Source organism: Bradyrhizobium sp. TM102 (genome assembly GCF_009176685.1).
Taxonomy (GTDB): Bacteria; Pseudomonadota; Alphaproteobacteria; order Rhizobiales; family Xanthobacteraceae; genus Bradyrhizobium; species Bradyrhizobium ottawaense.
Genome location: NZ_AP021855.1, coordinates 2,840,653 through 3,071,338 on the forward strand (window position 1 = coordinate 2,840,653; position 230,686 = coordinate 3,071,338).

193 protein-coding genes and 2 pseudogenes (2 of these 195 running past the window's edge) are annotated in these 230,686 nt (G+C 64.1%); 110 read left to right on the forward strand and 85 right to left on the reverse strand.

Annotated features, from left to right (window positions below; all coding sequences use genetic code 11):
• A protein-coding gene (locus GDN70_RS13385) for a M10 family metallopeptidase C-terminal domain-containing protein (protein ID WP_152102646.1) crosses the window boundary here: on the forward strand, positions 1–2,519 show its 3' portion. 40 nt of this gene lie to the left of the window's left edge; only the last 2,519 of its 2,559 coding nucleotides appear in the window; its start codon lies beyond the left edge, outside the window; it ends in the stop codon at positions 2,517–2,519.
• A gap of 121 nt (positions 2,520–2,640) precedes the next feature.
• Here the strand turns inward: GDN70_RS13385 and GDN70_RS13390 are convergent, their stop codons facing one another.
• Positions 2,641–3,681, reverse strand: a complete 1,041-nt coding sequence (locus GDN70_RS13390; protein ID WP_038947235.1) for an acyltransferase — start codon at positions 3,679–3,681, stop codon at positions 2,641–2,643.
• A 113-nt stretch (positions 3,682–3,794) separates the two neighbouring features.
• Here GDN70_RS13390 and GDN70_RS13395 point away from each other — a divergent pair, with 113 nt between their 5' ends.
• Entirely contained in the window at positions 3,795–5,504 is a 1,710-nt protein-coding gene (locus GDN70_RS13395) for a hypothetical protein (RefSeq protein ID WP_152102647.1), read from the forward strand.
• A 15-nt stretch (positions 5,505–5,519) separates the two neighbouring features.
• Here the strand turns inward: GDN70_RS13395 and GDN70_RS13400 are convergent.
• The 3 genes and pseudogenes from GDN70_RS13400 to GDN70_RS13410 all read right to left on the reverse strand — a co-directional run bounded on the left by GDN70_RS13400 (position 5,520) and on the right by GDN70_RS13410 (position 9,147).
• Positions 5,520–6,093, reverse strand: a pseudogene (locus GDN70_RS13400) (SGNH hydrolase domain-containing protein).
• A gap of 295 nt (positions 6,094–6,388) precedes the next feature.
• Entirely contained in the window at positions 6,389–7,429 is a 1,041-nt protein-coding gene (locus GDN70_RS13405; protein ID WP_152102649.1) for an acyltransferase, read from the reverse strand.
• 152 nt (positions 7,430–7,581) lie between these two features.
• Positions 7,582–9,147, reverse strand: coding sequence for a hypothetical protein (locus GDN70_RS13410; RefSeq protein WP_038947240.1), 1,566 nt, complete (start codon positions 9,145–9,147; stop codon positions 7,582–7,584).
• A 188-nt stretch (positions 9,148–9,335) separates the two neighbouring features.
• On the opposite strand from GDN70_RS13410, the gene rfbF reads away from it, so the two are divergent.
• Both rfbF and rfbG read left to right on the forward strand, forming a co-directional pair.
• A complete protein-coding gene (gene rfbF / locus GDN70_RS13415) occupies positions 9,336–10,106 on the forward strand; it encodes a glucose-1-phosphate cytidylyltransferase (protein ID WP_038947241.1) in 771 nt (256 codons plus the stop codon).
• The gene (gene rfbG, locus GDN70_RS13420) at positions 10,103–11,170 is read left to right on the forward strand and encodes a CDP-glucose 4,6-dehydratase (RefSeq protein WP_152102650.1); all 1,068 of its coding nucleotides are present in this window, start codon (positions 10,103–10,105) and stop codon (positions 11,168–11,170) included. Before rfbF ends, rfbG begins: the two co-directional genes overlap by 4 nt.
• Here the strand turns inward: rfbG and GDN70_RS13425 are convergent, their stop codons facing one another.
• Both GDN70_RS13425 and GDN70_RS13430 read right to left on the reverse strand, forming a co-directional pair.
• Entirely contained in the window at positions 11,171–12,058 is an 888-nt protein-coding gene (locus GDN70_RS13425) for a phosphotransferase family protein (RefSeq protein ID WP_038947243.1), read from the reverse strand.
• On the reverse strand, positions 12,048–13,001 hold the full coding sequence (locus tag GDN70_RS13430) for a sulfotransferase (RefSeq protein WP_038947244.1): 954 nt from the start codon (positions 12,999–13,001) through the stop codon (positions 12,048–12,050). Before GDN70_RS13430 ends, GDN70_RS13425 begins: the two co-directional genes overlap by 11 nt.
• Positions 13,002–13,176: 175 nt before the next feature.
• Here GDN70_RS13430 and GDN70_RS13435 point away from each other — a divergent pair, with 175 nt between their 5' ends.
• From GDN70_RS13435 to GDN70_RS13445, 3 genes are read left to right on the forward strand one after another with little or no spacing between them, the layout of a single operon-like run.
• Positions 13,177–14,106 (forward strand): NAD(P)-dependent oxidoreductase, encoded by a 930-nt coding sequence (locus tag GDN70_RS13435; protein WP_038947245.1) that lies wholly within the window; start codon positions 13,177–13,179, stop codon positions 14,104–14,106.
• Positions 14,072–14,902, forward strand: a complete 831-nt coding sequence (locus tag GDN70_RS13440; RefSeq protein WP_038947247.1) for a transketolase — start codon at positions 14,072–14,074, stop codon at positions 14,900–14,902. Before GDN70_RS13435 ends, GDN70_RS13440 begins: the two co-directional genes overlap by 35 nt.
• Complete coding sequence (locus GDN70_RS13445; RefSeq protein ID WP_038947248.1) at positions 14,899–15,822, forward strand: transketolase family protein; 924 nt, start codon at positions 14,899–14,901, stop codon at positions 15,820–15,822. The genes GDN70_RS13440 and GDN70_RS13445 overlap by 4 nt, the downstream gene beginning before the upstream one ends.
• A 9-nt stretch (positions 15,823–15,831) precedes the next feature.
• Here GDN70_RS13445 and GDN70_RS13450 read toward each other — a convergent pair whose 3' ends face one another.
• Positions 15,832–16,797: a glycosyltransferase family 2 protein gene (locus GDN70_RS13450; protein ID WP_038947250.1), complete on the reverse strand. Its 966-nt coding sequence runs from the start codon at positions 16,795–16,797 to the stop codon at positions 15,832–15,834.
• Positions 16,798–17,007: 210 nt separating this feature from the next.
• Between GDN70_RS13450 and GDN70_RS13455 the strand changes: the two genes are divergently transcribed.
• The 5 genes from GDN70_RS13455 (at position 17,008) to GDN70_RS13475 (ending at position 21,557) form a co-directional block, all read left to right on the forward strand.
• Complete coding sequence (locus GDN70_RS13455; protein ID WP_083859271.1) at positions 17,008–17,898, forward strand: AAC(3) family N-acetyltransferase; 891 nt, start codon at positions 17,008–17,010, stop codon at positions 17,896–17,898.
• Between the two features lie 94 nt (positions 17,899–17,992).
• Positions 17,993–18,229 carry an acyl carrier protein gene (locus GDN70_RS13460; RefSeq protein WP_038947252.1) on the forward strand — a complete coding sequence of 79 codons (237 nt, stop codon included), beginning with the start codon at positions 17,993–17,995 and terminating at the stop codon, positions 18,227–18,229.
• 48 nt (positions 18,230–18,277) lie between these two features.
• Positions 18,278–20,155, forward strand: a complete 1,878-nt coding sequence (locus GDN70_RS13465) for an HAD family hydrolase (RefSeq protein ID WP_152102651.1) — start codon at positions 18,278–18,280, stop codon at positions 20,153–20,155.
• An 11-nt stretch (positions 20,156–20,166) separates the two neighbouring features.
• The gene (locus tag GDN70_RS13470; protein ID WP_152102652.1) at positions 20,167–21,108 is read left to right on the forward strand and encodes a bifunctional 2-polyprenyl-6-hydroxyphenol methylase/3-demethylubiquinol 3-O-methyltransferase UbiG; all 942 of its coding nucleotides are present in this window, start codon (positions 20,167–20,169) and stop codon (positions 21,106–21,108) included.
• Between the two features lie 23 nt (positions 21,109–21,131).
• Positions 21,132–21,557 (forward strand): VOC family protein, encoded by a 426-nt coding sequence (locus tag GDN70_RS13475; RefSeq protein ID WP_038947255.1) that lies wholly within the window; start codon positions 21,132–21,134, stop codon positions 21,555–21,557.
• Between the two features lie 44 nt (positions 21,558–21,601).
• Here GDN70_RS13475 and GDN70_RS35405 read toward each other — a convergent pair whose 3' ends face one another.
• Positions 21,602–22,450, reverse strand: coding sequence for a hypothetical protein (locus GDN70_RS35405; RefSeq protein ID WP_157158037.1), 849 nt, complete (start codon positions 22,448–22,450; stop codon positions 21,602–21,604).
• Between GDN70_RS35405 and GDN70_RS35410 the strand changes: the two genes are divergently transcribed.
• Positions 22,445–22,753, forward strand: coding sequence for a hypothetical protein (locus tag GDN70_RS35410; protein WP_157158038.1), 309 nt, complete (start codon positions 22,445–22,447; stop codon positions 22,751–22,753). The genes GDN70_RS35405 and GDN70_RS35410 overlap by 6 nt on opposite strands.
• 445 nt (positions 22,754–23,198) lie before the next feature.
• The gene (locus GDN70_RS13485; RefSeq protein WP_038947257.1) at positions 23,199–24,662 is read left to right on the forward strand and encodes a hypothetical protein; all 1,464 of its coding nucleotides are present in this window, start codon (positions 23,199–23,201) and stop codon (positions 24,660–24,662) included.
• Positions 24,663–24,668: 6 nt separating this feature from the next.
• On the opposite strand, the gene GDN70_RS13490 is transcribed toward GDN70_RS13485, so the two are convergent.
• From GDN70_RS13490 to GDN70_RS13520, 7 genes are all read right to left on the reverse strand, one after another.
• Positions 24,669–25,880, reverse strand: coding sequence for a glycosyltransferase family 1 protein (locus GDN70_RS13490; RefSeq protein WP_038947259.1), 1,212 nt, complete (start codon positions 25,878–25,880; stop codon positions 24,669–24,671).
• A complete protein-coding gene (locus tag GDN70_RS13495) occupies positions 25,877–26,644 on the reverse strand; it encodes a class I SAM-dependent methyltransferase (protein ID WP_038947260.1) in 768 nt (255 codons plus the stop codon). The genes GDN70_RS13490 and GDN70_RS13495 overlap by 4 nt, the downstream gene beginning before the upstream one ends.
• Positions 26,641–27,759, reverse strand: coding sequence for a DegT/DnrJ/EryC1/StrS aminotransferase family protein (locus GDN70_RS13500; RefSeq protein WP_038947261.1), 1,119 nt, complete (start codon positions 27,757–27,759; stop codon positions 26,641–26,643). Before GDN70_RS13500 ends, GDN70_RS13495 begins: the two co-directional genes overlap by 4 nt.
• A complete protein-coding gene (locus tag GDN70_RS13505; RefSeq protein WP_038947262.1) occupies positions 27,756–28,202 on the reverse strand; it encodes a hypothetical protein in 447 nt (148 codons plus the stop codon). Before GDN70_RS13505 ends, GDN70_RS13500 begins: the two co-directional genes overlap by 4 nt.
• A gap of 116 nt (positions 28,203–28,318) precedes the next feature.
• A complete protein-coding gene (locus GDN70_RS13510) occupies positions 28,319–29,494 on the reverse strand; it encodes a glycosyltransferase (protein ID WP_152102653.1) in 1,176 nt (391 codons plus the stop codon).
• 13 nt (positions 29,495–29,507) lie between these two features.
• Entirely contained in the window at positions 29,508–30,821 is a 1,314-nt protein-coding gene (locus GDN70_RS13515; protein ID WP_038947264.1) for a hypothetical protein, read from the reverse strand.
• Complete coding sequence (locus GDN70_RS13520) at positions 30,808–32,163, reverse strand: hypothetical protein (protein ID WP_063712056.1); 1,356 nt, start codon at positions 32,161–32,163, stop codon at positions 30,808–30,810. The genes GDN70_RS13515 and GDN70_RS13520 overlap by 14 nt, the downstream gene beginning before the upstream one ends.
• A gap of 327 nt (positions 32,164–32,490) precedes the next feature.
• On the opposite strand from GDN70_RS13520, the gene GDN70_RS13525 reads away from it, so the two are divergent.
• From GDN70_RS13525 to GDN70_RS13535, 3 genes are read left to right on the forward strand one after another with little or no spacing between them, the layout of a single operon-like run.
• Positions 32,491–33,552 (forward strand): Gfo/Idh/MocA family protein, encoded by a 1,062-nt coding sequence (locus GDN70_RS13525; RefSeq protein WP_038947266.1) that lies wholly within the window; start codon positions 32,491–32,493, stop codon positions 33,550–33,552.
• A complete protein-coding gene (locus tag GDN70_RS13530; RefSeq protein ID WP_038947267.1) occupies positions 33,549–34,019 on the forward strand; it encodes an acyltransferase in 471 nt (156 codons plus the stop codon). The genes GDN70_RS13525 and GDN70_RS13530 overlap by 4 nt, the downstream gene beginning before the upstream one ends.
• 12 nt (positions 34,020–34,031) lie before the next feature.
• Positions 34,032–35,129, forward strand: a complete 1,098-nt coding sequence (locus GDN70_RS13535; RefSeq protein WP_152102654.1) for a DegT/DnrJ/EryC1/StrS aminotransferase family protein — start codon at positions 34,032–34,034, stop codon at positions 35,127–35,129.
• Here GDN70_RS13535 and GDN70_RS13540 read toward each other — a convergent pair.
• Together GDN70_RS13540 and GDN70_RS34920 are read right to left on the reverse strand one after the other, a co-directional pair.
• Entirely contained in the window at positions 35,126–36,409 is a 1,284-nt protein-coding gene (locus tag GDN70_RS13540; RefSeq protein WP_083859272.1) for a glycosyltransferase family 4 protein, read from the reverse strand. The genes GDN70_RS13535 and GDN70_RS13540 overlap by 4 nt on opposite strands.
• The gene (locus GDN70_RS34920; protein ID WP_049806485.1) at positions 36,339–36,647 is read right to left on the reverse strand and encodes a hypothetical protein; all 309 of its coding nucleotides are present in this window, start codon (positions 36,645–36,647) and stop codon (positions 36,339–36,341) included. The genes GDN70_RS13540 and GDN70_RS34920 overlap by 71 nt, the downstream gene beginning before the upstream one ends.
• Positions 36,648–37,094: 447 nt before the next feature.
• Between GDN70_RS34920 and gmd the strand changes: the two genes are divergently transcribed.
• Positions 37,095–38,165: a GDP-mannose 4,6-dehydratase gene (gene gmd, locus GDN70_RS13550; RefSeq protein ID WP_038947271.1), complete on the forward strand. Its 1,071-nt coding sequence runs from the start codon at positions 37,095–37,097 to the stop codon at positions 38,163–38,165.
• Complete coding sequence (locus tag GDN70_RS13555; protein ID WP_038947272.1) at positions 38,146–39,099, forward strand: GDP-L-fucose synthase; 954 nt, start codon at positions 38,146–38,148, stop codon at positions 39,097–39,099. The genes gmd and GDN70_RS13555 overlap by 20 nt, the downstream gene beginning before the upstream one ends.
• 609 nt (positions 39,100–39,708) lie before the next feature.
• Here the strand turns inward: GDN70_RS13555 and GDN70_RS13560 are convergent.
• Positions 39,709–40,650: an NAD-dependent epimerase/dehydratase family protein gene (locus GDN70_RS13560; protein ID WP_370093412.1), complete on the reverse strand. Its 942-nt coding sequence runs from the start codon at positions 40,648–40,650 to the stop codon at positions 39,709–39,711.
• A gap of 1,688 nt (positions 40,651–42,338) precedes the next feature.
• Here GDN70_RS13560 and GDN70_RS13570 point away from each other — a divergent pair.
• On the forward strand, positions 42,339–42,902 hold the full coding sequence (locus tag GDN70_RS13570) for an HAD-IIIA family hydrolase (protein ID WP_038947275.1): 564 nt from the start codon (positions 42,339–42,341) through the stop codon (positions 42,900–42,902).
• A gap of 418 nt (positions 42,903–43,320) precedes the next feature.
• Here the strand turns inward: GDN70_RS13570 and GDN70_RS34925 are convergent, their stop codons facing one another.
• The 6 genes from GDN70_RS34925 to GDN70_RS13605 form a co-directional block, all read right to left on the reverse strand.
• On the reverse strand, positions 43,321–43,488 hold the full coding sequence (locus GDN70_RS34925) for a hypothetical protein (protein WP_157158039.1): 168 nt from the start codon (positions 43,486–43,488) through the stop codon (positions 43,321–43,323).
• A gap of 589 nt (positions 43,489–44,077) precedes the next feature.
• Positions 44,078–44,284: a hypothetical protein gene (locus tag GDN70_RS13580; protein WP_038947276.1), complete on the reverse strand. Its 207-nt coding sequence runs from the start codon at positions 44,282–44,284 to the stop codon at positions 44,078–44,080.
• Between the two features lie 713 nt (positions 44,285–44,997).
• Positions 44,998–46,674: a recombinase family protein gene (locus tag GDN70_RS13590; protein WP_152102655.1), complete on the reverse strand. Its 1,677-nt coding sequence runs from the start codon at positions 46,672–46,674 to the stop codon at positions 44,998–45,000.
• A gap of 263 nt (positions 46,675–46,937) precedes the next feature.
• Entirely contained in the window at positions 46,938–47,516 is a 579-nt protein-coding gene (locus GDN70_RS13595) for a hypothetical protein (protein ID WP_152102656.1), read from the reverse strand.
• A complete protein-coding gene (locus GDN70_RS13600) occupies positions 47,513–48,655 on the reverse strand; it encodes an ERF family protein (protein WP_152102657.1) in 1,143 nt (380 codons plus the stop codon). Before GDN70_RS13600 ends, GDN70_RS13595 begins: the two co-directional genes overlap by 4 nt.
• A complete protein-coding gene (locus tag GDN70_RS13605; protein WP_370093410.1) occupies positions 48,639–49,490 on the reverse strand; it encodes a YqaJ viral recombinase family protein in 852 nt (283 codons plus the stop codon). Before GDN70_RS13605 ends, GDN70_RS13600 begins: the two co-directional genes overlap by 17 nt.
• A 194-nt stretch (positions 49,491–49,684) precedes the next feature.
• Between GDN70_RS13605 and GDN70_RS13610 the strand changes: the two genes are divergently transcribed.
• Positions 49,685–50,128 carry a hypothetical protein gene (locus GDN70_RS13610; RefSeq protein ID WP_244625880.1) on the forward strand — a complete coding sequence of 148 codons (444 nt, stop codon included), beginning with the start codon at positions 49,685–49,687 and terminating at the stop codon, positions 50,126–50,128.
• 338 nt (positions 50,129–50,466) lie between these two features.
• Here the strand turns inward: GDN70_RS13610 and terL are convergent, their stop codons facing one another.
• From terL to GDN70_RS13635, 5 genes are all read right to left on the reverse strand, one after another.
• Positions 50,467–51,870 carry a phage terminase large subunit gene (gene terL / locus GDN70_RS13615; protein ID WP_152102659.1) on the reverse strand — a complete coding sequence of 468 codons (1,404 nt, stop codon included), beginning with the start codon at positions 51,868–51,870 and terminating at the stop codon, positions 50,467–50,469.
• Positions 51,867–52,292 carry a DUF5681 domain-containing protein gene (locus GDN70_RS13620; RefSeq protein WP_152102660.1) on the reverse strand — a complete coding sequence of 142 codons (426 nt, stop codon included), beginning with the start codon at positions 52,290–52,292 and terminating at the stop codon, positions 51,867–51,869. The genes terL and GDN70_RS13620 overlap by 4 nt, the downstream gene beginning before the upstream one ends.
• On the reverse strand, positions 52,289–53,722 hold the full coding sequence (locus GDN70_RS13625) for a DNA methyltransferase (RefSeq protein WP_244625881.1): 1,434 nt from the start codon (positions 53,720–53,722) through the stop codon (positions 52,289–52,291). Before GDN70_RS13625 ends, GDN70_RS13620 begins: the two co-directional genes overlap by 4 nt.
• Positions 53,723–53,820: 98 nt before the next feature.
• The gene (locus GDN70_RS13630; protein WP_152102661.1) at positions 53,821–54,501 is read right to left on the reverse strand and encodes a hypothetical protein; all 681 of its coding nucleotides are present in this window, start codon (positions 54,499–54,501) and stop codon (positions 53,821–53,823) included.
• A 514-nt stretch (positions 54,502–55,015) separates the two neighbouring features.
• Positions 55,016–56,239 carry a phenylacetate--CoA ligase family protein gene (locus GDN70_RS13635; RefSeq protein ID WP_152102662.1) on the reverse strand — a complete coding sequence of 408 codons (1,224 nt, stop codon included), beginning with the start codon at positions 56,237–56,239 and terminating at the stop codon, positions 55,016–55,018.
• Positions 56,240–56,325: 86 nt separating this feature from the next.
• Between GDN70_RS13635 and GDN70_RS13640 the strand changes: the two genes are divergently transcribed.
• A complete protein-coding gene (locus tag GDN70_RS13640) occupies positions 56,326–57,480 on the forward strand; it encodes an AGE family epimerase/isomerase (RefSeq protein WP_173015802.1) in 1,155 nt (384 codons plus the stop codon).
• Positions 57,481–57,484: 4 nt separating this feature from the next.
• Here the strand turns inward: GDN70_RS13640 and GDN70_RS13645 are convergent, their stop codons facing one another.
• The 4 genes from GDN70_RS13645 to GDN70_RS13660 form a co-directional block, all read right to left on the reverse strand.
• Positions 57,485–58,324 (reverse strand): ABC transporter ATP-binding protein, encoded by an 840-nt coding sequence (locus tag GDN70_RS13645; protein ID WP_028143367.1) that lies wholly within the window; start codon positions 58,322–58,324, stop codon positions 57,485–57,487.
• A gap of 152 nt (positions 58,325–58,476) precedes the next feature.
• A complete protein-coding gene (locus tag GDN70_RS13650) occupies positions 58,477–59,760 on the reverse strand; it encodes an ABC transporter substrate-binding protein (protein ID WP_028143366.1) in 1,284 nt (427 codons plus the stop codon).
• 44 nt (positions 59,761–59,804) lie between these two features.
• On the reverse strand, positions 59,805–60,878 hold the full coding sequence (locus tag GDN70_RS13655) for a branched-chain amino acid ABC transporter permease (RefSeq protein WP_018317429.1): 1,074 nt from the start codon (positions 60,876–60,878) through the stop codon (positions 59,805–59,807).
• Positions 60,879–60,881: 3 nt separating this feature from the next.
• A complete protein-coding gene (locus tag GDN70_RS13660; RefSeq protein WP_018317428.1) occupies positions 60,882–61,775 on the reverse strand; it encodes a branched-chain amino acid ABC transporter permease in 894 nt (297 codons plus the stop codon).
• Positions 61,776–61,855: 80 nt separating this feature from the next.
• Between GDN70_RS13660 and GDN70_RS13665 the strand changes: the two genes are divergently transcribed.
• Positions 61,856–62,221 carry an endonuclease domain-containing protein gene (locus GDN70_RS13665; protein ID WP_038971774.1) on the forward strand — a complete coding sequence of 122 codons (366 nt, stop codon included), beginning with the start codon at positions 61,856–61,858 and terminating at the stop codon, positions 62,219–62,221.
• 68 nt (positions 62,222–62,289) lie between these two features.
• On the opposite strand, the gene GDN70_RS13670 is transcribed toward GDN70_RS13665, so the two are convergent.
• On the reverse strand, positions 62,290–64,221 hold the full coding sequence (locus tag GDN70_RS13670; protein WP_028143363.1) for a long-chain fatty acid--CoA ligase: 1,932 nt from the start codon (positions 64,219–64,221) through the stop codon (positions 62,290–62,292).
• On the reverse strand, positions 64,218–65,039 hold the full coding sequence (locus GDN70_RS13675) for an ABC transporter ATP-binding protein (protein ID WP_028143362.1): 822 nt from the start codon (positions 65,037–65,039) through the stop codon (positions 64,218–64,220). Before GDN70_RS13675 ends, GDN70_RS13670 begins: the two co-directional genes overlap by 4 nt.
• Before the next feature lie 337 nt (positions 65,040–65,376).
• On the opposite strand from GDN70_RS13675, the gene GDN70_RS13680 reads away from it, so the two are divergent.
• Positions 65,377–66,051 carry a Crp/Fnr family transcriptional regulator gene (locus GDN70_RS13680; protein ID WP_038949013.1) on the forward strand — a complete coding sequence of 225 codons (675 nt, stop codon included), beginning with the start codon at positions 65,377–65,379 and terminating at the stop codon, positions 66,049–66,051.
• A gap of 6 nt (positions 66,052–66,057) precedes the next feature.
• Here the strand turns inward: GDN70_RS13680 and GDN70_RS13685 are convergent, their stop codons facing one another.
• Entirely contained in the window at positions 66,058–67,320 is a 1,263-nt protein-coding gene (locus tag GDN70_RS13685) for an MFS transporter (RefSeq protein ID WP_152102664.1), read from the reverse strand.
• Positions 67,321–67,694: 374 nt separating this feature from the next.
• On the opposite strand from GDN70_RS13685, the gene GDN70_RS13690 reads away from it, so the two are divergent.
• The 4 genes from GDN70_RS13690 to GDN70_RS13705 all read left to right on the forward strand — a co-directional run bounded on the left by GDN70_RS13690 (position 67,695) and on the right by GDN70_RS13705 (position 76,615).
• Positions 67,695–70,829 (forward strand): CHAT domain-containing tetratricopeptide repeat protein, encoded by a 3,135-nt coding sequence (locus tag GDN70_RS13690; protein WP_173015803.1) that lies wholly within the window; start codon positions 67,695–67,697, stop codon positions 70,827–70,829.
• A gap of 183 nt (positions 70,830–71,012) precedes the next feature.
• Positions 71,013–74,330: an adenylate/guanylate cyclase domain-containing protein gene (locus GDN70_RS13695; protein ID WP_028143359.1), complete on the forward strand. Its 3,318-nt coding sequence runs from the start codon at positions 71,013–71,015 to the stop codon at positions 74,328–74,330.
• A gap of 21 nt (positions 74,331–74,351) precedes the next feature.
• The gene (locus GDN70_RS13700) at positions 74,352–75,032 is read left to right on the forward strand and encodes a redoxin domain-containing protein (RefSeq protein WP_028143358.1); all 681 of its coding nucleotides are present in this window, start codon (positions 74,352–74,354) and stop codon (positions 75,030–75,032) included.
• 137 nt (positions 75,033–75,169) lie between these two features.
• Positions 75,170–76,615 (forward strand): adenylate/guanylate cyclase domain-containing protein, encoded by a 1,446-nt coding sequence (locus GDN70_RS13705; RefSeq protein ID WP_028143357.1) that lies wholly within the window; start codon positions 75,170–75,172, stop codon positions 76,613–76,615.
• A gap of 5 nt (positions 76,616–76,620) precedes the next feature.
• Here GDN70_RS13705 and GDN70_RS13710 read toward each other — a convergent pair whose 3' ends face one another.
• The gene (locus GDN70_RS13710) at positions 76,621–77,460 is read right to left on the reverse strand and encodes a uroporphyrinogen-III synthase (RefSeq protein ID WP_028143356.1); all 840 of its coding nucleotides are present in this window, start codon (positions 77,458–77,460) and stop codon (positions 76,621–76,623) included.
• Between the two features lie 175 nt (positions 77,461–77,635).
• Between GDN70_RS13710 and purU the strand changes: the two genes are divergently transcribed.
• Positions 77,636–78,499, forward strand: a complete 864-nt coding sequence (purU, locus tag GDN70_RS13715; RefSeq protein ID WP_028143355.1) for a formyltetrahydrofolate deformylase — start codon at positions 77,636–77,638, stop codon at positions 78,497–78,499.
• Positions 78,500–78,571: 72 nt separating this feature from the next.
• Here the strand turns inward: purU and GDN70_RS13720 are convergent, their stop codons facing one another.
• Positions 78,572–78,865, reverse strand: a complete 294-nt coding sequence (locus GDN70_RS13720) for a hypothetical protein (protein WP_028143354.1) — start codon at positions 78,863–78,865, stop codon at positions 78,572–78,574.
• A 575-nt stretch (positions 78,866–79,440) separates the two neighbouring features.
• On the opposite strand from GDN70_RS13720, the gene GDN70_RS13725 reads away from it, so the two are divergent.
• The 6 genes from GDN70_RS13725 (at position 79,441) to GDN70_RS13750 (ending at position 85,311) form a co-directional block, all read left to right on the forward strand.
• Positions 79,441–80,619 (forward strand): ABC transporter substrate-binding protein, encoded by a 1,179-nt coding sequence (locus GDN70_RS13725; RefSeq protein WP_028143353.1) that lies wholly within the window; start codon positions 79,441–79,443, stop codon positions 80,617–80,619.
• Between the two features lie 181 nt (positions 80,620–80,800).
• Positions 80,801–81,670 carry a branched-chain amino acid ABC transporter permease gene (locus GDN70_RS13730; protein WP_028143352.1) on the forward strand — a complete coding sequence of 290 codons (870 nt, stop codon included), beginning with the start codon at positions 80,801–80,803 and terminating at the stop codon, positions 81,668–81,670.
• An 8-nt stretch (positions 81,671–81,678) separates the two neighbouring features.
• Positions 81,679–82,707: a branched-chain amino acid ABC transporter permease gene (locus GDN70_RS13735; protein ID WP_028143351.1), complete on the forward strand. Its 1,029-nt coding sequence runs from the start codon at positions 81,679–81,681 to the stop codon at positions 82,705–82,707.
• Entirely contained in the window at positions 82,704–83,459 is a 756-nt protein-coding gene (locus GDN70_RS13740) for an ABC transporter ATP-binding protein (protein WP_028143350.1), read from the forward strand. Before GDN70_RS13735 ends, GDN70_RS13740 begins: the two co-directional genes overlap by 4 nt.
• On the forward strand, positions 83,452–84,168 hold the full coding sequence (locus GDN70_RS13745) for an ABC transporter ATP-binding protein (protein WP_028143349.1): 717 nt from the start codon (positions 83,452–83,454) through the stop codon (positions 84,166–84,168). The genes GDN70_RS13740 and GDN70_RS13745 overlap by 8 nt, the downstream gene beginning before the upstream one ends.
• A gap of 24 nt (positions 84,169–84,192) precedes the next feature.
• Positions 84,193–85,311, forward strand: a complete 1,119-nt coding sequence (locus tag GDN70_RS13750) for a cobalamin-independent methionine synthase II family protein (RefSeq protein ID WP_028143348.1) — start codon at positions 84,193–84,195, stop codon at positions 85,309–85,311.
• Positions 85,312–85,505: 194 nt separating this feature from the next.
• Here the strand turns inward: GDN70_RS13750 and GDN70_RS13755 are convergent, their stop codons facing one another.
• On the reverse strand, positions 85,506–87,230 hold the full coding sequence (locus tag GDN70_RS13755; protein WP_028143347.1) for a caspase family protein: 1,725 nt from the start codon (positions 87,228–87,230) through the stop codon (positions 85,506–85,508).
• Positions 87,231–87,398: 168 nt separating this feature from the next.
• On the opposite strand from GDN70_RS13755, the gene GDN70_RS13760 reads away from it, so the two are divergent.
• The 3 genes from GDN70_RS13760 to ahcY all read left to right on the forward strand — a co-directional run bounded on the left by GDN70_RS13760 (position 87,399) and on the right by ahcY (position 91,559).
• On the forward strand, positions 87,399–88,754 hold the full coding sequence (locus tag GDN70_RS13760) for a hypothetical protein (RefSeq protein WP_028143346.1): 1,356 nt from the start codon (positions 87,399–87,401) through the stop codon (positions 88,752–88,754).
• A 62-nt stretch (positions 88,755–88,816) separates the two neighbouring features.
• Positions 88,817–90,013, forward strand: coding sequence for a methionine adenosyltransferase (gene metK / locus GDN70_RS13765; protein WP_028143345.1), 1,197 nt, complete (start codon positions 88,817–88,819; stop codon positions 90,011–90,013).
• 124 nt (positions 90,014–90,137) lie between these two features.
• Positions 90,138–91,559 (forward strand): adenosylhomocysteinase, encoded by a 1,422-nt coding sequence (ahcY, locus tag GDN70_RS13770; protein ID WP_028143344.1) that lies wholly within the window; start codon positions 90,138–90,140, stop codon positions 91,557–91,559.
• Positions 91,560–91,634: 75 nt separating this feature from the next.
• On the opposite strand, the gene GDN70_RS13775 is transcribed toward ahcY, so the two are convergent.
• Together GDN70_RS13775 and GDN70_RS13780 are read right to left on the reverse strand one after the other, a co-directional pair.
• Positions 91,635–92,654 (reverse strand): class I SAM-dependent methyltransferase, encoded by a 1,020-nt coding sequence (locus tag GDN70_RS13775; RefSeq protein ID WP_028143343.1) that lies wholly within the window; start codon positions 92,652–92,654, stop codon positions 91,635–91,637.
• On the reverse strand, positions 92,647–93,642 hold the full coding sequence (locus GDN70_RS13780) for a fatty acid desaturase (RefSeq protein ID WP_152102666.1): 996 nt from the start codon (positions 93,640–93,642) through the stop codon (positions 92,647–92,649). Before GDN70_RS13780 ends, GDN70_RS13775 begins: the two co-directional genes overlap by 8 nt.
• Before the next feature lie 406 nt (positions 93,643–94,048).
• Here GDN70_RS13780 and GDN70_RS13790 point away from each other — a divergent pair, with 406 nt between their 5' ends.
• Positions 94,049–95,515, forward strand: coding sequence for an NAD(P)/FAD-dependent oxidoreductase (locus tag GDN70_RS13790; RefSeq protein ID WP_038971731.1), 1,467 nt, complete (start codon positions 94,049–94,051; stop codon positions 95,513–95,515).
• Between the two features lie 18 nt (positions 95,516–95,533).
• Here the strand turns inward: GDN70_RS13790 and GDN70_RS13795 are convergent, their stop codons facing one another.
• From GDN70_RS13795 to GDN70_RS13805, 3 genes are read right to left on the reverse strand one after another with little or no spacing between them, the layout of a single operon-like run.
• Positions 95,534–96,790, reverse strand: a complete 1,257-nt coding sequence (locus GDN70_RS13795; RefSeq protein WP_038971772.1) for a YbfB/YjiJ family MFS transporter — start codon at positions 96,788–96,790, stop codon at positions 95,534–95,536.
• Between the two features lie 32 nt (positions 96,791–96,822).
• Positions 96,823–97,059, reverse strand: a complete 237-nt coding sequence (locus GDN70_RS13800; protein ID WP_028173203.1) for a 4-oxalocrotonate tautomerase family protein — start codon at positions 97,057–97,059, stop codon at positions 96,823–96,825.
• Between the two features lie 19 nt (positions 97,060–97,078).
• Positions 97,079–97,789, reverse strand: a complete 711-nt coding sequence (locus GDN70_RS13805; protein WP_152102667.1) for an SDR family NAD(P)-dependent oxidoreductase — start codon at positions 97,787–97,789, stop codon at positions 97,079–97,081.
• Between the two features lie 214 nt (positions 97,790–98,003).
• On the opposite strand from GDN70_RS13805, the gene GDN70_RS13810 reads away from it, so the two are divergent.
• Complete coding sequence (locus GDN70_RS13810) at positions 98,004–98,927, forward strand: LysR family transcriptional regulator (RefSeq protein ID WP_152102668.1); 924 nt, start codon at positions 98,004–98,006, stop codon at positions 98,925–98,927.
• A gap of 142 nt (positions 98,928–99,069) precedes the next feature.
• Positions 99,070–99,225 (forward strand): hypothetical protein, encoded by a 156-nt coding sequence (locus GDN70_RS34930; protein WP_162832253.1) that lies wholly within the window; start codon positions 99,070–99,072, stop codon positions 99,223–99,225.
• A 136-nt stretch (positions 99,226–99,361) separates the two neighbouring features.
• On the opposite strand, the gene GDN70_RS13815 is transcribed toward GDN70_RS34930, so the two are convergent.
• Positions 99,362–99,904, reverse strand: a complete 543-nt coding sequence (locus tag GDN70_RS13815) for a Spy/CpxP family protein refolding chaperone (RefSeq protein WP_152102669.1) — start codon at positions 99,902–99,904, stop codon at positions 99,362–99,364.
• A 134-nt stretch (positions 99,905–100,038) separates the two neighbouring features.
• Between GDN70_RS13815 and GDN70_RS13820 the strand changes: the two genes are divergently transcribed.
• Positions 100,039–100,497 carry a nuclear transport factor 2 family protein gene (locus tag GDN70_RS13820; RefSeq protein WP_028143335.1) on the forward strand — a complete coding sequence of 153 codons (459 nt, stop codon included), beginning with the start codon at positions 100,039–100,041 and terminating at the stop codon, positions 100,495–100,497.
• 161 nt (positions 100,498–100,658) lie between these two features.
• On the opposite strand, the gene GDN70_RS13825 is transcribed toward GDN70_RS13820, so the two are convergent.
• From GDN70_RS13825 to galE, 3 genes are all read right to left on the reverse strand, one after another.
• Positions 100,659–101,360 carry a fumarylacetoacetate hydrolase family protein gene (locus tag GDN70_RS13825; RefSeq protein WP_028137558.1) on the reverse strand — a complete coding sequence of 234 codons (702 nt, stop codon included), beginning with the start codon at positions 101,358–101,360 and terminating at the stop codon, positions 100,659–100,661.
• 33 nt (positions 101,361–101,393) lie between these two features.
• Complete coding sequence (locus GDN70_RS13830) at positions 101,394–103,196, reverse strand: ABC transporter ATP-binding protein (RefSeq protein ID WP_038949036.1); 1,803 nt, start codon at positions 103,194–103,196, stop codon at positions 101,394–101,396.
• A gap of 118 nt (positions 103,197–103,314) precedes the next feature.
• On the reverse strand, positions 103,315–104,328 hold the full coding sequence (gene galE / locus GDN70_RS13835; protein ID WP_028143333.1) for a UDP-glucose 4-epimerase GalE: 1,014 nt from the start codon (positions 104,326–104,328) through the stop codon (positions 103,315–103,317).
• Positions 104,329–104,454: 126 nt separating this feature from the next.
• On the opposite strand from galE, the gene GDN70_RS13840 reads away from it, so the two are divergent.
• Positions 104,455–105,492: a glycosyltransferase family 4 protein gene (locus tag GDN70_RS13840; protein ID WP_095425611.1), complete on the forward strand. Its 1,038-nt coding sequence runs from the start codon at positions 104,455–104,457 to the stop codon at positions 105,490–105,492.
• A 179-nt stretch (positions 105,493–105,671) separates the two neighbouring features.
• On the opposite strand, the gene waaF is transcribed toward GDN70_RS13840, so the two are convergent.
• On the reverse strand, positions 105,672–106,742 hold the full coding sequence (gene waaF, locus GDN70_RS13845; protein WP_152102670.1) for a lipopolysaccharide heptosyltransferase II: 1,071 nt from the start codon (positions 106,740–106,742) through the stop codon (positions 105,672–105,674).
• Between the two features lie 160 nt (positions 106,743–106,902).
• Between waaF and rfaD the strand changes: the two genes are divergently transcribed.
• From rfaD to GDN70_RS13875, 6 genes are all read left to right on the forward strand, one after another.
• Positions 106,903–107,883, forward strand: a complete 981-nt coding sequence (gene rfaD / locus GDN70_RS13850) for an ADP-glyceromanno-heptose 6-epimerase (protein WP_152102671.1) — start codon at positions 106,903–106,905, stop codon at positions 107,881–107,883.
• 12 nt (positions 107,884–107,895) lie between these two features.
• A complete protein-coding gene (rfaE1, locus tag GDN70_RS13855; protein ID WP_152102672.1) occupies positions 107,896–109,380 on the forward strand; it encodes a D-glycero-beta-D-manno-heptose-7-phosphate kinase in 1,485 nt (494 codons plus the stop codon).
• The gene (locus GDN70_RS13860) at positions 109,377–110,663 is read left to right on the forward strand and encodes an O-antigen ligase (RefSeq protein WP_152102673.1); all 1,287 of its coding nucleotides are present in this window, start codon (positions 109,377–109,379) and stop codon (positions 110,661–110,663) included. The genes rfaE1 and GDN70_RS13860 overlap by 4 nt, the downstream gene beginning before the upstream one ends.
• An 84-nt stretch (positions 110,664–110,747) precedes the next feature.
• Complete coding sequence (locus tag GDN70_RS13865; protein ID WP_028143327.1) at positions 110,748–112,661, forward strand: SDR family NAD(P)-dependent oxidoreductase; 1,914 nt, start codon at positions 110,748–110,750, stop codon at positions 112,659–112,661.
• Between the two features lie 2 nt (positions 112,662–112,663).
• Positions 112,664–113,884 carry a glycosyltransferase family 4 protein gene (locus GDN70_RS13870; protein ID WP_038971717.1) on the forward strand — a complete coding sequence of 407 codons (1,221 nt, stop codon included), beginning with the start codon at positions 112,664–112,666 and terminating at the stop codon, positions 113,882–113,884.
• Positions 113,881–114,828: an NAD-dependent epimerase/dehydratase family protein gene (locus GDN70_RS13875; RefSeq protein ID WP_028143325.1), complete on the forward strand. Its 948-nt coding sequence runs from the start codon at positions 113,881–113,883 to the stop codon at positions 114,826–114,828. Before GDN70_RS13870 ends, GDN70_RS13875 begins: the two co-directional genes overlap by 4 nt.
• Here the strand turns inward: GDN70_RS13875 and GDN70_RS13880 are convergent.
• The gene (locus tag GDN70_RS13880) at positions 114,816–115,811 is read right to left on the reverse strand and encodes a glycosyltransferase family 4 protein (RefSeq protein WP_038949050.1); all 996 of its coding nucleotides are present in this window, start codon (positions 115,809–115,811) and stop codon (positions 114,816–114,818) included. The genes GDN70_RS13875 and GDN70_RS13880 overlap by 13 nt on opposite strands.
• A 35-nt stretch (positions 115,812–115,846) precedes the next feature.
• Complete coding sequence (locus tag GDN70_RS13885; protein WP_152102674.1) at positions 115,847–116,806, reverse strand: lysylphosphatidylglycerol synthase transmembrane domain-containing protein; 960 nt, start codon at positions 116,804–116,806, stop codon at positions 115,847–115,849.
• Between the two features lie 215 nt (positions 116,807–117,021).
• Between GDN70_RS13885 and GDN70_RS13890 the strand changes: the two genes are divergently transcribed.
• From GDN70_RS13890 to GDN70_RS13950, 12 genes are all read left to right on the forward strand, one after another.
• Positions 117,022–118,011: an NAD-dependent epimerase gene (locus tag GDN70_RS13890; protein ID WP_152102675.1), complete on the forward strand. Its 990-nt coding sequence runs from the start codon at positions 117,022–117,024 to the stop codon at positions 118,009–118,011.
• 7 nt (positions 118,012–118,018) lie between these two features.
• Positions 118,019–119,431 (forward strand): mannose-1-phosphate guanylyltransferase/mannose-6-phosphate isomerase, encoded by a 1,413-nt coding sequence (locus tag GDN70_RS13895; RefSeq protein WP_173015804.1) that lies wholly within the window; start codon positions 118,019–118,021, stop codon positions 119,429–119,431.
• Between the two features lie 181 nt (positions 119,432–119,612).
• Positions 119,613–120,617: a Gfo/Idh/MocA family protein gene (locus tag GDN70_RS13900; protein ID WP_038949052.1), complete on the forward strand. Its 1,005-nt coding sequence runs from the start codon at positions 119,613–119,615 to the stop codon at positions 120,615–120,617.
• A gap of 11 nt (positions 120,618–120,628) precedes the next feature.
• The gene (locus GDN70_RS13905) at positions 120,629–121,816 is read left to right on the forward strand and encodes a DegT/DnrJ/EryC1/StrS aminotransferase family protein (protein ID WP_028143319.1); all 1,188 of its coding nucleotides are present in this window, start codon (positions 120,629–120,631) and stop codon (positions 121,814–121,816) included.
• A gap of 263 nt (positions 121,817–122,079) precedes the next feature.
• Positions 122,080–123,606, forward strand: coding sequence for a murein biosynthesis integral membrane protein MurJ (gene murJ / locus GDN70_RS13915; RefSeq protein ID WP_028143318.1), 1,527 nt, complete (start codon positions 122,080–122,082; stop codon positions 123,604–123,606).
• A 225-nt stretch (positions 123,607–123,831) separates the two neighbouring features.
• Entirely contained in the window at positions 123,832–124,287 is a 456-nt protein-coding gene (locus tag GDN70_RS13920) for a DoxX family protein (protein WP_049801770.1), read from the forward strand.
• 523 nt (positions 124,288–124,810) lie between these two features.
• Positions 124,811–124,981, forward strand: a complete 171-nt coding sequence (locus tag GDN70_RS35490; protein ID WP_240536405.1) for a hypothetical protein — start codon at positions 124,811–124,813, stop codon at positions 124,979–124,981.
• Between the two features lie 356 nt (positions 124,982–125,337).
• Entirely contained in the window at positions 125,338–125,613 is a 276-nt protein-coding gene (locus GDN70_RS13930) for a DUF1127 domain-containing protein (RefSeq protein ID WP_038949053.1), read from the forward strand.
• Positions 125,614–125,662: 49 nt separating this feature from the next.
• Positions 125,663–126,187, forward strand: coding sequence for a GNAT family N-acetyltransferase (locus GDN70_RS13935; RefSeq protein ID WP_063712064.1), 525 nt, complete (start codon positions 125,663–125,665; stop codon positions 126,185–126,187).
• Positions 126,188–126,348: 161 nt separating this feature from the next.
• Positions 126,349–128,658: a xanthine dehydrogenase family protein molybdopterin-binding subunit gene (locus GDN70_RS13940; RefSeq protein ID WP_038949055.1), complete on the forward strand. Its 2,310-nt coding sequence runs from the start codon at positions 126,349–126,351 to the stop codon at positions 128,656–128,658.
• 95 nt (positions 128,659–128,753) lie between these two features.
• Positions 128,754–129,203 carry a cytochrome c gene (locus tag GDN70_RS13945; protein WP_028143313.1) on the forward strand — a complete coding sequence of 150 codons (450 nt, stop codon included), beginning with the start codon at positions 128,754–128,756 and terminating at the stop codon, positions 129,201–129,203.
• A 264-nt stretch (positions 129,204–129,467) separates the two neighbouring features.
• Entirely contained in the window at positions 129,468–130,751 is a 1,284-nt protein-coding gene (locus GDN70_RS13950; RefSeq protein WP_038971715.1) for a cystathionine gamma-synthase family protein, read from the forward strand.
• Positions 130,752–130,924: 173 nt separating this feature from the next.
• Here the strand turns inward: GDN70_RS13950 and GDN70_RS13955 are convergent, their stop codons facing one another.
• Positions 130,925–131,341: a CHRD domain-containing protein gene (locus tag GDN70_RS13955; protein WP_038949057.1), complete on the reverse strand. Its 417-nt coding sequence runs from the start codon at positions 131,339–131,341 to the stop codon at positions 130,925–130,927.
• A gap of 155 nt (positions 131,342–131,496) precedes the next feature.
• Here GDN70_RS13955 and GDN70_RS13960 point away from each other — a divergent pair, with 155 nt between their 5' ends.
• A complete protein-coding gene (locus GDN70_RS13960) occupies positions 131,497–132,423 on the forward strand; it encodes a cytochrome c (RefSeq protein ID WP_038971714.1) in 927 nt (308 codons plus the stop codon).
• A 1-nt stretch (position 132,424) separates the two neighbouring features.
• Here the strand turns inward: GDN70_RS13960 and GDN70_RS13965 are convergent, their stop codons facing one another.
• Positions 132,425–132,670: an Lrp/AsnC family transcriptional regulator gene (locus tag GDN70_RS13965; protein WP_018317369.1), complete on the reverse strand. Its 246-nt coding sequence runs from the start codon at positions 132,668–132,670 to the stop codon at positions 132,425–132,427.
• A gap of 95 nt (positions 132,671–132,765) precedes the next feature.
• Positions 132,766–134,748, reverse strand: coding sequence for a PAS domain-containing sensor histidine kinase (locus GDN70_RS13970; RefSeq protein WP_152102678.1), 1,983 nt, complete (start codon positions 134,746–134,748; stop codon positions 132,766–132,768).
• Positions 134,749–135,059: 311 nt separating this feature from the next.
• Here GDN70_RS13970 and thiD point away from each other — a divergent pair, with 311 nt between their 5' ends.
• The 4 genes from thiD (at position 135,060) to GDN70_RS13990 (ending at position 139,182) form a co-directional block, all read left to right on the forward strand.
• Positions 135,060–135,860, forward strand: a complete 801-nt coding sequence (thiD, locus tag GDN70_RS13975) for a bifunctional hydroxymethylpyrimidine kinase/phosphomethylpyrimidine kinase (RefSeq protein WP_152102679.1) — start codon at positions 135,060–135,062, stop codon at positions 135,858–135,860.
• A 406-nt stretch (positions 135,861–136,266) separates the two neighbouring features.
• Positions 136,267–137,079: a UDP-2,3-diacylglucosamine diphosphatase gene (locus GDN70_RS13980; protein ID WP_028143308.1), complete on the forward strand. Its 813-nt coding sequence runs from the start codon at positions 136,267–136,269 to the stop codon at positions 137,077–137,079.
• A 13-nt stretch (positions 137,080–137,092) separates the two neighbouring features.
• Positions 137,093–138,136, forward strand: coding sequence for a glycosyltransferase family 1 protein (locus tag GDN70_RS13985; RefSeq protein WP_038971712.1), 1,044 nt, complete (start codon positions 137,093–137,095; stop codon positions 138,134–138,136).
• A 62-nt stretch (positions 138,137–138,198) separates the two neighbouring features.
• Positions 138,199–139,182 (forward strand): threonine/serine dehydratase, encoded by a 984-nt coding sequence (locus GDN70_RS13990; protein WP_028143306.1) that lies wholly within the window; start codon positions 138,199–138,201, stop codon positions 139,180–139,182.
• 182 nt (positions 139,183–139,364) lie between these two features.
• Here GDN70_RS13990 and GDN70_RS13995 read toward each other — a convergent pair whose 3' ends face one another.
• Positions 139,365–141,143: a caspase family protein gene (locus tag GDN70_RS13995; protein WP_173015805.1), complete on the reverse strand. Its 1,779-nt coding sequence runs from the start codon at positions 141,141–141,143 to the stop codon at positions 139,365–139,367.
• Between the two features lie 165 nt (positions 141,144–141,308).
• On the opposite strand from GDN70_RS13995, the gene GDN70_RS14000 reads away from it, so the two are divergent.
• A complete protein-coding gene (locus tag GDN70_RS14000; protein WP_028143304.1) occupies positions 141,309–141,752 on the forward strand; it encodes an RbsD/FucU family protein in 444 nt (147 codons plus the stop codon).
• On the opposite strand, the gene GDN70_RS14005 is transcribed toward GDN70_RS14000, so the two are convergent.
• Positions 141,749–142,132, reverse strand: a complete 384-nt coding sequence (locus GDN70_RS14005; RefSeq protein ID WP_038949064.1) for a VOC family protein — start codon at positions 142,130–142,132, stop codon at positions 141,749–141,751. The two genes, GDN70_RS14000 and GDN70_RS14005, sit on opposite strands and share 4 nt — an antisense overlap.
• A 149-nt stretch (positions 142,133–142,281) precedes the next feature.
• Here GDN70_RS14005 and GDN70_RS14010 point away from each other — a divergent pair, with 149 nt between their 5' ends.
• Positions 142,282–142,641, forward strand: a complete 360-nt coding sequence (locus GDN70_RS14010; protein WP_038971722.1) for a hypothetical protein — start codon at positions 142,282–142,284, stop codon at positions 142,639–142,641.
• 215 nt (positions 142,642–142,856) lie between these two features.
• Here the strand turns inward: GDN70_RS14010 and GDN70_RS14015 are convergent, their stop codons facing one another.
• Positions 142,857–144,296, reverse strand: coding sequence for a hypothetical protein (locus GDN70_RS14015; RefSeq protein ID WP_028143301.1), 1,440 nt, complete (start codon positions 144,294–144,296; stop codon positions 142,857–142,859).
• Between the two features lie 75 nt (positions 144,297–144,371).
• Between GDN70_RS14015 and GDN70_RS14020 the strand changes: the two genes are divergently transcribed.
• Positions 144,372–145,568, forward strand: coding sequence for a major facilitator superfamily domain-containing protein 6 (locus GDN70_RS14020; protein ID WP_038949067.1), 1,197 nt, complete (start codon positions 144,372–144,374; stop codon positions 145,566–145,568).
• Here GDN70_RS14020 and dgcA read toward each other — a convergent pair.
• A complete protein-coding gene (gene dgcA, locus GDN70_RS14025; RefSeq protein WP_038949068.1) occupies positions 145,538–146,533 on the reverse strand; it encodes an N-acetyl-D-Glu racemase DgcA in 996 nt (331 codons plus the stop codon). The genes GDN70_RS14020 and dgcA overlap by 31 nt on opposite strands.
• Positions 146,534–146,667: 134 nt before the next feature.
• Here dgcA and GDN70_RS14030 point away from each other — a divergent pair, with 134 nt between their 5' ends.
• The 7 genes from GDN70_RS14030 to GDN70_RS14060 all read left to right on the forward strand — a co-directional run bounded on the left by GDN70_RS14030 (position 146,668) and on the right by GDN70_RS14060 (position 155,849).
• Entirely contained in the window at positions 146,668–147,801 is a 1,134-nt protein-coding gene (locus GDN70_RS14030; protein WP_152102681.1) for an ABC transporter permease, read from the forward strand.
• 2 nt (positions 147,802–147,803) lie between these two features.
• The gene (locus GDN70_RS14035) at positions 147,804–148,574 is read left to right on the forward strand and encodes an ABC transporter ATP-binding protein (protein ID WP_028143297.1); all 771 of its coding nucleotides are present in this window, start codon (positions 147,804–147,806) and stop codon (positions 148,572–148,574) included.
• A gap of 42 nt (positions 148,575–148,616) precedes the next feature.
• A complete protein-coding gene (locus tag GDN70_RS14040; RefSeq protein ID WP_028143296.1) occupies positions 148,617–149,489 on the forward strand; it encodes an MlaD family protein in 873 nt (290 codons plus the stop codon).
• Between the two features lie 357 nt (positions 149,490–149,846).
• Complete coding sequence (locus tag GDN70_RS14045; RefSeq protein ID WP_028143295.1) at positions 149,847–150,023, forward strand: DUF3311 domain-containing protein; 177 nt, start codon at positions 149,847–149,849, stop codon at positions 150,021–150,023.
• Positions 150,013–151,503 (forward strand): monocarboxylate uptake permease MctP, encoded by a 1,491-nt coding sequence (gene mctP / locus GDN70_RS14050; protein WP_095425600.1) that lies wholly within the window; start codon positions 150,013–150,015, stop codon positions 151,501–151,503. Before GDN70_RS14045 ends, mctP begins: the two co-directional genes overlap by 11 nt.
• A gap of 150 nt (positions 151,504–151,653) precedes the next feature.
• Positions 151,654–155,199: a PAS domain-containing hybrid sensor histidine kinase/response regulator gene (locus tag GDN70_RS14055; RefSeq protein ID WP_173015806.1), complete on the forward strand. Its 3,546-nt coding sequence runs from the start codon at positions 151,654–151,656 to the stop codon at positions 155,197–155,199.
• The gene (locus GDN70_RS14060; RefSeq protein ID WP_038949071.1) at positions 155,196–155,849 is read left to right on the forward strand and encodes a response regulator transcription factor; all 654 of its coding nucleotides are present in this window, start codon (positions 155,196–155,198) and stop codon (positions 155,847–155,849) included. The genes GDN70_RS14055 and GDN70_RS14060 overlap by 4 nt, the downstream gene beginning before the upstream one ends.
• Positions 155,850–155,921: 72 nt before the next feature.
• Here GDN70_RS14060 and GDN70_RS14065 read toward each other — a convergent pair whose 3' ends face one another.
• Positions 155,922–161,762, reverse strand: a complete 5,841-nt coding sequence (locus tag GDN70_RS14065) for a negative regulator of septation ring formation (RefSeq protein WP_028143291.1) — start codon at positions 161,760–161,762, stop codon at positions 155,922–155,924.
• 398 nt (positions 161,763–162,160) lie between these two features.
• Here GDN70_RS14065 and GDN70_RS14070 point away from each other — a divergent pair, with 398 nt between their 5' ends.
• Positions 162,161–162,535, forward strand: a complete 375-nt coding sequence (locus tag GDN70_RS14070; RefSeq protein WP_038949074.1) for an Hpt domain-containing protein — start codon at positions 162,161–162,163, stop codon at positions 162,533–162,535.
• Between the two features lie 164 nt (positions 162,536–162,699).
• Positions 162,700–163,020, forward strand: coding sequence for a 2Fe-2S iron-sulfur cluster-binding protein (locus GDN70_RS14075; protein ID WP_018317347.1), 321 nt, complete (start codon positions 162,700–162,702; stop codon positions 163,018–163,020).
• 27 nt (positions 163,021–163,047) lie between these two features.
• Here the strand turns inward: GDN70_RS14075 and GDN70_RS14080 are convergent, their stop codons facing one another.
• The gene (locus GDN70_RS14080) at positions 163,048–163,518 is read right to left on the reverse strand and encodes a thioesterase family protein (protein ID WP_028143289.1); all 471 of its coding nucleotides are present in this window, start codon (positions 163,516–163,518) and stop codon (positions 163,048–163,050) included.
• Positions 163,519–163,700: 182 nt separating this feature from the next.
• Between GDN70_RS14080 and GDN70_RS14085 the strand changes: the two genes are divergently transcribed.
• From GDN70_RS14085 to GDN70_RS14095, 3 genes are all read left to right on the forward strand, one after another.
• Positions 163,701–164,729 (forward strand): NAD(P)/FAD-dependent oxidoreductase, encoded by a 1,029-nt coding sequence (locus GDN70_RS14085; RefSeq protein ID WP_152102682.1) that lies wholly within the window; start codon positions 163,701–163,703, stop codon positions 164,727–164,729.
• A 106-nt stretch (positions 164,730–164,835) separates the two neighbouring features.
• Positions 164,836–165,429, forward strand: coding sequence for a DUF2147 domain-containing protein (locus GDN70_RS14090; RefSeq protein ID WP_028143287.1), 594 nt, complete (start codon positions 164,836–164,838; stop codon positions 165,427–165,429).
• Positions 165,430–165,723: 294 nt separating this feature from the next.
• Positions 165,724–166,110, forward strand: a complete 387-nt coding sequence (locus GDN70_RS14095; protein ID WP_081494309.1) for a hypothetical protein — start codon at positions 165,724–165,726, stop codon at positions 166,108–166,110.
• Positions 166,111–166,161: 51 nt separating this feature from the next.
• Here GDN70_RS14095 and GDN70_RS14100 read toward each other — a convergent pair whose 3' ends face one another.
• The 3 genes from GDN70_RS14100 to GDN70_RS14110 all read right to left on the reverse strand — a co-directional run bounded on the left by GDN70_RS14100 (position 166,162) and on the right by GDN70_RS14110 (position 168,668).
• The gene (locus tag GDN70_RS14100) at positions 166,162–166,431 is read right to left on the reverse strand and encodes a hypothetical protein (protein ID WP_038949077.1); all 270 of its coding nucleotides are present in this window, start codon (positions 166,429–166,431) and stop codon (positions 166,162–166,164) included.
• Between the two features lie 195 nt (positions 166,432–166,626).
• Complete coding sequence (locus GDN70_RS14105) at positions 166,627–167,991, reverse strand: cell wall metabolism sensor histidine kinase WalK (RefSeq protein ID WP_038971699.1); 1,365 nt, start codon at positions 167,989–167,991, stop codon at positions 166,627–166,629.
• Entirely contained in the window at positions 167,988–168,668 is a 681-nt protein-coding gene (locus GDN70_RS14110; RefSeq protein WP_028143283.1) for a response regulator transcription factor, read from the reverse strand. The genes GDN70_RS14105 and GDN70_RS14110 overlap by 4 nt, the downstream gene beginning before the upstream one ends.
• A gap of 350 nt (positions 168,669–169,018) precedes the next feature.
• Here GDN70_RS14110 and GDN70_RS14115 point away from each other — a divergent pair, with 350 nt between their 5' ends.
• Both GDN70_RS14115 and GDN70_RS14120 read left to right on the forward strand, forming a co-directional pair.
• A complete protein-coding gene (locus GDN70_RS14115; RefSeq protein ID WP_173015807.1) occupies positions 169,019–169,906 on the forward strand; it encodes a MipA/OmpV family protein in 888 nt (295 codons plus the stop codon).
• A 6-nt stretch (positions 169,907–169,912) separates the two neighbouring features.
• Positions 169,913–170,653 carry a hypothetical protein gene (locus GDN70_RS14120; protein ID WP_152102683.1) on the forward strand — a complete coding sequence of 247 codons (741 nt, stop codon included), beginning with the start codon at positions 169,913–169,915 and terminating at the stop codon, positions 170,651–170,653.
• Positions 170,654–170,668: 15 nt separating this feature from the next.
• Here the strand turns inward: GDN70_RS14120 and garD are convergent, their stop codons facing one another.
• The 8 genes from garD to GDN70_RS14160 all read right to left on the reverse strand — a co-directional run bounded on the left by garD (position 170,669) and on the right by GDN70_RS14160 (position 182,093).
• The gene (garD, locus tag GDN70_RS14125; protein WP_152102684.1) at positions 170,669–172,210 is read right to left on the reverse strand and encodes a galactarate dehydratase; all 1,542 of its coding nucleotides are present in this window, start codon (positions 172,208–172,210) and stop codon (positions 170,669–170,671) included.
• Between the two features lie 124 nt (positions 172,211–172,334).
• On the reverse strand, positions 172,335–173,783 hold the full coding sequence (locus tag GDN70_RS14130) for an aldehyde dehydrogenase family protein (RefSeq protein ID WP_152102685.1): 1,449 nt from the start codon (positions 173,781–173,783) through the stop codon (positions 172,335–172,337).
• A gap of 83 nt (positions 173,784–173,866) precedes the next feature.
• On the reverse strand, positions 173,867–175,210 hold the full coding sequence (gene gudD / locus GDN70_RS14135) for a glucarate dehydratase (protein ID WP_152102686.1): 1,344 nt from the start codon (positions 175,208–175,210) through the stop codon (positions 173,867–173,869).
• A 24-nt stretch (positions 175,211–175,234) separates the two neighbouring features.
• Positions 175,235–176,179, reverse strand: a complete 945-nt coding sequence (gene kdgD, locus GDN70_RS14140; protein ID WP_018317335.1) for a 5-dehydro-4-deoxyglucarate dehydratase — start codon at positions 176,177–176,179, stop codon at positions 175,235–175,237.
• 131 nt (positions 176,180–176,310) lie between these two features.
• Positions 176,311–177,216, reverse strand: coding sequence for a LysR substrate-binding domain-containing protein (locus tag GDN70_RS14145; RefSeq protein ID WP_018317334.1), 906 nt, complete (start codon positions 177,214–177,216; stop codon positions 176,311–176,313).
• 123 nt (positions 177,217–177,339) lie between these two features.
• Positions 177,340–178,692 (reverse strand): MFS transporter, encoded by a 1,353-nt coding sequence (locus GDN70_RS14150; RefSeq protein WP_173015808.1) that lies wholly within the window; start codon positions 178,690–178,692, stop codon positions 177,340–177,342.
• 279 nt (positions 178,693–178,971) lie between these two features.
• Positions 178,972–180,924, reverse strand: a complete 1,953-nt coding sequence (locus GDN70_RS14155) for a hypothetical protein (RefSeq protein ID WP_028143275.1) — start codon at positions 180,922–180,924, stop codon at positions 178,972–178,974.
• Positions 180,925–181,010: 86 nt separating this feature from the next.
• A complete protein-coding gene (locus tag GDN70_RS14160) occupies positions 181,011–182,093 on the reverse strand; it encodes a YbhN family protein (RefSeq protein ID WP_028143274.1) in 1,083 nt (360 codons plus the stop codon).
• 431 nt (positions 182,094–182,524) lie between these two features.
• Between GDN70_RS14160 and GDN70_RS14165 the strand changes: the two genes are divergently transcribed.
• From GDN70_RS14165 to GDN70_RS14175, 3 genes are all read left to right on the forward strand, one after another.
• Positions 182,525–183,031, forward strand: coding sequence for a ferritin-like domain-containing protein (locus GDN70_RS14165; protein WP_028143273.1), 507 nt, complete (start codon positions 182,525–182,527; stop codon positions 183,029–183,031).
• Positions 183,032–183,169: 138 nt separating this feature from the next.
• On the forward strand, positions 183,170–184,579 hold the full coding sequence (locus GDN70_RS14170; RefSeq protein ID WP_152102687.1) for an MFS transporter: 1,410 nt from the start codon (positions 183,170–183,172) through the stop codon (positions 184,577–184,579).
• A 113-nt stretch (positions 184,580–184,692) separates the two neighbouring features.
• Positions 184,693–187,092, forward strand: coding sequence for an EAL domain-containing protein (locus GDN70_RS14175; RefSeq protein ID WP_152102688.1), 2,400 nt, complete (start codon positions 184,693–184,695; stop codon positions 187,090–187,092).
• 62 nt (positions 187,093–187,154) lie between these two features.
• On the opposite strand, the gene GDN70_RS14180 is transcribed toward GDN70_RS14175, so the two are convergent.
• Positions 187,155–187,589 (reverse strand): hypothetical protein, encoded by a 435-nt coding sequence (locus GDN70_RS14180; protein ID WP_028144325.1) that lies wholly within the window; start codon positions 187,587–187,589, stop codon positions 187,155–187,157.
• Between the two features lie 66 nt (positions 187,590–187,655).
• Here GDN70_RS14180 and GDN70_RS14185 point away from each other — a divergent pair, with 66 nt between their 5' ends.
• Positions 187,656–188,243: a hypothetical protein gene (locus GDN70_RS14185; protein WP_028144326.1), complete on the forward strand. Its 588-nt coding sequence runs from the start codon at positions 187,656–187,658 to the stop codon at positions 188,241–188,243.
• 62 nt (positions 188,244–188,305) lie between these two features.
• On the forward strand, positions 188,306–188,902 hold the full coding sequence (locus tag GDN70_RS14190; RefSeq protein ID WP_173015809.1) for a YdcF family protein: 597 nt from the start codon (positions 188,306–188,308) through the stop codon (positions 188,900–188,902).
• 14 nt (positions 188,903–188,916) lie between these two features.
• Here the strand turns inward: GDN70_RS14190 and GDN70_RS14195 are convergent, their stop codons facing one another.
• Positions 188,917–190,260, reverse strand: a complete 1,344-nt coding sequence (locus GDN70_RS14195) for a PLP-dependent aminotransferase family protein (protein WP_038951240.1) — start codon at positions 190,258–190,260, stop codon at positions 188,917–188,919.
• A 186-nt stretch (positions 190,261–190,446) separates the two neighbouring features.
• Between GDN70_RS14195 and GDN70_RS14200 the strand changes: the two genes are divergently transcribed.
• Entirely contained in the window at positions 190,447–190,683 is a 237-nt protein-coding gene (locus GDN70_RS14200) for a DUF1127 domain-containing protein (protein WP_026201826.1), read from the forward strand.
• A 978-nt stretch (positions 190,684–191,661) separates the two neighbouring features.
• On the opposite strand, the gene GDN70_RS14210 is transcribed toward GDN70_RS14200, so the two are convergent.
• Positions 191,662–192,087, reverse strand: coding sequence for a universal stress protein (locus GDN70_RS14210; protein WP_026201824.1), 426 nt, complete (start codon positions 192,085–192,087; stop codon positions 191,662–191,664).
• Between the two features lie 47 nt (positions 192,088–192,134).
• A complete protein-coding gene (locus GDN70_RS14215; protein WP_028144328.1) occupies positions 192,135–192,671 on the reverse strand; it encodes a histidine phosphatase family protein in 537 nt (178 codons plus the stop codon).
• A gap of 91 nt (positions 192,672–192,762) precedes the next feature.
• On the opposite strand from GDN70_RS14215, the gene GDN70_RS14220 reads away from it, so the two are divergent.
• The 9 genes and pseudogenes from GDN70_RS14220 (at position 192,763) to GDN70_RS14265 (ending at position 206,460) form a co-directional block, all read left to right on the forward strand.
• The gene (locus GDN70_RS14220; protein WP_028144329.1) at positions 192,763–194,232 is read left to right on the forward strand and encodes an FAD-binding oxidoreductase; all 1,470 of its coding nucleotides are present in this window, start codon (positions 192,763–192,765) and stop codon (positions 194,230–194,232) included.
• An 87-nt stretch (positions 194,233–194,319) separates the two neighbouring features.
• Positions 194,320–194,832: a peptide-methionine (R)-S-oxide reductase MsrB gene (msrB, locus tag GDN70_RS14225; protein ID WP_028144330.1), complete on the forward strand. Its 513-nt coding sequence runs from the start codon at positions 194,320–194,322 to the stop codon at positions 194,830–194,832.
• 309 nt (positions 194,833–195,141) lie between these two features.
• A complete protein-coding gene (locus tag GDN70_RS14235) occupies positions 195,142–197,397 on the forward strand; it encodes a flagellar hook-basal body complex protein (RefSeq protein WP_028144331.1) in 2,256 nt (751 codons plus the stop codon).
• A gap of 34 nt (positions 197,398–197,431) precedes the next feature.
• Positions 197,432–199,315 carry a flagellar hook-associated protein FlgK gene (gene flgK, locus GDN70_RS14240; RefSeq protein WP_152102690.1) on the forward strand — a complete coding sequence of 628 codons (1,884 nt, stop codon included), beginning with the start codon at positions 197,432–197,434 and terminating at the stop codon, positions 199,313–199,315.
• Positions 199,316–199,336: 21 nt separating this feature from the next.
• Positions 199,337–201,217 (forward strand): flagellar protein, encoded by a 1,881-nt coding sequence (locus GDN70_RS14245; RefSeq protein WP_152102691.1) that lies wholly within the window; start codon positions 199,337–199,339, stop codon positions 201,215–201,217.
• A 71-nt stretch (positions 201,218–201,288) separates the two neighbouring features.
• Positions 201,289–202,071, forward strand: coding sequence for a hypothetical protein (locus tag GDN70_RS14250; protein WP_028144334.1), 783 nt, complete (start codon positions 201,289–201,291; stop codon positions 202,069–202,071).
• A pseudogene (locus tag GDN70_RS14255) lies at positions 202,061–203,709 on the forward strand (hypothetical protein). Before GDN70_RS14250 ends, GDN70_RS14255 begins: the two are co-directional and overlap by 11 nt.
• Before the next feature lies 1 nt (position 203,710).
• The gene (locus GDN70_RS14260; protein ID WP_038951234.1) at positions 203,711–204,964 is read left to right on the forward strand and encodes a RimK family alpha-L-glutamate ligase; all 1,254 of its coding nucleotides are present in this window, start codon (positions 203,711–203,713) and stop codon (positions 204,962–204,964) included.
• Positions 204,961–206,460 (forward strand): aspartate aminotransferase family protein, encoded by a 1,500-nt coding sequence (locus GDN70_RS14265; protein WP_038973683.1) that lies wholly within the window; start codon positions 204,961–204,963, stop codon positions 206,458–206,460. The genes GDN70_RS14260 and GDN70_RS14265 overlap by 4 nt, the downstream gene beginning before the upstream one ends.
• A 104-nt stretch (positions 206,461–206,564) precedes the next feature.
• On the opposite strand, the gene flbT is transcribed toward GDN70_RS14265, so the two are convergent.
• Positions 206,565–207,002, reverse strand: a complete 438-nt coding sequence (gene flbT / locus GDN70_RS14270; RefSeq protein WP_028144338.1) for a flagellar biosynthesis repressor FlbT — start codon at positions 207,000–207,002, stop codon at positions 206,565–206,567.
• Between the two features lie 322 nt (positions 207,003–207,324).
• Here flbT and GDN70_RS14275 point away from each other — a divergent pair, with 322 nt between their 5' ends.
• The 5 genes from GDN70_RS14275 (at position 207,325) to flaF (ending at position 218,017) form a co-directional block, all read left to right on the forward strand.
• Positions 207,325–209,604 carry a DUF1522 domain-containing protein gene (locus GDN70_RS14275; protein ID WP_109866597.1) on the forward strand — a complete coding sequence of 760 codons (2,280 nt, stop codon included), beginning with the start codon at positions 207,325–207,327 and terminating at the stop codon, positions 209,602–209,604.
• 361 nt (positions 209,605–209,965) lie between these two features.
• The gene (locus tag GDN70_RS14280) at positions 209,966–212,245 is read left to right on the forward strand and encodes a DUF1522 domain-containing protein (RefSeq protein WP_095425750.1); all 2,280 of its coding nucleotides are present in this window, start codon (positions 209,966–209,968) and stop codon (positions 212,243–212,245) included.
• Between the two features lie 323 nt (positions 212,246–212,568).
• Entirely contained in the window at positions 212,569–214,848 is a 2,280-nt protein-coding gene (locus tag GDN70_RS14285) for a DUF1522 domain-containing protein (RefSeq protein WP_038974412.1), read from the forward strand.
• Between the two features lie 219 nt (positions 214,849–215,067).
• A complete protein-coding gene (locus GDN70_RS14290) occupies positions 215,068–217,356 on the forward strand; it encodes a DUF1522 domain-containing protein (RefSeq protein ID WP_028142743.1) in 2,289 nt (762 codons plus the stop codon).
• 292 nt (positions 217,357–217,648) lie between these two features.
• Positions 217,649–218,017 (forward strand): flagellar biosynthesis regulator FlaF, encoded by a 369-nt coding sequence (gene flaF, locus GDN70_RS14295; RefSeq protein WP_008554779.1) that lies wholly within the window; start codon positions 217,649–217,651, stop codon positions 218,015–218,017.
• 117 nt (positions 218,018–218,134) lie between these two features.
• On the opposite strand, the gene GDN70_RS14300 is transcribed toward flaF, so the two are convergent.
• From GDN70_RS14300 to GDN70_RS14315, 4 genes are all read right to left on the reverse strand, one after another.
• Positions 218,135–218,494 (reverse strand): hypothetical protein, encoded by a 360-nt coding sequence (locus GDN70_RS14300; protein ID WP_038971596.1) that lies wholly within the window; start codon positions 218,492–218,494, stop codon positions 218,135–218,137.
• 164 nt (positions 218,495–218,658) lie between these two features.
• On the reverse strand, positions 218,659–219,153 hold the full coding sequence (locus tag GDN70_RS14305) for a hypothetical protein (protein WP_152102692.1): 495 nt from the start codon (positions 219,151–219,153) through the stop codon (positions 218,659–218,661).
• Positions 219,154–219,164: 11 nt separating this feature from the next.
• A complete protein-coding gene (gene flgJ / locus GDN70_RS14310) occupies positions 219,165–219,533 on the reverse strand; it encodes a flagellar assembly peptidoglycan hydrolase FlgJ (protein ID WP_028142746.1) in 369 nt (122 codons plus the stop codon).
• Positions 219,533–220,657 carry a flagellar basal body P-ring protein FlgI gene (locus tag GDN70_RS14315; RefSeq protein ID WP_152102693.1) on the reverse strand — a complete coding sequence of 375 codons (1,125 nt, stop codon included), beginning with the start codon at positions 220,655–220,657 and terminating at the stop codon, positions 219,533–219,535. The genes flgJ and GDN70_RS14315 overlap by 1 nt, the downstream gene beginning before the upstream one ends.
• Positions 220,658–220,941: 284 nt before the next feature.
• On the opposite strand from GDN70_RS14315, the gene GDN70_RS14320 reads away from it, so the two are divergent.
• Positions 220,942–221,355 carry a flagellar assembly protein FliX gene (locus GDN70_RS14320; protein ID WP_018321841.1) on the forward strand — a complete coding sequence of 138 codons (414 nt, stop codon included), beginning with the start codon at positions 220,942–220,944 and terminating at the stop codon, positions 221,353–221,355.
• A gap of 139 nt (positions 221,356–221,494) precedes the next feature.
• Here the strand turns inward: GDN70_RS14320 and GDN70_RS14325 are convergent, their stop codons facing one another.
• Positions 221,495–221,866: a helix-turn-helix domain-containing protein gene (locus tag GDN70_RS14325; protein WP_028142748.1), complete on the reverse strand. Its 372-nt coding sequence runs from the start codon at positions 221,864–221,866 to the stop codon at positions 221,495–221,497.
• A gap of 149 nt (positions 221,867–222,015) precedes the next feature.
• Between GDN70_RS14325 and GDN70_RS14330 the strand changes: the two genes are divergently transcribed.
• The 6 genes from GDN70_RS14330 (at position 222,016) to GDN70_RS14360 (ending at position 227,016) form a co-directional block, all read left to right on the forward strand.
• Positions 222,016–222,627, forward strand: coding sequence for an NAD(P)-dependent oxidoreductase (locus GDN70_RS14330; protein WP_152102694.1), 612 nt, complete (start codon positions 222,016–222,018; stop codon positions 222,625–222,627).
• Between the two features lie 215 nt (positions 222,628–222,842).
• The gene (gene dksA, locus GDN70_RS14335; RefSeq protein ID WP_008554760.1) at positions 222,843–223,208 is read left to right on the forward strand and encodes an RNA polymerase-binding protein DksA; all 366 of its coding nucleotides are present in this window, start codon (positions 222,843–222,845) and stop codon (positions 223,206–223,208) included.
• 264 nt (positions 223,209–223,472) lie between these two features.
• Positions 223,473–224,273 (forward strand): phytanoyl-CoA dioxygenase family protein, encoded by an 801-nt coding sequence (locus GDN70_RS14340; protein WP_028142750.1) that lies wholly within the window; start codon positions 223,473–223,475, stop codon positions 224,271–224,273.
• A 441-nt stretch (positions 224,274–224,714) separates the two neighbouring features.
• Entirely contained in the window at positions 224,715–225,494 is a 780-nt protein-coding gene (locus tag GDN70_RS14345) for a 2-keto-4-pentenoate hydratase (RefSeq protein ID WP_152102695.1), read from the forward strand.
• A gap of 867 nt (positions 225,495–226,361) precedes the next feature.
• Positions 226,362–226,715 (forward strand): type II toxin-antitoxin system RelE/ParE family toxin, encoded by a 354-nt coding sequence (locus GDN70_RS14355; RefSeq protein ID WP_173015810.1) that lies wholly within the window; start codon positions 226,362–226,364, stop codon positions 226,713–226,715.
• A complete protein-coding gene (locus GDN70_RS14360; protein WP_152102697.1) occupies positions 226,690–227,016 on the forward strand; it encodes a DNA-binding protein in 327 nt (108 codons plus the stop codon). The genes GDN70_RS14355 and GDN70_RS14360 overlap by 26 nt, the downstream gene beginning before the upstream one ends.
• Before the next feature lie 295 nt (positions 227,017–227,311).
• Here GDN70_RS14360 and flgH read toward each other — a convergent pair whose 3' ends face one another.
• The 4 genes in view from flgH to flgF are tightly spaced (at most 16 nt apart) and all read right to left on the reverse strand, a layout consistent with a single transcriptional unit that may run on beyond the window.
• Positions 227,312–228,076: a flagellar basal body L-ring protein FlgH gene (gene flgH, locus GDN70_RS14365; RefSeq protein WP_152102698.1), complete on the reverse strand. Its 765-nt coding sequence runs from the start codon at positions 228,074–228,076 to the stop codon at positions 227,312–227,314.
• A gap of 9 nt (positions 228,077–228,085) precedes the next feature.
• Entirely contained in the window at positions 228,086–229,219 is a 1,134-nt protein-coding gene (flgA, locus tag GDN70_RS14370; RefSeq protein WP_173015811.1) for a flagellar basal body P-ring formation chaperone FlgA, read from the reverse strand.
• Positions 229,220–229,229: 10 nt separating this feature from the next.
• Positions 229,230–230,018, reverse strand: a complete 789-nt coding sequence (gene flgG / locus GDN70_RS14375) for a flagellar basal-body rod protein FlgG (RefSeq protein WP_152102700.1) — start codon at positions 230,016–230,018, stop codon at positions 229,230–229,232.
• Positions 230,019–230,034: 16 nt separating this feature from the next.
• Positions 230,035–230,686 carry the 3' portion of a flagellar basal-body rod protein FlgF gene (gene flgF, locus GDN70_RS14380; protein ID WP_152102701.1) on the reverse strand. Its footprint extends 113 nt past the window's final position, so only the last 652 of its 765 coding nucleotides appear in the window; its start codon lies off the right edge, out of view; its stop codon occupies positions 230,035–230,037.

The window sequence follows — 230,686 nt, forward strand, 5'->3', positions numbered from 1 at the left end:
AGATCGACGGCCTGCTGTCCGGCTACAAATGGACCGGCACAATCACCTATAGTTTTCCTGACGCATCCAGCGACTACCCCAATCCCTATTACGGCGGCAGCAGCGAGCCGACCACCTCGGGCTTCGCTTCGGCGCCGAGCGCGATGCAGTCGGCGATCAACTACGCGATCGGGCTGATCCTCAGCTACACCAACGCGACGATCCAGTATAACGGGACCGGCAGCGCCGACATCATGATCGCGCAGTCGCCCTCGGCCAATCCGACCTCCTACGCCTACTACCCCGGCAACTATGCGGCCGGCGGCGACGTCTGGTTCGGTACCAAGTACAATTATTCGCTGGCGCAGCTCGGCAACTACTATTTCACGACCGCGTTGCACGAACTCGGTCACGCCCTCGGACTCAAGCACAGCCAGGAGACCGGCGGCGTCGCCAACGTCGCGGTGCCGAGCGCACATGACGATAGTGAATACACCGTCATGAGCTATCGGAGCTATGTCGGCGCTTCGACGTCGACTGGCTATACCAACGAGGCCTACGGTTATCCGCAGACCTACATGGCCAACGATATCCTCGCGCTGCAAACGATGTACGGCGCGGACTACACGACCCAGAGCGGCAACACGGTCTACACTTGGAGCCCGACCACGGGACAGGAGTTCATCAACGGCGTCGGGCAACCTGCCGACGGCGGCGGCATCGGTGGCTCGGCCAACCGTGTCTACGAGACGGTCTGGGACGGCGGCGGCGTCGACACCTACGACCTCTCAAACTACACGACGAACCTCAGCATCGATCTCAATCCCGGCGCCTCGTCGGTGTTCTCCACCGTGCAGCTCGCCAATCTCGGCAACGGCCATTACGCGTCCGGCAACGTCTACAACGCCTATCTCTACAATGGCGATGTACGCTCCTACATCGACAATGTCACGGGAGGCTCGGGCAACGACACCATCATCGGCAACGCCATCGCCAACGTGCTGAAGGGCGGAGGCGGCAACGACACGATCACCGGCGGTGGTGGCAACGACACCATCGACGGCGGTGCCGGCACCGACACAGTGGTCTATTCGGGCAACAAGGCCAACTACGCCGTTACATACAATTCGTCGACGCAAACCTTCTCCCTTGTCGACCTGCGGTCGGGTTCACCCGATGGTACCGACACCGTCACGAACCTTGAGTATTTCCAGTTTGCCGACGGCACGCTCTCGAGCAGCGCCCTCGCCAATCCCCCTGTATCGATCGAGGCGATAGGCACCACGAGCCTGTTTCAGAGTGGCAGCAACTTCTACATGTCGCCGGTCGGCGGCGGGGTAAAGGTAGATCTGAAATATGGTGGCTCGCTGGTCACGGCGGGTGCGTTCGGAGTCTGGACACCGGTGGGCGCCGAACAGACCGCGAGCGGATTTGACGTCGCATGGAAGTCGCCCGGCTCCAGTCAGTTCATCATCTGGCACACCGACGCCAACGGAAATTATCTGACCAACTCCGGCGTGGTGTCGGGCAACAGCACTACGCTAAAGCAGGCAGAGACCAGCTTGCATCAGGATCTGAACGGAGACGGGACGATTGGCGTGCCGGTCACGACCATTGAAACGTCAGGTGCGACCGGCCTCGTCGAGAACGGCGGTGGTAACTACTACATGAACCCGGTTGCGGGTGGGACGGGACCCGCGCTGAAATACGGTGGAGCACCGGTGGTGGCGGGGCAGTTCGGAGTGTGGACGGCGATCGGCGCCGAGCAGACCGCGAATGGATATCAGATTGCCTGGAAAGCGCCAGGCACGAGTCAGTTCATCATCTGGCAAACCGACAGCAGCGGCGATTATCAAACCGACACGGGAGTTGTGTCAGGTACCAGTCGCACGCTGGTGCAGGCGGAGAGCAGCTTTCATCAGGATCTCAACGGGGATGGGACAGTCGGCCCCGTTGCAGCGACTGCGACGGCCATCGAAAGCTTCGGAAGCACGAGTCTGGTGCAGAGCGGCGCGAATTTCTGCATGAATCCCGTAGGCGGTGGTCCTGGACCAGAGTTGACCTACGTCGGTTCGCCGGTCGTGGCCGGGCAGTTCGGCGTTTGGACGCCGGTTGGCGCAGAGCAGACCGCGAGCGGATTTGACGTGGCGTGGAAGGCGCCTGGCTCTAGCCAGTTCATCATCTGGCACACCGATAGCAGCGGCAATTATCGCAGCGACACTGGTGTGCTCTCGGGCGCCAGCGCAACACTGCAGCAAGCGGAGAGCAGCCTTCATCAGGACTTCAACGGGGACGGGACGATCGGCGTTCATGCCTCGGCGCCGTTGGCTGCGGTTCCGGCTGCAGGCAGTTTCGCTTTCGCGACTGATACTGCCAATACTGCAAGCTTCCACTTCGACACTCCGGACGCGATGCCTGGTCCAAATCCAGACGTCGCCAATGCAGTGTCGCCGGCCGAGCAGCTGCACGATGCAATCGCAACCTTGACGTTGGCCCAGTATCTGGCCGCTCTGCATCTCGATCATCCGCTACTTGTCTGACGGCGGGCGTCGGGCGATCGCTGCGCGAGCCAGTCGCGCAATGCCGATCGTCGATGCCGAAGGCAATGTCGAACGGGCAAACGGATCCGGGGGTCGTTTCGGCGGAGCGATTGCGGCGACGCTATGCTGATTCTTGCATGTTGATTTTGATTTGAGGTGCTGCGCCACCGTAGAACGTCGTTCGGCGCCAGCGATCGATCCGCTCTTGAACCACGATCTCAAAAATCGCGGCGGTGAGCGCTGAAAGCGACAGCACCAGGATGAACATCCCGACGATTGCCGGTCGCGAAGCTGCGTCGTAGGTGAACCATCCCAACGAAATCAGCACTTCGATAATCAGAACGTGTACCAGATATACGCCGTACGAAATATCACCGAGAAAATTCGAGATCGGCTGGTTGGAGTGCGCGAAGGCAGTTGGCATCGAGATGGCGATCGCCACGATCATTGCTACGTTTGGCAAGATGCCGTCGAGTTCAAAGGCTGCAAAATGGCTAACGCAGAGATAGGCTGAGGTCAACAAGAGCAGGGGAGCTGCAGTTGATTTCGGCCACGTTAGCCCATCGCGGAGCCTGAACAGTACTATCCCGAGGATAAAGTAGCCAAGCTGCGAATAGAAAGGAAAATAGGCGCTCCTCCAGTTCCCAGAGATCACAAAGTATGTTTTGAGGGTGAATGATAGGAAGGCGATCGCGATCAGCTGCCGATTGCGGCATTTCAGAAGTAACGGGGTGAGCAGGTAGAAGGCCAATTCTGCGCTGATAGACCAAGATTGGCGAACCGGAAGCAGGAGATTGGTTCGCTCGTTGATCGCGATCAGATCCTGGCCTAGCAAAGTGATGTTGGCGAGCCAGGGGGCATCGGCTGCGCCAAACGCATTGAAAATGGCAGTCTTGTTCGTGGCCAGGCCGCTGAGCCAGAACAGCCAGGTCAAGGTAAGAACGGTCAGGTAGAAAGGGATCAGCCTGAGGTATCGGCTCAACCAGAAGAGCAGCGCCGAAAACCGCCCCTGATATCTTGGATAGGCGGCCGCCATGTAAAAGCCGCTCACGAAAAAGAAGGCCTCGACCGCGGCCAGGCCGCCGACCGTCTGATATACCCGATGGAATTGGCAGTGGTAAGCGACGACGACAGCTGCCAGTAAGAAGCGTAACCATCCCATCCCGCCGCCATGTCATATTCCAGCCAGATCGTCAAATGGGAGGGCTCGATCGCTGCGGATCGAGGCGGGCCGGGGGACTCGGGGAATATCGATCGTCGGGACCTAAAGAACAAATGCCTATTCATCGAAATCTTGCCCTACTAATCTCGCGGCCTCGTTTTGTCGCAGCCGTGGCGGTGCTGGCTTTTGCGGTCGTTCTGGCCTCAAACCTGATCCTGAAGATGGACAGGGGCTTCGACTTCACCGACGAGGCGTTCTATTTGATGCTGGCCCAGAGGCCAGCGGAATATGACCTGGTCTTAGGACTTTTCAGTTACGCCATTCGTCCCTTGTACCTGCTCGCGGGCGAATCCGTGTCGGCGTTCAACCGCCTCGGTGCCGTTATTCTCGCCGGTCTGGGCGTTTCATTGGGCTGGGCTGTCGTGACGAGATTGAAGCTGTCCTGGCGGGATCCAGATGCGATCCTGATCGCCGGTACGGCCTTGCTGGCTCCGTTCCTCTACTACACGTATTGGCTTCCCACGCCGTCTTACAATTGGCTCGTCCTGGTCGCCGGTTGGATGTTAGCATTGGGATTGGTGCTCTTGGAGTCACTCCCTGTCGTTTCCGCATTCACCGCAGCTTTTGCAATCGCCGTCGCGCTTTTTACCAGGCCTCCCAATGTCATGGCGTACGGCGCGATCTATCTTGTGGGCGTGCTATGCGCGTTCCCCGGCAATCGGGCCAGACTGGTGCAGCTCGGTCATACGATCCTGTTCGGCTTGTGCTTTCTTGTCGTGCTGGCAGCTAGCCTTCCTCTCGGAACGATGCTGAACCAGATCAATGGCTATTTCGTCGTTTTTGGCGGATCCCACCCGAACCCCTTTTCGATGCGCGATCAGCAAACCGAATTTCTTCGTGATGGGTGGGTCTGGTGGGCGAGTGGAGGATTGCTGCTGGTATGCATGTTCGCCCGCTGCTCCGGGCGAACCGTCATCGCGCGATGGGGAGAGCTGATCGCTTTGTTCGCGATAGTCCTGCTCGGATTGTCACTCCTGCGGCGAGCGTTTGATCCGGGCAACTGCCATGTTCTTTCTGTGCTTGGCGGAGGCGGATTCGCGATGCTTTCAATCGCGTGTCGACGGGGCATCAGTCTCAAATGGATTGCGCTTCTTGCCCTGATCGGGCTCATTCCTTGGGCCGCGACGTTGGGAAGCGCCGGGAGGGTGTGCTTTCAGGTCGCTCTCTTTCCGGGCTTGTCATTGATGGTGCTGGTGGTCGCCACGGCTCTGGTGCTTCCACGTTCGTTCGGCTTGACGCTGGCTTGTTTCGTCGGCGTTTATCTCGTGTATAGGGCGACTGCCGCGGGTCTGACATCGCCTTATCGATTGGCGACCCCAATCATGCTGCAAACTCTTCCAACAAGGATCGGCCCGGACTCCACATTGAAGCTTGATGAGCGTACTCGACAGTTCATTCATACGCTGCAGAGCGATGTCGCGAGCCACGGTTTTTGCCTTGGCGACCTTGCCATCGACCTCAGCGGCGAAGTCCCGGGCGCGGTCTTTGCGATTGGCGGCCGTATGCCCGTCTTTCCCTGGATCTTTGCCGGCTATCCGTCATCGCATCGTCTTGCAAGTGAATATCTGAGGATGGTTGGCCCCGAACGTCTTCGGCGCGCGTGGCTGATTTTGGGAACAGGCGGCCATGCCCTGAAGAAGGAGGAGTGGGAAGGCCTGGGGCTCGACTTTGCATCCCGAGCGCTCATCGATAATCTTACCCACCCTGTCGATGGCAGCGTCGTGGAACTATACGCACCTCTCGTTGAGAGGCCGCCATGTTGATACCGCATCACAGGCTCAAAACTTGATTCCCGTATCGACCATCGTGGTCAAGAGCGCTTTTGCGTAAGCGGTTGATCCTTCCTCCGTGAGGTGCGAATGGTCAAAATAGAGAGGGACGCCATCGCCCGTTAGCAGAGGGCAGCCCTTCTCCGAGCAGAACGTCTTGAGCGGAGATAACAGGAAGAACCCCCGGCGCGGCTCCGAAAGCAGCGGACAGAATCGAGTCGGTAGTTTTCATGGTCTCGATGTTGGTGTCTGTCACAGGTGCAATCGGTGGCCTTCCAGCTTCGAGGTGGGCGGCGGCAATGTTGGGAGCGCGGGTATTGAAAGCAGGGCTTTCACTGACGATTGCCACCTTAATGCCCGCCTGCTCAAGCTGATCCACCGTTGTCTTTAGCCATACGGCAATTTCACTGTTCATATGCCATGCTGCGGATAGAATGACCAAGCGAGGCTTCAAACGCAGCAGGAAAGGCAGAATTTCTCTGTTCACATCCCTGCAGTTCGGCCGCTGTTCGATATCGAGATCGGCGATCGGCGGGCACCCCGATGATGCCAACATGCCAAATGGAATAGCCGAGTTTTGCATCTCTGCTCGCAGCCCGAAATAGAGATGGGCTGCGTGGCTGTCGCCCCATAGTATCGCACCCGTGCTGATCGATGCGGGTATGCACTTGTCAATTGGATAATCGCTGAATGTTTGTTCCGGATCGAGAAAGCACTCCCGAGCCAGAAATCGCGTTCACGGATTGTAAAAATTAAAACTCAAGACGCGGTTGATTGACGGATCAGCTGACGCGGGCGCATTCAGCTTAGTCAGGGTCCATGCAGGCAAGAGCCCGGCCAGCAACATGGCGGCAGCCGCTTTTGGCAGGCAATATTGTCTAGTCAGAGTTCCGTATCTCAGGGGAGTTTCGATCACCCTGAAGCAGATGGCCGCAAGGACGAACGACGCCGAAGCAGCCGCAAATGCGAAGACGGGATGGGGGAGAGTCGGCTGGGCCAGCGCGCCGAGGACGATCACGGGCTAGTGGATGAGGTAGAGTGAATAGGAGAGCTTGCCGACGTAAGCCAGTGGTTGTCAGGCAAGCAACCGGGATATCCGAGTGGTGCTCGACTGACTGGACCACACGATCATCGCTGCGCCGGCGCAGGGCAAAACGGCCGCGATGCCCGGAAAGCGGAGGTCTTTCGTGAACAAAACCATTGAAAACAGCAAGCACGCGGATCCGAGGATTGCCGTGAGTTCGCATACCAAGCGATTGTTTGAACGGGGGAAAGAGTGTGTGGGCGACCAGAGTGCCGAATAATATCTCGAAGGCCCGACTGATCGGAAGATAGAAGGCCGCATCAGGATGCGACCAAACCAAAACTTGCGACGCAAAAAGAGAAACCAGGCACATCAGGACAAGCGTCGCAAACACCAGCCGCGGCAAATATCGTCCCAGGAGAACTATTGTCGGGGGGAACAGCAGGTAAAACTGCTCTTCCACGCCCAGAGACCAAAGGTGAAGCAGCGGAATGGTCTCGGCGGCTGGTGCGAAATATTCGCTCGCCCCATAGAAGTACAGGTTGGCCGCAAACAGGATTGACGCGACTGCCGATTTCGAGAAGTCGCCCATCTCGAATGCATAGAGGTAGCGGTCGGCTACGAACCAGCTGATTGCGATCGTCGCAAGAAGTGCGGGTAGAATGCGCCTGGCACGGCGCTCATAAAAACGAGAGAGTGAGAAGCTTCCCCCGGCCACCTCGGAATATACAATCCGACCGATGAGGTATCCGGAAATAACAAAGAACACGTCGACGCCGGTGAAGCCTCCCGACAGCCCGATTTTGAGGTGGAATGCCATGACGGCCAGGACAGATATCGCTCGCAGGCCGTCAATGTCTGCGCGATATTGTGCTTCGTGTTTGCGTAAAGGCAATGTCGTCTCGTGATGCTCAGTTCGCAACAGGGGGAAGGAACCTTACTTGGGGAGAGCTTCTAATTTGTGCGAAGCGAGACCGGGGACATTCGGCCGCATGCGAACGATCGAGAAACTCGGCACGAATGCTTCCGCGTCGTGCGCTGTTGCATCTAGGGTACAGGCCGCCCGTTGATGGTGGTGATGTTCAACACCTTGCAATTTGGGTCTGCTGCTTCGCGCTCGTCGACGTGAACGAGGATGCAGCCTCGTTCGACGAGCGATGCCCGCGTCTCCGGCGGCAATGGAGTCCCGCCCAGCTTGATCGACAACTTGCTGTAATGTAGCGCATTCGAGGATTGCTCATTCGGGTCGAAGTACACGACCATATCGGGCATTTTTCGCCTCAGGAAGAGGATGAGGGAAAGCTTCGGCTCCCATTCCAGCGCAGGACCGGTCGCGATCAGCACCGGATTCCGGTTCTCCTTGCGGGCTTCATAGAGAAGCCTCGTCGCTTCGCTGACGGTATTGTCCGCATCCGTGTTGAACCGAAGCCACCAGTCCCGGGTCGCGAACGTGTTCGGCGAAAAGAGGCCGTGGTTGGCAAAGAGGACTGCGACAAAGCAGCCAATCGCGGTGGCTCCCGAGAGTAACGCGACTCTGCGGTCGCCGTCCTTTGCAAGCCTGCCGAACACAACGGCTGCGACAATGCCTTGCATCAAAGCCAGCGGATAGCCGTACCGCATGCCGATGGCGTCGTTCTGCCCGCCGTATGTCATCGAGAAGCTAATATAGTAGAGCGTCAATCTGAGGACTTCGACCGAAAGCGCCGCGAGCACGAGTGCAGCAAGTTCGCCCCGGCTCATCTTCAGCCAGCCGGAGCGACGCGCGATCGCAGCGGCCGCCAAAACGAGGATCGGGACAAGGACGAGCCACGCGAGTGCATCCCTGTTGTGATGATGCCGGTAGGACCACAATGGACCCCACGGCGCGACAAGTCCGGTGCCTGCCGTCGCGGTGATACGCAACATGATCGCGAACACGATCGCGCCTGTGACGACCAGGACAGCGCCCGCCGAGACCATTCGCTTGGTACCGCTCAGGAAGCCGGAAACCAACAGCAGCCCACCGATCGCGATCAACATAGGTGAATCAGCTTCTTTCGTCGCTCCGAACAGCAGGGCCGTCGGTATCGCGAGCCAAAGGGCGGATGCTCTTCCAGTTTCGATCCATCGCCAGAGCAGCCAGATGAGAAATGTCCCGACCAGGATACATTCGATTTCTACCGGGCCGAGCCGGGGAAAGATATCGGCCCATGATTTGTGACCGAGATAGAGCGCGGCAAACACCAGCGCGCTTGGAATGCCGAAAGTACGAAGGACGAGTGAAAAAAGCAGGGTCGTGGTGCCCAAGTAGAGCAGAAAATTTGCGATGTACCACAGGCGAATGTTGCTTCCCAACAGGTAGGTCTTGATCGATTTGAGGGGATAAAAAGCGGGACGAAATCGCGTGGCCGATCCGCTATTCGCCAGTTCCTGGTATTCGTCGGTGTTCTTCAGATCAGTCCAGATCTCGTGCAGCGTGGCGGTCGGCTGGTCGCCCAGCGGATAGAGGATGTCGTGATCGTCGATGAGCGCCGGCGTCGCGCGGTCGATAAAAGTTCCGAATTGCAGAATGAACAGACCGGCAAGGACAGTCGCAAACAGGAGTACTAGCGTCCGACGGGGCTGTTTTTGCATGACTCGGTCTGTGGCTGGCGATCAGGGGCGGCTTGCGAGTCGGACCATAGCGATGTTGGCCGCCATATGTCGACACCGTCGGGGAAGTGGGACCTTCTGATCGCCCCGCGCCCCAATTGACGGCTTAAAATGCCTGCAGTAACCAGTGCTCAATCGCATGTATTTTCCCGGATCTCGGCAGGGTTTCTATGAAAGTCGTCATTCTCGCGGGAGGTCTCGGCACCCGCATTGCCGAGGAGACCAGCACGCGGCCGAAGCCGATGGTGGAGATCGGCGGCCGGCCCATCCTGTGGCACATCATGAAGATCTACAGCCATTATGGCTTCCATGATTTCGTGATCTGCCTTGGTTACAAGGGCTTCATGATCAAGGAGTATTTCGCGAACTACTTCCTGCATATGTCCGACGTGACCTTCCACATCGCCGAGAACCGGATGGAAGTGCATCGCGAGACGGCCGAGCCGTGGCGGGTCACGCTCGTCGACACCGGCGAGGACACCCAGACCGGCGGCCGGCTGAAGCGGGTGTTGCCTTATGTCGCGGACGAGCCCTTCTTCGCATTGACCTATGGCGACGGTGTTGCCGACATCGACCTGGCCGCCGAGATCGCGTTCCACAAGGCGCACGGGCGGCGCGCCACCGTTTCGGTGGTGCGGCCGGCCAAGCGGTTCGGCGCGATCGCGATCGATGGCGACCGGGTCGTCAACTTCGAGGAAAAGCCCAATGACGACGGCGGCTGGATTAATGGCGGTTTCTTTCTGTTATCGCCGTCGGTCGGCGAGCTGATCGCAGGCGACAACACGATTTGGGAGCGCGAGCCGATGGAGCAGCTCGTGCGCGGCGACGATCTGCGCGCCTATGTGCATCACGGCTTCTGGCACCCGATGGACTCGCTGCGCGATCGTAACTTCCTCGAGGGTGAGTGGGCCGGCAACCGCGCCAAATGGAGGGTCTGGTGACGGATCCGGCATTCTGGCGCGGTAAGAAGGTCTTTCTCACCGGCCACACGGGCTTCAAGGGCGCGTGGGCGGCGCTGCTGCTGCGCCGCCTCGGAGCCGACGTCTACGGCTATGCGCTGCCGCCGACGCACCAATCTGCGCTGTTCGTCGCGGCGCGCATCGCCGACGACATCAAGCACCGCGTTGCCGATATCCGCGATCTCCGCACCTTGCGCTCCGCAATGGCGGAAGCCGAGCCCGACATCGTCATCCACATGGCGGCGCAAGCGCTGGTGCGTCCCTCCTATGAGGAACCGGTCGAGACCTTTGCGACCAATGTGATGGGCACGGTGCACGTGCTGGAGGCGGCGCGGCCGCTGTCCTCGGTGAAGGTGATCCTGAACGTCACCAGCGACAAATGCTACGAGAACGACGGCGCGGGCACCGCCTTCCGCGAAGGCGACCGGCTCGGCGGCGACGATCCCTACAGCAACAGCAAGGCCTGCGCCGAGCTCGTGACGCATTCCTATCGCCACAGCTTCTTCAAGGCGCCGGGCGCGGCGCGCGTCGCGACCGCGCGTGCCGGCAACGTGTTCGGCGGCGGCGACTGGGCGCGCGACCGTCTGGTGCCCGATGCGATGCAGGCGTTCCTCGCAGGCGAGCCCTTGCGCATCCGCAATCCCAATTCGGTGCGGCCCTGGCAGCATGCGCTCGACCCGGTGCTGGGCTATCTGACGCTGGTCGAGCGGCTGGCGGGCGACGAGCGCTTCGTCGGCGGCTGGAATTTCGGTCCTGATGCCGCGAGCGAAGTGCCGGTGGGACAGGTGGTCGAGCACCTAATCGCGCAATGGGGCGGGGGCGCGCGCTGGACCGCCGATGCCGGCCCGCATCCGCACGAAGCCGCCTATCTCAGGCTCGATTGCGCCAAGGCGCGCGGCGAACTCGGCTGGACCCCGCGGCTCGATCTGGCGCAGGGGCTGCGGCTGACCGTCGGCTGGTACAAGGCGCTGCGCGAGGGCCGCGACCTGCGCGCATTCTCGCTCGATCAGCTCGACCAGGTCGTCGGCGCCGCGCAGGCGGCGTGATCAGCGCAGCTCGATGATTTCGGCGATGCGTTCCTGCGGCGAGACCGCGTGCTTCAGATACGCGCCTGAGCAGACCGCGAGATACGATTTGAGCAGCACGACGAGCGCGAGGATTGCGCGCTCGATTTCGCCCGGAAGGCCCGTCCGTCCGAACGCCGCCGTTTGCAGGAACGGCCGGTTCTCCATGAAGGTCAGCCAGTACAGATAATCGTAGCCGGCGATGCCGAGAAAGGCGTCTTCCCAGTCGATGACGCGCGACACGTTGCCTTCGAGCATGATGTTCTTCGGCCCGAAATCGCCGTGGCAGACGGTCTGCGGCGGCGACGGCAAACGGTCTTCGAGCCGCGCGATCAGGCGACGGAGCTCGGCTGCGCTTGCGTGGCTGAGCAGGCCGCGCTCGGACAGGGTCTTCAACGCGCGGGCGGCGGAGGCGAGATATTGCTCGAACGCGGGCAGGTCGTCCGGCCGCCAGTCACCGAACCGTTGACTGCATTCGCGTATCGTCGCAATGGCATTTGCGGGCTCGATCGGAGCGGATAGCGGGGTGAGAGCGGGCATGAGCAGGCAGAGTCGGCTCGTTCCGTCCGCGAGCGGAGCCTCGAAACGGCCGAGCACGATGGCCGTGCCATAGAGCCGGACGAGAATATCGGCTTCCCTGGTGAGGCTCCCGCGGGCGTCTGGGCCCGGTAGATGCGTCTTGAGAAACCGCTTCTCGCCGGCGATCACGGCATCGAAGCAGATGCCGAGCGTGCCGCCGAGTGCCGGCGTCACGCTGATATCGCGGCCGGATGATTGCAGATGCTGCAGCAGCGCGGGCTGGATGCGCGCGCGGTCGGCGGCGATGTCGGGGCGGTCGTCGGTTTCGAAGAACGCGATCTTACCCAGCACGATAGAGCGGGCCCAGATAGTCGATCTGGTCGTAGCCGAAATGGCGGGCCAGCGCCGCGGTGCCCTGCGCGATCTGCTTGCGCTCGTCGTCCGAGAGCTCCTCGATGACGGCCTTGTTGTAGTCCTTGGTGCTCTTGAGCACGGTTCCCCAGGGGGCGATGGAGTCCTTGATCTCGACGCCGTTCCAACTCGGATAGAGCATGCTGTCGGCAAACGGCACGCCGATGAAGGCGGCGGCGTCCATCATGAACTTGCGCTTGTCGTCGACGAGGTCCTCGTAACGGAAGATCCGCACGTTCTCGGGATACATTTTGGCGAACATCTCGACCGTCGAGTGATAGATGTTCCAGGTGATCAGGTATTTGGTCAGCGGCTGCGGGAACGGACGGCGCTTGGTGTCGCGATAGGCCGAGAACGGGTTGCGCACGATGTGCAGGATGCGGACGTTGGGAAAGTCGCGCACCATGCGATCGGCATCGATCCCGATGGCGGGCGAGTAGCCGACATGCACCATGCCGGGGCGCGGCTTGGTGTAATAATTCTCCCAGGCCGTGAAGGTCGACCGGAAGAAGGCCTCGATGACCTTGCGACGGGGGATCGGCGCCTCGCCGCACAGCCCGACGAATTCGGCGACGCGCTTCTTCTCGTCCAGCACGCAGTCGGCGTCGCGGAACTTGGAGCCGTTGCGCTTGCGCAGGAAGGTTTTCAGCTCCTCGTCGATCATCTGCTCGTAGAGCTCGGTAGCCGTCAGCCCCTCCGGGAATTCGGGATAGCGGTACTGGACGCGCTCGACCGAGGCGAGGAAGTCGTTGAAGTTGCGGTTGCCGAGCTGCGATTCGAAGGGATAGACCAGCAGGTCGGGATGGCCGTCGAAGTGACGATGGGTGACGTTGCCGCCGTGCTCGAAGCCCGCGGAAACCATGGCCAGCCTGAAATCGCTCATGCATCTACCCCTGTGTCGTCGAACGTCAATTCTGCCCCCCGTTTAGCCGCATGGGCCGGATAATCAAGCTCAGATGGTGCCCGAGAGGCCAGGTCCCCAGCTCCATCAGGGGGATCCCGGGGCAATTCCCGAAGCGGGAGATTGACGGGTCCAGGCGGCTGATCTACCGGGGGCCATGCGGGTTTTTGTCACCGGCGCGAGCGGCTTTCTGGGCTCCTACCTCGTTGCGGACCTCCTGGAACGGGGGCACGACGTGGCCGTTCTGTTGCGTCCGGACAGCGCGAACTGGCGTCTCCGCGAGGCCGCAGAGCGCCTGCACGTGATTCCCGGTGTTCTGGAACAGCCGGACGGGTTGCGCGGGCCGTTCAAGGCCTTTGCGCCGGAGGCGATTGTCCACATGGCCTGGCGCGGCGTTGCGGGCAGCGATCGCAACAGCCCGGTCCAGGCGGCCAATGTGGCCGATACGGTCGGACTCGTCGAACTTGCAGCCGAGGCCGGCGCCAAAATCTTCGTCGGAGCCGGGTCGCAGGCCGAATACGGCCCCTATGATCGCGCGATCAGCGAGGATGATACGCCGCGGCCGACGACGCTTTACGGCATGGCCAAGCTCGCTGCCGGATCGATGGCGATGCGCCTATGCGAGGAGAGGGGTCTTCGGTCAGCCTGGCTGCGGATCTTTTCGACCTATGGGCCGAAGGATGCGGACTACTGGCTGATTCCGAGCATGATCCGGAACCTGCGTTCCGGAGAGCACATGGCACTGACGGCTTGCGAGCAACGCTGGGGATTTTTGCACGCGCGCGACGCGGCGAGCGCCTTCCGGCTTGCGACGACGCATGCGAGCGCGCGCGGCATCTTCAATGTCGGCAGCCCGGAAGCGCCGCCGCTACGCGAGACGGTGACGCGGTTGCGCAATCTTGTCGATCCCGGTGCCGTGCTGGGCTTCGGCGAGTTGGCGTACCGTCCCGATCAGGTTATGATCCTGGCCGCGGACGTTTCGCGCATGCTCGCATTGGGCTGGAAGCCCGAAGTGGCGTTGGACGATGGACTACGCGAAACGGTAAACTGGCATGACACGACCAACTCTTCCCGTAAATCGTCCTGAACCGAAGGAGTTCGCGCGGCGCATTCGCGCACACGCGCTGCGGATGGTGCACGCCGCGAAAGCTTCCCATATCGGCGGCTGCCTCTCGATGGCGGACATCCTGGCGGTGCTTTATACGCAGGTCCTGCGTCTCGATCCCGCCGAGCCGCATTCCGCGAACCGCGACCGCTTCGTGCTGAGCAAGGGCCACGCCACCGCGATCATGTATGCGACGCTCGCCGAATGCGGCTTCTTCCCGCTGTTCGAGCTCGACACCTATTGCCGCGACGGATCGATCTTCACCGGGCATGTCAGCCACGCCGTTCCGGGGGTCGAGGTCTCGACCGGCTCGCTCGGCCATGGGCTGCCGATCGCGATCGGCATGGCGCTCGCTGCACGTTCCGCCGGTGCCGGCAGTCGCGTGTTCTGCCTGCTCAGCGACGGCGAATGCGACGAGGGTTCGAACTGGGAAGGCATCCTGTTCGCGCCCCATCACAAGCTCGACAATCTCTGCGTCATCGTCGACTTCAACAAGATCCAGAGCTTTGGCTCGGTCGCAGAGGTGCTGAACCTCGACCCGTTCGCAGAGAAGTGGAAGGCGTTCGGCTGGCATGTCGAGGAGATCGACGGCCACGATATCGCCGCGCTTGAGCGCGTGCTGGGCGCCGTGCCTGCCCCGTCGGGGCGGCCGACCGTCGTGATCGCCCACACCGTGAAGGGCAAGGGCGTGAGCTTCATGGAGAACAAGCTCGAGTGGCACTACCGCTCGCCCTCGGATGAGCTGCTGGCGCAGGCGCTGGCGGAGGTCGGCGCATGAGGACGACGTTCATCGAGAGCCTGTCGCAAGCTGCGAGCGAGAACCCCGATATCTGGCTGCTCTGCGGCGATCTCGGCTACTCCGTGTTGGAGCCGTTCGCGGCGAAGTTTCCCGATCGCTATCTCAATGTCGGCGTTGCCGAGCAGAACATGGCGGGCATGGCCGCCGGCATCGCGCTATCGGGCAAGACCGTCTTCATCTACTCGATCGGCAACTTCCCGACGCTGCGCTGCCTCGAGCAGCTCCGCAATGACGTCTGCTACCACGGTGCCGACGTCAAGGTCGTCGCGGTCGGCGCCGGCTATGCCTATGGCAGCCAAGGCTATACCCACCATGCGCTGGAAGACGCCGGGATCATGTCGATGCTTCCGGGCATCGAGGTGTTCGTGCCCTGCGACCCCATGGAGGTGCGGGCTGCGACGCGTCTGATCGCAGGAAGCGGCAAGCCCTCTTATCTGCGGCTCAGCCGTCAGGGGGAGCCGAACCTCGGCGCCGCCGTGACCGATCTGCGCAAGCCCAGGGTTTTGCGTGAGGGACGGGAGGTCGTTATCCTCGCGTCCGGGCCGATCGCCTCCCGTGCGCTGGAGGCCGCCAGCGAACTCGCCGGGCGCGGCAGGGACGTCGGCGTGGTCAGCGTCTCCTGCCTGAAGCCGCTCGACGAGGCCGCGATCCGCGACGCCGTGCGCGAGGCCTCGCTCATCGTGACGCTGGAAGAGCACATCCTGCGCGGCGGCCTGTTCGGCCTGGTCGCGGGCGCGTTTGCCGGAGACGCGGTCCGGCCGCCGATTACGGGCATGGGCATTCCCGAGCAGGGCGGCAAGACGTCCAGCGCAGGGTCGCGCGAGGCGCTGCTGGATGTCGCCGGCCTTTCAATGCCGGCCATCGTCGCGCGGATCGAGCAGTCGCTGGCGAAGCGCTGAGGGGCTGCCTCACGCACCCGACGAAGGTGGCGGCGGGCCGAAATTGACACGCTCGCGCTCGAACACCACGGGCTTCTCGCGCACCTGTCCGTAGATCGCGAGCACATATTCGCCGATCATGCCCATGAAGAACAGCTGCACGCCGCCGAAAAAGAACATGGCAACGATCAGCGTGAGGATGCCCGGTTCGGCGAGCTTCTGGTAGAGCACGAGGCCGACGATGAAGTTGACGATGGCGTAGGTAATGCTCACGGCCGAGATGACAAAGCCCGCGAGCAGGCCGAAGCGGACCGGCGCCGTGGTGAAGGACACCAGCCCGTTGAGCCCTTGATCGATCAGCGCGCTGGCGCGGTTCTTCGAAAACCCTTTTTTGCGTTCGCGCCAGGTGTAGGGTACGCCGACCATGCGGCCGCCGCACTCGAACGTCATCATGCGCATGAACGGATAGGCGTCGCGAACGTGCCGCATGGCCTCGACGACGCGCCTGTCGACGAGCTGGAAGTCACCGACGCCCGGCGGCACCTTCAACTCGGAGAATCGGGTCAGCACGCGGTAATAGGCGTCCCGCATTCCGCGCATCAGCCGGCCTTCTTCCCGGACCGCGCGGATGCCGTAGACGATCTCGTTGCCGGCTTCCCACAGCTTGACGAATTGGGGCAGCAGTTCCGGCGGGTCCTGAAGGTCGGCCGGCATGAACAGCAGGACGGCGTCGCCCGTGCTCGCCATCACCCCGTTATAGGTATTGCGCAGCGGTCCGAAATTGCGCGCGTTGACGATCACCTTGACCGCCGGATCATGAGCCGCGATTTCGCGCAGGATCTCGACCGTGCGGTCGTCGGAGGCGTTGTCACAGAAGATGTGCTCGCGCTGGTAGCCCTTGAGATCGTTGTCGAAGATCTGCCGGATCGCCTCGTAGCAATCCCCCACGTTCAGCTCTTCGTTGTAACAGGGCGTGATAACGCTGATTGTCTTCACAATCGTCTTCCTCGACGAGCAACGGGCTATGGGCCGGATGGCGAACGTTGCTACCGCAATGCCAGTTGTGAATCAAACCGGCCGGGCCTCGGTTGCAAATCGGCCCGGAAGCCGCCACTTGGGGTGATAATCCGAAATTTCAGGATCCGGTCGACATCGCCGAGGCGGCCTGATAGCTGACGATCTACACCAGGGTCCACGCTGCTAGAGATGTCAGCCTCAGTTCGCCAATTCGTAATTTCCAGCTTGCGGCGGATATTGGGCCGACAGGACCTGCGGTCTTACGTCCGGCTTCGCAGGCTTGCCCTCGAAAAGAGGTTCTTCAAGGATCCGATCTCGGTTCCCGAATTGCGGTCGGCCTTCGAGAGGCTGGGTATCAAGGCTGGCGCCACCGTGTGGGTGCAATCTTCCTGGAACGAATTCTACAATTTTCCCGGCAAACCGTCGTCGGTGATCGATTTGCTGCTCGAACTGATCGGCCCTGATGGAACGCTGGTGATGTCCGCGATTCCTCTCGTTGTCGATGATCGCAGGATTCTGGAAATCCACAGGGAACCCGTGTCCACGGGACTCATCGCCGAGACATTCAGGCGCTACCGCGGCGTCAAGCGCAGCATTCACAACTCGTCCTCCGTCATTGCGTTGGGGCCGCAGGCGGAGTTTCTGGTCAGGGACCACCAGACCACGGAAACGCCGTGGGATCCCGAATCCCCCTATCAGAGACTGATGGAGCTCGATGCCATCTGTGTGGGGCTGGGGGTCGGAAGATTTCTGACGACCTTGACGCCGCTGCACGCCGTCGAGAGCATCCTTCGTCACGAGAGCCCGGATTTCGCAGCGGTTTTTCACGGCACGACCACGTATCGCTGGCGCACCCGCGACGGCCAGGAAGGGACGCACACCTATCTCAACCGAAACGGCGCATTCGACGCGGCTTGGCTCGGCGGCCATTATCCTCGCGATCAGTACATTGAATTTCGCCTGTCGAACTTGTGGATGTGGTCGATTCCGGCCCGCAACGCGATCATGACCGGTGTTTCCCTCGGACGGCGTGGTATCAGCATGTACCGCTTGCCTTTGCACAGGCGCTTTCTTGCGTGATGCTATTGCGTTGAAATTAAAGGAGAAAACTCCGGTTGAAGCGGAGCGGACCGAAGTATATGAAGGCGTTTCTCAACCTCGAAGGGCTTGATCAGTGGATAAGCAGGCAGACGTCATTGGCCGATTGCAGGCAATTTTCCGGGAGGAACTCGATCTCCCGAATTTGCAGATTTCGCCGCAGTCCACCCCTGACGACGTGGACGGATGGGATAGCCTTGCGACAATTCGCATTGTCGCCGCGGTTGAAAGAGAGTTCGATCAAGAGTTCGAGGCTGCGCAGATCGAGAACATTCGCTCGGTGGGCGATTTGATCTCGATGATCGCCGCGTGACGTTAGCCAGTTCTTCTCAGTGCGAGCGAGCCTGCCGTGATCAAGCCGATGATGAGGTGGTTGCCACAGCCCACGGCAGGTGACATCGAGCGAACCCGCGGCCTTAGCGGCAGCAGTGTCGCCGAGCTGATTCGCCTGGCGCAGTACGAATGGGATGCAGGCGGCTTGCGGCGGCTCGCAATGGGCCTCTCCGGCGTTCAGGATTCGACGGGACAGAACGGCCTGCAAGCCGTCCGCGTTCTGTTGCTCTCGAATTCGACCGCGCGGCATATAAGAGAGACGCTGATCGGCACCGGGCTCCGGCATGGTCTGCGTGTCGATGTCATGATCTCGGAATACGAAGATCCTGAGGTCTTGCTGGAGCGCGATCGTGACGGCATCGTCGCGTTCGGTCCCGATATCGTCGTTCTTGCGATGGACGTGCATGCGTTCGGCCTGCGGCCGGCGCCCGGGAATCCCGAGGCCGCCGCGGCAATCGCGGACCGGGCGCTCGATCGCCTGCGTGCCATCCGCAAGCGCATCGGTTCGTCGCTCAAGAGGCCCGTTATCTTTCAGACTTTGACGCCGGATCCCGCGCACGTCAGGCTGCATGTCGACCGGCTGATACCGGGCTCGCACGTTGACCTCGTCGGCCGGGTGAATGCTGGATTGTCCGAGTTCGTGAGGTCCAGCGGCGACCTTTTGCTCGACGTTGCAATGCTGTCCGAAAGGACCGGGCAGGACAATTGGCACTCCGCACGGCACTGGGCACTGGCCAAGTATCCGTTCGCGCCAGAGAATGCGCCGCTCTATGCCGAGCACCTGGTCAGGTTGGTCGCGCTGAAATTCGGCAAGTCGCGCCGGGTTCTCGTGCTCGATCTCGACAACACCATGTGGGGCGGGATCGTCGGCGACGACGGCAAGGAGAATCTGCTGCTCGGCCCTGGAAGTCCGGTTGGGGAGGCTCACTGCGCGCTCCAGGCCATGGCGAAGGAATTGCGTGACCGCGGCATCGTGCTCTGCGTGTCCTCCAAGAACGAGGAGAGCGTTGCCCTGGATGCTTTCCGCACGCATCCGGAGATGGTGCTGGTCGAGGAAGACATCGCCGTTTTCCAGATCAACTGGGCCGACAAGGCGGCCAATCTACAGGCGTTGTCCGAGATTCTGAGCCTTGGTCTCGATAGCTTTGTCTTCCTGGACGACAATCCCGCGGAACGTGCCCAAATCCGCTTTGCCCTGCCTCAGGTCGCCGTGCCCGAAGTGCCCAAGGATGTGACGGAGTGGCTCCCGGTGTTCCAGTCCGCTTGCTACTTCGAGGCCACGGGATTTACGGCCGAGGATCGTGACCGGGCGGCATATTACCGGGCCGATGCCCGTCGCACGGCCCAGCTGAAGTCGTTCGCGCGTCAGGAGGACTATCTCCAGTCGCTCGATATGGAATTGCAGGTCAACCCGTTTGATGCGATCGGGCGCAAGCGGATCGCGCAATTGATCTCCAAATCCAACCAGTTCAACCTGACGACCCGGCGCTATTCGGAGGCTGATGTCGCGTCCGCCGAGACCGATCCGCGCCGCATCACCATGCAGATGCGGCTCAGCGACACGTTTGGTGACAACGGCATGATTGGCGTCGTCATCGCGGACGTCGGCACCGATGCGATCGAGATCGATACCTGGTTGATGTCGTGCCGCGTCCTTGGACGTGGCGTCCCCGAGGCGACATTGGATTTGCTGGTTGCGCGTGCACGGGAGCTGGGCAAGGGGGTCGTGCGCGGCATCTACATCCCGAGCAAGAAGAACATGATGGTCGCCGATCACTACCGCAATCTGGGATTCGAGCTGACCGGCGAGCGTCCCGGTGGCGAGACCACCTGGGAGCTCTCGGTGAGAACTTATCAGGACAAGAAGCCGCCCATCCGCATTCGCGATGCCGTTGGCGCGCATTGAGGGAGAATATCTTGAGCACGGCATCAAGCCTGATCGATGAACAGCGTTTTCCGCAGCTCGCCGCACTGATGCGGATTCAGTATGAGCGGACGCCGGCGCATCGTGCCTATCTCGAGACGCGGTTCTCGCATGCGTCGGCCGAGGACTTCACCACGCTCGAGGAGCTGGCCAGCCAGATTCGACAGATCGCCCGTTCGCGCCTTGGCGAGATTTGCGACGGATACGATTTCATCTGCAAGATCGTTCGGGAAGAGGAGATCTTCTTCCGGCGGAAGGGGCGATACAGGCTCCAGACGTTCGAGGAAGCCAATCGCCTCGTCTATAGCGATACCGAATATATGGGCCACTACATGGATGGCCTGCTGTTGACCCAGATCTACTGGTCGAACCACACGGCTTGCTATCAGTTCTATCGCAACGTGTTTCTGAAGCAGGCACCTGCCAATTACGACTATCTTGAGATCGGTCCGGGGCACGGGCTGCTGCTCTATCAGGCGCTCAAGGACGAGCGGTCCGGCAGTGTGAAGGGCTGGGACGTCAGCAAGGCGAGCATCGGCCAGACCTGGGATGCGCTGACGGTCATGGGCATGTCGGGCAAGAAGCCCGAGCTCGTTCTACAGGATCTGTACGCGGTGCCGGACGATAGCGCGAAGTTCGATTGCCTCACCTTCTCGGAGGTTCTCGAACATCTGGAAGATCCCAAGGGTGCCCTGGTCAAGTTGCGGTCGCTGCTCAAGCCGAGCGGCCGACTGTTCGTGAATGTTCCGATCAACAGCCCAGCGCCCGACCACCTGTATCTGTTGCGCTCGCCGGAAGACGCGGTCGAGGCGGTTCGTGCGGCCGGTTTCGAGATTGAACGCGCGGAGTTCTTCCCGATGACGAACCACACGATGGAGCAGGCGCGGAAGCACAAGCTGACGATCTCCGCCTGCATCATTGCAAGACCGGACTGATGTCGTCTCCCGCGCGCCCAGAATTGATCTTCGACCATGTCGGCCTGGTCGTGCGGGACGTGAAGTCCGGCTTTGCCAATGTCTGCTCTCTGCTGCCGATAGTCGCGGCCACCAAGGTCTATGACGATCACGTGCTTGGCGTTTCGGTCCAGTTTCTGCGCGACGCCGGTGGCGTGATGTTTGAGCTCATTGCGCCGTTCGGGGACAATTCTCCGGTGGCGAAGATCGCGGCGTCCGGCAGGGGCGTGATCAATCAGGTCGCCTATCGGGTCGGGAATCTGGCGGTCGCCGCCGACTATTTCCGTGCGCGCGGTGCGACGCCAACGGGTGCGGCAAAACCCGCGATAGCCTTCGACGGCGCCCCGGTGCAGTTTTTTCTGACCAAGGAGTTCGTTGTCGTCGAGCTGATCGAGAGCGAAGGTGCTTCCCGCGAATTTGTTCCGGTTTAGAGGTCCGTCCGGCCGCGCGACGACGTCCTGATCGTGGGCTTGGGTCAGCTGGCGCGGCGAAGACCGTCGCGCGCTGCTTCGAATGCACTCTGCACGCAGGATAAGACCGCGGGGCCGATCTGGCCGGCATCGAAATGGCCGGAAAATCCGAAGAGGGATTGAAAGCCCTCGACCTCATAGCCGCCTTCGGGGACCTGTGCGGCCGTGGGGAGATAGCCGCAAAGCGATCCGAGATAACCTGCGTAAAGGCGGATGCATCCCGGTGGCTTGGGCATGGCTTTCCCGATCTCGGTCTCCCACTCGACCGACGGTTCGGCCGACAGGCCGACGATCTCAAGCGCGTCATCGAATCCCAGAACCTGCGCGCAGAGGGGCTTGGGCGGCGCCTTACCGTGAAAGAAGTTGTCCAGCGGGATGCTGGCTGAACCGACCCGCAGCTGCTGCGGGTTGAACTTTCTTGCCGCTGGCCGCTGCGCGATCTCGTCCAGCTCGCTCGCGAGGCTGTCGCTCCAGCGACGCCAGTCATCCACGGACAGGGACGGGAACAGGTTTCCGAAGAACACAATTCGCACCAATCGCTGGAAGTGCTCGCGAAGGGGAATTGCGCGCGGTGCGGGCACGATATGCGGTCTGATGTTGCCGCAGAATCCCGTCAGGAACAGACACGGGATGGAGCCGAGCCGCTGGCGAAGCCGTTCGCGAACCTTGCCGGGAAAGTCGGCGCTGATCGCATCGGTCGGGATGACTGCCGTCGGGTGACAGGTGTAATGCCAGAGCAGTGCAATGGGCCGATCGTCGCGGACGTCCCGCATGAGCAGAACGGTCGCGAGCTCGTTCTTCGGCCCCTTCGGGTTCGGCGAGAAGGCGATGCTAGTCAGATTGAAGCCGTGCATTCTGCCGATCGTCGGGAACGGCCAGTAGCGCCGGCGGTTGATCGCGTGCCGGAGCTGGCCCTCGAAGATTTCGAACGAGACTTCCGCAGGCTCCTGTCTCTGGACTTGTCCGACAAGTTCGTCGACGGCATCGCCAAGCTCTGCAACATACCGCTCGTCCGGAACGCCGAGCGCTGCGCAGGCCTTGTCGGTCGCGGGAGCGCCATGTGTGTGGGTCGCTTGCAGAACGATCTCGTCGCGGCCGAAGCCGCGCTTCTCGAGCTTGCTGACCACGAGATTCTGAAGCTCCGAGCCGACCTGTAGCAGGTCGAAGGAAAGAAGAAGGGCTCGACGGCCAGGACCCTCGAACAAGATTGCTCCGACCTCGATGGGATCGAGAATGTCGGCGCAGAGGGCGGTTCGGGATGGATAGCCCGCAAGCCGGACCGGGCGGTCGCGCGGCGTGATGTCCCGGTGGCCCACTCGCGCAAGGATCTTCGACAACGTTCGGCCCTCTGTCATCCCGATGGAGCGCGTGTCACTACCCAATTCCGCAACGTTCGTCCAAGCCGGAATCTGATTGCTTGTGCGCGGACGAGCGGAATACTAAGGCTAACCCGGCGATGGAACAGCGGCATATTCGGAGCGGGACAGTGATTGGCCAGACGTGCCATTTCCAGCAGATCGAACTGCCTCGCTCGTGCACGTCGTGACGCAATCCGGCCCAAGCCGCGTTCGCCGCATCCTGGGTGGGTGGTCGGCGAATTCGATGATCGTTCTGCTCGCGCTCACGCAGCAGATCGTTCTCATTCCGTTCTTTTTGAGGTATCTGGGGCATGAAACGCTCTCGGCGTGGCTCACGATCTTCGCCGCGGGGAGCCTGGTGCAGGCTGCCGACCCCGGCCTCCATGCGTGGAGCCTGAATCGTTTTCTCTCGTTCAAGTCGCAAGCAGACGCCGATCGTCGCACGCGCCGCTACTTCGCCGGTGTCCTGCTGCTGTTCATTGGCGTCGTCGCGGGCCTGATCGCCATTATCGGCATCCTGCTGGTGCTGGTGAATCCCGCCGGCGTCCTCGGGTTTCGCAACGAGCCTGGCTTCGACCTGACATTCGCCATCGTGACGCTTGGTCTTGCGACCACGCTGCCGGTGAACCTTGCCAGCTCTCTCTTCCGGGCCCGCGGTCTGTACGGCCGCGTCGTCGCTGTGCAGGCGTGGGGGACGGGTCTTGGCCAGCTCGCGCAGGTGATCGCGGTCTTCCTGACAGGCAATCTGCTGGTCATGGCACTCGCGTTCGTTGCGGGGCAGGTCGGCGTCTCCGCGTTCATCCTCTTCTCCGACCTGAGACGGCAATTCCCGTTTCTCAGCGGGCTGCCGCGGCGTGTCTCCTGGAGGTGGGCGAGGGCACAATTCGCCGGTGCATTTCCGTTCGGCGTCATGAATTTTGCCGAGGTCGGAATGTCGTACCTTTCGGTGCTTCTCGTCGGAGCCCTCGTGTCCGACCGGGCGGCGATCGCCCAATGGGTGCTCACCAGGACCGTCGCGAATTTCCTGCGCGGCCTCTGCTACCAATTCTCGCTGCCGATTGCGGCGGAGCTCGGCCACGACCACGCCGTGGGGGCGCGGGACAGCCTGCGGGCCCTGTATGCGCGAGGGCTATTCATCGTGACCTTCACGGTCAGCCTGATCACGGGTGGCCTGTTGTCGTTCTGGCGCGAGTTCTTCGAGCTCTGGACTGCGGGCGCTATTCCATATGATGCGACACTGGCCATCGTGCTGATCGGCGGCACCTGCCTCGTCACGCCGGCAACATTCGCCATGAGCTACGCAAGCTACAGCAACAGGGGCACGCTGCTGCTGTGGACCAAGTCACTTCAGATTGCGATCTTCTTCGGCCTTGCGGCGTTCCTGATTCCGGCGCTTGGCCCGCTGGGGGCCGCGATCAGCCTAACGTCCGGCGATACGGTGGGTCAGCTGGGGGTCCTGTTCTCGCTTCTGCTCGTCCAGACACTGCAGCACCCGCTTCGACATGCGGTGCTTCTGTTCGGAATGATGCTGGCGGTCGTCGCTGCGGGATTGGGGATGGGGATGCTTGCGCGCTATGTGGTGCCCGCAACCGGATTTATCGGTCTGGTCCTGCAATGCACCGTGTGGCTCGCCGGCATGGCGCTGATCTGCTCTCCCTTGGCAAGAAACGGCATCCGGAACAAGCTCATCGCGAGCATTCCGCATTGACTGTTATCAGCGGGGCATCAGCGCAAGGCGATGCTTGAGGCGGTCCATCTGCTGCCCGAAATGCTGTTGACCGAGCTCGGTCTCGCTGGCGAGCTGCTGCAGCCGCCGCTCACCCGCCTTGCGCAGCCGCAAGGACGTTCCTTCGGTCCGCAAGCTGATGATCGCGTTCGCCAGCGAATCCGGATCGTCATAGTCGAACAGGATCGCGGCATCGCCTGCCTGTGCCTTGAACGCCTCGGGATAGATCACGGGCGTTCCTACGGCCCACGCCTCGAGCGGGGGCAAGTTGGTCGGACCGAAATAGCTGGGCATGACGAGGGCCGCCGCGCCCCGATAAAGGGCGGCAAGCTCGGAGGACTCCACGAAGCCCAGTATCGTGACCTGGCCGGCAAGCCCGTAGGCGGCGATCGCCGCGTCGATCTTTTCGCGGCCGCCACGATCCGATCCGCACAGCACCAGCCGCTCAGTCCGGCCCTGCTCGCGAAGCCTCGCAAGAGCCGACAGCAGCGTGAGATGGTTCTTGTGTGGCCAGAACTGAGCCGGGTAGAACAGATAGTCGCGTTCGAGCCGATACTTTTTCAGCACGGCGTCGTCGGCGCCGCTGTCGGTGCTACCGGCCGATGAGACATAGATCGAAGGGGAGAACGGGATCGAGACCATGCGCGATCTCTCGACGGCATAGCGCCGCGAGAGATCCTCGACCAGTTCCGGTGCATTGACCAGCACAAGCACCGCCTTCATGCTGCCGAGGCCGAACAGGATTTCGCGTCGCTCGAACTCTCCGAAAGCGCGCACTTCCGGGAATTCTGGAGCGTCACGATGGCAGCCATCAAAGATCGTGATGATGAAGGGAAGCTGATAAAGCAGCAGATGCCGCTTCGAGGTCGACGTGAAATGCACGACGTCGATGCCGTCACGGATCAGAGCGCGCTCGAAGGGTGACTTCAGCTCCAGCCCAAGCTGCACGAGGTCAAACGGCTTGCAATATTTAAGGAAGAGGAAGGCGTAATCGAGCATGCCGAATTTCAGCAGGCGTGCCTTGATACCGAACTCCTTCAGGATTTCCTGGGTTTTCGGATAGGGCGAGTAGACGACAATCTCATTGTTGGACTTGGCGGCCCAGTCGCGAAGCCAGAGGACGTCGTTCAGCGGCTGCTGAAACCCGCCGCCGACCTCGAGGGCCTGCTCCAGCATCACCGCCAGTCGCAACGGTCTCACGGCGACAGTCTCTTTCTGGCGATCGAATAGGCGGCCCAGGTCTTGGAGTTCGGCGTGTCTTCGGTGAGCCAGGCGTAGTTGCCATCCGGCTCAAATCCGCTGGCCCTGAGGGACGCTTCGATCTCGAACGGAAACCAGTAGCGCATGCGGTGCGTCTCGTCGACGCGACGGATGATCGAGCGGTCGGTGTCCTCGCAGAACAAGGTGTAGTTCACGAAGACCGTGGCGTCGGCCTCATCATGGTCCGATTGCGCAATGCGGGTCAGCCGCAGTGGCTTGCGCTCGATCACCTTGACCCGGGTCTCGACGCCTTGCGCCAGCACGGCGCCGCCATACCAGTAGTCGAAGAGATAGACCCCACCCGGCTTGAGCGCCGCGTGGGCCGTTCTGAACAGCGCCTCGAGTCTTGCGAGATCGCGCTGGTAGCTCGCCACGTGAAACAGCGACACGACCGCATCGCAGTCGCGCTCCGGGCCGATCTCGCAGGCATCGCCCTGGCGGAAGGGAACGGGCAACCCGGCATCGGCCGCACGGGTCCTTGCCCTGGCGACCATTTCCTCGCTGAGATCGACACCGGCAACGTTCCAGCCGCGCCGGGCAAATTCGATCGCATGCAGGCCCGTGCCGCAGCCAAGATCGAGAAGCTTGCCTGATGTCACAGCGTGGCCGCGCAGGCGCCGTTCGACGAAATCCGCTTCGGACGCGTAATCCTTGTCCTGGTACACAAGATCGTACCAGGGGGCATAGTCCGCAAACACGGTCACGCCAAAATCTCCTTCAGCGCGTTCGCTGACCGGGCGATCTCGTCCTCGGTCAACGCCAGCCCGCTCGGCAGATAGAAGCCGCGGCGGGCGATGCGTTCGGCGACCGGGTGCGACTCGTCGAGCATGAAGCCCATCCGGCGCAGCACCGGCTGCTCGTGCATGCACCAGAAGAACGGCCGCGTGCCGATGCCCTTCTCGCCCAGACGCCGCATCGCCTCCGTGCCGTCGAACGGAACGTCGTCGTCAAGGACGATGGCGTAGACCCAGTAGATGTTGTCAGCATAATTGGTGCGGGCCACGGGACGGCGGATACCAGCCACGCCCTCGAGATGCTCGTCATACAGCCTGCCGAGCCTGCGCTTGAGTTCGACCGTGCGGGGCAGCTGTTCGATCTGTGCGACGCCGAGCGCGGCCTGCAGGTTGGTCATGCGCGCGTTCCAGCCGAGCTCTTCGTGGATGAAGCGCTGCTGCGGCTGGAAGCAGAGGTTGCGCACGCTTTGCAGCCTGTCAGCCAGCGCGTCGTCGTCGGTGAGGATCATGCCGCCTTCACCGGTCGTGACGTGCTTGTTCGGATAAAAGCTGAAGGTCGAGACAGCGCCGAAGCTGCCGCAGGGCGCACCGCGATAGGTCTGGCCGTGCATCTCGGCGGCGTCCTCGATGACCTCCAAGTTGTGCTTGCGGGCGAGCGCTAGGATCGGTTCGAGATCGACCGGCAGGCCGTAGATGTGGACCAGCATGATCGCGCGGGTGCGCGGCGTGAGCGCAGCTTCCACGCCTTCGACGGTCATGTTCCATGTCGCAGAATCGCAGTCCACCCCGACAGGGACGAGGCCGGCGCGGACCACGGCGGCGGCGCAACTGATGATCGTGAAGGTCGGGATGATGACTTCATCGCCGGGTTCGAGCCCGAGGGCATGGACTGCGATGTCGAGCGCGACAGAGCCGTTGGTCACGGCAACGCCATGGCGCCGACCTGCGACGCGAGCCATCTCCTGCTCGAAACGCTTGATGAACGGGCCTTCCGACGAGATCCAGCCGGTACGAACGCATTCAGCCAGATATTCGGCTTCGTTGCCGTCCAGCAGCGGGGTATTGACGGGGATGAAGCCGGTCACAGGCCCGGGCCCTTGATCCGAATTTGCGACGCGTCGACTTCGTCGAACCTGGTCTTGTCGTTCTCACCGGAATAGGGGCCCTGCTTGACCTCGAACATCTCGACGGGCTCGAGCACATGAAAACCATGTGCGCCGCTGCACAAGAGAATGATGTCGCCAGCACACAGAACGCGGCTCTCGAGATAGTCTTCGCTCACGGTGTAGAAGTCGACCTGGAGCTTGCCCCTCTGGATCAGCAGGACTTCCTGCGTGTAATGCACCTCGCGCGTCACCTTGTTGTGGCGATGCGGCGCGATGCTCTTACCCTCTGGATGGCTCATGAACGCGAGCTGCTGCGACAGTTCGGGCGTCGAGAAGAAATGGATGCCCGCCTCGCGAAACGAAGCGCGCACGATGATTGCATAGAGCTGGTCGCCGAATCGGACGTGTTCGACGTGTTCCATCTGCCGTTTTTCCAGAATACGATTATATTACAACGCGTTAGCGTTTGTGCCGGCGACTTTGGCCATTTTCCCCGAAATCGTCAAGAGTAATGCCCGCTTTTCGGATTTTACCGCGTTTACTGAATGAAGCGGAGAATTTCCTCGACGCGCCCGCGGAACGTGTGCTTCGCCAGCGTCTGCTTCTGCCCGTTCGCGGCAATCTCCATGCGCTTCTCGTTGTCCCCGAGGTAACGCTCGATGGCCGCGGAACATTCCTCACGCGACCGCCAAACCGCCACGTCCCGCTCCGGTTCGAAGAGAGTGTGCAGATTTCGCTTGAAGTCGGTCAGCAGAAAAGAGCCGACGCCGGTGGCTTCGAACAGCCGCATGTTGCCGGCCTCCTCGCCGGCCATGTCGATGTGGGAATTCAGGCTGATCCGCGATCGTCGCAGCACATCGTACATTTCGGAACCCCATACTTCGCCCTGAAAGCATCGGCGAAGCGGAGAAGTCACGGGGAGCGAGTTCGGAATGTTGCCCCATAGCTTGAGGTCGTGGCGCTCTGCGACGAATTCCAAAAGCGCGATCCGGTCCCGGTGATCCTCCGATACCGAACCGACGAAGGAGACATCGATGTCAGGAGTGGGCGCCAAAGACAGCGCATCCAGGACGGCCGGCTCGAAGGCAAGGTGGCAGACCTCCGCGCGAACGCCGGCCGCCCGAAACGACCCGACAACCCTGGGCAGCTGCGAGAGCATCAGGTCGTACGCGTTCCAGTCCTCTCCCTTGGTCGGCTCGATGCCGACCTGTCCGATCACGACGCGCACGCCCAGATCCCTCATGCGTCGCACCAGTCCGGTGCTGACGTAGAAGACGTCCTGGTTGAGGATGAGCTCCGGCTTGAAATCCTCGATCTGCGCGAGCACGACGCGTTCGGCCTGCTCGCTCAACCGCGGGCTGAGGCCGAGCCGTCGGGCCCACGGCCGCAGCGCCGGCTTCAGCGGCGCGATGGTACGCTGGAGCCAGCCAGGTAGCCGCTGCTTCCTGCTGGCGCCAAGACCGGCGTCCGTGCCGAGCGTCATTCCGTGCTCTCGCGCCCAGGCCGATTGCAGGGACAGATTGTTGACGTGGACGTCGGCGGCCTGGTGGCCCAATGCCGTGAAATTGCGCGAATAGAAATCCGCGACGCCGAACAGGCTCGCGTTTCGCGCGGCCATCTGTTCGGCGTAACTGGCCGTATCCAGTCCGGGGTGACGACCATATAGCCACGCGAGGAACCGCGGATAGTCGGCGTTCAGGACGAGCGTGCGCATCGAACTCCAGTCCTCACGACGTTGATCGGTGCTGCAGATCCGCGAAAGCGTGTCGCGGCAGAACATACCAGAGCAAAAACAAGATGGCGGCGCCGTTCGTTATCATCAAGACGGAAAGCGGTACGTTGAGGAATATCTGCGTCACCATCGCGCTCGACAGGATGATGAACCGGGGCGGCAGGCCCTCCGAGAGGTGATTCCCAATCGAGAGAATGAGTCCGGCGAGAAGCGCGCTCGCCGGTGCCAGAATGCTGCCGACTGATGCGACCCCTTCGGTCGCGAGAAAAGATGCATTGAGATTACCCGCCGGGTAACTCTTCGCAATGACCAGAGAGAGTTGCTCGCTGTATGGGCAGGTGACCAGACGCTTGATCACCGAGATCTGACAGAAGTGCGTGAGGTCATGTCGCGAGAAGAAGTCGTTGTAGACGTCGAGTGCGATCGATGGATAGGCGATCATTCGGAAATTGATCGTTCCGAAGTAGTTCAGGTAAATCGACCGCGGAACCGGTCCGTACTCGGACAGTATTGCCAGGACGACTCCCAGCGCTATCGGACCGAGCAGTGACACGATGACTGCAACTCTTGGCTCGAGGCGGGTGGAGATGAACCACAGGAGACCGAGCCAAGCCGGTGCAAACAGGGCTGTCTTGGTCAGCGTCACCGGATAAAGGGCTACGAAGAGGAGCAGTATCGCTACCGCGGCGGTGCGGGCCCGCATTTCGATGCAGCAGGCAAAGGCGAACGGGAGCAGCGCTCCTAACGCAATTCCCATGGCGTATTGAAGGAGGGGCGGAAATCTCAATTCGTCCCGGAATTGATAGATGTCGGTAAACCCCACCAGTTTGAAATTGTAGAAGACGCCAGTGGCGACGATCGCCAGGGTTACGGCGGCAATCGCAGCGATGAGGAGACGCAGAGTTTTTACAGAGATCGTGTGTCTCGGCTTGATCGGCCATCTGAGAAAGAGGGTGGGGACCAGAAATGCTGCGGCAGAGATGATCGCCGAAAAGACAGGCAGGCTGTGATCGTATTCCAACTTCGAAAAAGGAGTGAGGCAAACGTAACCGAGAACCGCTGTGTAAACGTAGAACGAGAGCAGATAGCCAAAGCTGAATCTTGCGAAGGCCATCATGCATCCCACAGCGACAACAGGAAGTGCGAGAAGCACTGCATGGCCGATGTGAGAGACGTTCCAGCTGAAGAGGTGGAGATAGCCGTACAGCTGCAAGACTACCGCGAGCGAGACACAGCAGGCGACCGTGTGAATCGCAAGAAGTGCAAGTAAGGGTGCCTGCGACGTGTTGAACTGATCAGAAATTGTCATCGTCGTCGTGGCCCTGAGAGGATGTCGGCCCGGCATTTTGCAGTACAGCGCGCGGTGCAATGTACCAGAGTAGAAAAAGGACTGCTGCGCCATTGGTCACGAGCGCGATGGTGAAGGGCACGTTCAGGAAAATATGGAGCTGCAATCCGCCTGACACCAGCACGAAACGTTCTGGGAGTTCGGCGGAAGCGCGGTTCGCGAGGCTGATCACCAGCCCACATACGAGAGCCGCGACAGGCGCGAGGAGGGTGCCGACCGACGCGATACCCTCCGTCGCAAACAGCGAGGCGTTGAAGAAACCCAGGCGATAGCTATCCTGCATGTAGATGGAAAGCTGATCCGTGTACGGGCATGATATGAGCATCTTGATCACGCCGATCTGGCAAAAGCGCGTCAGCTCGTGGGTTGAGAAAAAATCGTTGTAAAAGTCGAGGGCGCTCGCGGGCATTCCGATCATACGAAAATTGACGGTGCCGAAATAAATTAGGAAAGGGTACTCCGCCAGCAGCCTAAGCTTGTGCGCCAGCACCAAAATCAATCCCGCGGACACCGGCAGGAGAAGCGAGAGAACGGTCGCGGTTCGCGACTCGAAATAGATCGACAGGAGCGTGAGAAACAGCAGCCAGCCCGGCGCGAGCAGCGCGAGTTTCGTCAGCGTGATCGGATAAAACAGCCCAAGAACCAGCAGGCAGATCGCTGCATATGCGTACCGCTTCGTCTCATAGAAGCTGGCATAGGCAAACGGCAACAGGGCTCCGCAAACGATGCCGATGGCGTACAGAAGGGGCCTAGGAAGCGTGATTTGCTCACGATACTGGTAGATATCAAGCGGATTGACCAGCTGCCGGTTGAAGGTCGCCCCGATCGCGAGAACAACGGTCGATATCGCTAGAATGCCCCATAGAAGAGTGTCGAATTGCCGGGCCGTTAATTTCAATCGCCAGGGAAAAGCCGGGCGATCGAGGAGCAGCGCGGGAATGAGAAATGCGGCCCCGGACACAAAGGCTGAAATTGCGGCTGTGCGATGATCGTAGTGAAATGTCGAGAACTCGATCAGCCAAAGATAGCTCAGGATCAGCGTGAAGAGATAAAAGCCGAGTGCATACCCGAAGCTGAAGCGCTGCCTTACGAACAGAACCGAAAACACGGCAAATGGCGCGGCCACGGCTGCCGCGGTTAGCGCGCGAGGTAGGCTGCTCTCCGCCAGGGGCAGAAGGCGCCGATAGTATTCACCCACGAAAATCAGGGAAACCCAGCAAGCCGCGACGTGGCACACGATCAGGATGGTCAGTCGGTATCGGACATCCGACAGCGACGGCGCTGAAACGTCGGTGCTTTTCATCGGTGGGGTTGCGTCCTGCAGAGTATCGCGTGCTCCGTATCATGGAAGGTGCGGCGTGGCCACAGATAGCCGAGCCAATCTGTGGTCGGCCGCCGACCTGGAGTTCCGGCTCCGGTTAGGAAGCGCGGTTAGGCACTTGGCGCCTTCGCGACCCCGCCGGCGGTGGCGGCCTGAGGTCTTCCGGAGCTCGTTTTGCACAGCCGGCAATTCAGAGCAGGTGCATTATTGGCTTGATTGATAACGGAATTTTCGAATATAGGCTTTTACTTCAGCGCGCGGTCAGGACGAATATTTCGTGCGGCAGTGCCGATCGTGAGGATGACCTGAATGATCAGATTTGGCCTGCTCGGTTGCGGACGTATCTCGAAGCGTCACTCGGAGTTGTTGGGGAGTGGTCAAATCGAAGGCGCGCGCCTCGTGGCGGTCTGCGACAAGGTCAAGGCACGCGCGGATGCCGTCGCCACGAAGTTCTCGGTCCCGGCCCATGACGATCTGAACGAATTTCTCGCGCGTTCCGACATGGACGCCGTCGCGGTTCTGACGCCGAGCGGCATGCACCCGGAGCACGCGATCGCCTGCGCGCGGGCGGGCAAGCACGTCGTGGTCGAAAAGCCGATGGCGCTTCGGCTTCAGGATGCCGACGACATGATCCGCTCCTGCGATGAGGCTGGCGTGAAGCTGTTCGTGGTGAAGCAGAATCGTTTCAACGTTCCGGTCGTCAAGGCGCGCGAGGCGCTGGACGCCGGAAGATTCGGGCGGCTTGTCCTCGGCACCGTGCGGGTGCGCTGGTCCCGAGACCAGTCCTATTACGATCAGGACGCCTGGCGCGGCACCTGGGCCTATGACGGCGGTGTGCTGACGAACCAAGCTAGTCATCACATCGACATGCTGGAATGGTTCTTCGGCGACGTGGTGAGCGTCCACGCCCGGGCAACCACCGCGCTCGTGAAGGTCGAGACCGAAGATACGGCGGTGGCGACGCTGAAATTCCGGAACGGCGCGCTCGGCATCATCGAGGCGACCACGGCGGTTCGTCCAAAGGATCTCGAAGGCTCGCTCTCGATCCTGGGTGAGAAGGGAACGGTCGAGATCGCGGGCTTCGCGGTCAATCAGATCAGGCACTGGAATTTCGTCGATCCGCTGCCGAGCGATCAGGTCGTAATCGAGAAATTCTCGGTCAATCCGCCCAACGTCTACGGCTTCGGCCACCATGCCTATTACCAGCACGTCGTTGATTGCTTGTTGAATCAGCGCGCCGCACTGGTCGACGGTCTGCAAGGCCGCAAGAGCCTTGAGCTGATATCTGCTCTCTACGAGTCGATCGAGACTGGGCAGGAAGTAGCGCTTCGCTTCGAGCCGCGGCGGAGCAAGCTCGGAGTGCTCTCGTGAGCGGCCAGCCGCAAGTTCACCAGGTCGGCGTGCGCGATGTCAAATTCGGTCAGCGCGTCAAAATGGTCGAACCTTGCAATCTCTATGGCTGCGAGATCGCCGATGATTGTTTCATCGGCCCCTTCACCGAAATCCAGGCCGGCGTCGTTGTCGGCGCTCGCACGCGAGTGCAATCGCATGCGTTCATCTGCGAATTGGTATCGATTGGGGAAGATTGCTTCGTCGGGCACGGCGTTATGTTCATCAACGACACGTTTGCGACCGGCGGGCCAGCGCGCGGACGTCGGGAATTGTGGCGCTCGACGAAAATCGGCAATCGGGTTTCGATCGGCTCGAACGCCACCATCATGCCGGTATCAATTGTGGACGACGTCGTGATTGGAGCCGGCTCAGTGGTCACAAAAGACATTACCGAGTCCGGCAGTTACGCCGGAAATCCTGCCCGCCGCCTCAAGAGCAAGACCTAGGGAATAGCAATCATGCCGGTACCTTACGCGGATCTCGGGCTCCAATATCAGTCAATCAAGGATGAGATCGATGACGCGATCGCGGCGGTCGTCCGCGACAGCGCCTTCATTCGGGGGCCTTATGTCGATGCCTTCGAACGAGAGTTCGCGACCGCCGCGAGTGTCGAGCACTGTGTGTCCTGTGCGAACGGCACCGACGCGCTCTACCTCGCGATGGCGGCGCTGAAGGTCAAGCCGGGCGACGAGGTCATCACGACGGCGCATTCCTGGATATCGACGTCCGCGATGATCACTCATGCCGGCGCGCAGGTCGTGTTCTGCGACACCGATGGCGAGACGTTCACGATCGATCCTGCGGCGATCGAAGCGGCGATCACTCCGAGGACCGTCGGCATCATCCCGGTGCACCTTTTCGGCCAGCCGGCCGACATGGAGGCGATCATGGTCATCGCGCGCAAACACGGCCTCTGGGTCATCGAGGACTGCGCCCAGGCGCATTTGGCGCAGTACAAGGATCAGCCGGTCGGGACGTTCGGGGTGGCCGCGACCTATTCATTCTATCCCGGCAAGAATCTGGGCGCTTTCGGCGATGCCGGTGCGGTCGTGACTGGTGACGCTGCGCTCGCCGAGCACATGACCATGCTGGCTCGCCATGGTGGCCTTGTGAAGCACAAGCATCTGATCGAAGGCATCAATAGCCGGCTCGACGGAATGCAAGCGGCGATCCTGTCGGCAAAGCTCAGGCATTTGCAGGCCTGGACCAAGGCGCGCCAGGATGCTGCGGCAGTCTATGATGCCGGCCTTAATCAACTCGAAGGCGTGGAGGTGCCTCGCGTAGCGCCCGACCGCACTCATGTTTATCATCTCTATACGATCAAGCACCGGAAGCGCGACGCTCTCGCGGCGTATCTGGCCGAGAATGGGGTGCAGACGGCGATCAACTACCCGACGGCCCTGCCATTGCTTCCTGCCTATTCGCGACTTGGACACAAGCCTGAACAGTTTCCGATGGCCTTTGACGATCAGAACAAGATTCTTTCGCTGCCAATGTTTGCGGAAATCACGCGCGAGCAACAGGAAGAGGTCATCAGGCTGATCAAGAACTTCTAGTCGTTGCTCTCGCGCAAGCGCTGCACGATGTCACGGTAGCGCTGAGTCGATGATTGCTGGCTGTACTTCAGCGCAACGACGGCCGCCTTGCGGCCGCGCTCGAGCGTCTCCGCACGATCAGATGCGGCAGCCGAGATCGCCTGCGCCAAATTGATCGGATCCTCCGGGGGGACGACCCAACCAATGTCCTCCTCAGCAACGGCAAGCCCGGCTTCCGAATTCGGTTCCGTTCCAACGATGACGGCCCGCCCGACGGCGAGGAGATTGTAGAGCCGGCTTGGGATCGAGACCCCGGCGACATTTCGCCGGTAAGGGATGATCCAGACGTCGGCCATCGCAAGGAATTCAGCAAGCTGTTCCTCGGGCACCGGATCCAGCAAGGTTACGTTTTTCAGATTTTCCGAGGCGTGAAGGGCTTTCAGTTCGTTCCAGCCCATGCCCCAGCCGGACAGGACGAAGTGTATGTGCCTCTCATGCTGGAGAAGCCGTGCGGCTTCAAACACGGTGCGAGGCGCATGCGTGAAACCGAGATTTCCGCAGAGCCCGACGATAAACGAAGCCGAGAAGGGGTTCCTGAAATCGCTGGCGTCATTAGGCTCACGGAACCCGATCGGCAGCAATGTCCAGTTGGGCACGAAATGGATGGTATCTGCAAGCACGTGTTGATAACGCAGCAGCAGCGGAGGGACGTCACGGCCTATGACGAAGATTGCGTCCAAGGATCTAAACAGCCAGCCATTGGCCATACGCAAGAGGCGTGTGACGAGCGATGTCGGACGCGCCAGGCCGGCAGCCATCAGAGCCTCCGGGTAGAGATCGTAGATCAGGAGTGCCGTCCTAGCGCCCCGAAGCCTTGCTGCAAGTGTAATCGCGTAGGGTAGTGTAAAGGGGCTGGTGACCGACATCACAACGTCACCCGGCGTTGCGCGTCTATAGACGCCCCAGAACAAACGTATCGCTAACGCGGAACTCGCGATGAGGCGCCTGACGAGAGCCTGTTTGGGAGGTCTCCAATTTGCGATCTCGACCACATCGGGCGTGTCGCTGCCGGAGTTCTGCTTTGCAGAGCCGTATGTCCCCGACAGGACAACCGTGTGCATGTCGAGTGCGATCGCATTGGCGATCGCACCGAGATAGATCGCTGTCGTGCTCGGGTCGGGCGGATAGTATTCCGTTGCGAGAATGAAGCTAGGAGCTTTTGCCACGCCGCTATCCATTCCGCAGCAGCGGCAGGATGAAATCCCGCAGAATTCCGTCGCGGCCTGGAAGACCTGCTGCATGCGCAGCTTCGAAGGTCGAGGGCCCTCCGCTCGCGTCGCCTGGAAATTTGTTCAGAAGGTCGATGGTCATGCCAGGCTGCGCCATGCGGCGTTCACTGACACGCAGGTACCGCTCGATGCATCCGTAGGGATGAGACGGACCATATTCGAAAGCACCGATGCGTGCACCCTGCGCCTCTGGTTCACCCGCCATCCAATCGTGCAGCCGATGTATGTCGGTCTTCTCATGGAAACCCATCGCTATGCTCGACTGTGGGTAATCACAAATGCAAAATAGCCGGCTTTGTTGGTCTCTTTGACGGCCTCAATCGCGCTTCGGTCCAGTCGAATTTTCGACCTCGCACAAATAGTCGGTGTCAACAGTTGGAATGCTGGCGTGATCGGAGAAGACAGCCGGGCGCAGCGGTTGGACAATCGCTGGGCTCTCTCTGTCGCGGGGCATTTAGGCTCGAAGCTTGTATCTTTGTTAGGGGGCGAAATCGTCGCGGCGGCCAACCGCCTGAGCGCTCAGTACCACGATTGTGTTCCAGGTCAAATCCGTCCCCGCGCTTCCGGCAGCCCAGTTTGCAGGCCGTTTGCCGGGGTTGACGGCGCTGGATGATATGGCCAAAGAAGAGGCACGGGGAAATGCGCTTCGTTTGGCCCCCTGATCCATCAATTCGAACCTGTGGGAACAAGGTCGGTCATGACTCAACGTGTCGCTCTCATCACCGGCGTGACGGGTCAGGACGGCGCCTATCTCGCCGAGCATTTGCTGTCGCTTGGCTATATCGTCCACGGAATCAAGCGGCGCTCGTCCTCATTCAACACTGCACGCGTCGATCATCTCTACCAGGATCCGCATGTCGGCGACGTACCATTCCTGATGCATTACGGCGACATGACGGACTCGACTAATCTGATCCGTCTGGTGCAGCAGATCCGACCGACGGAGATCTATAACCTTGCAGCTCAAAGTCACGTCGGCGTCAGCTTCGAGAGTCCCGAATACACCGCCAACGCGGACGCAGTTGGCGTGCTGCGTTTGCTGGAAGCGATCCGTATCCTTGGTATGGAGAAGGACACACGATTCTACCAAGCCTCGACCTCCGAGCTCTACGGTCTCGTACAGGAGATCCCGCAGAAGGAGACGACGCCGTTCTATCCGCGGTCTCCTTACGGCGTCGCCAAGCTCTATGGTTACTGGATCACGGTGAATTACCGAGAAGCCTATGGCATGTTCGCGTCCAACGGCATTCTGTTCAACCATGAGAGCCCAATTCGCGGCGAGACGTTCGTTACCCGCAAAATAACTCGTGGCGTCGCTCGCATTGAGATCGGGCTAGAGGACGCGCTTTATCTAGGCAATCTCGAAGCAAAGCGCGACTGGGGGCACGCTAGGGACTATGTCGAGGGCATGCACATGATCCTCCAAACTGACAAGCCTGATGATTTTGTGCTCGCCACTGGCGAAATGCATTCGGTACGAGAGTTGGTCGAGCTTGCATTTGCCAAAGTCGGCCGACGCATCGAATGGCGCGGTGCGGGCGTCGAGGAAATCGGCGTGGATACTATTAGCGGCAAGACTGTCGTGAAAGTCGATCCAACCTATTTCCGGCCCACCGAGGTGGATCTTCTCGTCGGCGATGCCAGCAAGGCGCGCCATGTGCTCGGCTGGAAACCGAAGCGGAGCTTTGCCCAACTAGTCGAAGAGATGATGACGAGTGATCTCGCCGAGGCGAAACGAGACGCAGGCAATGGTAAGCGCAGCTTTTGAGCTGAAGGGTAAGAAGGTCTTCGTCGCCGGCCACCGCGGGATGGTTGGCAGCGCCCTCGTGCGTCGGCTGGCGCGGGAGGACGTCGAACTCGTCACGGCAGATCGGTGCGAGGTCGATCTCTGCAACCAGGCCGCCGTATTCGACTGGTTCGCCAAGACACGACCGCAGGTAGTTTTCCTAGCCGCGGCAAAGGTCGGCGGTATCGTCGCCAACAATACGCTGCGTGCCGAGTTCATTTACGAGAATATCGCGATCGCGGCCAACGTAATCCATGCTGCCCATATGAACGGCATTGAGAAGCTTATGTTTCTTGGGTCGTCCTGCATCTATCCGAAGCTGGCGCCACAGCCGCTGCGCGAGGACTCCATTCTCACAGGTCCGCTGGAGCCAACCAACGAACCTTATGCGATCGCCAAGCTCGCAGGAATCAAGATGGTGGAGGCCTATCGCAGACAGTACAACAGCGACTTCATCAGCGTGATGCCGACCAATCTGTACGGCCCCGGTGATAATTATCATCCTGAACTCAGCCATGTGGTCGCCGCGCTGATCCGCCGCTTTCACGAAGCAAAACTCGCGCACGCAGAATGCGTAGCAGTTTGGGGAACTGGCAAGCCGAGGCGCGAATTCCTCCATGTAGATGACATGGCGGATGCCTGTGTACATCTCATTAGAGTCTATTCCGGATCAAACTTGATCAATATCGGCTCTGGTGAAGACATCACGATAGCTGAGTTCGCGCGCGTTGTGGCGGCGGTCGTGGGCTATCAAGGCGAGATTAGGTTTGACACCTCGCGACCCGATGGCACACCGCGCAAGCTACTCGACATTAGCCGGCTCGCCGAGCTCGGCTGGCGCGCCAAGACGCCGCTCGAACACGGGTTACGGCAAGTCTACCAGGAATATTCGTTGACATACTCCACCAGCTTGTAGTCGTTGATCGAGTCAGTTGCATGCCTGGAGTTGCTCGCAACTATTTCGCGGTGAATCGCTAGCAGGTCCAAATCACAACCGAACTCATCAGCGCTTCGGCCTAGTCACATCGAACCGGGCACATAATAGTTCGACGTATGCAGATGATCGGCCTGGAACAAGCGCGGAGCCTCGACAGAGTTGAACAGAACGCAATCATCGAGAAACTACATCCCACACCTTGACACCGAAGGGACTGCCCGCATGCTCTAGCAGTCGCAGCAAGCAGCTAGCTTAGTGAGGGAATGGAGTGAATGGTCTAGTGTCCCGGCGAAATGCGAAAGATCTAAGAAGCCAGGCAGGAAGCGTTTGGGCATCCATCAGGGCTTTGCTCTGGATAGCGTTGCTAGTTGCAACCGTCGGTTTTGTCGCCTTCTACGTTCCATGGTGAGCGAAACGCACGTTGTTTCTCCAGGGAAGTTGTTACAAAGCCCTGTTAACCCGCGAACCTTATCAGCTCATGGCCCAATAGTGGAACCGGTAAGCATGCATCCCGCAGTTTGGGATTGTCATCACCCGAGGAGATATTGGGCCAACTTAGATTGGTTTGATTGCCGCGCTGCGCGGCATCTATGAGCGTTGGGTTTGCAAGGCGAGCCGCAGACCCTCGTCGAGCGGAACTTGCGGTCGCCATCCCGTGGCGATCGCTTTGGAGGTATCGAGCTGAAGCGACCCGATCAAGCTGTCCTGGATACCCTGCTGACCGATCAGGTCAAATAGTCTGCAAAGTAGCTTCGGCGGTACGCTAAGCAGCCGTGGTTTCTTGTTGGACGCCATTGCTAGGCGCTCAATGAATTCGGGAGTCGAGACCTGCTCGTGATCGGCAATGAGAAAGATATCGAAGTTGCCCTCACGATCCGGATGTGCCAGCCGATAAAAGATGAAGGACGAGAGATTTTGCACTGCGAGGAAGGCCCGACGATTTTGGATCGCTGCAAAGGGCAATGGCAGACCCAAATTAACGGCTCGCGTGAGCAGCGCAAAATTACCCTTCGCACCCGCACCATAGACGAGCGGCGGCCTGATCACCGATATCTTCATGGCGCTTTCGCGCGCCAGCGCCCTTAGCCCAGCTTCCGCCGCCGCCTTGGACTTGCCGTAGAGCCCTTGCGGTGTGGGGAGATCAACCTCGCTAAAAGGCGCACGGCCATCATTGCTGCGGCCATGCACAAGAACTGTGCTGACGAAGATGAAGTGGTGCACTCCCGCCATCGCAGCACGGCGCGCCAGGTGCAACGTGCCTGCAGTGTTGACATCGTGGTAAAGTTGGACCGCATGCTCCTCGTACTTGTGATGTACACGGGCGGCGAGATGCACAACGCAATCGATACCTTCGAGTGCGGCTGACCAATCGGTGTTGGGTCCGATGGATTCGATCACAACTTCATTGTCTATGCCCTCGGAGTGAAGGACAGCACGCCGGACCGACCATCCTTCGCGCTCCAAAGTGGGTGTAACATGACGACCGATAAAACCGTTCGCTCCGGTTACGAGCACTCTATCGGGCATCATGTTCCATCCTCGTTGGCAAATGCTGACTGCTACAGATTCTGCCGTGTCGTGCGACGCATCTGCGCGTTGAGACACATTCTCACAACTCAAATAATTCGTGGTCATCTCTTATTCAACAAGATGATCCCGCATCAACTAAGGACAAGGGCGTCCCGATGAGGAGCAAAAGCGGGTTCCAACACGAAGAGCCAGGCACGTTGTATTGCGACCTGGAATAGCAGCCGAGGGGCCAGCTTTACTCCCCTCCGACTCATCTCAGTTACGAGCAGAGGTTTGCAGTTTCGGCGAAGATTGTTCATCTCTCTCAGCAGCATTAGGCGTCGAAACTGTGTGCCGTTTTAGGAGCGCTTCGAATAACGAACGAGTTTCGCGCGCCTGAACGTGGACTTCCATGCTAATCCCATGATGAGCGAAGCCATACGGTCGAAGACGGGCTTCAAGATCGATCGCAGCAGACGCATCTAGTTGCCAATCCATCGCGTTATGGATGGTGTAGATTTCAGCCACATCCTGGAGGTGGGCGTGCCCGCAAGATCGAAGCGGGGATGGGTCATCTCAATAGCCTTTTGGCCGTAGGTATTCAGGAGCTTATGACGCAGTACTCGATAGTGTTGCATCTGCCATGCGAGTTCGGCGTGGTTGGTGCTCTCTGGGCAGAAAATGCGGCGGTGGACATGGCGCCTCAAACTGAGGAGGCAAGACGTTCGGCTACTGCGATAGAGGCTGACAAACCATTCATTGACCTCGCGTCATAGGGATGCGACGACTGTGCCCCAACTGGCCGCTCCGTTCGTTGGATGGACGGGACTCGCACCCCAACGATCAGAAGAGGCGAGATCTGCATATTGCTCCATCAGGTCGTCCCAGGGGCCGTGGTTGAGCGAACTTCAAGTGATGTGCATCAGCGGGGGTCTTCTGGTAAAGGCAACCCTGGGTCCGAATAAAGGCGAGGTATCCTTGCTTCGTTTCCGCGGCGGGCTCTTTGGGGAAGGCGAGGCCGACCTTGTCGACGTGCATCCTCCGGCATCAGCTTTTTCAGATCGGCCTTGGCAGCCTCGTGTCCGCTATGGGACTCTCGCGTCACCACCTAGGTCGCCGCTGGTTAAAGGTCGACATATCGCGACCTTGACAGCTTCCGGGCGCGGACAGGTCGTCTCGAATTGGAGAGGATGGGCGGCTCGCCGCTCTGGACAGAGCGCCAGAACTGCTTTTCGGTCGTGAGCAGGAGGGCTGATAGAGCGGATCAGCGTGGATCTTGTTCTCGCCCCATATGCCGCCACCGGGAGAGCACCGAGCTGCGGGCGGCTGTCACCACATGTATTGTTAGGGCCGCGGCCGAATGCCTAAAGCCCGCGTCCGCGAGGCGGGATACCGGCGCAATGATCGACGTAGGCGCCCTGTCGACTCAGTACCGCTCCAATCACCGATGAAGGCCAGTCCTTTCTGCAGCAGCATTGTTGCTCGATTTAACGGGAGAGAATGGCTCCTTGCTTTCACGCGCTTTGGGCAAAGGACGACCAGGCTGCTTAGTTCCAAAGTGACAAAACTCACCCAATTTTCGCATGAGCAGCAAAGAGCAGCTGTTAAGGTGTATAAAGAGCACCGGTCGGACCGTTGCGACATATTGAAATAAAGTAGTCATTGTCAGAAGATCGGAGGATATCTCCTACAACTTGGACCACTGAGCTTTGAAGCGTCCGGCAGTGTTTTTTGATCGTGATGGCGTCCTCAATGAGGACGACGGCTATGCTTTTGACCCGGACAAGATCCGATGGGTTGACGGAGCCCAAGAGGCCGTCAAAGCGGTCAATGATGCCGGTTATCTCGCATTCGTCGTGACGAACCAATCAGGAGTTGCGAGGGGATTTTACGAGGAGCGGCATGTTCGCAATTTGCACGAATGGATGTCGCGTGAGCTTGAAAGCTTTGGCGCGCATATCGATGCGTTCGAATTTTGTCCACATCACCCCGATGGCCTCATTGAGCGTTACCGTCTCCTCTGCAACTGTCGTAAGCCGCAGCCGGGGATGATCAGAGCCCTGCTTGAGCGGTACCCAGTTGATATCGATGCTAGCTTCATGATCGGCGACAAGCAGAGTGATCTTGATGCGGCGCAAGCGGCTGGCATCGCGGCCTACCTATTTGATGGGTCAAACCTCCATTCGTTTATCGGCCGGCTGTTAACGGAGTGGTCCCCCGGTCCCCCGCCTCAAATACTGCCGCACCGCAGAGGTTCGGGAACGAAAGATTGATGCCGTTATTTCGCAATCGACGGATCGATCGCAAGCTGCTGAAATCCGGGAGAAAGTTGGCGCCAAAGCGACAAATCGAAGCCAATCGCGCAAATGCAGCGAACAGTACCGGCTCGCTGGGAAAGCAATAGCAAGCCGCAACGCTTATCGGCATGGTCTAAACCGTTGGTCCTGGTTTTACTGGGCTCGATGCAGCTTTTGCCCGGGAGCTCAAGGGCGCGAATTTGGAAGCTGCACTTCAAGATCTGACTTAACTCAGGAGTCAAGAAAATCCCGCGAACTCCTCGGGCTAGGTCTGATCCTGGTCGGGGTCGAGGGCGCTGAACGAAGGAAATGAGATTGCTGTCGACTTGGGCTCAAACGCTTGTAGCGGCACGAGGTATGAGATCACAAGCGGGTCGGGAGCGTCGAGGCGGACTCAAAATGCGCGGGCAACCCGGGAAATCTCGTCCAATTTGGACAGCTCGCATTCTGCTGCTAATAATATTTTCAAAGCCTTGGAGCGTGCATGAACTACATTTTCCCACTGCTGGCCGTCGCCATCACCATCGGCCTTTTTATGCTCTACGCTATGGCGCGGCAGCATCTCCGTCGATCCCGGCCCGCGGATGAAGTTCCTCGCTGGCCGGATTCCAGTCTGAGGTAGGCGCCCCTGTGACTTACGTCGGCATATCGCTAGACAACCGGCCTACGAGGGTCAGTGGTCGCCAAACGGCGTGCATCGAAAAAACCGAAATTTCGCTTGCTCTGTCGGGCAAAACAGTGGTTTATGAGGTGCTGGTCCAGCCGCTAATGGAGCCCAGCCAATGGCCGACGAATGCAAGGCTTTGTCCGATCTGCCGGAACTAGCCAAGCTTAACGGAGAATTCCGAAGGAACTACGGGAAGCTTCTTGGAGCTTTCTTATATCTGCGTTCGATCAGTGCCGCCCGTGGACGGTCCTGGTTTTGGACCGCTCTGCTTTCAGCCGTTTGCTCCGCCGCGCTGGCGTGGCTGGGGAAGCGGGGTATCTCGCTATAAGCCGCAGGTGATCGGCTGGAAAACAATTGGCCGTTGGCGGTGCATGATTCACAATCCGCGCTCTCTCAATCAAAGAGCGATGCACCTCACGACCACGCGAGCGATTTGACTGCGGCGAGATCGCTGCAAGGTGCAGACGTGCTGATGAGGGGCCCGTTAAACCACCCCGCCGAAGTCGATGCCTTCCTTGGCGAGCTTCTCGGCTTCCTCTGCGGAAGCGGTGGGCTTCGTATCAAGGTAGGGATGTTCAGAAGCCGGCAGGATGGTGCGGATGTTCTGGCCATCCGCCCGCGTGATGCGGGCAACCCAGCCCCGCTGGCCGTGCTCAAATCGATCAATGTGGTACTGTTTGTACGTAATCATGACTCTCAAACGCAACTGACGCTGAAGGCCTTATCTATATGAGCCGGCGCCGCTGCACAACGGGTGTTAAAGCCAAGTTAATGTCCCGCCAGTCCGGATCGGCGTCTCATCGGTCTTAAGGTTCATAGAAAAACCCGCCGACTTGGGAGCCGGCGGGAGTTAACTGAGATTGCGACCGCGTGGTGGTCGCCTGCTGTCCCTAGCACGGCGGCTTGCCAGTGTTAAACGGGGGGCTTGCCCGTTTTTTGCTCATCCATGCACGGTCTGCGGCCGGCGACGACGGCGTTGTGGTTTACAGCAGCCGAAGCTGAGATTGCTGACCCGGCAGCAGCCCGGTCGGTACCACCCGCCCTTTCGAGCCTGACGCGATCCGCGCTCTGCAACTTGCCGACGGAGGTCGGGCCGGCTCGGTGGCGCCCAATACTTGCGTGGCCGCTCGTCGAAGCAGCACCTCGAGAAGAGGCTAGTCGCGATCTGGGCCTACGGCGGCGAAATCACGAGCGGCAAGCTCCAATTCGAGCTCAGTGATCCGCTCGAAGATGCGAGCAGCGATCCTCTCCGACTCCTGGACAGTCAGCGACCGGATGCCCAAAGAGGTGAGTTCGTCCCTTAGGATTTTCGCGACAATCGACTTAACACTCATAGTGGACACTCATAGGGGGCATATCCTAAATGCGAGCATCAAAGCTGACCCTGAGCGTCGGCACAAGTTCTTAAAAGCGGTTTGCCGGACGTCGACGTCGTCGGTGGATGTTGCTGGTTTTGAGATGAGGTGCTTTCGGCCGCTTGCTCCTTGGCTTCTGCGTGGCGCGGGAGGCTGGATCCGGCTTTGTTAGTCGTCGGGTGATGGCGTGAACGAGGCCATCGATCGTCTTGAAGCTCGCAATTCCCCGCCGCGCTCGCGATGATTCGGAAAAGCGGATCGTGCGCCTTACTTTGCCGTCGGTCGGCAACAATACGTAATCGAGTACGGTTGTGTTGTGCTCGGCTAGCCGGATAGCGGCAATCCAGCCGTCAGGGAGGCACGTCTCGCGCTGAATGCTCCAGTGGGGGGCATGGCTTGGCTTTCGACCAGGGGTCCAGCGGGCCGCCCTAACGGAGAGACAGGCGGTCCCGTCCACCCGCAGGCAATCGCTCCAGCCGCCCGAACCAATGCGCCCGCCTGCCGCCCTAATCGCGGCGGCGACCTGTTGGACAAGCTTTGACCTCAACTCGGACCAGAGAGGACGAGCGTCGAGATATTCGTAATTCCGCTTCGGTGTGTAACCGAGCAATCGATAGAGGTTTCGAAAACTGCCAAAGTGTATTTGACAGGTCGCCGAGCAGGGCAATCCCGGTGTTCGATCGATGATGGCCGGGGTCAAACGGCCTTCTTTGAGTAGGGTTCGGCGCAGCCGGACAAGCATCTCCTGCTCGGAGAGATCAACGCGGCGTTCCTCGATGATCTTCTTGACTCTGAAAAAGATCTCGCGATCAATGATGGGTTCGATACAGCCCTCGGTTCTGATCCATTGTTCAGGCGGATTCCTCACTGCCGCCTGCCGTAGCTTTTGAGACTTTCGGTTGAAGACGAGGTTTCCGATATAGCTCTCGTTTCTAAGAACAATGCCGACCGCAGCGCGGGTCCATGGCACGCCTGTGCTCGAGGCGAGCCCTTTCCGGTTGAGCTCCCAAGCGATGACCGTCTCGGATCTGACGTCCAAGAATCTTTCGAATATCCATTTCACGACCGCGATTTCCTTCGGGTCGCCGGGTCTTATGCGAATGTGGTCAGTGAGAATGTACTTTCGCTCCCCCTTCTTCATCACACGCCTGGTTTGCATCTTTTCATCGACGAGCTCTCGCACCAGCGCGTAGCCGGCACGACCGCAGGGTTTATAGCCGAGCCGCGCAAACCGACATTGACCGGCGTAGACTTTCGCTGAAAGCTCGCGGCTGTACTCGGCCGCCATCACCCGCTTGATGTTCTTGACGATGCTCGCAAGCATGCTGCCGTCGTTTTCGAATTGCTCAGCACAATAGGCCACCTTGATGCCAGCGCGTCTGCAAACGAACTCGTAATGCGCGCTTTCGTCAACGTCCTGGAAACGGCCCCATCGGCTAACGTCGTAGACCAGGAGATGGCCAAAATCGGCTTGGTTGCTCTCGACATCCTCCAGCAATTGAAGCAGGCCAGTCCTGTTCTTGATCAACAACCCGCTTTCGCCCTCGTCCTTGTAGGTGCGGACTAGCGTGAAGTTATGGGCGTGCGCATACGCCGCGATGACGGCGGCCTGATTTTGAATCGAGTATTGTTGCCGGTCGGTTGACATGCGGACATATTGAGCTGCCCGTACGCCGAGGAGCGACTTGGGCAGATGGGCTTTGTGAACGATGAGCGCATTACTCATTTCCACCTCGTCCGACGCAGGTTACTGCGACATAGAACTCCTCAGGATTCAGCTCTTCAAGAAAGATCTGTTGGAAGAGTGTCGCCCTCTTATTGCGCCTGCGAAGGGTTGGTTCGTTTCTAGCGGTCGGTCGCGACCATTCGGCCAAGCAACGCAGCCGCATCGTGCCGGCCCGGTTGATCGAGATGCGCAATGCGCCGCTTGCTGGGGCCGCCGGCTTCTGCACGGGTCTCAGTCGCGCCGGGGATCTGGCTCGGTCTCCCTCAGACGCGCGGTTGGCGCGGCGGTCCACTGAGGAAGCGCTGATTCCTGATCTCGCGAAGGAGCAGCATGCGCTTGGTTTGTGCGGCGTTGAGCAGCCCCTCGAACAAGGCCAGGACCTCGCGCGCCTGCACGTAGACTTCGGTGGTGATGGCGTGTTGGTCGAAGCCATAAGTCGCAAGCCGCGCGTCGATCTCGGACGCAGCGACGGGGTCACACCGCCAGCTCAGTGCATTTTGTAGCGTGTAGGTCTCGGCCTCCGCTTCGAACTCGGGATCAATTCCGACCATGTCGATGCGCCGCAGCGTCGCCTCAACCGCTTTTTGGCGATAGGTCTCGAGCAATTTATGCCGCAACATGCGGTAGCGCTGGATGTCCCAGGACAGCTCGGCGACGTCAATGGCGAGCAGCCACTCGATGGCGGACCGCGGCGCGAGGTCGGCAAAGATCGCCTGCTGAAGCGCCTGGTAGTGTTCGAGCTGTTCGCCCGGCAGCAGCAGGGGCGGGGGCGCCAAGAACTCAAACTCGACCGGCAGCTCGGTGACGGTGAGCTCGCGCCCGGTTTGGAACAGACCGTTCATCCGGCGGCCTCCGAATCCAGGTTTGCCGCAAGCGACGCGGCGCTCAGGGCGAGGTTGGCGGGATCGTGGACGGGGCTTGCCGCCCACAACTGCTGTGCCACCGGCAACGGCGCGATCTGCAGGTTCGCCCACCACGCCCGTTCGTTGCCGTGCTGATGCAGCTCCTGGTGATGCGCGCGGCACAGCGGGACAGTGAACTCATCGCTGACCTTACGGCCGAGCGCCCGGGCTTGAGCGAATTTCAGATGATGCGCATCGCACGGGGTTTGCCGGCACACCAGGCAGGGCTGCCCCCTAACAAACAACAGGTGCGCCTTGCTGCGTTTGCGCGGCGGCTCCTTGGGATAGGCGAGCCCGGCCTCGGGGAGCGCGGGTTGCAGCGCGGCCTCGGCGTCAGCAGCAGGCGCTGCGGGCAGGTTTGGCATGCCAGCCAAGTCGGCCGCCTGCTCCGCCTGAGCACGGCCAGCGTCCTCAAGCTTGGCCTGGTAAGCTGCCTCGACGTGCCGGGCATCCGGCTCCTGCAGGCTGTTCTTGAGCGGGAGGCTCGCCATGGCCCAGCGGAGCAGATCGGTGCTGGCAGGCAGCGCTTCGAGCTGGCGCAACAGCTGCTCCCGGAGTGCGGCGGACTCGCCCGGCCGCAGCACCGGGGCCCGGTTGAGAGCGCCCTTGCCGGGCGAGGCCTTGAGGTTCGGCGGTGCAGGGGAACCGGCGGCCGTATCCGGGGCGTCCAGATCATCCTCGCCGGCAATCCCGACCAGCGCGAACAGGGCGTAGCGTCGGGCGTAGGTGAGCGCCGCACCCATGCGATGCGGCGCCTCGATGTCCCGTGCGGCGCAGACCGGCCAGTCCGAGGAGATCCATTCGCCGGAGGAGTGGGCGAGCAGGGTGGTGAGATGGATGTGGCCGGAGGTTACCTCGACCCGGGTGGTCTGGATGGTGGCGATCTCCTGCAGGCTCAGCGTCTTGCGCACGATGTCGAGGCCGCTCGCCAGCGAGGCGTAGCGAAAGGTGCGGTCGTCATCGCGCAGGAACGGGGAGCGGATCTGAGCGGTCAGGGTCTTTTCCGGGTTGGTCAGTTCGGCTTGCGCGCGGGCCAGCGCCGCTGCGATCGCCCCGATATGCTCACTGGCCTGGTGCATGGACGGCCTCCATCTCAACCGGATCAAAGCTGACGGCGCCGGCTTTGGAGCGCTTGGCGCGAACGCCGTGGCCAAACGCCTCCTTGGCATCCTCCGGCAGCAGCTTCTTGAGCTCGGTCTTGGCCAGCTCATGCTCGCCATGGGCCTCGCGGGTGCGCAGATAGGTCGCCGCGCATTCGGCCCAGAGATTGGACGCGGTCATGTCGACGACCTTGACGGCGGCAAGCCGCGGCCGCGGGGTGTCGATGCCGAACAACAGCGGCGGCTCGCCGCTCTGCACGCAGCGCCAGAACTTCTTTTCCGCGGTCAGCAGCAGGTGCTGGTAGAGCGGGTCGGCATGCACGGTGATCTCGACCCATTTGCCGCCGCCGGTGATGATCGACAGCACGGCCGCGCGCGCCGCGACCACCCACATGTTGTGCTGCAGCTGCGCCATGTGCTTGTCGGCCGCCGCCTCTTCGGTAAAGGCCCAGGGCAGCATGAACTTGGCCTCGAACACCGCGCCGGTCGGCGCGACGATGCCGTCCAGCGTAGCCGCCATCCAGGCATGGACGGGGTGCCGCACCCGCTTCTGGATGTCGGTGATCGCATGCCCGGTGGCGTTCTGGTACCAGCTGCGATTGAGCGCTTCGGTGGCGCTGCCAAGCTGGACGATCAGGTTGCGCGACAAATCTTGCGGCGCGATCTCGCCGCGTTTTTCCCGCCACAAGCGCTCGAGCTCGTCCTGGTCCTGGCCCATGATGATGCGGGCGTCCGAGCCGCCGATGAAGGCGCGGCGGTCGTGGCGGTTGAATGTGATGACGGAGTGGGGCGCCGCGGCGCCCTCGGATGCAATCGTGGTCACCGGTCTCTCCTGGGTTGACGCGGCTTGCCGCCGCACCACCAAAACCCCCGCCACTGCGAGGGAGAGACCGGGGCCAAGGGCCCGCCGGCCGGTTTAGTGATTAACGCTCCTTTTGCGCGGGAATGCCAGTCCTTTCTGCAGCGAATTTGCTGTTCTTTGGGCCTGAAAACCCTTGATCTCTCAATGTGTTGGAGCGAGCTTCCGGTCGCCAAGATCAGCATCAGCCGAGGGCCTCGGACATGGCGTCAATTCGACAAATCGAAGCCAATCGCAGCAACGCCAAGCGCAGCACCGGCCCAAAAACGGCAGGCGGCAAGGCAAGGTCCAGCCAAAATGCGCTGCGCCATGGGTTGGCGCGGAGTGCTATCGGCGATGCTGCCGAGATCGAGAATGTTGCCGTCGCGATTGCTTCGGGGCTCAGGCATCCGATCACGCCCGATGCGGCGATGGCGCTGGCGCGCTCCAAGCTGGCGCTGCTGCGGCTCCGCAGCTTGCGGCAGGCGATGTTAGGCGCGCTTTTGACCGGCCCGCTGGCGGCAGATCTGAAAGGCCTTCAAGGCCTGGAGCGCTACGACCGGGCTGCTTTGGTGCAGCAGAGGCGGGCGCTTCGTTTGCTCAGGCTCGAGTGACGTTGGTGCGGTCATTTGGCTTCGTTCTGGAAATTGGCCGCGTCGCTCCAGAGCTGCTGCGAAACTCCTCAAGAGTCCACGCTGACTGGGTTTAGCGCGTGGGGCTGCTTGGGTGCCGACCCACGCGCTGGCGCCCACAATGATTCCCGCAACAGCTTCACGGCATCACGCCCAGCGCCTGGGCGGTCGCGACAAACTCCACGTCAACGTCATTTGCCGAAGGGGGCGCTGAGCCCCCTGATCGTGCTGATATTCACGTCTGGACCGGTCGCGAGCTCGACCATCCTGCGGCTCGGGCTGCACGATTTGGGTGACGGAGACTCGCCTCGCGGCATCCATCAGACCCAGCTCAGCGTGTAATCGTAGCCATTGTCCTCGTAGGCAAGCGCCTGACTGATGCTGTCGACTTGATCGTCGTGGCGGCTTTGCGGGAAGGTCAATAGCTCCATCTCGAGCTCGGCCAGGAATGGCGCGTTCCTGGGGAACCAGACCCGACCGGCGGCGAATTTGCTCTGCTGGACGTAGAGCCGGCCGATCTTGTCGTGGTTCACCTTAATGGGATTGACGAAGCAATCGCCCTTCTCGCCGAGCTCCTGCGCCAGCGCGATTCCGGTGGAGGCTTCTTCGACCAGGATCTCGTGCGGCTTGAAGCGCCTGGCGAGCTCGAGTGCGGTGTCGCGCAGGGTCGGATATTCAAACCGACCTCGCACAAGATCGAGCAGGTAATAATTCCCGTCAACGACCAGCCACGTCGTACAGACCGACCAGTCATTTTGGGCGCCATTCTTGGCGGCGGTATCCCAACTCTGGATGATGCGGCAGCCCAGCACCTCCCTTGAAGGGACTTGGTCGTAATATCGCAGCCAGTCTCGCTTGATCATGGCGCCGCCGGCCGGAACCGGCGCCTGCTGGTACTGCGCGGCGAACACGTCGGGCCCGAGCGTTTGGCGCAGCTTGCGCAGCGTCTCGATCGATTCATGGGACTGATGCAGCGCCTCCCCGGCCTTCCTGAGGTGAAATTGCTCCCGGCCGATCGGGATCGCGGCGTCGGTCTCGGCGATCGCGGGCAGGCTGAGCACCTCCCAGTCATCGGATGAACTTGCCAAAAACCCGGACAGATCGTCCAGATGAACGCGCTGCATCACCACAATCACCGCGCTGGTCTGCTTGTTGTCGAGCCGCGACATCAGCGTATTGGTCACCCACTGGTTGATGCCGGTTCTGCGCGCCTCCGACTGCGCATCAATCGGCTTTTGCGGATCATCAATCAGGATGAGATCGCCGCCGAGCCCTGTGAGCGTCCCGGAGACCGATGTCGTCCGGCGCGAACCGCGCCGGGTGGTGACCAGCTCGGTTTCGGTGCTGCGCGCGATGCGCATGTTGGGAAACGCGCGGCGGTACCACTCGGCATGCACGATCGACCGGAAGTCGCTGGCATGTTTGGCCGAGAGGTCATCGCCGTAGCTGATGGAAATGATGCGGCGGCCTGGCGCGTGTCCAAGCAGGAAGGCCGAAAATGCCACCGACACCGTGATCGATTTGAGGTAGCGCGGCGGCATGTTGATGATCAAGCGGGTGATCTCGCCGCGGCGCACCCGATCGAGCTGATAGGCAATCGCCCGGATGTGCCAATTGGGCAGGAATTGCGCGCCAGGATTGAGGTGAAGAAAGCAGCGGTAGACAAAGCTGACGAAGTCAGCGCGCAAGATGGTGCTCAACAATGCGAAGTCGTGGGCAGTCATTCGGAGTCTCCTTGCTTTTTGAATTGCTCGTAGAGCTGTGCGTTATAAAAATCCAAGACCTTGCGATCATCGATGTCGAGCTGCGGCGCTGCAGGCTGTTCGCTGGACTCGACCTGCTGCTTGCGGTTGAGAAGGAAGGCGGCCGCTTTGTCCTTGCCTTTCAGCGCATCCTCGGCAGCTTTGGTCAGGATGCCTTCGAGCACGGTGATCGTCCGCGCCTTGCCGTTGTCACGGATGGGGATTTTTCGGTCGAGAATCTCGTTGATGATGGTCGCCTCGTTTTTGGATCCCTTGGGTCGGCCGTTCTTGTTGCCGGATTGCCCCGGCTTGAACTGATGCTCGCGCGGGGGACGGCCGTAACCAACACCATCGCCTTGATTTCCTTTGGCCGTAGGCGGGCCTGATTGCTTGCGCCGGCTCATGTGCTGCTCTCCGGTCCGGACCGCGCAGCGGTCACCTCGTCGAAGGTCTGGCCGGTGGCGACCAGGATGGCATCGCGCTTGGTGACGTCCTGCCAGCGGCGGATTGCGACGTCGACGTAGAGCGGATCGATCTCCAGGCCATAAGCGCGGCGGCCGACGCGCTCCGCCGCCAGCAGGGTGGTGCCCGATCCCAGGAAGGGATCGAGAACGAGATCGCCCCGCCGCGTGCAGTCCTTGATTGCATCCGCAATCAAGGCGACCGGTTTCACCGTGGGATGCACCGTGAGATCATCGAGGCGATCCTTGCGGAAGGTATTGACGCCGGCATAGGTCCAGACGTTGGAGCGGTTGCGGCCATGGCGGCCCAGCTCAACATTGTTGAGATGCGGCCCATCGCCGTTTTTGTAGAGGAAGATCAGTTCGTGCTGGGAACGGTAAAAGCTGCCTTGGCCGGCATTGGTTTTGTTCCAGACCACCAGGTTCTGCAGCTGGCCGAAGACGGCTTGCCCGGCGCTGTGCATCTCGCCGAGATGTCGAAAATCCATGAAGATGTAATGCATTGATCCGTCCTGCGAGTATTGGACGGCAAGTCGCATCCAGCGCGTGAGAAAATCGGTAAATTCGACCGGCGTCATTTCCCCGGAGGCAACCGCAAATTCGCGGTGCTTGATCTTGCCGCGGCCGAGCGTTTTGGAAATCTGCACATTGTAAGGGGGATCGGCGATTAGCATGCGGGCCCGATCGGACCCCATCAGCCTTGCCCAATCGCTCTGATCGCAGGCATCGCCGCACAGCACGCGATGCGCGCCAAGCTGCCACAGCTCGCCCCTGCGGCTGATGGGCTGCTCGCCGACCGCGCAGGACGCGTCCGCTGAATCGTGCTCCGAGTTGCCGAAATCGAGCATCAGCCCGTCGATTTCGGCCGGCTCGAACCCGGTGATGTCGAGGCTGAGATTGCAGTCTGGGAGAAGCGAGGCGAGTTCACCGAGTTCTTCGGCGAGCAGCTTGCGATCCCAGCCTGCATTCGCCGGAATCTTGTTGTCGGCGAGCGCCAGTGCGCGCTTTGCTGCGTCGCTAAGGCCGCGCATCACCAAGACGGGGACCTCCTTCAGTCCAAGCTGCTTGGCCGCCTCCCAGCGGGCATGGCCGCAGATGATCCGATCTGCGTCCGCCAAAATCGGGTAGGTCCAGCCGAACTGCAGGATCGAGTTGGCGACTTGCTTGATTTGCTTCTTGGAGTGAGTACGCGCGTTCCTTTTCGCGGGCTTCAGGGACAGGATCGGCAGCAGCCGTATTTCACCCCAATCAAGCTGATTTGGCAGGGCGCGAGCGTCAGTCGAGGCGGTTAATGCTTGTTTGGAGGGGCGAGTCTTGCGCTTGGCAGGCCGGAGTTTGTGGACGGCCTCCATCGTGGCGCGGTCCAGGGTCATGAGGAGCTCCATTTTGTTGAATGAAGCTCGTCATATTCAGCATTTTCGCATCTCGCGCATCAAGCGTGATCCAAGTCGAATTGTGGCAAGAAAACGCCTCAAGCTGCTGCGGTCGATCCGAGGCGTCGCGTTCGGCGCGTTCTCGGTATCCGAATGCCGAACTTGCACATTGCGTCCGCTATCTTTTGTTCGGAGAGGTCCTCAAGTGCGGGGTCTTGGTCGAGAATGTAGCCGCGGATCTGCTTTAACAGGGGAGCGCGGTCTTGGAGAGCCGGGAGCGCGCTGCAATCGAGCGCGTAGCAGAACCGCTCGGAGGGGAGCAGGTAACGGCACTCCGACTCAACCCCCATGAATGCGATCGTATGGCGGATGATACACCACTCCAGCTCCGTCACGTGATATGGAAGCAATGACGGTGTGAGCTCAACGGCGCGAAGCCGCGTGCCATCGACAAGCTCGACATTGCCATTGCCATGGACGGTCGCTCCGTCGAGTTGAAAGATGTCGAACTCTTCGAGGTCCTCGCGGCCGAGACGTCGGGCCCAAACTGTCTTGCAGGTGGGGAGCGTGACGATGAAAGCTGTCTCCGCCGCCGCGTTCTCGGCACAAACGGCGACCAAGCCGACGATATGTTGTGAGGGAAGTCGCAAGCCACCGATCCGGATTTTTACGGTGTGCCCTCCCTCGAAAGCGGCGTGCTGGTGCAGAAGATCCATGGCATCGGCAATCGAGCGTCGGTTATCGCGTTCATTCGGTTGTAGCCATTCGCAATGGGGCATGTTGTCCCTCTGGATGCTAATAGGGCTCCCCAGATCAAACGTGAGGTTCGGCCGTTTAACGTTCAATCCGTAGCGCTACGGTCCTCGTTACGATCACTCGCGCCGAGGCGGCAAACGTGATCCCGATCGTTGGTAGCCAAAACACGTCCACATCGATTACCGGGCGTCATTGGCGGTGCGGGTAAAACTATCGAGATAGGCCGCCGTGGAGGGCTTGGAGTCAGCCATTGGGAAGTGGAGCTGGGGCGGTTCGAGCATCCTTCTGAGCTGCTCAAATCTCCGCATCGGCGATGGGTTTGAACGCTTCTCCGCGCTTCGCGGTCCCTGTTCGGGGGCACCGCCTTCCCTGATCGGCTCCGAACATTTCCCTGATCCCGTTTTGACGCTTTCAGTGCCCAAACGCCGTGTCTTCAAGGCCCTTGCTGGCGCGCTTCAACGCCGAGCGCGGCTCGGCCGCCGAGTTTTCCCTGCAGAATTCCCTGTTAGCAGGGAATTGGGGGGGCGGCGTTATGCTTTACCGCTCGTCCGCGATCACCTTGCCGTCGTTCGGCAGCGCGCCGGGATTGACGAACTCGACGCTTCCGCCGAGTTTCGTCACGGCGCGCAAGCTGGTCGCAATTTCCTCGCGCAGGGCGTCACTCGTGGCCGCCGTTTCCGCCTTCAGCGTCATTGCGTCGGTCTCGCCCTGCCGTGTGACGACGAGGCGCAGTCTTCCGAGCGCAGAATGACGCTTGCCGATCTCGGCGATCTGCTCTGGACGGATGAACATGCCCTTGACCTTGGTGGTCTGGTCGGCGCGGCCCATCCAACCCTTGATGCGCATGTTGGTGCGGCCGCACTTGCTTGGGCCCGGCAGCGCTGCGGTGAGGTCGCCGAGGGCGAGCCGGATCCAGGGATGGTGCGGATCGAGCGACGTCACCACGATCTCGCCGACGTCGCCCGGCGCAACGGGATCGCCGGTGCCGGGCTTGACGATCTCCATGATCAGATCCTCGTTCACGACCATGCCCTCGCGCGCCTCGGTCTCGAACGCGATGAGGCCGAGATCGGCGGTGCCGAAGGCCTGGTAGGCATCGATGCCGCGCGCCTTGATCTCGGCCTGCAGCGAGGGCGGGAACGCCGCCCCGGAAACCAGTGCGCGCTTGATCGAGGAGACGTCCCGTCCCGAACTCGCTGCGGCATCGAGCAATATCTTCAGGAAGTCCGGCGTGCCGCTGTAACCGACCGGGCGGTAGGCCTCGATCAGCTCGAATTGCTGTTCGGTGTTGCCGGGCCCTGCCGGGATCACGGCGCAGCCGAGCGCGCGCGCTGAGGCATCGAAAATGAAGCCGCCGGGGGTGAGATGGTAGCTGAAGGTGTTGAGGACGATGTCATCGGGTCGGAACCCGGCCGCGAACAACGCCCTTGCGCCGCGCCAGGGATCGGCCTGCCGCCCCTCCGGTTCGAAAATGGGCCCTGGGGAGGTGAAGAGGCGGGCAAACGACCCCGGCGCCGACGCCACGAAGCCTCCGAAGGGCGCCGAGGCCTTGTGCAGGGCGGGCAGTTCCGACTTGCGCAATACCGGCAGGCCCGCCAGCACCTCCCGGGAGGTCACGGCGGCGGGATCGAGACCTCTCAGCCGCTCGGCATAGGCCGGGGCGGCCATCGCGGCTCGCAGCACCTCCGGCAGGCGGGAGAACAGATCGGCCTCGCGGGCGGCTTGTTCGCGCGTCTCGCGGGCATCGTAGTGGGCGGTCATGGCTGTTCTTTCCGTGTTGGCATCCGTTGCGCGCCGCCGCTGGCGTGGGTATCAGACGGCGATCGGCGAGGCCTGGAGAGGACGCGATGGCGGACGAAGGAATCATTGCGGCGGAGGAGGCGACGGACGTCGTCGCGCGCCTGAAGCGCCGCATGATCGAGGAGGCGCTGCCGCTGTGGTCGACCGTCGGCTGGGATCCTGCCGCAGGCGGCTTCATCGACCGGCTGCACCGCGACGGAGCCGCGGATGCGGCCGCGCCACGGCGCGTGTTCGTGCAGGCCCGGCAGATCTATTGCTACGCGAAGGCCGCGCAAATGGGCTGGTACCCTGAGGGCCGCGCCTTCGCGCTGAAGGGGCTGGAGCATCTGCTCAGCAAAGCCAAAGCGCCCGACGGCCGGCCGGGCTATGTGCACCGGCTGACGCCGGAAGGGACGGTGCTGGACGGCCGGCGCGATGCCTACGACCACGCCTTCATCCTGTTTGCGCTCGCGACCGTCTACACGCTCGACCAGGACGCGCAGGTTCGTGCCGAGATCGACGCGCTGCTCGCTTTCCTCGACAGCCATCTCCGCTCGCCGCATGGAGGCGTGCACGAAGGCCTTCCGGCGTCGCTGCCGCGCCGGCAGAACCCGCACATGCATCTGTTCGAGGCGATGATCGCGTGTTTCGACGCGACCCACGACCTGTCGTTCCAGAACCGTGCGGGCGAGTTCTTCGCGCTGTTCCTGGCCAATCTCTACGACAAGCAGAAGCGCATCCTGACCGAGTATTTCGAGGAAGACTGGTCGAAGATCGAGCCGGTCAGCGTCGAGCCCGGCCACCAGGCGGAATGGGTCTGGCTGCTGAAGGGGTTCGAGCGCATCACGGGATGCCCGACCGGTCAGCGGCGTGCCGAGTTGCTTGCGACCTCGATGCGCTATCGCGACGAGGCCACGGGCTGCCTGGTCGACGAGGGCGATGACATCGGCACTATCCGCCGCAGCACGCGCCGGCTGTGGCCGCAGACCGAGATCGCGAAGGCGTGGATCGCGCAGGCCGAATCCGGCGAGGCGGGCGCGGCGGACGAGGCGCGCGCGGCGCTGGTGCGGCTCGAACGGCATTATCTCAGCCATCCCGTGAGGGGCGGCTGGTACGACCAGTTCGATCGCGACGGCAAATCGCTGATCGACACCATTCCTGCGTCGTCGTTCTATCATGTTCTCTGCGCGGTCACGGAAGCGGAGCAGGTGCTCGAACCCTAAAAGTTCAGAGCCAGCGCTTGCGCCGCTTGAAGCTCTTGAGGTTCTTGAAGCTCTTGCGCTGGTCGCCGGCCCCGCCGAGGTAGAATTCCTTGACGTCCTCGTTGTCGCGCAATTCGTCGGCGGTGCCGTCGAGCACGACCTTGCCCTGCTCCATGATGTAGCCGTGGCTCGCCACCGACAGCGCGGCGCGGGCGTTCTGCTCGACGAGGAGGATGGTGACGCCGAGGTCGCGGTTGATCTTCTGGATGATGGAGAACACCTCTTTCACCAGCAGCGGCGACAGGCCCATCGACGGCTCGTCCATCAGGATCATCTTCGGGCGCGCCATCAGCGCGCGGCCGATCGCGAGCATCTGCTGCTCGCCGCCGGAGAGATAGCCGGCAAGGCCGGTGCGTTCCTTCAGGCGCGGGAAATAGTTGAAGACCATGTCGAGATCGGCATCGACCTCGCGGTCCCTGCGGGTGAAGGCGCCGAGCTTGAGGTTCTCCAGCGAGGTCATGTCGGCGACGATGCGCCGGCCCTCCATCACCTGGAAGATGCCGCGGCGGACGATCTTGTCGGGGTCGATGCCGTTGATCCGCTCATTATCGAACACGATTTCGCCGCGTGTAACCTCGCCGTCCTCGGTCTTGAGCAGCCCCGAGATCGCCTTCAACGTCGTCGATTTGCCGGCGCCGTTGGCGCCCAGCAGCGCCACGATCGCACCCTTGGGTACGTCGAGGCTGAGGCCGCGCAGCACCAGGATGACGTCGTCATAGACCACTTCGATGTTGCGCACTGCGAGCAGGGCGGCGGGCGGCACGGCGGTCGGCTTGCTGCGGGATGCTTCGAGGGTGTCGGTCATGCGTCTTCATTCTCCGCTGTCGTCAGAGCTTCTTCCGTCATTCCGGGGCGGTCCGCAGGACCGAACCCGGAATCTCGAGGTTCTCAGGTGCGCAATTGCGCACCATAGTTCGCCTCTTCGGGGCGCCCCGGAACGACGGTCAGATCAGGCGCTCACCAGCCCAGCAATTCCGGCTTGCGCGGCAGCTCGACGGTCTTGACCTTCTCGAGCTTGATCGTGCCCTTGGCCATGAGGTCGTTGAGGTCGCCGTCGGTCGCGCCAGAAACCTTGGTGCGATAGAGATCGACCTTCAGCGTGCCGCGATGGTCCTTGTCGGTCCAGGTCGAGGGATTGCAGACGCCTTCCATGCCGGCCGGCACCCAATCCTTCTTCTGGTAGAAGCCCTTGGCGACGTTGTCTCCGGTAGCGCCGCCGTTCTTGGCAGCCCAGTCGATCGCCTCCTTCATGTACAGCGCAGAGCAGACCGCCGCGACGTAGTGCACGGGACGGTAGACCTTGCCGCTGGCGTCGGACATCTTCGAGATCTCCATCAGCGTCTTCATGCCGGGCGCGTCGCCGCCCCAGCTCACCGCGGTGCGCAAGGGGAAGATGACGCCGTTAGCGGCATCTCCGGCCGTCTTGGCGGCGTTCTCGTCCATGCCCCAGACATTCCCCATGAACTGGATCTCGACGCCGGCGGTCTTGCACGCCTTCATCACCGAGATGTTGGACGCCGCGGTGTTGCCGAGATAGGCGTAGTTGGCGCCCGAGGATTTCAGGCTCAGGCACTGGGCGCTGTAGTCGCCCGGCGCGAGCGCGAACACCAGCGGCGGCAGCACCTCGAAGCCGAGCTCCTGCGCCATCGCTTCACCGGCGGCCTTCGGCGCGTTCGGATAGGGATGGTTGGCGCCCATGTGCACGAATTTCGGCTTGCCGGACTTGCCTTTGGCCTTCCAGTCCTCGGCCGCCCACATCAGCATCGCGCGCAGCGAGTCCGAATAGCTCGGGCCGTAGAAGAAATTGTAAGGAGCGGGCTTGGCCTTGCCGCTGACGCCTTCGGGATCGGTGAGGGCGGCAGCATAGGAGCCGGACATGTCGGGGATCTTGTCCTGAGCGAGGAAGCCGGTCAGCGCCTCGGTGTCGGCGGTGCCCCAACCCATGATCGCGGCGACCTTGCTGTCCGGCGCCGACCACTTCTTGTAGAGCGCGATCGCGCGCGGCACCTGGTAGCCATAGTCGTTGGTGTCGACGTTGAGCTGCTTGCCGCCGACGCCGCCGTTCTTGTTGACCCAGGCGAAGGTGTCGGCGACGGCCTGGCCATAGGGCGTGCCGACGTCGGAGGTGCCGCCGGAATAGTCGGCGAGGTGCCCGATCGCGATCTGCGCCTGTGCGCCGGCCGAGAATGCGGCGATCGCGACGGCGAGCGATGCGGTGCTCAAAAGGGATTTCATCGTCATGGGTCGGTTCCTCCTGTTTATTGTTTAAGTGAAGTTGCCCGCGCTCAATGCGAGAACGGGTAGAGTTTCCAATACGCCTTGATCTGCCGCCAGCGATGCGCGAGCCCGTCGGGTTCGAACATCAGGAAGGCGATGATGATCACCCCGATCGCGATTTCGCGCAGGAAGGTGATGTTGGTGTTGAGTGACAGCGCCTTGTCGATCGCGCCGCCCTTCAAATAATGGCTGATGAACTCCATCCCTTCGGGCAGCAGCACCACGAAGGCGGTGCCCATCAGCGTGCCCATGATCGAGCCGGTACCGCCGATGATGATCATGGCCAGGAACAGGATCGAGCGCTCGATGCCGAAGCCTTCCTGCGACACCACGAGCTGGTAGTGCGCGTAGAGCGCGCCGGCGATGCCGGCGAAGAAGGCGGCGAGCCCGAACGATAGCGTACGGTATTTGGTGAGGTTGATGCCCATGATCTCGGCAGAGAGATAATGGTCGCGGATCGCCACCAGCGCACGGCCGTCGCGGGTGCGCATCAGGTTGGTGACGAGGATGTAGCTGAGCAGCACATAGGCCAGCACGACGTAGAAATACTGTTTGTCGCCGCGCAGTGTGTAGCCGAAGATCGAGAACGGGTTGGCGCTCGCCGGCACCGAGCCGCCGGTGAACCATTCGGCGCGGGAGAAGAAGTCGAGCAGGATATACTGCGCGGCCAGCGTCGCGATGACGAGATAGAGCCCCTTCAGCCGCGCCGCAGGGATGCCGAAGATCAGGCCGACCAGCGCGGTGACGACGCCGGCGAGCGGGATCGCGAAGAACACCGGGATCGGCGCGTTGTTGGAGATGTAAGCCGAGGTGAAAGCGCCGAGCAGGAAGAAGGCGGCATGCCCGATCGAGATCTGGCCGGTGAAGCCGACCAGGATGTTCAGCCCGAGCGCCGCGATCGAGAAGATGCCGATCTGGATCAGGATGCTGAGCCAGTATCCGCTGAAGAATTGCGGCGCGAGGCATAGCAACAGCACGCCTGCGATGGCGAAGTTGCGGCTGGTCGTGGTCGGGAAGATCGTGGTGTCGGCCGCATAAGAGGTGCGGAAATCACCAGCAGGAATGAGGGCAGGGCCGGCCATGGGTCAGATCCGCTCGATGTCGTGGGTGCCGAACAGCCCGTAGGGCTTGATCATCAGCACGATGATGAGGACGTAGAACGGCGCGATCTCGTAGAGATTGCCCCAGTGCAGGTACTCGCTGTCGACATATTGTGCGACGTTCTCGAGCAGGCCGATGATGATGCCGCCGAGCACGGCGCCGCCGACGGAGTCGAGTCCGCCGAGGATCGCCGCCGGAAACACCTTGATGCCGTAGGCGGCAAGGCCCGAGGACACGCCGTTCACGACCGCAACGACGACGCCCGCGACCGCCGACACCGTCGCCGAGATCGCCCAGGCCATCGCGAACACGCTCTTCACGGAAATGCCGAGCGATTGCGCGACCTGCTGGTTGAATGCGGTGGCGCGCATCGCAAGGCCGTATTTGGAGGCACGGAAGAACCAGGCCATGCCGATCATCATGGCGACGGAGACCACCAGGCTCATGACATAGACGGTCTGGATCTGTAAGCCCAGCAAGCTGACCGATTGGCTCTCGAACACGCGCGGGAACGGCTGCGGATTGACGCCGAACATCCATTTCAGCGTTGCCTGGAGCACGGTGGAGAGGCCGATCGTCACCATGATCACGGAAATGATGGGCTCGCCGATCATCGGCCGCAGGATCAGGACCTGGACCGCGATGCCGAACACGAACATGAACACGAGCGTCATCGGCATGCCGATCCAGAACGGCACCTGGTACTTGGCGAGCAGCGCCCAGCACACCCAGGCGCCGACCAGCAGCAATTCACCTTGCGCGAAGTTGACGACCTGCGTCGCCTTGTAGATCAGCACGAACGACATCGCGACCACGCCATAGAGCGTGCCGACCACGAGGCCATTGACCAGGAGCTGGATGAGGAAGGCGGTGTTCATGTATGGTGGACCTTTCGCCTCTCCCCGCGCGCGGGGAGAGGCCGACGCGCAAAGCGCGGCGGGTGAGGGGGAGCTTCCGCATGCGAGGTGCTGATGAGGGCAAGACGGAGCGCGCCAGGCATTTGCGTGCCGCATTGACTGATGCGGAGGGGACGCTCTGGTATCGCTTCCGTGCACGCCGGCTCAACGGTTACAAATTCGTTCGGCAGGAGCCGATTGGCCCATACACTGTCGACTTCATTTGCCGCGAGGCCCGGCTGATTATTGAAGTTGACGGTGGCCAACACGCCGACAGTGCGCACGACGCGGTGCGGGACAAATGGCTGATCGACCGAAACTATCGAATTCTGCGGTTCTGGAACAACGACGTTTCGAGCAATTTGGTCGGCGTTCTCGAAACAATTGTCACTGCCCTCGCGGAGGCTCCCCCTCACCCGGATCGCTGACGCGCTCCGGCCTCTCCCCGCAAGCGGGGAGAGGCGAAGGGCAGCACCGCTCGCGACGGTAGACCGTGTCACTCCGCCGCCTCCGCCATGTGCCCGGGTCCGCCGAGATCCACCACACGCAGTGTCGTCCGCACCCGCTGCGTGGTGCCGTCCTGGAAGCGGATCACGGTGTCGACGGGGATGTCGGCATCGCCGCGGTAGATGGCATCGATGATGCCTTCGTATTTCTCGTTGATGACGCTGCGCCGCACCTTTCGCGTGCGGGTGAGCTCGCCGTCGTCGGCGTCGAGCTCCTTGTAGAGCAGCAGGAAGCGCGAGATGCGCTGCGCCGGCGGCAGCGTGGCGTTGACGGTCTCGACTTCCTTGCGGAGCAGCGCATAGACCTCGGGGCGCGAGGCGAGGTCGCTGTAGGTCGTGAACGAGAGCCGGTTCTTCTCCGCCCATTTCGAGATGATGGAGTAGCGGATGCAGATCATCGCCGCGAGCGCATCACGGCCGGCCCCGAGCACCACGGCTTCGGCGATATAGGGCGAGAACTTCAGCTTGTTCTCGATGAACTGCGGCGAAAAGCGTTCGCCGCGCGAGGTCTCGGCGAGATCCTTGATGCGGTCGATGACGACGAGCTGCTGGTTCGCGTTGAAATAGCCGGCGTCGCCCGACAACATCCAGCCGTCCTTGATGTCGGCGACGCTCGCCTCGGGATTCTTGTAGTAGCCGAGGAACATGTTGGGATGCCGCACCACGATCTCGCCGACGCCATGGACGTCGGCATTGTCGATGCGGATCTCGACTTCGTCGGACATCGGCACGCCCGTGGTGTCGGGATCGACCTTGCCCTCGGGATGCAGCGTATAGGCCCCCAGCAGCTCGGTCTGGCCGTACAGGGTGCGCAGCGGCACGCCCATGGCCTGGAAGAACTTGAAGGTCTCGGGCCCGAGCGCCGCGCCGCCGGTCGCGGCCGAGCGCAGCCGGGTGAAACCGAGGCGATCGCGCAGCGCGCGGAACAGGATGGCGTCGGCAAGGCCCGAGCGCTTGCCGTGTTCGAGCGCGGCGAGGCCGCTCTTCATGCCGACGTCGAACAGGCGCTGCTTGAGAGGCGTCGCGTCCATCACCTTGGCGCGGACGTCGGCGGCGATGGATTCCCAAACCCTTGGGGCAAAGAGCACGAATGTCGGCGCGATCTCGCGCAGATCGTTCATCATCGTGTCGGGCTCTTCGACGAAGTTGATCTTCATCCGGCAGAGCAGGCCTTTGCCGAGCACGTAGACCTGCTCCATGATCCACGGCAGCGGCAGCACCGAGACGTATTCGTCGTCCGGGCCCTTGGGGTCGAAGGCGAGATAAGTTGCACAATGGCCAAGCACGCGTCCGGCGGCGAGCATGGCGAGCTTGGGATGGGACGTGGTGCCAGACGTCGTGCAGAGGATCGCGACGTCCTCGCCCTTGGTGGCATCGACCAGCCTGTCGTAGAGCTCCGGCTCCCGCGCGGCACGGGCCCGGCCGAGCTCGGCAAAGCTCTCCGCCGACATCAGCCTGGGATCGTCGTATTTCCGCATCCCGCGCGGATCGGAATAGATGATGTGCTTCAGCTTCGGCGCGCGGTCGGCGAGGGTGAGCAGCTTGTCGACCTGCTCCTCGTCCTCGGCGAAGACGAGCTGCGCCTCGCCATAGTTGAGGAGATAGGAAGCCTCCTCGTCCAGCACGTCGCGATAAAGTCCGAGGCTGAGGCCGCCGATGGCGTGCGTCGCCACTTCCGCCGCCACCCAGTCCGGCCGGTTGTCGCCGATGATGCCGATGACGTCGCCGCGGCCAAGGCCCATTTCGAGAAGACCGAGCGCAAAGTCGCGCACGCGGGTCTGGTAGTCGCTCCAGGTGAACAGCCGCCAGAGCCCGAGATCCTTCTCGCGCAATGCGATCTCGTTGCCATGCTCCTTCGCATTGAGCCGGAGCATCTTCGGATAGGTGTCGGCCTGTGCGACGCGGCCTGCGTAATCCATCATGCCGCGCTCTCCTGCGCGGGTGCAGCGTCATCCGGATCGACCAGCACCTCGTCTTCTTCACCAAGATAGGCCCGCCTGACGTGGGGATCGGCGAGCACCGTCGCCGGATCGCCTTCGGCGATCTTCTTGCCGAAATCCAGCACCATGACGCGGTGGGAGATGTCCATCACCACGCCCATGTCGTGCTCGATCATCACCACCGTCATCCCGAATTCCTCGTTGAGATCGACGATGTAGCGGGCCATGTCCTCCTTCTCCTCGAAGTTCATGCCGGCCATCGGCTCGTCGAGGAGAATGAGACGCGGCTCCAGCGCCATGGCACGGGCGAGCTCCACGCGCTTGCGCAGGCCGTAGGAGAGGGTGCCGGCTTGCGCCTTCCGCACCGACTGCAGGTCGAGGAAGTCTATGATCTCCTCGACCTTGCGGCGGTGCTCGAGCTCCTCCTTGCGCGCGCCGGTGAGCCAGTACAGCGAGCCTGTGAGGAAATTGTTCTTCAGGAGGTGATGGCGCCCGACCATGATGTTGTCGAGCACGCTCATGTGGTGGAACAGCGCCAGGTTCTGGAAGGTGCGGCCGATGCCGAGCGAGGCGCGGGCGTTCGGCGTCAGGGCCGTGATGTCGCGGCCCTGGTAGAACAGCTGGCCTTCGGTCGGCTTGTAGCGGCCGGAAATACAGTTCACGATCGAGGTCTTGCCGGCGCCGTTGGGGCCGATGATCGAGAACAGCTCGCCCTCCCTGATGGAGAAGCCGACGTCGGTCAGCGCCCGGACGCCGCCGAATCGCAAGGACACGTCGCGCACTTCAAGACTGGTAGCCACCAAACGAAACCCTCCCGGTGATGGCGCTTTTTAGTGGCGCTCTTCGTCCGTTCCTGCCCAGCGATCCTAGTACGGTGGTGCCGGTGAGGCCATGCAGCAGATGGTCTCGACCGGAGCCGCGCCACTCTCGTTCCCGTCAGGGATCAAAAGCCGCATCGTCCGAGGTGGTCCTCAATAGGGGAAAGCGCTATTTTGAAATGTCTCGCGGCTGACAATTCTGCGACAAAGTTTGCCGGGCGGCGGCGGCCTTCATCTTTCGTCGGATGGCGGTTGGAATCATCATGCTGCAATGCAGCAGAAGATGGAGTGACGAAACGGTGCGGCTGGCCGCGAGATCATGATTTCAGAAGATCAACTGAAGCGCGTCGCCGCCTGGTCGCGCGAGCTCACGCAAGCGGAGATCGAGGTCGCGCGCGCCGGAATCACGGAGCGGTCCTACGGCACCGGCGAGACCGTGTTCATGCGCGGTGATATTTTTGCCTATTGGGCCGGCATGGTGGGCGGCCTTGCCCGCATGGGCGGGGTCTCCAGGGACGGCAAGGAGACCAGCCTCGCCGGGCTGACAGCGGGGGCCTGGTTCGGCGAGGGCAGTGTGCTCAAGAACGAGCCGCGCCGCTATGACGTGGTGGCGCTGCGCGACAGCCGTGTCGCGCTGATGGAACGCAGCGCCTTCATGTGGCTGTTCGAGAACAGCGTCGGCTTCAACCGCTTTCTGGTGCGCCAGCTCAACGAACGGCTCGGCCAGTTCATCGGCATGCTCGAGGTCAACCGCACGCTGGATGCCACCGCGCGCCTCGCCCGCAGCATCGCCTCACTGTTCAATCCGATCCTCTATCCGGAATCGACCGCTCATCTGGAGATCACCCAGGAGGAGATCGGTGCGCTCTCCGGCATGTCCCGCCAGAACGCCAACCGCGCGCTGAACCGGCTGGAGAAGGAGGGACTGCTGCGGCTCGAATATGGGGGCGTCACCATCCTCGATATCGAGCGGCTGCGCGGCTATGGGGATTAGGCGCGGTCATCGCGCATTGGCGGGTGCATGGACCGGCCAGAGGTCGGCGCGCCAGCGGATGGCGATCGCCAGCATCGCGATGAAGCCGGCGGCGGCATAGAGCGAGCCTGTCGCGGAATAACCAATGATGTCGATCAGGCTGCCGGCCGCGAGCAATCCGATCGGCAGGCCGTAGATCACCATCATGCGCACGCCCATCACCCGGCCGCGAAGGTGTGCGCTCGCGGTGCGCATCAGGATCACGGCCGCCGAGATCATCGACATGCTCTGGGCGACGCCGGCGAGCATGAGGCAGGCCATCGCCACCGGCATGGTCCTGACCTCGACGAATACCAGCAGCATGGTGTACCAGGCCAGCGTCGCGCCGATCAGAAGCCGGGCAATGCGCAGTCCGCCGACCAGGCTGAGCGTGATGGAGCCGATCAGCGAGCCGACCGCAAAGCTCGCCGAGAGGTAACCGAGGCCGGTCTGGTCGGTATGAAAGATCTCCCGGGCGATGTAGGGCAGCAATCCGCCAGTGAAGGGAAATGCGGTGAGATTGGCCAGGAAGGCGACGCACAGCGCCGCACGCATTCCCGGGCCACTCCAGGCGTAAACGATCCCTTCCTTCAGATCGCCGAGCAGCCGCGAGACGGCATGGCTATTCGCCGGAAGATCGCTCGTGATGACGGTCCTCTTGGGCCGGGTCAGGCACAGCATGAGAAGCGCGGCCACGAAGTAGAGACAGGCAATCGCCACGTAAACGAGGCCAATGCCGAGGACGGCGAACAGCCCGGCGCCCGTCAACGCTCCGGCGATGCGCGCGCTGTCCTGGGTCGTGCGCGCAACGCTGATGGCGCCCACCAGCTGCTCGGCCGGCATGATCTCGGCGAGCAGCGCGCCGCGGACGCCGAGATCCGAGGGGCGAATCAGGCCCATGACCGCGACGATGATCATGACGCTCAGCGGCGACAGATGACCGGTCAGCGCCAGAACCATGATGGTTGACGAGAGCACAGTATAAGCAAGACGCATCGCGACCAGAAGATCGCGATGACCCATGCGGTCGCCGATCATGCCGAACACCGGCGCGACCAAGGTCCCGACGAATTGGAGCGAGGCAAGCACGGTGAGCAGCAGCACCGAGCCGGTCTCGACCAGGATGTACCAGCCCAGCACCAGCGTCTCGATCTCGAACGCCCAGGATGTGAGCAGGTCGGACGGCCACTGGAAGCGATAGTTGCGGATGCGGAATGGCGCGAGCGCCGACGGCCGCGCGGCTGCGCTCAAGACGCGATGACGCGTGTCACGGCGAATCCCTTGCCTTGTTGTTTCTTCTTTCCGATCAGCAACGTAGCGTTGGCGACGCGCGTGTCAATCGGACCGGCCGCATGCTGCCATGCATGGCTGCATCAGCACGTCCGCTGCAGGCGCGTGACCGGTCCGTGCGAATGTCTTCCCCTGGTTTCTGCGATCGGTTCGTCCATGGACGCAGGACGCGGTCATAGTGTCTTCATCTTGCTGTGGCCCAACAGGTCGCGGGCGCGGGGAATCGGAGCGATCGCAGCATGTGGGTACGGTGGCCGAGGTTTGCCGCGCAGTCTTTTTGTTTTGTACTTCTCGTAAGCGTCATGGTCTCGCCGGGGCAGGCGGGGTCGCAAGACATGTTGGCGCTGATGCAGCGCATTACGGCGCTGGCGAAGGAGGGCCGCTACGGCGAGGCGGTCGGCTTGGCGAGGAAGCTCGTCGTTGAGGCCGAGAAAAGCACGGGGCGACAATCGCCCCTGACCGCGACCACGCTGGTCGTGCTGGGGCAGGCGCTCCAGACGAAAGGCGAGACCACCGAGGCCGAAAGCGTGCTGAGGCGGGCCCTCGTCATTCGCGAGAAGAGCCTTGGTCCCAATCATCCCGATGTCGCAGCCGTGCTCGCCACGCTAGGCCAGATCGAGCTCGGCCAGAACAGGCTCGGTGATGCCGAACGCGACTTGTCGCGCGCGATCGCCATCGACGAGAGCGTGCTGGGCCCTGACCATCTCACCACGGCGCTGGCGCGGATGCAGCTCGGCAATCTCCGTCACCGCCAGATGAAGGAGACGGAGGCGCTCGATCTGTTCAACCGTGCGCTCGTGGTGTTCAGGAAGTCTCCGGGACAGGCTGACATCATGATCCCGGTGACCTTGAACAACATCGCGGAGGTCAATCGGGCGCAAGGCCGGTTACAGCAGGCCGAGGCGAGTTTTGCCGAAGCGCTTGTGCTTCAGGAGAAGCAGCATGGCCCGGACAGCATCTATCTGACAGCGACCCTCAACAATCTCGGCGAGCTCCGCCGTGCGCAGGGACGGCTTCCGGAGGCCGAGCAATTGGCCCGACGGACTTTGGCTATCAGGGAGAAGGCGCTCGGACCTGATCATCCCGATGTCGCTGCGAGCCTCAACAATCTGGCCCTGGTGTTCTCGCGCGAGGGCCGGGACGCCGAGGCCGAGGGGCTGCTGACCCGCGCACTCGCCATTCAGGAGAAGGCCGTCGGGATAGCGCATCCGAACGTGGCGACGGCATTGAACAACCTTGCGGAGGCCTGGGCTCATCTCGATCGCAAGCAGGAGGCGGAGCAGCTGTTCCGCAAGTCGCTGGCGATCCGTGAGAAGGCGCTCGGGCCGGCGCATCTGGATGTCGCGATCGCGCTTGACAATCTGGTGACGCTGATGAGCGAGGCCGATCGTTACGCCGAGGCCGAACCGTTCGCGCGCCGGTCGCTTGCGATACGCGAGGCCGCGCTCGGGGGGTCTCACCCGCTGATCGCCAACAGTCTCAACAATCTGGCCGTCATTCTGGACAGCACCGGCCGGCCGCAGGAGGCCGAGCCGCTGCTGAAGCGCGCGCTGGATATCCGCCTGCGCGCTCTCGGCGAGCAGCATCCGGATGTTGCCAACAGCTTCGCCAATCTCGGCGCCCATCATATCGATTTGAAGGATTGGCAGCAGGCCCGCGACGCGTTCGCGCGCGCGGTCGCGATCCAGAACGGCCGCCGCGCCGCCGAGCAGGAGAGCCGCGGCGATGTGAAGGTCCATGAAGAGACCAATCCCTATCCCGGACTGATCGTAGCCGCCTATAACCTCGCGAGCGCCAATGCGGGGCAGGCCGGCGCCTTGCGATCGCAGGCGTTCGAAGCGGCGCAATGGATCGGTGACGAGCAGGCTGCGCGGGCGATTGCCGGCATGTCGGCCCGCATCGCCGATGGCAGCGGGGATCTCGCCGCGCGCGTCCGCGAGCGGCAGGATCTCGGCGCGCAAGCTGTCGCGACCGACAAGATGCTCGTGGCGGCGATCTCGCAGGCGGATGCTGCGCGGAACCCGGCGGCGGAGCAGGCGCTTCGTGCCCGAGCCTCGGCCATCTCAGGTCAAATCCGGGAACTGGATCGCTCAACCGCTGCGCAGTTTCCGGACTATGCAGCGCTCGTAACGAAGGCGCCGATTGCGATCGAGGATGCCCAGAAGCAGCTTCGTCCCAACGAGGCGATGTTGCTGTTCACGACGACGTCACGCGCCACCTTCGTCTGGACCGTGACGCGCTCGGACGTGCGCTGGCATTCGGCGGATCTCGGCGAAAAGCAACTCGCTGAGGCCGTCGGTGCCTTGCGCTGCGGTCTGGATACGGATGCATGGCTGGACAAGGCGACCACATGTCCGCAGAAGCTCGGCCGCAAGGCCCCGCTTGGGGCGGACGAGCCATTGCCGTTCAACCAGGAGCGCGCCTTTGCGCTCTACCAGGCGCTGCTCGGGCCTGTCGCTCGCGACATCGATGGCAAGGAGCTGATCCTGGTGTCGTCGGGGCCGCTGGCGACGCTGCCCTTTCAGGTCTTGCTGACCGAGAAGCCGGCTGCCGGCCAGGACCTCGCGAGGGCGCCCTGGTTGGTCCAGCGATTTGCCACCACAGTGCTGCCTTCAGTCTCCAGCCTCAAGGCATTGCGGCAGGTCGCACGCAAGAGCGCGGCGTCGAAACCGTTTCTCGGCATCGGCAATCCCGTGCTCGACGGCGATGGCCGCAGCGATGTCGCGATGGCGCGTGCCAAGCTGGCGCGCCAGATTCAGACCTGCGCCGTCCTCCCGACGCAGGCGACCCAGGTCGCACAACGGAGCTTGCGCGCCGTGGACGCGCTGTCGGGCGGCACCGCGGACATCGTGCAGCTCAGGCGGCAGATGCCGCTGCCGGAAACTGCGCTCGAACTGTGCGCGGTGGCCAGCACCTTCGCGCCCGTCAAAGGCGACGTCGTCCTCGCTGGCGACGCCTCCGAGACCAGGATGAAGACGCTCGGCCAAAGCGGCGATCTCGCGAAGTATCGCATCCTGCATTTTGCGACGCATGGCGCGCTTGCGGGGCAGGTGCGCGGCTCGATCGAGCCAGGACTTATCCTCAGCCCGCCAGCGGCGCCGACGTCCACCGATGACGGCTATCTCTCGTCGTCGGAGGTATCCGGCCTCAAGCTCGATGCCGATTGGGTGATCCTGTCGGCCTGCAACACTGCTGGCGGGCAGGCCGCCAATTCGGAGGCCTTCTCCGGTCTTGCGCGGGCCTTCTTCTATGCCGGCACGCGCGCGCTGCTGGTGTCGCACTGGGCGGTGAACTCCGACGCCGCGGTCGCCATCACCACCGGCACGATCGACGCCATGAAGACGCATCCCGATATCGGCCGAGCAGAGGCGCTGCGTCGCTCGATCTCGGCACTGATCACCAAGGGCGGCGAGAGCGCGCAGCCCGCAACTTGGGCGCCCTTCGTGCTGGTGGGGGGCGGCGCCATCTAGCGGTTCAGCGCGCCGCCGCGCGCTGAACCGGCTGTTTGCGGGGATGAGTGAAGCGGCGCTCGCGGCCGTTAATCAACCACCGCTTGCTCTTCCTGCACGACGAGCCCATGCTTGTCAGGTCGCTGGGCCCATCCGACAGGTCCAGTAGACCGCGTCATCGCGGCTTCCGCGGGGTCTTGACCCATGAACTGCTCTTGCTGCGGTTCCGAGGTTCAGAGCGGCTTTGCCTTCTGCCCGAAGTGCGGCACGAAGCAGCCGAACGCGTGCCCCGGCTGCGGCTATGCATGCGCTCCGGATTTCACGTATTGCCCGAAATGCGGCGCCCTCGTCAGTGAACCCCCCAAAGCCGGGGGACAGGCGCAGCCGGGCCGGTCGACAGCGCCGGTCAGAGCGTCGTCACCGCCGCTGGCGCCGGCGGTCGACCCTCACCAGGCTTTTCGACCGCAGCCAGACAGGATGGACAACGAAGCCAACCGCCGCACCATTACCGTGCTGTTTGCCGATCTCAGCGGCTTCACCGCGATGAGCGAGCGCCTCGACCCCGAGGTCATGCAGGCCCTTCAGAACGAATTGTTCGAGGAGCTGACGGAAGCGGTGCAAGGCTTTGGCGGCTTCGTGGACAAATTCATTGGCGATGCGCTGCTGGCGCTGTTCGGCGCGCCAGCAGCGCACGAGGACGATCCGGAGCGGGCGGTCCGTGCTGCACTCGACATGATCAAGCGGACGGAGCAGCTCAGCGAGCGCGCGAAGGTCTATGCCGGCGCACCGCTGCTGCTCCACATCGGCATCAATACCGGGCACGTGGTTGCGGGCGGACTGGGTGTGGGCGTTGCCAAGTCCTATTCGGTAACCGGCGACACGGTGAATACCGCGCAGCGATTGCAGTCGATGGCGCCGCCGGACGAAGTGCTGGTCGGGCCCTTGACCTACCGCCTGACCCGGCATGCGTTCTCGTATGAATCGCTCGGCGAGGTCTCGCTCAAGGGCAAGATGGGCAGTGTCCTGGTCCATCGTCTCAAGGGACCGCTCGACACGCCGCGTGCGGCGCGAGGCCTCGACACGCTGGGCCTCAGTGCGCCGCTGATCGGCCGCGACGTCGAGCTTGCCCGCATGATCGGCAGTCTCGATCGCGCGTGCGGCGGTGCGGCGCAACTGGTGCGGCTGGTCGGCGAAGCGGGCATCGGCAAAACGCGCCTGGTGAACGAATTCGTCGCCCGCATCCGCGATGAGGAGCGCTTCGCAGGTGTGGCGATCCGGCAGGCCGCCTGCTCGCCCCTCGGCGAACAATCCTACGGCACGCTCGCCGCGGTGCTGCGCAGCGCCTATGGCATCGCGCAGAAGGCCAGCGCCGCGGCGGCTGAGGCCAGGCTGGCTGAGGCCCTGTCGGAGCTTGGCCTTCCGGCCGAAGAGGCAGAGCGGCTGATGCCGCTCTATGTCCATGTCCTTGGCCTCGGCGGCCCGGACGCCGCATTGCAGCACGTCGAGCCCGAACAGCTCCGGCGGCAGATATTCTTTGCGATCCGGACCGTCTTCGAACGGCGCCTGGCCTTGTCACCGCTTCTGATCATCGTCGAGGATCTGCACTGGGCCGATGCCGTCTCCCTCGAGGCGCTGCGGTTCCTGATGGACCGGCTGGAGCGCACGCGGTTGATGCTGTTGTTTACGCATCGGCCAATGCTGGAGCTGGATCAGTTCGGTTCGGGCCGGATCAGCCACACGACCCTTCGATTGCTTCCGCTCGGTGACGCCGACGGACAGAACCTGCTGGCGGCTTATTTCAGTCACGGTTGGCGCGAGCCGCCGGGAAATCTGTTCAGTCGAATCCTGGAGCGCGCGAGCGGCAATCCGCTTTTCCTCGAGGAAATCATCCGCGGTCTCATCGAGGCCGGCGCCTTGGAGCGTGACGGCCCGCAGTGGCGGATAAAGTCGGATGAGGCCGCCGCCGACATCCCGGCAAGCATTCAGGCGCTATTGCTGGCGCGGCTGGACCGGCTGCCGCATGAGGTGCGCCGGCTGGCCCAGGAGGCCGCGGTGATCGGCCCGCGCTTCGACGCGGCTCTGCTCGGTGCGACGGCAACCGGGCCGGCGAAGGTCGAAGTGGGCCTCGAACTTCTGTGCGACGCCGAGATTGTCGAGGAGGTTGCGGGCGCAAACTCGATCTCGCTGCGATCCTACCGTTTCACGCAGACCATGCTGCAGGACGTGATCTATCAAAACCTGCTCTTGCAGCGGCGGATCGAGCTCCATGGACGGATTGGTGCCGCGCTGGAGCGGCTCTATGGCAGCGAGCCCGAACGGCTCGAGGACCTCATCCTGCTGGGCCATCATTTCAGCCTGAGTGCGCACAAGTCGAAAGGCGCCCGCCATCTGCGCGCGGCCGGCGATCGCGCACGCGCGACCTATGCCAATGACGATGCCATCCGTCTCTATCAGCAGGCCCTCGCCATGTTGTTGACCGGCGGCGAATGCGTGCCGGAGCGCCTGCTTCTGTACGAGCGGATCGCGGACCTCTGCGCCGCGGCGGGCCGCCGCAACACGGCCGAGGAGCACTACCAGAGCGCGCTGGAGGGGCATCGCGCCACAAAGGACCGCATTGGCGAAGCGCGAATCCTTCGCAAGCTTGGCAGGTTGTTGTGGGACGCCGGCAAGCGGATCAACGCAGAGAGGCATTACGCCGAGGCGGCTGACCTGCTTGGAGGGACCGATGCGCCGATCGAACGGGCGCACCTCTTGCAGGAGCGCGGCCGTCTCGCGTTTCGCATGGGCGATCACGTGGCCGCCGCGACATGGGCGGACGAGGCCCTTGGCTACGCCCGATCCGTCCCGGCGGACGCGGACGAGCAGGCCGGACTCGAGGCGGCGCGCGCCATTGCCGAGGCTCTCAATACCAAGGCAGTTGCACTGGCGCGGCTTGGACGACACCAGGATGCGGTGCGCGAAGTGGAGCAAAGTGTCGCGGCGGCCGAGGCCGCCGGCCTTCTCAATGTGGCCTGCCGCGGCTACACCAATCTCAGCGTGCTCTACACGATTGTCGACCCGGCGCAAGCCATTGATGTATGTCGGCGCGGACTGGATGTCGCGCATCGTATTGGCGATCTCGGGTTCCAGGCGCGTCTTCTCGCCAATTTCGCCGTTGCCTGTTGCACCTTCACGGACAAATGCACCGAGGAAGGGGTGCCGGCTGCCGAAAAGGCAATCGAGATCGACCGTGCGCTCGATCAGCGCGAGCATCTCCCCGTGCCCCTGATCGTGCTCGGGCAAATCCATCAATGCCATTTCCGGCCCGATCAGGCCGCCCGCTGCTACAATGAGGCGATCAAGGTCGCGAGCGAAACCGGCGAGCCGCAGCAGCTTTTTCCGTGCTATGATGGTCTCGCGACGCTGAACCTTGATCGCGGCGACATGCCCGAGGCCGAGCGGTATTTCGCGCTGGCCGATGACGTCTGCACCAGGCACGGGCTTGATCCCGCAGGACTGATTGTACTGCCATTTCTTGACTAGGTCATGTGAAGGAGTTCAACCATGCCAGAACGTCATGTCGATGGACCGCTGCAACCGGGTGATCGCGCACCGAACATCGTGCTGGATGCCATCACCCGCGAAGGGAAGATCGCGCTCGATGATTTTCGCGGGCAAAGTCCGATATTGGTCGGCCTGTTTCGAGGCCTGCACTGCCCGTTCTGCCGCCGCCATATCGCGGCCCAGGCGCAGCTTGACGCGGCCCTGCGCGACAAGGGCGTTGAAAGTCTGACGGTCGTCAATACGCCGATCGAGCGCGCTCGGCTCTACTTCCGTTATCACCCGTTGCCCAATCTGCTTGCCGCGTCCGATCCCGAGCGGGTCTCGCACCGCGCGTTCGGCCTGCCCAATCTCGAGTTCACCGAGAAGGAAACCGAGTGGCCGCGCAAGGTGGGCATGGATGTGGTCATGGGCATGCAAGTTGACATTCCCGGAGAATTGCCCGGGCCGATGAATCGTTTGGCAGCCGCCGAGCAGCTCAACAACAAGGATGGCTACGAGATGATGGAGGCCGATCAGCGCATGGCTGCAACCGGCCAGGGCCAGCTATTCGGCCAGTTCCTGCTCGATCGGGAAGGGGTCGTGCGCTGGGCCTTTACAGAAGTTCCGGAAGGCGGCCAGCGCATGTTCGGGATGCCGAGCCCGGGTGAGTTGATGTCGGCGGCTTCGCAGGTGGCGGGCTAGACATCGTCGCGCGGTTGGCGTGGTGCTCTCGACCGCAGCAGGCACGAGCCGGTGCGCTCGAGGTGGTGCCGCCGTTTTCGCGCCCACGCCTGCGCGTGACGAACGATTAATCCGAGCGCACTTAATCCGAGCGCACAATGACCGACATTCAGGAAAGGCTCCTCGAAAGCAAGATGACCGAGATCGAGCGGGCCCGATCCTGGAGCCCCCGCGTGATCTCCAAATTCGAAACGCTCATCAGGAGCGGTGACGATCTATCGCTCTACCGCGTCAATCCGCTGGCATTCGCGCGCGACCGCGCCATTGCAGAGCCGGAAAGCATTGACCTGTTTCTCTATGCGACGAGAAGCGGGCTATTCGAGATGAGCTGGGATGTTGTTTGTCCCCAATCCGGGATGGTGCTCGATAGCTTCGGCGCCTTGCGCACGCTCAAGACCCACTATGTTTGTGGTTTGTGCGACGTCACTGGCGAAACCGATCTCGACGACTTCATAGAGGTCACGTTTACGGTGTCGCCCCAGCTTCGGCGGCTTCCGTTTCACGATCCTGCCTCCCTCTCGGTCGAGGATTTCCATTGGAAGCTTCGATTTCTGAATGACGCGCGGATACCTGGCCAACAAATCCGATTTCTCGACTATTTGCATGCGTTCGTTCGCGGCCTTTCGTTCTTGCCGCCAGGCTCCGCCACGACCATTCGTTGCGAACTCGGTCCCGGCGCTCTGGCGGGGGTCAATATTCAAACCCAGGCTGCGTTCGCCGTTGCGGTGGCCGGCGAGCCGACAACCTCGCCGACAATCTTGCGAGTTGGATACGATGGGCAGCGCTTTTCCCCCTCGCTGGCCGCCGTGCCGCCCGGCCCCGTCATTGTCGAGGCGGAGAACCGCGGATCCACGCGAGGCTCCCTGCTCCTGATCAACTGGCCGCCTGAGGTTTTGGCTCAAGCGATCAAGCCGCCGCTTGATTTCGAGCCCTACATGTCCGGCGGGATGTTGCTCGCGAGACAGACGTTTCGCCGCCTGTTCCGGTCAGAACGCGTGGACGAAAGGGAGGGCCTGGGAATCCGGCAGGTGACCCTGCTGTTCACGGATCTCAAAGGTTCGACCGCCATGTACGAACGGCTCGGCGATCTCAATGCCTATGCGCTGGTCCGCGAACATTTTGCTTTGCTCGGTGCGACCGTTCAGGAACATTCCGGTGCCATCGTCAAGACGATCGGCGATGCAGTCATGGCGGTCTTCTCTCGCCCGACAGACGCGATCTCGGCGGCGCTCCACATATTGGGGGAAATCGAACGCTACAATTCCGACCACGGCGATCCGAGCATCATCCTGAAGATTGGAGCCCATTGCGGCCCCTCCATCGCCGTGACCCTGAACGACAATCTGGATTATTTCGGCCAGACCGTAAATGTTGCCGCGCGTGTCCAGTCGCTGGCGGATGCGGGCGAGATTTGTATCTCGGAGGCGCTGTATTCGGCGCCGGGAGTGAGCGATCTCCTTTCCGGGCATGCAATCGCGGTGTTTGAAGCTCCTCTTCGCGGCGTTGAAGGAAATGCCAGCGTGTATCGTGTCGTGCCCGGGTAGGACCCTTACCTTCCTTGCCGGGGCAGCTTCTCCGCGAGCGCGGCTGCCATCGCCGAGATCAGAGGCCGCATGAAATAGGCTTCATCGGCCGGCGAGACGTCCGTGCGCAGTCCATGGGCAGCAAGCTCACCCGAAACCGCCGGGCCCACCGACGCAATCAGCGTCCGGTCGAAGCCGGCGCGCAGCTTCGCCTCGCTGCCATGCGCCTTGGCGGCCTCGATCAGGCGGCGGACCTGGCCGAGATTGGTGAGCGCGACGGCATCGATCCGCCCCGCGGCCATGTCGTCGATGGCGGTGACGATGTTGGCATCCGCTGCCTTGGAATCGTAGGCATAGGGCAGCACGGCATCGACCTCGGCGCCTTGCGCGGCAAGGGCGCCGATCAGCGCGCCATGGTCCTTGTCGGGATAGAGCTGAAGGCCAAGGCGCCGGCCCTTCAGGTCGAGCTTGCCCAGCATCTCCATCACGCCCTCGGTGGTCGGCTTGCCCGTGGTCTGCTGCGCTTCGAGGCCGACCTCGCGCAGCGCCTTGCCGGGCTTCGGGCCGCGGGTGAATTTTCGCGATCCGGCGAGGGCTGCGACAAACGCGCCGTCGAGCCCACGCGCCCGCGCGAGCTTCATGATCCGCCGAAGGCCTTCGCCGGTCATCAGCACAAGGTCGTCAAGGGGCTTGTCGGTGGCGCGGCGGATCCAGGCCTCGACCGGAGCAGGGTCCGGTGCATCCTGGATGGTAAACATCGGGCATTGCACGACCTCGGCGCCTTGCTCGCCCAGAAGCTTCGAGAACTGCGCCTCCTCGCGCGTTTCCAGGATCAGGATGCGGTAGCCGTTCAAGCGTTCGGCCATGGGCGTACTCCGGGCAGTTAAAGCAGTCGTCCGTTCATCCTGACTCCGCGCTTCAGGTCGAAGCAAGTCTTGGGATTGGCGCAAGGGGACGTCGGTGATAGAGCAGGGCGCAAATCGCGGGTCGTTCCGCATCATTTGCCCAAACCTTCATCAAGAGCCAAGCCTGTTCATCAACATGCCCGATCATCAATATGTCCTGACCCTGTCCTGTCCGGATCGTCCCGGCATCGTCTCGGCGGTGTCGACGTTTCTCGCCCACAACGGACAGAACATTCTCGATGCTCAGCAGTTCGACGACATCGAGACCAAGCAGTTCTTCATGCGCGTGGTGTTCACCGCGGCCGATCTCGCCGTGGAACTGTCGGCGCTGCAGACCGGCTTTGCCGCGATCGCCGAGCGTTTCGGCATGGACTGGCAGATGCGCGATCGGGCCGCGCATCGCAAGGTGATGCTGCTGGTGTCGAAGTCGGACCACTGCCTGGTCGACATCCTCTATCGCTGGCGCACCGGCGAACTGCCGATGACGCTTGCCGCCATCGTCTCCAACCATCCGCGCGAGGTCTATGGCGGGCTCGATTTCGGCGGCATTCCGTTCCACCATCTGCCGGTGACCAAGGAGACCAAGCGCGAGCAGGAGGCACAGATCCTCGACCTCGTCGCCAAGACCAGGACCGATCTGGTCGTGCTCGCCCGCTACATGCAGATCCTGTCGGACGATCTGTCGGCGCAGCTTTCGGGGCGCTGCATCAACATCCATCACTCGTTCCTGCCGGGCTTCAAGGGCGCAAAGCCCTATCACCAGGCCCATGAGCGCGGCGTCAAGCTGATCGGCGCCACCGCGCATTACGTCACGCGCGATCTCGACGAAGGTCCGATCATCGACCAGGACGTCGAGCGCATCAGCCATCGCGACACGCCTGAGGATCTCGTTCGCAAGGGCCGCGATATCGAGCGTCGCGTGCTGGCCCGCGCGATCCGCTACCACCTCGACGACCGCGTCATTCTCAACGGCCGCAAGACCGTGGTGTTTGTGGATTAGCGAATAGTGAGTGGCGAGTAGCGAATAGAAGGGGTGGCCATGTTCGCCACTCCCTATTCGCCATTCGCTCCCTTAGCGCACCGCGCCAGCCGGCGCGGTCCCGGTCGCGCCCTTCTGCGCCTGCTCTTCCTTCTCGCGATCCGCCGCCGGCAGCAGCCGCTTGCGTTCGCGCTCCTTCATGTAGGCGTCGTATTGCGGCGTGCCCGCTCGCGGCGGGGCATCGGCCGGCAGCCCGCCGGCCCATTGCGGGATTGAGTCGCCCATGCCGGCGGAGAGTCTTTCGTTGACGGTGCCGCAGCCGGCAAGGTTGGAAGCCAGCAAGGCAACGACGGCAGCGATTGAAGGCAAACGGATACGCATGAGCATCTTCTGGGTCGAACTGGACCGGGCGCGGATGACCGGCGCCCGATGGGCGCCAGCGGCGCACTCTAGTCCTCAACAAGTAAAATTGGCCTATTCGACGACGGATTTGTTTGTATACATAATGGTAAAATAATACGCAATTTTAGGCGTTGATTGGGTCTCTTTAGGTGGTACGGTATACAGTCCGTATTTTCGGCGGGGGCAATCGGAGTTGGGAATTTCGATCTCGTCGTCCGGCGAATGTTCGAATTCTGCAAAGCGGAGGCGGATTTCTCCAGCCACGTCGCCGCCGGGCGCTCTTACCGTGCAGTATCGACCCGGAGGGACCCGGCTCGCACAGCGAAAGGCTTTCTTGTTGACAGGGCCATTTTATTTGTACAATCGTACAAATATCTCCTCCGCCGTCGATCCGATCGCGCGGCTTGCGCCGAATGGTCGCCCAACGTCCGATTGACAACGGGGTTGCAGAGGACGCCATGTGGCCGCGCGGCATGGCTTGTCCGTAGGTTAGAGCGCGGCAAGGACCGGGTACTCGGTCTGGCGCACAACAGGTCAGGAATGAAGGGGAGGGACATCTGATGTTCGAACGCAGAATTTTTTCACGCACCGTAGCAGCAGCCGCCATCGCGGGCGTTGCAGGCCTTGCGTCTGCCAAGGCCGAGGACACCGTCAAGGTCGGCCTGATCCTGCCGATGACCGGCGGCCAGGCTTCGACCGGCAAGCAGATCGAGAACGCGATCAAGCTCTACATGCAGCAGAAGGGCGACACCGTCGCCGGCAAGAAGATCGAGATCATCCTCAAGGACGACGCCGCGATCCCGGACAAGACCAAGACCGCCGCGCAGGAGCTGATCGTCAACGACAAGGTCAACTTCATCGCCGGCTTCGGCGTGACGCCGGCCGCGCTGGCGGCCGCGCCGCTGGCGACGCAAGCCAAGATCCCGGAAATCGTGATGGCGGCCGGCACCTCCATCATCACCGAGCGCTCACCCTATATCGTGCGCACCAGCTTCACGCTGGCGCAGTCCTCGACCATCATCGGCGACTGGGCGGTGAAGAACGGCATCAAGAAGGTGGCGACGCTCACCTCCGACTACGCGCCGGGCAATGACGCGCTCAACTTCTTCAAGCAGAATTTCACCGCAGGCGGCGGCGAGGTGGTCGAAGAAGTCAAGACGCCGCTGCAAAACCCGGACTTCGCGCCGTTTCTGCAGCGCATGAAGGACGCCAAGCCGGACGCGATCTTCGTGTTCGTGCCGGCCGGCCAGGGTGGCAACTTCATGAAGCAGTATGCCGAGCGCGGCCTCGACAAGGCCGGCATCAAGGTGATCGGGCCGGGCGACGTCACCGACGACGACCTGCTCAACAACATGGGCGACGCCGTGCTCGGCACGGTCACCGCGCATCTCTACTCCGCGGCGCACCCCTCGCAGATGAACAAGGATTTCGTGGCAGCCTACAAGAAGGCGTTCGGCAATCGTCCGGGCTTCATGGCGGTGAGCGGGTATGACGGCATCCACCTGATTTATGAGGCGCTCAAGAAGACGAATGGCGACACCGACGGCACCAAGCTGGTCGAGGCCATGAAGGGCCAGAAGTGGGAGAGCCCGCGCGGCCCGATCTCGATCGACCCCGAGACCCGCGACATCGTCCAGAACATCTACATCCGCAAGGTCGAGAAGGTCGACGGCGAGCTCTACAACGTCGAGTTCGCGACTTTCGAGGCCGTCAAGGATCTCGGCAAGACCAAGAAGTGACCCGCGAAAGCGGGGCATCCCGGGGCGCGCATTAGCGCGAACCCGGGATATCATGCCCCTTGCTCCGCGTCATGGCCGGGCTTGCCCCGGGCATCCACGCGAAGCCAGGAAAACAAAGTCCGGACAAGAACGTGGATGGCCGGGACAAGCCCGGCCATGACGATAACTCTAAGCTGAGACGATGACCTCTATCCTCACCAACCTGTTCGATGGCGTTGCCTACGGCATGCTGCTGTTTGTGCTCGCGTGCGGGCTTGCGGTCACGCTTGGATTGATGAACTTCGTCAATCTCGCCCATGGCGCCTTCGCCATGGCCGGCGGCTATGTCTGCATGGTGCTGGTCAACCGGATGGGCTGGCCGTTCTTCGCAGCGCTCCCGCTCGCTTTCGTCTCCTCTGCCGCGATCGGCATCGCGCTCGAACGGACGCTGTACCGCCACCTCTATACGCGCAGCCATCTCGATCAGGTGCTGTTCACCATCGGCCTGACCTTCATGTCGGTTGCTGCCGTCGACTATATCCAGGGCTCCTCGCGCGTCTTCATCAACCTGCCGGCGGCACTTCAGGGGCAGTTCGACCTGTTCGGCGTCGGCATCGGCCGCTACCGGCTGATGATCATCGTGATCTGCGGCCTGCTCACCATCGCGCTGCAGATGGTGCTGGCCAAGACCCGCTTCGGCAGCCGCCTGCGCGCCGCCGTCGATGACCCGCGCGCCGCAAGCGGCCTCGGCATCAACGTGCCGCAGGTGTTCGCCTTCACCTTTGCCTTTGGCTGCGGGCTTGCCGGCCTCGGCGGCGCACTGAGCGCTGAGATCCTTGGCCTCGATCCGTATTTCCCGCTGAAGTTCATGATCTACTTCCTGATCGTGGTCACCGTCGGCGGCTCGTCCTCGATCACCGGCCCGTTCCTCGCCTCGCTCCTGCTCGGTATCGGCGACGTCGCCGGCAAATATTACGTGCCGAAGATGGGCCCCTTCGTGATCTACACCATGATGATCGTGATCCTGATCTGGCGTCCGAACGGCCTGTTCGGCCGCACGGCCGCGCGTTGAGTTCGCCGATGAGTGCTTCCTCCGACGTCGGTCATCACGCCCAGCGCCAGGCGCGCTGGCACTACGGCGAAGTCGCCTTCTGGCTGATCGTGCTGGCCTGCGGCTTTGCATTTCCCACGCGCTATCTGATCATGACCGACATCCTGCGGCTGGCGCTGTTTGCGATGTCGCTGGATCTCATCCTCGGCTATGCCGGCATCGTCTCGCTCGGGCATGCTGCCTTCTTCGGCGTCGGCGCTTATGCCGCGGGGCTTCTCGCGCTTCATGGTATCGTGAACGAGCCCGTGTTGGCGCTGATCGTCGCTGGCCTGGCCGCGATGGTGCTCGGCTTTGCCACCAGTTTCCTGGTGATCCGCGGCGTCGATCTGACGCGCCTGATGGTGACACTCGGCATCGCGCTGCTGCTGGAAGCGCTCGCCGAGCGCTTCTCCAACATCACCGGCGGTACCGACGGCCTGCAGGGCATCGAGATGCAGCCGATCTTCGGCCAGATTCCCTTCGATATGTTCGGCAAGGCCGGTTTCTTCTATTCGCTGGCTGTCCTGTTCCTGCTCTTCCTGTTCGCCCGCCGCGTGGTGCATTCGCCGTTCGGCCTGTCGCTGCGCGCGATCAAGAACAATCCGCTGCGCGCCGCCGCGATCGGCATTCCCGTCAACCGCCGCCTGATCGCGATCTACACGCTCGCGGCGTTCTATGCCGGCGTCGCGGGCGCGCTGTTCACCCAGACCACGGCGATCGCCTCGCTCGACGTGTTTGCCTTCGAACGCTCCGCCGATCTGATGCTGGTGCTCGTCATCGGCGGCACCGGTTACCTCTACGGCGGACTGGTTGGCGCGGTGATCTTCCGCATGCTCCAGGAAGTGTTCTCCACCATCACCCCGCAGTACTGGCAATTCTGGATCGGTCTCGTGCTGGTCGTGATCGTGCTGGTCGGCCGTCAGCGCCTGCACCGCTGGGTGCTGTACGTACCCAATCTGGTCATCAGGCAGATTGCGGGACGCAAGGCCGTCGTCGCCGTGCCGGAGAGCGACGCATGACCATCGTGCTCGAAACCCAAAATCTCGAAAAGCAATTCGGCGGCCTGCGCGTCACCCGCGACCTGTCCTTGAAGATCGAGCAGGGCGCTCGCCACGCGCTGATTGGCCCGAACGGCGCCGGCAAGACCACGGTCATCAACCAGCTCACCGGCGTGCTCAAGCCGAATTCGGGCCGCATCCTGCTCGAAGGCCAGGACATCACCGATCTTCCCGTGCACAAGCGTGTGCTGCGCGGCCTGTCGCGCACCTTCCAGATCAACCAGCTCTATCCTGACCTGACGCCGCTCGAGACCATTGGCCTTGCCGTTTCCGAGCGGCTCGGGCATGGCGGCGACTGGTGGCGGCGGATGGGCACGCGCAGCGACGTCAACGGCGAGATCGCCGATCTGCTCACGCGCTTCCACCTGCTCGACGTCATGAACGAACAGACCGTGACGCTGCCCTACGGCAAGCAGCGCCTGCTCGAGATCGCGGTCGCGATCGCCGCCAAGCCGCGTGTGCTGCTGCTCGATGAGCCCGCCGCCGGCGTGCCCGAGAGCGAGCGCCACGACATTCTCGCGGTCGTCGGCAGCCTGCCGCGCGACGTCACCGTGCTGTTGATCGAGCACGACATGGACCTCGTGTTCTCCTTCGCCGACCGCATCTCCGTGCTGGTTTCGGGCGCGCTGCTCACCGAGGGCCCGCCCGAGCAGGTCGCGCGCGATCCGCAGGTCAAGGCCGTCTATCTCGGCGAGGAGGCGGTCAATGTCTGACCTGCTCGCGATCGATTCGTTGCGCGCCGGTTATGGCGAGGCGGTGGTGCTGCCCAACATGTCCCTGCGCCTCGCCGAGGGCCAGGTGCTGGCGCTGCTGGGCCGCAACGGCACCGGCAAGACCACGCTGATCAATTCGATCGTCGGCGTCACCCGCCGCTTCTCAGGCAGCGTGGCGCTCGCCGGCACCGATGTCACTTCGCTCCGGCCTGACCAGCGGGCGCGCGCCGGCATCGGCTGGGTGCCGCAGGAGCGCAACATCTTTCGCTCGCTCACTGTGGAAGAGAACATGACCGCGGTGGCGCAGCCCGGTCCCTGGTCGGTCGAGAAGGTCTACGAGATGTTCCCGCGGCTGAAGGAGCGGCGGAGCAATTTCGGCAACCAGCTCTCCGGCGGCGAGCAGCAGATGCTGGCGATCGGCCGCGCGCTCACCCTCAATCCGAAAGTGCTGTTGCTGGACGAGCCGACAGAGGGCCTTGCCCCCATCATTGTCGAGGAGCTCTTGAAGGCGATTGGCAGCATCACGCGGGCAGGCGGCATCTGCTCGATCATCGTCGAACAGAATGCCCAAAAGATTCTGGGGCTGGCCGACCGCGTTGTGATATTGGAGCGCGGGACGATCGTCCACGATGCTCCGAGCGCCGCGCTGAAAACCGACCCCTCGGTCCTGGAACGCCATCTCGGCGTCGCCGGGGCGGCGGCTCACTAAACTAAAATGTCCAGGGAGTAAGACATGCAGCGAACCAAAGCCCCCTTCCGCGCCGACGAGGTCGGCAGCCTCCTGCGTCCGACCAAGATCAAGGAAGCCCGTAGCCGGCTCGAGAAGGGCGAGATCTCGGCCGACGATCTGCGCAAGATCGAGGACATGGAGATCGAGAAGGTCGTGCACAAGCAGGCCTCGATCGGGCTCAAGCTCGCGACCGACGGCGAGTTCCGCCGCTCATGGTGGCATTTCGACTTCCTGGCCAAGCTCACCGGCTGCGAGCTGTTTCATCCCGACACCGGCATCCAGTTCGCAGGCGTGCAGACCCGGCACGACGCGGTGCGGGTGATCGACAAGCTCGACTTTCCCGACGACCACCCGATGCTGGACCACTTCCGCTTCCTGAAGAAGGTCGCCGACCAGGCCCACGTCACCGCCAAGATGACGATACCTTCGCCGGCAGTGCTGCACTTCCGCGGCGGCCGCAAGTCGATTTCCAAGGACGTCTATCCCGATCTTGAGGCCTTCTACGAAGACCTCGGCAAGACCTACCGGAAAGCCGTCAAAGCGTTCTACGATGCCGGCTGCCGCTATCTCCAGTTCGACGACACCGTGTGGGCCTATCTCTGCTCGCAGGATGAACTGCAGAAGGCGCGCGAGCGCGGCGACAATCCGGACGGTCTCCAGCAGATCTATGCCCGCATCATCAACTACGCGCTGGCCGAGAAGCCCGCCGACATGGTCGTGACGACGCATGTCTGCCGTGGCAATTTCCGTTCGACCTGGATTTCTTCGGGCGGCTATGAGCCGGTTGCCGAGACCATGCTCGCCGGCACCAATTACGACGGCTATTTCCTCGAATATGACAGCGACCGCGCCGGCGGCTTCGAGCCGCTGCGCTTCCTGCCCAAGGGCAACAAGGTCGTCGTGGTCGGCGTCATCACCTCGAAGTTCGGAGAGCTCGAGAAGAAGGACGACATCAAGCGCCGTCTGGAAGAAGCCGCCAAGTTCGCCCCGCTGGAGCAACTCGCGCTGTCGCCGCAATGCGGCTTTGCCTCGACGGAAGAGGGCAACGTCCTCTCCGAGGAAGAGCAGTGGGCGAAGCTGAGCCTTGCGGTCGAGATCGCGAAGGAAGTGTGGGGCAACTGACGGGCAGCGCTCGCCTCGCTCCTGTCCCGGACGCGCTGCAACGCGCTTAGCGTTGCGGTGCAGAGCCGGGACCCAGAAAGCAACGAGCTGCCCCCGCGGGAAAATGGGCCCCGGTTCTGCAGCGCACCGCTGAACTGGACGATGCTACGCATCGCCAGGAAAGCGCTGCGCTGCGTCCGGGGCACGAGACCATCTCACTTCTCCGCCAGATAGACCTCGCCCAGCAGCGACGAGTTCGACCACGGCACCTGCTTGTTCTTGGTGCTCGAAACCACCTCTGCCCGCACCCGCGTCAGCATCTGCTGCACCTCCAACCCCGGGGTGCCGAGATGGCGAGACAACGCGGCGGAGAACGGCGAATTCGCGCCTTCGCCGTCGAGCGCGACCTGGCCCGGCGCGGTCGCGAATGCGATCAGCGTGCCGGCCCCTAACGTCGCGCCGCTGCCGAGGCTCGTCGGTGCAGCGAGACCCGAAGCGCCCTCGATGCCGCGACTGCTGCCGGCGGATGCGACCTGCTGCGCCATGGGATTGTTGCGGCAGGCATCGAAGATCAGGATGTTGGTGCGAACCTGGTCGTTGAGGCCGGCCATGATCGTGTCCATGTCGATCATCGCTTCTGTCATGCCCGTGCCCGGCTTGAGTTCGACGTCGACGGGAATGAGGTAGTTGCGGCCGTCGACCTGGACGCCATGGCCGGCATAATAGACCACCGCCACCTGCGCCCGGGCGGCCTCGCGCAGGAAGTCGCGCGTCATCTTCTGCATCGCGGCACGGTCGAGATCGACGCCCTCCGACACGGTGAAGCCGATGTCGCGCAGGCTCTTTGCGACCGCACGGGCATCGCTGGACGGGTTGGGTAGTGCCTTGACGTGTTGATAGGCGCCGTTGCCGATAATCAGCGCCATGCGCTTGCCGCGGCCGCTCGCGAGCGGAGATGGCGAGGGCGCCGGCGTCGCGGTCGCCTGCTGCTGTGACGGCGTGCTGGGCTGCTGCGCGATCGACATCGGCGCGTCGCGCGGGACCGGTGCGGGCGCTTCGGTGACGAGCGAGAGCCGCACCTTTGCGGTGGCCTGATTGGCCTTGCTGCCGGCGTCCGACGCCACGACCGCGAGCGCCGCCTTGTAGTCCTCGCGCGCGCTTGCGTAGTCACCCTTCGCTTCATAGGCCAGCGCGCGATGGGTGTAGCCGGAGATCAGCACGCTGTTCGGCGGCGTCATGATGTTGGCCGGCGGTTTGTCCCTGGCGAGCCGGATCGCCTCGCTGCCGTCGGCGATGGCGCGATCGAGATCGCCCTTGGCGCGCCAGATCGCGGTGCGGTTGAACAGCGGCTGCGGCAGCGAGGGGTCTAACCGGATCGCCTGGTTGATGTCGGCGAGAGCGTCGTCGAGATCGCCGAGCGCCTGTTTCGAGATGCCGCGGTTCTGGAACGAGAACGCCGATTTCGGATCGGCCTTGATCGACATGTCGTAATCGGCAATGGCCTTGGCATAGTCGTGCTTGCCGCGCCAGGCGTTGCCGCGATTGTGGAAGATGATGCCGCTGGGCGGTCCGAGTTTCAGCGCGTCGTCGAAATCGGCGATCGCGATGTCGTAGTCGCCCTTATCGTAATAGGCCGAGCCCCTGAGATTATAGGCCGCCTGGCTCGGCTGGAGCCGGATCGCTTCGGTGGCGTCGGTGATGACTTTTGCGTAGTCGCCCTTCTTGTTCCAGCCCACCGCGCGCCAGAAATGGATCGTCGCAAGCTGCTCGCCTCGAAACACCTTCAAGGCGATGATCTTGTTGCAGGCGTCGATCATCTTGTCCGCTGGCGTCGTGTCGGTGGTGCAGAGCGGCCCAAGCTGGCTGCGCGCCTGCGCGACAGCGGGCGCGGACCACAGGGTTACGGCGAGCAGGCTGAGCGCGACGAGCAGGCGGCGCATGGCGATGGCCCCATCGGAGAGAAGCGCCTGTTTGTTGCCCGGCGGGGTGCATGGGTTCACGCTAGCGGCGGCGCGAACGGTGGGGAGACGCCTTGATCCTCTATTCCCTTAGTGGGCAGATTTTGCTAGGAGGCGAAGCCCAACTTTTCTGCCCACCGCGTCCCACCCATGAAAAACGACGAAATCCTGAGCCAGATCACGGAGTTCTGCCGCAAGGCGGACATGGCGGAATCGACGTTCGGCCGGCGGGCGGTGAACGATGGGAAGCTGGTGCATCGCCTGCGCGAGGGCAAGCGCATCACCATCGATACGCTGGACCGGATCCAGGCCTATATGGCGGCATCGATGGCCGGCGGCGTGCCGCCGCCGCGCGGGCTTCAGGTGCCGCCCGAAAAGCGCGATCCACGCGGCAATTTCCGTTTCTTCGAGAATCGCCAGAAGTACCTGCTGTTCGTCCACACCTGCAGCGAGAAGCGGGTGGTCGCCGACAGGGTCGCACTGGAGCTTTCCTCCATCCATCCGCGCCCACCGGCCTTGCGCGTGTTCGACGCCGGCGTGGGCGACGGCACGGTGTTGGCGCGGGTGCTGCGCGCGACGCATCAGCGCTACCCGCACATGCCGTTCTACGTCGCCGGCAAGGAGCTCAGCCTGGAAGACCTGCGCCTGACGCTGGAGAAGGTGCCGGACCGCATTTTCGAGCATCCCGCGTCGGTTTTCGTCTTCACCAACATGTTCTACTCGGAGGCGCCCTGGCTGACGCCGGCATCGCCGGCGGCGGCGGCTGCGACCGTCTGGCACGAGGTCCCGCTGCGGGGCGCCTCTTCAGGTGAGTTCGAGCAGCAGATCGCGGAGCTGAGACCGTTCCTGGAGCAGAACTGGCGCGCCGCGATCAGCCCACGCACGGCCATGCCGCTGTACGAACGGCCGGTCGTCCTGGTGCTGTATCGCGAGGACCACAGGTTCTTGCTGGATTCGACCATTCCGCGGCCGGGCCAGACCGAGGCCAATTTCGACCTCGTCATCGCATCCCAGCCCTACCGCGCCCTGTCCTCGGTCAATTTCCGGGCAAAGCGGATCATCGCGCCCCTGGCCCGGGCACTTCGGCCGGGAGGCCGGCTGATCGGAATCCACTCCCACGGCCAGGATCCGGGCATGGAAATGATCCAGGCGATCTGGCCAGGAGAAAATCCTTTCGCCGTGAGCCGTCATGAGCTATTGCGCGCCGTTAAGTATGAACTTGGCTCGTTGGGCCGCGACTTAAATTTTAATGCATATGCGGATAACCGCTCGATCTTCAGGTATGATATGGAAGCGCTGCCCAACGAGGTAACCGGCACCATCGGAACCTCGACAGCCTTTGCAGCGTGGAATGCGGCGGTGTATGTCGCTCAGATTGAGGACGACCGGTTGACAGAAATGACTCAAAACGGCCGCACTCTGGATGCCGCCAGGGACGTTCTGCGGAAGTACAATGGGCTCTGGTTTCTCGACGAATCCTACGTCATCTCGCGCCGGCGTGATTGACATCATCCACAGGTAAACATCGCAAACGCCCGCCGGTTTAGCGGCGGAACAAGGGGTTACTGATGCGCGCGTCCTATCTCTTCACCAGCGAGTCCGTGTCCGAGGGCCATCCGGACAAGGTGTGCGACCGGATCTCCGACGAGATCGTCGATCTGTTCTACCGCGAAGGGCCGAAGGCCGGCATCGACCCCTGGCAGATCCGCGCCGCCTGCGAGACCCTGGCGACCACCAACAAGGTGGTGATCGCCGGTGAGACCCGCGGTCCGAAGTCGGTGACCAACGAGCAGATCGAGGGCGTCGTCCGCGGTGCGATCAAGGACATCGGCTACGAGCAGGAAGGCTTCCACTGGAAGACCTGCGACATCGAGATCCTCCTGCATCCGCAGTCGGCCGACATCGCCCAGGGCGTTGATGCGCTGCAGCCGGGCGAGGTCAAGGAAGAGGGCGCGGGCGACCAGGGCATCATGTTCGGTTACGCCACCAACGAGACGCCAGATCTGATGCCGGCGCCGATCTTCTACGCCCACAAGATCCTTCGCCTGATCTCCGAAGCCCGTCACTCCGGCAAGGAGAAGGTGCTCGGTCCGGACTCCAAGAGCCAGGTCACCGTGCAGTACGAGAACGGCAAGCCGGTCGGCGTGCGCGAGATCGTGGTTTCGCATCAGCACCTGGTCGAGGACATCTCGTCCAAGCAGATTCGCGACATCGTCGAGCCCTATGTGCGCGAGGCGCTGCCGAAGGACTGGATCACGCCGAAGACGATCTGGCACATCAACCCGACCGGCAAGTTCTTCATCGGCGGTCCCGATGGTGACTCCGGCCTGACTGGCCGTAAGATCATCGTCGACACCTATGGTGGCGCGGCCCCGCATGGCGGCGGCGCGTTCTCCGGCAAGGATCCGACCAAGGTCGACCGCTCCGCGGCTTATGCTGCGCGCTACGTCGCCAAGAACATCGTTGCCGCCGGCCTTGCCGACCGCTGCACGCTCCAGCTCGCCTACGCCATCGGCGTGGCGCGGCCGCTGTCGATCTACATCGACACCCACGGCACCGGTAAGGTGCCGGAGGAGCAGCTCGAGAAGGCGGCGGCGCAGGCGATGGATCTGACGCCCCGTGGCATCCGCAGCCATCTCGACCTCAATCGCCCGATCTACGCGCGCACCTCGGCCTACGGCCATTTCGGCCGCACGCCCGACAACGAGGGCGGCTTCTCCTGGGAGAAGACCGACCTCGTCGAGCAGCTCAAGCGCGCGCTCTGATTTATTTGCGTCATTCCGGAGCGCCGCAATAGCGGCGAACCCGGAATCTCGAACTGCCTGATTCCGGGTTCGCTCGTTTCGCGAGCGGGTCCGGAATGACGAGCCAAACAAACAGGAACCTCCAATGAACGCGAAGCCCGGCTTCACCGATTACATCGTCAAGGACATTTCGCTCGCCGATTTCGGCCGCAAGGAGCTCTCGCTCGCCGAGACCGAGATGCCCGGTCTGATGGCCACCCGCGAAGAGTACGGCCCGAAGCAGCCGCTGAAGGGCGCGCGCATCGCCGGCTCCTTGCACATGACGATCCAGACCGGCGTGCTGATCGAGACGCTGGCCGCCCTCGGCGCCGACATTCGCTGGGTCTCCTGCAATATCTATTCGACGCAGGACCACGCTGCGGCCGCGATCGCGGCCGCCGGCATTCCCGTCTTCGCCGTCAAGGGCGAGACGCTGACCGAGTACTGGGACTACACCGCAAAACTGTTCGACTGGCACGGCGGCGGTCACCCGAACATGATCCTCGACGACGGTGGTGACGCCACCATGTACGTCCATCTCGGTCTGCGCGCCGAGAACGGCGACGCTGCGTTCCTGGACAAGCCGGGTTCGGAAGAAGAGGAAGTCTTCTTCGCGCTGCTGAAGAAGCAGCTCAAGGAAAAGCCCAAGGGCTACTTCGCCGAGATCGCCAAGAGCATCAAGGGCGTGTCCGAAGAGACCACCACGGGCGTGCATCGTCTCTATGACATGCAGAAGGCCGGCACGCTGCTGTGGCCCGCCATCAACGTCAACGACAGCGTCACCAAGTCGAAGTTCGACAATCTCTATGGCTGCCGTGAATCGCTGGTCGACGGCATCCGCCGCGGCACCGACGTGATGATGTCGGGTAAGGTTGCGATGGTCGCCGGCTTCGGCGACGTCGGCAAGGGTTCGGCCGCCTCGCTGCGCCAGGCCGGCTGCCGCGTGATGGTGTCGGAAGTCGATCCGATCTGCGCGCTGCAGGCCGCGATGGAAGGCTACGAAGTCGTGACCATGGAAGACGCAGCTCCCCGCGCCGACATCTTTGTCACCGCGACCGGCAACAAGGACATCATCACCATCGAACACATGCGCGCGATGAAGGATCGCGCCATCGTCTGCAACATCGGTCACTTCGACAACGAGATCCAGATCGCGGGTCTGCGTAACCTGAAGTGGACCAACATCAAGCCGCAGGTCGACGAGATCGAATTTCCGGACAAGCACCGCATCATCATGCTGTCGGAAGGCCGCCTCGTGAACCTCGGCAACGCGATGGGCCATCCGTCCTTCGTGATGTCGGCCTCCTTCACCAACCAGACCCTGGCGCAGATCGAGCTGTTCGCCAATAACAAGGACGGCAAGTACAAGAAGGAAGTCTACGTGCTGCCGAAGTCGCTCGACGAGAAGGTCGCGCGCCTGCACCTCGCCAAGATCGGCGTCAAGCTCACCGAGCTGCGCAAGGACCAGGCCGACTATATCGGCGTGAAGCAGGAAGGCCCGTACAAGTCGGACCACTACCGCTACTGAGGCGCAGCGCGCGTCAAGAACGCACGAAGCCCCGGAGCAATCCGGGGCTTTTTTTCGGCCTCACGCTGTTGTCGGTCACGCGACCGGCGGACCTCCAGGCTTGCGCGCAAGGACCAGCATGGCCGAAGTCCTTGCGCCAAGCGTGCGACGAAGCAACTCAAAGCCTGTGATCGCCATCAACGGGAGGCGTGACTTCATCGGATTGAACCATTCCGCAAGCTTCGGCATCGGCAGGACCGTGTTGTAGCGCAAGCCATGGCGGAACGAGTGAAGCCAGAAGGAATGTCCGGTCTGGTAGAAAATGCCCGCTGGCTCCAGTCCGGCCTTCTCGACCGCCCGCCCGATGCTCTTGCTGTTAAAGAGGGTCCAATGCCGGGGAATATGAAGACCGCCCCACCAGCCATTGGAGAAGAGCCGGCGATCGATCGAGTCGGTGTTCGGAGTCTCGAGCGCCAGGACTCCGCCAGGAGATAGCCACTCCGTTAACTTGCGCATCACGGCGATCGGATCTTCCACATGTTCGATCACGTGAAACATCGTGATGAGATCGATCGTGCCCGGTTCGATCTCGGTGCAGTCCTCGACGCGTCCCGCCCAAACCCTGAACCCGTCACTCTGAAGCTTGGGCAGCGCCGGCGAGGGCAAGTCCATGCCATAGATGCGGTCCCGCGACATCCCCCGTTCCGCGAACTGGTAGAGATAGCGGCCATCGCCGCAGCCGACGTCCAGATAGCTGGTCGGTTTTTTCTCCATCCGCTTGGTGATCCCGGCAAGCTTGATGCGATCGAGCATCGCCTTGCCTTTGAGAATGACGGCCGGCAGCTTTTCCGACATATCGTAGGCATAGTAGGTTGGCGGATAGATCGTGGACAGCTCACCGTTTGCCGGTCGCGGATCGATCCAGACCGCTTCACACTCGGTGCACTGGAAAAAGGTCCAAAGATTGCGGCACGTCTCGATTTCATAATCGAACCCGTGCGCATATTCGCGCCGATGATCGGACCCGCAAACGGGACAATGACTGACGCGCACCGTCTCGATCAGTGGTGCGTTCGTATCGTAGTTCGGCGGAAGACCAATGCCTCGCTCAAGCATGGGATTGCTCGGGCATGACAATTGCGGCGTTGCTCCGCCGCCAATTGGCATACGAGATCAGGTAGCCGACATACGATTTTCGCCACACAAGCCGCGTGTCGCCTTTCCTTGCGATCTCCGAGGTGCGTATCAGACGATCAGCCTCGGGCAGGTTGTAGTACGGGATGCTCGGCCAAAGATGGTGAGCCATATGATAGTTCATGTTGTGAGGGGCGAAGAACAGCTTCTCGAACCAATTGCTCTCGTAGGTGATCAATCGCATCGAGCTGTCTGCGTCTTCATCAGCGATCATCATCGAATGCTCGCAGAATACGCGCACGAGATCGGCGCGGTAGGCAAGGGCGTAGGTTGGCGCAAGCCAGAGGCACGGATAAGCCCAGGCTCCGATCGAATAGCTCAGGCCACCAATCAGAGCGAGTTGCCAGGCGGCCAGAAGAAGGACGTCTCGGAGCCGATAGCGCTCGGAGGGTTCGACGGGACTAGCGACGGAGTGGGGCGATCGCTTGAAAAACACATTCCTGACGGCCGTCACAAGCGGGCTGACGCCACTTAGGAATGCCATGAAGGGGATGACCACATCCTTGCCCTCGTGCACATATTTGAAACGATCGGGGTCGTCCGCGAGGCACGTCGAATGATGGTGCGTCATGTGGTTGCGACGATTGATCCGCGTGATCGCGCCGATCGAGGCGGTCATCGTCAGATCATTCCAGAGATCATTGAGGGTAACTGATCGAAAGAGTCTGCGATGGAGCCCATCATGCATAATGATGTAGAGGCCATAGAAATTCACACCGACGACGAAGAAGGCGAGGACGGCTGTGGCAAAGTTCGGCCACAGCGCGACCATCGTCCAGGCCGCTACGATCAATGTCCAGTGGACCACCGTCGCCAAGACGGGAACCCACGGTCTTATCTCATTGAGCCGTCTGAGGTCTGACGGCGTGATCAGATTAGCGCGAAACGGCGAATAGGCCTGGACCGACATTTCACGGTGCTCCCAGCGCAGGTCGTTCAAGCGGTCGAAGTACTACCCGCAATGGAAGGGAATATAAAGTAGTTCTACTAGCAAAAGGCCGACTCGATCGCCGGATTAGTCTGTCGTTTGCCGTGATACACGTTCCAGCCGCTCCGCGGTTGGAGCCGGTTCCGAGCGAGCCAATGCCTTGGAGCCGTGCGCGGGGCGACGTCGTTGGCGCGCGCTGGGAATGCGCGTAGACCAAAGAAGACCAAAAAGGTCGCGAAGACGCCGAAGTTCGTTTTCTGGCGCTTCCAGGACGGGAAGGCGGTGGATTCCACGAGGATTTCGACACCGCCTGGGTCTACAGTGTGACCATCTCCTGACGGTTGCAATTCGGCGCGGCGCTGCCCATGCTGTGCCCAGGGAGAGCGCCATGGCCGAAGCCGCAGAACATCTCGACGTCATCATCGTCGGTGCCGGCCTGTCAGGCATCGGCGCGGGCTATCATCTTCAGACCAAGTGTCCCACCAAGAGCTACCTCATCCTGGAGGGGCGCGACTGCATCGGCGGCACCTGGGATCTGTTCCGCTATCCCGGCATCCGCTCCGACAGCGACATGTTCACGCTCGGCTATTCGTTCAAGCCGTGGACCGATCCGAAGGCGATCGCGGATGGGCCGCAGATCCTGAACTATGTGCGCGAGACCGCGGCCGAGAACGGCATCGAGAAGCACATCCGCTTCCGCCATCGCGTCAAACGGGCTTCGTGGTCGACGCCGGACGCGCGCTGGACCATTGAGGCCGAGCGCATCTCGGGCGAGGGCGCGACCGAGCTGGTGTGCTTCATCTGCAATTTCTTATTTCTGTGCTCGGGCTATTACAAATACGAGGCGGGCTACACGCCGGAGTTCAAGGGCGCCGCTGATTTCGCCGGCCGCATCGTCCATCCGCAGAAATGGACCGAGGACATCGACTACGCGGGCAAGCGCGTCGTAGTGATCGGCTCGGGCGCGACCGCGGTGACGCTGGTGCCGGAGCTCGCCAAGAAGGCGGCGCAGGTCACCATGCTGCAGCGCTCGCCGACCTACGTGGTGTCGCGCCCTGCGCAGGATCCCGTCGCCAACAAGATCCGCCGTAATCTGCCGACGCGGCTTGCCTATCATGTCATCCGCTGGCGCAACGTGATGTGGGGGATGTTCTTCTTCCAGCTCAGCCGGCGCCGGCCTGCGAAGGTCAAGGAGCTCGTCCTCAAGGGCGTGCAGATGGCGCTTGGCCCGGACTACGACGTCGCCACCCATTTCACGCCGCGCTACAATCCCTGGGACCAGCGGCTGTGCCTCGTGCCTGACGGCGACCTGTTCAAGGCGATCCGCGAGCAGCGCGCCTCCGTCGTCACCAGCGAGATCGACACGTTCACGCGGGACGGGATTCGCCTGAAGGATGGCAGCGAGCTTGCCGCCGACATCATCGTGACGGCGACCGGGCTGGTGCTCCAGGTCGTCGGCGGTCTCGACGTCAGTGTCGACGGCCGTGCCGTGGATTTCGCCAATACGCTGACCTACAAGGGCATGATGTATGCCGACGTGCCCAACATGGCCTCGGCCTTCGGCTACACCAATGCGTCCTGGACGCTGAAATGCGATCTCACCTGCGAATATGTCTGCCGTCTCATCAATTACATGGACCGGCACAATTTCCGCCAGTGCATGCCGCATAACGACGATCCCGAAATCACCGCGCAGCCGTCGCTGGACTTCACCTCGGGATATGTGCAGCGCTCGGTCGCCAAGATGCCGAAGCAGGGCTCGAAGCAGCCGTGGCGGCTGTACCAGAACTACGCGCTCGACATCGTCTCCCTGCGCTTCGGCCGGATCGACGACGGCGTGATGCGATATTCCTGAACGCATCGCCGCCTGGAGTTATGCCTTGCGTGTGGCAAGTGCCAGTGCAAGGTCGATCGCGAGCGCCAGCCCCACCGCGCCGCCGCCGAGTGCGAACAGCACCGGATAATCGCCGCCGGTCTGCGCGTAGATCCAGGAGAAGCCGTAAGCGGCCGCGGCCTGGAACAGTGCAAAGCTGGTGGTGGCATGGCTCCATGTCGCGCGCTGCTGCTCGGCAGAGTGCGGAACGAGTTCATGGATACGTCCGAGCACCAGTGGCACGATGCCCGGCGTGAAGCCGCCGACCACGAGGCTCGATACGATCAGGGAAAGAGGTGCGGTGCTGACGGTCGGCAGCAGCACGGCGGCCGCCTCGATCAGAAAGGCCGCGCGCAACGCCGCACCGAACCCGGCGCGGTCACCGAGATGGCCGGTGACGAGCGGGCCGACGATGGCGCCGAGACCGTACAGCACCCAATAGCGCGATCCCGCGGCAATGCCCTGGCCGAGGCCGCGCGCCACGAAATCGACGATGAAGACCATGTGCGGTACCAACGCCACCGCGTTGAGGCCGTACTGGATCAGCAGCGTGCCGGCGATGGCCGAGGTTTGACGGGGCTTGGTTTGAGAAAGCGGAGTGTCGCTCTTCGCTTCGGCGGGCCAGTTCCACCAGCTCGCGAGCGTGAGCAGGGCGGAGAGCACGCCGAGCCCATACCAGCTCTGCTGCAGGCCCTGTTGCAGCAGCAGCGGCACCAGCGTGCCCGATGCGGCGACGCCGAGGCCGACGCCGGCAAAGATCACGCCGCCGACGATGCCACGCCTTGCTGCTGAGGTGTGCGGCAGAATGACGGAGGCCGCCAGCACCATGATGATTCCGCCGGTGAGGCCGGAGAGGAAGCGCCAGGCGAAGAACCACGTGAACGACACCGGCGATGAGCTGGCGAAAAAGGAGAGGGTGGCAAGCAGCATCATCGCCCGCAACGCGCGAACCGCGCCGATGCGGCTGGCGACACTCCGTGCCGCGAGCGCGCCCGCGAGATAACCGGCGAGGTTCGCAGCGCCGAGATAGACGACATCCGATGCGCTGAACCATTTTGCCGCGATCAGGGCCGGGATCAGCGGCGTGTAGGAAAAGCGGGCGAGGCCGAGTCCGACCAGCGAAGCGGACAATCCCGCCGCCGCATATCGCCAGGTCCGCTGCGAAGAGTGCTGCTTTGACGAGGTCTCTCGTGAGGCCGATACTGGCCTCGGATGTGGCCGAGCCCCGGCGTGTGGTTTCAGATCTGCGTTGGTCATGTCACCCTCGTGCGCGCGCGATCGCGCGCGGATCATCCTGTCTGGGCGGCGCGGCGCCGCCGGAACTCCGGCACGGGCAGGCCGCCCCAGCCCCAATTGTCGGTGTCGACTTCCTCGATCACGACGAAGGTGGAATCGAGCGGCTTGCCGAGCACGTCGAGCAGCAGCTGGCTCGACCCCTTGATCAGTGCGGCTTTCTCCTCCGCGGTGAGCGACGCCGCCCCTGGCGTCGTTCCTTCGCGGGTCACTTGAATGGTGACGATGGGCATTGTGGATCTCCTCCCACGCTCAGTGGCCGGCGCTCTGGCCGCCGTCGACATGCAGGATCTCGCCCGTGACGAAGGAGGCGCCCTCGAGGTAAAGGACGGCACCGACGATGTCGGACATCTCGCCCATGTGACCGACCGGGTGCAGCGCGCTGAGCTGGGCATGGGTCGCCGCCGGGTGCATCGGCGACTTGATGATCCCTGGCGAGACAGCGTTCACGCGAATGCCGCGCCTGGCATATTCGATCGCGAGCGACTTGGTCGCGGCGTTGAGGCCGCCCTTGCTCAGCGAGGCCAGTACCGAGGGTACGTTCGAATTGGCCTGATCGGTCAGCGTGGTCGTGATCTGGACGACGTGGCCCGAACCCTGCTTCTCCATCTCGGCGATGGCGAGCTGCGTGATGTGGAAGAAGCCCGCGACGTTGGTGCCCATCACCGCCGCGTAATCCTCGGCCGTGTACTGCGTGAACGGCTTTGCGACGAAGATGCCGGCATTGTTGACCAGCGTGTCGACGCGCCCGAAGCGGGCGACGGCCTGCGAAACCACACGCTCGGCGGTGCTCCGGTCGGCGATGTCGCCGGCCACGGCGAGGACGTCGTCGTCGCCTGACGGCTTGATGGAGCGTGCGGTTGCGACGACGCGATAGCTGCGGTCCCGAAAACCCTGGACCAGGGCGGCGCCGATGCCCTGCGAAGCACCGGTGATGATGGCGACTTTCTGCTCGATACCCATAACGGGCTCCTGTTGTTGGCCTTGAGAACCTGCGCCAGCGCTCGGCTGGCTTGGGTGGTGAGGTAGGCCGGGGCAGCCCGGCTGCGAATACACTCCGTCCGGCAGACACTCTTTCGCGGCGCGAACGAATGCCGGGTCGGCGCCTGCCGACGGTTGTCGCCGCGGAGGGGAACGCCTAGCCTGCGGCCGGAATCTGAGGGGCGGCGGGGAAGGCATGGATCGTCTGGATGCGATGAAAGTGTTCGTCCTTGCGGTGGACGAAGGCAGCCTGGCTGCCGCCGGCCGCAAGCTCGGCCGCTCGCCGGCGGCGGTGAGCCGCGCCATCGCCTTTCTCGAGGAACGGGTCGGCGCGGAGCTGCTGCACCGGACGACGCGCTCGATCAAGCTCAGTGAGGATGGCGAGCGCTATGTCGCGATCTGCCGCCGCGTGCTCACCGAGCTGGAGGAGGCCGACGACATCGCGGCCGGACCGCGGTCGGCGCCGCGCGGCCTGCTCACGATCACCGCTCCCGTGGTGTCGGGCGAGATGGTGCTGCGGCCGATCCTGGACGCGTTTCTCGATGCCTGTCCGACGGTGTCGGCCAAGCTGCTGCTGTTCGATCGCGCGGTCAATCTGATCGAGGAGGGCATCGACATCGCGCTTCGCATCGGCCCCCTCGCGGATTCGGCGATGGTGGCAATGCGGGTCGGCGAGATCAGCCGCGTGGTCGTGGCAGCCCCGCGCTATCTGAAGCAGCATCCCCGCATCACCGAGCCCGGCGATCTCGCCAAGCATCAGATCGTGGCGATGGCCCATCTGCCCAATTCCTGGACCTTCGCGCCGCAGGCCGGTGGGTCGGTGCCGCGTACGGTCCAGTTCACGCCGCGTTTCATCGTCAACAGCACTTACGCGGCCGTAGCCTCCGCCGTTGCCGGCCGCGGCGTCGCGCGGATGTATTCGTACCAGGTGGCCGAGCAGGTTGCGCGCGGCGAGCTCGAGATCGTGCTGGCCGCCGAGAAGGATCCGGAGATGCCTGCGCACCTGATCTGCCCGCAGGGCCGGCTCTCGGTGCCGAAGGTGCGGGCCTTCACCGACTTTGCCGTGCCGCGGCTGAAAAAGCACTTTGCGCAGCTCAAGAAGAGCGTCGATGCACCCTGAGCATCGCTGCCGCCAATGCGTTGTTTTGCGTATTCGGTCGTCGGCGTGAATCGGCCACTCTGTCCAAACGGTTAACGCCGGATTAACCGCGGACTCCTAGCCTGTCTCGGCCGGGGTTACTCGCAAGGCCGAGGTGAGCCTAATGGAAGCCCAGAAGATCGCGGTCGACGCCGTCGTCGCGCTGACCAATTGCGACCGCAACGCTGTCGTAGCCTTCATCCGCCAGCTCTATCTCGCCGGGGTGACCGACCCCAAACGCCTGACCTTCAAGGGTCTGCAGGCGCTGACGCGGGCGTAGCCGGCTGGTTTCGGCGTAGCGGCGCTGATCCTCGGCCTCATCGTGTTTTCGGTACTACGTCAAGTGTGGCACGATGCGTTGGCGGATTACGCTACGCTAATCCGCCCTACGACTTCTGCGGTAATCCCGAGCGCGTCTAGTGATGGTGTTTGCGCCCTGCGGAGCTATCAGGATGCTGATAGCCTCGCAGCTCGGCGTATCTTTGCATTTGGCTCTGATTGAGCAAGGCCGCGGTCGACAGGTGATATTTGAGGTGGCTCTCGCGGAGCCGGCCCTGCGTTTCCGAAATGGCGACGATGGTCGCCTTAAGCGACTCCGGCGTCACGGCACGGGCAGAGAACAGGTTGTCCAATTCCCTCTCTTGTTCGACGAGCTTGTTGCCCAGCGGGACCGTCTCTTGCTTCATCGAATCGAAGAGGTGCTGAATTTCGGCGCGCTGATCGCCGGTCAGCTCGAGCCGATCCCCGAGCTCGAGAACGTGACTGGGACCGGGATATCCATTCAGTTCAGCGGCAAGCGCCAGGCCCATGCCGCGTCCGCTCTGGAGATCGTCGACCTGCTGGTGCGACAGCGCCTTGATCAGACGCTGCTCGAGGCCGGCATAGGGCTTGCTGGACTGCGCGCTGGCAGCGTTGCAGGTGACGACAAGCGTGGCCGCAAGCAGGAGAAGGCGTCTCATGAGTCTGGCTCCATGAAATCAGGCCGGCCGGTCGATCTCCGCCGGGGTGCTCTCGAAGTCCATATCTTGCTGGAAGGTCTGTCCCATGGCAACAAAGCTTGCCGTGATCGAGGTAGCCGAAGATGGAGCAGGTGATGGCCCTCTTGCCGACCGCCGACAGCGCGACGAAGCAGTTCTTCCTGGCGTGGCTGGACACCTTCGCGGGCTACGTCCGCGAGGTCGACTACGCCGCGGCGCGGCCGCTCTTCCATCCAGATGTGCTTGCCTTCGGCACGCATAACGACGTCATCCCCGGCCTCGATCAGTGGGTCACGACGCAATGGGACAACGTCTGGCCGAAGACGACCGACTTTCGTTTCGTGCTCGATCAGACCTCGGTCCTGGCATCCCGCGACGGCACGATGGCGACGGTGATCGCGCCGTGGACGAGCACGGGATATCATCCCGACGGCAGCGCGTTTGCGCGCCCCGGCCGGGCGACGATGGTGTTCACGTGGAACGGTGACGGGTGGCTGTGCGTGCATTCGCACATGTCGCTCAATCGCGGTGTGCCGCAAGTGAGCCACGCCAATCGGCCGGTGAAGGCCTGGTAGAAAACGCGAAAGGCCCCGGATGCGACCGGGGCCTTGATTTTGGATACGCAGGGCGGATTAGCGAAGCGTAATCCGCCGTTCAGCAATAACAGCAATCAACTGGTGATGGCCGCGCGAAGGTGACGGATTACGCTTTCGCTAATCCGTCCTACGCATCGGGCCTATTCCGGCTGGCCGATGCTCACCTTCAGCGTGCCGACGCCGTCGACGCCGCATTCGAGCTTGTCGCCGGGCTGGAGCTGCGACACGCCGGCGGGGGTGCCCGTCATGATGATGTCGCCGGCGGCGAGCTTCACCTGCTGCGAGAGCTGCCAGATGATCTCGGGCACGTTCCAGATCAGCTCGGTCAGGTCGCCCTTCTGAGCCTCCTTGCCGTTGACCGTCAGCCAGATCTTGCCCTTGGCGGGATGGCCGATCTTGGAGGCCGGCTGAATGGCGGAGCACGGCGCGGAGCCGTCGAACGACTTGCCGATCTCCCAGGGGCGCTCCTTCTTGCGCGAGGCGATCTGGAGGTCGCGGCGGGTGAGATCGATGCCGACGGCGTAACCATAGACGTGATCCAGCGCCTTGTCGGCGGGAATGTTCAGGCCGCCGCTCTTCATCGCGACGATCAGCTCGACCTCGTGATGCAAATCCTTGGTCAGCGGCGGATAAGGAATGGTGGCGCCGTCGGGCACCAGCATGTCGGCGTGCTTGGCGAAGAAGAACGGCGGGGCGCGCTCGTCATTGCCCATCTCGCGGATGTGCTCGAGATAGTTGCGGCCGACGCACCAGATGCGGCGCACCGGATAACGGCCGCTTTCGCCGACGACGGGAAGCGAAGCCTGGGGCGGAAGCGGGATGACGTAGGAGGCGGCGTTCATGCGGGTCTCGCGCTCTTGAGGTAAAGTGGAACTCTATGCGGTTGCGCTGATCGGCGCCAGAGCGCCGGCATCGTAGTGTTGCAGGCGGAAGAACGAGGCATAGCGGCCGCCGCGGCGGAGCAACTCGTCATGCCGCCCCTGCTCGACGATCTCGCCGCCCTCGATCACCAGGATCGCGTCGGCATGCATGATGGTGTGCAGGCGATGCGCGATCACGATGGTGGTGCGGTTCTGGCAGAGATGCTCGATCGCCTCCTGCACCTGCCGCTCGGATTCGGAATCGAGCGCGGCGGTGGCTTCGTCCAGCAGGATGATCGGTGCGTTCTTGATCAGCGCGCGCGCCACGGCGATGCGCTGACGCTGGCCGCCTGAAAGCTGCGTGCCGTGCTCGCCGACCGGTGTGTCGTAGCCAAGCGGAAAGCCCATGATGAAATCATGCGCGCAAGCCGCTTTCGCTGCCTCGGTGATCTCGTCCTCGCTCGCGCCGGGCCGGCCGAAAGCGATGTTGTTGCGGATGGTGTCGCGGAACAGATAGACGTCCTGCCCGACATAGGCAGTCTGCGCCCGCAGGGATTTGCGAGAGATTGCGCCGATCGACTGGCCGTCGATCACGATGTCGCCTTGTGTCACCTCATAGAAGCGCAGCAGCAGCGCCAGCACGGTCGACTTGCCGCCGCCGGAGGGCCCGACCAGCGCCGTGACCTTGCCGGGCTCGGCCACGAAGCTCATGCGGTTGAGCACGGTCTCATTGGCGCGATAGGAGAAGCTGACATCGCGCAGCTCGATCCGGGCGTCGGAGAGCTTCAGCGCCGGCTTGTCGTCGTCGGAGTGCTCGCTCGCCGGGCTGTCGACCACTTCGAGCAGCATGCGCGCGCCGACGAGCTGGCTGTTCAAGTCGATGTTGAGCCGCGCCAGCCGCTTGGCCGGCTCGGTCGCCATCAGGAACGCGGTCATGAAGGAGAAGAACGCGCCCGGCGTGGCGTTGAGCGCGACCACGCTGTAGCCGCCATAGAGCAGGCAGCCGGCGACCGCGAAGCCGCCGAGCATTTCCATCAGCGGGTTGGAGCGGTTGGCGACGCGCGCCATCTTGTTGGCGTTGCGCTCGACGATGGCGATGTTCTCGTCGATGCGGCTCTGCATCGTGTCTTCGAGCGTGAACGCCTTCACCGTGCGGATGCCTTGCAGCGATTCCTGCATGGTCTCCATGATGTCGGCGGTGCCGGTGAACTGGTTGTAGGCGAGGCCCTTGATACGCTTGACCAGCTTGCGCAGTACCAGCATCGCGGGCGGCACCACGACGAGGCCGATGAACGACATCACGGGGTCCTGCCACACCATCACGCCGATCATGGCGAGCAGCATCAACAGGTCGCGCCCGACGGCGTTGACCAGCATGTTGAGCACGTCGGTGATCGACTTGGCGCCGGCCGTCAGCCGCGCCAGGAATTCTGACGAATGCCGCTCGGAGAAGAAGCCGACGCTTTCGCGCATCAGTTTTGCGAACAGCTGGCGCTGGTTGGTGGCGAGGATGGCGTTACTGATCTTGGTCAGGATCACCATGTGGCCGTAGGTCGCCACGCCCTTGATGAACAGCAGGATCACCGTGATCCCGGAAAACATCGCGATGCCCGGGATGTTCTTGTCGACATAGGCCTGGTTGATGACCTGGCCGAGCACATAGGTCGCGCCTGCCGTCGCGCCCGCGGCGACCGCCATCAGCGCGAAGGCGACGAGGTAGCGCCGCCAATAGACGACGCCCTGTTCCGTGACCAGGCGGCGAATCAGGACCGCTGCCGCATAGGGATCGTCGGTGATTTTCTTTGGAAACTGGGCCATCCGGTGTCCATTGACGGCGCAGGACAAAGCCTGCCCGCACGTCAGGGATCGAAGGGCCTCTGTGCCCGCTCAAGCGGGGTTTTTCAAGCCCAATTAAGGGCTTGCGCTCAGATGGAATCTAGGCCGAGGCGGCGTGGCGAAGCTCGCCATGGCGCTCGTGGAACAGCTTGTCCTCCCACGCCAAAGCGTGGGCCGCGATGGTCTCGAGGTCGTCGTATTGCGGCTTCCAGTCGAGCAGGCCGCGGATCCGGCTGGTGTCGGCGACCATGGTCATGATGTCGCCCGGCCGGCGCGGAGCGTACTGCACGGCGAAGCTGCGGCCCGAGACCCGGCGCACCGCGTCGATCGTCTCCAGCACCGAATAGCCGCGGCCATAGCCGCAATTGAGGGTCGTCGAGGCGCCGCCATTGCGCAGGTACGCGAGCGCCGAGCGATGCGCCTGCGAGAGGTCCGTGACGTGGATGAAGTCGCGAATGCAGCTGCCGTCGGGGGTCGGATAGTCGGTGCCGAACACGTCGATCTTGGCGCGCTGGCCGGTCGCGGCCTCGACCGCGATCTTGAGCAGATGCGTGGCGCCGACGGTGGCAAGCCCGATGCGCGCCTGCGGATCGGCGCCGGCGACGTTGAAATAGCGCAGGGTGACGTACTGCATGCCGTAGGCGGCGGCGACGTCGTGCAGCATGATCTCGGTCATCAGCTTGGACGAGCCATAGGGCGATAGCGGCCGCGTCGGTGCATGCTCGGGCACCGGCACCTGGTCCGGATTGCCGTAGACGGCGGCGGTCGAGGAAAAGATGAAGCGGCCGATGCCGCGCTTGACGGCGACATTGAGCAGGTTGCGCGCGGTCGTGAAATTGTTGCGGTAGTAGCCGAGCGGATCGCGCATCGAATCCGGCACGACGACGGAGCCCGCGAAATGGATGATGCTCTCGATGTTGTGCTGCGCGATCACGCCTTCGAGCAGGTTCTCGTCGCCGGCATCGCCGATGAACAGCGGCACGCCCTCAGGCAGATAGGCGGAGAAACCGGTCGAGAGATCGTCGATCACGACGACGTCCTCGCCGGCTTCCGCCAGCGCGAGGACCGTGTGACTTCCGATATAGCCGGCGCCGCCGGTGACTAGCACAGTCATGATCTCACCCGTCTTCGATCAACGCGCCAAGTTAACGTTTGCGCGGTGAAGAGGGGGTTTCGGCGCGGCTGAACTGGTCACTATGCTTAATGTTGCGTATAGGGACTTTGCGAAACGGAGCATGACGTGGCCAATTCCCCCGGCGATCTCGAAGTGATCGTGCCAAATCTGCACAGGCGCTATTCCGGGGTCACCGCGACCAACCGGATGGTGGCGCCGCGGCTGGCGAAACTGTACCGCTCCGCCTGGTTCGGCTCGCACGCGCCGGCTGGGATTGCGCGGCTGAGCGTTGCCGATTTTCTGAAGCTATGGCGCCGCAAGGCGCCGCTGATCTGGCACGCGCGGCGCAACAACGAGATGATCGCGGGCGTCGCGCTACGCGCGTTCGGCTGGCCGTTGAAACTCGTGTTCACCTCGGCGGCGCAGCGGCACCATAGTTGGATCACGCGCTGGCTGATCCGGCGCATGGATGCGATCATCGCGACGTCAGATCTCTCGGCCTCGTTCCTGAAGGTGAAGGCGACGGTGATCCCGCATGGCGTCGACACCGACGTCTATGCGCCGCCGGTCGACCGCGCTGCTGCGTTCGCGGAGTCCGCGCTGCCGGGCCGCTACGCCATCGGCTGCTTCGGACGCGTGCGCGCGCAGAAGGGCACCGATTTGTTCGTCGACGCGATGTGCCGCCTGTTGCCGCGCTATCCCGATTTCACCGCCGTGATTGTCGGGCAGGTCACGGCCGAGCAGACGTCCTTTGCGAACGAGCTGAAAAAGCAGATCGAAGTGGCCGGCCTGCAATCGCGCATCGTCATCACTGGCGAGCTGCCGATCGAAGCGGTGCAGCGCTGGTATCAGCGGCTGACGATCTACGCCTTCACCTCGCGCAACGAGGGTTTTGGGCTGACGCTGATCGAGGCGATGGCGGCCGGCAGCGCGCTCGTCGCCGCACGCGCCGGCGCGGCCGAGCTGGTGGTCGAGGATGGCGTGAGCGGCGTGCTGGTCCCGACCGACGATGCCAATGCGTTGGCTGCGGCGCTGGAGCCGCTGATGCGCGATGTGGATGCCGCGGCGGCGATGGGCGAGAGGGGGCGAGCGCGGGTGCTCGCAAAATTCAGCCTCGATGCGGAAGCGGCGCGGATCGGCGAGGTCTATCGGCCACTGCTTTGAGCGGCCGGTGTCGCGCCGGCAAACAAAAACCGCGAAAACAACCCCATGCACAGTAGCCGCGGCCAGCAAAATCAACGGCTTGGCGGCTGACGCGATACGTTGCGGATTTCACGAAGCGCGTTTGACGCGTCGGGCAAAACACCGGCGCTTATCATCGGCGGCGCAGGCGTTGCCGACGCTCACGTCTCCGTCCGCGCCCCGGCCTCACCCAGCACCCGCTGCGCGATCGCCACCACCTCGCGCGCTGCGATATCGCGCATGCAACGGTGGTCGTTCATTTTGCAGACCGTGCTCTGGCAGGGCTGGCAGGACAGATCTTCCTTGTCCTGCACCACGGTCGCCGCAAGGCCGTTGAGGGGGGCCCAGAGATAGGGGCTGGTCGGGCCGAAGATGCCCATGGTGGGCGTGCCCAGCGCGGCTGCGATGTGCATCAGGCCGGAATCGTTGGAGATGGCGACGCCGGCCGCGGCCATGGCCAGCACGCCGTTGCGCAGATCGTTGCCGGTGAGGTCCCTGACCCCCGGGCCGCCGGCCGCGACGATCTCCTGAGCCAGCCCCTTTTCCGCGGGGCCGCCGACCACCCAGACCTCGAGGCCGCGCTCGACCAGCAGCCGGGCGGCCTCCGGATAGTAGGTCCAGCGCTTTGAGACGCCGACCGAGCCAGGGGCGAGCGCCACTGCGGCGCCCGCGCTGAGGCCGTTGGCCTGCCGCCAGCGGACGATGTCCTCAGCCGGGACCCGCAATTGCGGCACCGGCCATTCCGCCGGCAGCGGGGCTCCGTCGGGCTGGGCCAGGGCGGCATTCTTGTCGATGAAGCGCGGCAGCTTCTTCTCGCCCCAGCGCCAGCGGTTGAGCAGGCCGAACCGGAACTCGCCGACGAAGCCGACCCGTTCAGGAATACCGGCCAGGGCGGGCGCGATGGCCGCCTTCCAGGTCCGGGGCAGCACCAGGGCCGTGCCGTAGTTCCGCTCGCGCAGGAGCTTCCCCAGGGCGAACTGGCGGGCGACGGCGAGGCGGCTGCGCGGCAGGTCCCAGACGATCCCCTGGCGCACGCCGGGCATGTAATCGACCAGCGGGGCGCACAGGGATGTGGTGAGGAGATCGACCGGCCGGTTGGGCCAGCGCTCCTTCAGAACCCGGACGACGGTGTGATTCCGAACGAAATCGCCGATCCACATGTAGGGAATGATCAGAATCGGGCGGGTGTCGCTCCGATCTGCATCTCCGCTAAGTGTCGAATCTTCGTTCATTTGTTAATGGGGCCGAGGCGATCTGATTGTGGCGGTTCGGTAGCCGCTCCGGGCCGGCAGGTAAAGCCGGCAGACCGCTCAATCCCAAAACCGCTTACACTTTGGCGGCTCATGCGCTACGGCAGGACCGGGCCGCAAAGATCGGGCAGGGATTTCGGAAATGTTGCTGGTGACCGGCGGGGCCGGTTTTATCGGGTCGAATGTCGTGGCCGCGCTCAATGACGCGGGCCGCAGCGACGTCGTGGTCTGCGATTTCCTGGGTAACGAGGGCAAGTGGCGGAACCTCGCCAAGCGCCAGCTTGTGGATATCGTCCCGCCGGCCGAACTGATGGACTGGCTGAAGGGTCGCAAGCTCGATGCCGTGATCCATCTCGGGGCGATTTCCGCGACCACTGCGACCGACGGCGACCTCGTGTTCGAGACCAATTTCCGCGTGTCGACGCGCCTGCTCGACTGGTGCACGGCGGGCGCGGTGCCGTTCATCTACGCCTCCTCGGCGGCGACCTATGGCGACGGTGAGACGGGATTTGACGACGACGCCTCGCTGCCGGCACTGAAGAAACTGCGGCCGATGAATCTCTACGGCTGGAGCAAGCACATGTTCGATCTCGCGGTCGCCGGGCGGGTCGCGAACGGCGATCCGCTCCCGCCGCAATGGGCGGGCCTGAAATTCTTCAACGTGTTCGGCCCTAACGAATATCACAAGGGCTCGATGATGAGCGTGCTGGCGCGCCGTTTCGACGACGTCAAGGCCGGCCGCGTGGTGCAGCTGTTCAAGTCGCATCGCGAGGGCATCGCCGACGGCGATCAGCGCCGCGATTTCATCTATGTCGACGACGTCGTGCGTGTCGTGATGTGGCTGCTGGCGACGCCGTCGGTGTCCGGCCTCTTCAACGTCGGAACCGGCAAGGCGCGCAGCTTCAGGGATCTGATGTTGGCGGCCTATGCGGCGCTCGGCACCAGGCCCAACATCGAATATATCGACATGCCCGAGCAGATCCGCGGGGCTTACCAGTATTTCACCCAAAGCGAGGTCGATCGTCTCCACCGCGCCGGCTATAACGGCGGCTTCACGACGCTCGAGGATGCGGTGAAGGCCTATGTCGGGGATTACCTCGACCGGCCCGACCGCTTCCGCTGAGGCCATTTGAACATGCCGACGCCCATTCTCGATTTCGACGCCCTCGCGAAGGCCATCTCAGGCCGCACGGTGCTGTGCATCGGCGATATCATGTTGGACGAGTTCGTCTATGGTGAGGTGTCGCGGATCTCGCCGGAAGCGCCGGCGCCTGTCATCGCGGCCCAGCGCAGCGAGATCCATATCGGCGGCGCCGGCAATGTCGCGCGCAATGTCGCCTCGCTGGGCGCGCGCTGCATCTTCGTCGGCCTCGTCGGCGAGGACGACGCCGGTGCACGGCTCAAGGCGGCGCTGGACGAGCACGCCGGCATCGAAAGCGTGCTCGTGTGCGATCCCTCGCGCCCGACCACGCGAAAAGTCCGCTTCGTCTCCGAGCATTTTTCCACGCACATGCTGCGCGCGGACTGGGAGCAGGCGGCGCCTGCTTCCGATGACATCGAGACGAAGCTGATCGAGGCGATCCTGCCGCAGATCGCGCGCGCCGACATCGTGCTGCTCTCGGACTACGCCAAGGGCGTGCTGACGGCGCGCGTCATCCGCCACGCCATCGACGCCGCGCGAAAGCTCGGCAAGCCCGTGATCGTCGATCCCAAGAGCCTGAACTGGGCGATCTATCGCGGCGCCACGCTGCTGACGCCCAATCGCAAGGAGTTCTCTGAAGCGACCCGAAGCCGCGCCGAGACGGTGCAGAGCATCGTCGAGGCCAGCGAGGACGTGATGCGGCTCGCCGATTGCGAGGCGATCCTGGTCACCCAGGGCGAGCACGGCATGACGCTGGTGCCGCGCAATGGCGCGGCGGTTCACGTTCCGGCTTTTCCGGTGAAGGTGCGCGACGTCTCCGGCGCCGGTGACACCGTCGCCGCCGCGCTCGCGGTGTCGCTTGCTACAGGCGCGGACTGGGACACGGCGCTGCGCATGGCCAATGCCGCTGCCGCCGTCGCCGTCGGCAAGCAAGGCACCGCCAGTGTGAGCGCGGCCGAGCTGCGCCGAAAGATCCTGCCGCATGCCACTCTGGCGGCCGAGGAGAAGATCGTGCTCGAGCCGGCCGCACTCGATGCGCAGCTCGCCGAATGGAAAACGCAAGGCCAGCGCGTCGGCTTCACCAATGGCTGCTTCGACATCCTGCATCCCGGCCACGTCAAGGTGCTGACCGCGGCGCGCGCCGCCTGCGACCGCCTGATCGTGGGGCTCAACAGCGACGCCTCGGTGCGGCGGCTCAAGGGCGCCGAGCGGCCGGTCCAGGACGAGCGCGCGCGTGCCGAGGTGCTCGCGGCGCTCGAAGCCGTCGATCTCGTCGTCATCTTCGATGAGGACACGCCGATCGACCTGATCACCCGGATCAAGCCCGGCGTGCTGGTGAAGGGCGGCGACTACACCCGCGAGCAGGTAGTCGGCCACGAGGTCGTCGAGGAAGCGGGCGGCACCGTCGTGCTGGTCGACATCCTCCAGGGCTTCAGCACGACGGCGCTGGTCCATCGCGCCCGGGGAGGGGGCAAGTGACGACACTGGCACGCGAGACGACCGGCGGGATGTTGCTTCGCCGCCTGCGCAGCCCGGCGGCCTGGCGCGAGACCGTCGATATATTTGCGGTCCTGACCGCGGCCTCGCTGCCGTGGTCGACCTCGCTGGCGGGGATCTTCAACGCGCTGATGCTGCTCTGCATGGTGCCGTTTCTCGACGTCCGCGCGTTCCTGCAATCCTTGAAGCGTCCGATCTGCGCGGCCCCGATCGCGCTGGTCCTGCTCGCACTGGTGGGGACACTGTGGTCGGACGCGAGCTGGGGCGCCCGCTTCTATGCGGTCAATCCGACCATCAAGCTGCTGGTGCTGCCGGTCCTGCTCTATCATTTCGAGCGCTCGCCGCGCGGCCGCTGGATCTTCATCGCCTTCCTGGTGTCCTGCGCCCTATTGTCGGTGATGTCCTGGCTGGTCGCCTTCTACCCGAACCTCGCGCTCAAGACCGATCCGGCCGAGCGCGGCATCTTCGTCAAGAATTACATCGACCAGAGCCAGGAATTCGCGCTTTGCGCGGTCGCGCTCGCCTATCCGATCGTGATGCTGCTGCGTGAGAAGCGATACTGGTTCGCCGGGCTGCTGACGGCGCTGGCACTGAGCTTCTTCGTCAACATGACCTTCGTCGTGGTGTCGCGCACCGCGCTCGTCACCGTTCCAATCATGTTCGGCGTGTTCGCGCTGCTTCACCTCAAATGGCGCAGCATCGCGCTCATCTCCGCCACGTTGCTCGTCGCCGCTATTCTCGCCTGGCAGGCCTCGCCATATTTGCGCCATACCGCCGAGAGGTTTTCCGACGACTACACGCGTTACATGGAAAAGGGCGAGCCGACCTCGGCGGGTCTGCGGCTCGAATTCTGGCGGAAGTCGCTCGGTTTCTTCGCCGAGGCGCCGATCAAGGGGCACGGCACCGGCTCGACGCGCGGATTGTTCGAACGCGTCGCGACGCCCGCCGGTCAGTACCAGGCGTCCGCCGAGGTGATCGGCAACCCGCATAACCAGACGCTGAACGTTGCCGTGCAATGGGGCGTGATCGGCATCGCCGTTCTCTATGCGATCTGGATATTGCATCTGCGCTTGTTTCGCGGCGACGGCCTTGCCAACTGGATCGGGCTCCTGGTGGTGGTGCAGAACGTCTTCACCTCGCTGTTCAACTCCCATCTGTTCGACTTCCACGAGGGCTGGATGTACGTCATCGGCGTCGGCGTTGCCGGCGGCATGGTGATCCGGGGGCAACAGGCCGAGGCGAAGACGGGGGAAGCCGGTTCCTGAAAGCCCGCGCGGCTGGCAAGTCTGGTCCAGATGGGCTATCAGCGCGGTCAGGTTGCATCTAACTGGGTTTTCATCGGTCGGCGGATGACGCGTCTTTCGCATCTCACCTTGCGCAATTTCCTGATCGCGCTCCACGACCTGCTGGCGACCGCGGCGGCGCTTTTTGCCGCCTTCTATCTGCGATTCGAGGGTGGCGACGGCTTCTTCGACCGCCTGCCGCTGCTGTTCCAGATCCTGCCCTACTTCCTCGCCTTCAGCGTGGTCGTGTTCTTCATCTTCAACCTGACTACGACGAAATGGCGCTTCATCTCGCTGCCTGACGCGTTGAACATCATCCGCGTCGCGACCGTGCTGACGGTCGCCCTGCTCGTGCTCGACTACATCTTCGTGGCCCCCAACGTCCGCGGCGCCTTCTTTCTCGGCAAGGTGACGATCGTCCTCTACTGGTTCCTCGAGATCTCCTTCCTCAGCGCGCTGCGCATGACCTACCGCTACTTCCGCTATACGCGGGTACGGCGTCATGCCAGGGGCGAGGAGGCCGCGCCGACGCTGCTGATCGGCCGCGCCGCGGATGCCGAGGTGCTCCTGCGCGGCATCGAGAGCGGGGCGATCAAGCGCATCTGGCCGGTCGGCGTGCTGTCGCCGTCGAGCTCGGATCGGGGCCAGTTCATCCGCAACGTGCCGGTGCTGGGCGGCATCGACGACGTCGAGGACGTCGTCGCCGATTTCGCCAAGCGCAACAAGCCGATCGCGCGCCTCGTCATGACGCCCTCGGCATTCGAGCCGGAAGCGCGTCCGGAATCGATCCTGATGCGGGCGCGCAAGCTGGGTGTGATCGTCAACCGGATGCCTTCGCTCGAGAGCGGCGATACGCCGCGGCTCACGGCCGTCGCGGTCGAGGACCTTCTGCTGCGGCCGAGCGAGACGATCGACTATGCGCGCCTGGAAGCGCTGATCAACGGCAAGGCGGTGATCGTCACCGGCGGCGGCGGCTCGATCGGGTCGGAGATCTGCGAGCGTGTCGTGGCCTTCGGCGCCGCGCGGCTCCTGATCGTGGAAAACTCCGAACCCGCGCTTTATGCCATCACGGAAGCGCTCGCCGCGCGAGGCGCGGCCGCCGAGATCGAAGGGCGGATCGCCGACATCCGCGACCGCGAGCGCATCGTGCGCCTGATGGCGGGGTTCAAGCCGGACATCGTGTTCCACGCCGCCGCGCTCAAGCACGTGCCCATCCTCGAACGCGACTGGAGCGAGGGCGTCAAGACCAACATCTTCGGCTCGATCAACGTTGCGGATGCCGCCGTTGCCGCCGGCGCCGAAGCCATGGTGATGATCTCGACCGACAAGGCGATCGAGCCGGTGTCGATGCTCGGCCTGACCAAGCGCTTTGCGGAGATGTACTGCCAGGCGCTGGATCACGACCTCGCAGCCGGGGCGCACGGCGCCAAGCCGCCGATGCGGCTGATCTCGGTCCGGTTCGGCAACGTCCTGGCTTCGAACGGCTCGGTGGTTCCGAAATTCAAGGCCCAGATCGAGGCCGGCGGCCCGGTGACGGTGACGCATCCCGACATGGTCCGCTACTTCATGACCATCCGCGAGGCCTGCGATCTCGTCATCACCGCGGCCACGCATGCGCTCGGAACGCACCGTCCCGACGTCTCGGTCTACGTGCTCAACATGGGCCAGCCGGTGAAGATCGTCGATCTCGCCGAGCGCATGATCCGCCTTTCCGGGCTGCAGCCGGGCTACGATATCGAGATCGTGTTCACGGGTATGCGGCCGGGCGAGCGCCTGCACGAGATCCTGTTCGCCACCGAGGAGCCGACCCGCGAGATCGGCGTTGCCGGCATCATGGCCGCGCAGCCGAACGAGCCGCCGATGCAGACGTTGCGCAAATGGATTGCGGCGCTGGAGCAGGCGATCGCGCGCGACGATCGCGCCACCATCAGGACTATCCTGAAGGATGCGGTGCCCGAATTCGGGTCGACCGCGGCCTGACCATGCAGCCTCGGGGCAAGATCGTCGTCGCGAGCCAGCATTATCCGCCGGATACGAGCACGACGGCGGCGATCATGGCCGAGATCGCATGCCGTCTCGCCGCCGAGCACGAGGTCGTCGTGCTCTCGGGCTGGCCGGGCGCGTTGCCGGACTTGCAGACCGGTCCGGGCAAGCCGCGCGTCATCGCAATCAAGAACCGCATGGCGGGCAAGGCGGCGCTGGTGCGGCGCGGGGTCTCGGAGCTGCTGTTCGCGGCGCGCACGTTCTTCGCCTTGCTGCACGAGCTCAAGGCAGGCGACGTCGTGCTCACGGTCACCGCCCCGTTCATGCTGCCTTACGCGGTGGCGGCGGCAGCCAGGCTCAAGGGCGCACGCTCGGCGCTGATCATGCACGACCTCTTTCCCGACGTGCTGGTGATGGCGGGCCTGCTGAAGCCGGGCTCGTTCGTGACGCGGACGATGCGCGCCGCCAACGGCCTGATGTTCCGCGCGCTCAATGCCGTCATCACCATCGGCCGCGACGCGGAGCGGCCGCTGCTGAGCTATGCCGGAATGACGCGGAACAAGATCCGCTTCATCCCGAACTGGGCGACGCTCGTGCCCGCGCCGCGGCCGGTCGATTCGGACAACCCGTTCCGCAAGGCGCTTTCCGCGCGCTTCATCGTCGGCCTGTCGGGCAATCTCGGTTTCACCCACGATCCGGAGATCGTGTTCGAGGCGGCGCGGCTTCTGAAGGACGAGGCCGACATTCACTTCCTGCTGTCCGGCTGGGGCATCGGCTTCGAACGGCTGAAGCAGTTGCAGGCAGCGGCGAACCTGCCCAATGTCTCCTTTGTCGGGCGGGTCGAGGATGCCGAGCTCGAGGCGTTCCTGGCGTCCGCCGACCTCTGGATCATTCCATACAGGAAGGACGTTGCAGGGGTGTCGGTGCCGAGCCGGTTCTACAATCTGCTGGCGGTCGGCCGTCCCGTGGTGCTGGTGTCCGAGCCGGAGTCCGAGGCTGCCTTGACGGTGGTGGAGAACGGGCTCGGCTGGGTCGTGACGCCGGGCCGCCCGGACCGGCTCGCCGCGGCGATCCGCGCGGCGTCCCGTTCCAACGACGATGCGATGACGGAGCGCGCGGTGAGGACGGCATTGCGATTCGACCGGACGACGGCGATGAACGCCTATGCCCGTGTGATCGACGAATTGTTGCACACCGCGAACCTTTCGGAGCAACGATGAGCGAGAAGAAACCAGTCGTGCTGGTGACGGGAGCGAGCGGCTTCGTCGGCCGTCATGTCGTGCCGGCGCTCCAGCGCGAGGGATGGTCGGTCCGCCGCGCGGTCCGTCGCGCGGAAGGTGCCGACGACGAGGTGGTGATCGAGACGATCGGTCCCGAGACCGATTGGCAAGCCGCGCTGGAAGGCGTCGACGCCGTCGTCCATCTCGCCGCGCGCGTGCATCACAAGCACGAGGAGCATGCGGTCCAGCTCTACCGCAACGTCAACATCGCCGGCACGCTGCATCTGGCGCGCTGCGCGGCGACGGCCGGCGTGCGCCAGTTCGTCTTCATCAGCACCGTGCTGGTGCACGGCCGCAGTAACGAGGGCCGCGCCCCATTCAGCGAGAGCGATATCCTGACGCCGCGCGGCCTCTACGGCATGTCCAAGGCTGCGGCCGAAGCGGGCTTGAGGACGCTGGCGCGCGACAACGACATGAAGATCTCGGTGATCCGGCCGCCGCTGGTCTATGGCGCGGGCGCCAAGGGCAATTTTGCGCTGCTGACGCGCGCGGTCCAGCTCGGGTTGCCGCTGCCCGTTGCCGCGATCCGCAACCAGCGCGCCTTCCTTGCCGTGCAGAACCTGTCGTCGTTCATCCTGCGCCGGCTCGGCCATCCCGATCCCGCCAGCAATTTCGAGATATTCCTCGTCGCCGATAGGGAGCAGGTCTCGACACCCGAATTCATCACCCGTCTGGCCGAAGCGTCCGGCAAGAGCCTGCGGCTGTTCGGCATGCCGCCGGGCCTGCTCAGCACGCTGCTCAGCGTCATGGGCCGGCAGGATACGCATGACAGCCTGATCGGCTCGCTCGAGCTCAACATCTCCAAGGCGCTCGCGACCGGCTGGCAGCCGCAGGTGTCCCTCGACGAGGGGTTGCGGCTGGCGCTGTCGGCTCAGGATGCCTGAGGGCGGGAGAAGCGCCGCAGCACGAAGGCGACCGCGACCGCGCCCGCGAACAGGGTGACGATCGCGACCGGCATCGAGCCGGCGCGAACGCTGACGATGGCAAGCAGTGCCAGCACGAGATTGAGCGCGAACACCTCGCCGATCACCTGCTTGACCTTAAAGCCGTTGTCGGTGGCGCGCTGATAGAAGTGCGTGCGGTGTGCCGACCAGAATGGTTCGCGCCTGATGATGCGGCGAAACAGCGTGATGGTGGAATCCGCAAGGTAATAGGCCGGCAGCAGCAGCGCCGCAGCGGGCTGTCCGTGCCAGGCGAGCTCCAGCAGGCACCAGCCGAGCAAGAGGCCGATCGGCAGGCTGCCGACATCGCCCAGGAAGACCTTTGCGGCTGGGCGGTTGAACGGCGCAAAGCCAAGCATGGCCCCGCACAGCGCCGTGGCGAGCAGCGCCGCGGATGGCGAGAGGTCGCCATACCATCCGAGCAATCCGAGCGCGGCCGTGACAGGCACCACCTCCGCCACGGTCATGAGGTCGAGCCCGTCCATGAAATTGACGAGGTTCACGAACCAGATGCCGGCGAGCAGGATGAGGCCGCGCTCGAGCGCGAGCGGCAGCGCCGGCACGATGCGCGCGGTCTCCGGTGTCGTGAATACGACGGCGGCCACGGCTCCAGCCTGAAGCACGAGGCGGAGCAGCACGGGCAGGGGCCTGATGTCATCGACAAGTCCGACCATCGCGATCACGACGGCGGAGCCGATCAGAGGCAAGGGAATCGCGCCGTACGTCCAGGCCGCCCAGGACGCAGCCACCAGCAGCGTGGCTGCGACAACCGCGATGCCCGCACCTTGCGGGGTCGGTATCTTGTGCGACGAGCGTGCGTTCGGACGCGCCAGTGCATAACGCTGCAGCAGCGGCATGCTGCACCAGATGATGCAGGCGGAGATCAGTGCAGCCAGCACGGCCGGCGCAAGCGCAAACAGCACCAGCCCGGCCGCATGGTCCGGACCCGCGACGAGGGTTGTCACTCCGGCACTCCGATCGGCGCCGACCCCTGCGCGGCTTTCTCCGCGCTGAGGATCCAGACCAGGCCGCCGAACGCGCCGACGATGAAGGACACGGCGCCGAACAGCAGCGAGACGTTGACGCCCTCGTTGGCGGCCAGGCCGGCGAAGCTGAACGCCAGGCTCATCGTGGCTTCACGCACGCCCCAGCCGGCGATCGAGATCGGCATCATCGTGATCAGCATCACGGGTGGCACCAGCAGGAACACGTCGCTGAAGCGAACCGGGGCCGCAATCGACTGCACGACGCACCAGGCGATGACGACGGCGAGCACGTGAACGAGCACCGACAGGATTGCGATGATCGGTCCGCGGCTGCGGCTGAAGATCACGCGGTTCGCGATCACGGCACAGGCGTGAATGTGATGCGTGGCCCACCAGGTCTTCAGCCAGCGCCATTTCAGCGCGCCGAAAACCAGGAAGCCGAGGCCGCCGGCGAGCGCCAGGAAATCGATGAGCAGCAGCGCCGAGCGCCCGTGCGGATCGGTGATGAGGGTGTAGCTCCAGGGCAGGCTCGCGACGATCAGAATCGCGAGCGCGATCAAGCCGATCGCGCGGTCGACGAAGATCGAGTAGGTCGCCGCACGCCAGCCGGCACCGGCGCGCGCGACCAGCCAGAGCCGGACCGCGTCGCCGCCGATCGCCGACGGCAGGGTCTGGTTGAAGAAGGAGCCGATCACGTTGTAGCGCATGGCGCGGCCGAGCTCGAGCGGCGCGCCGCAGACGGCGCTGATCTCGCGCCAGCGCAGCACGCCGACGAAGATCTGCAGGAAGGTGACCGCGATCGCGGCGCCGATCCAGAACAGGCTGGTCACGGTGAAGCGCGAAAACAATTCGGACAGATCGACCTTGCGCAGCGCCAGATAGAGCAGCGCCGCGGAAATCAGGATTTTGGCCGTCGACAGCAGGATTCGGCGCATCTCGCCCGCATGAACAGGGTTTGCGAAGATTTGAGGCAACCCGACGCGAGCGCCGAATTCGGCCGCTTTGGTATGGTTTTGGCGCCGATCTTGCAATAGCTCTCGTGGGCTCTCGTGGAGGGGCATTATGGAGCGCATGAGCCGCGGCGGGCCTATTGCGATCACCTTGAGGTGACGGCTAAACAGGATCGGGCTAGGGATCCCCGGGGAACAGGATGACGGATCAGGCGATTTTGGTCACCGGGGCCGCCGGCTTTATCGGCTTTCACGTCGCCCGGCAGCTCCTGGGCGAAGGCCGCACCGTCGTCGGGCTCGACAATCTCAACAGCTATTACGATCCGGCACTGAAGCGGGCGCGCCTGGCGCTGTTGCAGAGCGACCGCCGCTTCTCCTTCGTCGAGGCCGATCTTGCCGACCGCGAGACGATGGCGGCGCTGTTTGCGCAACATCGTTTTACGGAGGTCGTGCATCTCGCGGCGCAGGCCGGCGTGCGCTACTCGATCGAGCAGCCGCACGCCTACGCCGATTCCAATCTGGTGGGCTTTCTCAACATCCTCGAGGGTTGCCGCAACAGCGGTTGTCGTCATCTCGTCTACGCCTCGTCATCCTCCGTTTACGGCGCCAACACAAAATTGCCATTTGCGGTTGCGGACCGCACCGACCATCCCGTGAGCTTCTACGCCGCGACCAAGAAGGCGAACGAGGTGATGGCGCAGTCCTACAGCCATCTCTATCGCCTGCCGGTCACGGGACTGCGCTTCTTTACCATTTACGGGCCATGGGGACGGCCCGACATGGCCATGTTTCTGTTCGTAAACGCCATCATGGCGGGCAAGCCGATCCGGCTGTTTAACCATGGCCGAATGCGTCGCGACTTCACCTATGTTGATGATGTCACACGTGTAGTATCCAAGCTGATCAATCTTGTGCCTGCGGACGATCCGGCTGCCGCAAATGCGCCGTTTAAGCTCTACAATGTCGGCAATCACCATCCGGAGGAACTGATGCACGTCGTCGGGCTTCTGGAGCGGGAGCTGGGCCGGACGGCGATCAAAGAATTGCTGCCGATGCAGCCGGGAGATGTGCTGGAAACGTTCGCGGATGTCGAGGACCTGATGCGCGACACCGGCTTTGCACCGTCAACGCCGATCGAGCATGGGGTCCATAATTTTGTCACCTGGTATCGGGACTACTTCAAGGTTTGAGATGACGATGGACAAACGCATTATCCCCCTGATCATGTGCGGCGGCGCCGGCACGCGGCTGTGGCCGGCTTCGCGCGAGGTGCGGCCAAAACAGTTCCTGCCGCTGTTCGGCACCCGCTCGACCTTCCAGGACACGCTGCTGCGCGTTTCCGATCCCTCCCTGTTCGACCGGCCGATCGTCATCACCAATGCGTCCTATCGCTTCATGGTGCTGGAGCAGCTCGCCGAGATCGGCATCGAGGCCGACGTGATCCTCGAGCCGATGCGTCGCGATTCCGGACCTGCGATCGCGGCCGGCGCGGTGTTCGCGCAGAACCGCGCCAGTGAAGCCATCGTGCTTGCGCTCGCCGCCGACCACGTCGTGCAGGACAATTCCGCTTTCGTTGCCGCCTGCCGCGAGGGCCGTAACGCCGCGAGCACCGGGCGCATCGTCACCTTCGGCGTCAAGCCGGAGCGGCCGGCGACCGAATACGGCTACATCAACCCGGGCGAGGTGATCTCCGGTGAGGTGCATGCGGTCGCGCGCTTCGTCGAGAAGCCGGACGCGGTGAAGGCATCCGACTACGTCAATTCGGGCTATCTCTGGAACAGCGGCAATTTCATGTTCCCGGCGAGCGTGCTGCTCGACGAATATCGCAGGGTCGATGCAGGAAGCGTCGAGGCCGTCACCAACGCGGTCAACAATGCCGGCCGCGATCTCGGCTTCGTCACGCTGGAGCCCGAGGCGTTCGGCGCGGCCAAGGCGATCTCGATCGACTATGCCGTGATGGAGAAGACTTCGCGCGCCGCGGTCGTGCCGGTGTCGTGCGGCTGGTCCGACGTCGGCTCCTGGCACGCGGTGTGGGAGCTCTCCGACAAGGACGCACAAGGTAATGCGTCGCACGGCGCTGCGGTGTTCGAGGATTCCCGCAACTGCAACGTCACCACCGATTCCGCGCTGGTCGCGCTCGAAGGCGTCGACGATCTCGTCGTGGTCGCGACTGCTGATGCGGTTCTGGTCTCGCGCCAGAAGGATTCCAACGGCCTGAAACGTCTCGTCACGAAGCTGAAGTCGGTCGCGCCGAAGGTCACCGAGGAGCATCTCAAGGTGCACCGGCCCTGGGGCAGCTATCAGTCGGTCGACAATGGCGAGCGCCACCAGGTCAAGCGCATCGTGGTGAAGCCGGGCGGGCGGCTGTCGCTGCAGAAGCACCATCATCGCGCCGAGCACTGGATCGTGGTCCGCGGCGCCGCCCGCGTCACCGTCAACGAGGCCGTGAAGACGGTGCACGAGAACGAGTCGATCTACATCCCGATGGGCGCCGTGCACCGGATGGAGAACCCCGGTAAAATCATGCTGGAACTGATCGAGGTCCAGACTGGAAGCTATCTCGGGGAAGACGACATCATCCGGATTGAAGACGACTATCAAAGGTCGTAACCAGCAAACTCCGAATCACGGGACCCGGGCCAAAGAGGCGATATTTTTCGGCTTAAGGCCCGGGGAACGTGTAACTTTTTGAATCAAATCGTGTCCGGGCCGCCAAGGCGGCATTCGCCACAAATGTGGCGTCCGTGCTAGAAGCGCGCCGGGGATTTGCGTTGAATCGGGGTTTGCTCAAATGAGTTCCAAAGGATCTGCACCGGCAAAGGCCGGCTTGCGCGTTGGCGTCATTGGCGCCGGCGTGATGGGCAGCAACCATGCGCGCGTGCTTGCGGGTCTTCCCGGCGTCAGCCTCGTCGGCGTCGTCGATCCTTCGCCGGCACATCGCACACGCGCGACGGAACTTGCCAATTGCGCGAGTTTCGAGACGCTCGACCAGCTCTTCGCCGAAGGCATCGACGCCGTCACCATCGCAGCTCCCACCCACCTGCATCACGAGGTCGCGCTCGCCTGCATCGCCAAGAACATTCATGTTCTGGTCGAGAAGCCGATCGCATCCACGGTGGAGGAGGGCCGCGAGATCGTCGCTGCCGCGCAAAAGGCCGGCGTCACGCTGATGGTCGGCCATGTCGAGCGCTTCAATCCGGCGGTTGCCGCCGTCAAGCAGGCGATCGCGGGCGAAGACATTCTTTCCATCGCGATCACGCGCGTCGGCCCGTTCCCGCCGCGCATGTCCAATGTCGGCGTCGTCATCGACCTCGCCGTGCACGACATTGACCTGATCCGCTGGTTTACCGAATCCGACATCGTCGAGGTGCAGCCGCAATTGTCGAGCGCCGTCGCCGAGCGCGAGGACATCGCGCTGCTGCAGTTCCGCACCGAGAGCGGCGTGCTCGCGCACATCAACACCAACTGGCTGACGCCGTTCAAGGCGCGCAGCGTCACGGTCGCGACCCGCGGCAAATATGTGATGGGCGATCTGCTCACGCGCCAGGTCACCGAGTGCTTCGGCTTCAAGCCCGACGGCAGCTATTCGATGCGGCATCTGCCGGTCGGACATGACGAGCCGCTCCGCGCCGAGCTGATCGCGTTCCTCAAGGCGGTGCGCAACGGCGAGACGCCGGCGGTCACCGGCGACGAAGGCGTCGCCAGCCTCGAGATCGCGACGCAATGCCTGGAGACGCCGTCGCGGCCCGCGGCCAAATCGCCCGCCCTCAAAGGCCCGCGCCGCGTCGCCGGCTGAACCCGTCATCCATGTCGACCATTCAAGAAGGCGCCAAGAGCCAGGTCATGAACCAGCATCTGCGTTCCGAACCCATTCCCTTCATCGACGTCGGCTCGCAGCGCCGCCGGCTCGGCGCTTCGCTGGATGCCGCGGTCAAGCGCGTTCTCGACCATTGCCAGTTCGTCAATGGCCCTGAAGTCGCCGAGCTCGAGAAGCAGCTCGCGGCCTACAGTGGTGCCAAGCATGTCATCGGCTGCGCCAGCGGCACCGACGCGCTTCTGATGGTGCTGATGGCAAAGAACGTCGGGCCCGGCGATGCCGTGCTGTGTCCGTCCTTCACCTTCATCGCGACCGCGTCGCCGGCCGCACGGATGGGCGCGACCCCTGTCTACGTCGATGTCGACGAGACGACCTTCAACATGAGCCCTGAGTCCCTGAAGCGCGGCATCGCGACCGCTCGCAAGGCGGGCCTGAGGCCGGTTGCGGTCATTCCGGTCGATCTGTTCGGTCAGCCCGCCGATCACGATGCGATCGCCGAGATCGCCAGGGCCGAAGGCCTGTTCGTGATCGACGACGCCGCGCAAGGGTTCGGTGCAAGCTATAAGGGCCGCAAGCTCGGCACCTTCGGGCTCGCCACCACGACCAGCTTCTTCCCGGCAAAGCCGCTCGGCTGCTTCGGCGACGGCGGCGCGATCTTCACCGATGACGACGAGCTCGCGGCCACCTTGCGCAGCATCCGCGTGCACGGGCAGGGCGTCGACAAATACGACAACGTCCGCCTCGGCCTGACCGGCCGGCTCGACACAATGCAGGCCGCGATCCTGATCGAGAAGCTGAAGATCTTCGACGACGAGATCGCAGCCCGCAACAAGGTCGCGGAGCGCTACGCGCGTGGGCTGTCCAACGTGGTCACCGTGCCGCGTCTCAGCCCGGGCAATACCTCGGTCTGGGCGCAATACACCATCCGCCTGCCTGAGGGCACCGACCGCGACGGCTTCGCTGCCGCGCTAAAAGCCCAGGGCGTGCCGACCGCGATCTATTACGGCAAGTCGATGCATCAGCAGACCGCCTACAAGCAATATCCGGTGGCCGGGGGCGGCCTGCCCGGTTGCGAAAGCCTGTCGCAGGATGTCATCAGCCTGCCGATGCACGCCTATTTGACCGAAGCCGACCAGGAGCGGATCATCGCCGCCGTCCGCGGCGCGCTGGGGGGGTGATCTTGCGCTTTTCTTCCCTCTCCCCTTGTGGGAGAGGGTGGCTCGTCGCGAAGCGGCGAGACGGGTGAGGGGTCTTTCTCCGCACTGAATGCAAGGAGAGAAACCCCTCACCCGATTGAGTTTATATCTACTTGCGGCGCTGCCCTCTCCCACAAGGGGAGAGGGCACAGCAATGCGCATCGCAGGCCGAGCGGCCGTCTTTTTTCATCACGTCAAACTTCAAAGCCTTATCGTTAGACTGATTAGTCTCTAGAACAGTCCACATGCTCGGACGCATCTTCACGGTCGGTGGTTACACGCTGCTCTCGCGGCTGACGGGGTTTGCCCGCGACATCATGCTCGCGGCGATCCTCGGTGCCGGCCCCGTGGCCGATGCCTTTTTCGTGGCGCTGCGGCTGCCCAATCATTTCCGCGCGATCTTCGCCGAGGGCGCCTTCAACGCCGCCTGGGTGCCGGCCTATGCGCATGTCCATGGCGAGAAGGGGGAGGGGGCGGCAAAGCTGTTCGCCGACCGCATCTTCACGCTGCTGTTGGCCTCGCAGGTGGTGTTGCTCATCGTCGCCTGGCTGTTCATGCCGCAGGCCATGCGCATCCTGGCGCCGGGCTTCAGTGACGATGCCGAGCAGCGCAAGCTCGCGATCGAGCTGACCCGGATCACCTTTCCCTATCTGCTGCTGATCACGCTGGTGACGCTCTATGGCGGCATGCTCAACGTGATGCAGCGCTTTGCCAGCGCCGCGGCCGCCTCGATCTTCCTGAACGTTTCGATGATGATGACGCTGGCGGTCGCCGTCTGGTTTCCGAGCGCGGGCCATGCGGCTGCCTGGGGCGTCCTGATCTCCGGTTTCCTGCAATATTTCCTGCTGGCCGGCGATCTCGCCCGCCATGGCGGCCTGCCGCGCTTTGCGCCGCTGAAGCTCGACGAAGACGTCCGCGGTTTCTTCAAGGCACTCGGGCCTGCGACGCTGGGATCGATGGGCACGCAGGTGGCGCTGTTCGCCGATACCATCATCGCGACCTTCCTGCCTGCCGGCGCGCTGTCGGCGCTTTATTATGCCGACCGGCTCAACCAGCTCCCGATCGGCGTGATCGGCATCGCCATCGGCACCGTGCTGCTGCCGGAGATGTCGCGCCGGATCACGGCCAACGACCATGACGGCGCGATGAAGGCGCAGCGCCGCGCCTTCGACTTCACGCTGCTGTTCTCAATCCCGTTCGTCGCGGCCTTCCTCACCGTGCCGGACGAGATCATGCGCGCGCTGTTCGCGCGCGGCGCGTTCTCCAAGGCCGACGCTGTCGCCGCGGGCGGCACGCTCGCGGCCTACGCCATCGGCCTGATCCCCTTCGTGCTGATCCGCAGCGCGGTTGCGACCTTCTATGCGCGCAAGGACACCGCAACGCCGGTTCGCGCGTCGCTGACCGGCATTGCGGTCAATGTCGCGCTGAAGGTCGCCTTGATGGGATCGCTGGCCCAGGTCGGCCTTGCGCTCGCAACCGCCGTCGGTGTCTGGACCAATCTGTTGCTGGTGCTGTTCTTCGCCGTGCGGCGCGGCTTTCTCGTGCTGGACCGCGCCTGGCTGATGTCGCTGGCCAAATTCCTGCTGACCGGCTTGATCCTCGCCGCAGCGTTCTGGCTGATCGCGCACTTCAGCGCTTCAGCTCTCGCCTCGATGCGCTTCCACGACGAGTTGACGCTGGTTCTGCTCGCGATCGGGGGTACAATCGTCTACGCGCTTGCGATCCTCATCCTGTTCGGCCGCAGCTGGCTGGTTTCGCTGGTGCGCGGCTAGGCGCGTGCCGAAAGCCAACACGCCTACCCCGCCGTCACCGCGCCGAAGAATCGCTTTGAACGCGGACAACGCCGTGAGCGGATGGACCGTTTGTTGGGCCTCGGAGGCACCAGGGGTCTCCAGCGCCTCATGCCCGCCGGGCGGCCTTCATGCGGTTCGCCAATCGTGATACGATCTCGACATTCAGGTGCCGTCCTCAGGCAGCAACGCGATGAGGCAGTGACCATGTCATTTCGCTCTTCCTGGTCCACATCTCGGATCGACCAGTTCGCCACCGGCAATGCCGACCTGCTGATCCTGATCGGCCGCATCCTGCTTGCATGGGTGTTTGTTGGCAGCGCGTATGGAGCACTTGGCAACTTCAGTGGCTCAGTGGGCTATTTTCGGTCGCTCAACCTTCCAGTGCCGCAGCTGTTCACGACGACCACCGTCATCCTGGAAATACTGATATCGGTTGGTTTGATACTCGGCGTTGGTACGCGCTACTGCGCAATTTTGATGTTTCTATTTGTATTGTCGGCTACTGCAATCGCACATCGTTACTGGGAATATCCCGCCGGTCCGCAACAGTTCGGGCAGTACAACAATTTCCTGAAGAACATCTCGATCTCAGGAGGCGCTCTGTTGATCCTGGTCACCGGAGGGGGCCGGTTCTCCCTCGATCGGAGGCTGGCAGGCTAGCAGCGTTGTTCGTTTCAGCCGCTTCTTCGGCCTGATAGCCGATAACTTGATTCGAGTGAGCATCGTCGGCCCCGGCAGAGTTGCGACAGGTTGCAGCCGCACGATGTGCCGTTTGGTCCGTTCGTCTGACGCCATCAACGCGACGCGCAGCTCTGCCAGCTCGGCAGCTGCCAAGCCGTGCCTTTGCGGCCGTTTACTGCGTCACTTCGCCTTGTGCCTGAAAGCAACCTCGAGCAGATGGCTGACGAGATTCGAGAGCGGCTTCAGGCGCTCGCTTATTATCCTGAAGGAAAGCATCAGCCACGTCGCGAGCGCGGCACACCACAACAAGGTTTCCAATGTTTCGGGCATGAGGACACCCATGAAAGCGATTACTGGAAATCCGAGCAGTGTTGCCGATCTGAACCCACGCGACAAGTCCTCCTAAAAGTGGCAACATGCTGAAACACTCGGAAGAACCGTAGCTCGCCATGACAATCGCCTCAGCACGGCGTCTGAGTGTACGCCGGGAAGCTGGACCATTTTGCTGCTGGTGCTCTTCTTTGCCGCGCGGCGCGGCTTTCTCGTGCTGGACCGTGCCTGGCTGATGTCGCTCGGCAAATTCCTGCTGACCGTGATCATAGCCGCAGCGTTCTGGCTATCGCGCGCTTCGGCGGTTCAGCTTTCGCCTCGATGCATTTCCATGACGAGTTGACGCTCGTCCTGCTCGCCGTCCGCGGCACGATTGTCCATGCTCTCGCGATCTCATCCTGTTCGGCCGCAGCTGGCTTGTCTCGCTCGTGCGCGGCTAGGCAAGCAGGTGCTCGCCCCCAGGATGCAGCGGACATCGGCACATCTCTTGATTTTGCGCGTTTGGCGTGCTACACGCGCTGCATGATTAAATGCTCGCGCACCGTCAACCGCAACCACATGACCCGCTTCGGCTGGGCCGTGGAAGGAGTCGTGCGCTAGGAATTCGACGACGACATCTTTTCCACCAGGCCCCGCCGGCATCGGACGGGGCCTTTTGTTTGGCCACGCTCCCTGCCGGCTCAACAGCAGGAGCGTCCGATGCCACCCCAACAGACGAACATCTCACCCGAAATTGAGGTCGATGCCGCAAGGCGTGGCCTCGACCTTTCCATCGTCCTGAGCCTGCTCAGGCGCTACTGGCGTGCATTTCAGGAGTGGCGGCCGCGCGCAGGGGTCACCTTGCAGGACCTCAGTGACAGGGAGCTGATGGACATCGGTCTGACGCGCGGCGATATCGATTGCATCGCGCCTGAGCGCGCCATCGAGAGATTGAGAGACAGCACGAGGACTCTGTGTGGCCGCGGTGGGATGTGACGGACACAATTCCTGCCGTTCCTCACTGCGACAAGGAGAGGAGGCGATCATGATATCGCATGCTGCCGGTGCTCAGGCGGACGTGGAAATCCGACGATTGAATGTCGATGATCTCGATCTTTTTCGCGACATTCGTGCGGAGGCGCTTCAGATGCACCCTCAAACGTTTGGGTCTCCTGAAGAGGACGACGGCGGGGAGCCGATGATGGCGGCTTATCGCCGTTGGCTGGATGGAATGATCCTCGGCGCATTTCGATGCGGGAGCTTGATGGGCGTCGCGGGCTTCTATGTATCGCCAGATCGGCGATCGCAGCACAGGGGCAACATCTTCACGGTTTACGTGAGGGAGGAGGGCCGAGGTAAAGGGGTCGGAGATCGGCTCATCAAGGAGCTTCTTGCCCATGCCGAGGCACGCGTCGAGCAGGTGCATCTCGCCGTCCTGCTCGAATCGACCGCTGCAATCAACACCTACAAGCGTAACGGCTTTGAAATCTACGGCACCGATCCCGCTGCCGTCCGCATAGGAGAGGCCACCTACGACAAGTACTTTATGGTCAGGAAATTCAGCCGCTAAGGCCGTCCCGCACGGCTGTCCGGCCTGGTCGCGCCAGAACCGTCGGGGGTGGCTTCGAATCAGCGGCCTCAATGGGGGAACGGCCCGCCTAAACCCGTTTGCCTTGCCAGTTTTTCCACGGCAATATGCCGGCAAAACAACCATGAGAACGGGAAGATAAAATGGCGGCTCCCATCAAGTTCGGCGTTGGCCAAAGCGTGCTGCGCAAGGAGGATGACGCGCTCATCCGCGGCAAGGGCCGCTATACCGACGATTACGCGCCGCAGGCTGCGCTGCGCTGCCTGATGCTGCGCTCGCCGCACGCGCATGCCAAATACACCATCGATGTGAGCCGCGCCCGCGGGCTGCCCGGCGTCGCGCTGATCCTGACCGCCGACGACGTCAAGGATCTCGGCAATCTGCCCTGCCTGTTCAACCTCGAGACCGATCCGTTCACCGGCCCGCCATACCCGATCCTGGCCAAGGACGAGGTACGCCACGTCGGCGATGCCGTCGCCTTCGTCGTCGCCGAGACCATCGACCAGGCCCGCGACGCGATCGAGGCGATCGACGTCAAATGGTCGCCCCTGCCGGCGGTGACCGGCGTCGTCAATGCTGTGAAGAAGGGCGCGCCGCAGGTCTGGCCCGACAAGGCCGGCAATGTGCTGTTCGACGTCTCGATCGGCGACAAGGCGGCGACGGAAGCTGCCTTTGCCAAGGCGCATGCGGTGGCGGAAATCTCGATCATCAATCCGCGTGTGGTCGCGAGCTTCCTGGAGACGCGTGCGGCGGTCTGCGAATACGATTCCAAGCGCGACCATCTGACGCTGACGGTCGGCAGCCAGGGCAGCCACCGCCTGCGCGACATCCTGTGCCAGAACGTGCTCAACATCCCGACTGACAAGATGCGGGTGATCTGCCCCGATGTCGGCGGCGGGTTCGGCACGAAGCTGTTTCCGTATCGGGAATACGCCTTGATGGCGGTCGCCGCGCGAAAATTGAAGAAGGCGGTGAAGTGGGCGGCAGATCGCTCCGAGCATTTCCTGGGCGATGCGCAGGGCCGCGACAACGTCACCACCGCGAAGATGGCGCTGGCCGAGGACGGCAAATTCCTCGCGATGGATTGCGACCTGATGGGCGACATGGGCGCGTATCTGTCGACCTTCGGCCCCTACATTCCCCATGGCGGCGCCGGCATGCTGCCGGGCCTCTACGACATCCAGGCCTTCCACTGCCGGGTGCGCACCATCTTCACGCACAGCGTGCCGGTCGATGCCTATCGCGGCGCCGGGCGGCCTGAAGCTGCCTATGTCATCGAGCGCCTCGTGGACGCCTGCGCACGAAAACTCGACACGACGCCGGACGCCATCCGCCGCAAGAACTTCATCCCGCCGAAGGCGCTGCCGTACAAGACGGCCACGGGCAAGGTCTATGATTCCGGCGATTTCGCCGCGCATCTCAAGCGCGCGATGGAGATCGGGGAATGGAAGGAGTTTGCAAAGCGCGCCAAGGCGGCCAAGAAGGAGGGCCTGATCCGCGGCATCGGCCTTGCGAGCTATGTCGAGATCTGCGGCGTGATGGGTGAGGAGACGGCCAATGTCCGCCTCGATCCGAGTGGCGACGTCACCGTGCTGATCGGCACGCAATCGAGCGGGCAGGGCCATCAGACCGCCTATGCGCAGATCGTCGCCGAGCAATTCGGCCTGCCACCGGAGCGCGTGCATATCCGCCAGGGCGACACCGAGGAGATCGCGACCGGCCTCGGCACCGGCGGCTCGGCCTCGATTCCCACCGGCGGCGTCTGCGTGGAGCGTGCTGCGGGCGATCTCGGCAAGAAGCTGAAGGAGTTCGCAGCTCAGGCGCTCGAAGCGAGCGCGGGCGACCTCGAGATCACCGACGGCATGATCCGGATCGCCGGCACCGACCGCTCGATCTCCTTTGCTGACCTCGCCAAGCGCCCCGGCGCCGATCCCACGAAGCTGAACGGCAGCGCGACCTTCGCCAGTGCCGACGGCACCTATCCCAACGGCACGCATCTGGCGGAGGTCGAGATCGATCCGGCCACCGGCATCATCAAGATCGTCAACTACGTGATCGTCGATGATTTCGGCAAGACGCTCAATCCGCTGCTTTTGGCCGGCCAGGTGCATGGCGGCGCCATGCAGGGCATCGGCCAGGCGCTGATGGAGCAGGTGGTCTATGGCGCGGGCGACGGCCAGCTCATTACCGCGACCTTCATGGACTACGCGCTGCCGCGCGCAGCGGACGGGCCGGCCTTCGTGTTCGAGACTGCCAACGTTCCCTGCAAGACCAATCCGCTGGGGGTGAAGGGCGCGGGCGAGGCCGGCGCGATCGGCTCCTGTCCGGCCGTCGTCAATGCCATCGTCGATGCGCTCTGGCGCGAATACAAGATCGACCACATCGACATGCCGGCAACGCCTGAGCGGGTCTGGATCGCCATCAACGAGCACCATCGCCGTCACAGCCTCTAGGCGGCGATTCTTCCGCGGCGGGAATAAACGCTCGCTGCGGGGTTTCTATCCATGAATGGGCCCATCCTCACCTCTGCGAGCCGGAGACATTAGCAATGAAACGAACGATGATTGTCGCGGGGACCATCCTGCTGGGTGCGGGCGCCGTGATGGCGCAGCAGGAGATCGCCGTTCAGCAGGACAATCTGATGCGCGCGATCGCCAAGAACCAGTATGGCGTGATCCAGAAGATGACCAAGGGCGACATCCCCTTCGACAAGAAAGCTGCCGATCAGGCCATCGCCAGCATCGAGGCCGATGTTGCCAAGATCGCCAAGACCTTCGAGGTCAATCCCAAGCAGGATGTCGTCGACGCGACCTATGGCGCCTCGCAAAAGGTCTGGCAGAACAAGGCCGATTTCGACTCCAAGATCCCGCCTGTGCAGAAGGCGATCGCCGATGTCAAGGGCAAGATCAAGGATGTCGCCAGCCTGAAGGCGGCCTATACCGCAATCAATGACCGCTGCAGCGATTGCCACGAGACGTATCGGGTCAAGCTGAAATAGCGAGGCGCAATTCTCGCTCCATCCGGGCTACGGCGCCGATAAGGAATCGAAAAGGCGGTTGCGAAAGCAGCCGCTTTTTTGCGCCGGCGCGAAGCGCGGCAGGAATTTATGTCCGCAAGGCCTGACGGATCGCTGTGAGAGCAGCTATCTTGGCTGCAGTCGCCGCGGAATTGACGTGAGCTGTTGGAAATTGGCGCATCTCGCTCCCGACGGCCTCATCAGGAGTTCCATGGCGCGGCTTCAAGCAGAACAGCGAGACAGGCCATGGCAAAACCGTTTCCGTCGAAGACCCACATCGGCAACCATATGCTGCATCCCGAAACCTTGATGCTGACCTATGGCTATGATCCGCAATTGTCGGAAGGCGCCATCAAGCCGCCGGTCTTCCTGACCTCCACCTTCGTGTTCAGGACCGCCGATGACGGGCAGGACTTTTTCGATTTCGTCGCCGGCCGGCGCGAGCCGCCGGAAGGCATGGGCGCGGGCCTGGTCTATTCGCGCTTCAATCATCCCAACAGCGAGATCGTCGAGGACAGGCTCTCGATCTACGAGCGCACCGAGAGCTGCGCGCTGTTCTCGTCCGGCATGGCGGCGATCGCCACCACGATCCTGGCTTTCGTTCGCCCGGGCGACGTCATCCTGCATTCCCAGCCGCTCTATGGCGGGACGGAAACGCTGCTGACGAACACGCTGGCCCGCCTGTCGATCGGCGCCGTCGGCTTCGCCGATGGGATCGACGAAGCCGCGGTCAAGCAGGCCTCGGAGGAGGCCATGGGCAAGGGTCGCGTTTCGATGATCCTGATCGAAACCCCGGCCAATCCGACCAACGGCCTGGTCGATGTCGCCATGATCCGTCGCATTGCCGATTCCATCGGAAAGGCCCAGGGACACACGCCGATCATCGCCTGCGACAACACGCTGCTCGGCCCGGTGTTTCAGCGGCCGATCGAGCACGGCGCCGACATTTCCCTATACTCGCTTACGAAATATGTCGGCGGTCATTCGGACCTGATCGCGGGCGCCGCGCTCGGCTCGAAGGCGCTGATGAAAGGCATCAAGGCGCTCCGGGGCGCCATCGGGACCCAGCTCGATCCGCATTCCTGCTGGATGATCAATCGCTCGCTCGAGACGCTGAGCCTGCGCATGGAAAAAGCCGATGCGAATGCGCGCCTCGTGGCGGATTATTTGCGCGACCACCCCAAGGTGGCCAAGGTCCACTACCTCGGTCATCACGAGGAGGCCTCGCCGGCCGGGCGTGTGTTCGCGCGGCAATGCCTGGGGGCGGGATCCACCTTCTCGTTCGACATCGTCGGCGGCAAGGATGCTGCGGTCAAATTCCTCAACGCGCTGCAGATCCTCAAGCTGGCGGTGAGTCTCGGCGGCACGGAGTCGCTCGCGAGCCTGCCCGCGACCATGACCCATTCCGGCGTTCCCGCCGACATCCGCCGGAAAATCGGGGTGCTCGATTCCACGATCCGGCTGTCCATCGGCATCGAGAATCCCTCCGACCTGATTGCCGACCTCACGCAGGCGCTGAACGCGGCTTAAAGCATGATCCGGAAAAGTGCGCAGCGGTTTTCCGAAAAGATCATGCTTAAACAACAACCTAAAGCGCGATGACGATTCATCCTGATCGCATCGCGCTTTAAGCGCGGCCGGAATCGAAAAGGCCGGACGCCCCTCCTGCGCCCGGCCTTCACGCAACGAAGCAGCGTCGCGGCTTACTTCGTCACCTGACCGCGGATCTCGCCGCCCGGGTTGGCCGCGGTGTGGATGTTGACGTAGAGCTTGCCGCCGAGCAGATCGGCAGCCTGCGCGTCGGTCAGCGTCGCCTCGCCCTTTACGGGGCTGGCGGTCGCATTCGGGATCGCGAGCGCGACGCCGGCGTTCTTGCCGGCCTCCGCGGGGCCGTGGAAATGGGCGGCGGTAGCAGGGCCGGACAGCCCGGAATAGGTGACCGTCCACGAAAGCTTCTTGCTGGCGGCATCATAGTCCAGATCGGCGGTTCCGGTGGCGCTGCTGGTCGTTGCCGGCACCTCGGACTTGCCGTCGAGCGTTGCTTTCAGCTTTTCGGCGCTGGCCGGAGCTGCAAAAGCAACGGCACCGAGTGCTAAGGCGGCAATGACGGTCTTGTTCATGACATTCTCCCTGCTGAACCCGTTCGGGCTGCCAAACTTTCAACAGCCGGCATTTCAGTTTATTCCCGTTTCCGGCCAAGGCGGGCTAAATTCTTCGTGGCTGGAGCCGCGGCGACATTGGTCTTAGGTTCGCCGTGTCGAGTGAATGGATACCCATGTTGCAACGAACAATTCTCGGGGGGCTGCTCGCCGCGGTCGCCGCCGGCGTCGTCTATTGGTGGCTCAGCGCGCCGGTGGTGGCGGCTGTGGGCAACGCGCCGGCGCATGTGGCAAACCTTGCCAACGGCGAGGCCATGTTCAATGCCGGGGGCTGCGCGTCGTGCCATGCCACGCCCAACCAGCCCGACCGTGTCAGGCTCGGCGGCGGCGTCGCGATCAAATCGCCGTTCGGAACGTTCTACGCGCCGAACATCTCCCCCGATCCGAACGACGGCATCGGCAAATGGACCGACGCCGACTTCGTCAACGCGGTTATGCACGGGGTTTCGCCAGGCGGGCAGCATTATTTTCCCGCCTTCCCCTATACGTCCTATCAGCACGCAAGGCGCGAGGACGTGCTCGATCTCTTCGCCTATCTGAAGACGCTGCCGCCCGTTGCAGGCAAAGTGCGAGACCACGACGTCGGCTTTCCGTTCAACATCCGCCGCAACATCGGCGTCTGGAAATTCCTGTTTCTGCACGACAAGCCTTTTGTCGCCGACGGCACCAAGTCGCCGCAATGGAGTCGCGGCGCCTATCTCGTCAATAGTTTTGGCCATTGCGCCGAATGCCACAGCCCGCGCAACGCGCTTGGCGGCATCATCCAGCGCCAGCGCTTTGCCGGCGGGCCCAATCCGGAAGGCGAGGGCTGGGTGCCGAATATCACGCAGAAGCGCCTCGGCGAGTGGAGCGCGAAGGATCTTGCCTACTTCCTCAAGACCGGGGAATTGCCCGACGGCGACAGCGCCGGCGGCGCGATGAAGCGTGTGATCAAGAACACCTCGCAATTGTCCGAGGCGGATATTGCGGCGATGGCGGACTATCTCAAATCGCTGCCGCCGGTCGACGGTCCGCCGCGGCCCAAGCGCAAGGAAGCTGGTTAGCTCAGCTGGCGCCGAACGCCTTGAAGGTGATGATGGTGAGGGTGTCCTGGATGCCCGGCAGCACCTGCACCTTCTCGTTGACGAAATGGCCGATGTCGGTGTCCTTGTCGACGTAGAACTTCACCAGGAGGTCGTATTGGCCGGCCGTGGAGTAGATCTCGGAAGCGATCTCGGCTTCGGCAAGCGCATTGGCGACCGTATAGGACTGGCCGAGCTTGCATTTGATCTGGACGAAAAAAGGAACCATCGCGGGCACTCCGAAAGCGTATCTGGCGGCTAATAGGCCAAACCCGGCACCATTTAGCAAGCGGACTTGCCGGCCACCAGATGTCGGTCCGGCGCCTAGGAGGTCACCACGGCCGCGGCGAATGCGTCTCTGAGCCGCTGGGCAAGCTCGACCTTGCGATAGGGCTTGGTCAGCACGATCGCCTGCGCATGCGCGTGGCCCTGCTCGACCAGGGTCTCCAGCGCGTAGCCCGAGGTGAACAGGACCGGCAGACCGGGGCGAATCCGCCGCGCCTGGTCGGCGAGCTCCCAGCCGCTCATGCCGCCGGGCATCACGATGTCGGTGAACAGCATGTCGATACCGGGCTCGGTGCGCAGCTGCTGCAAGGCCTCCTTGCCGTTGACCGCGGCAACGACGCGATATCCGAGAGCTTCCACCCTCCGAATGGCGGAGGAGCGAACGAACGGATCGTCCTCGGCGATCAGGATCGTCTCGTATCCTCGGGGCGCCGCGTCCTCGCCATCGGAAAGCTCGGCGTGCGATGATCCGATGTCCGCGCGCGGCAAATAGATCCGGACCGTCGTCCCAAGGCCCGGCTCGCTGTAGATCGAGACGTGGCCATTGGATTGCTTGGCGAAGCCATAGACCATGCTGAGCCCAAGGCCCGAGCCCTTGCCGACCTCCTTGGTGGTGAAGAACGGCTCGAAGGCGCGCCGGGTGACCTCGGGCATCATGCCTTCGCCGTCGTCGGTGATCGAGATCAACACGTAGCTGCCGGATGCGACTTCGGGGTGAAGGGTGCGATAGTCGTCGTCGAGTGTCGTCAACTCCGTGCTCAGGGTCAGGTGGCCACCGGCCGGCATGGCATCCTGCGCATTGAGCGCAAGGTTGAGCACGGCGGATTCGAGCTGGGCCCGATCCGCGAAGGCCACGATCGTGCCGGGCCTGGAGGCCGTCCTGATCTCGATGTCCTCGCGCAAGGTGCGCTTGAGCAGCTTGAACATGGACTCGAGCAGGCCGCGGCAATCGATCGTCTGGGGCTGCAGCAACTGGCGGCGACTGAATGCGAGCAGGCGCTGCGTCAGCTCGGCACCCCGTTCGCCCGATTGGCAGATGTCCTCGGAAAAGCGGCGCAGGTCGGGCCTCGCCTTGAGCTGCTCGCTCAGGTGCTCGGCGTTGCCGATGATGACGGTGAGCAGGTTGTTGAAGTCGTGGGCGATGCCGCCGGAGAGCTGACCGACCGTCTCCATCTTCTGCGCCTGCTGGAGCTGCTGCTCAGTCAGCTTGCGCGCGGTCAGGTCGTGGACGATGCCGACGAAGATCAATTCGCCGTCCTGCCGGGTCCGGCCGACCGACACGTCCATCGGAAAGGTCGATCCGTCCTTGCGCAGGCCGATGGCCTCGCCGGCGGTCGCGAAATGCCTTGCGTGGCTGTCGGGCGCGGTGCCCGCCTCGGGCATCAGCATCCTGACGTTCCGGCCCATGATCTCGTCGGCAGAGTAGCCGAACAAGCGCTCGCAGGCCGGATTGAACAGCAGAATATGGTCCTGCGCGTCGAGCAGGATGACTCCGTCGACCGCTGTCTCGACGATCGCGGTGAGGCGCGCCACGCTCTCGCGCATGGCGCGCTGGGCGTCGCTGACCTGCTGGAGCAGGAGCGTCGCGTCCCGGCTCTTGATTTCCTCCTCCTCGAGCGCGGCCTGGACCTGCCGCAGCTCGAAAGGCGAGGGGATCGTCAGGATCTTCGGCAGCAGCGGCCAGAGCGCGCCCGCCGTGACCACGGATGCCACCGCGGTCGCCGCCTTGACCATGCCCTCGATGCCATAGACCGGGACCCAGAGCGTGTAGATCGACAATACGTGGGTCAGGCCGCACGCCATGATGAAGATCGCGAAGGCCCAATAGACCCAGCCGAACTTGAGGTCGCGCCGCTTGGTGACCAGAATCGCAAGGGCAAACGGAATCGAAAAATAGGCGGCGGCGATGCAGGCGTCGGAAACGACGTGAAGCCAGATCAGCTCAGGCTCCCACAACAGGCAGATGCCGTGCGGCGACAGCATGGACGGGTCGAGGAGACGTTCAAAAAAGGCCCACATCATTCCACCCCAAGATTCCGTTCCAGGCGGCTTGCGGGCCGGGAGCCCGCAACATGGGTGTCGCTGGACAGTTCCACTCTCACCTCGCGCTCCGGCGAAGCAGGTAAGGTTCGAGACTATACCAAGGGTCCGGCGCGGTTGCATTTTCAAGTCCGCACGATTGCGGGGCGAGCCGGCCCGCTGCTTGCCTGATTCGCAGGGAATACACGGCGTCGCGAATCACTGTCGGACACGGCTCGGCGCGCTTGCCGGTGTTCCACGGCCGCGCTAGGACAGGCCATGGCGGTGTCCTTATCCAGCAAAGGTGCCCGGCGATGACGACCCCAGTCGCACTCACCATCGCCGGCTCCGATTCGAGCGGCGGTGCCGGCATCCAGGCCGACCTGAAGACCTTTGCCGCGCTCGGCGTCTATGGTGCCTCCGCCATCACGGCGCTGACGGCGCAGAACACGCGCGGTGTCACCGGCATTCACCCGGTCCCGGCGGAATTCGTCACCGCGCAGATCGATGCGGTGTTCTCCGATCTCGACATTGGTGCGGTGAAGATCGGCATGGTGGCTGAGGTCGCCGGCATCGATGCGATCGCGGCCGCGCTGTCGCGCTGGTCGCCGCGGCATGTCGTGCTCGATCCCGTGATGGTGGCAACCTCCGGCGACCGCCTGCTGGCATCCGAGGCCGTCGACGCGCTCCGCACAAAACTGATATCGCTGGCGTCGGTGATCACGCCCAATCTGCCGGAAGCCGCGGCTCTGCTCGACGAGCCGGTCGCGGCAAGCGAGGCCGAGATCGAAAGCCAGGGGCATCGCCTGCTGGCGCTCGGCTGCCGTGCGGTCCTGATCAAGGGCGGACACGGCGAGGGCGCCGAGAGCATCGATTATCTCGTCGATGCCCAAAACACGATCGCGCTCGCCGCGCCGCGCGTTGCGACCCGCAACACCCATGGCACCGGCTGCTCGCTGTCCTCGGCGGTCGCGGCTGGACTGGCCAAGGGCGAAGATCTGGAGCTTGCCGTGCGCAACGCCAAGGCCTGGATCAGCGCGGCCATCGCAGCCGCCGACCGCTTCAGCGTCGGGCACGGCCACGGCCCGGTCCATCATTTCCACAGGTTCTACTGAGGCGGGCCGTCCGCGGAAGCGCGGCCATCGATCCGTTGAGCGCTGGCTTCATCGTCCCCAATGCCTTGTGGCGACATCGAGCAAGCGCCTCTCCTTCGAGACGGACCGCTTCGCGGTCTCCTCAGGATGAGGCTGAACTGCGTCGGTCCGCTTTGAATTTGCAGCCGCGCACTCCGCCCTCATCCTGAAGGCCCGCCAACGGCGGGCGTCTCGAAGGATGTGCCGCGGGGGAGATGGCCTCAGGGAAGAGTAGGGTCCCGGCGCCTCCTGCGGCGCCATGTCGCCTGATTGTCGCATGCGGCTGATATTCGCAGGCAGGCGAGGCAAGGCGTGATTCGTGTCTGAAGGTGCCTCAAAAGTTCAATCGGTCATCCCCCTGTCACGGGACATTGTTACAGGCTGGCGCATGGGAAGTTACGATGTGAGTGACGAGAGCCCGGAGCGGCGCTTTCGCACGTTGTTCATCTCCGACGTTCATCTCGGAGCCCGCGGTTCTCAAGCCGATCTTCTGCTCGACTTCCTACGCTACCATGATGCCGACACGATCTATCTCGTCGGCGACATCGTCGACGGCTGGGCGCTGAAATCGAGCTGGAACTGGCCGCAATCCCACAACGACCTCGTGCAGAAGCTGCTGCGCAAGGCACGCAAGGGCGCCAAGGTCGTCTACATCCCCGGCAATCACGACGAGTTCCTGCGCAACTATTACGGCACGCATTTCGGCGGCATCGACGTCGTCGAGAACACGGTCCACACCGGCGTGGACGGCAAGCGTTATCTCGTCATCCATGGCGACATCTTCGACCTCGTGGTGCAAAACGCGCGCTGGCTCGCCCATCTCGGCGACAAGGCCTACGACTTCGCGATCCAGATGAATCGCTTCGTCAACTTCTTCCGCCGCTTGTTCAAGGTGCCCTATTGGTCGCTGTCGCAATGGGCCAAGCAGAAGGTCAAGAACGCCGTCAATTACATCGGCGCGTTCGAGCAGGCGCTCGCCGCCGAGGCGCGGCGCCACGACGCCGACGGCGTGATCTGCGGCCACATCCATTACGCCGTGATCCGCGACGAGGGCGGCATTCGCTACATGAATTGCGGCGACTGGGTCGAGAGCTGCACGGCGCTGGTCGAGCACGACGACGGTCATTTCGAGATCATCACCTGGGCGGATCATTTGCAGAAGCCGGCAGCCGTCCCGCAGGTTGCAGCCAGAGCTGCATAACAGAGGCCGCCTGATGCGCATCCTGGTCGCGACCGACGCCTGGCACCCGCAAGTCAACGGTGTGGTTCGGACGCTGACCAAGCTCGCCGACGCCGGCAAAAGCCTCGGCGTCGAATTCACGTTCCTGACGCCGCAATCCTTCCGCACCTTTGCAATGCCGAGCTATCGCGATGTGCGGCTGGCGATGCCCCGTCCCGCACGAATCGCCAAGCTGATCGAGGAGGCGCGCCCCGACAGCATCCACATTGCGACCGAAGGGCCGATCGGCCTGATGGTCCGCCGCTATTGCCGCCAGCGCAAGCTGCCGTTCACGACCAGCTTCCACACCCGCTTTCCCGAATATGTCCGTGCCCGCGTGCCGGTGCCGGGCTTGCTGATCTGGCGGGCACTGCGCCGCTTCCACGCGCCCAGCCGCGCCGTGATGGCGGCAACGCCTGCGCTCGCCCGCGAGCTGACCGAGCGTGGTTTCGACAATGTCGTGCTGTGGCCGCGCGGCGTCGACACCCATCTGTTCCACCCCCGCGCCATCGACCTTTGCCTGCCGGGACCGGTGTTCCTATCGGTCGGCCGCGTCGCGGTGGAGAAAAATCTCGAGGCCTTCCTCGATCTCGAGCTGCCCGGGACCAAGGTCATCGTTGGTGACGGCCCCGCGCGCGCCTCGCTCGAAGAGGCCTATCCCGACGCGATCTTCCTCGGCGAGAAGCACGGCGAGGAACTGGCGGATATCTATGCGGCCGCCGACGTCTTCGTGTTTCCGAGCAAGACCGACACGTTCGGCCTGGTGCTGCTGGAAGCGCTCGCGAGCGGCCTGCCGGTGGCCGCTTTCCCGGTGAAGGGTCCTCGCGACGTCATCGGCGATGCCCCGGTCGGCGCACTCGATCACGACCTGCGCAGCGCCTGCTTCGCGGCGCTGGACATCTCCCGGCAGGACTGCGTCGCGTTCGCCGCCAATTACACCTGGGAAGCCTCGGCGAGGGCCTTTGTGGCCAGCATTGAGGCGGTCGGCGCGGTGCTGCCTGGCCGGAACGCCGCGGAACAGCCGCGCTTCGTCGCCTGAAGAGAAAAATCCTCGCGCGGAGGTGTCTTGCCCGCGCTGCGGTGGCCGCGATAAGATCTGACATGACCGAACAGCTCCTCCCGATCGGCCCTGCCGATATCGACGCCGCAGCGCGCGTGATCGCGCCCTACGCCATCCGCACCCCGCTGTTGTCCTTTCCCGTGCTCAACGAGCGCGTCGGCGCCAAGGTCTTCCTGAAGCCGGAGATGCTCCAGCGCACCGGCTCGTTCAAGTTCCGCGGCGCCTTCAACAAGGTGTTCTCGATCCCGCAGGACAAGCGCGCCGGCGGTGTCGTCGCGTTCTCCTCCGGCAACCACGCCCAGGGCGTGGCGGCGGCGGCAAAGATTCTCGACATGCAGGCGACCATCGTGATGCCGGCGGATGCGCCGCTGTCGAAGCGCGAGCGCACCAAATCCTACGGCGCCGAGGTCGTGCTCTATGATCGCGACAAGGACGACCGTGAGGCGATCTCGCGCGGCATCGCCGAGAAGCGCGGCGCGACGCTGGTCAGGCCTTACGACGATCCGTTCGTGATCGCAGGGCAGGGCACTGCCGGCCGCGAGATCGCGGAGGACATGGCAACGCTCGGTCTCAGCCCCGACATCGTGGTGGCGCCGGCGTCCGGCGGCGGCCTGATCGCGGGCGTCGCAACCGCCGTGAAGGCGCGCTATCCGCTAGCCGAAATCGTGGTGGCCGAGCCCGAGGCGTTCGACGATCACGGCATTTCGCTGAGCGCAGGCCATCGCGAGCCGCATCCGCCGGCGGGCCGCACCATCTGCGATGCGCTGATGGCGCTGATTCCCGGCGAGATGACGTTTGCGATCAACAGCAAGCTGCTGGCGCGCGGCGTTACCGCGTCGGACAAGGAAGTCGGCGCCGCCGTTGCCTTCGCCTATCGCGAGCTGAAGCTCGTGGTGGAGCCGGGCGGTGCGGTGGGTCTTGCGGCGCTGCTGGCGGGGCGTCTCGATGTGGCCGGCAAGAACGTCGTGATCGTGCTCTCCGGCGGCAATGTCGATGCGGATTTGTTTGCGGAGTTGGTCGCCTAGCCGCCATTCCGGGGCTCGCGAAGCAAGAACCCGGAATCCACTTCTCCGCCGTCTCTGCCGCACAATGGATTCCGGGCCTGCGCCTCACGGCGCATCCCGGAATGACGATCGTCGAGGGTCGACATGAAGAAGGGGCAGAGCGTTTCCGCTCTGCCCCTTCTTCGTTGTGTGGCTCGCTGCGATCAGCGCATGAAGCCGCGGTGGTTATTGCCGCCGCCCGTGCTCGGGGCCTGGTTCATCGACTGGCGGATGTTGTTGCCGCCGCTGTTGACCATGCGGTTGGTCGTGTTGAACTGCGGGCGATTGTTGTTCTGCACCTGCACCTTGTTCACCGGGTTGTTGTTGATCTTCACGCCGTTGTTGACGCGGATCGGGTTGTTCTGCGTCTGGACGTTGACCGGCTTCGTCTCGACCTTCGGGCCGCCCTTGCCGACATTCACCGGCACGCTGACGATCTTGCCGAGGGTGCCGTTGCCGGCGTCCGGCTTGTTGTTGGTCGCGGGCAGGGTCACGATCTTGCCGATGCCGCCATTGCTGGTGGTCGTGTTGGTCGGCGCAGGCAGGGTGACGATCTTGCCCGGGGTCTGCGACGGCGTGCCGTTCGGCTGGTTGTTGCCCGAGGGCAGATTGCCGATCTGGCCGCCATTGCCGAGCTTGCCGATGACATTGCCGTCGACCGGCTTCTGCACGATCGGCAAATTGCCGTTGATCTGACCACCGCCATTACCCTGCTGCAGCGGCATGTATTTGGGCTGGCCGAGATTGCCGATCTTGAAGGTCGGAGCAATGTTCTGCGGCGCCAGGAACTTGGTTGCTTGCATCAAGGGGATCTGCTTCGGCTGCGTCTGCAGCTTCAGCGCCATTTGCGCATAGGGGCTGTTGCCGTAGCTGTCGTAGAAGCTCTTGTAGGCAACCGGCGAATTCACCAGCACCGCCTTGTGCCAGGCCTGCGAGAGCAGGATGTTGTTGAGCAGCCAACGGACGTGGTCGCACAGCGGGTCGTGCGGGTACATCTGGATGAACTCCTGATAATATTCCGGCCGGCCCTCGGACACGACGTAGTCATAGGCCTGACGCGTCGAGCGGCTCGGCAGGTTGGAGGCCATCTGCACCACCGGCGCCCTGACGGGCGCGCGGTTGGCGGCAACCGCGGTGTCGCCGAAGAAGGTGAAGTCCGAGGTCAGCGAGGAACTCTCCCACGGGATCTGCGCGCCGCTGGTGGATTGGTTCACCTGCAGGCGGACGCGCTTGAACAACTGCTCGATCGGCACGTTGGGTTCGCGCGCGACGTTCAGGAACGCCTGCGTGTAGGGGCTGTGACCGCCGGTGCCGTCGAGCGCTTCGGCGCCCGGCGCGGTCGAGTAACCGACGATCGAGCCGTTCGGCGCATCGACGATGGCGAGGCCGCGGCCGGCGTCATTGACATCAGGGAACGGGTTGTTGCGGCAGGCATCGAGGATGACGATGCGCATGCGGCTCGGGATCGTCTCCAGCGTCGACATCACGTCGACCAGCCGCACCGAATTATTGACGAGCTCGGTCTGGCTCGACACCTTGGCGTCGACGGGAACGAGATAGTTCTCGCCGGCGAGCTGCACGCCGTGACCGGCGTAATAGACCATCGCCACCGTGTTCGGACCGCGCGCGGACACTTTGGCGGAGAAGTCCTGGACCACACGGAGCATGTCGTTCTGGGTCAGGTCGGTCGCGGCAACCACCTCGAACCCCGCCGAGTTCAGGAACTTCGCCATCGACTCGGCGTCATTGTCGGGATTGGCGAGTTGCGGCGCGTTCTTATAGTTCGAATTCCCGATCACCAGCGCCACCCGCTGCTCCGGGCCCTGCAGCGCGGTGGGGGCCGGCTCGACCGGGGCAACTTGCGCGGAAACGGGGCCGCAGGCGAAGCCGAACAGGCTTCCCACAAGGCTGGCTGTCATCAGGAAAGGCTTTAGGCGGAACATGGCGTGCTCCTTTGGCACTGATCTCGATGCGAGATTGGTTGCCGGGGAGCCTCGCCGCGTTCGAGCTTGAGGTCCGTGATCCCCCTCACCATGGTGGCCTTGCGTGATCTGAATCACGCTCGGAACCTGCTATGGTGAGCGATCGATAAGGGGAACTGCCGTCACATGCTGAAATCGATCGATCCGATCCTGACGCCCGACCTGCTCTGGCTGCTGGCCTCCATGGGCCACGGCGACGATCTCGTGGTCGTCGACGCCAACCACCCGGCCACGCACATCGCCCGCAGCACCTCGTCGCAGCGCCTGATCCAGCTGCCGGGCATGACGATGGAGACGGCCGTCCGAGCCATCATGACGCTCTATCCGCTCGACGATTTCGATCCCGACCCGGTGCGCGTGATGGCGCCGGTCGACGATCCCGACCGCGTGCCCGACGTGCAGCGCGCCGTGCTGGCCGAGATCGAGCGTGCGGTCGGACGCGCCGTTGCTCCCGGCAAGCTCTCGCGTCCGGATTTTTACCGCGCGGCGGCGGCGGGGTTTGGTGTCGTGCAGGTGGGGGACAGCAGGGGTTACGGCTGCTTCCTGATCAGGAAGGGCGTGATCGGCTAGCCGGATTGGCGCATCAGCTCCGACGGCCAGCCAACCCGGACGAGAAGGCCGTCGGGGCCGTTGATGCCGACTTCATACATGCCCCATTCGCGGTGGCGCAGCACGCCGCCGGGCCGGATGATGAGATCGTCCACGCGCGCGGCAATGGCCTCGACCTCGGGCGTGCGAATGAAAATGCCAAAGGGATTGTGCTCCGGCACGCGCCACGGGCCATCGCCGGCTTGCGTGAGATGCACCTCGCATCCCCAGCCGCTCATGATGACATAGCGGGCATCGCCGCCGATGCGCGCAAAGCCGAGCCGTTCCCAGAACGGAATTGCGGCGGGAAGATCGTTGCTGGGAACGATCGCAAAGGCGCCGACGCGCGGGCTCTCAGGCATTCGGTCACTCCGGCACATGCAAGCGGTCCGCGCCGCGTTCACGCTGCGCGTTGCGAGCTTATCGAGAGCGGCCGCTCGGCAGAAGCGGCGAAACGTCCCGCACTCGAATTTGAATGGCGCGGCGGGAACTGACTGTCTATGGTTTCTCCATGTCCCGCTTTGTGTGTCTATTCGTTGCCATCATCCTATCGCTGCTGCCGACTGTGGCGTCCGCTGAGCCCGTTCAAAAGCGTCCCAAGCCCGTCTGGAAGGGCTACGGCTTCCTGCCGGGCTATCGTCAGCCGCTGAGCAACAGCATTCCGCTCTACAAGCAAAAGGAAGCGATGCGCCGAATGTCGCGCGCCGACCGGCGCCATTGGTACATCGACCCGGTGCCGCAATATTACCGCTGGGACGGCGAGTGGCACTATTTCGGCCGCCCCGGCTTCAACGGCGGCCGCTACAATGGCGGCAGTTTTGGTCCGTGCTGGACGCGCACGCCGATTGGGGCGGTGTGGAATTGCGGGTGACCAGCTGATCGCGCCGTCGCTGCTCTCGCAATGACGATGCGGAGAAAGTGTGCGCGCCTTCTCGCTTACTCGTGCCCCGGACGCAGCGCAGCGCTTCTTCAGCGGTGCGCTGCTGAGCCGGGGCCCATGTGGCAGCGGAGAGCATAGCCTCTGGGTCCCGGCTCTGCGCTGCAACGCTGGCGCGTTGCAGCTTGTCCGGGACACGATGCTCCCCCTTACGAGAAGAACGCGATCTTCTCGGCCTGGGTCATGCGGCGGATCGGGGCGAGGGGATCGTTGGCCGGCGCGCGGGGCTTTTGCAGGATGCCGCTGGCGAGGATGGTGGCGCCGAGCGAGGTCTCGGGCAAGGAAGCAGACAAGGGCGTGGGCGTGGGCAGCGACGTTGTCGGCGCTGCGGCGAAATTCGCCGTCGCGGCCATGGCCGGGGCCTGCTGCTCCATCACCTCGGCGGCGGCCTCCGCAATGGCGTCGGTGAGGCGCGCGAGCGAATCCATTGCGATCGGCGCGTGGGCGGCGGGCTCCTCCGCCACCGCTGCGACGACCGGCTCTTCCGCGATCGGTTCGGAAAGCTCCGCGGCATCGGGCGCTGCGGCCTCCGCCACCATCAACTCCGCAATGGCCGCTTCCATCTCGACCGGCGCGATGATCTCGTCGAAATCAGGATCGGGCGCGGCCATCTCGAGCGCGATGGCCTCGAGCACGGCGTCGTCCTCGGCTTGCGCGGCTGCATCGAGCGCGAACGCGTCAGCGACTTCCGCGAAGCCGACGGGTTCAGGGGCCGGCTCTTCGAACGAGACGGCTTCGTGCGCGACGTCTTCAGGCGCGACTTGGTCGAGCGCGGTGCTCTCGACAGCCATCTGGCTCTCGGCCGCAATCGCCGGCGTAACAGCCGCGTCCATTGCCTGTTCCGCCTCGGCGAACGCTTCGGTGGCGACGGTCGCGTCAGCGGCTGCTTCGGGCTCGGCAGCCTCGGCGAGATCCTGCGGTGGCTCCGTAAAGGCCACGGGTGCTTCGCTCGCCATCGCAGCGGGCGCGGTCTCGGCAGGCGGAGCTTCGGCGGCGAATGACGGCGCCTCCTGCACCGGAGCGGACGCGGGAGCCGCCGCCTGCGGCGTTGCGTCGCCGTCGGTCTGCTCGACCCGATCCCTGAGCAGATCGAATGCGGCTTTGAGCTCGACGCGGGGGTCGATGGTCGAAATCTGTCCGCAGGCGGCTTCGATCGAGGCGAGCTGCGAATCAATGAGGTCGCAGATTCGCCCGTCGGCACCGATCTCGCGCCAGCGCCAGGAGATCTCCTTGATGATGCGCACGCCGCGCGGAATCGCGGCGAGGCTCGTCTCGATCGCGGCGGGATCGAAGGCGGCGATGGCGATCGTCTCGGCCTCGCGGATCGCGCGGCGAATCTCGATCAGGGCTTCGGGCAGGCGGTCCTCGACGACGGGTTGCCGCTGTGCCGCAAGGGTTTCTTCGATTTTCGCGACCGCGTCGAGCACCATGCTCGTGTCGGCGTTGCGGTTGCGCTTGGCGTATTCGCCGAGGAACCAGCGGCCGCGCGCCGTCTCCATGAAGGCTTCGCGGATCGCGTCGTAATCCTGCTCGTTCGGCTCGGCCGCGCGGGCAGACATGGGCGAAAGGGCGAATGCTTCGTTGGCCATTGCGATCTCGTCGCGCAAATCACCGCGCGTTACAGTAACGATCACCACGATATCGACCGAATCGCAATTGGTTTGATGGCACCCGAATCACAAATCCCCACGCCAGCATCGGCGAAACGGCGATTCGCCGTCAGCCTCGCCCTGTTCTATTCGGCCGTCTTCGCGGTCTCGGGCACGCATCTGCCGTTCTTTCCGGTGTGGCTGAAGGCGATCGGCATCGACGCGGCCTGGATAGGCCTCATCAACGCGCTGCCGGCGATCACGCGCTTCACCACGCTGCCGCAAGTGACGTCCTTCGCCGAAAAGCGACATGCCATTCGCGCCGGCATGATGGTGTCGGTGCTGGCGACCGCGATCGGTTTTACGGCGGTCGGCCTGCAGCAGCAGCCGCTGGCGCTGTTCCTGATCTACGCGCTGACCTGCATGATGTGGACGCCGACGATGCCGCTGACCGATGCCTATGCGTTGCGCGGCGTCGCTCGTTACGGGCTCGATTACGGACCCTTGCGGCTGTGGGGCTCGGCGGCCTTCGCCGCCGGCTCGCTCGCCTGCGGCTATCTCGTAGACCACATCGCCGCGCGCGACCTGATCTGGGTCATCGTCGCATGGGCCGTCGTTGCGGTCGCCGCCGGCCTGCTGCTTCAGCCGCTGGACGATGTCAGACGCAAAACCACGGAGAGGCATGCCGGCAAGGCGCTGCTGCGCGATGCCGGCTTCTGGGCCGTCATCGTCTCGGCCGCGCTGATTCAGGGCAGCCACGTCGCCTACTACACCTTCTCCGCCATCAACTGGCAGCTCCATGGGATCAGTGGGCTGACGATCGCGGGCCTGTGGACGTTGGGCGTGATCGCGGAGATCGTGGTGTTCGCGCTGTCGCCGCGCTTCTCGCTGCATCCGTCCACCATGATCGCGATCGGGGGTCTCAGCGCCGTGCTGCGCTGGATCGTCACTGCCAATGAGCCGCCGCTCGCGCTGTTGGCGATCGTCCAGCTCGGCCACGGCCTCAGCTTCGGCATGACCATCGTCGGCACGATGAATCTCCTGGTGCAGCGCGTGCCCTCGCATCAGATCGCGCGGGGGCAGGGCTATTACGCCGCGTGCAACGGACTGCTCGGCGCCGCGACATCGATCGCGTCAGGTGCGATCTACGCCCGCATCGGCGATGGATTGTACTACGCGATGGCTGCGATGGCGGCGGCCGGCGCGCTTCTGATCTGGTCGGCGCGGCACCGGCTCAAGCCTCAGCCCCAGAGCGAAACGTCCGGCGGATAGACGAGGCTGTCATCGTAACGCAGGCCGTGATCGCGGTCGCGCGCCAGCAGCAAGGGGCCGTCGAGATCGACGAAGCGCGCCTGTGGCGTCACCAGCATCGCGGGGGCCATCGACAGCGAGGTTGCGACCATGCAGCCGATCATGATCTCGAAGCCGAGCGCCTGCGCGGCGTCCGCCATCGCGAGGGCCTCGGTGAGGCCGCCGGTCTTGTCGAGCTTGATGTTCACGGCGTCGTAGCGGTCGCGCAAGGGGACCAGCGAGGAGCGGTCATGCACGCTCTCGTCGGCGCAGACCGCGAGCGGGCGCTTGATCCGTGCCAGCGCTTCGTCCCGGCCGGCCGGCAGCGGCTGCTCCACCAGGGTGACGCCGGCGGCATCGCAGGCGGCGAGATTGTGCGCCAGATTGGCCTCGGTCCAGGCCTCGTTGGCATCGACGATCAGCTCGGATTCGGGAGCGGCCTTGCGCACCGCGGCGATCCGCTCGGGATCGCCGTCGCCGCCGAGCTTGATCTTGAGCAGCGGCCGGTGCGCCGCCTTGGCGGTGGCGGCCGCCATGGCCTCGGGGGTCCCTAACGAGATCGTGTACGCCGTGGTGCGCTCGCCCGGCACCGGCCGGTCGAGCAGGTTCCAGGCCCGCAGGCCCGCCGCCTTGGCCTCCAGGTCGATCAGGGCGCAGTCCAGGGCATTGCGGGCCGCACCGGGCGCCATGGCGGCCTGCAGGGCTTGCCGCGTCAGCCCGTCCGCGACGGCCTGCTGCATGGCCTGGATGGCCGCCAGCGTCGCCTCGGGCGTCTCGCCATAGCGGGGATAGGGCACGCACTCGCCGCGGCCGGTCAGCCCGTCCCGGGTTACCTCCGCTACGATAGTCACGGCCTCGGTCTTGGCGCCCCGGCTGATGGTAAAGCTGCCCGCGATCGGGAAGCGCTCGATTCGCGCCGCCAGGGCAGCAAATTTCATGGAAGTCATTTTGAACTCTGGCGAAATCTGAACCTGCTAGTTACCTCTAGCAACTAACATTAACCACTTGGGGATACCTTCTCTGGGTAAGGGCGCGTGCGCAACTATCTGATTTTCTCCGCCCCGGCACGGGAGCGGACATCTTGAATAGCGATCCGAAGCTGGAACGGATTGCCAAGGGCAACGCGCTGGCACTCTGCGCCACCGGGACGTGGACGGCCAGCTTCGCGCCGGTCCTGGAGCGGATGGTGGCCGACGCCGAGAAGCTCGCCGGCGGCCAGCAAAGCATCTTCATCGACGTCTCCGAAGTCGCCAAGCTCGACACGTTCGGCGCCTGGCTGATCGAGCGGCTGCGCCGCAGCCTGACCCAAGGCGCCGTCGAGGCGCAGATCGCGGGTCTCTCGGCCAATTATTCCAGCCTCGTGGACGAGGTGCGGCGGGTCAGGGCGACGGCCGTGGTCGACGGCGGCACCGTGACCATCACCGGCATGCTGGAGCAGATCGGCCGGGCCGTGGCCGGCGTGGGCGGCACGGTCGCGGGTCTCGTCGACATGCTCGGCGCCGTGCTCGCGGCAGGATTTCGCGTCCTGATCCATCCGCGCTCGTTTCGCCTGACCTCGACCGTGCATCACATGGAGCAGGTCTGCTGGCGCGCGGTGCCGATCATCGTGCTGATCACCTTCCTGATCGGCTGCATCATCGCCCAACAGGGCATCTTTCATTTCCGCCGCTTCGGCGCCGACATCTTCGTGGTCGACATGCTGGGCGTGCTGGTGCTGCGCGAGATCGGCGTGCTGCTGGTCGCGATCATGGTCGCGGGCCGCTCGGGCAGCGCCTACACCGCCGAACTCGGCTCGATGAAGATGCGCGAGGAGATCGACGCGTTGCGCACCATGGGCTTCGACCCGATCGAGGTGCTGGTGCTGCCGCGCATGATGGCGCTGGTGCTGGCGTTGCCGGTCCTGGCCTTCCTCGGCGCGATGGCCGCGCTCTATGGCGGCGGTCTCGTCGCCTGGCTCTATGGCGGGGTCGAGCCCGAGGCCTTCCTGCTTCGTTTGCGCGACGCCATCTCGATCGACCATTTCATCGTCGGCATCGTCAAGGCGCCGGTCATGGCGGCCGTGATCGGCATCGTCGCCTGTGTCGAGGGCCTCGCCGTGCAGGGCAGCGCGGAATCGCTGGGCCAGCACACCACGGCCTCGGTGGTGAAGGGCATCTTCTTCGTCATCGTCATGGATGGCGTGTTCGCCATCTTCTTCGCCTCGATCGGGATGTGACGATGGCTCCCGAGATCCAAAATCCGATCATCCGCGTGCGCGACATCACCGTGCAGTTCGGCTCCACGCGCGTGCTCGACGGCCTCAACCTCGACGTCAAGCGCGGCGAGATCTTGGGCTTCGTCGGTCCTTCCGGCGCGGGCAAGTCGGTGCTGACGCGCACCATCATCGGTCTCGTGCCGAAGGTCGCGGGCTCCATCGAGGTGTTCGGCGTCGACCTGGATTCCTCCAACACGTCGCAGCGCCGCAACGTGGAGCGGCGCTGGGGCGTCTTGTTTCAGCAGGGGGCGCTGTTCTCCTCGCTGACCGTGCGGCAGAACATCCAGTTTCCGATGCGCGAATATCTTCGGGTCTCGCAGCGGCTGATGGACGAGATCACCATGGCCAAGCTCACCATGGTCGGCCTCAAGCCCGAGGTTGCCGAGCGCTTCCCGTCCGAGCTCTCCGGCGGCATGATCAAGCGCGTCGCGCTGGCGCGCGCGCTGTCGCTCGATCCGGACCTCGTCTTCCTGGACGAGCCGACCTCGGGCCTCGATCCGATCGGCGCTGGCGACTTCGACGAGCTGGTCAGGACGCTCCAGCGCACTTTGGGGCTCACCGTTTTCATGGTAACCCACGACCTCGACAGCCTTTACACAGCGTGTGACCGCATCGCCGTTTTAGGGAACGGTAAGATCATAGCGGCAGGGTCGATCGCCGACATGCAGGCCTCGCAGCATCCCTGGCTGAGGCAATATTTCCATGGCAAGCGCGCCCGCGCGGTCATGGGTTGAGTGGCGGGGTTGAGTAGCTGTGATGAGTAGCCGGAGCACCTGATGGAAACGCGGGCAAACTACGTCTTGATCGGGTCGTTCACGCTGGCGGTAATCGCCGCGGCGATCGGCTTCGTGCTCTGGTTCCAGTCGCTGCACACCACCAAGCAGCGCAGCCCGCTGCGCGTCGTGTTCGAGGGCCCGGCGGCGGGCCTGCGCAACGGCGGCAGTGTCAATTTCAACGGTATCCGGGTAGGCGAGGTGGTCTCGGTGAAGCTCGACAACCCGCGGCGGGTTGTCGCACTCGCCATGATCGAGAACAACGCCCCGATCCGCAAGGACACCCTGGTCGGCCTCGAATTCCAAGGGCTCACGGGCGTTGCCGCGATCTCGCTCAAGGGCGGAGACGAAGCCGCGGCCCCGCCGCCGCTCGACCAGGACGGCATCCCGACGCTGACGGCCGACCCCAACAAGCTCCAGGACGTCACCGAGGCGATCCGCGGCACGCTGCAGAACATCAACAAGATCGTCGCCGACAATCAGGAATCGGTGAAGAACTCGCTGAAGAATCTGGAGACCTTCACCAACTCGCTCGCGCGCAATTCCGAGAAGATCGACGGCGTCATGGCCAAGGTCGACGGCGTCATGCTCAAGGCCGACAACCTCATGCTCGGCCTCAACACGCTCGCCGGCGGCAAGGACGGCGGCGAGCTGTTCCAGGCGGTGAAGTCGATCCGCGAGCTGGCCGACGATTTCGACAAGCGCTCCGGCGCGTTGATGAGCGACGGCCGCCGCACCCTCGGCGACATCAGCCGCGCCGTGAACAATTTCGACCGCAACCCCACCCGCGTGCTGTTCGGCGCCAGCAACAGCAGCGCCCCACCGCCTCCGCCGCCCGAGCCGCCGAGGCCGGCCGCGCCGGAGCGCAGGCGGTAGCAGCGCGTCGTCCACGGACCTCTCCACTCGTCATTGCGAGCCAACGGGTTCGCGTAGCGCGGACCGATGACAGGCTCCGCGAAGCAATCCGGACTGTCTCTGCGGGACGATCTGGATTGCTTCGTCGCTTCGCTCCTCGCAACGACGATTGGCGTGTCCGCCCCGTTATCGATTCCGTCATCCCTCAATCAGGGTGACGGGTTAGACCTCTCTTCGCAATGACAGGGCCGATACGAAAGTATGGGGGTCTGGCCGAGCCAAGGTAGGGGGAGGGGCTGGCCGTCATTGTCCGCTATATCGCGCTCAAGTCGCGCTCACGAAAAAGCGCGTCGACTTCACACACAGGGAGGAGAGCGCGTGGTACGCCTGTTGCTGTTGTTGCCGTTCATCGGCCTGATGATCGTGCCGTTCTACAATATCGGGGAGCCGCATCTGTTCGGCTTTCCCTTCTTCTACTGGTATCAGCTCGCCTGGGTGCCGCTGACCTCGCTCCTCACCTACATCGTTTACAGGAGCGCGCGCCGTGCTGACTAATGTCGATAGCGCGGCATTCGCCGTATTCCTCGCACTGTTCGTCCTCGTCACCGGCATGGGCTTCGTCGCCTCGCGCTGGCGCAAGCCGGAGACGCTCGCCCATCTCGACGAGTGGGGCCTCGGCGGCCGCAAGTTCGGGACCTGGATCACCTGGTTCCTGGTCGGCGGCGACTTCTACACCGCCTACACCGTGATCGCCGTTCCCGCGCTGGTCTACGCGGTCGGCGCCTACGGCTTCTTCGCGCTTCCCTACACCATCATCGTCTATCCCTTCGTGTTCGCGGTGATGCCGGTGCTGTGGAAGGTCGCCAAGGAGCGCGGCTACGTCACAGCCGGCGACGTGGTGCGCGGCGCCTACGGATCGCGTGGGCTCGAGCTTGCCGTTGCCGCCACCGGCGTGCTGGCGACGATGCCCTACATCGCGCTCCAGCTCATCGGCATGGAGGTGGCGATCAAGGCGCTGGGCCTGCACGGCGAAGTGCCGCTCGTTCTCGCCTTCCTGGTGCTGGCGCTCTACACCTATTCGTCGGGCCTGCGCGCGCCGGCGCTGATCGCCTTCGTCAAGGATATCATGATCTACATCGTGGTGATCGCCGCGATCGCGATCGTGCCGTCCAAGCTCGGCGGCTACGGTGCGATCTTCACCGCGGCGGATGCGGCCTTCGCCAAGAAGGGTGCGGGCGGCATCCTGCTGTCGCCGGCGCAGATCGTGCCCTATGCCTCGCTGGCGCTGGGCTCGGCGCTCGCCGCCTTCATGTACCCGCACACGCTGACCGGCATCTTCGCGTCGTCCGGCGGCAACACGATCCGCAAGAATGCGATGCTGTTGCCGGCCTACACGCTGCTGCTCGGCCTGCTCGCGCTGCTGGGCTACATGGGCCATGCTGCGGGCCTCAAGCTCGCCAGCAACAACGACGTCGTGCCCGAGCTGTTCAAGATGCTGTTCCCGAGCTGGTTCGCGGGCTTTGCCTTCGCCGCGATTGCGATCGGCGCACTGGTGCCGGCCGCGGTCATGAGCATCGGCGCGGCCAATCTGTTCACCCGCAACTTCTGGAAGGTGTGGGTCGATCCGAAGGTGACGCCGGCAGGTGAGGCGAAGGTCGCCAAGATCACCTCCATGCTGGTGAAGGTCGGCGCGCTGCTCGCCATCCTCCTGATGCCGACGCAGTTCGCGCTCGACCTGCAGCTGCTCGGAGGCCTCTGGATCCTGCAGACGCTGCCGGCGCTGGTGTTCGGTCTCTATCTGAACTGGTTCTCGAGCACGGCGCTGCTGGCCGGCTGGGCGGTCGGCCTTGCAGGCGGATCCTGGCTGGCATGGTCGGACGGCTTGAAGCCGCTGCACAGCATTGACCTCGGTGCTGGCCCGGTTGCGATCTACACCGGTCTGCTGGCGCTCGCGCTCAACATCGTGGTGGCCGTCGCGGTCAATTTGGTGCTCAAGCGCACGCCGCAGGAGCGGCTCTCCCGCGAGGCGGCCTGAGGTGACCTGCGAGCGGCGGCCGGCGATCCTCCGGCCGCCGCTCTCGTTCGGAATGAATAGTCTTTCATGCGATTGAAAACGTTTTAGTATCTGCCCTTGCTCCGACTCCGCTCGTCGCGGGCGGATCTGACGGTCTCGGGTGAGGATGTCTTGCAGGCGTGGTTCGTTCTTGCGGTCGCTGCCGGCTATGTGACCACGCTGTTCCTGGTGGCCTGGTGGGGCGACCGGCGGAGCGCCGGTGGGCCGCTGGTCTTGCCAAACTCCTGGACGGCCGCGATCAGCTATTGTCTGACGCTTGCGGTCTATAACACCTCGTGGAGCTTTTACGGATCGGTCGGGCGTGCCGCCACCAGCGGGCTGGACTTCGCCACGATCTATATCGGCCCGACGCTGGTGCTGCTGTTCGGCCAGAGGCTCCTGTCCAAGGTGATCGCGATCGCCAAGGCGCAGAACGTCACCTCGATCTCGGACTTCATCGCCGCGCGCTACGGCAAGAGCCAGGTGCTGGCGGCCTTCGTGACCCTCGCATCGGTGCTTGGCGTGCTTCCCTATATCGCGCTCCAGCTCAAGGCCGTCGGCAAGAGCTTCGACTATCTGATCCTCCAGCCTGAGCGCGCAGGCGGCGAGGCCCTGCGGTTCTGGCAGGATTCGGCGTTCGGCGTGGCGGCGTCGATGGCGTTGTTTGCGATCGTGTTCGGCGTCCGGCACGTCCATGCCAGCGAGCATCATCGCGGCCTGATGCTCGCGATCGCCTTCGAGAGCGTCGTCAAGCTGCTCGCCTTCCTGATCGTCGCGCTGTTCGTGCTGTTCGGACTATCGGGCGGGCCGGCCGCACTGCTGTCGCAATTTCAATCCGAGCCGCAACTGGCGGGGATTCTGAGCTTCGATCCGACGCAGCCGGTGTGGCCAGCGACGATCATCATCTCAGGCATCGCCTTTCTGTGCCTGCCGCAGGCGTTCCATGTCGCCGTCGTCGAGAACGAGAGCCCGAGCCACACGCGCACCGCAGCGTGGCTTTATCCGGCCTATCTCGCGCTGTTCAGCCTGCTGATCCTGCCGATCGCTGCGACCGGGCTGACCCGGTTCGGCGCAATGATGGACCCCGACACCTACGTCATCTCGCTGCCGATCGCGGCGGATGCGAGCGCCGTCAGCCTGATTGCCTTCCTCGGCGGTCTCTCGGCCGCAACCGGCATGGTGATCATGACATCCGTCGCGCTCAGCACCATGCTCTGCAACGACGTCATCATGCCGCTGCTGCTGCGCTCGCGCGTCTTCGGCCTGCGCGCGCGGAGCCGGCCGATGACCTCGGTCCTGGTCGCGGTGCGCCGGTTCTCGATCCTCGGCATCCTGCTGCTCGCCTATCTGATGCATCGTCTGGTCAACCAGTCCTATCCGCTCACCGTGATCGGTCTGCTGTCGTTCGTCGCGGTCGCGCAATTCGGCCCGGCATTCGTCGGAGGGCTGTTCTGGCCGCGGGCCAACAAGGCCGGCGCCTCGCTCGGGATCGCGGCGGGTTTCTGCATCTGGGCCTATACGCTGCTGCTGCCCTCGGCCGCGCCGCTCTGGCCTGGGATCGCGGAGATCGTTCGCAACGGCCCCTGGCAACTCGGCTGGCTCAAGCCGAACGCGCTGTTCGGTCTCGAAGGTATCGATCCGATCTCGCACGCCACGCTCTGGAGTCTCGGTGCCAATCTCGTCTGCTTCCTGGTGTTTTCGGCGTTCGGACGGCAATCGACCGTCGAGCGCAACCAGGCTGCCGCGTTCGCCGACGGTGTCGTTCGCGAAACGATCCCGAAGCTGTCCTCGCGCGTGCTGGTCCGTCTCGACGATCTCCGGGCGCTGGCGCTGCGTTTTGTCGGCGCCGAGCGCGGTGCGGCGTCCTTTGACAGCTATCTTGCCGCTCGTGTCTCCGGCACCGGGCCGCGCCTCGATCCGTCGGGGCTCGTCGATCTCGACTCGATCCGGTTCACCGAAAACCTGCTCGCTGGCGCGATCGGTGCGGCATCCGCGCGGGTGGTGATCGCGGCGTCGCTCGAAGGGCACTCGCTGTCGCGGCGGGAGGCGATGGCGATGCTCGACGAAGCCTCGGAGGCGCTGCGTTTCAACCGCAGCCTCTTGCAGAGCACGCTCGAGAGCGTGCCGCAGGGCATTTGCGCGTTCGACGCCGATTTCAACATCACGGCCTGGAACGGCCGTTTCATCGCGCTCTTGGACCTGCCGCCGGATTTCGTGCGCGTGGGGCTTCCGCTGGCGGAGCTGATCGCCTTCAACGTCGAGCGGGGGGAGTATGCCGCCTCCGAATTCGCAGCGCTCCTGGTCAACCGTGACGTCGCCACGCAGATCTGGCCCTATCTCTACGAGCGCAAGCGGCCGGACGGCACGGTGCTCGAAATCGTCTATGACCGCACCGCCGAGGGCGGCTATGTCTCGACCTATACCGACGTGACCGAGCGCCACCAGGCCGCCGAAGCCCTGCGACGCGCCAATGAGGGGCTCGAGCTGCGCGTCCGTGAGCGGACCGAGGCGCTCGAACAGGCCAAGGCAGAGGCCGAGCAGGCCAATCTCGGCAAGACCCGTTTTCTGGCCGCGGCCAGCCACGATCTGCTGCAGCCGCTGAACGCGGCCCGTCTGTTCCTGTCAGCGCTCGACGAGAGCCTGAGTGTTTCGTCGCGCACGGCTGACGCCGACAAGGAGCGCGCCCTGGCGAGCAGCGCGGTCACGGCGCTGCGCTCCACCGAGCATGTGCTCGACAGGCTGCTCGACATCTCCTCCTACGATGCCGGTGCCGTTCGCGCCGAGGTCTTCGACTTCCCGATTGCCGATCTCTTCGTGCAGTTGAACGTCGAGTTCTCGGCGATGGCACGGGAACGCGGGCTCGTTCTTCGTGTCGTCGATTGCGGCCTCGCCGTGCGCAGCGATCCGCATCTGTTGCGCCGGATCTTGCAGAACCTGCTGTCCAATGCGCTTCGCTACACGCCGAGGGGGCGCATCTTGCTCGGCTGCCGGAGGCGGGGCAGCGCGCTGCGCATCGAGATCTGGGACACCGGTGTCGGGATCGCGGCGGAGGACCAGAAGCGCATCTTCGAGGAGTTCCAGCGCCTCGCGCCCGGATCGGAGAAGGGATTGGGCCTCGGGCTCGCCATCGTCGATCGCGTGTCGCGGCTGCTGGGCCATGCGGTCGATGTCCGTTCGCGTCCGGGACATGGCTCGTGCTTTGCCGTCGCGGTGCCGCTTGCGCGCGGACCGGGCCAGCCGCTTCAGCGCGGTCCGGCAATTGCCGCGCCGGTGGCGGCGGAGCGGCCTCTGACGATCCTGTGCCTGGACAATGACGCGACCATCCTCGACGGCCTCACGGCGCTGCTCGGTGATTGGGGACATCGCGTGCTGGTCGCACCAGACGCCGCCGGGGCGATGGAAGCGGCGGCGGCCGACGTGCCGGACGTCGTGCTGCTCGATTACCATCTCGATGGCGGCCGCAACGGCTTGGACTTTCTCGACGAACTCAGGCAGAAGGCGGGCCGCGAGGTTCGCGCCCTGGTCGTCACCGGTGATCGCAGCGAAGCGGTCCGCAAGGAGGCGAGGGCGCGCGGCTGCGAGATCCTGTCAAAGCCGGTCAAGCCGGCGGCGCTGCGGCGCTTCCTCGGCAGCGAAGCCTTGAGTCGGCAGCTCGGGACGAAACAGAGGACTTCCTGACGATGCGCATCCTGATCGGCGATGATCATCCGCTGGTGCAGGCCGCCTTGCGCAGCGCGCTGTCGGCCGTGCTGCCCGATCTCGACGTCATTGCCTGCCAGTCACTGGACGAGGCGATCGGCGTGCTGACGGCCCAGTCGGGCGAGATCGACCTGATCCTCTGGGACCTGACCATGCCGGGCATCCAGGGATTTGCCGCGCTGTTCATCCTGTCGGCGCAATTCCCGACTGTGCCGGTGGCGATCATCTCGGCTCGGCAGGACGCCACCACGATCCGCCGCGCCATCGCCTATGGCGCCTCAGGCTACATCCCGAAATCGCTCGGCCTGCCCGAGATGGCCGAGGCGATCACCAGGATTCTCGCCGGCGAGATCTGGATGCCGCCCAATGTCGGCGGCCGCGGCTCGATCCAGAGCGCCGATGTCGAACTCGCCGCGCGCATGGCCTCGCTGTCGGCGCAGCAGCTGCGCATTCTCGCGATGATCGTGGAGGGCAAGCTCAACAAGCAGATCGCGGGCGAGCTCGACATCGCCGAGCAGACCGTGAAGGGCCACGTCTCGACGATCCTGCGCAAGCTCGGTGTCGGCTCGCGCACCCAGGCCGCCGTCCTCGCCGAGCGGCTGTCGTTCGGCCAGCCCAACGCGACCTGAGCTCTTCCCGCAAAACAAAACAGAGGCCGCGAGGCCTCCGTTTTTCGTCGTGCGATTGGCGAGTCTTGTCGCTTACCCCAGCCGTCCCGCCGCATGCGCCAGCAGCGTGTACACCAGCCCCGTCTCCGAGGTCAGGTGGCTGCGCAGTTCCTGCGGGCCGCGGCCGTCGCGGGCGACTTCGTCGAGCAGGCGCTCGAACTCGGCGACGTAGCGGTCCACCGTGCCCTTGAAGTTGCGGTCGGCGCGGTACTTGCGGGCGACCTCGTCGAAGGCCTTCTGGCCGGCGGGCGTGTAGAGGCGCTTGGTGAAGGCCTTGTTCTCGCCGCGCTGGTAGCGGTCCCACATTTCGGCGGCGAGGTTGCGGTCCATCAGCCGGCCGATGTCGAGCGACAGCGATTCCAGCGGATTGCCGCTTGCCTGCGGCGCCTGCGGCTGCGGCGCGGGTGCGGCGCGGCCACGCGGAGCCTCACGGCCGGTCGGGGCGCCCTGATTGGCGTCCGTGCGGTTGAGGAGGTCCGACAGCCAGCCGTCACGGCCCTGGTCGTTACCGGCGGGCGCGACCGGCGGAGCGTCGGTGCGGCGCGCGGCCGGCATGCCGAGGTCCGGCGGCGGCAGCGTGGAAGCGCTGCCGGTGTCGCGCATGCGGGTCTCGGCGCTACGTCCGCCCGCAGCTGCCATGATCGGCTCCTCCTGGCGCTGGACCGCGACGGACGCACGGCCCGTCGTGGTGACGTCGAGGCCGCGGCCATGCTGGGCCACGATGCGGTTGAGCTCGGCGAGGGCCTCGATCTGGTCGACGATCACCTTGCGCATCTGCGCAGTGCTCTCGGCGGCCTCCTGCGGCATCTCGAGCACCCCGCGGCGCAGCTCGTTGCGGGTGGCTTCGAGCTCGTTGTGCATCTCGAAGGCCATCTGCTTCATGCTGGAGACGAGGTTGGTGAACTTCTCGGTCGACTGCTTGAACATCGTGTCCGCCTCATCCGTGGTCTGGCGGTAGATGTCGTGCATGGCCTCGATGGTCTGCCGGTGCTCTTCCTCGGATGCGACGCGCACCGCCTCGAACTGGCGGGTGATCGCCGCGGAGCCTGCGCCGGCGGTCTCGGCGACGACGCGGGCGATGTCGCGGGCGCGCTCTTCGGCGGCCGCCAGCGATTCATCGAGCAGGCCGGTGAAGCGCGACAGGCGCTGGTCGAGATCGGCCGTGCGCAGGTCGATCGTGGTGACGAGCGATTCCAGCGCCTGCTTGCGCTCGGCGAGCGAGGCGGTGGTGTTCTTGTTGCTCTGCTCGACGACCTGCGCGGCATCGACCAGGGCCTTGCCGTGCGCGTCGAACTGGGTCGACAGCTCGCCGAGATCCTGCAGCGCCTTCGTGGTCTTGCTGTTGAAGACGTTGAGCTGCTCTTCCAGGTTCTGCGTCGCCGCGCCGTTGCGCGAGGTGACGTCGTTCATCGCCGAGACGAAGTCGGCGACGCGCGTCACCAGCGCCCGCTCGAGCGAGTTGAGGTTGTCGTGCGCACCGGTCAGCACCTCCTGAAGCAGGATGTTGCCTTCGCGCAGACGCTCGAACAGCGCCACCGTGTCGGTTCGCAGGATCTTGCTGGTCTCCTGCATCTCGGTGACGGCCGCGATCGAGACCTGGCGCGACTGGTCGATCGCCGCGCGCGAGGCCTGCTCGAGGTCCTTGAGCGACTTGCCGACCGCGCCGGTGGCGATCTCGCTCGCCGCGTTGATGGTGCGCGCGACTTCCGAGCCGTTGCCCATCATGGTCTGCGAGAAGGCCTGGCCGCGCGTCTCGATCGACTTGAGCGCGTCCGAGGTGACGCGGTCGATGTCGAGCGTGAGCTGGCTGGTCTTGGAGCCGATCGCGTCGACCAGGGCGCCGCGCTTGGCGTCGATCATGTTCGACAGGCGGTCGGCCTGCTGCTGCACGTAGGTGACGATCTCGTCGGTCTTGCCGGTCATGGCCTGGCCGAAGCTGGAGCTGGCGGCGAGCACCGAACGCTCGACGTCGGACGAGCTCGACTTGACCCGCGAGCTCGCCTCGTTGGAGGCCGAGATCAGCGCGTTCTGGGCGTTGAGCGCGCTGGTCTGGATGTCGTTGGTCGCGTTCGCGGTGGCCGCGCTCAGCGTCCGTTCGATCTCGGTCGAGATCGTGCGGATCTGGCTCGCGGCGTCTGCCGAGGTCGAGGTCAGCGAGGTCTGGGCCTCACGCGCGCTGTTGAGGATGGTTGAGGCGGTGTCGGCACCGACCGCGGTCAGCGTGCGCTCGATGTCCGTGGTCAGCGACTTGATCTGGCTGGCCGCATCGGTCGAGGCGGAGATCAGCGAGCCCTGAGCCTCGCGCACGCCGCTGGTGAGCGCCTCGATGGTGGCGCCGCCGGCGGTTGCCAGTGCGCGCTGCATCTCGGCCGCGAGCGAACGGACCTGGCTGGTCTGCTCGGCCGAGACGGAGAGCAGGGTGGTCTGAGCGTCGCGGGCGCTGGTGGTGATCGTCTCGGCGGTGGACTGGCCGACCTGCGATAGCGAACGATGCACTTCGGCCGCGAGCGACTTGACCTGGCTGGCCGCCTCGGAAGACGCCGTGACCAGCATGTTCTGCGCCTCTCGCGCGCCGGCGGTGATGGTCTCGGCGGTCGAGGTGCCGGCCATCGAGAGCGAGCGCTGCACATCGGCGGTGAGCGACTTGACCTGGGCCGCCGCATCCGAGGACCCGGCAACCAGCGTGTTCTGCGCCTCGCGCGCGCCGCTGGTGAGGATCTCGGCGGTCGAGGTGCCGGCCATCGTGAGCGAACGCTGCACGTCGGAGGAGAGCGCCTTGATCTGATTGGCGGTCTCGCTCGAGGCCGCGATCAACGCGCTCTGCGCATCGCGAGCGCCGGCGGTGATCGATTCCGCCGTGGTGGTGCCGGCCATCGACAGCGAGCGCTGCACGTCGGCGGTGAGCGTCTTGACGTGGTTGGCCGCGTCCGAGGACGCCGTGACGAGGGTGGTCTGCACCTCGCGGGCGCCGGCCAGGATCGAGGCTGCGGTGGCAGAACCTGCCGCCGACAGCGTACGCTCGACGTCGGCCGCAAGCCCCTTGATCTGGTTGGAGGCCTCGCCCGAGGCTGCGACCAGCGTCGACTGCGCCTCGCGGGCGCTGCTCAGGATCGAGTTCGCCGAACCGGTGCCGACCGCGGTCAGCGCGCGCTCGACCTCGGCAGAGGTCATCTTGAGCTGGGCGTTGACGTCGGAGGAGACCGTCATCAGCGATTGCTGGGCGGTGCGCGCACCGGTCTGGATCGTCTCGCTGGTGTTGACGACGAGGTTGGTGAGCGAGCGCTCGGCGTCCTCGACGTGCGAGCGGATCGCGGTCGAGATCATCTCGGCGCGGGACATCATGTCCTCGCTGGCCTGGCGGCCGCTGCTTTCGATGCGGCCGGCGACGGCCTCGACGCGCGAGCCGAGCAGGTCCTCGAACTGCGCCACGCGCACGTCGATGTCGCTGGCGACCGAGCCGACCCGGGTCTCGATGACCTGATGGATCTCCTGGAAGCGCGCCGTGACCGTGTCGGTCAGGTGCGTGCTGCGGCCGTCGATGATCTCGGTGACGCCGGTGATGCGACGGTCGACCGCCTCGATCGCCTGCGCGGTGCCGTCCGTGAGGGTGGAGGTCAGGAGGGTCAGGCGCGTGTCGATCGACTGCACGGCCTGCGAGGCGCCGTTCGTGACCGCGGTGGTCAGGTAGGTGAGGCGGGAGTCGATGGACTCGAGCGCCTGCGTCGCGCCGCCGGTGAGCGTCGAGGTGAGATGGGTCAGCCGCGTATCGATCGACTGGATGGTCTGCGAGGCGCCATCGGTCAGCGAGCTCGTGAGGTGGTTGAGGCGCGCATCGATGGTTTCGATGGCCTGCGTAGCGCCGCCGGTCAGCGACGTCGTGAGGTGGGTGAGGCGGGAGTCGATCGACTGGATCGCCTGCGCGGCGCCATCCGTCAGCGAGGTCGCGAGCGTGTTGATGCGCCCGTCGATGGTCTCGGTCATGGATTGCGCGCGGGTGTCGAACGACTGTTCGAGCGCGGCGACGCGGCCGACGAGCTGCTCGTCGAAGGTCTTGATGTGACCATCGATCGTGCCGTCGAGGCTGGCGATCTTGCCGTTCAGCGAGGCGTCGAGGTGGTTGACGCGTTCGCCGACCGTGGTCTCGAACTGCACCAGGCGCTGGTCGAGCAAGGCCGTGATCTCGCCGCCGTTCGCGGTGAAGCGGGTGTCGAAATTCTCGACATAGGTCTTCAGCGACTCGTGGATGTCCTGCGTGCGCTGGCCCATGCGCTCGACGATCTCGCCGCCGAAGGTCTTCACGGTGCGGTCGAACTCGGAGATGTGGCGCGTGATCAGCGCGCCCAGCGTGCCGGAGTCGCGGGCGAACTTCTCGACCAGCTCGGTGCCCTGGTTCCTGACCAGCTCGTCGAACGCGCTCATCTGCAGCGACAGCGAATCGTGCGCGGTCTCGGTCTGGCTGACGACCTTGGCGACGAGGGTGTTGACGGTGGCGTCGAGCGCCTCGCTCGCCTTGTCGCCGCTCGTCAGGATCTGGCCGGCGAGGCGGTTGCCGGCGTCGTCGATCTTGGCGGAGAGGTCGTTGGAGCGCAGCTCGAGCTCGAGCAGCAGCGAGTCCGAGGAATTCTTCAGGCTGTCGTGCACCTGCTCGGTGCGCTCGGAGATGCCGTCGACGATCGCGGCGGAGCGCTGCTCGAACTCGCCGGTGATGCGGTCGATGCGCTCGTTCAGCATCTCGTGGACGCGGTCGGCGAGGTCGACGAATTCGTCGTGGACGTGGCCGGTCTTGAAGTTGAGGCTGGTGGTCAGCCGCTCGCTGGCGTCGAGCACGGCGCGCGTGGTCTCGTTGCTGGCTTCCTCGAGGCGGTCGAGCAGGTCGCCGCCGCGCTCGCCGAGCGCCAGGATCATGTTGTCGCCGGCATTGCTCAGCGCGCTGGTGATGTGGGCGCCGCGCTCTTCCAGCGCGCCGGTGATGGACTTGGCGACCTCGTCGACACGCGAGGCGATCGCATCAGAGATCAGCGCGATGTCGTGGCGCAAATCGATCTGCACGCCGGAGATGGCGCTGCGGACCTGCTCGGCCTGGCCGACCAGATTGTCGCGCTGATGGGCGATGTCCTGGAGCAGGGCGCGGATGCGCACTTCGTTGTCGGAATAGGCGCGTTCGAGCGCGGCGACCTCGTTGGCGACCAGCGTCTCGAGCTCGCCGGCGCGCGCGATGGCGCGCTCGATGCCGTCGCCCATCGCCGCGACCTCGCGGCGGATGGCCTGGCCGACGGTGACCATGGAATCGGAGGCCGAACCCTCGGGCTCGGAGAAGCGGATCGCGACCTGCGCCATCGCCTGCGCGATCATGCGCATTTCCTGGCCGCGCCAGACGAGGCTCGCAAGGAAGTAGAAGAGCATGATCGGCGCGAAGAACATCGCGATCAGGCCGGCGATGACGAGCACGCCGCCGCTCTGGCCCATGGCGGCCTGGATCGAGGGCAGGAAGCCGAAGGTCAGCGCGGCGCAGGCGGCGAGCCAGACGCCGGCGAAGATGGTGGCGAAGGTGTAGACGCTGCGGGCAGGGCGGCCCTTCTGCAGGGCCTGGAGCAGCTGGCCGATGGTCTCGCGGTCGTCATTGGCGGCGCGGCGCGAAGAGCGCGGCTCCTCGACGGGGTCGAACACGGTCGAGCGCTCGTTGGCGGCAGGGCGCGGCTCGAAGCTCGGTTCGTCGAAGATCGGGGGCGGCGGCGCCACCGAAGGCGCGGTTTCGTTGCGCATCGCGGCGTTGCGGCTGGTGTCGGCAGCCGTGTCGCTGATGTTCAGGGCTTCCTGGATCGCAGAAAGCGCAACTTCTGTGGGGTCTTTGACCTTTTTCGGAGTGTTCGCCATGTTCAGTCCGAGCCCTCGTTACTTGTACGCGTCCCCCCGCGAGCCCTGCGCGCTACGCAAGCCCACAGACCGGATCATGCCGCTTGCGCGGATCTCCGAGCCGTCCCCACCCGGACGGCTTGTCCGCCAATTTCCGCAACATCCTATTGGCAGAGCGTCGCGAATGAAATGCCCGCGATTAAGACAATCTTAATCATCGTTAACAGGATCGCGCCGTAACGCCTTAGCAATAAATGCAATTCTCCACTGGACTCGGCCGATTGCGGCAACTTTTCGTCAATAATCCGGCGGAACTGCGTTCAAGACCCCCAACATTTCGTTAACCATTTCCATGCTTGGGTGAGGCGAACTCACCGCCGAACCGGCGCGAACCGTCGCGCGATGCCGGGGCCTGCGCCATGACGCCTGAACTGCAACGGATGGACTGGATGCCCTCGCCCCCGCTTGCACCCATCGACAGCCCGCTCGACCTCGACCATCTCTCCCGGATGACGCTCGGCGATGCGGATCTGGAACAGGAAGTGCTCGCCATGTTCGCCGAGCAGGCTGTCCGCCTGATCGCGGCGATGGCGGCGCTGCCGGCCGAGACCGGCGCATTGGCCCACAAGCTCAAGGGCTCGGCCCGCGGGGTCGGCGCCTTTGCGGTGGCTGATGCCGCAGCAAGCCTGGAGATCGCGGTCCAGACCGGCCATGACCAGCGCCACGCCCTCGCCGCGCTGAAGGAGGCAGTGACCGAGGCCCGTGCCGCCATCGAGGCGATGCTGAAGCCTTGAGGCCACGCGGCCGAGCCGGACTCTAGTCTCTTGTTTTGACGCGTTTTCTTCCCGCAAAGCGGGATTCACTTCGGCTGAAAACCCTATGGCGCCGGGCTGATCGACCCGTTATAGGACAGCCCGGACCCTCCTTCATTCCCAGCACCGCGGCAGCACGAGCACACATGGCCAAGATTCACTTTGTCGACCACAAGGGCGAAACCCGCACGGTGGAAATCGAGAACGGCGCAACCGTGATGGAAGCCGCGATCCGCAACAGCATTCCCGGCGTCGAGGCCGAATGCGGCGGCGCCTGCGCCTGCGCGACCTGCCATGTCTATGTCGACGAAGCCTGGCGTGAGAAGGTCGGCAGCCCGACGCCGATGGAAGAGGACATGCTCGATTTCGGCTTCGATGTGCGCCCGAATTCGCGCCTGTCCTGCCAGATCAAGGTCTCCGACGATCTCGACGGTCTCGTCGTGACGACACCGGAACGCCAGGCCTGATCTTTCAAGCCTGCTCCTTCTTGCGATTTACGAAGCGCTCGGCGGCGCGACTTCGATGCCGCGCTTGTGCCAGGGTCTGAATTTCTCGATCACCTCCGCGGTCAGCGGGGCCGGCCGGCGCGTCGCCTCGTCGAGCAAGACGCCGACCGAAATCGCCGAGGCGATGCATGTTCCCTCCGAGAACACGACCTGCTCGAAGGTCACTGACGTCCGTCCGAGCTTCACTACGCCGAGGCCGAGCTCGATCGTGTTTGGCCAGTGCAGTTCGGCGCGGAAATGCATGTCGAGCCGCACCATGATCCAGGCGAGGCCCGGCGGGGTCAGACCGTACTGGGGAAGCTTCATCAGCGTGACGCGGCCGGTCTCGAAATAGGTGGCGTAGACAGCGTTGTTGACGTGCTGGTTGGGGTCGAGATCGCCAAAGCGGACATTGTCGCTGAGGCGGAAGGGGAAGTCCTCCAGACGCGGCGTCGTGTCGAGGCGGCTTGGTGCGTTCACCGATTGATCTCCGTCATATCCATCCTCGTTACAACCCAGTTATCCTGACCCGGCAAGTGGGCGCGGCTGCGGGGCGCTCCCGCTTTTATGCCTTCCCTGATCCATCCCCGTTGGCTAGACAGGCAGGGTCACCTCTGCCCGCCGGGCGCCGTCCAACCGATAACGACCGATAAAGAGACGACATGAGCGACGTGATCAAAACCGATGTGCTGATTATTGGCGCCGGCCCGTGCGGTCTGTTCGCCGCCTTCGAGCTTGGCCTTCTCGACATGAAGACGCATTTCGTCGACATCCTCGACAAGGTCGGCGGCCAGTGCGCCGAGCTCTATCCGGAAAAGCCGATCTACGACATTCCCGGCATTCCGCAGGTTTCGGGGCAGGGCCTCACCGACGCGTTGATGGAGCAGATCAAGCCGTTCCATCCGACCTTCCATCTCGGCGAGATGGTCGAGACCGTGGAGAAGATCGGCGATCCCGCCTTTCGTTGCATCACCGACGCGGGCAAGGTGTTCGAATGCAAGGTGCTGGTGATCGCGGCCGGCGGCGGCTCGTTCCAGCCCAAGCGTCCGCCGGTGCCGGGCATCGAGGCCTATGAAGGCACTTCAGTCCATTACGCCGTGCGCAAGATGGAGACGTTCCGTGACAAGAACGTGCTGGTCGTCGGCGGCGGCGATTCCGCGCTCGACTGGACGCTCAATCTGCATCCGATCGCGAAGCGCATCACGCTGTTGCACCGGCGTGACGAATTTCGCGCCGCGCCCCACAGCGTCGAGCAGATGCGTGCGCTGGTCGCCGGCGGCAAGATGGATCTCCGGCTCGGCCAGCTCACCGCTCTCTCAGGCACCGAGGGCAAGCTCACGGGCGCTACCATCAAGGGCAACGACAACAGCGTCACGGAGATTTCCTGCGACACCATGCTGCCGTTCTTCGGGCTGACCATGAAGCTCGGCCCGGTCGCGAACTGGGGCATCGCGCTGGAGAACAATCTGGTACCGGTCGAGACGTCCGCGTTCGAGACCAATGTTCCCGGCATCTTCGCGATCGGCGACATCAACACCTATCCCGGCAAGATCAAGCTGATCCTGTGCGGCTTCCACGAGGGCGCGCTGATGTCGCAAAAAGCCCATCGCTACGTCTATCCGGAGAAGCGGCTCGTGTTCCAGTACACGACCTCGTCCTCCAGCCTGCAAAAGAAGCTCGGTGTCAACTGACGGCGGCGGGGTGGGGAGGGGATGCCCCATGTTTCTGGCGCTGGAACCGTTCGCGAAATCGCCGTAGTCTGCGGCCATTCCGGTCGTGGAATAACAAGGTGACCTAATGCGGATTTTTTCCAGCTCTCGGCTGCTCCCCTTCCTCGCGCTCGCATTGTCGCTCGCGACGGTGACGCCGTCTGCGGCACAAATCGCCGAGCCCACGGCGGCGGGCCTTTGGCAGAAGGTCGAGGACGGCAAGACGGTCGGATGGTTCCTCTTCATCGACCATAACGGCATCTTCGAAGGCGTGATCGCAAAGACCTTCCCGCGGCCCGGCGATGATCCGAACGAGATCTGCGCCAAGTGCACCGACGATCGCAAGAACGCACCGGTGCTCGGCATCTCCTTCGTCCGCAACATGAAGCGCGACGGATTGAAGTACGAAGGCGGCAACGTTCTCAATCCGCGCGACGGCCAGATCTGGAAGGCCAACATGAAGGTCAGTCCTGATGGCCAGACCCTGACCCTGCGCGGCTATCTCGGCATCGCGCTGCTCGGCAAGGACGAGGCCTGGACGCGCCTGCCTGACACCAACATCGCCCAGGTCGATCCCGCCATCGTCGCAAAATATCTGCCCGCGCAGGCTGCGGCCACCAAGCCGCCGGCGCCGACGAAGAAGAGTGGCGGCACGATGATGGCGCCGGCGCCCAAGCAGTAAGGGTGTCCGTCGCGCGCTGGGCCGCCTGATCGGCAGTAGCTCCGCACATCGTCGTCATTCCTCGCGCAGGCGGGACGACGGAGAGTCGGCGGCGGCCATATCCGCCGAAAGACCAACGGGCCGCGGGCCCGCTCCAGTAGTTGCCCGGAATGCATGCTGGCGCCGGATTTGCATAGCTATCCGCAGAGCTGCTGGGGGAATGAGTCGCTGCCCTCCGCGCCTTTCGCGCAAGCTGCGGAAGGCGGGCGGCGTGCGTTGTCCCACGCGGCGATCACGTCGACCCGCGGAGACGATATGCGACCTCCAAGATTGCGACTTGCAAGATTGCGACCTGCAAGATTGTATGCGGCGCCCTTGCTGGGCCTCGCCGCGCTCGTGACGACATCGGCGCAGGCGCGCGATGACGGACGCTATGCCAACTCGCCGTTGAAGCCCTGGTTCGAGAGCCTGTACAGCGAATACGGGCAATGCTGCACGGATGCGGACGGCTACGTCATTGCCGACGTCGATTGGGAGTCCGATCACGGCCGCTTCCGCGTCCGCATCGACAACGAGTGGGTCGTGGTGCCCGACGGTGCCGTCATCACCGTGCCGAACAAGATCGGTCGCACCATGGTGTGGAAGCACTATATCGACGGCCATCCGCGGGTACGCTGTTTCATGCCGGGCAGCATGACCTGAAACGCTGACGGCGCCCGCATCAGATGCAGGCGCCGAAGGCGAAGGGGAGGCTTAGCGCGCTTCGCTTCCCGAGCCGGCGCTCGCAAGCTGCTTCACGCGCGGCGACAACACCGAGACCTGTGCGGGCGAGGCGGGCATGCCGGCGACGGTCATCGCCGGCGCGGTCGACTGCTCCTCGACGCCGGCGCCGCCGAGCACCTGCACCTGCATCGCCGAGATCGGCAGCGACTTCACTTCGTAAGAGGGAAGCTCACTGGCGAAAGCACCGGTCGAGCTCGCAATCGCGGCACTGGCGACGGCAATCATTGTGAGAACACGCATTGGAAAATCTCCGTTGAAGATGTCAATCGGAGGTTTGGTCGTGGCGATGCCGGGCCAGGTTCGCTTGTGAGAGAACATTCCCGTGGCCGTCGACGAACATATTGATTGCTTGATGCGCAACGACGAAACGAGGAAGAAGTTTTTGGCGCCAGTGTTTCCGGACGGTTTCGCCGCATCGATCGAAGCAGCTCGCCGCTAGCTTGTCTGCAACTCCAGCTGCGCAGATATGGTCGGCGCGGCGGCGACGGGAAAGCGCAGGCTCATGCTCGTGCCGCGGCCAGGCGTGGAGGAGATGATCAGCTCGCCGCCGTGGGCCGCCATGATCTCGCGGACGATCGACAAGCCGAGGCCCGCGCCGTCGCCGGCGGTGTTGCCGGTCTGAAACGGCTCGAGCAGTTTGTGTTCCGCGCCATCGGGCAGGCCCGCGCCGTCGTCGTCGATCGAGACGCCGTCGCGGCGGAGCGTGGCGACGATGCGTCGCGCGCCATGGGCGTGGATGAGCGCGTTTCCGACGAGATTGGCAAGCGCGCTGCGAACCGCGGCATCCACGCCCTGCACCAGGAGCGGACCTTTCTCGGCCTGTTCCAGCGCGAGCTCGATGCCGGCGTCCAGTGCCGAGGGGCCGAAATCGGCCAGCACGTCCAGCGTGATCTGGGCGAGATCGATCGGCCGTTTTTCGATCGCATGATTTTGCAGCCGCGCCAGGTCCAGCATGGCGGAGACCAGCGACGTCAGGCGCCTGATGTCGCGCACCAGCTCGACCTTCAGGGCCGGCTCGGACACGTCCTCGACCTTCGCGCGCAGCAGCGTCAGCGGTGTGCGCAGCTGATGGGCGGCGTTGCCGAGGAAGCGGCGCTGCATCCTGATATAGGCGTCGATCTCGCCGAAGGCGCGGTTCAGCGCCTCGACCAACGGCTTCAATTCGCGAGGGACCTCGGACAGGGAGATCAGACCTTGCGGTGCCGACGGGTCGATCGCGAGCGCGCGAAGCGCCACCCGTTCGATCCCACGCGAGACGAAACGTGCAGCAAGCGCCGAGCCGATGGCGACGGTCGCCGCAAAGGCCAGCGCTACTAGGATGATCGAAAAAATCCTGTTGACGAGGAAGTTCCCGGCCATTCGTCCGAAGCGGACCTGAGGCTCGCCGACCATCATCGCGAGCTGCAATGAGCCCCTTTGCGCGACGGCGAGGCAGAAGGTGCTCTTCTGGTCGAGTGTGTTGAAGACCGATGAGCCGACAGGCCCGTGATAGGGAAAGGCGAAGGGGAGGGCCGGCCGGCGTTCGCTGCCGTACTCGCTGACCATGTCGCCTGCGGACACGACGTACCAGAGGTTCGGGCTGTCGGCCTTCAACTCCGCGAGTGCGGAAGTCGGGCGTATCGTCAGGTTTCGTCCATCGATCTCGGTAGCGCGATCGAGAACAGCGGCGACGACCCGGCAGGCCCTGAACTCGCGTTCCTCCAGCGGGTACCTCGAGACGAAGATCGCGACCATGATCAGGAAGATCATTGTCGCGGCGATGCCGAGCGACAGCGCAAACGTTCGGGCGATCGACGTCATCGCGGCGGCGCCAGCCGCAGGATGTAGCCGATGCCTCGCATGCTGCGGATCTCGACATCGCCGCCGAGTTCGAGCAATTTCTTCCTTAGCCGCGAGACCTGAGCTTCCAGCGTGTTGGATTCGATCTCGTCGTCGAAGCCATAGATCTCCTCGATCAGGGCGGCGCGGGTGATGACGCGGTCGCGCCGCATCAGGAGAGCTCCGAGGATCAGCGCCTCGCGCCGCCGCAGTAGGATCTTGGTGTCGGCAACCACCGCCTCGTTGCTGCCGAGATGCAGCTCCACATTGCCGAGCGACAGCACCGAAGGGGCGAGCAGCCGGGGTCGCCGCAGCACCGCGCGCACCCGCGCGATCAGCTCCTGCGGCTCGAACGGCTTGCCGAGATAATCGTCGGCGCCGCTGTTGAGGCCGTCGACGACATCCTCCTTGGCGTCCTTGGAGGTCAACATGATGATGGCGGGGCGTTCCGGCGATCGGCTCAGCGCCGTGACCACCTGGAGCGCATCGCCGTCGGGCAGCATGCGGTCGACGATCGCGAGATCATATTTGAAATTGTCCAGCGCCTGGCGGGCATCGGCAATCGAGCCGACGAGATCGACGATCCCGTGCAATTGCCCGAGCAGGCGGCTGACATAGGCGCCGATCTGCGGTTCGTCTTCGATTACGAGGGAACGCACGCGGGTCGTCCTTGACTCTGCTGGGCAACAAAACCCCGAGCGTGACGCTCCCTGGCCGAAGTCTGGCGTTTCGGCTCCTGCGCAGGGTTCCCATAAAGGCAGCGAGCTTGGCGAATAAAAGGCAGCGGTGACGGCGCTGGCCGGCACCGGCGGTCAAAGTTTGGCGGCGTGAGCGCCGCGCGGCAATGTTCGGGCAATGTTGGTTCGGCGGCCGTCGCCAGGTGCGCGCCGGGAGCATGGTGGGGCGGCGGTTTTCGGCTTGCAATCTTGGGGCAATTTTGCCGGACCACATACTGGAGCTCCAACCACACGAGTCGACCAGGCCAGGAAGGCCGGTCCGGGGCCCTGTAATGAAGCATTTTGACGACGCCGCTCTTCGCCTCACGGTGAATGTGCGGCTCACGACCACCTTGCTCGCCGCACTCGGCGCGATCATGGCGATCCCTCAATCCGCATCGGCGCAGACCGCGTTCACGCTGCCGGCGCCGCCCTTCGAGCTGCCGATGCTACCTTCGCCTTCCGGCAACTGGACGGTCATGGTCGGCATCGGCGGCGAGTACATGCCTGACTTCGTCGGATCGAAGAACGGCAGGTTCATGCCGATCCCGATCTTCTCCATTCGCCGCGCCGGATCGATCGACCAGTTTCGCGGGCCGCGCGACAGCGCCAGCATCGCGCTGCTCGACGTCGGCAATTTTCGCGCAGGGCCTGCGTTCAAATACGTCGCCTCGCGCAAGGCCGACAAATATGCCGAGCTGACCGGCCTTGGCGACGTCAAGGCCGCCTACGAGCTTGGCGGCTTCGTCGAATATTATCCGGTCGACTGGCTCCGCCTGCGCAGCGAATTGCGCCAGGGCGTGGGCGGCCATACCGGCACCGTCGCCGACATCTCTGCCGACGTCATCGTGCCGCTGATTCAGAGGTTGACGGTCTCGGCCGGCCCGCGCTTCACCTGGAAAAGCACCAAGGCGACCGCTCCCTATTTCGGCGTCGACGCCGCGCAGGCGCTGGCGTCGGGATTGCCGACATTCAATGCCAAAGGCGGCGCGCACTCGGTCGGCTTCGGGAGCCAGGTCTCCTATCGCATCAATCCGCAGTGGGAGGTCCATGCCTATGTCGAATACGAGAAGCTGCTCGGCGATGCCGCGGACAGTCCGCTGGTGAAGCTGCGGGGATCGTCGAACCAGACCACCGTCGGTCTCGGCGCGTCGTATTCGTTCGATTTCAGGATCCGATAGGTCACCATGCGTCGCACTGCTTTTCTATGGATTGGCCTTGCAGCCGCTTGCGTCGCCCTCGGCGCTGCGGCGGCGTTCGAGACGCGGGCGAGCCGGCTCCAGGCGATCAAGACGGTGGGCATCGTCTCCGCTATCGGCGAAGAGATGAGCCTTTCACAGGCAGGCCTTACCAAGCTCGGCTCCACCGGGCAAAGCGCCTCGATCAGTGCATGGGGGCTGGACGAGCTGATCGTCCAGCAGGTCACCCGGCTGCTAGGCGGACGCTATCGCGTTCAGGCCGTCAACTACACCCGCGCCGCCTTCGCTGCTGTCAGAGATTCGGCGGTCACGCCCGTCAATCTGCTGCGGAGCGATCCGTTCAAGGAGCTGGTTCGCACCGACGTCACGCCCCAGGGACTGGATGCGTACATAGTCATCACCCGCGCGAAATCGAAACTCGGAAACGGTCGTAACGTCGAGGGGGTCGGGATCGCCGAATACCGGACGCTGCTTGCGGACTACGGCCTGATCCACGCGCTGTACGAGGTCCGCGTCATCGACGGCAAGACGTTCGACGTGATCGAGAAGAGGGCGGCCGCGCCGCTCGACAACACCGGGACCATAGGGATCGCCGGCCCGAGCTGGCCGGTGGAAGGGAACTTTGACGGTCCGGCTTCGAGCGAACGGCTGCGCGCGGCGATTGCGGACCTCATCACGCGCAGCCTGCCCGTCACGCTGGACGACATGCATCTGATCGGTGGTCAGTGAAGCCGGCTGGCGGCCTCAGGTCACCGGCGCGGGATTGAACAGCGTCAGATCGTTGTGGATGCCCCAGCGGTCCGACCATGGCTTGGTGCGGCCGGAGGCGACATCGAGGATCAGGCGGAACAGGTCCCAACCGGTCTCCTCGATGGTCTTCTCGCCGGTGGCGATGCGGCCTGTGTCGAAGTCGATCAGGTCTTTCCAGCGCCGCGCCAGCTCGCTGCGGGTCGCGACCTTGATGACGGGCGCGGCCGCAAGGCCGTAGGGCGTGCCGCGGCCGGTGGTGAACACCTGCAGCGTCATGCCGGAGGCGAGCTGAAGCGTGCCGCAGATGAAGTCGGAGGCGGGGGTTGCCGCGAACAGCATGCCCTTCTGCGTCGCCTTCTCGCCGGGCGAGAGCACGCCGGTGATTGCGCTCGAGCCGGACTTGACGATCGAGCCCAGTGACTTCTCGACGATGTTGGCGAGGCCGCCCTTCTTGTTGCCGGGCGTGGTGTTGGCGCTGCGATCGGCACCGCCTCGCGCGAGATAGGAATCGTACCAGGCCATCTCGCGCACCAGTGCGCGGCCGACGTCCTCGTTGATGGCGCGTCGCGTGAGCAGCTGGATGGCGTCGCGCACCTCGGTCACTTCCGAGAACATCACGGTGGCGCCGGCACGCACCAGCAGGTCGGCGGCGAAGCCGACGGCGGGATTGGCGGTGACGCCGGAGAAGGCGTCGCTGCCGCCGCATTGCAGGCCGATGACGAGATCGGAGGCCGGGCAGGTCTCTCGGGTGCGCTTGTTGAGAATTTTCAGCCGCGCCTCCGCCTGCGTCATGATCGCATCGACGATGGCGCCGAAGCCGTCGAAGGCTTCGTCCTGCATGCGCACGATGGCATCGCTGACGCCTTCCGGCACCAGCCGCTCCGGTGCGAGCTTCTCGCAGCCGAGGCCGACGACGAGGATCTCGCCGCCGAAATTCGGGTTGAGCGCGATGTTCTGCAGCGTGCGGATCGGAATCACTGCGTCTGGCGCGGTGATGGCGACGCCGCAGCCATAGGCATGGGTCAGCGGCACGACGTCGTCGACGTTGGGGTATTTCGGCAGCAGCTCGGCGCGGATTCGCTTGACCGCATATTCCATCGTGCCCTTGACGCATTGCACGGAAGAGGAGATGCCGAGGATGTTCTTGGTGCCGACCGAGCCGTCCGGATTGCGATAGCCTTCGAAGGTGAACCCTTCGAGCGGCGGCAGCGGCGCGGGGACGGCGGTCGAGATTTCGAGCTTGTCGAGGTCGGGGGCATCCGGCATGCGAATGCGTGCCTCGTCGACCCATTCGCCGGCCAGGATCGGCGACAGCGCGTAGCCGATGATCTCGCCGTAGCGGACGATCGGCTGATCTTGCGCGATGTCGACCAGCGCCGTCTTGTGCCCCTGCGGCACGAAGGCGCGCAGTGTCAGGCCGCTGGCAAAGCGGGAGCCGGCGGGAAGCCCAAAATCATTGACCACGATCGCGACGTTGTCGCGCTCGTTGAGCTTGATGTAGCGGGGCTGCTCTTTCGCTGCGACGTCCTGGTCCATCTACGCTTGCCTCCGAAGCCGTAGGGTGGGCAATGGCGCAACGCGCCGTGCCCACCATGCTTCATACCGAACGTAAGCGGTGGGCACGCTTCGCTTTGCCCACCCTACGATATCTTCCCGGTGGTCAGCCCGGGAACGTATAAGCCGTCTTCACCGTCGTGTAGAACTCGCGCGCGTAGGAGCCCTGCTCGCGGGCGCCGTAGCTCGAGCCCTTCCGGCCGCCGAACGGCACGTGATAGTCGACGCCGGCGGTCGGCAGGTTGACCATCACCATGCCGGACTCGCTGTTGCGCTTGTAGTGCGAGGCGTATTTCAGGCTGGTGGTGCAGATGCCGGAGGCGAGGCCGAACTCGGTGTCGTTGGAGATCGCCAGCGCCTCTTCGTAGTTCTTGGCGCGGATGACGGCGGCGACCGGGCCAAAGATCTCCTCACGCGCGATGCGCATGTTGTTGTTGGCTTCGGTGAACAGCGCCGGCTGCAGGTAGTGGCCGGGGTTCTCGCGCTTGAGCAACTCGCCGCCGAACGACAGGTTCGCACCCTCGTCCTGGCCGATCTTGATGTAGCGCAGGTCCTGGTCGAGCTGGCTCTGGTCCACGACGGGGCCGATATGCACGCCGGCCTTGAGCGCGTCGTCGACCGACAGGCCGTTCAGGCGCTCGGCCACCGCCGCGACGAAGCGGTCGTGAATGCCTTCGGTGACGATCAGGCGGGAGGAGGCGGTGCAGCGCTGGCCGGTGGAGAAATAGGCACCGTTGACGGCGACCTCGACGGCGGTCTTGAGGTCGGCGTCGTCGAGCACGACCAGCGGATTCTTGCCGCCCATCTCCAGCTGGAACTTCTTCATCGGGTTCGAGAGCACGCAGGCCTGCGCGATCTTGCGTCCGGTCTGCACCGAGCCCGTGAAGGAGATCGCCGCGACGTCGGGGTGGTCGAGCAGGGTCTGGCCGACCACCGAGCCGGAGCCGACCACGAGGTTGAACACGCCGGCGGGAATGCCGGAGCGGGTGATGATTTCGGCCAGCGCGTGACCCGAGCCCGGCACCAGCTCAGCCGGCTTGAATACCACGGTGTTGCCGTAGCACAGCGCGGGCGCGATCTTCCAGGCCGGGATCGCGATCGGGAAATTCCAGGGCGTGATCATGCCGACGACGCCGACCGGCTCACGGGTGAGCTCGACGTCGAGGCCGGGACGCACGGAGGCGCCCTTCTCGCCGATCAGGCGCAACGCCTCGCCGGCGAAGAACGCAAAGATCTGGCCGGCACGCGCGACCTCGCCGACGCCCTCGGGGAGCGTCTTGCCTTCCTCGCGGGCGAGCAGGCGGCCGAGCTCTTCCTTGCGGGCGAGGATCTCGAGGGAAATCTTGTTCAATGCGTCATAGCGAACCTGCGGCGTCGACTGCGCCCAGGCGGGGAAGGCGGCCTTGGCGGCTGCAATGGCCTTCTCGGTCTGCGCCTTGTCGGCCTTGGCGTATTCGCCGACAACGTCGTTGGTGTTGGAGGGGTTGATGTTCCTGGTGACGCCGGAGCCATCGACCCATTCGCCGCCGATGAAGTTCTTCAGGATCGCAGTCATCTCATTCCTCCAAGTCGTTTAAGGGGCATGATCCCTATCGGAAAACCGGTGCCCACTTTTCCGGGATCATGCCTGAAGTTTGTCTAACGCACGAGGCACGGACGCTTGTCGTCAAAGGTCCAGCCGGGGATCAGGTCCTGCATGGCAATAGCGTCATCGCGGGCACCGAGTCCATGCTGCTTGTAGAGGTCATGCGCCGCGTCGATGGCGGCCCTGTCGATTTCGATGCCCAGGCCCGGGCTATCAGGGACGGCAATCTTGCCGCCCTTGATCTGGAGCGGCTCTTTGGTGAGCGCCTGGCCGTCCTGCCAGATCCAGTGGGTGTCGATCGCAGTGACCTTGCCGGGGGCGGCGGCGCCGACATGGGTGAACATGGCCAGCGAAATGTCGAAATGGTTGTTGGAGTGCGAGCCCCAGGTCAGGCCGTTGTCACGGCAGGTCTGCGCCACCCGCACCGAGCCCTGCATGGTCCAGAAATGGGGATCGGCGAGCGGAATGTCCACCGCGCCGAGACGCAGCGCATGGGAGAGCTGCCGCCAGTCGGTGGCGATCATGTTGGTCGCGGTCGGCAGGCCGGTGGCGCGGCGGAACTCGGCCATGATCTCGCGGCCGGAAAAGCCGGCCTCGGCGCCGCAGGGGTCCTCGGCATAGGCGAGGATGCCGTGCATGTCCTTGCAGAGGCGGATCGCCTCGTCGAGCGACCAGGCGCCATTGGGATCGAGCGTCACGCGCGCGTTCGGGAAGCGCTTTGCGATCGCGGTGACGGCCTCGATCTCCTGCTCGCCGCGCAGCACGCCGCCTTTCAGCTTGAAGTCGGCGAAGCCGTAATGGTCGTGGGTGGCTTCCGCGAGCCGCACCACGGTCTCCGGGGTCATCGCCTCCTGATGGCGGAGATTGAACCATTCGGGCTTGCCGGTCTCGCCCTGGACGTAGTTCAGCTTCGACTTGCGCCGGTCGCCGACGAAGAAGAGATAGCCGAGCGTCTCGACGCTATTGCGTTGCTGGCCTTCGCCGAGCAGCGCGGCGACGGGCAAGTTGAGATGCTGGCCAAGCAGATCAAGCAGTGCGGATTCGATCGCGGTGACCGCGTGGATCATGACGCGAAGATCGAAAGTCTGCTTGCCGCGGCCGCCGGCGTCGCGGTCGGCGAAGGCGGTGCGGACGTCGGCGAGGATGTTGTTGAGCGCGCCGACGGTCTTGCCGATCACGAGATCGCGCGCGTCCTGGAGCGTCTGCCAGATCTTCTGCCCGCCCGGCACCTCGCCGACGCCGGTGTGGCCGGCATTGTCGGTGAGGATGACGATGTTGCGGGTGAAGAATGGCGCATGCGCGCCGCTCAGATTGAGGAGCATGCTGTCGCGGCCCGCGACCGGAATCACCCGCATCGCCGTGACGACAGGGGCGCCAGAGATATCGGTCACGGCCATCGCTCGCTCCTCGCTGTTGCCGCCCTATTCTGCCGCCTGTTGTGTCGATCGGATGGCGGGCAGATTCTTCACCAGCGCGGTCACTTCGGCGATCTCCTGCTCGGTGAGGTCGGTGAGCGGCGGGCGGACCGGGCCGGAGTCGCGGCCGATCACCTTCATGCCGGCCTTGATGATCGAGACGGCATAGCCCTTCTTGCGGTTGCGGATCGCGATCAGCGGCAGGATGAAGTCCTTCAGCCCGGCCTGGATCGTGGCATGGTCGCGCTTGCGCACCGCGGCGTAGAAGTTGGTGGCGAATTCCGGCACGAAATTGAACACGGCCGAGGAATAGGTCGTCACGCCCATGTCGAGATAGGGCAGCGCGAAAGTCTCGGCGGTCGGCAGGCCGCCGACATAGGTGAGACGATCGCCGAGCTTGGTGTAGACGCGGGTCATCAGCTCGATGTCGCCGATGCCGTCCTTGTAACCGACGAGGTTCGGGCAGCGCTCGGCAAGCCGCGCGAGCGTGTCGGGCTGCAGGATCGCGTTGTCGCGGTTGTAGACGATGACGCCGATTTTCACGGCGGCGCAGACCGCCTCGACATGGGCGGCAAGGCCCTCCTGCTCGGAGTGGGTGAGGTAGGGCGGCAGCAGCAGCAGGCCGTCCGCGCCGGCCTTCTCCGCGCCGATTGCGATCTCGCGGGCGATCGCGGTGCCATAGCCGGTGCCGGCGAGCACGGGCACGCGACCCTTGGTCTCGTCGACGGCGACCTTGACGACTTCAGGGACCTCGGTCGGCGTCAGCGAGAAGAATTCGCCGGTGCCGCCGGCGGCGAACAGGCCTGCGACATCATAGCCGCACAGCCAGTCCATGTTGGCGCGATAGGTCGCCTCGTCGAAGGAGTAGTCAGCCTTGAAGGGCGTGACGGGGAAAGACAGGAGGCCAGATCCGATCTTCTGGGCCATTTCCTGCGGGGTCATCTTGCTCATGGGCGCGCGGCTCCCTCATTGCGTGTTGTGGAGGACGCAAGCAGAAGGCTGCGCGTCCATGCGCCGTGGTTTAGGAGACCGTTCGATGCGGGTCCAAGCCAAAGCCTATATCGACCGATGCGAAATCAGCATCAATCTTCCGCGGGCTCCGCAGAGGCCAGTTCACCGGCGATTTTGACGAGCGCCGACAGCAGCGGATTCTCGTCGTCGCGGCGCCAGACCATGAACAACTCGACGGGGACGCGCGTGCGCAGCTTCAGCGGGCGCAGGCGCACGTCGGAAATCTTCAGGCTCGCAGCCGCCGCCGGCACGATCGCAAGGCCGAGGCCGGCGCGCACCATGGCGAGGATCGAGTGGATCTGGCTCAGATGCTGGACGTAGCGCGGCAGCACGTCGGCACGGGTGAACAGCGCCACCAGGAGATCGTGGAAGTAGCGGCTCTCATAGGGCGAATACATCACGAAGGGCTGGTCGTCGAAATCCTTGATGGTGATGCTGTCGGCATTGGCGAGCGGATGCTTCTTCGGGATCGCGGCGAGCAGGGGCTCGGCGACGACGCGGCGGCTGGTGAGCTCGGGGCGCGCGATCGGCGGCCTGAGCAGGCCGGCGTCGATCTGGCCCGAGGTCAGCGCCTCGAACTGGTCGCCCGACACCATCTCCTTCAGCGAGAAGTCGACCTCGGGCAGTTTTGCGCGGCAGGCCGCGACCAGTTCCGGCAGGAAGCCATAGGCCGCGGCCGCGGTGAAGCCGATCTTCAGCGAGCCGGTCTTGCCGAGCGCGATGCGGCGGGCGACCTGCGAGGCGCTCTCGGCAAGCTTGAGGATGCGCCGCGCCTCCGGCAGAAAGCTGCGCCCCGCCGGGGTGAGGCGCACCGAGCGGCTGGTGCGCTCCAGCAGCGGCGCATCGATGATGTGCTCGAGCACCTGGATCTGCCGGGACAGCGGCGGCTGGGTCATGTTCAGCCGCGTCGCGGCGCGGCCGAAATGCAGTTCCTCCGCCACCGTGACGAAACAGCGGAGCTGGTTGAGGTCGAACATCGATACATGCCTTAGATGGATAAGGCGTTTCCCCGGTACTTCTAGCATCGATCATCCCCAAAACAAAGACGGCGGCTTTTGGGCCGCCGTTGAGTTGCCTGGTCAAGCTCCCATCGGGAGCCCTCAGGAGGAACGTTTGAGCGTCACCCGCTCGATCTTGCCGACGATGACGAGATAGGCGAACGCCGCTACCAGCGCGTTGAGGCCCACGAACACCAGCGCGCCGTTGAACGAGCCGGTCGCGGCCAGGATGTAGCCGATCACGATCGGCGTGGTGATCGAGGAGAGATTGCCGAAGGTGTTGAACAGGCCGCCGGAGACGCCGCCGGCTTCCTTTGGCGAGGTGTCGGAGACGACCGCCCAGCCGAGCGCACCGATGCCCTTGCCGAAGAAGGCGAGCGCCATGAAGCCGACCACCAGCGCCTGTCCGTCGACATAGTTGCAGGCGATGATCGACATCGACAGCAGCATGCCGCCGACGATCGGGATCTTGCGCGCCATGGTCAGCGAGCCGGTCCGGCGCAGGATCGCATCCGAGATGATGCCGCCGAGCACGCCGCCGATGAAGCCGCACAATGCCGGCAGCGTCGCGACGAAACCGGCCTGCAGGATCGACAGGCCGCGCTCCTTGACCAGATAGACGGGGAACCAGGTCAGGAAGAAATAGGTCAGCGTGTTGATGCAATACTGGCCGAGATAGACGCCGAGCATCATGCGGTTGGAGAGCAGCTGGCGGATGTGGTCCGAGCCGGAGCCGGCCTCGGGCGCACGCGCGCGCGGCAGATCATCCTTGGGCGCGTCGAGATCAACCAGCGCGCCGCCTTCCTTGATGTAGTCGAACTCGGCATCGTTGATCGAAGGATGCTCCTTCGGGCCGTAGATGGTCTTGAGCCAGACGAAGCCCATGACGATGCCGAGCGCGCCCATCACGAAGAACACGACGCGCCAGCCATAGGCGTGCGCGATCCAGCCCATCAGCGGCGCGAAGATCACGGTCGCGAAGTACTGTCCCGAGTTGAAGAAGGCCGACGCGGTGCCGCGCTCGCTGCCCGGAAACCACGCCGCGACGATGCGGGCGTTGGCGGGGAAGGAGGGCGCTTCCGCGACGCCGACCAGGAGGCGGAGCGCGAACAGCACGACAACAGCCGTGCCGGCGCTGAGGAAGCCGACCCAGCCCTGCATCAGCGTGAACAGCGACCAGATGATGATGCTGAAGGCATAGACGAGACGCGAGCCATAACGGTCGAGCAGCCAGCCGCCCGGTACCTGCGCCGCGACATAGGACCAGCCGAACGCCGAGAAGATCCAGCCCATGGCGACGGGATCGAGATGCAGCTCCTTGGACAGCGCGGGGCCTGCGATCGACAGCGTGGCGCGGTCGGCATAATTGACGGTGGTGACCAGGAACAACATGGTCACGATGAACAGCCTGACGCGAGACCTCCTCACGTCCGCTGCGGACACCACTGCGCTCATCAGGCGCCTCCTCAAGTCGAGATGTTTCCTCGATCCGACTCCTAGAGGCGCGCGCGGCAAAGTGTCCAAGTTCAAGGGGGTATCGATCGATACCGTTTTTGGATTGATGAAACGGCAGGTAGCGGGGAACGATGGTAAGGGAGTGAGATTGCGCGAGTGCAGTTTGTGGCAGCGCGCTACACCACGCACTCCGCCGTCATTCTCCGCGAAGGCGGGGAATCCAGTACGCCGAGGCGTCTCGATTCAATCACTGCCGTCACGGCGTACTGGATCGCGCTTCTACTGCTTTGCGCTCGGCAACAGCTGCGGCAGAAATCCGCGCGTGACGCCCGGCGGCACGGCATCGAGCCCGAGCACCGCGCTCGCGGCCGGCAGCGCCGCATCCGCCATCGCCGCATGCCCTTCCGCGCTCGGATGCACCGCGCCGCCATAGACGGCGGAGAGCACGCCCCAGGTCGCGTCGTGAATGTCGGTCGGCTGGCTCGCCGCCGGCAATCCCTGCGGATAGGTCATCGCGGCAAAATAGCTGTCATTGGCGTCACGGATCCAGCGCGCGCGGGGCAAATAGGCGCGGTATTCCGAGGCGCCGCGGCCGCACAGCATCGGCTGGCTCGCCGCGCTCACGATATCAGGATTGAAGCTCTGGCCGTTCTCCGCAAAGCAGCTGCGGTCGAATTCGGGGTCGTTGCCCGAATGGGCGCAGAAGCCGTGATCGGCGAACGCCGCCTGATGCGCATCGACGAAGGTCATGCGGTCGGCTTCGGGATCGCGGCACAGCGCGCCGCGGCTGCAGGTGGCAAGCCCCTTCAGCTGCGGCAAGAACTCGGTATCGACGAAGGTCGAGACGCGGGCAAGGCGCTGCGGATCGGCGTTGAAGGCCGGATGTATGTCGAAGCCGGCCCGGCCGCCGCGGCAGGGTACGCCGCCGTCGGCGAGCGCGGGGTTGGCGTAGGAGACATAGACGACATGCGAAAGGTCGCCGCCGACCAGCGGCTTGAGCGCCTCGCGCAGCTTGACGAAATTCTGCGGCAGTTCGCGCGCCAGCGCATCGCGGGAATCGTCGACGCTCGCCATCACGCCGGAGCGGCGGAACAGCGCGCGCTCGGTCGCGGTCTCGACGATCACGTCGGCGACGAGGCCGGAGAAATAGACGTCGTTGGCGCCGACCGAGAGCAGCACGAGGTCGAGCGTGCGATCGGGCTGGCGCTTCTTCGCCGCGGTGAGCGCCTCGCGCAACTCGGCGACCTGTGCGTTCACGCTGGTGTTGCAGACACCGGTCTTGCCGGGCGGGCATTCGCGGGCGCGCTGCGAGCCGAGCAGGCCGTCACCGATGCTGGCGCCGGTGCAGGCGAGCGGCAGGTAGGTCACTGCGATGTGGGTGTAGCGCACCGCGAGTGCGAGGGCGGTGCGCGTCTGGTAGCTGTAGAGCGAGCGGTGGCAGGGCGAGTTGAACCAGAGCGCGCTGTAGCGCTGCCAGTTGGCGAGCGTGTCCGGCGCCTCGCAGGCGCGGCCGCCTTTGAAGCCGTGGCGGCTCGGCCGGTAGTACTGCGCACCGGCGGTGCCCAGATAGGAGCGGAAGCAAAATCCTTCGTCCGACAGCGCCAGTGGCCGGTCCGGATTGCCTTCGCCGGACGCGATGCTGTCCCCGAGGCCGGCGACGAAGATGTCACGCACCTGGATCTCGGTCTGGACGCGCTGGGTCGGATCGGAGCCGGAGGAGACGTCGACGGTCGCGACCGTCTGCTTGCCGTAGCGGACGCGCAAATTGATCGGCTCGGCGCAGTCGAAGGTCGATTGCTGCGGCCCGTCGCCGTCGTCGAACGACCAGGCGCAGGTGGCGCCGACCGGCACCGCGCCAACGAGACGGACGGTGACGGGGTGATCGATCGGGGTGAGGTAGTTTTCCTTGGTGTTGTCGCGGGTGCAGGGCTGGTTGACCCGGCCCTGGAGGTCGATGCAGAGCCGATTGACCATGTTGCGGGCCCACCCGCGGCCTTCGCTCTGGAGCTCCAGCGATTGCTCGGCCGCCAGGATGCTGCGGTTGCGCGCGTTCTCGACATGGAGCAGGAAGTCGCGCTCCTCGCGGAACAGCCGGAAGCGGTTACGCACCTCCCAATTGATCTGCAGGGCGCCGGCGTCCTGAGCGCTCGCGCGCTCGGGCGGCATGGCCGTCAGAATCCCGGCAAGCAACAGGGCGCCTGCGGAGAGGGTACGAAGGAATACAGGGGTCATGGCCCGCGTCTTCAACGGCAAAGTTGAGGCGGAAATAAGAGAGCATTGCTCCGCCGCCCGCAACCCCTCCGGGTCCAGATCGTGGCCTACCGCTTGTTGGCCTGGCGCAGTATCCGCTCGCGCTCCATCGGCGTCACCTGCTTGGGCAGATTGGCCTGCGCGCAGGCCTCCGCCAGCCGCCGCCGCTCCTGCCAGGGCTCGACCACGTTCATCCAGAGCTCGCGCGTGCCCATGATGGAGATGGCGAGGCCGAACGGGATCACGAAATAGAGGATGCGGAACACCAGCAGCGTCGCCAGAAGCTGCTCGCGCCCGAATTCGGGCAGCGCCAGCAGCATGGCGGCATCGAACACGCCGATCGAGCCGGGGGCATGGCTGGCGAAGCCGAGCAGCGTCGCCAGGATGAACACCACGGCCAGCGACATGAAGTCGATCGGCGGATTGGCCGGCATCAGCAGGTACATCGCCGTGGCGCAGAAGCCGAGATCGACCACACCGATCAGGATCTGGACCAGCGTCAGCGGCGCCGACGGCAACACGACCTTCCAGCCCTTCTGGCCGAGTTCGCGCCGCTTTTCGCCCATGCAGAGCCAGACCAGATAGGCACCGATCGAGGCAAGGCCGCCGAGCGCGATCAGCCGATTGATCGAGGAGGGGAGCTGGTCCATCGAGGACGCCGCATCCGGATGGATCGCCATGCCGATCGAGAGCACGAAGATGTTACCGAGCCAGAAGGTCAGGCCCGACAGGAAGCAGATCTTGGCGACGTCGATCGCGTTCAGCCCGTAATCCGAATAGATCCGGAAGCGGATTGCGCCGCCGGTGAAGACCGTGGCGCCGATGTTGTGGCCGATCGAATAGGACGTGAAGCTGGAGAGCGCCGCAATGCGGTACGGAACGTGCTTCTTGCCGATCGTTCGCAGTGCAAAAAAATCGTAGAAGGTCAGCGTACAGAACGCGAAGAACACGCAGATCGCCGCCAGCCCGATGCTGCCGCGGGGAATCTCGGTTAACGCAGTCAGGATGACCCCGGTATCGATGCCCTTGAGGGTCCGCACCAGCGAGGTGATCGCGAAGGCGATAATGAAGATGCTCGCGGCAACTCCGAGCCGTCGCCAGCCGATCCATCTCTTGAAGCCGCGTTTCAGCGCGGGCAGCAGTCCGTGCATTCATCCTCCCGGCGGGGGGCAAGACCGACCCGGCCAGACATTGGCCAGTCGGGTACGATCACGGCCAAAAGCAGGCATCGATCGCTGGGCATGATCCAGCTCATTTAAGGCAAAAACACCGGCTTGTGCAGCCCTTGACAACAATTGGTTCTGCGTCGGACCGGTCACTTTTGTCATACGCGGTTCACATCGGCGGCGCGTTAAGCATATGAGTCGTGAAACCGGCTCGGCCCCGCGCGTTTCGTATGCCGACATGATTTCAGATGCCGGCGCCGTCCGCATTGTTCCAGCGCAAGCCAGCCGGGTCTTTTTTGGAACGTCGATACCGCGTGCTCGTTGGGGCCCCATCAGCAACCGAACATGGTGGAATAAGCGGCTTTTCGTGCAAGCCGCTGCCTTCGTGTTCCACAAAACCGGAAGAGGACGGAACGATGGGACTGTTCACAAAAGACATCAAAACCATGAACGACCTGTTCGTGCATCAGCTCCAGGACATCTATTACGCCGAGCAGCAGCTGACCAAGGCGCTGCCGAAGATGGCCAGTAAGGCCACCGATCCGCAGCTGAAGCAGGGCTTTTTGACGCACCTCGAAGAAACCAAGCAGCACGTCGCGCGGCTCGAAGAAGTGTTCAAGATGCACGGCGTCCCCGTGAAGGCGGTCGACTGTCCGGCGATCGACGGCATCATCGAGGAAGCCGACGAGACCGCCGGCGAAGTCGCCGACAAGGCGGTGCTCGACGCCGCCCTGATCAACGCGGCGCAGGCCGCAGAACATTACGAGATCGTACGCTACGGCAGCCTGATCGCCTGGGCCAAGCAGCTCGGCCGCAACGACTGCGCGACCGTGCTCGCCAAGACGCTGGAGGAGGAGAAGGCGACCGACCAGAAGCTCACCAAGCTCGCAGAGAGCAAGGTGAACCTGCGCGCGGCCAGCTAAGCTTAGGCTTGACCAGCATGGCGCCGCGCGGTGTCCGCGCGGCGTTTGCATGCATTACGTCATCGTTCGGTCGTTATCGAAGCATGACGGCAGGCTAGAAGCGTATATTCCGCATGGGGCTGCAACCGAGGTGGCAGCATGCGCGCGAGCACCATCAAATATGAGACCTTCGACCACGGAGCCGGCGTAGCGCATGCCGGTTCGCGTCTTGCGACCTCGCTCACGCTCGCCGCGATGAGCCTCGGGTACGGCGTGGTGCAGCTCGACGTCACCATCGTCAACACCGCGCTCGATGCGATGGGCCGGACGCTCGGTGGCGGCGTTGCCGAGCTGCAATGGGTGGTCAGCGCCTACACCATCGCGTTTGCCGCCTTCATCCTGACGGCAGGCGCGCTCGGCGACCGCATCGGCGCCAAGCGCGTCTTCATGGCGGGGTTCGCCATCTTCACCGCGGCTTCGCTCGCCTGCGCGCTGTCTCCCGATGCGACCGTGCTGATCGGCGCGCGGCTGGTGCAGGGGCTGGCGGCGGCGATCCTGGTGCCGAATTCCCTCGCGCTGCTCAATCATGCCTATCCGGACGACCGCGCGCGCGGCCGTGCCGTCGCGGTCTGGGCTGCCGGCGCGAGCCTTGCGCTCACCGCCGGCCCCTTCGTCGGCGGCGCGCTGATCACGCTGGTCGGCTGGCGCGCGATCTTCCTGGTCAATCTGCCGATCGGGCTCGCCGGCCTGTGGCTGAGCTGGCGATACGCCAGCGAGACCACGCGGGCCCGCTCGCGCGAGATCGACCTGCCCGGCCAGCTGGCCGCGATCGGGGCATTGGGGGCGCTGGCCGGCGCGATCATCGAAGGCGGTGCGCTCGGGTGGGATCATCCGGTCGTGGTCGCAGCCTTCGTCGGGGCCGCCGGTCTCGTCGCGCTCTTCATCTGGCGCGAGAGCCGCGCGGCGCAGCCGATGCTGCCGCTGTCGCTGTTCGGCCACCGGCTGTTCGCGCTGACCTCGCTGGTCGGCCTGCTCGTCAACATCGCGATCTACGGCCTGATCTTCGTGCTCAGCCTGTACTTCCAGCGGATCAACGGGCTGTCGGCGTGGTGGACCGGGCTCGCCTTCGTGCCGATGATGGCGGCGGTGCTGCCGGTCAATCTGCTGGCGCCGCGCCTCGCCGAGCGCATTGGCCCGTGCCCGACCATCGTCGTCGGTGCCAGCGTGTCGGCGGTCGGCTGTCTCGGCCTGCTGTGGATCGAAGCCGACACCAGCTATTGGGCGATCTGCGCGCAGATGATCGCGATCAGTGGCGGACTTGGGCTGCTGGTTCCGCCGCTGACCTCGACCTTGCTGGGCAGCGTCGACAAAGCGCGCTCCGGCATCGCGGCGGGCGTTCTGAACGCGACGCGGCAGACGGGCAGCGTGCTCGGCGTCGCGCTGTTCGGCTCACTGGTGGCCGCGGAGGGGGCGTTCATGGCGGGCCTGCATCTAGCGCTGGTCGTGTCCGCGTCCGTCCTGCTGCTCGCCGCCATCGCGATCGGCCTCGGTGCGCCGGCGCGAGGATGAACAATCCGAGTGAATGAACACATCTTCCGTTCACCATTGCCGCAACAGGCGCGTAGCCGGTTACCACCTGTCCATATTGATCGGGTCAAGTGCGGGTCCATCAGAGGCCTGCGATGCATCAAATTCTCTACTGTCTCACCGAAGAGCACGATTGGCGGCTCGTCGCGCTTGGCGGCGCGGTGTGCCTGCTCGCCAGCGCGGCGGCCATCAGCCTGTTCCACCGGGCGCGCGCGACGCAAGGCGTCGGCCGTCTGGCCTGGCTCGGCCTCGACGCCGCTGTCAGCGGCTGCGGCATCTGGGCGACGCATTTCATCGCGATGCTGGCCTACGGACCGGGAGGCGCGGGCGCCTACAACATCCCGGTGACGATCCTGTCGTTGGTCTTTGCGATCTCCGTGACCTTCGTGGGGCTGAGCATCGCCGTGTCGTCCTCGCGGGCGGTCGGGATCGTTCTCGGCGGCGCCATCGTCGGCACCGGTGTCGCGGCGATGCATTACACCGGCATGGCGGCGCTGGAGATACCGGCGCGCGTGGACTGGATCGGAAGCACGGTCGCCGCCTCGGTGCTGTCAGGAATTGTCTTTGCGGCACTTGCACTGTTCGTGGCCGCGCGGCGCGACGACCTCTTCCATGCGCTGACGGCGACGGTCCTGCTGACCGTCGCTATCGTCGCGCATCATTTCACCGCAATGGGCGCGGTGCTGCTGACGCCGGATCCGACGCTCGCGATCGGCGGTCTGTCGATCCCGCCGGCGTCGCTGTCCTTCCTCACGGCCAGTGCGGCGGTTGCGATCATCGCGATCGCGCTCGTGGCCGCGCTGCTCGACCGCCGCGCCAGGAGTGAATTGGGCGCCCAGCAAATGGTGCTGGATACGGCGCTCGAGAACATGTCGCAGGGTCTGTGCATGTTCGACGCGGACGGCAAGGTCATGCTGTTCAACGAGCGCTATGCCGCCATGCTCCGCCGCACCGACATTGCGCTGACTGGCCGCCTGCTGGTCGACGTGCTCAGGGACGAGCAGGCCAAGGGCCAGTGGCAGGGCGACGCGGATGAGTTCTTCGCCCGCCTCGTGGCCGACGCGCGCGAGGGGCGCACCACGACCGACATCGTCAGCCGGTTCGGCCGCTCCATCCGGGTCGTCAACCAGCCGATGCAGGGCGGCGGCTGGGTCGCGACCTTCGAGGACATCACCGAATGGCTGGAGGCGCAGGCCAAGATCTCGCACATGGCGCGCCATGACGCGCTGACCAGCCTGCCGAACCGCGTGCTGTTCCACGAGCAGCTCGAGCAGGGACTGCGCCGGACCAGGTCGGGCGATCAGCTCGCGGTGCTGTGTCTCGATCTCGACCACTTCAAGGACATCAACGACTCGCTCGGCCATCCCATCGGCGACGCGCTGTTGAGGGAGGTCGGCCGCAGGCTGAAGGCGACGGTCGGCGAGAGCGACACGGTGGCGCGACTGGGCGGCGACGAGTTCGCCGTGGTCCAGATCGGCCGCTCCGAGGAAACCGCTGCGAGATCGCTTGCCGGCCGCCTCGTCGAGGTCATCTCGGCGCCCTACGAGATCGACGACCATCAGATCGTGATCGGCGTCTCGATCGGCATCTCGCTGTCGCCGCAAGACGGCAGCGATCCGAGCGAATTGTTGAAGAACGCCGACCTCGCGCTCTACCGCGCCAAGGCGGATGGCCGCGGCACCTATCGCTTCTTCGAGACCGGCATGGATGCCCGCGCGCAGGCGCGGCGCCTCCTGGAAATGGACCTGCGCGCGGCGGTGCAGCGCGACGAGTTCGAGGCGTATTATCAGCCGATCCGCGACGTCGCCAGCGGCCGCGTCGTCGCCTTCGAGGCGCTGCTGCGCTGGAACCATCCGCAGCGTGGCCTGATCGCGCCCATCGACTTCATTCCGCTGGCCGAGGAGACCGGACTGATCGTCCAGCTCGGCGAATTCGTGCTGCGCTCGGCCTGCACCGATGCCGCCACATGGCCGGACGATGTCGACCTCGCCGTCAATTTGTCGCCGGTGCAGTTCAAGAATCCGAACCTGATCGCATCCGTGATCGCGGCGCTCGCAGCTTCGGGACTTGACGCGCGCCGCCTCGAGCTCGAGATCACCGAATCCGTGCTGCTGCAGAATAGCGAGGCGACGCTGACCACGCTGCATGATCTGCGCGCCATGGGCGTGCGCATCTCGCTGGACGATTTCGGCACCGGCTATTCGTCGCTGAGCTATCTGCGCAGCTTCCCGTTCGACAAGATCAAGATCGACCGCTCCTTCGTGTCGGAGCTGGCGACGCGCGAGGATTCCATGGCGATCATCCGCGCCGTGACCGGTCTCGGCCGCAGCCTCGGCATCGTCACCACCGCGGAAGGCGTCGAGAACGACGCGCAGCTCGAGCTGCTCAGGCGCGAGGGCTGCACCCAGGCGCAGGGCTATCTGTTCAGCAAGCCGCGGCCCGCCTCCGACGTGACGATCATGCTGGGTCGCCCGCGGCTGCTTGCATCGGCTTGAGGACCCTATTGTTTGAGCATGATCTATTCGGAAAACCGCTTCGCACTTTTCCGGATGATGCTCTAGCCGCGGCGCAGGGCGAAATGGGCGCCGCAGAATGCCATGACGGCGCCGAGGCACAGCGCGGCGAGCCCGGCCAGCACGCCCGAGACGGTCGGGACCGGGCTCGGCGCCGAGGCCACCTGGCCCGCACCGGCGAGCAGCAGCACGCCGACCGCGATCAGGAACTGCCGCATCCGTTGCGGGATCTGGCCGTCGGCGGCGCTCTGCATCAATGTCGCCGTGAAATAGCCGCCGGAGAAGCCGACCGTCGCGATCAGCCACCACGCGATCGCCGCGCCCGCGGGTATGAACTCGTGCGTGTCGGAGCGCCAGAGACCGCCGAGGTCGAGCCCATAGCGCGCGCCCAGCATGTGCACCGCGAGCGCGAGCAGCACGCCCGATATCACGGCGGCGCCGAGAATCAGGCGGCGCGGAAAAAAGGTCGTCTCAGCCATGCCTCGCTTGTAGGATGGGCGAGGGCGATCGCGCAAGCGGATCGCGGGCGGGATTGATGAATCGAGATGCAGGTCTTGGAAGCCGAGGTCACGTCAGTCACGAGCTATGCCTATAAGGCGTCGCTGATCGGCTCGGCGCATCGCTTCGAGCTGACGGAGCAGGGGCTGTCCTGGCACATCGGCGGCCGCACCTCGTTGTGGCCTTATGACGAGATCAGCGCGATCCGGCTGTCGTTCCGCCCGGTGTCGATGCAACAGCACCGCTTTCGCGCCGATGTCACTCACAGCAGCGGCCGCCGCATCGCGATCCTGTCGACGAGCTGGCAGACCGCGGCACTGATGGCGCCGCAGGACAACGGCTTTCGCGCGTTCATCCTCGCGCTGCACGCCCGGATGGCGAAGGCGGGCAGCCGCGCGGTGCTGACGGCGGGGCTCGGCCGCACGGCCTATGCGGCGGTGCTGGCGTTCCTGGCGGTGCTGACGGTGGCGATGGCGGGCCTGTTGATCCGCGCCCTCGTGAGCGGCGAGTTCGCCGGCGCGCTGTTCATCCTCGGCTTTGCCGCGCTGTTCGCCTGGCAGGTCGGCGGCTTCGTCCGGCGCAACCAGCCGCAGAGATACAGCTTCGATCAGGTGCCGAAGGCCCTGCTGCCCTAGGTGCAATCGGCCGCAATCAAACGTGACTTCGCGCAACCGCGCCGATGCCGCATCGTGCCGCCATGTCAGTCATGGACCGCAGCACGCGTCTGCCGACGGCAGACGAGATCGCGGGAATCAACCGCACCCATCTGATCGAGACGCCGCTCCGGCCGGCCGACCTGCTGTTCATGTTCGGCACCCGCGAGGACGTCGGCTTGCGCGCAGACACCGCCGCGCGGCTGTGGCGCGAGGGCTATTTCCGCTGGTCGATTGTCAGCGGCGGTGTGACGCCGGGCTCGGAGCAATCCGAGTGCACGGTCATCAAGGCTGCGATGATTGCGGCGGGCATTCCGGCGGACCGGATCCTCGAGGAGCATCGCGCGATGAACACCGGCGAGAACGTGATCTTCTCGCTGCCGATCATCGATGCGGCGCTGAGCCTTGCAAACATCCGCAGCGTGATCTGCCTCGGCAACACCTGGACCGCGCGGCGCTATCTGACGCTGCACCGGCACTGGCCGGAGGTGACGAAGATGCTGCTCACCGTCGACAGCTTTGCGACGCCGCGCGCGCTCTGGCACACCGACGCCGAATTTTGCCGCCGCATGCTGCACGAATGGGACAAGATCGAGCTGTACAGGGCGAAGGGCTTTATTGCGGAGTGGCCGGAGGCCTGAGAGGCCTCCGCGAGCTACTCCGTGGAGTCGAAATCCTCTTCCTTGGTGCCGAGCAGCGAGACGATCGTGCGCAGGCCGGAATCGAGCTGCTCGAAGGTGGGCGGCGCGAGGGCGAGGCGCACCGCGTTCGGTGCATGGCCATGGGCGATCGCGAAGGTGGAGGACGGCGTCAGCGCGATGCCGCGCCTCGCTGCTGCTCCGACGAAGGTCTGGGAGCGCCAGTGCGGCGGCAGCGTCAGCCAGAGATGATAGGAGCGCGGATCGGCCGCGTGCTGGTAGCCGGCCAGCAGCCTTGCGGCGGTCTGCTGCCGCCGCGCGGCGTCGATGCGCTTCAGCCGCGTCAGCTCGGCGACGGTGCCGTCGGCCATCAGCCGCTGCCCGGCCGCCAGCGCATGGCCGGAGGCGATCCAGCCGCCGGTGCGCACCGCGCTCATCACGCTCTCGCGCAGGTGAGGCGGCGCGACGAGGATGCCGAGCGCAAGGCCCGGCGCGACCTTCTTGGACAGGCTGTCGATCACGATGCAGCGGTCCGGGCCGAGCGCGGCGAGCGGCGTGTCGTCGGCGAGGAAGCCGTAGACGGTGTCCTCGATGATGGTGAGGTCGAGCTTTTCGGCGACGCGCATGATGTCGGCGCGCCGCGTCGCGTTCATGGTGACGCCGAGCGGGTTCTGAATGATGGGCTGCAGATACAGCGCCGACAGATGCGCCTCGCGATGCGCTTTCTGGATCGCATCGGGACGTGCGCCGAATTCGTCCATGGGAATCGGGACCAGCGTGATGCCGAGCCGCGCCGCGATGCTCTTGACGTAAGGGTAGGTCAGCGCTTCGACGCCGCAGCGGCCGCCGGTGGGGACGAGCGCCGCGAGCGCGGCGGCGAGCGATTGCTTGCCGTTGGCGGTGAAGACGATCTGCTCGGCCTGCGGCGCGAAGTCCTTGCGCGCGAGATAGGCGGCGGCCGCGTTGCGCGCGCTCTTGGTGCCGGTGCTGGTCGAGACGCGCAGCGCGGATTCGAGCGCGTCGACGCGCTCGAGCCCCGCAAGGCTCTTGGCGATCATCGCCCATTGCTGCGGCAATAGCGGATAATTGACCTCGAAATCGATCCGCGCATCGCGCGGCTCGCTCAATGCTTCGACCTCGCGCCTGATGTCGCCGGAGATGAAGGTGCCGCGGCCGACCTCGCCGACGACGAGCCCGCGACGAAGCAGCTCCGTATAAACCCGGCTCGCGGTCGAGACCGCGATGCCACGGTCATAGGCAAAATTGCGCTGCGGCGGCAGCCGATCGCCGGGCCTTAACGTGCCGTTAGAGATATCCGAGGCAATGGCATCGGCAAGCTTCACGTACTCGAACTTTGACATTATTGCACCGAGAGCAATGTTTTACTTGCTCCGAGCAGTGTACTGGAGCATTTAAGTTCCATCAAGTTCCACGATTGAGCCGAGGAGAGCGAGAGCAATCCGACGGCAAATGAGGTGCAGACGCTGACGGCGTCGGCGCCAACGGCACCTGCTTCGCCGCGCGGGACAACAGGCCGGAGAAGAAACATGACCACGATCTCGCAAACTGCCGGGCGGAGTTTACGCCCATCCTCAACGGGCGGATTTTTTGCAACGCTCGCCCAGGGCGCCTATGCGCTGTTCAACCGCCTCGAGCGCCGCTCGGCGGTGAAGACATTGAACGAGCTCGACGACCGCGCCCTGCGTGACATCGGGATCACGCGCAGCCAGATCGAGGACGCCGTCTACGGGCAGGTCAAGGCCGAACTGACGCGGTATCTGTGAGGCGAACTCTCTCGTGTCCCGGACGCGCTGCAACGCGTAAGCGTTGCTGCGCAGAGCCGGGACCCAGAGGGCCACAACGCGTGCTGCCACATGGGCCCCGGCTCTGCAGCGCACCGCCGAAGAGGCGCTGCGCTGCGTCCGGGGCACGAGACCTTTGTTCAACGATAGACATGGTTCGTCATCCTCGCGGCGCAGCTCGCCCGAGCTTTGCTTCATCTCTTCACCCTCATAATTGAAAGAGGGCGCAGGGAAGGCCGGGAGCCGGCTGGCACCCGCGGTCCACTGTGCGATGTTGCAGTAAGGAAATCTGCACAGCGGCATACAGGTGTAGCCAGGACATCCCGGCCTTCCCTGCGCAGTGGCTTTACGGCTTATGTCGTGCTCTCCCCGGGGAGCGTTGCACTATTGCCCCCGTCGCCTTGCGGATGGCTGACGGATGCGTCCGGTTGGACGACACCCATCACCGCAACACTTGACGCACAGACCCCGGGCGTCAGGACCACACGGTTTTGCCGTACGCCGATCACACCGGTCGTGTGCGCGAGGTCTTCGCTCACGGTTACCCGCCCTGCAAAACCCTTCGCGCCGATGTGACCCACGTCCACCGCCGCCCGGCCCGCGTTCGTGACGATCGCGATACGCCCCTCTTCCTTGGGCCGGGTTGTCGCGACACATACGTGATTTCCGAATTTCGGTAAAGTGGAATATTTTGGCCACCGCACGTTGACCGATAGACGGTGTGTTTTGCCCGTCGGGCAACGCAAGGTCTGGTAGCTCGCGTGTCCCGGACGCGCTGCAACGCCCTTCGCGTTGCTGCGCAGAGCCGGGACCTAGCAGGCCACGCAATCCGCCGATGCATGGGCCCCGGCTCTGCAGCGCACCGCTGAAGTAGCGCTGCGCTGCGTCCGGGGCACGAGAGCGGAGTTTCCGACGCACACCAGCATCGTCACACTCGCAATGACGGGAATAGGTCAGAGCCTAGTGCCTCACCACCAGCACCGAGCACTTGGCGTAGCGCACGACGTGTCCGGCGTTGGAGCCGAGGAAGTAGGTGCGCATTGCCGGCCGGTGCGAGGTCATCACGATCAGATCGGCCTTCATGTGCACGGCTTCCTCCAGGATCTCGTGGTAGATGCCGCCCTGGCGCACCACGCTGGAGATGCGGGAAGCCTCGATGCCGGATTCGCGTGCGACGATGGCGAGGGCTTCTTCCGAGGTCTGGCGCTGCTGCTCGTCGAAATCGGCCGGCACGTATTCGGCCAGCATCACCGGCGTCATCGGCAGCACGTTGAGCAGGCGCACCTGGCCGCTCCAGGTCTGCGACAGCGTTGCCGCGGTCGCGATCGCCGGCTTGGCGAGGTCGGTGTCGGCGAGGTCGATGGGCACGAGGATGGACTTGAACATCTGCGCCTCCAAATCTTCCAGTCAGCAACTTTTGCCGGTCGTCGCGATCATCCCGATCGAAGCAGCTTGGGGCTGGTGAACAGCACCAGCTTGCCGCGGCGGTAGGCCACGTCACCCCAATCCTTGACGTCAAAATCGAAGATCGCAAGCCCCGCGGTGGGCAGATTGTCAGCGAGCGCCCTGGCGCCATCAGGATCGCCGCCGCCCATCAGCATCAAGGCGGCCTCGTGCATGCCGGGATTGTGGGCGACCAGCAGCAATTGCTTCGGGTCGGCCGGGGCGGTTGCGGTGCGAATGGACTCCAGGATCTGCGCGGGATCGGCGCCGTAGAGCTCCGGCAGGATCTCGACCTGCGGCGTCGGGACGCGGTCCTTCATCGCCTCCCAGGCGATGTCCCAGGTCTGCCGGGCCCGGACGGCGTGCGACACCAGCACGGTCTCGGGGAAGGGCGGGTGGGCGGCGATCCAGTCGCCGATCCGGGCGGCATCCTTGTGGCCGCGATCATCGAGCCGTCGGTCCTGGTCACGGCCGCTCGGCGCGTCGGTCTCGGTCTTGGCGTGACGCAGCAGCATCAAACGGCGCATGGCATTCTCGAATCGTTACGGTCGCTGATAATGTACAGACGCGGGTGAGGACAAGGTGACAAGCGCCCGCTCAGTCCTCTAAGAAAACGGCATGAGCGAGACTTTCACAAGCGTGTCCCAGGAAGAAGCCGGCTTTCGCGACCGTGTGCGGCTGTCGTTCGATCTCGACGCCGACATCTGCGTCATCGGTGCCGGGCTTGCCGGGCTCTCCATCGCGCTGGAGGCGGCCCGGCTCGGGGCCAGCGTCGCGGTGCTCGAAGGCCGTCATATCGGCTGGAACGCCTCCGGCAACCAGCTCGGCACTGTGCTGCCGGGCTTTGCGCTGCCGCTCACCGACCTGATCGAGCGCATCGGCTTCGAGGACGCGCGTGAATTGTGGACGCTGTCCAAGGAGGGGGCCGAGTTCGTCCGCGCCAACGCCACGGAAGAGAACATGCCGGGGATCGCCCCGAGCAATGGCGTGCTGGAGGTCTCCAACGTCGACGCCGGCGACCGTCTGATCAGCCGGTTGCAGATGCTGAACGAGGATTTCGACACCGAGGTCGAAGGCTGGCAGGTCGATCGCGTCCGCGAGGTGCTCAGGACCGATCGCTATTTCCACGGCGTGTATTATCCCAAAGCGTTCCAGGTCGACGGCCGCAAATATGTGCACGGCCTTGCGGCGCTGGCGCGGCGGGCAGGCGCCCGCATCTTCGAGGACACGCCGGTCGTCAGCATCGATCATTCCGGCATCCGCAAACGCATCGTCACGCCGTCGGCGCGTATGCGCGCGACCCACATCGTGCTTGCCGGCAACATCCATCTCGGCGCGCCCTTGCGGCGCCTGTCGGAGACGCTGCTGCCGGTCTGGCGCTATGCCGGCATCACCGCGCCGCTCGGCGAGCGCGTGCACGAGATCATCGCCTTCAAGGGAGCGGTGATGGATTCCGACGGTGTCGACCATTTCCGCATCGTCGACGGCGACCGGCTGATGTGGGAGAGCCCGGAGACCACCTGGGCCGCGCGTCCGCAGCGCTTTGCAGGCAGCGTCAGGCGGCGGATACGTACGATCTTTCCGGAGCTCGGCAATGTCGAGGTCACTGATATGTTCGGTGGCGCCACCGGCCAGACCGTGCACGGCATGCCGCAGATCGGCCAGTTGCGCAAAGGCCTGTGGGTGGCGAGCGGGTTCGGCCGCCAGGGCATGAACACCTCCGCCATGGCCGGGCAGATGATCGCGCGCAGCATCCTGTGGGGGGATGAGCGCTGGAAGCTGTTCTCGCCGTTCGAGCTGGTCTGGGCGGGCGGCGCCACGGGGCGGGTCGCGGGCCAGCTGGTCGGGATCTGGGGCAGGGCGAGTTCCGCCGCCGCAGGCTCGCTCGCCCGCTACCGCGAGCGTGCCAGGGTCAAGGACAGGGAGCGCGAGGCGCGGCTTGCCGAGGCCAACCGGGCCGCCGGCACTGGTCCGCGCCGCCCACCGTCCGGCGTCAGGCCGCGACCGGCCCCGCCGCCGAAACGCCCGGCCCGGGAGGCAGAGCAGGTTGTGGAACCGGCCTCGCATGATGGCGCCGTCTCCCAATAAGTTAAGAGAAATTCCGCCCGGACGTGTAACTTCGGCCGACAGAAGCCCGTATCTCAGGGCGTGGATTGCCCGCGCACGGAGAATGAGATGTTTGACCGCCGCATCCTGTTGACGACTGCCGCCGGCCTGTTCGGCCTTGGGGCCTTCCGCTGGCTGAGAGCAACGCCCGCCGAGGCTGGCGAGAAAGCCGCGGAAAAGTTCGAGATCACGAAGACGGAGGCTGAATGGCGCGCCCAGCTCACGCCGCAGCAATATGAGATTCTGCGCAACCACGGCACCGAGCGGCCCGGCTCCAGTCCGCTCTTGAAGGAGCACCGCAAGGGGACCTTCGCCTGCGCCGGCTGCGACCTGCCGCTGTTCGCGTCCGAGACCAAGTTCGAGAGCGGTACGGGCTGGCCGAGCTTCTACCAGCCGATCGAGGGCAATGTCGGCAAGACCGAAGACCGGGCCTACGGCATGGTTCGCACAGAGGTGCATTGCCGGCGCTGCGGCGGCCATCTCGGCCACGTCTTCGACGACGGTCCGAAGCCGACCGGATTGCGCTATTGCATCGACGGTTTCGGGCTGGTTTTCCACCCCGCGGCGGCGTCAGCGACGTAGAGTTTACCTTGTCATTCCGGGGCGGTCCGTAGGACCGAGCTATGGTGCGCGCTTGCGCACCTGAGAATCTCGAGGTTCTCAGGTACGCAATTGCGCACCAGAATTCGATGCTGACGCTCGCTCCGGAGCGACGATGTGTCCCGGCAATTGTTGCCGGTCCCGGCAAATGTGCCCCGGTCATCAGGCTGGGGCTTTTTTGTTAAGTCATTGTTTTTCTGAAGATACCCGCATTGGCATAGCCCTTGCGACTGTCTCCTCCGACTGCGGCCATGTCGACCCGCCGCCGAGATCGGATTTGGAGACAAAGTTATGGGTATCTTCGATGCAATGAACACCTCGGTGGGTGGCCTGCAGGCGCAGTCCTACGCGCTGCAGAACATCTCCGGCAACATCGCGAACTCATCCACCACCGGTTACAAGGGCATCGGCACCAGCTTCGTCGATCTCATCCCCGACTCCTCGGTCCCGAGCAAGCAGGTCGCGGGCGGCGTGACGGCCAACGCCAAGGCCACCATCACCACGCAGGGCACGATCTCGGGCTCCACCGTCGCCACCAACATGGCGATCACCGGCGACGGCTTCTTCTCGATCCAGAAGGCGAGCGGCGTCGTCGACAACGTGCCGGTCTTCACCGGCGTCACCTATTACACGCGGCGCGGCGACTTCCAGCTCAATGCCAACGGCAATCTGGTCAACGGCGCCGGTTATTACCTGATGGGCGTCACGGTCGATCCGAAGACCGGTAACCCGACCGGCAGCGTGGCAAACGTGCTGCAATTCCAGAACAACTTCATTCCGGCGCAGGCGACCACCTCGATCCAGTACGCTGCGAACCTGCCGACCCAGCCGAACACGGTGGCGAAAACGACCGCGTCGAGCGGCACGCTGCTGGCGGCCGGCGGGCTGAACCCGTCCGATTTCGCAGCCAACCCGCTGCCGGTCGGCACACCTCCCGCGCCCTATGCCAACGCATTGGTGTCCGGCGCGGCTGCAACCGGCAACGTCCGTTCGGCCTACTCGTCGACGACGGGCACGGGCACGGTCGCACTCCAGAACAATTCGTCGGCGGTGGCCTCGACCACCACATCGCTCGATAACGCGGTCGGCACGCATCTCGCCTCCAGCATCCTCACCGCCTTGAGCGGCCAGACGCTGACCATCAATGGCAACACCATCACGTTCAACGGCGGCACGACGGTCTCGACCGTCGGCAACAACACCACGATCGGTCTCGGCGCGGGCACCACGGCGACGGTCGCGGACATCCTGAACGGGATCCAGACTGCGGGCGGCGCCGGCGTCACGGCCTCGCTCTCCGCCAGCGGCAACATCGTGATCTCCAGCGGCACCGGCACCGACGTGGCGGTCGGCAGCGGTACGGCCGCCACCGCGCTCGGCATCAGCAGCGTAACCCGCGGCGGCAACGTGCTGTCCTCGCCCGCGATCTCGGGTGCAACGGTGCTGAGCGGCAGCGCGACCGCCGGTGGCGCCCAGGTGCTCTCGTCCGGCTTCGCCGCCGGCGATACCATCACCGTCAACGGCCAGACACTGACTTTCGTCTCGCCGCCTACGGTTCCCAGCGCCGCTCAGATCCTCACCACCGACAACGTCACGACTCTGCTCGGCAAGATCGACGCTCTCTCCGGCGCCTCGGGATCGTCGGTCAGCAGCGGCGGCGTCATCACGCTGAACACCGGCACCGTCTCCAACCTCTCGGTGTCCAGCTCCAACAGCGCTGCCTTCTCGGCGCTCGGCTTCACCTCGACCATCACCAAGAACCGCGACGGCGGCGGCACCGCCGGCACCGGTGGCGTGATCGGCAACGACATCGCGACCTTCACCAAGGAATCTATCAGCGGCGGCGCGGTGACCGCCTACAACGCCGCCGGCACGCCGGTGAACCTGCAATTGCGTTGGGCCAAGACCGACAGCGCCTCGCTGGGCGCGGGTCATTCGGATAGCTGGAACCTGTTCTACCAGACCGATCCGAACGCCACCGGCACGACCGTCGGCTGGGTCAATACCGGCCAGACGTTCACCTTTGCCAGCGACGGCTCGCTGACCTCGCCGAGCGGCTCGGGCATCACCATCAACAATGTCAGCGTCAGCGGCCAGTCGCTCGGCTCGGTCGCCTTCAACATCTCCTCGGGCGGACTGACGCAATATGCCAGCACCAGCGGCGCGGTGACCATCAACACCATCACGCAGAATGGCTATGCCGCCGGTCAGCTTCGCTCGGTCGCCGTCAACAACAACGGCATCGTGGTCGGCACCTTCTCCAACGGCCAGAACCTCAACCTCGCTCAGGTTCAGCTGTCGCACTTCAACGGCACCAATTATCTGAAGGCGATGGACGGCGGTGCCTATGCCGCGACCGAGCAGTCGGGTGACGCGATCGACGGTGCTTCAGGCACCATCAGCGGCTCGTCGCTGGAGGGATCTAACACCGACATCGCCGACGAATTCACCAAGCTGATCGTGACCCAGCAGGCCTATTCGGCCAACACCAAGGTGATCACGACTGCGAATTCGATGGTGCAGGACCTCTTGAACGTGTTGCGCTGATCGGCGCGTAACGTAACCAAAGGCGGCAAGTAACATGGGTTTGAGTTCAGCCCTCGCCAGTGCGATGAGCGGTCTGCGTGCCAACCAGGCCGCGCTCTCGATCGTTTCCTCGAACGTCGCCAATGCGCAGACGCCGGGTTACGTCGTCCAGACCCCGAACCAGATCGAGGTCACCACCGGCGATTTCGGCTCGACGGCGATGACGACCGGCGTCAGCCGGGAGCTCGACACCTATGTGCTGAACCAGCTGCGCACCGAGACCGGCGGCAGCGGCTACGCCGATCAGATGGCCAACATCCTGAAGCAGCTTCAGAATGTCTATGGCACGCCGGGCAACAGCGGCACGCTCGAAACCGCGCTGAACAAGTTCACCACGGCGCTGCAGGCGCTGTCGACCAGCTCGGGCGCCTCATCGGCGCAAACCGTGGCGCTCGGTGCGGCGCAGGCGCTGGCCACGCAGCTCAACGTCACCACCAAGGGCATCCAGTCGCTGCGCTCCAATGTCGAGCAGGATCTCGGCAACTCGGCGCAAGCGGCCAACGTCGCCATGCAGCAGATCGCCGACATCAACACCAAGCTGCAGGGCCTGTCGGCCAACGATCCCTCGGCCGCGACGCTGATGGACCAGCGCGACCAGGCCATCAACACGCTGTCGAAATATGTCGACGTCCGCGTCACCACCGACGGCTCGAACCAGGCCAACATCTACACCACGACGGGCATCCAGCTCGTCGGCGCCGGGCTCGCCTCGCAATTCACCTTTGCTTCCGCCGGCGCGCTGTCGGCGACCTCGCTCTATAACATCGATCCGGCCAAGTCCGGCGTCGGCGCGCTCAACATCGTGCTGCCGAACGGCTCGAAGGTCGACGTGGTCGCCAACAACGTGGTCTCCTCGGGCCAGATCGCAGCCGATCTGAAGCTGCGCGACGAGACGCTGGTGCAGGCGCAGAACCAGATCGACCAGCTCGCTGCCACGATGTCGAGCGCGCTGTCGGACAAGACCACCGCCGGCACCACGGTGTCGGGCCCGCCGGCCGGCTTCGACATCGACCTTGCCGGGGCGCTGCCGGGCAACACCGCCACCTTCACCTACACCGATACGGCGACCAACACGAAGCGCCAGGTCACCCTCGTCAACGTCACCGATCCGGCGGCGCTGCCGCTGCAGAACGCCACCAACGCCAATCCGATGCAGATCGGCGTGAACTTCTCCGGCGGCATGGGCGCGATCGCTTCGGCGCTCAACACGGCGCTCCCCACCTCGCATTTGACGTTCTCCGCCGCGCTGCCGCCGGCGAGCGCCACGACGCTGCGGATCACGGACGACAACAGCAGCCTTGCCAAGGTCAATTCGTCCTCGATCACCAAGACGATCTCGTCGCTGACCTCGGGCAATCCACAACTGCCGCTGTTCACCGACGGCGGACAGGCGCTCTACACCGGCGCGATCACCGCCTCGGGCTCGCAGATGACCGGCCTTGCCGGACGCATCGCCGTGAACACGCAGCTGGTCAACGACCCGACCAGGATGTCGGTGTACAACACCTCGCCGGTGACGCCTTCGGGTGACACCGCGCGTTCGGACTATCTCTACTCGCAGCTCACCTCGGCGGTGTTCTCCTATTCGCCAACGAGCGGTCTCGGCTCGGCGAGCCAGCCCTTCACCGGCAGCGTCTCGAACTATCTGCAGCAGTTCCTGAGCGTCCAGGCCAATTCCGCGACCCAGGCCACCCAGCTCCAGCAGGGCCAGAGCGTTGTGGTCTCGACGCTCCAGGCCAAGTTCGACTCGACCTCCAAGGTCAATCTGGACTCGGAGATGTCGAACCTGATCCAGCTGCAGAATGCCTATGCCGCCAACGCCCACGTCATGTCGGTGGTGCAGAGCATGATGAATACGTTGCTCCAGGCTCAAGTGTAACAAGTAACAGGGCTCTGAAACATGTCGATCAGCAGCATCAACTACTCTTCGTCGATTCTCGGCTCGCAGATCCGCAACATCAATCAGCAGCTCACCGACCTGTCGACGCAGCTCTCGACCGGCAAGCTGTCGCAGAACTATTCCGGGATGGGCACCAACGAGGGCTTTGCAATCGCCGGGCGCGCGCAGCTCTCCAACATCGCCGCCTATACCGACACGATCACCAACGTCAATGTCAGCATCAACCTCGCCAATACCGCGCTGCAGTCGCTGACCAAGATCCGCAGCACGGTGCAGACGGGTGCGGCCAACACCGCGCAGGATCTCAACGTCAACGGCCAGACCATCGCGCAGAACACCGCCGCCGCCCAGTTCGGCTCGATGGTCGGCGTGCTCAACACGCAGACGGGCAACCGCTATCTGTTCTCCGGAACCGCCGTCAGCACGCAGTCGGTCGCGGATGCCGGCGACATCATCAACGGCACCACGACGCAGGCGGGGTTCAAGACCGTGATGGCGGAGCGCCAGGCCGCCGACCTCGGCGACGGGATGGGTCGTCTGGTGCAGTCGACGCTGCCGTCGGGCGCGATACAGGTGTCCGAGGACGTTGCCGGTTCGCCGTTCGGTCTGAAGATCTCGGCGGTCTCCTCGACACTGACGGGCGCCACCATCACCGGTCCGAGCGGCTCGCCGGTGTCGTTCTCGGTCAATCTCAACGGCGTCAATCCGAACAACGGCGACAAGCTCAGCGTTCAGTTCACCTTGCCGGACGGCTCGACCGAGCAGATCGACCTGACCGCCTCGACGGCTACGCCGACCCCGGTGGGCAGCTTCGCGATCGACGCAAGCACCCCCGTCAACCCGGCCAACACCGCGACGAATCTCAACACGGCGTTGAACACCGCGATCAAGAAGCTCGCGGGCACCTCGCTGGTGGCGGCATCCGCGGTCACGGCGGGCGACAATTTCTTCAACACCGCCAGCTCTGCGATCGGCGCGCCCAAGACCAGCCAGGCGGGCCCACTCGTACCGATCAGCGGAGCGACGGCGCTGTCCGGTGCGAGCCCCACGGACTCGATCTCGCCGGGTTTCGTCGCCGGCGACACCATCACCGTCAACGGCACCACGCTGACCTTCGTGGCCTCGGGCGCGACCGGCAACCAGCTCAACGTCGGCGACAGCGTCCAGACGCTGATGAGCAAGATCGACGCGATCACGGGGACGTCGAAGCCGTCGACAATCCATGGCGGTTCGATCACGATCAACACGGACGATGCGGCGAGCCTGAACATCACGAGTTCGAATACCGGCGCGCTCGGTTCGCTCGGCTTCAGCGCGACGCCGGTGACCGCGACGCAGCCGCCGCTGCGCGTCGGCTCCTCGCCCGCGAGCTCGGCGACGACGCTGGTCAACGGCTCGGCCAACACCGTGAAGTGGTACACCGGCAATGACGGGCCCGGCCCGGCGCGCTCCACCGCGATGGCGCGGGTCGACGATTCCGTCACGGTGCAGTACGGCGCCCAGGCGAACGAGGACGCGATCCGCCGGCAGCTGCAGGCAATCGCGGTGTTCGGGACCTTCTCGACCTCGCCGACCGGGCAGTATTCGGGCGGGCAGGTCGCCGCGCTGAGCCTGCGCACCACCCAGGCGCTGACCCAGCAGCCCGGCCAGCAGCGCATCGAGGACATCCAGACCGACATCGCGATGGCCCAGAACACGATGAAGGACGCGAGCACGCGCCAGACCCAGGCCAAGGCGCAGCTCCAGACCATCATCGACCAGGCGGAATCGGCCTCGCCGGACGAGGTCGCGAGCCAGCTGCTGGCGCTGCAGAACGCGCTCCAGGCGTCCTACCAGGTGACCTCGAACCTCGCGCAGCTGTCGCTCGTCAAGTTCCTGTAAGGATGCGTTAAGGCGCCGTTAACCATGCCTCTTTACCTCTTGGTGAGGATTGGAGCGGGGCGGAGCTGCCGATGTCGGACAGGATGCAATTGGTAGTGGCAACGCCGTGCTTCGGCGGGCAGGTGTCGAGCATCTATGCGAGCTCGATCTTCGCGCTGCAGCGGGCCGTGCACGGCATGTCCAATCTCGAGCTCAAGGTGCTGCTGCGCGACGGCGATGCGCTGATCACCCGCGCGCGGGCCAATCTGGTCGCGATGTTCCTGGACGATCCCAGGGCGACGCATTTCCTGTTCATCGATGCCGATATCGGCTTCAAGCCGGAGCAGGTGTTCAGGCTGATCGAATGCGGCGCGGACGTCGTCGCCGGCTGCTATCCGATCAAGCGGGTCAATTGGGATAAGGCAAAGCGTGCGATTGACGCCGGCCGCACCGACGTGCCGGCCGCCTCGCTCGATTACGTGCTCGAGATCGAGGACCCCGATCGCATCGTCGTGGTCAACGGCTTCACCCGGGTGCGTTATGCGGGCACCGGCTTCCTGATGATCCGGCGCCAGGCGCTGGAGGCGATGTGCCGCCATCCGGACTATGCGGCCTTGCAGTTCTTCCGCGAGCATTCGCACGATACGCTGGCGGCGAGCCAGAACCGTTTCGCGCTGTTCGAATGCATGATCGATCCGGCGACCGGCACGTATCTTTCCGAGGACTTCGCCTTCTGCAAGCGCTGGACCGATATCGGCGGCGAGATCTGGGCCGATATCCAGAGCTCGCTCGATCACGTCGGGCCGTCGGTATTCCACGGCGACATCGCCTCGCAATTCGCGCCGGCGCCCGCGGCGGCGGCCGATGCGGCGTGAGCCTTCCGGGATGAGCGCCGGCGCATCCCGTCTGTCAGGTCAGGAGCGCGCCCCCGACGGCGGCTCGCGTTATCGCCTGCGCGATCTCTTCACGCCACTGGACACGCTGCTCGTCTCCGGCGGTGATCCGCGGCTGGCGCTCGACGCCAGCGATCGCGTCAACGGCTATGGCTGCGCGGCTTCGCCGGAGCCGGAGATCTGGAATTTCGCCTCCTCGACCGCATCGACGATCTCGCAAATGGCCTACGACCGTGCCGCGCTGGCGCGCGAAGAGCTGATGCACAAGTGCCTGTTCGACGAGGTCGAGGTCGCCTTCGATGCGCGCTGCGAGGACATGCGGGACGAGCTGCGCGGCCATCTCCAGCTCTCGCCGCGCGTCGACGTCGTGTTCTCGCCCTCCGGCACCGACTCCCAGCTCCACGCCCTGTTCCTGGCGCGCGCGGTGCTCGGGGCGCCGCCGGTGACGATCGTGGTCGGCGCCGACCAGACCGGAAGCGGGACGATCCACACCGCCCGCGGCCACCATTTCAGCTCCATGACGGCGAGCGGCCTCGCGGTTCGCAAGGACGGTGCGGTTGCGGGGCTCGCCGGCGCCTGTCTCGCATTGCCGCTGCTCGGGACCGCGCCGGGGATTGCGATGCGCGCGGACGCGGATGCCGCGGTGCTGCATGCGATCGAAGCCACGATCGCGCAAGGCGCGCCCGTGCTGCTCCAGATTATGGATGCATCGAAGCTCGGCTGGCGCGCACCGAGCGCGGCCTGTCTCGACGAGATCGCGCGGCGCTGGCCGCGCAAGGTCCAGATCGTCGTCGACGCCTGCCAGGCCCGGCTCGGCCGCCGCCGGCTGCGCTCTTATCTCGACCGCGGCTATATGGTGCTGATGACAGGCTCGAAATTCTTCGGTGGGCCCGCCTTCAGCGGCGCGGTGCTGGTGCCGAAGGGCCTTTCGCGGTCGCTCGACCGGGTCGAGGGGTTTGCGCCTGGTATCTTCGACTATGCCGGCCGTTGCGATTGGCCGGTGGCCTGGACGGCGCTGCGTTCGCGCTTCGAACGCCGTCCGAATTTCGGTCAATGGCTGCGCTGGGAAGCGGCGTGGCCGAGATCGGCCGCTACTACGCCGTATCAGGGGCTTTCCGCGCCGAGATGCTCGCCGAGCTCGCCGCCGGCATCGACAGCATGATCGCGCTGTCGCCCTCGCTTCGCCCCGTCCCATCCGCGATCGGGACCGCCGGCGTGGATGATGAGGAATTTGCACAAACCACGATCTTTCCGTTCATTCTGCTGCGCGACGGCAAGCCGGTCTCGATCGCCGAGACCGCGGCCGTTCATCGGGCGCTGGCGCGTGACATGAACGAGGCGATCGGCGGCAGTGCGGCGGACCGGCAGGTCGCCGTGCAGCGCTGCCTGATCGGCCAGCCGGTCCGGCTGGAGCGGCAGGACGAGGCACCGCAGGCCGTGCTGCGCCTCTGCGTCGGCGCACGGCTCGTGACCGAGGCCTGGTCGCCGGACATGGCGCAGGCGCAACGCAACGTGCAGCAGATTCTCGATCGCATCGCCCATGTCCTGGTAAAGATCGAGCTGCTGCTCGACCGTGGCGCGGTTGCGGCCGTGCCGGTAAACTCCGCGTTCGAGGTGTGAGATGCAGCATCCGGTTTCCGCGCCGCTTCGCATGACGGCGGCGAACTACGCCGATCGCATCGGCTTTGCGCAGCTGACGCGCCAGGCCTTCGAAGGCGTCGACCTGCATCCGTTGCGCGACCAGCTGCTGGCGCGGATCGCGGCGGGGACCGCACTGGCGGGCGAAGGGCTGGATCTGTCGTTGATCACCCAGCTACTCGGCGACAAGGATCAGGGGCTTGCGATCCAGTCGGAGGTGCTGAGCTTCCACCAATTGTTTCGCACGCCGGGCGCTGCTCCGAAGCCGGGCTTGCGCGTGCTCGCGCTGGCAGCCGACATCGACATGGGCGGCAACACGCCGATCGATTTTCTGCTCGAAGACTCCGACATCGAGCTGTTGACGCTCTACGTGGTCAAGGGCGTCGGTCTGCCGGAGAATTTGCCCGAGCATGACGTCGCCATCGTGGTCGCCTCCGATTCCGAGGAGTGCCGAGATGCGCTCGCCTCGATCGAGAAGGCCGCGCCGCACTGGCCGCGGCCGCTGCTCAATCGTCCCGATCGCATCGGCAATCTCGATCGCGACAAGCTGCATCGGCTGCTGGCCGGCGTGCCGGGTCTCGACATTCCCGCGACCATCCACGCGACGCGCGCGCAATTGTCCGAGCTTTCGCGAGGGCAGATCGCCTGCCGGGACATCGCGGCCGAACTGCGCTTTCCGATGATCGCGCGGCCGCGCGGATCGCATGCCGGCGTCGGACTCGCGAAGCTCCACGATGCGGCCGCGCTCGCAGCCTACCTTGCCGAGCGTGATGAGCAGGATTTCTTCGTCGCGCGCTTCGTCGACTATGTGAATCCCGACGGGCTCTACCGCAAATATCGTCTCGCGATGGTCGACGGCAAACCCTACGCCTGCCACATGGCGATCGCCGACCGCTGGGACATCTGGTATCTCAACGCCTACATGGCGTTCAGCGAGGAGAAGCGGGCAGAAGAAGCGATCTTCATGCGCGACTTCGATCACGCCTTCGCCGCGCGCCACGGACGCGCGCTCGACGAGATGAGCAGGCGTGTCGGCCTCGATTATTTCATCGTCGATTGCGCCGAGAACCAGGACGGCGAGCTCCTGGTGTTCGAGGCCGACAACACCGCCGTCGTGCACAACATGGATTCGCCGGTCGTGTTTCCCTACAAGCCACCACAGATGCGAAAGATCTTCGCGGCGTTCTCGGCGATGCTGTCGCGGCATGCAGGAGCCGGCGAGGGGAGTGCAGCATGAACGAGATCATCCGCAACGCGCAAAGCTCCGTCGCGCACGCCTCGCTCGACCCGCAGAACTGGAGCGAATTTCGCGCGCTCGCCCATCGCATGCTCGACGATGCGATCGACGGCATCGCCAACGTTCGGGCGCGTCCGGTCTGGCAGCCGATTCCCGATGCGACCCGCGCGGCCTTCAAGGCCGACGTGCCGCGCGAGGCGAGCGACCTCGCCGAGGTCTACCGCGAATTCGCCGATCACGTCGCGCCGTATGCGACCGGCAACGTCCATCCCGGCTTCATGGGCTGGGTGCATGGCGGCGGCACCGCGGTCGGCATGATCGCGGACATGCTCGCAGCCGGCCTCAACGCCAATCTCGGCGGACGCGACCACATGCCGATCGAGGTCGAGCGCCAGATCGTCGACTGGATGCGCCGCCTGTTCGCGTTTCCGGACAGCGCGAGCGGCATCTTCGTCACGGGCACGTCGATGGCCAATCTGATGGCGGTGCTGGTGGCGCGTAACGCTGCGCTCGGCACGCTGGCGCGGCAATACGGCATCGGCAATGACGGCGCGCTGCTGACGGCCTATACGTCGCAGGCCGCGCATGGCTGCGTCTCCAGGGCGATGGACATCGCCGGGCTCGGCACCGACGCGCTGCGCAAGATCGGCGTCGATGCCGATCATCGCATCGACGTAGCCGCGCTGCGCGCGCAGATCACAATCGATCGCGAGGTCGGTTTCAAGCCGTTCCTCGTCGTTGCCTCTGCCGGCACCGTCGATATCGGCGCGATCGACGACCTCGAGGCGATCGCGGAGCTGTGCCGCGAGGAGGGAATCTGGTTTCACGTCGATGGCGCATTCGGCGCGCTTGCGATCTTCTCGCCCGAGCTCGCGCCGCTGCTCGGCGGCATCGAGCTCGCAGATTCCATTGCACTCGACTTTCACAAATGGGGGCAGGTGCCCTACGACGCTGGCTTCCTGCTGGTGCGCGATGGCGAGCTGCATCGGCAGGCCTTCGCGCAGCCCGCGGCCTATCTGCGCCGCGAGGCGAGGGGGCTTGCGGCGGGCGCGGTCTGGCCCTGCGATCTCGGCCCCGATCTGTCGCGCGGCTTCCGTGCGCTGAAGACGTGGTTCACGCTGAAGACATTCGGCACCGATCGGCTGGGTGCGACGATCACGAGAAGCTGCGCGCTGGCGAAATATCTGGAGGCCCGCGTAATGGCTGAACCGCGGCTGGAATTGCTGGCGCCGGTCAACCTCAATATCGTCTGCTTCCGCTATCGTGCCGATGATGCGGTCAATCGCGAGATTGTCGCCGACATCCAGGAGTCCGGAATAGCAGCTCCCTCGAGCACGACGCTGGGCGGCAGGTTTGCGATCCGCGCCGCGATCGTCAATCACCGCACCGAGGAGGCGGACATCGATGCGCTGGTCGCGGCTGTGCTGGAGTTCGGCGGCCGGCGGTGCGGCGACGGGATGATCGAGGTCGAGGCACCGCCGCTCGCGGCGCAATAGCACTGGTGCATGGCTGAAACGACAACGGCCCCGGAGACGATCCGGGGCCGTTGTCGTTTGCGGACTGGGTCGTTCGCGTGGCGCGGCCGCGCGAACGCGCGCGGTCAGGCGGCGGAGCTCACGTCCTTGGCCGCTTCCGTCTGGGGGTGGGTGGCCTCGAATTGGCTCCGCAGCTTCTCTTCATAGGCGATCAGCTTGCGGGCATCCTTCAGCGCCCGGTAGAGGTCGCCGTTCAGGATGTTGTTGTTGATGCCCTCGATGATCGGCCAGGCGCTCGGCACCGCGGTGACGATGTCGCGCACCAGGTTGAAATAGGTGCCGTGCTGGCTCTGCGGATCCGGCGAGATGTACATGAGCTGGACCGCCAGATAGACGAGCTTCGCCGGCGAATCCGCGGTCTCCGGCGTGAGGATGTCGCGCTCGCGCAGGATCGGCACGTTGTCGCCGTCGATCAGGAGGCGCGCGCGCTGGTCCGTGTTGGTAATCACGCAGTTGCCGACGATGATGCGTTCGTGCGGTCTGAGCTCGACCTTGAGGGCCATTGCCTGTTCTCCATCAACGCTTTCGTAACCGAGCGCTCGTTGCGGCCTATTAAGACGTGATTCTCGCTCGGAATTAGTTAACGACCTGTAAATTCCCGCCGTTCACGCGGGAAACCGCAATATTTTCAAGCTCGTACCCTTGCGGCTGCGCGGCGATCTTGCGCGGCGTCCCCGGCCGAATCACGCGAAACCCGGCAAAGGCACGGATTTCATTTCATGTTTCGTTAGAGGTCTCGGCGCCACGGTCCGCCGGTCGCTGGGTCACTCTCGATCCAAGCAGACGAGTAACAGTTGCGTCGTTTACCAGAAAGGTAACAGAGTTATGTCAGGCATCGTCCTCTCCGCGTCGGTTCGCCAGAACCTCCTCTCCCTCCAGTCCACTGCTGATCTTCTCGCCACCACGCAGAACCGTCTGTCGACCGGCAAGAGTGTCAATTCGGCCCTGGACAATCCCACCAACTTCTTCACCGCCCAGTCGCTCGACAACCGCGCCAGCGACATCAACAATCTGCTCGATGGCATCGCCAACGGCGTGCAGGTGCTGCAGGCTGCCAACACCGGCATCACCTCGCTGCAGAAGCTGATCGACTCTGCGAAGTCGATCGCTAACCAGGCGCTGCAGACCACGGTCGGCTACTCCACCAAGTCGAACGTCTCCGCCACCATCGCCGGTGCGACGGCGGCCGACCTGCGCGGCACGACGAGCTTCGCCAGCGCGACCGCAAGCAGCAACGTTGTGTTTAGCGGCGCGGCCGGCGGCACCACGGCGGCGAGCGGCACCACGACCCTCGGCGCCACCATCGGTTCCTTCACGGGCACTGCGGGCACGGCCGGCGACGGCACCACGGCCCTGACCGGCGCCATCACCCTGATCGCGACCAACGGCACCACCGCCACCGGCCTGGCCAGCAACGCCCAGCCCGCCGACGGCGACACGCTGACCGTGAACGGCAAGACCATCACCTTCCGCTCGGGCTCTGCTCCGGCCTCGACTGGCGTTGCGTCCGGCTCGGGCGTCAGCGGCAACCTCGTCACCGACGGCAGCGGCAACACCACTGTCTACCTCGGCACGGCGGGCACGCCGGCTGCGACCGTCAGCGATCTGTTGACCGCGGTCGATCTGGCCAGCGGCGTCAAGACGGCATCCATCACCGCGGGTGCTGCGACGCTCGCCACCAGCTTCAACCAGACCGCTTCGAGCGTTGGTGCGGGCGCCGTCACGCTGAAGAGCTCGACGGGTGCGGATCTGAGCGTCACCGGCAAGGCTGACCTGCTCAAGTCTCTCGGCCTGACCTCGTCTGTGGGCGGCGGCAACGCCACCGTGAGCGTCAACCGGACCACGAGTTCGGGCTCGCTCGGTGCGACGATCACGGACGGCTCGACGCTGAACGTCGACGGTCACGTCATCACCTTCAAGAACGCGCCGATCCCGGGTTCGACCGGTGCTCCGAGCGTTCCGAGCGGGTATGGTGCGAACGGCAACGTTCTCACTGACGGCGCCGGCAACTCGACGGTCTATCTGCAGGGCGGCACGATCAACGACGTCTTGAAGGCGATCGACCTTGCCACCGGCGTGCAGACCGCGACGGTCAATGCCAACGGCACCGCGACGCTTGCGACCGCCACCGGCCAGACCAACTCGTCGATCAACGCCTCCGGCCAGCTCAAGCTCTCCACCGGCGTCAATGCTGACCTGTCCGTCACCGGCACCGGCAACGCGCTGAACGCGCTCGGCCTCGCCGGCAACACCGGGACTGCGACCGCCTTCACCGCGGCCCGCACCTCGGGCGTCGGCGGCATCAGCGGCAAGACCTTGACCTTCTCGTCCTTCAACGGCGGCACGGCGGTCAACGTCACCTTCGGCGACGGCACCAACGGCACGGTCAAGACGCTCGATCAGCTCAACACGAAGCTTCAGGCCAACAACCTGACGGCGACGATCGACGCCAACGGCCTGCTGACGGTCTCGACCACCAACGACTATGCGTCCTCGACCATCGGTTCGAGCGCCGCGGGTGGTGCGATCGGCGGCACGCTGACCTCGTCGCTGACGTTCTCGACGGCTTCCACCCCCGTCCAGGATACGGTTGCGCAGACCTCGCGCGCCAATCTGGTGTCTCAGTACAACAACATCCTGAACCAGATCGACACCACCTCGCAGGACTCCTCGTTCAACGGCGTCAACCTGTTGAACGGCGACCAGCTCAAGCTGGTGTTCGACGAGACCGGCAAGTCGAACCTCAGCATCACCGGCGTGACCTACAACTCCAAGGGTCTGGGTCTTGCCGCGTTGACCAGCGGTGTCGACTTCATCGACAACTCCGCGACCAACAAGGTGCTGTCGAACCTGAACGCCGCGTCGAGCACGCTGCGCTCGGAAGCCTCGAGCCTCGGTTCGAACCTCTCGGTGGTGCAGGTTCGTCAGGACTTCAACAAGAGCCTGATCAACGTGCTGCAGACCGGTTCGTCCAACCTCACGCTGGCCGACACCAACACCGAGGCGGCCAACAGCCAGGCGCTGTCGACCCGCCAGTCGATCGCGGTCTCCGCGCTGTCGCTGGCCAACCAGTCGCAGCAGAGCGTGCTGCAGCTGCTCCGCTAACAAGCGGACGACATCGCAAGCAAGATCCGGCGGCGGGGCTTCGGCCCCGCCGCTTTCTTTTTGGGTCGGCATCAGAACGCCGCTTGGCAAGTCGGGACGATGCGTTCGAGTCCAGCGAATTGCTCACTCTGAGTTATGGTTGACAAGTGGCAAACGCGTCGCCGCTGCACCAAAAAGCATCATGTGATCATGATGATACGACGAAGCGCGGTCCGGCTCCGATCGCGCACATGGTGAATCCGCGGAAGGACTGGAGCGACACGCTTCATGCTTTGTTAGCCGTCTGCGTTCACCGTCCCGGCATCGATTAATCCTAATCGAAGTTTGTTTGTTGCGTTGCGTACCAGAAGGGTAACACTCAATGTCCGGTATCGTCCTCTCTTCGTCGGTTCGTCAGAACCTGCTCTCCCTCCAGTCCACCGCTGATCTTCTCGCCACCACGCAGAGCCGTCTGTCGACCGGCAAGAGCGTCAACTCGGCCCTGGACAATCCCACCAACTTCTTCACCGCACAGTCGCTCGACAACCGCGCCAGCGACATCAACAATCTGCTCGACGGCATCGCCAACGGTGTGCAAGTGCTGCAGGCTGCCAACACCGGCATCACCTCGCTGCAGAAGCTGATCGACAGCGCCAAGTCGATCGCCAATCAGGCGCTGCAGACCACGGTCGGCTACTCCACCAAGTCCAATGTCTCCACCAGCATCTCGGGCGCAACGGCGGCCGACCTGCGTGGCACGACTTCGTTCGCCAGCGCGACGGCGAGCAGCAACGTGGTGTATAACGGCGCGGCGGGCGGCACCACGGCGGCGAGCGGCACCACGACCCTCGGCGCCACCATCGGTTCCTTCACGGGCACTGCGGGCACGGCCGGCGACGGCACCACGGCCCTGACCGGCGCCATCACCCTGATCGCGACCAACGGCACCACCGCCACCGGCCTGGCCAGCAACGCCCAGCCCGCCGACGGCGACACGCTGACCGTGAACGGCAAGACCATCACCTTCCGCTCCGGCTCTGCTCCGGCCTCGACTGGCGTTGCGTCCGGCTCGGGCGTCAGCGGCAACCTCGTCACCGACGGCAGCGGCAACACCACTGTCTATCTCGGCACGGCGGGCACGCCGGCTGCGACCGTCAGCGATCTGTTGACCGCGGTCGATCTGGCCAGCGGCGTCAAGACGGCATCCATCACCGCGGGTGCTGCGACGCTCGCCACCAGCTTCAACCAGACCGCTTCGAGCGTTGGTGCGGGCGCCGTCACGCTGAAGAGCTCGACGGGTGCGGATCTGAGCGTCACCGGCAAGGCTGACCTGCTCAAGTCTCTCGGCCTGACCACGTCTGTGGGCGGCGGCAACGCCACCGTGAGCGTCAACCGGACCACGAGCTCGGGCTCGCTCGGTGCGACGATCGCGGACGGTTCGACGCTGAACGTCGACGGTCACGTCATCACCTTCAAGAACGCGCCGATCCCGGGTTCGACCGGTGCTCCGAGCGTTCCGAGCGGGTATGGTGCGAACGGCAACGTTCTCACTGACGGCGCCGGCAACTCGACGGTCTATCTGCAGGGCGGCACGATCAACGACGTGCTGAAGGCGATCGACCTTGCCACCGGCGTGCAGACCGCGACGGTCAATGCCAACGGCACCGCGACGCTTGCGACCGCCACCGGCCAGTCGAACTCGTTGATCAATGCTTCGGGTCAGCTCAAGATCTCGACCGGTGTCAATGCCGATCTGTCGATCACCGGCACCGGCAACGCGTTAAATGCGCTTGGCTTCGCCGGCAACACCGGGACCTCGACCGCCTTCACCGCGGCGCGCACCTCGGGCGTCGGCGGCATCACCGGCAAGACCTTGACCTTCTCGTCCTTCAACGGCGGCACGGCGGTCAGCGCCACCTTCGGCGACGGCACCAACGGCACGGTCAAGACGCTCGATCAGCTCAACACGAAGCTTCAGGCCAACAACCTGACGGCGACGATCGACGCCAACGGCCTGCTGACGGTCTCGACCACCAACGACTACGCGTCCTCGACCATCGGTTCGAACGCCGCGGGTGGTGCGATCGGCGGCACACTGACCACGGCGCTGACGTTCTCGACGGCTTCCAGCCCCGTCCAGGATACGGTTGCGCAGACCTCGCGTGCGAATCTCGTCAACCAGTACAACAACATCCTCCAGCAGATCGATTCGACTGCTCAGGACTCCTCGTTCAACGGTGTCAACCTCTTGAACGGCGACCAGCTCAAGCTGGTGTTCGACGAGACCGCCAAGTCGAGCCTGAGCATCACGGGCGTGACCTACAACTCCAAGGGTCTGGGCCTCGCTGCGTTGACCAGCGGTGTCGACTTCATCGACAACGCTGCCACCAACAAGGTGCTCACGAACCTGAACTCCGCCTCGAGCACGCTCCGTTCGGAAGCCTCGGCTCTGGGCTCGAACCTGACCATCGTGCAGGTTCGTCAGGACTTCAACAAGAACCTGATCAACGTGCTGCAGACCGGTTCGTCCAACCTCACGCTGGCCGACACCAACGTCGAGGCGGCCAACAGCCAGGCGCTGTCGACTCGTCAGTCGATCGCGGTCTCCGCGCTGTCGCTGGCCAACCAGTCGCAGCAGAGCGTGCTGCAACTGCTCCGCTAACAAGCGGACGACATCGCAAGACGTTAGGGCGGCGGGGCCTCGGCCCCGCCGCTTTTTTGTTGATCGCCCGAGGTTTTGAGAGGGCAGATGACGCTCCGAAAAGTAACCAGCGGTTATGGTTAATGGAGCGTAAGCGCAAAGAATTGCCAATGATTTCAGGCTGATTGCCATCTCGCTCCGCGCGTCCCGCCCGCTCATGGTGAACCGGCGCTTACGCAGGCGATGCTCGTTTCACCCTTTGTTAGCCATGTCGCGGCACGCTGGCCCCGTCACTCGATCCGAAGCGATCGAACGAAGACGCGTAAGCCAGAAGGGTAAGAGTCATGTCAGGTATTGTTCTCTCTGCGTCGGTTCGTCAGAACCTCCTCTCTCTCCAGTCCACCGCCGACCTCCTCGCCACCACACAGAACCGTCTGTCGACCGGCAAGAGCGTCAATTCGGCCCTGGACAATCCCACCAACTTCTTCACCGCCCAGTCGCTCGACAACCGCGCCAGCGACATCAACAATCTGCTCGACGGCATCGCCAACGGCGTGCAGGTGCTTCAGGCCGCCAACACCGGCCTGACCTCGCTGCAGAAGCTGATCGACAGCGCCAAGTCGATCGCCAATCAGGCGCTGCAGACCACGGTCGGCTACTCCACCAAGTCCAACGTCTCCACCACGATCGCCGGCGCGACGGCGGCCGACCTGCGCGGCACGACGAGCTTCGCCAGCGCGACCGCGAGCAGCAACGTGCTGTATAACGGCACGGCCGGCGGCACCACGGCGGCGAACGGCACCACGACGCTCGGCGCCACCATCGGCACCTTCACGGGCACTGCGGGAACGGCCGGCGACGGCACCACGGCTCTGACCGGCGCCATCACCCTGATCGCCACCAACGGCACGACCGCCACCGGCCTGCTCGGCAACGCCCAGCCCGCCGACGGCGACACGCTGACCGTGAACGGCAAGACCATCACCTTCCGCTCCGGCTCTGCTCCGGCGTCGACTGGCGTTCCGTCCGGCTCGGGCGTCAGCGGCAACCTCGTCACCGACGGCAACGGCAACACCACGGTCTATCTCGGCACGGCGGGCACGCCGGCTGCGACCGTCAGCGATCTGTTGACCGCGGTCGATCTGGCCAGCGGCGTCAAGACGGCATCCATCACCGCGGGTGCTGCGACGCTCGCCACCAGCTTCAACCAGACCGCTTCGAGCGTTGGTGCCGGCGCCGTCACGCTGAAGAGCTCGACGGGCGCGGATCTGAGCGTCACCGGCAAGGCCGACCTGCTCAAGTCTCTCGGCCTGACCACATCTTCGGGTGCAGGCAATGCCAGCTTGAACGTCAACCGGACTACGACCGCGGGCTCGCTGGGTGCGACCATCGCGGATGGTTCGACGCTGAACGTCGACGGCCACGTCATCATCTTCAAGAACGCGCCGACCCCGGGCACGACCGGAGCTCCGAGCGTTCCGAGCGGGTATGGTGCGAACGGCAACGTCGTCACGGACGGCAACGGCAACTCGACGGTCTATCTGCAGGGCGGTACGGTCAATGACGTGCTGAAGGCGATCGACCTTGCCACAGGCGTGCAGACCGCGACGATCAACGCCAGCGGCGTCGCGGCGCTTTCGACCGCCACCGGCCAGTCGAACTCGACGATCAACACGTCCGGCCAGCTCAAGATCTCGACCGGCATCAACGCCGACCTGTCGATCACCGGCACCGGCAACGCGCTGAACGTGTTCGGCCTCGCCGGCAACACCGGAAACGCAACGGCCTTCTCCGCCGCCCGCACCTCCGGTATCGGCGGCCTCAGCGGCAAGACCTTGACCTTCTCCTCCTTCAATGGTGGCACGGCGGTCAACGTCACCTTCGGCGACGGTACCAACGGCACGGTCAAGACGCTCGATCAGCTCAACACGAAGCTTCAGGCCAACAACCTCGCGGCGACGATCGACGCCAACGGCCTGCTGACGATCACGGCGTCCAATGACTACGCCTCATCCACGCTCGGCTCCACGGCCGCCGGCGGTGCGATCGGCGGCACGCTCACTTCAGCGCTGACGTTCTCGACGGCTTCCACCCCCGTGCAGGATGCGGTCGCACAGACGGCGCGTGCCAATCTGGTGTCTCAGTACAACAACATCCTGAACCAGATCGACACGACCTCGCAGGACTCCTCGTTCAACGGCGTCAACCTCCTGAACGGCGACCAGCTCAAGCTGGTGTTCGACGAGACCGGCAAGTCGAGCCTGAACATCACCGGCGTGACCTACAACTCCAAGGGTCTGGGCCTCGCCGCGCTGACCGTCGGTGTCGACTTCATCGACAACGCGGCGTCCAACCGGGTGCTGACCAATCTGAACGCGGCGTCGAGCACGCTGCGCTCGGAAGCCTCGAGCCTCGGTTCGAACCTCTCGGTCGTGCAGATCCGTCAGGACTTCAACAAGAACCTGATCAACGTGCTGCAGACCGGCTCGTCCAACCTGACCCTGGCCGACACCAACGTCGAGGCGGCCAACAGCCAGGCGCTGTCGACCCGCCAGTCCATCGCGGTCTCCGCGCTGTCGCTGGCCAACACCTCGCAGCAGAGCGTGCTCCAGCTGCTTCGCTAATAAGCGACTGAAACTACTAAACAAAACCGGGCGGCGGGGTCATTTGTCCCGCCGCTCTTTTTTGCGTCCGGAGACGGGCAGGGGCGTTCATCGGCCATTAACCCTATCCCTTAAACCGGCGTTAACCATACTTTAAAGGAGACCCCCTAAGACTGGACAAAAGCCCGCTTTGCAGACCGCGCGGCCGATTCGTATCCGGTTCAAGAGGAAGACTCGCCAATGTCCAACATCGTTCTCTCGGCGTCCGTTCGCCAGAACCTGTTGTCGCTGCAGTCGACGGCCGACTTGCTGGCCACGACGCAGGAGCGGCTGTCGACCGGCAAGAAGGTCAACACCGCGCTCGACAATCCCACCAACTTCTTCACGGCGCAGGGGCTCGACAACCGGGCGAGCGACATCAGCAACCTGCTCGATGGCATCAACAACGGTGTCCAGGTGCTGCAGGCCGCCAACACCGGCATCACCTCGCTGCAGAAGCTGATCGACAGCGCGAAATCGATCGCCAACCAGGCGCTGCAGACCACGGTCGGCTATTCCACCAAGTCGAACGTCTCCACCACCATTCCCGGTGCGACGCCGGCCGACCTGCGCGGCACGACCTCCTATGCGAGCGCGACCGCCAAGAGCAACGTGCTTTATACCGGTGCTGCCGGTGGCACGACCCCGGTCACCGGGACTGCGGCGCTCGGCGCGTCGCTGGGTTCAAGCGCGGGTACGGTGGTCGGGTTCGCCGCGACGGCGGCCGACGGCACCACCGCACTCTCCGGCACCGCCACACTGGTCGGCACCACCGCATCCACCACATTCGGGAGTGCGCCTGCGGATGGCGACACCATCACGGTGAACGGCAAGACCATCACCTTCCGCACCGGCATCGCTCCGAGCACGCAACCGACCGGCTGGGGCCTCGACGCCAGCGGGCATATCGCCACCGACGGCAACGGCAATTCGATCGTCTATGAGGGAACGGCGGCTGCGCCCGGTGCGACCATCAACGACGTCCTCAGCGCGATCGACCTCGCCAGCGGCGTCAAGACCGCCACGATCAGCGCGAGCGCGGCGACCATCGCGGTCAGCGGTTCGGCGGGTCCCGTCGGTACGCTTCAGGTGGCATCGTCCATCACGGCGGGCGCTGTTACATTGAAGAGCTCGACCGGCGCCGATCTGAGCGTGACGGGCAAGGCCGACTTCCTCAACAAGCTCGGTCTGACCGCGGCGACCGGCGCAGGCAATGCGAGCGTGACCGCGAACCGGTCGACGACCGCCGGCTCGCTCGGCTCTCTCGTTCAGGACGGCTCGACGCTCAATATCGACGGTCACACCATCACGTTCAAGAACGCGCAGACGCCGCAATCGGCGGCGAGCGTCACGTCGGGTGGCGTCAGCGGCAACATCGTCACCGACGGCAACGGCAACTCGACGGTCTATATCCAGAGCGCGACGCTGACCGACCTGCTCAACGCGGTCGACCTTGCCACTGGCGTCAAGACCGCGAGCATCTTCAACGGCGCGGCGGCGCTGTCGACCACCGCGGGCCAGATCCCGTCGTCGGTCAACAGCAGCGGTCAGCTTGCGCTCTCCACCGGCATCAACGCCGATCTCTCGATCACCGGCACGGGCAACGCGCTCAGCGCGTTCGGTCTCAGCGGCAACACGGGAACGGCGACCGCCTTCACCGCGGCGCGGACCTCCGGTGTTGGCGGTGTCAGCGGCAAGACTCTGACCTTCTCCTCCTTCAACGGCGGTACGCCGGTGAACGTCACCTTCGGCGACGGCACCAACGGCACGGTCAAGACGCTCGACCAGCTCAATGTGCAGCTGCAGGCCAACCACCTGACGGCGACGATCGACGCCAACGGCGTGCTGACGGTCACCACCGTCAACGAATACGCCTCCTCGACCCTTGGCTCGACTGCCGCGGGCGGCGCGGTCGGTGGTACGCTCACCGGCGTGCTCGCCTTTACCACTGCACAGCCGCCGGTTCAGGATCCCGTCGCGCAGACGGCGCGTTCGAGCCTGGTCAGCCAGTTCAACAACATCCTGGCGCAGATCGACACGACGTCGCAGGACTCGTCCTTCAACGGCATCAACCTGCTCAACGGCGACACGCTGAAGCTGGTCTTCAACGAGACCGGCAGCTCCACGCTCGGCATCAACGGCGTCGTGTTCAACGCGGCCGGCCTCGGCCTCAGCAATCTCGTTCCCGGCACGGACTTCATCGACAACGGCGCCACCAACAAGGTGCTGGCCAGCCTGAATGCCGCCTCGAGCAGGCTGCGCTCGGAAGGATCGTCGCTCGGTTCGAACCTCTCGATCGTGCAGGTGCGCCAGGACTTCTCCAAGAACCTGATCAACGTGCTGCAGACCGGCTCGTCGAATCTGACCCTCGCCGACACCAACGAGGAAGCGGCCAACAGCCAGGCGCTGTCGACCCGCCAGTCGATCGCGGTGTCCGCGCTGTCGCTGGCCAACCAGTCGCAACAGAGCGTGCTGCAGCTGCTCCGCTAATCTCGCAGCGCAAGATCGCCACACGATATATCGCGGCGGGGCTAACGCTCCGCCGTTCTTTTGAGGGAGATCGCTAAGACAAGATTAGCTGAGATCGACACGCATCACGCGAGCGAGTTTACATCGTGCGTGCGTGGATCTAGCGTTGCGCTGACGAAGAGCTCCGCGACCCGTAATTATCCGGAGTGCTTCCAAGCACACATGTAAGCAAATCTTAAGCGGTGCTGCCTAGGGTTGGGAAAGAAATCCTTAAGCGCGTCCAACGCGCTAGGTAACCTCCAGGGTGTGATTGATGTCGAATTCCGCTGCCTCGGCTTACGCGCGCGTTGCAACGACCACTGCATCTCCTCGCGACATCGAGGCGCAGACCCTGCTCAAGGCCGCGAACAAGCTCCAGGATGCGGTGAACAACGCCGATCCGCTGAGCGAGCAAACCATGCAGGCGCTGATGTTCAACCGCAAGCTCTGGACCATCTTCCTGAGCGAGGCGATGCGCGACAACAATCCGCAGCCGATCGACGTCCGGCAGAAGATCGCCAACATCAGCGTGTTCGTGCTGAGCCAGACCGCCGCGCTGCAGATGAGCCCGCAGTTCGATCACTTCCGTCCGCTGATCGAGATCAACCGCAACATCGCCGCGGGCCTGTCCGGACGGCCGTGACGGCGACTCGTGATGGCCGCATCACGAGAATCCCAGACTAATTGTCCTTCGGAAACACGAATTTCGCGCTGACCGGTGCCGGTCAGACGCAGAGCGTCGTCGCCGATCTCCCGATCGTCAGGCGCTGACGTCCGTGCTGAGCGGACGCGAGGGCTCGGACTTCATATCCAATGCATGGAAATAGGCCCGCCGGCGCAGCATCGCTTCGTCAGGGAACTGGTTGACCACCGCTTCGGTCTTGTCGTTGACGACCTGGAAGACCATGGATGCCGACGCCTGGTCGAATACGACCTGGCGCGAGACGTTCTCGTGGTTCGGCAGATCGTTGCGCACGGGTGCGCTCGTATCCGCCGCGGCGACCGTCTGGTTCACCGGAAGATCGGTTTGCACAGCCTCGTTCGCCGCCGCATTGGACGTCGTTACGATCTGCACGGGTGCCGGGATCCCCACCGGCCTGATGCTGAAATCTGTACTCATGGCAGCCTCCTGGTTGCCTAACGTGAGTCAAATCCCAACCCCTCTAATAACGCAACCATGGAACACCAGGACTGAAGACCCGGTAAGGAAACGTGACTAACCGCGCGACGATTTCGCCGCGCGGTTTTTCGTAAAATTGTCGGTTGTTTTTGTGCGCGCCCAGCTCAGAGCGAGCGGCTGACCGCGAGCGGCGTGATGTGACGCGGACCAGGAGCTGCGCGGCGCCCTGCGGCCGTGTAGGTGTTCGGCACGTTGCGCTTCTGGATCTCGGCATTGACGCCGCGCACGACGCTTTCGGAGACGGCGTGCGCGGTCGCGAGCACGGTGAGATTGACCTGCAGCATCGCGCGGAACGCATCGTGATGCCGGTGCAGCGTCGAGAGCAGCTCCGGCGCGGATTTCGCGAGCTGTGCCTGGTTCGCCTTCAACTGGCTGACGGCGCCGACATAGTTTCGCGACAGCTCCTGCTTCTTGCTCTCGAGCGTCATCGCCTCGCGGACCTTGCCGGCGCGAACGAGCTCGGTCTCGCGCTCGATCAGTCCGAGCAGGGCGCTCATCGCGTCCATCAGGTCTTCGGCGAGCTTGCGCGCCTCGGCGCTGCCGGGCGCGGTGTTCGGGCGCTGTTGCAGCGGCTGACGTGAGGCGTTGAAATGGTTCATCTCGTTTGACCTTATGCCGTGCGGATCGTTTTCGCCTGCTGCATGATGAGGGTGCGGTAGACTTCGGTGGCGACGCCGACGCCGCCGGCCTTGGCGAAGTTCTTGGAATATTGCTCGGTCAGCATCGAGCGCCACACGCCGGTGCCGGGCGTGTCGCCGAACGGGCCTTCGCCCTTCAGGCCCGAGGTCATCTGCGAGAACATGCTGTTGAGGAACATCGCCTCGAAGTCGGTGGCGGTCTTCTGCGCCCTGGCCTGCTGCTTCGGCGAGACCTTTTGTAGGGCGGCGGCGAGCTCGAAATCGGGCCGGCCGTTGCGGCTCTCGACCGAGAAGGCCGACGAGGTGGCAAGGCGCGGTGTGTTGATCGTGCCGGTCTGCATCACATCACCTCGATGTCGGCTTCGATGGCACCGGCGGCCTTGATCGCCTGGAGGATGCTGATCATGTCGCGCGGACCGATGCCGAGGCCGTTGAGGCCGTCGACGAGCTGCTGGAGCGAGACGCCGTCCTTGACGACGGCCAGCTTCTTGCCGTCCTCGGTGACGGTGACGCTGCTGCGCGGCGCGACCACGGTGCGGCCGCGCGACAGCGGGTTGGGCTGGCTCACCTGCGGGCTCTCGGAGATGGTGACGGTGAGGTTGCCCTGCGCGACCGCGACGGTGGCGACACGGACGTCGCGCCCCATCACGATGATGCCGCTGCGTTCGTCGATGACGATCTTTGCGGCGAGATCGGGGTCGACCTGGAGCTGCTCGATCTCGGTGAGGAAGGCGACGACGTTGCCCTTGAACTCGGGCGGGACCGAAAGCTGCACCGTGGAGGGATCGATCGGTTCGGCGGTCTTGACGCCGAGATAGTCATTGACCGCGGCCGCGATCCGTTTGGCCGTGGTGAAATCGGCGTTGCGCAGCGCCAGGCGCACGTTCGGCAACCGATTGAGCGCGAACTCGATCTCGCGCTCGATGATGGCGCCGTTGGCGATGCGTCCCACGGTGGGAACGCCGCGCACGATCTTGGCCGCCTCGCCCTCGGCCTGGAATCCGGAGATCGCGAGCGAGCCTTGCGCCACCGCGTAGACATTGCCGTCGGCACCCAACAGGGGGGTGACGAGCAGGGTGCCGCCCTGGAGGTTCTTGGCATCGCCGAGCGCGGAGACGGTGACGTCCATGCGCGTGCCTTGCGTGGCGAAGGCCGGCAGATTGCCGGTCACCATCACGGCTGCGACGTTGCCGGTGCGGATGGTGGCGCCGCGGATGTTGACGCCCATGCGCTCGAGCATCGCCTGCAGCGACTGCTTGGTGAAGGGGATGTTGTTGAGCGTGTCGCCGGTGCCGTTGAGGCCGACGACGAGGCCGTAGCCGATCAGCTGGTTCTGCCGCACGCCTTCGATATTGGCGAGATCCTTGATGCGCGAGGTCGCCGCCGCCGGCGCGAGCGACAGCATCAGCGCCGACAGCGCCGCGCAGGCCACCCCAACAATCCTCACCCAACGAACGCTTGGCATCCTCTGCTCCCCAAGGATCCTCAAAAGGCTCCTCAAATCGGAAGGACCTGCACGACACTCCCATGACGAGCTGGTCCGGCGCTGTCCTTGCGAGGGCTGTGCCAACCCGGGGCGGCGGGGATAGGCCGCTGAATAGGTTGAATAAATCTGTTTCGACCGGTGTCAGCCGGCGTTGTCCCTGAGGAGCGAAACTGCCGCCCGTCGGCAGATTTTGCCGGGCCGTTTACGCGCCGTTAACCATAAGACGGCGAAGGTGACCGCATCGATCACCCGGATTCCCTCCGATGCGCATCTACGGACCGAACGGCACGACGCTTGGAACGCCGGCCAACCAGGCCAGGCGGACCGGCTCCGGCACCTTCGTGTTGCCTGACACCTCGTCGGCGCAGGAGACCCGGAGCGCTGCCGCACCGAAGGCCGCCACCAACATCGACGGGTTGCTGGCGCTGCAGGGCGTCGAGGAGGACCCGGTCGAGCGCCGCAAGCGCTCGGTCACCCGCGGCAGGACCGCGCTCGACGTGCTCGACGATCTCAAGATGGGGCTCTTGGCCGGCAATCTCGACGCCTCGACCGTGATGCGCCTGCGCGATGCTGCGGCGAACCTGAAATCATCCTCGGGCGATCCCGGTCTCGATGCGGTGCTCTCCGAGATCGAGCTGCGCGTCGAGGTCGAGCTCGCCAAGGCCGGACGCGCCTAGCAGGCTGTCGTCGCCCTGGCTTGACCGGGCGACAGTCGTTTTCGAATCGAGAAGCCGCAGCGTACTCGATGCCCCGGTCGAGCCGGGGCATGACAGCGGAATTTAGAATGAGCGTGCGGCACTACCAAGAAAGCACCCCTTACGCCGCTTCCTCCTTCTGCTGCGCGTCGTAGCGGCGCTGGGCGGCGAGAACGTCTTTCAGATTCTGCTCGGCCCAATCGCGCAGCGGATCGACTGCGCCGGCGAGCGTCAGCCCGAGCTGCGTGATCGAATACTCCACCGTCACCGGCACGGTCGCGATGGCATGGCGCCTGATCAGGCCGTCACGTTCGAGCGATTTGAGAACCTGGCTCAGCATCTTCTGCGAAATGCCTTCGATCGTGCGGCGCAACTGATTGAAGCGCATCGGCTCCTCGCGCAGCAGCAGCAGGATCAGCACCGCCCATTTGTCGCCGATGCGATCGAGAATCTGGCGGGTGGGGCAGTTCGCTGCATAGACGTCGGGTTTCATCGTCGGTCCTCGGAATCCGTTTTCGTCGCTCGCGGTGCGCGTGGCGGTTACCCTTGCGTAATCAGGTAAGCACAAAGTGCTCTCTTAACACCAGCATTCTTTGCGATATCTAGTCACTGCTAGTTACCACAGAAGCAAAGGAGCCTTCCATGAAAATCGCAGTTGCCGGCGCCTCGGGTCGGGCCGGGTCGGAAATCACCAAGGAACTGTCCCGCCGCGGCCATGCGGTCACGGCCATCGCCCGGAACCCCGAGAAGATCGCGGCCCTGCCCAACGTCACGCCGACCAAGGGCGACGTGCTCGACCAGGCGGGGCTTGCCAAGCTGTGGACCGGGCATGACGTCGCCGTGAGTTCCGTGCACTTCCTGGCCAGCGATGCGCGGAAGCTGATCGGCGCGGCGAAGGACGCCAAGGTTGGTCGCTACCTCGTCGTCGGCGGCGCCGGCAGCCTCGAAGTCGCGCCGGGCGTGAAACTGGTCACGACTCCCAATTTTCCGGCCCAATACAAGGCGGAAGCGGAAGCGGGCTCGGTCTTCCTCGACCTGCTGCGGCAGGAAAAGGATCTGAACTGGACCTTCATTTCGCCGTCGGCGCTGTTCATCGAGGGGGAGCGCACGGGCAAGTTCCGGCTTGGCACCGATCAGCTTCTCGCAGATGCGAACGGGAAGAGCTGGATCACGTTCGCTGACTACGCCATTGCGCTCGCCGACGAGATCGAACGGCCGGCCCATGTGAGGCAGCGTTTCACGGTCGGCTACTAGGCCATCGGCCGCCCCCGGGCCCTCCAGGATAAACCTTCCTGTGCAAGGGCTTGGGGGCGCTAACCGGTTGCTCAGGGAAACATTGTCTGTCACAGGTGGCCGCTATATAAGGCCCCGCTCAACGGACCCCGTTCCGTTTGCGAGTCGTTGATTAGACAGATAGGCCGCCCTTGGAAAAGTTGAAAAACTACCGACCGACCGAAAAAGAGCCTTTCATGAACGACCGGCAGAAGGAGTACTTCCGCTTGAAGCTCCTCGCCTGGAAGGATGAGATCCTCAAAGAGTCCAAGCTCACCCTGCAAGCCCTGCAGGAGGAGAACGTCAACCACCCCGATCTCGCCGATCGGGCATCGTCCGAAACCGACCGCGCCATCGAGCTCCGCGCCCGCGACCGCCAGCGCAAGTTGATCGCCAAGATCGACGCCGCGCTCCAGCGTATCGAGGACAACACCTACGGCTATTGCGAGGACACCGGCGAGCCGATCTCGTTGAAGCGGCTCGAGGCCCGGCCCATCGCGACGCTCTCGGTGGAAGCGCAGGAGCGCCACGAGAAGCGCGAGAAGGTCTATCGCGACGAATAGAGCCCGAGCCGCCGCGTGCGGCTCTTTTGTTTTTGGCTCACGGCGTCGCTTGAACGCCGCTGGTCCGGCGCGTAGATTCGCGCCGTCATGATGATTTGCACTCTCAACATCGCATCGGTCTTCTTCCTGGGCTGAGAGCAGGCGCCTCCGTCGCGGAGGCATTGCGTCCCGCAAGTTCGACTTGCGGCCTCCCAACCGATTGAGCCAGCCGGTTCCGCAGCGAGCGGACGATGAGGGCTGGCGAGCCTCCGAGAGATCATCATCATGACTGCCAATCCGCGCGCGTTCGACGACGCGCAAATAGCTAAATTCATCCGCGACGGCTTTGTCCGGATCGACAATGCTTTCCCCCGTGAGCTCGCCGAGGCGGCCCGCGTCATCATCTGGCGCGATCTGCCATGCAGCGAGCACGACCCCGCGAGCTGGACCCGGCCCGTGGTGCGGCTGCCCTATTATGGCGGCCCGCCGTTCCGGGATGCCATCAACACCGGAGTGCTCCATGCCGCCTTCGACCAGATCGTCGGGCAGGGGCGATGGCGGCCGCGACGCGATATCGGCACCTTTCCGGTGCGGTTTCCGCATCCGGACGATCCGGGCGACGACGGCTGGCATGTCGATCTCAGCTTTCCCGGCGAGGCCAGCAACCCGAACGAGACGCAGGATTTCTCGGCCTGGCGCGTCAACATCACCTCGCGGGGGCGAGCGCTGCTGCTGCTGTTCCTGTTCTCCGATGTCGGTGACGACGATGCGCCGACGCGGATCCGGGTCGGCTCGCATCTGCCGATGGCGCGCTACCTGGCGCCAGCCGGCGATGCGGGCCGGGCGCACATGCTGCTGGAGCAGATGGGGGCCGATTGTCCGGTGGCGCTCGCGACCGGTGCGGCCGGCACGGTCTATCTCTGTCATCCCTTCCTGGTTCATGCCGCGCAGAAGCATCGGGGAACGCGACCGCGCTTCCTGGCGCAACCACCGCTGCATCTCGCCGAGCCGTACCGGCTGGAGCGGAGCGAGGGCGACTACTCGCCGGTCGAGGTCGCCATTCGCCTCGCGCTTGGACGCATTTGACGGAAGCGTTGTCATTGCACGCAGCGTTGTGGCGGGTTCCTCCGCCACAACGCCGCTGTTGTCCGATGCCAATTGCCGCGATCGCGAAAAGTGAATCGCGATCAATGGGCTAGAGTCGAATCCTGCATGCTCACGTGAGTTCGCATGAGAAAAAGCCTTCACTTCAGGTGCGGGAAGTTTTGCGAGTCGCATCAAGGAGATCGACCGGCATCTTGAGACGACGGCGCAGCGGCTTCACGCATCGCTGCAATCAGGGTCTCGTTCCGCGCGGGCCGGGTGGGCCTGGCGCGTGGCTCCATAAAGACCGGACCAACTCAATATTTCCTTAAGCGGCGGGAGCCCCCCGTATTCGGCCCGGCTGAGCGCCGACCAGCGCTTGTCAGGCGGGGACGGGGATGCTGAACTGAGCGGCAATGTTGCGTAGCGTGGGAGGCGGCGCCGATGGATAAGATTCTCGAAGCCGCAAAGGCGATCGCGCTGGCGCGCCGCAACCATGCGCCGCTCGCGGCGCTGGAACGTCCCCCCATGGATGAGGCCGAGGGCTACCAGGTCCAGCGCGCGCTGCACGATCTGCTGCTGCCGCATCTCGGGCCGCTGGTCGGCTACAAGATCGGCTGCACCAGCCAGGTGATGCAGGACTATATCGGCATCCCGCATCCCTGCGGCGGCGGCGTGTTCCAGAAGGGCGTGCACGACACCGGCGCCAAGCTCGCCGCCTCCAACTATGTCCGGGTCGGGGTCGAATGCGAGATCGCGGTGCGGTTGAAGCGCGACCTTGCCGCCGGCGAGGCGCCGTTCACGGCCGAATGGGTCGGCGAAGCGGTCGAGGCCTATCATCCCGCCATCGAGATCGTCGACGACCGCTACGTGAAGTGGGAGGCGATGGGTGCCCCGACGCTGATCGCCGACGATTTCTTCGCGGCCGGCTGCGTGCTGGCCCGGGCGGTTCCGCGCTCGTCGGTGCCGGACCTGAAGGCGGTCAAGGGCCGCGCCATCCTCAATGGCGAGGAGGTCAGCCACGGCACCGGCGCCGACGTGCTCGGTCATCCCCACAACGCGCTCGCCTGGCTCGCCAACCATCTCGCCGCCGAAGGCAAGGGTCTTCACGCGGGACAGCTCGTGCTCACCGGCAGCCTGGTCAAGACGCTGTGGCTGAAGGCCGGCGACAAGGTGCGGATGGAACTGGACGGGCTGGGGGCGGTAGAGGTGAAGTTTACCTGAGGGTGCGTTGCGATCTCCGTGCCCCGGACGCAGCGCAGCGCAGCCCTGGCGATGCGAAGCATCGTCCAGGGAGCGGTGCGCTGCAGAGCCGGGGCCCATGCAGCAGCGTGTTGCGCGGCTATCTGGGTCCCGGCTCTGCGCCGCATCGCTGACGCGCTGCGTCTTGTCCGGACAGGCGAGGGATGAGTGTCCGGCAACAATCTCGGCTTTTCCATTAAGATCGCAATCGCGGACACGCCTCCGCATCCTCGCGGCATCTTCGGCCCGAGCTTTGCTGTCGGCTTGCCCTCCTGAAGATCAAGAAGGCGCAGGGAAGGCCGGGCGCCGGCTGGCACCCGCAATCCCGTGTGCGAAGGATACGCGCACGGGTGGATCACAGGTGACGCCGGGACATCCCGGCCTTCCCTGCGCGATGGTTTGAACGGTGTCCTTCGTGCTCTCCTCGGGGAGCGATGCCCCGTCGCCTTGCGGATGATCGATGCGCGCACCGGTTGGCCGCCACATCACCGCAAGGCTTGACGCACAGACCCCGGGCGTCAGGACCACACGACTTCTCCGTCCGCGCACATCCTCGCTGGGTTCTCCACGGCTGGCGTGCGCTCGCCATCGAGACCAAGCGTAAGACGTTGTCAGCGCCGTGTCGTATCGCGCCTGCCGCTGCTCACGGTTTCCCGCCCTGAAGCGAACATCGCGCGCCGACGCCGTCGCGGCCACCGCATTCCATCCCGCGCTTCGTGACGATCGCGATACGCCCTCTTGTGGAATGGAACGAAACGAGAACATAATGAGGTGGTCGGAGCGTGTCAACAAGAATTTCTAAAATCCGAAAATTCTGAAATTGAAAATTGGTAACGTGTGTGGTACCAAATGATCAGGATCGAAGAATATATCGTCAACGATCGTAGCCCGTTCCGCGATTGGCTCGAACGACTTGATCCGCAGGCACGTGTGATGATTGCGGTCGCGATCGAGCGGTTGGCCGACGGCAACACATCGAACGTCAAGTCCATTGGGGAGGGGGCCGCCGAGCTGAAGATCAATCGCGGCCCTGGCTATCGGGTGTATTTCGGCTGGAATGGCAATTTGCTGGTCATTCTGTTGGGAGGCGGCACCAAGCAGAGACAGCAAAACGACATCGATGCGGCGCTGCGACGATGGCGGGATTACAAGTCAAGAGCAGGACAGGGAATAGGTGATGCCATTGACCCGGAGTTTTCGTGACACCGTCCGCGCGATGGCCGAGCGCGATCCCGCCTTTCGTGAGGCGCTGTTCCTGGAGGCGATGCAGGGCCTGTTGCAGGGGGATGTCGACTATGGCCGCACCGCGCTGCGGACCTACATCAATGCCACCATCGGTTTCAAGCGGCTCAGCGAGGTGCTCGACCGTCCGCAAAAGAGCCTGATGCGGATGTTTGGGCCGCGCGGCAATCCTACGGCCGAGAACCTGATGGCGGTAATCCACGCGCTCCAGAAGGAGACCGGTGTGCATCTGGAAATACGCGCCGTCGCCGATGCGGCGTGAGGTGACGCTAGCGTTCACCGCCATTGTTGCGAGCGCAGCGACTTGTCCGCCGAAGCCTGAGCGAAGGCGGAAGCAATCCAGAGTCTTTCCACGGAGGCAGTCTGGATTGCTTCGTCGCGAAGGGCTCCTCGCAATGACGTGGATGGGACATCGCTCTTATGGGACCATCCGACGCGCAGCTGCTTCCATCCCCAAAATACATGCGGCCTCCGGCAGGGGAGCTACCGGAGGCCGCGTAGTACATCGTCGTTCGCGCCTAGGTTCGCGAACACGATGTGGGAGCTCTTGAAGAGGGTTAGAAGGGCAGCAGCACGTCCATCACCTGCTGGCCGTAGCGCGGCTGCTGCACGTCCATGATCTGGCCGCGGCCGCCATAGGCGATGCGGGCCTGCGCGATCTTGGTTGAATCGATGGTGTTGTCGCTCTGGATGTCTTCGGGGCGGACGATGCCCGCGACCACGAGCTCGCGGATCTCGAAGTTGACGCGGATCTCCTGCTTGCCCTCAACCACGAGGTTGCCGTTCGGCAGCACCTGGGTGACGACCGCGGCGACGTTGGTCTGCAAGGCTTCCGTGCGGTTGACCGAGCCCTTGCCGTCGCTGGACGCGGTGGAGTCGGCGGTGAGGATGCGGCCGGGCAGCACCTTCTGGGCCTGCGCGCCGAGCGTCTTCGCGCCGATGAAATCGGTGATGCCTGAGTCTTCCGAATTGGTGCGGCTGCGCTGGGTCTCGTTGGCGATGTTGGCCTTGTCGGTGATGTTGACGGCCACGGTGAGGAGGTCGCCGACCTGGCGGGCGCGCTGGTCCTTGAAGAACGCGCGGCTGCCGTTGCGCCACAGCGAGTTCGGATTGTAGGAGGCGACTTCCGGCTTCGGCATCGGCATCTGCACCGGCTTGTAGCCCGGCTGCGCCGTCGGATTGTCGATCGCGGACAATTTCGGCTGCTCGCCGATCTGCGACAGGCGGTCGATCGAGGAGCAACCGCCCAGCGCGCAAGAGGCCAGCAGCAGGGCAGAGATCGCGATGCGACGAAGACGGTAAGCCGAACTGAAAGCGGACATGACGAACTCTTACTTGGCTTGAGCTTGCGAGACGCGAGCTTGCGGGATCTGGGCTTGTGCGATCTGGGCCGGCGACGCGGGGGCCTGCACCAGGTTCCGGAGGAGGGCTGCGGCGTCGACCGGGGCCGGCGCTTCATCGCGCTTGAGCGAGGAGGTCTGCTCGACCGCGGGCGCCATCGGTGCGGATTGGCTCGCGCCCTGGATCGTCACCTGGCCGCGGCCGGTGACCACCCCGGTCAGCGTGCGCTTGGATTGCAGATTGAGCACGCTGACGGTGTCGCCCTCGGCGCCGCTCTCGACCGCCTTGCCGCGCGTGGTGAGATAGAGGCCGGGCGCCTGGAAGATGACGGTCACGGCCTGGTCGCGCACCACGAAATCAGGCTTGACGATGTCGGCGGCCCGAAGCGGCGTGCCCGCCCGCATCGCGCGGCGCAGCTGCATGCCGACGCTGCGGTCGCGCGAGGCCGGCTCGCCGGTGACCTCGGCCTTCGGCCGGCGCTCCAGCGCGACGTCGGAGGACTTCAGCGTATCGGCACGATCGATGTCGCGCGTCAGCACGGCCACTTCCACCGTCTCGATCGCGGTCCCGGTGAAGCGCAGCTTGGTCGCGGTCGGATTGCTGTCGTTGGCGATCTCGAAGGCGATGTCGAACCGGCCGCTGCGGGCGTCGTAGCGGGTTGCGACCGGCTGGAGCGCGCCGGAGTTGGAGGCATCCAGCCGCATCTCGGCGACGCCGCGGTCGAAGGTGACGGTGATGTTGGCGGCGTCCCCGAGGCCGAAGCGGCGCTCGAGCGCCGAGGCGACGGCGGTTTCGAGATCCTTGTTCGCGAGCGTGCGGGCAAGGCGGGTGACCTGGACCTCCTTGAGGTCGCCGGTCATCACGCCGATCACCTGCTTTGCGCGGAGCACTGACAGCACCTGCGCGACCGTCAGCGTGCCGGTGGTGCCGAGATCGGGCGAGCGGTAGACCGGGATCAGCGCGGCCGATCCGGCATTGTCGATGAGATCGCCGACCCGCACCACGTCCGAGGTCACGGTGACGCTCGCGCGCAGTGTCGGCGAGGCGATGAAATCGTCCGCGGCCGCTGCCGGCAGGGCCAGCGCGAGCAGGGCGGAGATGGTGGCGAGGGTGGCGCGGATCATCGTCATTGCCTCAGCGGAACAGCGCTGTGGTCGATTGCATCATCTGATCGGCGGCGCTGATCACCTTGGCGTTCATCTCGTAGGCGCGCTGGGCGGCGATCAGGTCGCTCATCTCCGAGACGACGTCGACATTGGCCTGCTCGAGGCTGCCCTGGGTGATCTTGCCGTAGCCCTCGGAGTTCGCGGTGCCGTCCTGCGGCGGGCCGGACGACGGGGTCTCGGTGAACTGGTTGCTGCCGACCGGCTGCAGGCCCGCCTTGTTGATGAAGCGGGTCACGCCGATCTGGCCGACGATCGTAGAAGTCGACGAGCCCGGCAGCGTCACCGAGACCTGGCCCTGCTCGCTCACGCTGATGCCGGACGCGTTTTGCGGGATCGTGATGCTCGGCTGCACCGGGTTGCCCTGGGCGGTGACGACGCGGCCCTGATTGTCCATCTGGAAGGTGCCGTCGCGGGTGTACTGGTAGGTGCCGTCGGGCATCAGGATCTTGAAGAAGCCCTCGCCGGACATCGCGAGGTCGAGATCGTTGCCGGTCTGCGACAGCGTGCCCTGCGTCATGCTGCGCGGGGTGCCGACGGTCTTGACGCCGCCGCCGATGTCGACGCCGACGGGCAGGATGGTGCCCTGGTCCGAGGCCTGCGCGCCGACGCGGCGGACGTGCTCGTAGATCAGGTCCTGGAACGCCGCGGTCTGCTTCTTGAAGCCGGTGGTGCGCAGGTTGGCGATGTTGTTGGAGATCACCTGAACGTTGAGTTCCTGTGCCGCCATTCCGGTCGCTGCGGTGTGAAGCGCCTGCATGTCAGTTCTCCCTCAATCAGGCCGGAACGTCGGCGAGCTTCTCGATCGCCGATTTGTGGAGGTCGCTCTGCTGCTGGAGCAGATTGGCGATGGCGGTGTAGCTGCGCATGACTTCGACCATGCGGGTCATCTCGCCGACCGAATTCACGTTCGACTTCTCGACATAGCCCTGGCGCACGCTGCTGGATTTGGCATCGGGCTGCAGGGTGGCGGAGCCGGCGGCATAGAGATTGGCGCCGAGCTTGGTCAGCTTGGTCGGATCGTCGAACGCGGCCATGCGGATCTTGCCGCGGATCGAGTCGGTCTTGGCGGTGCCCTCGAGCACCGTGATGGTGCCGTCGGGCGCGACGTTGATGTCGTGATCGGTCGGCTGGAAGGTGATCGGGCCGCCGGTGCCGAGCACCAGATTGCCGTCGGGGGTGACGAGCTGGCCGGTGCTGTTGAGCGAGAACTTGCCGTCGCGGGTGAACATCTCGCCGCCATTGGCCTGCACCGCGAAATAGGCGTTGCCGTCGATCGCCATGTCGAGCGGGTTGTTGGTCGGCTCCATCGGGCCCTGGCCGATGTCGCGGTAGGTGCCGCGGTCCTGCACATAGGAGACCCGGCGGTCCGCGCCGATGAAATTGTCCTCACGCGCGTTCGAGTTGAGGTACTCCTCGAACAGCGAA

Bases quoted from the DNA above. Each gene is read 5' to 3' on its own strand.
- GDN70_RS13390 (WP_038947235.1), bottom strand. From the start codon at position 3,681: ATGGGATGGTTACGCTTCTTACTGGCAGCTGTCGTCGTCGCTTACCAC.
- GDN70_RS13395 (WP_152102647.1), top strand. From the start codon at position 3,795: ATGCCTATTCATCGAAATCTTGCCCTACTAATCTCGCGGCCTCGTTTT.
- GDN70_RS13410 (WP_038947240.1), bottom strand. From the start codon at position 9,147: ATGCAAAAACAGCCCCGTCGGACGCTAGTACTCCTGTTTGCGACTGTC.
- rfbF (WP_038947241.1), top strand. From the start codon at position 9,336: ATGAAAGTCGTCATTCTCGCGGGAGGTCTCGGCACCCGCATTGCCGAG.
- GDN70_RS13430 (WP_038947244.1), bottom strand. From the start codon at position 13,001: ATGAGCGATTTCAGGCTGGCCATGGTTTCCGCGGGCTTCGAGCACGGC.
- GDN70_RS13435 (WP_038947245.1), top strand. From the start codon at position 13,177: ATGCGGGTTTTTGTCACCGGCGCGAGCGGCTTTCTGGGCTCCTACCTC.
- GDN70_RS13440 (WP_038947247.1), top strand. From the start codon at position 14,072: ATGACACGACCAACTCTTCCCGTAAATCGTCCTGAACCGAAGGAGTTC.
- GDN70_RS13445 (WP_038947248.1), top strand. From the start codon at position 14,899: ATGAGGACGACGTTCATCGAGAGCCTGTCGCAAGCTGCGAGCGAGAAC.
- GDN70_RS13455 (WP_083859271.1), top strand. From the start codon at position 17,008: ATGTCAGCCTCAGTTCGCCAATTCGTAATTTCCAGCTTGCGGCGGATA.
- GDN70_RS13465 (WP_152102651.1), top strand. From the start codon at position 18,278: ATGATGAGGTGGTTGCCACAGCCCACGGCAGGTGACATCGAGCGAACC.
- GDN70_RS35405 (WP_157158037.1), bottom strand. From the start codon at position 22,450: ATGCACGGCTTCAATCTGACTAGCATCGCCTTCTCGCCGAACCCGAAG.
- GDN70_RS13485 (WP_038947257.1), top strand. From the start codon at position 23,199: ATGATCGTTCTGCTCGCGCTCACGCAGCAGATCGTTCTCATTCCGTTC.
- GDN70_RS13505 (WP_038947262.1), bottom strand. From the start codon at position 28,202: ATGGAACACGTCGAACACGTCCGATTCGGCGACCAGCTCTATGCAATC.
- GDN70_RS13510 (WP_152102653.1), bottom strand. From the start codon at position 29,494: ATGCGCACGCTCGTCCTGAACGCCGACTATCCGCGGTTCCTCGCGTGG.
- GDN70_RS13515 (WP_038947264.1), bottom strand. From the start codon at position 30,821: ATGACAATTTCTGATCAGTTCAACACGTCGCAGGCACCCTTACTTGCA.
- GDN70_RS13520 (WP_063712056.1), bottom strand. From the start codon at position 32,163: ATGAAAAGCACCGACGTTTCAGCGCCGTCGCTGTCGGATGTCCGATAC.
- GDN70_RS13525 (WP_038947266.1), top strand. From the start codon at position 32,491: ATGATCAGATTTGGCCTGCTCGGTTGCGGACGTATCTCGAAGCGTCAC.
- GDN70_RS13535 (WP_152102654.1), top strand. From the start codon at position 34,032: ATGCCGGTACCTTACGCGGATCTCGGGCTCCAATATCAGTCAATCAAG.
- GDN70_RS13540 (WP_083859272.1), bottom strand. From the start codon at position 36,409: ATGCAGCAGGTCTTCCAGGCCGCGACGGAATTCTGCGGGATTTCATCC.
- GDN70_RS34920 (WP_049806485.1), bottom strand. From the start codon at position 36,647: ATGGGTTTCCATGAGAAGACCGACATACATCGGCTGCACGATTGGATG.
- gmd (WP_038947271.1), top strand. From the start codon at position 37,095: ATGACTCAACGTGTCGCTCTCATCACCGGCGTGACGGGTCAGGACGGC.
- GDN70_RS13555 (WP_038947272.1), top strand. From the start codon at position 38,146: ATGGTAAGCGCAGCTTTTGAGCTGAAGGGTAAGAAGGTCTTCGTCGCC.
- GDN70_RS13560 (WP_370093412.1), bottom strand. From the start codon at position 40,650: ATGATGCCCGATAGAGTGCTCGTAACCGGAGCGAACGGTTTTATCGGT.
- GDN70_RS34925 (WP_157158039.1), bottom strand. From the start codon at position 43,488: ATGCTGCCGCGCCATAGCGTAGAGCATAAAAAGGCCGATGGTGATGGC.
- GDN70_RS13580 (WP_038947276.1), bottom strand. From the start codon at position 44,284: ATGATTACGTACAAACAGTACCACATTGATCGATTTGAGCACGGCCAG.
- GDN70_RS13590 (WP_152102655.1), bottom strand. From the start codon at position 46,674: ATGAGTAATGCGCTCATCGTTCACAAAGCCCATCTGCCCAAGTCGCTC.
- GDN70_RS13595 (WP_152102656.1), bottom strand. From the start codon at position 47,516: ATGAACGGTCTGTTCCAAACCGGGCGCGAGCTCACCGTCACCGAGCTG.
- GDN70_RS13600 (WP_152102657.1), bottom strand. From the start codon at position 48,655: ATGCACCAGGCCAGTGAGCATATCGGGGCGATCGCAGCGGCGCTGGCC.
- terL (WP_152102659.1), bottom strand. From the start codon at position 51,870: ATGACTGCCCACGACTTCGCATTGTTGAGCACCATCTTGCGCGCTGAC.
- GDN70_RS13620 (WP_152102660.1), bottom strand. From the start codon at position 52,292: ATGAGCCGGCGCAAGCAATCAGGCCCGCCTACGGCCAAAGGAAATCAA.
- GDN70_RS13625 (WP_244625881.1), bottom strand. From the start codon at position 53,722: ATGACCCTGGACCGCGCCACGATGGAGGCCGTCCACAAACTCCGGCCT.
- GDN70_RS13630 (WP_152102661.1), bottom strand. From the start codon at position 54,501: ATGCCCCATTGCGAATGGCTACAACCGAATGAACGCGATAACCGACGC.
- GDN70_RS13635 (WP_152102662.1), bottom strand. From the start codon at position 56,239: ATGACCGCCCACTACGATGCCCGCGAGACGCGCGAACAAGCCGCCCGC.
- GDN70_RS13640 (WP_173015802.1), top strand. From the start codon at position 56,326: ATGGCGGACGAAGGAATCATTGCGGCGGAGGAGGCGACGGACGTCGTC.
- GDN70_RS13645 (WP_028143367.1), bottom strand. From the start codon at position 58,324: ATGACCGACACCCTCGAAGCATCCCGCAGCAAGCCGACCGCCGTGCCG.
- GDN70_RS13650 (WP_028143366.1), bottom strand. From the start codon at position 59,760: ATGACGATGAAATCCCTTTTGAGCACCGCATCGCTCGCCGTCGCGATC.
- GDN70_RS13655 (WP_018317429.1), bottom strand. From the start codon at position 60,878: ATGGCCGGCCCTGCCCTCATTCCTGCTGGTGATTTCCGCACCTCTTAT.
- GDN70_RS13660 (WP_018317428.1), bottom strand. From the start codon at position 61,775: ATGAACACCGCCTTCCTCATCCAGCTCCTGGTCAATGGCCTCGTGGTC.
- GDN70_RS13665 (WP_038971774.1), top strand. From the start codon at position 61,856: ATGCGAGGTGCTGATGAGGGCAAGACGGAGCGCGCCAGGCATTTGCGT.
- GDN70_RS13670 (WP_028143363.1), bottom strand. From the start codon at position 64,221: ATGATGGATTACGCAGGCCGCGTCGCACAGGCCGACACCTATCCGAAG.
- GDN70_RS13680 (WP_038949013.1), top strand. From the start codon at position 65,377: ATGATTTCAGAAGATCAACTGAAGCGCGTCGCCGCCTGGTCGCGCGAG.
- GDN70_RS13690 (WP_173015803.1), top strand. From the start codon at position 67,695: ATGTTGGCGCTGATGCAGCGCATTACGGCGCTGGCGAAGGAGGGCCGC.
- GDN70_RS13695 (WP_028143359.1), top strand. From the start codon at position 71,013: ATGAACTGCTCTTGCTGCGGTTCCGAGGTTCAGAGCGGCTTTGCCTTC.
- GDN70_RS13700 (WP_028143358.1), top strand. From the start codon at position 74,352: ATGCCAGAACGTCATGTCGATGGACCGCTGCAACCGGGTGATCGCGCA.
- GDN70_RS13705 (WP_028143357.1), top strand. From the start codon at position 75,170: ATGACCGACATTCAGGAAAGGCTCCTCGAAAGCAAGATGACCGAGATC.
- GDN70_RS13710 (WP_028143356.1), bottom strand. From the start codon at position 77,460: ATGGCCGAACGCTTGAACGGCTACCGCATCCTGATCCTGGAAACGCGC.
- purU (WP_028143355.1), top strand. From the start codon at position 77,636: ATGCCCGATCATCAATATGTCCTGACCCTGTCCTGTCCGGATCGTCCC.
- GDN70_RS13720 (WP_028143354.1), bottom strand. From the start codon at position 78,865: ATGCTCATGCGTATCCGTTTGCCTTCAATCGCTGCCGTCGTTGCCTTG.
- GDN70_RS13725 (WP_028143353.1), top strand. From the start codon at position 79,441: ATGTTCGAACGCAGAATTTTTTCACGCACCGTAGCAGCAGCCGCCATC.
- GDN70_RS13730 (WP_028143352.1), top strand. From the start codon at position 80,801: ATGACCTCTATCCTCACCAACCTGTTCGATGGCGTTGCCTACGGCATG.
- GDN70_RS13735 (WP_028143351.1), top strand. From the start codon at position 81,679: ATGAGTGCTTCCTCCGACGTCGGTCATCACGCCCAGCGCCAGGCGCGC.
- GDN70_RS13740 (WP_028143350.1), top strand. From the start codon at position 82,704: ATGACCATCGTGCTCGAAACCCAAAATCTCGAAAAGCAATTCGGCGGC.
- GDN70_RS13745 (WP_028143349.1), top strand. From the start codon at position 83,452: ATGTCTGACCTGCTCGCGATCGATTCGTTGCGCGCCGGTTATGGCGAG.
- GDN70_RS13750 (WP_028143348.1), top strand. From the start codon at position 84,193: ATGCAGCGAACCAAAGCCCCCTTCCGCGCCGACGAGGTCGGCAGCCTC.
- GDN70_RS13755 (WP_028143347.1), bottom strand. From the start codon at position 87,230: ATGCGCCGCCTGCTCGTCGCGCTCAGCCTGCTCGCCGTAACCCTGTGG.
- GDN70_RS13760 (WP_028143346.1), top strand. From the start codon at position 87,399: ATGAAAAACGACGAAATCCTGAGCCAGATCACGGAGTTCTGCCGCAAG.
- metK (WP_028143345.1), top strand. From the start codon at position 88,817: ATGCGCGCGTCCTATCTCTTCACCAGCGAGTCCGTGTCCGAGGGCCAT.
- ahcY (WP_028143344.1), top strand. From the start codon at position 90,138: ATGAACGCGAAGCCCGGCTTCACCGATTACATCGTCAAGGACATTTCG.
- GDN70_RS13775 (WP_028143343.1), bottom strand. From the start codon at position 92,654: ATGCTTGAGCGAGGCATTGGTCTTCCGCCGAACTACGATACGAACGCA.
- GDN70_RS13780 (WP_152102666.1), bottom strand. From the start codon at position 93,642: ATGTCGGTCCAGGCCTATTCGCCGTTTCGCGCTAATCTGATCACGCCG.
- GDN70_RS13790 (WP_038971731.1), top strand. From the start codon at position 94,049: ATGGCCGAAGCCGCAGAACATCTCGACGTCATCATCGTCGGTGCCGGC.
- GDN70_RS13795 (WP_038971772.1), bottom strand. From the start codon at position 96,790: ATGACCAACGCAGATCTGAAACCACACGCCGGGGCTCGGCCACATCCG.
- GDN70_RS13800 (WP_028173203.1), bottom strand. From the start codon at position 97,059: ATGCCCATCGTCACCATTCAAGTGACCCGCGAAGGAACGACGCCAGGG.
- GDN70_RS13805 (WP_152102667.1), bottom strand. From the start codon at position 97,789: ATGGGTATCGAGCAGAAAGTCGCCATCATCACCGGTGCTTCGCAGGGC.
- GDN70_RS13810 (WP_152102668.1), top strand. From the start codon at position 98,004: ATGGATCGTCTGGATGCGATGAAAGTGTTCGTCCTTGCGGTGGACGAA.
- GDN70_RS34930 (WP_162832253.1), top strand. From the start codon at position 99,070: ATGGAAGCCCAGAAGATCGCGGTCGACGCCGTCGTCGCGCTGACCAAT.
- GDN70_RS13815 (WP_152102669.1), bottom strand. From the start codon at position 99,904: ATGAGACGCCTTCTCCTGCTTGCGGCCACGCTTGTCGTCACCTGCAAC.
- GDN70_RS13820 (WP_028143335.1), top strand. From the start codon at position 100,039: ATGGCCCTCTTGCCGACCGCCGACAGCGCGACGAAGCAGTTCTTCCTG.
- GDN70_RS13825 (WP_028137558.1), bottom strand. From the start codon at position 101,360: ATGAACGCCGCCTCCTACGTCATCCCGCTTCCGCCCCAGGCTTCGCTT.
- GDN70_RS13830 (WP_038949036.1), bottom strand. From the start codon at position 103,196: ATGGCCCAGTTTCCAAAGAAAATCACCGACGATCCCTATGCGGCAGCG.
- galE (WP_028143333.1), bottom strand. From the start codon at position 104,328: ATGACTGTGCTAGTCACCGGCGGCGCCGGCTATATCGGAAGTCACACG.
- waaF (WP_152102670.1), bottom strand. From the start codon at position 106,742: ATGAACGAAGATTCGACACTTAGCGGAGATGCAGATCGGAGCGACACC.
- rfaD (WP_152102671.1), top strand. From the start codon at position 106,903: ATGTTGCTGGTGACCGGCGGGGCCGGTTTTATCGGGTCGAATGTCGTG.
- rfaE1 (WP_152102672.1), top strand. From the start codon at position 107,896: ATGCCGACGCCCATTCTCGATTTCGACGCCCTCGCGAAGGCCATCTCA.
- GDN70_RS13865 (WP_028143327.1), top strand. From the start codon at position 110,748: ATGACGCGTCTTTCGCATCTCACCTTGCGCAATTTCCTGATCGCGCTC.
- GDN70_RS13870 (WP_038971717.1), top strand. From the start codon at position 112,664: ATGCAGCCTCGGGGCAAGATCGTCGTCGCGAGCCAGCATTATCCGCCG.
- GDN70_RS13875 (WP_028143325.1), top strand. From the start codon at position 113,881: ATGAGCGAGAAGAAACCAGTCGTGCTGGTGACGGGAGCGAGCGGCTTC.
- GDN70_RS13885 (WP_152102674.1), bottom strand. From the start codon at position 116,806: ATGCGCCGAATCCTGCTGTCGACGGCCAAAATCCTGATTTCCGCGGCG.
- GDN70_RS13890 (WP_152102675.1), top strand. From the start codon at position 117,022: ATGACGGATCAGGCGATTTTGGTCACCGGGGCCGCCGGCTTTATCGGC.
- GDN70_RS13895 (WP_173015804.1), top strand. From the start codon at position 118,019: ATGGACAAACGCATTATCCCCCTGATCATGTGCGGCGGCGCCGGCACG.
- GDN70_RS13900 (WP_038949052.1), top strand. From the start codon at position 119,613: ATGAGTTCCAAAGGATCTGCACCGGCAAAGGCCGGCTTGCGCGTTGGC.
- GDN70_RS13905 (WP_028143319.1), top strand. From the start codon at position 120,629: ATGTCGACCATTCAAGAAGGCGCCAAGAGCCAGGTCATGAACCAGCAT.
- murJ (WP_028143318.1), top strand. From the start codon at position 122,080: ATGCTCGGACGCATCTTCACGGTCGGTGGTTACACGCTGCTCTCGCGG.
- GDN70_RS13920 (WP_049801770.1), top strand. From the start codon at position 123,832: ATGTCATTTCGCTCTTCCTGGTCCACATCTCGGATCGACCAGTTCGCC.
- GDN70_RS13930 (WP_038949053.1), top strand. From the start codon at position 125,338: ATGCCACCCCAACAGACGAACATCTCACCCGAAATTGAGGTCGATGCC.
- GDN70_RS13935 (WP_063712064.1), top strand. From the start codon at position 125,663: ATGATATCGCATGCTGCCGGTGCTCAGGCGGACGTGGAAATCCGACGA.
- GDN70_RS13940 (WP_038949055.1), top strand. From the start codon at position 126,349: ATGGCGGCTCCCATCAAGTTCGGCGTTGGCCAAAGCGTGCTGCGCAAG.
- GDN70_RS13945 (WP_028143313.1), top strand. From the start codon at position 128,754: ATGAAACGAACGATGATTGTCGCGGGGACCATCCTGCTGGGTGCGGGC.
- GDN70_RS13950 (WP_038971715.1), top strand. From the start codon at position 129,468: ATGGCAAAACCGTTTCCGTCGAAGACCCACATCGGCAACCATATGCTG.
- GDN70_RS13955 (WP_038949057.1), bottom strand. From the start codon at position 131,341: ATGAACAAGACCGTCATTGCCGCCTTAGCACTCGGTGCCGTTGCTTTT.
- GDN70_RS13960 (WP_038971714.1), top strand. From the start codon at position 131,497: ATGTTGCAACGAACAATTCTCGGGGGGCTGCTCGCCGCGGTCGCCGCC.
- GDN70_RS13965 (WP_018317369.1), bottom strand. From the start codon at position 132,670: ATGGTTCCTTTTTTCGTCCAGATCAAATGCAAGCTCGGCCAGTCCTAT.
- GDN70_RS13970 (WP_152102678.1), bottom strand. From the start codon at position 134,748: ATGATGTGGGCCTTTTTTGAACGTCTCCTCGACCCGTCCATGCTGTCG.
- thiD (WP_152102679.1), top strand. From the start codon at position 135,060: ATGACGACCCCAGTCGCACTCACCATCGCCGGCTCCGATTCGAGCGGC.
- GDN70_RS13980 (WP_028143308.1), top strand. From the start codon at position 136,267: ATGGGAAGTTACGATGTGAGTGACGAGAGCCCGGAGCGGCGCTTTCGC.
- GDN70_RS13985 (WP_038971712.1), top strand. From the start codon at position 137,093: ATGCGCATCCTGGTCGCGACCGACGCCTGGCACCCGCAAGTCAACGGT.
- GDN70_RS13990 (WP_028143306.1), top strand. From the start codon at position 138,199: ATGACCGAACAGCTCCTCCCGATCGGCCCTGCCGATATCGACGCCGCA.
- GDN70_RS13995 (WP_173015805.1), bottom strand. From the start codon at position 141,143: ATGTTCCGCCTAAAGCCTTTCCTGATGACAGCCAGCCTTGTGGGAAGC.
- GDN70_RS14000 (WP_028143304.1), top strand. From the start codon at position 141,309: ATGCTGAAATCGATCGATCCGATCCTGACGCCCGACCTGCTCTGGCTG.
- GDN70_RS14005 (WP_038949064.1), bottom strand. From the start codon at position 142,132: ATGCCTGAGAGCCCGCGCGTCGGCGCCTTTGCGATCGTTCCCAGCAAC.
- GDN70_RS14010 (WP_038971722.1), top strand. From the start codon at position 142,282: ATGTCCCGCTTTGTGTGTCTATTCGTTGCCATCATCCTATCGCTGCTG.
- GDN70_RS14015 (WP_028143301.1), bottom strand. From the start codon at position 144,296: ATGGCCAACGAAGCATTCGCCCTTTCGCCCATGTCTGCCCGCGCGGCC.
- GDN70_RS14020 (WP_038949067.1), top strand. From the start codon at position 144,372: ATGGCACCCGAATCACAAATCCCCACGCCAGCATCGGCGAAACGGCGA.
- dgcA (WP_038949068.1), bottom strand. From the start codon at position 146,533: ATGACTTCCATGAAATTTGCTGCCCTGGCGGCGCGAATCGAGCGCTTC.
- GDN70_RS14035 (WP_028143297.1), top strand. From the start codon at position 147,804: ATGGCTCCCGAGATCCAAAATCCGATCATCCGCGTGCGCGACATCACC.
- GDN70_RS14040 (WP_028143296.1), top strand. From the start codon at position 148,617: ATGGAAACGCGGGCAAACTACGTCTTGATCGGGTCGTTCACGCTGGCG.
- GDN70_RS14065 (WP_028143291.1), bottom strand. From the start codon at position 161,762: ATGGCGAACACTCCGAAAAAGGTCAAAGACCCCACAGAAGTTGCGCTT.
- GDN70_RS14070 (WP_038949074.1), top strand. From the start codon at position 162,161: ATGACGCCTGAACTGCAACGGATGGACTGGATGCCCTCGCCCCCGCTT.
- GDN70_RS14075 (WP_018317347.1), top strand. From the start codon at position 162,700: ATGGCCAAGATTCACTTTGTCGACCACAAGGGCGAAACCCGCACGGTG.
- GDN70_RS14085 (WP_152102682.1), top strand. From the start codon at position 163,701: ATGAGCGACGTGATCAAAACCGATGTGCTGATTATTGGCGCCGGCCCG.
- GDN70_RS14090 (WP_028143287.1), top strand. From the start codon at position 164,836: ATGCGGATTTTTTCCAGCTCTCGGCTGCTCCCCTTCCTCGCGCTCGCA.
- GDN70_RS14095 (WP_081494309.1), top strand. From the start codon at position 165,724: ATGCGACCTCCAAGATTGCGACTTGCAAGATTGCGACCTGCAAGATTG.
- GDN70_RS14100 (WP_038949077.1), bottom strand. From the start codon at position 166,431: ATGCGTGTTCTCACAATGATTGCCGTCGCCAGTGCCGCGATTGCGAGC.
- GDN70_RS14105 (WP_038971699.1), bottom strand. From the start codon at position 167,991: ATGACGTCGATCGCCCGAACGTTTGCGCTGTCGCTCGGCATCGCCGCG.
- GDN70_RS14115 (WP_173015807.1), top strand. From the start codon at position 169,019: ATGAAGCATTTTGACGACGCCGCTCTTCGCCTCACGGTGAATGTGCGG.
- GDN70_RS14120 (WP_152102683.1), top strand. From the start codon at position 169,913: ATGCGTCGCACTGCTTTTCTATGGATTGGCCTTGCAGCCGCTTGCGTC.
- garD (WP_152102684.1), bottom strand. From the start codon at position 172,210: ATGGACCAGGACGTCGCAGCGAAAGAGCAGCCCCGCTACATCAAGCTC.
- GDN70_RS14130 (WP_152102685.1), bottom strand. From the start codon at position 173,783: ATGACTGCGATCCTGAAGAACTTCATCGGCGGCGAATGGGTCGATGGC.
- gudD (WP_152102686.1), bottom strand. From the start codon at position 175,210: ATGGCCGTGACCGATATCTCTGGCGCCCCTGTCGTCACGGCGATGCGG.
- kdgD (WP_018317335.1), bottom strand. From the start codon at position 176,179: ATGAGCAAGATGACCCCGCAGGAAATGGCCCAGAAGATCGGATCTGGC.
- GDN70_RS14145 (WP_018317334.1), bottom strand. From the start codon at position 177,216: ATGTTCGACCTCAACCAGCTCCGCTGTTTCGTCACGGTGGCGGAGGAA.
- GDN70_RS14150 (WP_173015808.1), bottom strand. From the start codon at position 178,692: ATGAGCGCAGTGGTGTCCGCAGCGGACGTGAGGAGGTCTCGCGTCAGG.
- GDN70_RS14155 (WP_028143275.1), bottom strand. From the start codon at position 180,924: ATGACCCCTGTATTCCTTCGTACCCTCTCCGCAGGCGCCCTGTTGCTT.
- GDN70_RS14160 (WP_028143274.1), bottom strand. From the start codon at position 182,093: ATGCACGGACTGCTGCCCGCGCTGAAACGCGGCTTCAAGAGATGGATC.
- GDN70_RS14165 (WP_028143273.1), top strand. From the start codon at position 182,525: ATGGGACTGTTCACAAAAGACATCAAAACCATGAACGACCTGTTCGTG.
- GDN70_RS14170 (WP_152102687.1), top strand. From the start codon at position 183,170: ATGCGCGCGAGCACCATCAAATATGAGACCTTCGACCACGGAGCCGGC.
- GDN70_RS14175 (WP_152102688.1), top strand. From the start codon at position 184,693: ATGCATCAAATTCTCTACTGTCTCACCGAAGAGCACGATTGGCGGCTC.
- GDN70_RS14180 (WP_028144325.1), bottom strand. From the start codon at position 187,589: ATGGCTGAGACGACCTTTTTTCCGCGCCGCCTGATTCTCGGCGCCGCC.
- GDN70_RS14185 (WP_028144326.1), top strand. From the start codon at position 187,656: ATGCAGGTCTTGGAAGCCGAGGTCACGTCAGTCACGAGCTATGCCTAT.
- GDN70_RS14190 (WP_173015809.1), top strand. From the start codon at position 188,306: ATGTCAGTCATGGACCGCAGCACGCGTCTGCCGACGGCAGACGAGATC.
- GDN70_RS14195 (WP_038951240.1), bottom strand. From the start codon at position 190,260: ATGTCAAAGTTCGAGTACGTGAAGCTTGCCGATGCCATTGCCTCGGAT.
- GDN70_RS14200 (WP_026201826.1), top strand. From the start codon at position 190,447: ATGACCACGATCTCGCAAACTGCCGGGCGGAGTTTACGCCCATCCTCA.
- GDN70_RS14210 (WP_026201824.1), bottom strand. From the start codon at position 192,087: ATGTTCAAGTCCATCCTCGTGCCCATCGACCTCGCCGACACCGACCTC.
- GDN70_RS14215 (WP_028144328.1), bottom strand. From the start codon at position 192,671: ATGCGCCGTTTGATGCTGCTGCGTCACGCCAAGACCGAGACCGACGCG.
- GDN70_RS14220 (WP_028144329.1), top strand. From the start codon at position 192,763: ATGAGCGAGACTTTCACAAGCGTGTCCCAGGAAGAAGCCGGCTTTCGC.
- msrB (WP_028144330.1), top strand. From the start codon at position 194,320: ATGTTTGACCGCCGCATCCTGTTGACGACTGCCGCCGGCCTGTTCGGC.
- GDN70_RS14235 (WP_028144331.1), top strand. From the start codon at position 195,142: ATGGGTATCTTCGATGCAATGAACACCTCGGTGGGTGGCCTGCAGGCG.
- flgK (WP_152102690.1), top strand. From the start codon at position 197,432: ATGGGTTTGAGTTCAGCCCTCGCCAGTGCGATGAGCGGTCTGCGTGCC.
- GDN70_RS14245 (WP_152102691.1), top strand. From the start codon at position 199,337: ATGTCGATCAGCAGCATCAACTACTCTTCGTCGATTCTCGGCTCGCAG.
- GDN70_RS14250 (WP_028144334.1), top strand. From the start codon at position 201,289: ATGTCGGACAGGATGCAATTGGTAGTGGCAACGCCGTGCTTCGGCGGG.
- GDN70_RS14260 (WP_038951234.1), top strand. From the start codon at position 203,711: ATGCAGCATCCGGTTTCCGCGCCGCTTCGCATGACGGCGGCGAACTAC.
- GDN70_RS14265 (WP_038973683.1), top strand. From the start codon at position 204,961: ATGAACGAGATCATCCGCAACGCGCAAAGCTCCGTCGCGCACGCCTCG.
- flbT (WP_028144338.1), bottom strand. From the start codon at position 207,002: ATGGCCCTCAAGGTCGAGCTCAGACCGCACGAACGCATCATCGTCGGC.
- GDN70_RS14275 (WP_109866597.1), top strand. From the start codon at position 207,325: ATGTCAGGCATCGTCCTCTCCGCGTCGGTTCGCCAGAACCTCCTCTCC.
- GDN70_RS14280 (WP_095425750.1), top strand. From the start codon at position 209,966: ATGTCCGGTATCGTCCTCTCTTCGTCGGTTCGTCAGAACCTGCTCTCC.
- GDN70_RS14285 (WP_038974412.1), top strand. From the start codon at position 212,569: ATGTCAGGTATTGTTCTCTCTGCGTCGGTTCGTCAGAACCTCCTCTCT.
- GDN70_RS14290 (WP_028142743.1), top strand. From the start codon at position 215,068: ATGTCCAACATCGTTCTCTCGGCGTCCGTTCGCCAGAACCTGTTGTCG.
- flaF (WP_008554779.1), top strand. From the start codon at position 217,649: ATGTCGAATTCCGCTGCCTCGGCTTACGCGCGCGTTGCAACGACCACT.
- GDN70_RS14300 (WP_038971596.1), bottom strand. From the start codon at position 218,494: ATGAGTACAGATTTCAGCATCAGGCCGGTGGGGATCCCGGCACCCGTG.
- GDN70_RS14305 (WP_152102692.1), bottom strand. From the start codon at position 219,153: ATGAACCATTTCAACGCCTCACGTCAGCCGCTGCAACAGCGCCCGAAC.
- flgJ (WP_028142746.1), bottom strand. From the start codon at position 219,533: ATGCAGACCGGCACGATCAACACACCGCGCCTTGCCACCTCGTCGGCC.
- GDN70_RS14315 (WP_152102693.1), bottom strand. From the start codon at position 220,657: ATGCCAAGCGTTCGTTGGGTGAGGATTGTTGGGGTGGCCTGCGCGGCG.
- GDN70_RS14320 (WP_018321841.1), top strand. From the start codon at position 220,942: ATGCGCATCTACGGACCGAACGGCACGACGCTTGGAACGCCGGCCAAC.
- GDN70_RS14325 (WP_028142748.1), bottom strand. From the start codon at position 221,866: ATGAAACCCGACGTCTATGCAGCGAACTGCCCCACCCGCCAGATTCTC.
- GDN70_RS14330 (WP_152102694.1), top strand. From the start codon at position 222,016: ATGAAAATCGCAGTTGCCGGCGCCTCGGGTCGGGCCGGGTCGGAAATC.
- dksA (WP_008554760.1), top strand. From the start codon at position 222,843: ATGAACGACCGGCAGAAGGAGTACTTCCGCTTGAAGCTCCTCGCCTGG.
- GDN70_RS14340 (WP_028142750.1), top strand. From the start codon at position 223,473: ATGACTGCCAATCCGCGCGCGTTCGACGACGCGCAAATAGCTAAATTC.
- GDN70_RS14345 (WP_152102695.1), top strand. From the start codon at position 224,715: ATGGATAAGATTCTCGAAGCCGCAAAGGCGATCGCGCTGGCGCGCCGC.
- GDN70_RS14355 (WP_173015810.1), top strand. From the start codon at position 226,362: ATGATCAGGATCGAAGAATATATCGTCAACGATCGTAGCCCGTTCCGC.
- GDN70_RS14360 (WP_152102697.1), top strand. From the start codon at position 226,690: ATGCCATTGACCCGGAGTTTTCGTGACACCGTCCGCGCGATGGCCGAG.
- flgH (WP_152102698.1), bottom strand. From the start codon at position 228,076: ATGTCCGCTTTCAGTTCGGCTTACCGTCTTCGTCGCATCGCGATCTCT.
- flgA (WP_173015811.1), bottom strand. From the start codon at position 229,219: ATGATCCGCGCCACCCTCGCCACCATCTCCGCCCTGCTCGCGCTGGCC.
- flgG (WP_152102700.1), bottom strand. From the start codon at position 230,018: ATGCAGGCGCTTCACACCGCAGCGACCGGAATGGCGGCACAGGAACTC.